Origin of the sequence: Paenibacillus sepulcri (genome assembly GCF_042647105.1) — a bacterium.
Lineage (GTDB): Bacteria > Bacillota > Bacilli > Paenibacillales > Paenibacillaceae > Paenibacillus_Z > Paenibacillus_Z sepulcri.
Map to the genome: position 1 here is coordinate 922741 of NZ_JBHRUP010000001.1, position 230686 is coordinate 1153426.

Annotated in this window: 224 protein-coding genes, 1 tRNA gene, 1 pseudogene and 2 riboswitches (2 of these 228 running past the window's edge); of the genes and pseudogenes, 21 read left to right on the plus strand and 205 right to left on the minus strand. The window is 51.5% G+C overall.

Annotated features, from left to right (window positions below):
• From ACFOLF_RS04095 to hrpB, 13 genes are all read right to left on the minus strand, one after another.
• On the minus strand, positions 1–1302 hold the 5' portion of the coding sequence (locus ACFOLF_RS04095; RefSeq protein ID WP_379113355.1) for a cache domain-containing sensor histidine kinase. Its footprint begins 459 nt before the window's first position; the window shows 1302 of its 1761 coding nt (coding positions 1–1302); the start codon lies at positions 1300–1302; its stop codon lies off the left edge, out of view.
• Positions 1303–1665: 363 nt separating this feature from the next.
• Entirely contained in the window at positions 1666–1866 is a 201-nt protein-coding gene (locus ACFOLF_RS04100) for a hypothetical protein (RefSeq protein WP_210039687.1), read from the minus strand.
• Between the two features lie 54 nt (positions 1867–1920).
• Positions 1921–3318 carry a sensor histidine kinase gene (locus ACFOLF_RS04105; RefSeq protein WP_379113289.1) on the minus strand — a complete coding sequence of 466 codons (1398 nt, stop codon included), beginning with the start codon at positions 3316–3318 and terminating at the stop codon, positions 1921–1923.
• Positions 3319–3320: 2 nt separating this feature from the next.
• On the minus strand, positions 3321–3989 hold the full coding sequence (locus ACFOLF_RS04110) for a response regulator transcription factor (protein WP_210039991.1): 669 nt from the start codon (positions 3987–3989) through the stop codon (positions 3321–3323).
• 348 nt (positions 3990–4337) lie between these two features.
• Positions 4338–5690, minus strand: coding sequence for an amidohydrolase (locus ACFOLF_RS04115; protein WP_210039686.1), 1353 nt, complete (start codon positions 5688–5690; stop codon positions 4338–4340).
• Between the two features lie 300 nt (positions 5691–5990).
• A complete protein-coding gene (locus ACFOLF_RS04120; RefSeq protein WP_210039685.1) occupies positions 5991–6350 on the minus strand; it encodes a Lin0512 family protein in 360 nt (119 codons plus the stop codon).
• 169 nt (positions 6351–6519) lie between these two features.
• On the minus strand, positions 6520–7659 hold the full coding sequence (locus ACFOLF_RS04125; protein WP_210039684.1) for a response regulator: 1140 nt from the start codon (positions 7657–7659) through the stop codon (positions 6520–6522).
• 413 nt (positions 7660–8072) lie between these two features.
• A complete protein-coding gene (locus ACFOLF_RS04130; protein ID WP_210039683.1) occupies positions 8073–9203 on the minus strand; it encodes a DUF3900 domain-containing protein in 1131 nt (376 codons plus the stop codon).
• Between the two features lie 301 nt (positions 9204–9504).
• On the minus strand, positions 9505–10302 hold the full coding sequence (locus ACFOLF_RS04135) for an EcsC family protein (protein ID WP_210039682.1): 798 nt from the start codon (positions 10300–10302) through the stop codon (positions 9505–9507).
• Between the two features lie 34 nt (positions 10303–10336).
• A complete protein-coding gene (locus ACFOLF_RS04140) occupies positions 10337–10996 on the minus strand; it encodes an MgtC/SapB family protein (protein WP_210039990.1) in 660 nt (219 codons plus the stop codon).
• Positions 10997–11104: 108 nt separating this feature from the next.
• Entirely contained in the window at positions 11105–13189 is a 2085-nt protein-coding gene (locus tag ACFOLF_RS04145) for a HelD family protein (RefSeq protein WP_210039681.1), read from the minus strand.
• Between the two features lie 433 nt (positions 13190–13622).
• Positions 13623–13901, minus strand: coding sequence for a DUF1294 domain-containing protein (locus ACFOLF_RS04150; protein ID WP_210039680.1), 279 nt, complete (start codon positions 13899–13901; stop codon positions 13623–13625).
• A 41-nt stretch (positions 13902–13942) separates the two neighbouring features.
• Positions 13943–16468: an ATP-dependent helicase HrpB gene (gene hrpB / locus ACFOLF_RS04155; protein WP_210039679.1), complete on the minus strand. Its 2526-nt coding sequence runs from the start codon at positions 16466–16468 to the stop codon at positions 13943–13945.
• A gap of 211 nt (positions 16469–16679) precedes the next feature.
• Between hrpB and ACFOLF_RS04160 the strand changes: the two genes are divergently transcribed.
• Positions 16680–16756, plus strand: a tRNA-Asp gene (locus tag ACFOLF_RS04160).
• A 138-nt stretch (positions 16757–16894) separates the two neighbouring features.
• Here ACFOLF_RS04160 and ACFOLF_RS04165 read toward each other — a convergent pair.
• The 19 genes and pseudogenes from ACFOLF_RS04165 to lepB (ACFOLF_RS04255) all read right to left on the minus strand — a co-directional run bounded on the left by ACFOLF_RS04165 (position 16895) and on the right by lepB (ACFOLF_RS04255) (position 35093).
• Positions 16895–17608, minus strand: coding sequence for an adenosylcobinamide amidohydrolase (locus ACFOLF_RS04165; protein ID WP_210039678.1), 714 nt, complete (start codon positions 17606–17608; stop codon positions 16895–16897).
• Positions 17609–19519: a cobyric acid synthase gene (locus ACFOLF_RS04170; RefSeq protein ID WP_379113353.1), complete on the minus strand. Its 1911-nt coding sequence runs from the start codon at positions 19517–19519 to the stop codon at positions 17609–17611.
• Positions 19520–19639: 120 nt separating this feature from the next.
• Positions 19640–20746 carry a threonine-phosphate decarboxylase CobD gene (gene cobD, locus ACFOLF_RS04175; protein ID WP_210039677.1) on the minus strand — a complete coding sequence of 369 codons (1107 nt, stop codon included), beginning with the start codon at positions 20744–20746 and terminating at the stop codon, positions 19640–19642.
• 89 nt (positions 20747–20835) lie between these two features.
• Entirely contained in the window at positions 20836–21645 is an 810-nt protein-coding gene (gene cobS / locus ACFOLF_RS04180; RefSeq protein ID WP_210039676.1) for an adenosylcobinamide-GDP ribazoletransferase, read from the minus strand.
• Complete coding sequence (cbiB, locus tag ACFOLF_RS04185; protein WP_210039675.1) at positions 21627–22607, minus strand: adenosylcobinamide-phosphate synthase CbiB; 981 nt, start codon at positions 22605–22607, stop codon at positions 21627–21629. The genes cobS and cbiB overlap by 19 nt, the downstream gene beginning before the upstream one ends.
• Positions 22608–22609: 2 nt before the next feature.
• Positions 22610–23248, minus strand: coding sequence for a bifunctional adenosylcobinamide kinase/adenosylcobinamide-phosphate guanylyltransferase (gene cobU, locus ACFOLF_RS04190; protein ID WP_210039674.1), 639 nt, complete (start codon positions 23246–23248; stop codon positions 22610–22612).
• A gap of 41 nt (positions 23249–23289) precedes the next feature.
• Positions 23290–24345 carry a nicotinate-nucleotide--dimethylbenzimidazole phosphoribosyltransferase gene (gene cobT / locus ACFOLF_RS04195; RefSeq protein WP_210039673.1) on the minus strand — a complete coding sequence of 352 codons (1056 nt, stop codon included), beginning with the start codon at positions 24343–24345 and terminating at the stop codon, positions 23290–23292.
• A gap of 20 nt (positions 24346–24365) precedes the next feature.
• Positions 24366–25160 carry an ABC transporter ATP-binding protein gene (locus tag ACFOLF_RS04200; protein WP_210039672.1) on the minus strand — a complete coding sequence of 265 codons (795 nt, stop codon included), beginning with the start codon at positions 25158–25160 and terminating at the stop codon, positions 24366–24368.
• Positions 25157–26194: a FecCD family ABC transporter permease gene (locus tag ACFOLF_RS04205; RefSeq protein ID WP_210039671.1), complete on the minus strand. Its 1038-nt coding sequence runs from the start codon at positions 26192–26194 to the stop codon at positions 25157–25159. The genes ACFOLF_RS04200 and ACFOLF_RS04205 overlap by 4 nt, the downstream gene beginning before the upstream one ends.
• On the minus strand, positions 26195–27265 hold the full coding sequence (locus ACFOLF_RS04210) for an ABC transporter substrate-binding protein (RefSeq protein WP_210039989.1): 1071 nt from the start codon (positions 27263–27265) through the stop codon (positions 26195–26197).
• Positions 27266–27571: 306 nt separating this feature from the next.
• Positions 27572–27734: riboswitch (cobalamin riboswitch) on the minus strand.
• A gap of 51 nt (positions 27735–27785) precedes the next feature.
• On the minus strand, positions 27786–30023 hold the full coding sequence (locus tag ACFOLF_RS04215; RefSeq protein ID WP_210039670.1) for a heavy metal translocating P-type ATPase: 2238 nt from the start codon (positions 30021–30023) through the stop codon (positions 27786–27788).
• A 314-nt stretch (positions 30024–30337) separates the two neighbouring features.
• Positions 30338–30700 (minus strand): group II intron maturase-specific domain-containing protein, encoded by a 363-nt coding sequence (locus tag ACFOLF_RS04220; protein ID WP_379219612.1) that lies wholly within the window; start codon positions 30698–30700, stop codon positions 30338–30340.
• 6 nt (positions 30701–30706) lie between these two features.
• A pseudogene (locus ACFOLF_RS04225) lies at positions 30707–31180 on the minus strand (reverse transcriptase domain-containing protein); the annotation flags it as partial.
• An 18-nt stretch (positions 31181–31198) separates the two neighbouring features.
• The gene (locus ACFOLF_RS04230; RefSeq protein WP_379219401.1) at positions 31199–31630 is read right to left on the minus strand and encodes a hypothetical protein; all 432 of its coding nucleotides are present in this window, start codon (positions 31628–31630) and stop codon (positions 31199–31201) included.
• A gap of 604 nt (positions 31631–32234) precedes the next feature.
• Positions 32235–32546, minus strand: a complete 312-nt coding sequence (locus tag ACFOLF_RS04235) for a rhodanese-like domain-containing protein (protein WP_210041047.1) — start codon at positions 32544–32546, stop codon at positions 32235–32237.
• A 204-nt stretch (positions 32547–32750) separates the two neighbouring features.
• Positions 32751–33062, minus strand: coding sequence for a heavy metal-binding domain-containing protein (locus ACFOLF_RS04240; protein ID WP_210041049.1), 312 nt, complete (start codon positions 33060–33062; stop codon positions 32751–32753).
• Positions 33063–33079: 17 nt separating this feature from the next.
• Positions 33080–33424 carry a DUF3889 domain-containing protein gene (locus ACFOLF_RS04245; protein WP_210041051.1) on the minus strand — a complete coding sequence of 115 codons (345 nt, stop codon included), beginning with the start codon at positions 33422–33424 and terminating at the stop codon, positions 33080–33082.
• Positions 33425–33501: 77 nt separating this feature from the next.
• Positions 33502–34530: a DUF4184 family protein gene (locus ACFOLF_RS04250; protein WP_210041053.1), complete on the minus strand. Its 1029-nt coding sequence runs from the start codon at positions 34528–34530 to the stop codon at positions 33502–33504.
• A 23-nt stretch (positions 34531–34553) separates the two neighbouring features.
• A complete protein-coding gene (gene lepB, locus ACFOLF_RS04255) occupies positions 34554–35093 on the minus strand; it encodes a signal peptidase I (protein WP_379112722.1) in 540 nt (179 codons plus the stop codon).
• A 187-nt stretch (positions 35094–35280) separates the two neighbouring features.
• On the opposite strand from lepB (ACFOLF_RS04255), the gene ACFOLF_RS04260 reads away from it, so the two are divergent.
• A complete protein-coding gene (locus ACFOLF_RS04260) occupies positions 35281–36489 on the plus strand; it encodes an MFS transporter (RefSeq protein WP_379112713.1) in 1209 nt (402 codons plus the stop codon).
• Between the two features lie 302 nt (positions 36490–36791).
• Here the strand turns inward: ACFOLF_RS04260 and ACFOLF_RS04265 are convergent, their stop codons facing one another.
• The 100 genes from ACFOLF_RS04265 to sucC all read right to left on the minus strand — a co-directional run bounded on the left by ACFOLF_RS04265 (position 36792) and on the right by sucC (position 140667).
• Positions 36792–37295: a RicAFT regulatory complex protein RicA family protein gene (locus ACFOLF_RS04265; protein ID WP_210041057.1), complete on the minus strand. Its 504-nt coding sequence runs from the start codon at positions 37293–37295 to the stop codon at positions 36792–36794.
• A 40-nt stretch (positions 37296–37335) separates the two neighbouring features.
• Positions 37336–38931, minus strand: a complete 1596-nt coding sequence (miaB, locus tag ACFOLF_RS04270) for a tRNA (N6-isopentenyl adenosine(37)-C2)-methylthiotransferase MiaB (RefSeq protein ID WP_210041059.1) — start codon at positions 38929–38931, stop codon at positions 37336–37338.
• A gap of 142 nt (positions 38932–39073) precedes the next feature.
• A complete protein-coding gene (locus tag ACFOLF_RS04275; RefSeq protein ID WP_210041061.1) occupies positions 39074–39643 on the minus strand; it encodes a phosphate propanoyltransferase in 570 nt (189 codons plus the stop codon).
• A 103-nt stretch (positions 39644–39746) separates the two neighbouring features.
• Positions 39747–40613, minus strand: coding sequence for a 2-oxoacid:ferredoxin oxidoreductase subunit beta (locus ACFOLF_RS04280; protein WP_210041063.1), 867 nt, complete (start codon positions 40611–40613; stop codon positions 39747–39749).
• A 2-nt stretch (positions 40614–40615) separates the two neighbouring features.
• On the minus strand, positions 40616–42349 hold the full coding sequence (locus ACFOLF_RS04285; protein ID WP_210041065.1) for a 2-oxoacid:acceptor oxidoreductase subunit alpha: 1734 nt from the start codon (positions 42347–42349) through the stop codon (positions 40616–40618).
• A gap of 201 nt (positions 42350–42550) precedes the next feature.
• Positions 42551–43498, minus strand: a complete 948-nt coding sequence (locus ACFOLF_RS04290) for a dipeptidase (RefSeq protein ID WP_210041071.1) — start codon at positions 43496–43498, stop codon at positions 42551–42553.
• Positions 43499–43591: 93 nt separating this feature from the next.
• Positions 43592–43858 carry a stage V sporulation protein S gene (locus ACFOLF_RS04295; protein ID WP_188992461.1) on the minus strand — a complete coding sequence of 89 codons (267 nt, stop codon included), beginning with the start codon at positions 43856–43858 and terminating at the stop codon, positions 43592–43594.
• Positions 43859–44008: 150 nt separating this feature from the next.
• The gene (locus tag ACFOLF_RS04300; protein WP_210041073.1) at positions 44009–44803 is read right to left on the minus strand and encodes a TIGR00282 family metallophosphoesterase; all 795 of its coding nucleotides are present in this window, start codon (positions 44801–44803) and stop codon (positions 44009–44011) included.
• 73 nt (positions 44804–44876) lie between these two features.
• Positions 44877–46418: a ribonuclease Y gene (gene rny / locus ACFOLF_RS04305; RefSeq protein WP_210041075.1), complete on the minus strand. Its 1542-nt coding sequence runs from the start codon at positions 46416–46418 to the stop codon at positions 44877–44879.
• A gap of 177 nt (positions 46419–46595) precedes the next feature.
• The gene (locus ACFOLF_RS04310; protein ID WP_210041077.1) at positions 46596–47324 is read right to left on the minus strand and encodes a RecX family transcriptional regulator; all 729 of its coding nucleotides are present in this window, start codon (positions 47322–47324) and stop codon (positions 46596–46598) included.
• Between the two features lie 145 nt (positions 47325–47469).
• Entirely contained in the window at positions 47470–48528 is a 1059-nt protein-coding gene (gene recA, locus ACFOLF_RS04315) for a recombinase RecA (RefSeq protein ID WP_210041079.1), read from the minus strand.
• Between the two features lie 204 nt (positions 48529–48732).
• On the minus strand, positions 48733–49995 hold the full coding sequence (locus tag ACFOLF_RS04320) for a competence/damage-inducible protein A (RefSeq protein ID WP_210041081.1): 1263 nt from the start codon (positions 49993–49995) through the stop codon (positions 48733–48735).
• A gap of 82 nt (positions 49996–50077) precedes the next feature.
• Complete coding sequence (gene pgsA, locus ACFOLF_RS04325; protein WP_210041083.1) at positions 50078–50656, minus strand: CDP-diacylglycerol--glycerol-3-phosphate 3-phosphatidyltransferase; 579 nt, start codon at positions 50654–50656, stop codon at positions 50078–50080.
• Positions 50657–50658: 2 nt separating this feature from the next.
• Complete coding sequence (gene rimO / locus ACFOLF_RS04330; protein WP_210042192.1) at positions 50659–51984, minus strand: 30S ribosomal protein S12 methylthiotransferase RimO; 1326 nt, start codon at positions 51982–51984, stop codon at positions 50659–50661.
• Between the two features lie 141 nt (positions 51985–52125).
• Positions 52126–52617: a YajQ family cyclic di-GMP-binding protein gene (locus ACFOLF_RS04335; protein WP_210041085.1), complete on the minus strand. Its 492-nt coding sequence runs from the start codon at positions 52615–52617 to the stop codon at positions 52126–52128.
• Positions 52618–52734: 117 nt separating this feature from the next.
• A complete protein-coding gene (locus ACFOLF_RS04340) occupies positions 52735–53703 on the minus strand; it encodes a RodZ domain-containing protein (protein ID WP_210041087.1) in 969 nt (322 codons plus the stop codon).
• Between the two features lie 17 nt (positions 53704–53720).
• A complete protein-coding gene (locus ACFOLF_RS04345; protein WP_379112710.1) occupies positions 53721–54485 on the minus strand; it encodes a DUF3388 domain-containing protein in 765 nt (254 codons plus the stop codon).
• Between the two features lie 139 nt (positions 54486–54624).
• Positions 54625–54876: a DUF3243 domain-containing protein gene (locus ACFOLF_RS04350; RefSeq protein WP_210041089.1), complete on the minus strand. Its 252-nt coding sequence runs from the start codon at positions 54874–54876 to the stop codon at positions 54625–54627.
• Between the two features lie 160 nt (positions 54877–55036).
• The gene (gene ymfI / locus ACFOLF_RS04355; RefSeq protein ID WP_210042196.1) at positions 55037–55768 is read right to left on the minus strand and encodes an elongation factor P 5-aminopentanone reductase; all 732 of its coding nucleotides are present in this window, start codon (positions 55766–55768) and stop codon (positions 55037–55039) included.
• Between the two features lie 14 nt (positions 55769–55782).
• Positions 55783–57069 (minus strand): EF-P 5-aminopentanol modification-associated protein YfmH, encoded by a 1287-nt coding sequence (gene yfmH / locus ACFOLF_RS04360; protein ID WP_210041091.1) that lies wholly within the window; start codon positions 57067–57069, stop codon positions 55783–55785.
• 4 nt (positions 57070–57073) lie between these two features.
• The gene (gene yfmF, locus ACFOLF_RS04365; protein WP_210041093.1) at positions 57074–58354 is read right to left on the minus strand and encodes an EF-P 5-aminopentanol modification-associated protein YfmF; all 1281 of its coding nucleotides are present in this window, start codon (positions 58352–58354) and stop codon (positions 57074–57076) included.
• Between the two features lie 140 nt (positions 58355–58494).
• On the minus strand, positions 58495–59277 hold the full coding sequence (gene sleB, locus ACFOLF_RS04370) for a spore cortex-lytic enzyme (RefSeq protein ID WP_210041095.1): 783 nt from the start codon (positions 59275–59277) through the stop codon (positions 58495–58497).
• Positions 59278–59371: 94 nt separating this feature from the next.
• Positions 59372–62017, minus strand: a complete 2646-nt coding sequence (locus ACFOLF_RS04375; protein ID WP_379112707.1) for an FtsK/SpoIIIE family DNA translocase — start codon at positions 62015–62017, stop codon at positions 59372–59374.
• Between the two features lie 131 nt (positions 62018–62148).
• Positions 62149–62373, minus strand: a complete 225-nt coding sequence (locus ACFOLF_RS04380) for a YlzJ-like family protein (protein ID WP_210041097.1) — start codon at positions 62371–62373, stop codon at positions 62149–62151.
• Positions 62370–63116, minus strand: a complete 747-nt coding sequence (locus ACFOLF_RS04385; protein ID WP_379112703.1) for a ClpP family protease — start codon at positions 63114–63116, stop codon at positions 62370–62372. The genes ACFOLF_RS04380 and ACFOLF_RS04385 overlap by 4 nt, the downstream gene beginning before the upstream one ends.
• A 239-nt stretch (positions 63117–63355) precedes the next feature.
• Positions 63356–65035, minus strand: coding sequence for a ribonuclease J (locus ACFOLF_RS04390; protein WP_210041099.1), 1680 nt, complete (start codon positions 65033–65035; stop codon positions 63356–63358).
• 636 nt (positions 65036–65671) lie between these two features.
• A complete protein-coding gene (dapA, locus tag ACFOLF_RS04395) occupies positions 65672–66550 on the minus strand; it encodes a 4-hydroxy-tetrahydrodipicolinate synthase (RefSeq protein ID WP_210041101.1) in 879 nt (292 codons plus the stop codon).
• A gap of 31 nt (positions 66551–66581) precedes the next feature.
• Complete coding sequence (gene dapG / locus ACFOLF_RS04400) at positions 66582–67796, minus strand: aspartate kinase (protein ID WP_210041103.1); 1215 nt, start codon at positions 67794–67796, stop codon at positions 66582–66584.
• 76 nt (positions 67797–67872) lie between these two features.
• Positions 67873–68910 carry an aspartate-semialdehyde dehydrogenase gene (locus ACFOLF_RS04405; RefSeq protein WP_210041105.1) on the minus strand — a complete coding sequence of 346 codons (1038 nt, stop codon included), beginning with the start codon at positions 68908–68910 and terminating at the stop codon, positions 67873–67875.
• Between the two features lie 173 nt (positions 68911–69083).
• Complete coding sequence (locus ACFOLF_RS04410; protein WP_210041107.1) at positions 69084–69677, minus strand: dipicolinate synthase subunit B; 594 nt, start codon at positions 69675–69677, stop codon at positions 69084–69086.
• The gene (gene dpsA / locus ACFOLF_RS04415) at positions 69674–70573 is read right to left on the minus strand and encodes a dipicolinate synthase subunit DpsA (protein ID WP_210041109.1); all 900 of its coding nucleotides are present in this window, start codon (positions 70571–70573) and stop codon (positions 69674–69676) included. The genes ACFOLF_RS04410 and dpsA overlap by 4 nt, the downstream gene beginning before the upstream one ends.
• 254 nt (positions 70574–70827) lie before the next feature.
• Positions 70828–71271: a dUTP diphosphatase gene (gene dut, locus ACFOLF_RS04420; RefSeq protein ID WP_379219404.1), complete on the minus strand. Its 444-nt coding sequence runs from the start codon at positions 71269–71271 to the stop codon at positions 70828–70830.
• Positions 71252–72517 (minus strand): M16 family metallopeptidase, encoded by a 1266-nt coding sequence (locus ACFOLF_RS04425; protein WP_210041113.1) that lies wholly within the window; start codon positions 72515–72517, stop codon positions 71252–71254. The genes dut and ACFOLF_RS04425 overlap by 20 nt, the downstream gene beginning before the upstream one ends.
• A 271-nt stretch (positions 72518–72788) precedes the next feature.
• Positions 72789–73784 (minus strand): polysaccharide deacetylase family protein, encoded by a 996-nt coding sequence (locus tag ACFOLF_RS04430; protein WP_210041115.1) that lies wholly within the window; start codon positions 73782–73784, stop codon positions 72789–72791.
• 191 nt (positions 73785–73975) lie between these two features.
• Entirely contained in the window at positions 73976–76078 is a 2103-nt protein-coding gene (pnp, locus tag ACFOLF_RS04435; RefSeq protein ID WP_210041117.1) for a polyribonucleotide nucleotidyltransferase, read from the minus strand.
• A 244-nt stretch (positions 76079–76322) separates the two neighbouring features.
• A complete protein-coding gene (rpsO, locus tag ACFOLF_RS04440) occupies positions 76323–76592 on the minus strand; it encodes a 30S ribosomal protein S15 (RefSeq protein WP_188992490.1) in 270 nt (89 codons plus the stop codon).
• 190 nt (positions 76593–76782) lie between these two features.
• Entirely contained in the window at positions 76783–77736 is a 954-nt protein-coding gene (locus tag ACFOLF_RS04445; protein ID WP_210041119.1) for a bifunctional riboflavin kinase/FAD synthetase, read from the minus strand.
• Positions 77737–77771: 35 nt separating this feature from the next.
• Positions 77772–78689 carry a tRNA pseudouridine(55) synthase TruB gene (gene truB, locus ACFOLF_RS04450; protein WP_379219406.1) on the minus strand — a complete coding sequence of 306 codons (918 nt, stop codon included), beginning with the start codon at positions 78687–78689 and terminating at the stop codon, positions 77772–77774.
• Entirely contained in the window at positions 78686–79699 is a 1014-nt protein-coding gene (locus ACFOLF_RS04455; RefSeq protein ID WP_210041121.1) for a DHH family phosphoesterase, read from the minus strand. Before ACFOLF_RS04455 ends, truB begins: the two co-directional genes overlap by 4 nt.
• Entirely contained in the window at positions 79696–80052 is a 357-nt protein-coding gene (gene rbfA / locus ACFOLF_RS04460) for a 30S ribosome-binding factor RbfA (RefSeq protein ID WP_210041123.1), read from the minus strand. Before rbfA ends, ACFOLF_RS04455 begins: the two co-directional genes overlap by 4 nt.
• A 7-nt stretch (positions 80053–80059) precedes the next feature.
• Positions 80060–82906: a translation initiation factor IF-2 gene (gene infB, locus ACFOLF_RS04465; RefSeq protein ID WP_379112700.1), complete on the minus strand. Its 2847-nt coding sequence runs from the start codon at positions 82904–82906 to the stop codon at positions 80060–80062.
• The gene (locus ACFOLF_RS04470; protein WP_379112697.1) at positions 82899–83267 is read right to left on the minus strand and encodes a L7Ae/L30e/S12e/Gadd45 family ribosomal protein; all 369 of its coding nucleotides are present in this window, start codon (positions 83265–83267) and stop codon (positions 82899–82901) included. The genes infB and ACFOLF_RS04470 overlap by 8 nt, the downstream gene beginning before the upstream one ends.
• Positions 83215–83544: an RNase P modulator RnpM gene (gene rnpM, locus ACFOLF_RS04475; protein ID WP_210041127.1), complete on the minus strand. Its 330-nt coding sequence runs from the start codon at positions 83542–83544 to the stop codon at positions 83215–83217. Before rnpM ends, ACFOLF_RS04470 begins: the two co-directional genes overlap by 53 nt.
• Positions 83545–83603: 59 nt before the next feature.
• Positions 83604–84701 carry a transcription termination factor NusA gene (gene nusA / locus ACFOLF_RS04480; protein ID WP_210041129.1) on the minus strand — a complete coding sequence of 366 codons (1098 nt, stop codon included), beginning with the start codon at positions 84699–84701 and terminating at the stop codon, positions 83604–83606.
• A 78-nt stretch (positions 84702–84779) separates the two neighbouring features.
• Positions 84780–85241, minus strand: a complete 462-nt coding sequence (gene rimP, locus ACFOLF_RS04485) for a ribosome maturation factor RimP (RefSeq protein ID WP_210041131.1) — start codon at positions 85239–85241, stop codon at positions 84780–84782.
• Between the two features lie 673 nt (positions 85242–85914).
• The gene (locus tag ACFOLF_RS04490; RefSeq protein WP_210041133.1) at positions 85915–90222 is read right to left on the minus strand and encodes a PolC-type DNA polymerase III; all 4308 of its coding nucleotides are present in this window, start codon (positions 90220–90222) and stop codon (positions 85915–85917) included.
• A 28-nt stretch (positions 90223–90250) separates the two neighbouring features.
• Positions 90251–91699, minus strand: a complete 1449-nt coding sequence (proS, locus tag ACFOLF_RS04495; RefSeq protein WP_210041134.1) for a proline--tRNA ligase — start codon at positions 91697–91699, stop codon at positions 90251–90253.
• Positions 91700–91707: 8 nt separating this feature from the next.
• Positions 91708–92988: an RIP metalloprotease RseP gene (rseP, locus tag ACFOLF_RS04500; RefSeq protein WP_210041135.1), complete on the minus strand. Its 1281-nt coding sequence runs from the start codon at positions 92986–92988 to the stop codon at positions 91708–91710.
• 79 nt (positions 92989–93067) lie between these two features.
• Positions 93068–94207: a 1-deoxy-D-xylulose-5-phosphate reductoisomerase gene (locus ACFOLF_RS04505; protein WP_210041137.1), complete on the minus strand. Its 1140-nt coding sequence runs from the start codon at positions 94205–94207 to the stop codon at positions 93068–93070.
• Positions 94208–94222: 15 nt separating this feature from the next.
• Positions 94223–95020, minus strand: coding sequence for a phosphatidate cytidylyltransferase (locus ACFOLF_RS04510; protein WP_210041139.1), 798 nt, complete (start codon positions 95018–95020; stop codon positions 94223–94225).
• Between the two features lie 26 nt (positions 95021–95046).
• A complete protein-coding gene (locus ACFOLF_RS04515; protein ID WP_379112719.1) occupies positions 95047–95799 on the minus strand; it encodes an isoprenyl transferase in 753 nt (250 codons plus the stop codon).
• 86 nt (positions 95800–95885) lie between these two features.
• Positions 95886–96440: a ribosome recycling factor gene (gene frr, locus ACFOLF_RS04520; RefSeq protein WP_210041143.1), complete on the minus strand. Its 555-nt coding sequence runs from the start codon at positions 96438–96440 to the stop codon at positions 95886–95888.
• Positions 96440–97168, minus strand: a complete 729-nt coding sequence (gene pyrH / locus ACFOLF_RS04525; RefSeq protein ID WP_210041145.1) for a UMP kinase — start codon at positions 97166–97168, stop codon at positions 96440–96442. Before pyrH ends, frr begins: the two co-directional genes overlap by 1 nt.
• 212 nt (positions 97169–97380) lie before the next feature.
• Complete coding sequence (gene tsf / locus ACFOLF_RS04530) at positions 97381–98031, minus strand: translation elongation factor Ts (protein WP_210041147.1); 651 nt, start codon at positions 98029–98031, stop codon at positions 97381–97383.
• Positions 98032–98158: 127 nt separating this feature from the next.
• The gene (rpsB, locus tag ACFOLF_RS04535) at positions 98159–98857 is read right to left on the minus strand and encodes a 30S ribosomal protein S2 (RefSeq protein WP_210041149.1); all 699 of its coding nucleotides are present in this window, start codon (positions 98855–98857) and stop codon (positions 98159–98161) included.
• 221 nt (positions 98858–99078) lie between these two features.
• Positions 99079–99720, minus strand: coding sequence for a hypothetical protein (locus ACFOLF_RS04540; protein WP_210041151.1), 642 nt, complete (start codon positions 99718–99720; stop codon positions 99079–99081).
• Positions 99713–100294 (minus strand): hypothetical protein, encoded by a 582-nt coding sequence (locus ACFOLF_RS04545; protein WP_210041153.1) that lies wholly within the window; start codon positions 100292–100294, stop codon positions 99713–99715. Before ACFOLF_RS04545 ends, ACFOLF_RS04540 begins: the two co-directional genes overlap by 8 nt.
• Before the next feature lie 32 nt (positions 100295–100326).
• Positions 100327–100659 (minus strand): hypothetical protein, encoded by a 333-nt coding sequence (locus ACFOLF_RS04550; protein WP_210041155.1) that lies wholly within the window; start codon positions 100657–100659, stop codon positions 100327–100329.
• 58 nt (positions 100660–100717) lie between these two features.
• Entirely contained in the window at positions 100718–102124 is a 1407-nt protein-coding gene (locus tag ACFOLF_RS04555) for a DUF342 domain-containing protein (RefSeq protein WP_210041157.1), read from the minus strand.
• Positions 102125–102142: 18 nt separating this feature from the next.
• A complete protein-coding gene (locus ACFOLF_RS04560; RefSeq protein ID WP_210041159.1) occupies positions 102143–102928 on the minus strand; it encodes a FliA/WhiG family RNA polymerase sigma factor in 786 nt (261 codons plus the stop codon).
• A gap of 4 nt (positions 102929–102932) precedes the next feature.
• Positions 102933–103364 carry a hypothetical protein gene (locus ACFOLF_RS04565; RefSeq protein ID WP_210041161.1) on the minus strand — a complete coding sequence of 144 codons (432 nt, stop codon included), beginning with the start codon at positions 103362–103364 and terminating at the stop codon, positions 102933–102935.
• A 1-nt stretch (position 103365) separates the two neighbouring features.
• Entirely contained in the window at positions 103366–103860 is a 495-nt protein-coding gene (locus ACFOLF_RS04570) for a chemotaxis protein CheD (RefSeq protein ID WP_210041163.1), read from the minus strand.
• Positions 103857–104444: a chemotaxis protein CheC gene (locus ACFOLF_RS04575; RefSeq protein WP_210041165.1), complete on the minus strand. Its 588-nt coding sequence runs from the start codon at positions 104442–104444 to the stop codon at positions 103857–103859. Before ACFOLF_RS04575 ends, ACFOLF_RS04570 begins: the two co-directional genes overlap by 4 nt.
• 37 nt (positions 104445–104481) lie before the next feature.
• Complete coding sequence (locus ACFOLF_RS04580) at positions 104482–104943, minus strand: chemotaxis protein CheW (protein WP_210041167.1); 462 nt, start codon at positions 104941–104943, stop codon at positions 104482–104484.
• A 69-nt stretch (positions 104944–105012) separates the two neighbouring features.
• Positions 105013–107094, minus strand: coding sequence for a chemotaxis protein CheW (locus tag ACFOLF_RS04585; protein WP_210041169.1), 2082 nt, complete (start codon positions 107092–107094; stop codon positions 105013–105015).
• A gap of 49 nt (positions 107095–107143) precedes the next feature.
• Complete coding sequence (locus ACFOLF_RS04590) at positions 107144–108409, minus strand: protein-glutamate methylesterase/protein-glutamine glutaminase (protein ID WP_210041171.1); 1266 nt, start codon at positions 108407–108409, stop codon at positions 107144–107146.
• A gap of 29 nt (positions 108410–108438) precedes the next feature.
• Entirely contained in the window at positions 108439–109311 is an 873-nt protein-coding gene (locus tag ACFOLF_RS04595; RefSeq protein ID WP_210041173.1) for a MinD/ParA family protein, read from the minus strand.
• Entirely contained in the window at positions 109304–110653 is a 1350-nt protein-coding gene (gene flhF / locus ACFOLF_RS04600) for a flagellar biosynthesis protein FlhF (protein ID WP_210041175.1), read from the minus strand. Before flhF ends, ACFOLF_RS04595 begins: the two co-directional genes overlap by 8 nt.
• Positions 110650–112683, minus strand: a complete 2034-nt coding sequence (gene flhA, locus ACFOLF_RS04605) for a flagellar biosynthesis protein FlhA (protein WP_210041177.1) — start codon at positions 112681–112683, stop codon at positions 110650–110652. The genes flhF and flhA overlap by 4 nt, the downstream gene beginning before the upstream one ends.
• Positions 112684–112747: 64 nt before the next feature.
• Positions 112748–113839 carry a flagellar biosynthesis protein FlhB gene (flhB, locus tag ACFOLF_RS04610; RefSeq protein WP_210041179.1) on the minus strand — a complete coding sequence of 364 codons (1092 nt, stop codon included), beginning with the start codon at positions 113837–113839 and terminating at the stop codon, positions 112748–112750.
• A gap of 20 nt (positions 113840–113859) precedes the next feature.
• Entirely contained in the window at positions 113860–114648 is a 789-nt protein-coding gene (gene fliR, locus ACFOLF_RS04615) for a flagellar biosynthetic protein FliR (RefSeq protein ID WP_210041181.1), read from the minus strand.
• 11 nt (positions 114649–114659) lie between these two features.
• The gene (fliQ, locus tag ACFOLF_RS04620) at positions 114660–114929 is read right to left on the minus strand and encodes a flagellar biosynthesis protein FliQ (protein ID WP_210041183.1); all 270 of its coding nucleotides are present in this window, start codon (positions 114927–114929) and stop codon (positions 114660–114662) included.
• 25 nt (positions 114930–114954) lie between these two features.
• Positions 114955–115707, minus strand: a complete 753-nt coding sequence (gene fliP, locus ACFOLF_RS04625) for a flagellar type III secretion system pore protein FliP (protein ID WP_210041185.1) — start codon at positions 115705–115707, stop codon at positions 114955–114957.
• Positions 115704–116264, minus strand: coding sequence for a flagellar biosynthetic protein FliO (locus ACFOLF_RS04630; RefSeq protein WP_210041188.1), 561 nt, complete (start codon positions 116262–116264; stop codon positions 115704–115706). Before ACFOLF_RS04630 ends, fliP begins: the two co-directional genes overlap by 4 nt.
• A gap of 61 nt (positions 116265–116325) precedes the next feature.
• Positions 116326–116688 (minus strand): response regulator, encoded by a 363-nt coding sequence (locus ACFOLF_RS04635; RefSeq protein WP_188992526.1) that lies wholly within the window; start codon positions 116686–116688, stop codon positions 116326–116328.
• 35 nt (positions 116689–116723) lie between these two features.
• Complete coding sequence (fliY, locus tag ACFOLF_RS04640; RefSeq protein WP_210041190.1) at positions 116724–117947, minus strand: flagellar motor switch phosphatase FliY; 1224 nt, start codon at positions 117945–117947, stop codon at positions 116724–116726.
• Positions 117937–118938, minus strand: a complete 1002-nt coding sequence (fliM, locus tag ACFOLF_RS04645; RefSeq protein ID WP_210041192.1) for a flagellar motor switch protein FliM — start codon at positions 118936–118938, stop codon at positions 117937–117939. The genes fliY and fliM overlap by 11 nt, the downstream gene beginning before the upstream one ends.
• A gap of 42 nt (positions 118939–118980) precedes the next feature.
• A complete protein-coding gene (locus ACFOLF_RS04650; RefSeq protein WP_210041194.1) occupies positions 118981–119463 on the minus strand; it encodes a flagellar basal body-associated FliL family protein in 483 nt (160 codons plus the stop codon).
• On the minus strand, positions 119460–119687 hold the full coding sequence (locus ACFOLF_RS04655) for a flagellar FlbD family protein (protein WP_210041196.1): 228 nt from the start codon (positions 119685–119687) through the stop codon (positions 119460–119462). Before ACFOLF_RS04655 ends, ACFOLF_RS04650 begins: the two co-directional genes overlap by 4 nt.
• 56 nt (positions 119688–119743) lie before the next feature.
• Positions 119744–120565: a flagellar basal body rod protein FlgG gene (flgG, locus tag ACFOLF_RS04660; RefSeq protein ID WP_210041198.1), complete on the minus strand. Its 822-nt coding sequence runs from the start codon at positions 120563–120565 to the stop codon at positions 119744–119746.
• A 106-nt stretch (positions 120566–120671) separates the two neighbouring features.
• Positions 120672–121049: a TIGR02530 family flagellar biosynthesis protein gene (locus ACFOLF_RS04665; protein ID WP_210041200.1), complete on the minus strand. Its 378-nt coding sequence runs from the start codon at positions 121047–121049 to the stop codon at positions 120672–120674.
• Entirely contained in the window at positions 121042–121560 is a 519-nt protein-coding gene (locus ACFOLF_RS04670) for a flagellar hook capping FlgD N-terminal domain-containing protein (RefSeq protein WP_210041202.1), read from the minus strand. Before ACFOLF_RS04670 ends, ACFOLF_RS04665 begins: the two co-directional genes overlap by 8 nt.
• A 49-nt stretch (positions 121561–121609) precedes the next feature.
• Positions 121610–123109 carry a flagellar hook-length control protein FliK gene (locus tag ACFOLF_RS04675; RefSeq protein WP_210041204.1) on the minus strand — a complete coding sequence of 500 codons (1500 nt, stop codon included), beginning with the start codon at positions 123107–123109 and terminating at the stop codon, positions 121610–121612.
• A gap of 46 nt (positions 123110–123155) precedes the next feature.
• Entirely contained in the window at positions 123156–124064 is a 909-nt protein-coding gene (locus tag ACFOLF_RS04680) for a MotE family protein (protein ID WP_210041206.1), read from the minus strand.
• Positions 124065–124117: 53 nt separating this feature from the next.
• Positions 124118–124564 (minus strand): flagellar export protein FliJ, encoded by a 447-nt coding sequence (gene fliJ, locus ACFOLF_RS04685; protein ID WP_210041207.1) that lies wholly within the window; start codon positions 124562–124564, stop codon positions 124118–124120.
• A 26-nt stretch (positions 124565–124590) separates the two neighbouring features.
• Entirely contained in the window at positions 124591–125916 is a 1326-nt protein-coding gene (fliI, locus tag ACFOLF_RS04690) for a flagellar protein export ATPase FliI (RefSeq protein ID WP_210041209.1), read from the minus strand.
• Positions 125906–126730, minus strand: a complete 825-nt coding sequence (locus tag ACFOLF_RS04695) for a FliH/SctL family protein (RefSeq protein ID WP_210041212.1) — start codon at positions 126728–126730, stop codon at positions 125906–125908. The genes fliI and ACFOLF_RS04695 overlap by 11 nt, the downstream gene beginning before the upstream one ends.
• Positions 126723–127736 carry a flagellar motor switch protein FliG gene (gene fliG / locus ACFOLF_RS04700; protein ID WP_210041213.1) on the minus strand — a complete coding sequence of 338 codons (1014 nt, stop codon included), beginning with the start codon at positions 127734–127736 and terminating at the stop codon, positions 126723–126725. The genes ACFOLF_RS04695 and fliG overlap by 8 nt, the downstream gene beginning before the upstream one ends.
• Positions 127737–127747: 11 nt before the next feature.
• The gene (gene fliF / locus ACFOLF_RS04705; protein ID WP_210041215.1) at positions 127748–129319 is read right to left on the minus strand and encodes a flagellar basal-body MS-ring/collar protein FliF; all 1572 of its coding nucleotides are present in this window, start codon (positions 129317–129319) and stop codon (positions 127748–127750) included.
• A gap of 44 nt (positions 129320–129363) precedes the next feature.
• On the minus strand, positions 129364–129672 hold the full coding sequence (fliE, locus tag ACFOLF_RS04710) for a flagellar hook-basal body complex protein FliE (RefSeq protein WP_379112694.1): 309 nt from the start codon (positions 129670–129672) through the stop codon (positions 129364–129366).
• Positions 129673–129708: 36 nt separating this feature from the next.
• A complete protein-coding gene (flgC, locus tag ACFOLF_RS04715; RefSeq protein ID WP_210041217.1) occupies positions 129709–130158 on the minus strand; it encodes a flagellar basal body rod protein FlgC in 450 nt (149 codons plus the stop codon).
• Between the two features lie 5 nt (positions 130159–130163).
• Positions 130164–130568: a flagellar basal body rod protein FlgB gene (flgB, locus tag ACFOLF_RS04720; protein WP_210041219.1), complete on the minus strand. Its 405-nt coding sequence runs from the start codon at positions 130566–130568 to the stop codon at positions 130164–130166.
• Positions 130569–130806: 238 nt separating this feature from the next.
• Positions 130807–131577 carry a GTP-sensing pleiotropic transcriptional regulator CodY gene (gene codY, locus ACFOLF_RS04725; RefSeq protein WP_210041221.1) on the minus strand — a complete coding sequence of 257 codons (771 nt, stop codon included), beginning with the start codon at positions 131575–131577 and terminating at the stop codon, positions 130807–130809.
• 32 nt (positions 131578–131609) lie between these two features.
• A complete protein-coding gene (gene hslU / locus ACFOLF_RS04730) occupies positions 131610–133016 on the minus strand; it encodes an ATP-dependent protease ATPase subunit HslU (protein ID WP_210041223.1) in 1407 nt (468 codons plus the stop codon).
• Positions 133017–133053: 37 nt separating this feature from the next.
• A complete protein-coding gene (gene hslV, locus ACFOLF_RS04735) occupies positions 133054–133599 on the minus strand; it encodes an ATP-dependent protease subunit HslV (RefSeq protein WP_210041225.1) in 546 nt (181 codons plus the stop codon).
• A gap of 54 nt (positions 133600–133653) precedes the next feature.
• Positions 133654–135000 (minus strand): FADH(2)-oxidizing methylenetetrahydrofolate--tRNA-(uracil(54)-C(5))-methyltransferase TrmFO, encoded by a 1347-nt coding sequence (trmFO, locus tag ACFOLF_RS04740; RefSeq protein WP_210041227.1) that lies wholly within the window; start codon positions 134998–135000, stop codon positions 133654–133656.
• A gap of 35 nt (positions 135001–135035) precedes the next feature.
• Complete coding sequence (gene topA / locus ACFOLF_RS04745; RefSeq protein ID WP_210041229.1) at positions 135036–137132, minus strand: type I DNA topoisomerase; 2097 nt, start codon at positions 137130–137132, stop codon at positions 135036–135038.
• A gap of 26 nt (positions 137133–137158) precedes the next feature.
• Entirely contained in the window at positions 137159–138295 is a 1137-nt protein-coding gene (gene dprA / locus ACFOLF_RS04750; protein WP_379112692.1) for a DNA-processing protein DprA, read from the minus strand.
• Between the two features lie 219 nt (positions 138296–138514).
• Complete coding sequence (gene sucD / locus ACFOLF_RS04755; RefSeq protein WP_210041231.1) at positions 138515–139447, minus strand: succinate--CoA ligase subunit alpha; 933 nt, start codon at positions 139445–139447, stop codon at positions 138515–138517.
• 59 nt (positions 139448–139506) lie between these two features.
• On the minus strand, positions 139507–140667 hold the full coding sequence (gene sucC, locus ACFOLF_RS04760; RefSeq protein ID WP_210041234.1) for an ADP-forming succinate--CoA ligase subunit beta: 1161 nt from the start codon (positions 140665–140667) through the stop codon (positions 139507–139509).
• Positions 140668–141212: 545 nt separating this feature from the next.
• Between sucC and ACFOLF_RS04765 the strand changes: the two genes are divergently transcribed.
• Positions 141213–142778 carry a YifB family Mg chelatase-like AAA ATPase gene (locus tag ACFOLF_RS04765; RefSeq protein ID WP_210041236.1) on the plus strand — a complete coding sequence of 522 codons (1566 nt, stop codon included), beginning with the start codon at positions 141213–141215 and terminating at the stop codon, positions 142776–142778.
• A gap of 177 nt (positions 142779–142955) precedes the next feature.
• On the opposite strand, the gene ACFOLF_RS04770 is transcribed toward ACFOLF_RS04765, so the two are convergent.
• The 25 genes from ACFOLF_RS04770 to ACFOLF_RS04890 form a co-directional block, all read right to left on the minus strand.
• A complete protein-coding gene (locus tag ACFOLF_RS04770) occupies positions 142956–143357 on the minus strand; it encodes a YraN family protein (protein WP_379112689.1) in 402 nt (133 codons plus the stop codon).
• On the minus strand, positions 143354–143647 hold the full coding sequence (locus ACFOLF_RS04775; RefSeq protein ID WP_210041238.1) for an EscU/YscU/HrcU family type III secretion system export apparatus switch protein: 294 nt from the start codon (positions 143645–143647) through the stop codon (positions 143354–143356). Before ACFOLF_RS04775 ends, ACFOLF_RS04770 begins: the two co-directional genes overlap by 4 nt.
• Positions 143644–145572 (minus strand): flagellar hook-length control protein FliK, encoded by a 1929-nt coding sequence (gene fliK / locus ACFOLF_RS04780; RefSeq protein ID WP_210041240.1) that lies wholly within the window; start codon positions 145570–145572, stop codon positions 143644–143646. The genes ACFOLF_RS04775 and fliK overlap by 4 nt, the downstream gene beginning before the upstream one ends.
• A 235-nt stretch (positions 145573–145807) precedes the next feature.
• On the minus strand, positions 145808–146419 hold the full coding sequence (locus ACFOLF_RS04785) for a ribonuclease HII (protein ID WP_210041242.1): 612 nt from the start codon (positions 146417–146419) through the stop codon (positions 145808–145810).
• A gap of 173 nt (positions 146420–146592) precedes the next feature.
• The gene (gene ylqF, locus ACFOLF_RS04790; RefSeq protein ID WP_210041244.1) at positions 146593–147465 is read right to left on the minus strand and encodes a ribosome biogenesis GTPase YlqF; all 873 of its coding nucleotides are present in this window, start codon (positions 147463–147465) and stop codon (positions 146593–146595) included.
• A gap of 13 nt (positions 147466–147478) precedes the next feature.
• Entirely contained in the window at positions 147479–148183 is a 705-nt protein-coding gene (lepB, locus tag ACFOLF_RS04795) for a signal peptidase I (protein WP_379112687.1), read from the minus strand.
• 166 nt (positions 148184–148349) lie between these two features.
• Complete coding sequence (rplS, locus tag ACFOLF_RS04800) at positions 148350–148691, minus strand: 50S ribosomal protein L19 (RefSeq protein ID WP_210041246.1); 342 nt, start codon at positions 148689–148691, stop codon at positions 148350–148352.
• 221 nt (positions 148692–148912) lie between these two features.
• Positions 148913–149668 (minus strand): tRNA (guanosine(37)-N1)-methyltransferase TrmD, encoded by a 756-nt coding sequence (gene trmD, locus ACFOLF_RS04805; protein WP_210041248.1) that lies wholly within the window; start codon positions 149666–149668, stop codon positions 148913–148915.
• Positions 149669–149672: 4 nt separating this feature from the next.
• Positions 149673–150197 (minus strand): ribosome maturation factor RimM, encoded by a 525-nt coding sequence (rimM, locus tag ACFOLF_RS04810; RefSeq protein WP_210041250.1) that lies wholly within the window; start codon positions 150195–150197, stop codon positions 149673–149675.
• A 109-nt stretch (positions 150198–150306) separates the two neighbouring features.
• Positions 150307–150537 (minus strand): KH domain-containing protein, encoded by a 231-nt coding sequence (locus ACFOLF_RS04815; protein WP_210042239.1) that lies wholly within the window; start codon positions 150535–150537, stop codon positions 150307–150309.
• A 25-nt stretch (positions 150538–150562) separates the two neighbouring features.
• Complete coding sequence (rpsP, locus tag ACFOLF_RS04820) at positions 150563–150835, minus strand: 30S ribosomal protein S16 (RefSeq protein ID WP_188992563.1); 273 nt, start codon at positions 150833–150835, stop codon at positions 150563–150565.
• Between the two features lie 131 nt (positions 150836–150966).
• Entirely contained in the window at positions 150967–152340 is a 1374-nt protein-coding gene (gene ffh, locus ACFOLF_RS04825) for a signal recognition particle protein (RefSeq protein WP_210042241.1), read from the minus strand.
• A 24-nt stretch (positions 152341–152364) separates the two neighbouring features.
• Entirely contained in the window at positions 152365–152676 is a 312-nt protein-coding gene (gene ylxM, locus ACFOLF_RS04830) for a YlxM family DNA-binding protein (RefSeq protein WP_379112716.1), read from the minus strand.
• A 166-nt stretch (positions 152677–152842) separates the two neighbouring features.
• A complete protein-coding gene (gene ftsY, locus ACFOLF_RS04835; RefSeq protein ID WP_210041254.1) occupies positions 152843–153838 on the minus strand; it encodes a signal recognition particle-docking protein FtsY in 996 nt (331 codons plus the stop codon).
• Between the two features lie 27 nt (positions 153839–153865).
• Positions 153866–157441 (minus strand): chromosome segregation protein SMC, encoded by a 3576-nt coding sequence (gene smc / locus ACFOLF_RS04840; RefSeq protein WP_210041256.1) that lies wholly within the window; start codon positions 157439–157441, stop codon positions 153866–153868.
• Between the two features lie 328 nt (positions 157442–157769).
• Positions 157770–158462, minus strand: coding sequence for a ribonuclease III (rnc, locus tag ACFOLF_RS04845; RefSeq protein ID WP_210041258.1), 693 nt, complete (start codon positions 158460–158462; stop codon positions 157770–157772).
• Entirely contained in the window at positions 158452–159690 is a 1239-nt protein-coding gene (gene fabF / locus ACFOLF_RS04850) for a beta-ketoacyl-ACP synthase II (protein ID WP_210041259.1), read from the minus strand. Before fabF ends, rnc begins: the two co-directional genes overlap by 11 nt.
• 156 nt (positions 159691–159846) lie before the next feature.
• Positions 159847–160080 (minus strand): acyl carrier protein, encoded by a 234-nt coding sequence (acpP, locus tag ACFOLF_RS04855; RefSeq protein ID WP_188992569.1) that lies wholly within the window; start codon positions 160078–160080, stop codon positions 159847–159849.
• A 100-nt stretch (positions 160081–160180) separates the two neighbouring features.
• Positions 160181–160930 (minus strand): 3-oxoacyl-[acyl-carrier-protein] reductase, encoded by a 750-nt coding sequence (fabG, locus tag ACFOLF_RS04860; RefSeq protein WP_210041261.1) that lies wholly within the window; start codon positions 160928–160930, stop codon positions 160181–160183.
• 460 nt (positions 160931–161390) lie between these two features.
• The gene (gene fabD / locus ACFOLF_RS04865; protein WP_210041263.1) at positions 161391–162317 is read right to left on the minus strand and encodes an ACP S-malonyltransferase; all 927 of its coding nucleotides are present in this window, start codon (positions 162315–162317) and stop codon (positions 161391–161393) included.
• A gap of 41 nt (positions 162318–162358) precedes the next feature.
• Positions 162359–163345 carry a beta-ketoacyl-ACP synthase III gene (locus ACFOLF_RS04870; protein ID WP_210041265.1) on the minus strand — a complete coding sequence of 329 codons (987 nt, stop codon included), beginning with the start codon at positions 163343–163345 and terminating at the stop codon, positions 162359–162361.
• A gap of 9 nt (positions 163346–163354) precedes the next feature.
• Positions 163355–164344, minus strand: coding sequence for a phosphate acyltransferase PlsX (gene plsX, locus ACFOLF_RS04875; RefSeq protein WP_210041267.1), 990 nt, complete (start codon positions 164342–164344; stop codon positions 163355–163357).
• Positions 164345–164944, minus strand: a complete 600-nt coding sequence (gene fapR, locus ACFOLF_RS04880; protein WP_210041269.1) for a transcription factor FapR — start codon at positions 164942–164944, stop codon at positions 164345–164347.
• A 232-nt stretch (positions 164945–165176) separates the two neighbouring features.
• Positions 165177–165350, minus strand: a complete 174-nt coding sequence (gene rpmF, locus ACFOLF_RS04885; protein ID WP_188992574.1) for a 50S ribosomal protein L32 — start codon at positions 165348–165350, stop codon at positions 165177–165179.
• 56 nt (positions 165351–165406) lie between these two features.
• Positions 165407–165928, minus strand: a complete 522-nt coding sequence (locus tag ACFOLF_RS04890) for a YceD family protein (RefSeq protein ID WP_210041271.1) — start codon at positions 165926–165928, stop codon at positions 165407–165409.
• Positions 165929–166043: 115 nt separating this feature from the next.
• Between ACFOLF_RS04890 and ACFOLF_RS04895 the strand changes: the two genes are divergently transcribed.
• Positions 166044–167285 (plus strand): nucleotidyltransferase, encoded by a 1242-nt coding sequence (locus ACFOLF_RS04895; protein ID WP_210041273.1) that lies wholly within the window; start codon positions 166044–166046, stop codon positions 167283–167285.
• An 82-nt stretch (positions 167286–167367) separates the two neighbouring features.
• Entirely contained in the window at positions 167368–168552 is a 1185-nt protein-coding gene (locus ACFOLF_RS04900; RefSeq protein WP_210041275.1) for a nucleoside recognition domain-containing protein, read from the plus strand.
• A 44-nt stretch (positions 168553–168596) separates the two neighbouring features.
• Here ACFOLF_RS04900 and coaD read toward each other — a convergent pair whose 3' ends face one another.
• Positions 168597–169175, minus strand: coding sequence for a pantetheine-phosphate adenylyltransferase (gene coaD, locus ACFOLF_RS04905; protein WP_210041277.1), 579 nt, complete (start codon positions 169173–169175; stop codon positions 168597–168599).
• Positions 169176–169178: 3 nt separating this feature from the next.
• Complete coding sequence (rsmD, locus tag ACFOLF_RS04910) at positions 169179–169763, minus strand: 16S rRNA (guanine(966)-N(2))-methyltransferase RsmD (RefSeq protein ID WP_210041279.1); 585 nt, start codon at positions 169761–169763, stop codon at positions 169179–169181.
• Between the two features lie 424 nt (positions 169764–170187).
• Here rsmD and ACFOLF_RS04915 point away from each other — a divergent pair, with 424 nt between their 5' ends.
• Together ACFOLF_RS04915 and rocF are read left to right on the plus strand one after the other, a co-directional pair.
• Positions 170188–171120, plus strand: a complete 933-nt coding sequence (locus tag ACFOLF_RS04915; protein WP_210041282.1) for a proline dehydrogenase family protein — start codon at positions 170188–170190, stop codon at positions 171118–171120.
• A 32-nt stretch (positions 171121–171152) separates the two neighbouring features.
• Positions 171153–172055 (plus strand): arginase, encoded by a 903-nt coding sequence (rocF, locus tag ACFOLF_RS04920; protein WP_210041284.1) that lies wholly within the window; start codon positions 171153–171155, stop codon positions 172053–172055.
• A gap of 86 nt (positions 172056–172141) precedes the next feature.
• Here rocF and ACFOLF_RS04925 read toward each other — a convergent pair whose 3' ends face one another.
• The 6 genes from ACFOLF_RS04925 to ACFOLF_RS04950 all read right to left on the minus strand — a co-directional run bounded on the left by ACFOLF_RS04925 (position 172142) and on the right by ACFOLF_RS04950 (position 178405).
• Positions 172142–173410, minus strand: a complete 1269-nt coding sequence (locus ACFOLF_RS04925; RefSeq protein WP_210041286.1) for a peptidyl-prolyl cis-trans isomerase — start codon at positions 173408–173410, stop codon at positions 172142–172144.
• Between the two features lie 109 nt (positions 173411–173519).
• The gene (locus ACFOLF_RS04930; protein WP_210041288.1) at positions 173520–174212 is read right to left on the minus strand and encodes an LrgB family protein; all 693 of its coding nucleotides are present in this window, start codon (positions 174210–174212) and stop codon (positions 173520–173522) included.
• Positions 174190–174558, minus strand: coding sequence for a CidA/LrgA family protein (locus tag ACFOLF_RS04935; protein WP_210041290.1), 369 nt, complete (start codon positions 174556–174558; stop codon positions 174190–174192). The genes ACFOLF_RS04930 and ACFOLF_RS04935 overlap by 23 nt, the downstream gene beginning before the upstream one ends.
• Before the next feature lie 714 nt (positions 174559–175272).
• Positions 175273–176244 (minus strand): D-2-hydroxyacid dehydrogenase, encoded by a 972-nt coding sequence (locus ACFOLF_RS04940; protein ID WP_210041292.1) that lies wholly within the window; start codon positions 176242–176244, stop codon positions 175273–175275.
• A gap of 34 nt (positions 176245–176278) precedes the next feature.
• A complete protein-coding gene (locus ACFOLF_RS04945; protein ID WP_210041294.1) occupies positions 176279–177523 on the minus strand; it encodes an ArgE/DapE family deacylase in 1245 nt (414 codons plus the stop codon).
• Positions 177524–177688: 165 nt separating this feature from the next.
• Positions 177689–178405, minus strand: coding sequence for a TrkA C-terminal domain-containing protein (locus ACFOLF_RS04950; RefSeq protein ID WP_210041296.1), 717 nt, complete (start codon positions 178403–178405; stop codon positions 177689–177691).
• A 295-nt stretch (positions 178406–178700) separates the two neighbouring features.
• Between ACFOLF_RS04950 and ACFOLF_RS04955 the strand changes: the two genes are divergently transcribed.
• The gene (locus tag ACFOLF_RS04955) at positions 178701–179549 is read left to right on the plus strand and encodes a hypothetical protein (protein ID WP_210041298.1); all 849 of its coding nucleotides are present in this window, start codon (positions 178701–178703) and stop codon (positions 179547–179549) included.
• A gap of 215 nt (positions 179550–179764) precedes the next feature.
• On the opposite strand, the gene ACFOLF_RS04960 is transcribed toward ACFOLF_RS04955, so the two are convergent.
• Positions 179765–180463, minus strand: a complete 699-nt coding sequence (locus ACFOLF_RS04960; protein WP_210041301.1) for a glycoside hydrolase family 73 protein — start codon at positions 180461–180463, stop codon at positions 179765–179767.
• A 250-nt stretch (positions 180464–180713) separates the two neighbouring features.
• Here ACFOLF_RS04960 and ACFOLF_RS04965 point away from each other — a divergent pair, with 250 nt between their 5' ends.
• Complete coding sequence (locus ACFOLF_RS04965) at positions 180714–182015, plus strand: sensor histidine kinase (RefSeq protein WP_210041303.1); 1302 nt, start codon at positions 180714–180716, stop codon at positions 182013–182015.
• Between the two features lie 384 nt (positions 182016–182399).
• Positions 182400–183746, plus strand: a complete 1347-nt coding sequence (locus tag ACFOLF_RS04970; protein ID WP_210042244.1) for a hypothetical protein — start codon at positions 182400–182402, stop codon at positions 183744–183746.
• Positions 183747–183852: 106 nt separating this feature from the next.
• Here the strand turns inward: ACFOLF_RS04970 and ACFOLF_RS04975 are convergent, their stop codons facing one another.
• The 6 genes from ACFOLF_RS04975 to ACFOLF_RS05000 form a co-directional block, all read right to left on the minus strand.
• A complete protein-coding gene (locus tag ACFOLF_RS04975; RefSeq protein WP_379114597.1) occupies positions 183853–184182 on the minus strand; it encodes a WGxxGxxG family protein in 330 nt (109 codons plus the stop codon).
• 113 nt (positions 184183–184295) lie between these two features.
• Positions 184296–185111 (minus strand): TatD family hydrolase, encoded by an 816-nt coding sequence (locus ACFOLF_RS04980; RefSeq protein WP_379114593.1) that lies wholly within the window; start codon positions 185109–185111, stop codon positions 184296–184298.
• A complete protein-coding gene (locus ACFOLF_RS04985) occupies positions 185108–185911 on the minus strand; it encodes an ABC transporter ATP-binding protein (protein ID WP_210041305.1) in 804 nt (267 codons plus the stop codon). Before ACFOLF_RS04985 ends, ACFOLF_RS04980 begins: the two co-directional genes overlap by 4 nt.
• 10 nt (positions 185912–185921) lie before the next feature.
• Entirely contained in the window at positions 185922–186692 is a 771-nt protein-coding gene (locus ACFOLF_RS04990; protein ID WP_210041307.1) for an ABC transporter permease, read from the minus strand.
• Positions 186682–186984, minus strand: coding sequence for a thiamine-binding protein (locus ACFOLF_RS04995; RefSeq protein WP_210041309.1), 303 nt, complete (start codon positions 186982–186984; stop codon positions 186682–186684). Before ACFOLF_RS04995 ends, ACFOLF_RS04990 begins: the two co-directional genes overlap by 11 nt.
• Before the next feature lie 50 nt (positions 186985–187034).
• Positions 187035–188105, minus strand: a complete 1071-nt coding sequence (locus ACFOLF_RS05000; protein WP_210042249.1) for an ABC transporter substrate-binding protein — start codon at positions 188103–188105, stop codon at positions 187035–187037.
• Positions 188106–188287: 182 nt separating this feature from the next.
• A riboswitch (TPP riboswitch) is annotated at positions 188288–188399 on the minus strand.
• Between the two features lie 227 nt (positions 188400–188626).
• On the opposite strand from ACFOLF_RS05000, the gene ACFOLF_RS05005 reads away from it, so the two are divergent.
• From ACFOLF_RS05005 to ACFOLF_RS05050, 10 genes are all read left to right on the plus strand, one after another.
• Complete coding sequence (locus tag ACFOLF_RS05005; RefSeq protein WP_210041311.1) at positions 188627–189037, plus strand: hypothetical protein; 411 nt, start codon at positions 188627–188629, stop codon at positions 189035–189037.
• A gap of 78 nt (positions 189038–189115) precedes the next feature.
• On the plus strand, positions 189116–190261 hold the full coding sequence (locus ACFOLF_RS05010) for a glycosyltransferase (protein WP_210041313.1): 1146 nt from the start codon (positions 189116–189118) through the stop codon (positions 190259–190261).
• 5 nt (positions 190262–190266) lie between these two features.
• Positions 190267–191907 (plus strand): glycosyltransferase, encoded by a 1641-nt coding sequence (locus ACFOLF_RS05015; protein ID WP_210041315.1) that lies wholly within the window; start codon positions 190267–190269, stop codon positions 191905–191907.
• Between the two features lies 1 nt (position 191908).
• Positions 191909–192031, plus strand: a complete 123-nt coding sequence (locus ACFOLF_RS05020; protein ID WP_379114591.1) for a hypothetical protein — start codon at positions 191909–191911, stop codon at positions 192029–192031.
• 532 nt (positions 192032–192563) lie between these two features.
• Entirely contained in the window at positions 192564–192734 is a 171-nt protein-coding gene (locus ACFOLF_RS05025; RefSeq protein ID WP_210041317.1) for a hypothetical protein, read from the plus strand.
• Positions 192731–195865 carry a glycosyltransferase gene (locus tag ACFOLF_RS05030; RefSeq protein ID WP_210041319.1) on the plus strand — a complete coding sequence of 1045 codons (3135 nt, stop codon included), beginning with the start codon at positions 192731–192733 and terminating at the stop codon, positions 195863–195865. The genes ACFOLF_RS05025 and ACFOLF_RS05030 overlap by 4 nt, the downstream gene beginning before the upstream one ends.
• A 23-nt stretch (positions 195866–195888) precedes the next feature.
• The gene (locus ACFOLF_RS05035) at positions 195889–197019 is read left to right on the plus strand and encodes a DegT/DnrJ/EryC1/StrS family aminotransferase (RefSeq protein ID WP_379114589.1); all 1131 of its coding nucleotides are present in this window, start codon (positions 195889–195891) and stop codon (positions 197017–197019) included.
• Between the two features lie 42 nt (positions 197020–197061).
• Positions 197062–197571, plus strand: a complete 510-nt coding sequence (locus ACFOLF_RS05040; RefSeq protein WP_210041321.1) for a GNAT family N-acetyltransferase — start codon at positions 197062–197064, stop codon at positions 197569–197571.
• A 182-nt stretch (positions 197572–197753) separates the two neighbouring features.
• Positions 197754–197993, plus strand: a complete 240-nt coding sequence (locus tag ACFOLF_RS05045) for a hypothetical protein (RefSeq protein ID WP_210041323.1) — start codon at positions 197754–197756, stop codon at positions 197991–197993.
• A gap of 169 nt (positions 197994–198162) precedes the next feature.
• Complete coding sequence (locus ACFOLF_RS05050) at positions 198163–198807, plus strand: class I SAM-dependent methyltransferase (protein ID WP_210041325.1); 645 nt, start codon at positions 198163–198165, stop codon at positions 198805–198807.
• A 911-nt stretch (positions 198808–199718) separates the two neighbouring features.
• On the opposite strand, the gene ACFOLF_RS05055 is transcribed toward ACFOLF_RS05050, so the two are convergent.
• The 22 genes from ACFOLF_RS05055 to ACFOLF_RS05160 all read right to left on the minus strand — a co-directional run bounded on the left by ACFOLF_RS05055 (position 199719) and on the right by ACFOLF_RS05160 (position 221603).
• Positions 199719–200405: a DnaD domain protein gene (locus ACFOLF_RS05055; RefSeq protein ID WP_210041327.1), complete on the minus strand. Its 687-nt coding sequence runs from the start codon at positions 200403–200405 to the stop codon at positions 199719–199721.
• A 63-nt stretch (positions 200406–200468) separates the two neighbouring features.
• Positions 200469–201764: an asparagine--tRNA ligase gene (gene asnS / locus ACFOLF_RS05060; protein WP_210041329.1), complete on the minus strand. Its 1296-nt coding sequence runs from the start codon at positions 201762–201764 to the stop codon at positions 200469–200471.
• Positions 201765–201801: 37 nt separating this feature from the next.
• On the minus strand, positions 201802–203007 hold the full coding sequence (locus ACFOLF_RS05065) for an acetate kinase (RefSeq protein WP_379114587.1): 1206 nt from the start codon (positions 203005–203007) through the stop codon (positions 201802–201804).
• Positions 203004–203870: a 3-hydroxyacyl-CoA dehydrogenase family protein gene (locus ACFOLF_RS05070; RefSeq protein WP_379114595.1), complete on the minus strand. Its 867-nt coding sequence runs from the start codon at positions 203868–203870 to the stop codon at positions 203004–203006. The genes ACFOLF_RS05065 and ACFOLF_RS05070 overlap by 4 nt, the downstream gene beginning before the upstream one ends.
• Positions 203871–204007: 137 nt before the next feature.
• Entirely contained in the window at positions 204008–205534 is a 1527-nt protein-coding gene (locus ACFOLF_RS05075; protein ID WP_210041333.1) for an AAA family ATPase, read from the minus strand.
• A complete protein-coding gene (locus ACFOLF_RS05080; protein ID WP_210041335.1) occupies positions 205527–206063 on the minus strand; it encodes a hypothetical protein in 537 nt (178 codons plus the stop codon). The genes ACFOLF_RS05075 and ACFOLF_RS05080 overlap by 8 nt, the downstream gene beginning before the upstream one ends.
• A 150-nt stretch (positions 206064–206213) precedes the next feature.
• Positions 206214–206699 (minus strand): cell wall elongation regulator TseB-like domain-containing protein, encoded by a 486-nt coding sequence (locus ACFOLF_RS05085; protein ID WP_210041337.1) that lies wholly within the window; start codon positions 206697–206699, stop codon positions 206214–206216.
• A gap of 32 nt (positions 206700–206731) precedes the next feature.
• Positions 206732–208033, minus strand: a complete 1302-nt coding sequence (locus ACFOLF_RS05090; protein WP_210041339.1) for an amidohydrolase — start codon at positions 208031–208033, stop codon at positions 206732–206734.
• Entirely contained in the window at positions 208014–208664 is a 651-nt protein-coding gene (locus ACFOLF_RS05095; RefSeq protein WP_379114585.1) for a redox-sensing transcriptional repressor Rex, read from the minus strand. Before ACFOLF_RS05095 ends, ACFOLF_RS05090 begins: the two co-directional genes overlap by 20 nt.
• Complete coding sequence (dinG, locus tag ACFOLF_RS05100) at positions 208661–211564, minus strand: ATP-dependent DNA helicase DinG (protein ID WP_210041343.1); 2904 nt, start codon at positions 211562–211564, stop codon at positions 208661–208663. The genes ACFOLF_RS05095 and dinG overlap by 4 nt, the downstream gene beginning before the upstream one ends.
• 26 nt (positions 211565–211590) lie before the next feature.
• Entirely contained in the window at positions 211591–212349 is a 759-nt protein-coding gene (locus tag ACFOLF_RS05105; RefSeq protein WP_210041345.1) for a tetratricopeptide repeat protein, read from the minus strand.
• 128 nt (positions 212350–212477) lie between these two features.
• Positions 212478–212861, minus strand: a complete 384-nt coding sequence (gene panD, locus ACFOLF_RS05110) for an aspartate 1-decarboxylase (protein WP_210041347.1) — start codon at positions 212859–212861, stop codon at positions 212478–212480.
• Positions 212862–212865: 4 nt separating this feature from the next.
• Entirely contained in the window at positions 212866–213747 is an 882-nt protein-coding gene (gene panC / locus ACFOLF_RS05115) for a pantoate--beta-alanine ligase (RefSeq protein ID WP_210041349.1), read from the minus strand.
• On the minus strand, positions 213744–214634 hold the full coding sequence (gene panB, locus ACFOLF_RS05120; protein ID WP_210041352.1) for a 3-methyl-2-oxobutanoate hydroxymethyltransferase: 891 nt from the start codon (positions 214632–214634) through the stop codon (positions 213744–213746). The genes panC and panB overlap by 4 nt, the downstream gene beginning before the upstream one ends.
• A 295-nt stretch (positions 214635–214929) precedes the next feature.
• The gene (locus ACFOLF_RS05125; RefSeq protein WP_210041354.1) at positions 214930–215910 is read right to left on the minus strand and encodes a biotin--[acetyl-CoA-carboxylase] ligase; all 981 of its coding nucleotides are present in this window, start codon (positions 215908–215910) and stop codon (positions 214930–214932) included.
• Positions 215911–215933: 23 nt separating this feature from the next.
• Positions 215934–217301 carry a CCA tRNA nucleotidyltransferase gene (locus ACFOLF_RS05130; protein ID WP_210041356.1) on the minus strand — a complete coding sequence of 456 codons (1368 nt, stop codon included), beginning with the start codon at positions 217299–217301 and terminating at the stop codon, positions 215934–215936.
• A gap of 2 nt (positions 217302–217303) precedes the next feature.
• Complete coding sequence (gene bshA / locus ACFOLF_RS05135; protein ID WP_210041358.1) at positions 217304–218464, minus strand: N-acetyl-alpha-D-glucosaminyl L-malate synthase BshA; 1161 nt, start codon at positions 218462–218464, stop codon at positions 217304–217306.
• A gap of 85 nt (positions 218465–218549) precedes the next feature.
• A complete protein-coding gene (gene bshB1, locus ACFOLF_RS05140) occupies positions 218550–219245 on the minus strand; it encodes a bacillithiol biosynthesis deacetylase BshB1 (RefSeq protein ID WP_210041361.1) in 696 nt (231 codons plus the stop codon).
• Positions 219245–219664: a methylglyoxal synthase gene (locus ACFOLF_RS05145; protein ID WP_210041363.1), complete on the minus strand. Its 420-nt coding sequence runs from the start codon at positions 219662–219664 to the stop codon at positions 219245–219247. Before ACFOLF_RS05145 ends, bshB1 begins: the two co-directional genes overlap by 1 nt.
• A 196-nt stretch (positions 219665–219860) precedes the next feature.
• Positions 219861–220664 (minus strand): 4-hydroxy-tetrahydrodipicolinate reductase, encoded by an 804-nt coding sequence (gene dapB / locus ACFOLF_RS05150; protein ID WP_210041365.1) that lies wholly within the window; start codon positions 220662–220664, stop codon positions 219861–219863.
• A 7-nt stretch (positions 220665–220671) separates the two neighbouring features.
• Entirely contained in the window at positions 220672–221214 is a 543-nt protein-coding gene (locus ACFOLF_RS05155; protein WP_210041366.1) for a tetratricopeptide repeat protein, read from the minus strand.
• A gap of 53 nt (positions 221215–221267) precedes the next feature.
• Entirely contained in the window at positions 221268–221603 is a 336-nt protein-coding gene (locus ACFOLF_RS05160; protein ID WP_210041368.1) for a nucleotide pyrophosphohydrolase, read from the minus strand.
• A gap of 230 nt (positions 221604–221833) precedes the next feature.
• Between ACFOLF_RS05160 and ACFOLF_RS05165 the strand changes: the two genes are divergently transcribed.
• Positions 221834–222700: a YitT family protein gene (locus ACFOLF_RS05165; RefSeq protein WP_210041370.1), complete on the plus strand. Its 867-nt coding sequence runs from the start codon at positions 221834–221836 to the stop codon at positions 222698–222700.
• A 71-nt stretch (positions 222701–222771) separates the two neighbouring features.
• Here ACFOLF_RS05165 and ACFOLF_RS05170 read toward each other — a convergent pair whose 3' ends face one another.
• The 11 genes from ACFOLF_RS05170 to ACFOLF_RS05220 all read right to left on the minus strand — a co-directional run.
• Positions 222772–223680 (minus strand): sporulation protein YpjB, encoded by a 909-nt coding sequence (locus ACFOLF_RS05170; RefSeq protein WP_210041372.1) that lies wholly within the window; start codon positions 223678–223680, stop codon positions 222772–222774.
• Between the two features lie 42 nt (positions 223681–223722).
• Positions 223723–224307 (minus strand): DUF1405 domain-containing protein, encoded by a 585-nt coding sequence (locus ACFOLF_RS05175; protein WP_210042255.1) that lies wholly within the window; start codon positions 224305–224307, stop codon positions 223723–223725.
• A gap of 139 nt (positions 224308–224446) precedes the next feature.
• Positions 224447–225328, minus strand: coding sequence for a c-type cytochrome (locus tag ACFOLF_RS05180; RefSeq protein WP_210041374.1), 882 nt, complete (start codon positions 225326–225328; stop codon positions 224447–224449).
• 22 nt (positions 225329–225350) lie between these two features.
• Positions 225351–226022, minus strand: a complete 672-nt coding sequence (gene qcrB / locus ACFOLF_RS05185) for a menaquinol-cytochrome c reductase cytochrome b subunit (protein WP_090976689.1) — start codon at positions 226020–226022, stop codon at positions 225351–225353.
• A 16-nt stretch (positions 226023–226038) separates the two neighbouring features.
• Entirely contained in the window at positions 226039–226572 is a 534-nt protein-coding gene (locus ACFOLF_RS05190; RefSeq protein ID WP_210041377.1) for a ubiquinol-cytochrome c reductase iron-sulfur subunit, read from the minus strand.
• A gap of 240 nt (positions 226573–226812) precedes the next feature.
• Positions 226813–227244, minus strand: coding sequence for a DUF2487 family protein (locus tag ACFOLF_RS05195; protein WP_210041378.1), 432 nt, complete (start codon positions 227242–227244; stop codon positions 226813–226815).
• Positions 227245–227414: 170 nt separating this feature from the next.
• Positions 227415–227597, minus strand: coding sequence for an IDEAL domain-containing protein (locus tag ACFOLF_RS05200; protein ID WP_210041380.1), 183 nt, complete (start codon positions 227595–227597; stop codon positions 227415–227417).
• A 283-nt stretch (positions 227598–227880) separates the two neighbouring features.
• Complete coding sequence (locus ACFOLF_RS05205) at positions 227881–229089, minus strand: hypothetical protein (protein ID WP_210042257.1); 1209 nt, start codon at positions 229087–229089, stop codon at positions 227881–227883.
• Positions 229090–229231: 142 nt separating this feature from the next.
• Positions 229232–229828 (minus strand): histidine phosphatase family protein, encoded by a 597-nt coding sequence (locus ACFOLF_RS05210; protein WP_210041382.1) that lies wholly within the window; start codon positions 229826–229828, stop codon positions 229232–229234.
• Between the two features lie 31 nt (positions 229829–229859).
• Positions 229860–230462, minus strand: a complete 603-nt coding sequence (locus ACFOLF_RS05215) for an anti-sigma factor family protein (RefSeq protein ID WP_210041384.1) — start codon at positions 230460–230462, stop codon at positions 229860–229862.
• Positions 230462–230686 carry the 3' portion of an RNA polymerase sigma factor gene (locus ACFOLF_RS05220; RefSeq protein ID WP_210041386.1) on the minus strand. Its footprint extends 369 nt past the window's final position, so 225 of the gene's 594 nt are visible here — the last part of the coding sequence; its start codon lies beyond the right edge, outside the window; its stop codon occupies positions 230462–230464. The genes ACFOLF_RS05215 and ACFOLF_RS05220 overlap by 1 nt, the downstream gene beginning before the upstream one ends.

Genomic DNA, 230686 nt, shown 5'->3' on the forward strand with positions numbered 1-230686 from the left:
GCTCAAAGGGATCAGCGGTTCCTTCAGGTTGATGGAGCTGCGCAGCAGAAAACCAAGCGACTCTACCATGCTCGAAATGTGGGACTGACCGCTCATCTTGGCGGACCAGTTGATCGTATCCAGGGTGTTGTAAAGAAAATGGGGGTTGATCTGTGCCTGCAGCGCTTTGAAGTCCGATTCCTTGATCGTGATCTGCTTCACATAATTCTCCTGTATGAGATCGTCGATCCTCCTGACCATGATCCGGAAATTCCGGTGAAGCTGTCCGGCTTCATCCATCGCCATCGGGATATCGTCCTGTTCCTCGAAGCGTTCGAAATTATCCAGACGCACCCGCTTCATCTTGTCGTTAAGCCGTTCGATGGGAATGGTAATGCCCTTGGACAAACGGAAGGAGAAGATCAGCGCCAGAATGACGAGCAGGCCGTAGATCAGGTACACATAATGCTTGACATCGCCGATCCGCTTAAAAATACCATCGTAAGGAATGACATTGATATACGTCCAGCTTGTATTGGCAGAGGGCACATAAGTGATGAAGAATTGTTTGCCGCCGCGGCTTGCGACCGCATAACCCTGATTCGACCGCATATAGGTTTTCAGCTCGCTGCCTGTGATGGACGGCTGCTCGGGATAGACGAAATGATCGCCGTCCGCAATTATAAATTCGGCCGAGCTCGTGTCAAGCCCCTTCATAAAATCGCCAAACAGCTTATCCATATCGATGCGGATCGCAATCATGCCAAGCGTCTCCAGATTCAGCTGGTCATAAGAGCGGATTAAGCGGGCGGCGCTCAATACCTTGTCGGATTTATCAGGCAGAATCCACGTATTGCCGCCCATGAGGAGGCCGGTTTCCCGCTTGATTGCCTCTGCGCGTTCCTTCGAAGTGGAGATCTGCTTGGCGCCTGTAGCATATTCATCGTCCCGGTAATCAAAAATCTGCAGCGACAAAACAAAGGTGTCGAGACCGCCCAGGTTGATCATCCGCTCGCGAATTTTGGCCGCCAGGACGAAGCGGTCATACTCCGTGCCTCCATGCTTGATCGTGGTCAGATACGACTGCATCAGCCCGTCTGTTGCGATCCGGTAAGTCAGCTGCTCCATCTTCTTCAGCTCGTTCTCGATACTGAAGGAGGTCAGATGAAGCGCCTTCGCTGACTGCTCATAAATTTCTCCGTCGTACACCTCGAAGGCCACCTGCTGCACCACCACGATCAGAATCCCCACGGTCAGCATCACTGCCGAGATGAGAACAAACAGCTTGTATTTGATGCGGAGATTTCGGTAAAGCGCTTTCATCGAAAGCAAGGATACGCCTCCTTTTTATAAAGTGCCCCCGCAGCACGGCCAGCCTGCGATGGGATGGTTCTTATCTTATAAGCAAGCTTCGCAGGCTGTCAACGAAGAATCCTGTTCCTGGCGCTACTCCCCGTAAGAAGAAACGGCTGAAGGCGTCTTTTGAAGGCAAAATTAGTTTCTTCCTCAAAAATATCAGAGAAACAGCGACCAAATTTTGTACTTTCTGATATTTCGAAAAAAGCCCGGCCCCGCATCAAAGCTTCGGGGCCGGGCTGATCAAAAGCAGGTTTCGTGAGCGGCTGTCTATCAGTTTTTACGGGCCGCCTGATCTTATTAACCATCCGGAATTGGAGTCAGCGGCGGCTAAACTTCATTGTCCGGAATTTCCGGTGCGGGGTCCGGCGGAATTTCCGGCAGATCCGTCGGCGGAAGCTCCGGAATGACATCCGGCTTGATTTCCGGAGGTTGATCAGGTTTGATCTCCGGTATGACCTTTGGTGGAACCTCTGGGGGACTAATCGGCTCTTGATTGTCTGATACCCTTTGATCTATCCTGCTTAGCATGATTACCGCCTCCTTTCCTACTTATTAACCATCTGCCGCTGATTCTAACTCGGCTCATGCCGGACTGGATTTCCCGGGGGCCGGAAGCTTAACCGTGAACGTCGTTCCAATTCCGCATGTGCTGCTTACCGAGACTTCACCGCCATGCATATCAATAATCCGCTTCACAATGGAAAGTCCCAGCCCGCTGCCGCTCGTCTGGCGGTTGCGCGATTTGTCCCCCTTGAAGAAGCGTTCAAAAATATAAGGGAGATCCTCCTGGGCAATACCCGTTCCGTTGTCCGAAATCCGGATAACGGCTCCGTCCTCCGCATATTCGGCTTCGATCGTAATGGTTCCGCCTTCAGGCGTAAACTTAATGCTGTTGCTGAGCATATTCATCCACACCTGGGACATGAGATCCTCATCGGCCGTAATGTTAATCTCCCCCAAATCCACGTCCATTAATATATCCTTCTCCACCCACTGCGGCTCACAGGCGAGAATCATGCTGCGCAGCTGCTTGTCCAGCCGGTAGCGCTTGATTTCAAACGGATGCTTGTCGGATTCCAGCGAGGTCAGCTTAAGCAGATTATCGCTGAGCTTGGACAGACGGGCGCTCTCCGTCTCGATAATCGTGTAATAATGCTTGCGCTGGTCAAGACCCAGGCCTTCCTCCTGCTGCAGAGCCTGGGCAAAACCGCGAATGGAAGTCAGCGGAGACTGGATTTCGTGAGAGACATTGGAAATAAAGGTCTGCCTCATCTGCTCCATCACATCCAGCTCCACCGCCATATCATTGAGACTGTTCACGAGCTGGCCAAGCTGGCCGGGCAGAGGCTTGCCTGTACCAATAACCACTTTGAAGTCTCCCTTGGCAATTCTTCGAATGGCGTCAAGAATTTGAACCCAGCCCCTCATATCCTGCCGCCAAGGGCGGAAGCACAGGATCAGGAGAAACATCACGACCAGGCTGGCAATCTGAATGATCATCTGCCTGCCGTAGTGATTATATAATCCCGGGGCTTCGCTCTGAATGAACAAAGCCAGCTGTTTATCCTGCATGGCGAACGGCTGGCCGACTGTGGCAGCCGCCGTCTTGAACAGATTCGGCCGCTTGATATGCTTGACGATGCCGCCGGCGAGTACAGCCCGGATATCTTGCTCCTCCAGGTTTTCGGGAAAACGGTCGGCTTTGCTGCCATAGATCCGGACTTTGCCGGCTTCATCCGCAATCAGAATACGGTACCCGTTATGCCCTGCAATCTGTTTCCAAACCTGGTCAGAGACCGGCTGCCCGGCCGCAGCCAAGCCAGTCATCATCTCCCCGTCATGCTGGATGATGGCAAGCGATTCAGACTCGTTTCCCTTCTCTGCCACATAGCTAACCACGGTATAGGCGATGCTCCAGCTGACTGAAATCATAAGCAAGAAACCAAGCAGGCCAAACACCACTCTGAGCCAGTTCGGCATGGCTATACCTCCAGCCGGTAGCCGAGCCCGCGTATCGTCTGAATGCGAAACCGGCACTGCTCCTCGGGGAACCGCTCGCGCAGCCGTTTGATATGAACGTCGACGGTCCGCTCATCGCCTTCATAATCGAATCCCCACAGCTGCTCAATAAGCAGCTCGCGGGAGAATGTTTTACCCGGATAGCTGGCTAATTTGAACAGCAGCTCAAACTCTTTGAGCGGGATCGTCATGCTGCAGCTGCCTGCAATGACTTCAAGATTGCTGCGGTTTAGCTGGACCTCGCCAATCTGTACCGTCTGGGAGGTGGCGATCCGGTAACGCTTAAGCAGCGCTTTGACACGGGCGATCAGCTCCAGCGGCTCAAAGGGCTTGACCAGATAATCATCTGCTCCAAGCTCGAAGCCTTTGACCTTCTGCGAGGTTTCTCCCTTGGCCGTCAGCATGAGAACCGGCAGATCCGCATAATCCCGAAGCTCCCGGCACAGCTGCCAGCCATCCATATTAGGCATCATCACGTCGATGATGGCCATATCGATCCGCTCCTTCTCCACCAGCGCCAGCGCCTCCACGCCGTCAGTAGCTTCAATGGTTTCAAAGCCCTCGCGACCCAAAAACAGACACACCAGCTCGCGGATATGCGGATCATCATCTACAATCAGCAGCTTCGTCATATCTTCCATTCATCTCCGATTCCTGCCCGCGTAATAAGAAACGGCTGTCGTTGTCCTTCTGGCGGCGCAGTTAGTTTCTTCCCATAGACCTTATAGACATAAAGAGGAGTAAAACTTATACATGCTATAAGATGAACAAGAGGATATCTTATAACTTTTCCAGCTCATATCCATATACTGTTCGTGCTTTCATGATCAATTATTCCAATAATGGCGTTATCCGGCTGTTTCGTCAACACCGGCCAACAGGCACTTCCTTAACCTTGCAGATGGAGCGCCGGCGCCGCTTTGAAATGTAGTATAAGATCAATTTATGAACAGAACATGAACGAAGAATAAGGACAAACGCTAAACACCTTTGACAATTCGGGCAGCCCTGTTCGCGACCTGTCTGTACAGCTCTTCCTCATCTATCGTCAGCAGCTTTCTTCCCTGCATCAACAGTACCCCGTCAACCATTACACTGTCGACGTCCGCCCCGTTTGCGCTGTATGCCAGCAGAGCCTCAACATCATGGATGGGCTGCAGATGCGGCTTCTTTAGATCAATCAGGATCAGATCCGCCCGCTTCCCGGCTTCAAGCGTTCCCACATCCCCATCGATACGCAGCAGCTTTGCGCTCTCTATCGTTGCCATACGCAGTGCCTGACCGGCCGGCAGAAGCGTTGGATCGCCAAAATCCAGCTTTTGCAGCCAGGCAGCCGCCTTGATTTCCTCGAACATATCGAGCGTTGCCGCGCTGCCCGCGCCATCCGTACCAAGACCCACCGCAACACCCTGCCTCAGCAGTTCGCTGACTGGAGCGATTCCGCATCCCAGCTTCAGATTGCTGACCGGATTATGAGCGACTCCTCCCTTCATCCCGCCCAGCAGACGAATATCCTTATGCGTCAAATGAACCGCATGCGCGAGCAGCACATGCAGCGAATCGAACAGCCCAAGCTGATGCAAATATTCCGTTGGTGTCCGGTCATACCTTTCCCGAATGCGTACAACCTCTTCCCGGGTCTCTGCCAAATGGATGTGAACCGGAATTCCGCGTTCCCTGGCAAAAGCAATCACCTCCTGCATCGGCTGGGGCGGGCACAGATAGGGTGAATGCGGACCGATCATCGTCGTTATGCGGCCGTCCGCCGCTCCTGACCAGCGGTCGATCAGATCCACTGCCTCCCGCATACGTATTCCGCCGTCATCCTGCATAAACACAAGCCCCCGGGTAAGAGAAGCCCGCATCCCCGTCTCCACAACTGCGCTTGCAATGCTGTCCATTTCGATATACATGTCGGCAAAGGCAGTCGTTCCCGAACGGATCATCTCGGCCATGGCCAGCTTTGCTCCCCAATAGATATCTTCCCGGTTCATGTTGGCCTCGGCAGGCAGCATCTTCTGATGCAGCCAGTCCATCAGCTTTAAATCATTCGAAAATCCGCGCAGCAGGCTCATGGGCGTATGCTGATGGGAGTTGACCAGGCCGGGCATCACGGCCATTCCCTTCGCTTCTATAATCCTATCCGGCTGTGAACAAGGCAGCTGTGAATTCTCCCTCCCTTGCTCTTCGGTCCTTCCCCGGCCTTCCCCGGCTTCGTCCGGATACCTGACTACCGATGCGATCCGTTCGTCAACAATCCATAAATCTCCCTGAAAGGGCTGGGCTCCAGTCTCCATCGTCAAGATCGTACCGCCTTTAATCAACGTCCGCATGCAACCACTCTCCCTAACGCTTCATAGAGTAAGCCATTTCCGCATGGCCTTCACAAGTACGGTAAGCGTTGACCCGGGGTGAAGGTCAATCCCCGAAGACCCGATTATTTGTGAGCCATGACACTGTCCTCCAATGCGCATGCCACTTTGCCGCGGGATGAGTTAAGATGACAGGCATTCCTGAACGAAAACAAGTTTAACAGGAGGCTCGGTCAAAAAAAAGGACAGCAGACAGGATTCAAATCCTGTCTGCTGTCCTTCCTGTCAGTCCTGCCGTCGTTGGGGCGTCTGTACCGGCAGTTAATACCCTACCTCTACCGAAGCGATAACAACATAGATCAGATCATTCTTGTCTTCTTTATCCGGCAGCACAATTCCGCTTGAAGTTACCATTCCGCCGTCGACGATCTCAATCGTAACCTGACCATATGGGAGCTCCGATCTGACCGCTTCCTCGTCCAGTCGTTCACGGTCGCAGGGGACGGCCAGTCTGACATGAACCTTCATCGCCTGCAAATCATTGCCCGGAAGCACGGAGCGGAGACCCGGCATGGAGTTGTGGTGGATTGCATTCTGAACGGCTCTCACTGCCGCTTTCGTGATGTTCTGTCCATGCAAGTCGGTACCCATACCCAGCTCTATGAAAAAGACATTGTCCACGTTGATTCCTCCACCTTTGTTTTTTCTTGATTATAACAGATTGTGGAACGCTTCATGAACCTTGCGGCGGAGCCAAGCTTAAAAACAAACGCAGCACCGGAATCCGGCGCTGCGTTTGTTCTCCTGATAGCTGCCTGAAGTTAATGGTATGAACCTCATACAGTCGCCTTCAGGCGCCTATCCATTCCATGATGTCTGCCCGCGGCGCTCCCCCCACCTCTTCGGCCAGGATCTGCACCAGCTTGCCGTATTGAATTCTGGCCGCTTCCGCATCCCCGCACAGCCGGTACAGCTTCATCAGCTCGAAGTGGAGCTCTTCGGCGTGGGGAAACTTGTCCAACAGCTGGTTGTAGAGATGGATCGCTTCCGATACGCGATTCACCTGCGCCAGCAGCGTCGCCACCTCCGATGTATGCCGGAACCATAAATAGCGGAGGCGCTGGCGTTCACTCTCGGCCCATAAATAATCGTAATCCGCCAAATAGTCGCCGCGGTACAGTTCCGTAAGGGCAAGATGATGATCCAACGTATCCTTCGTCAGCGCCGGCGTCCCCATTACGCCCTGCTCCCAGACCTCGATATCAAGGGGAAGCCCGTTTACTTCAAGCTTGTAGCCCTTCTCATTGCTTTTCAAAACAAGCGTGACATCCAGTGCCGCGATAGTTTTGCGGATCTGATAGGCAGTTGTGTAGAGCTGGGTATAGCCTTTCTTGTAATCGACCTCCGGCCATAGAAGCTCCAGAAGCATATCCTTGCGGATCAGCTGCTCCCTGTGCAGAAGCAGGAAGGAGAACAGCTCCTGCGCTTTAAAAGTGCGCCACGGAATGGACTCCAGTTTGCCGTTGTCAAGCTCCAGCGTCTGGAAGCAGCGCAGCATAGCAGGTGAAGCTGAGACGGGTGATACGGGTTGAATATCGGACGCTTCAGGCCTACCGGCTGCCACAGCTTGCGGCAATGAGAGCTTCAGCCGCTCCACAGTCCTTTTCAGCCGCTCGGCATTCACCGGTTTTAGCAGATAATCGATCGCGTTAAGCTCAAAGGCTTTGATCGCGTAATCATCGTATGCGGTAACGAACACAACCTTCAGGTTCGGATCGCGCATTTGCAGAATCTCAGCCGCTTCAATTCCGCCCAGAGCCGGCATATCAATATCCAGGAAAGCGACGTCCGGTTTAAGGCTCTCCGCCTGATCGACCGCTTCCTGCGCGTCTCGTAACTCAGCGAGTATATGTATGCCCCCGATTTTCTCCAATTGTCTGCGTAAATAGTGGCTTGCCAGCGCTTCATCATCAACCAGTATCGCCTTCAATTGTATTCACCCCTATGCCATGTTCGAGCGTAAGACATCATATTGCAGCCAATTTCAAATTGGCTTGTTCATCATTTATGAAGTGTATCAAGGATGCGAGATGAATCTGTCGCATACACTCGATTGCTGTCAATACAGATTGTAGTTGTTCGGAAAATGTAAAACAACCCCGATTTTTCAGACAAGGAAGAGCCGTGCTTCGTAAAAAAAGGCTGCTCTTTCTTTTATCGGTTTGTCGAGTGATGAATTCAATAGAGACTGGAAGAAACAATTATTTTCCTATTATATGGGTATAAAGTTGATTCGCACCCTTAGGGGATCAAAAGGTTAAGCGCTATACTTCTCGTAAAAAAAGGAAATCCCGGTCATTCCGGAATCCCCTTATCCCCTGCCGCTATGGATGAGACCGACTGTTAATATGGCAGCTTGTTGTCTTCTGGACGAGGCATATCTGCCTGCTGGCTATCGCCGTTCTTCCGCTCTTCTTGTGCACGGCCAACCAGCTCCAGCACTTCGAGCAAATCCGGCGGCTGCAGCAGCTCCACCGGCGATACGCTGCGGTCAAACTGAAACGCGTCGCCTTCAATGAGCGCAATATATCGTCCATTATATGTGGCAAAATGAATCGCGCGCCCGAATTCCGACAGCGGTCCCTTGACCGAAACGCCATCCAGCTTGAAGGCCACGCTCAGGTTCGGCTGCTGCTCTACCAGCTGCTCCGCGGCCGCTGCAACCTGCTGATGGGTCCAGCTCTCCTGCAGCTCCCTCTTCTCGCTTGCCGCCCATGCCTCGAAGCGCTGAGCCTCCTGCTCCCGCTCCTCGCCGTCCTGGCCCTGCCATTTCTCATCCATATAGTCATGCACCATGGTAATCATCTGTTCGCTCATCAGCTCCGGCATCGCTTTCTCGTAGCTTACAAACCGCAGAAAATCCTCGAAATACCGGGCATGCGAGGCTTGATGGATTTTCAGCTCCCAGGGCTCCAGCATCCCCTCCTCCGGCATGAAGGGATATTGAATGGACTTCATATTGCGTGCGCTGATGGCCATTTCCACATGTGAAATCAGGCTTTTCTCATCCGAGATCCGGGCTATCTTCGGTTCAAAATCGCATTTCAGGATAAACAGCAGGGGCTCGTCCGTATGCCGGTGCGGCGTTGCCTTCACAACGATCAATGCGCCTCCGCGGACGGCTGCGGCATCCATATAGAGACGGACAAGCTCATCCGCGTAGCTATGGTAATCCTGGTTGTTATCCGCTTCACGAAGCCGCTGAAACAAATTATAGTTCGGGTTGCTGTCCAGATCATATCCGGGTTCAGCTATAAATCGTCCGATTTTGGTTGGCGCGTTCTCCGTATTGGGATGGCGCTCCGCCTTGCGCTTGCATATCCGCTGAAACTCGCCGTCCAGAAAAGCTTTCAGCTCACTGTCGGCGTAATCGTGCTGGTCCATGGTTTGAAAATGCTTGAACGCCTTGGCGGCATTATCCGCTCCGTCTGCCTGAATAACAAAAAAAGATAGATGATGCACAATAAAATCCATAGGTGCGTCCTTCCCCTTTGCGGCTCATAATAACATGCTTGCTGCACTTGCAATTAACTGCTGTGTCGAAGCTGCAAACCCAAGCCAATAGCATAGCATAATTTTTCAGCCGGATTCCAGTGCTGTTTTCTTCCTTATGACCGCAAGTACGCTATTCTCACAGGCTTTCCCGTCCCTGGGTATAAGAAATGCATCTGGAGCAGCTGGAGGATCATCTGCCTGTATGGAGATGAAAAGAAGCCAGGAAACCCATAGGGGTTTGACCTGGCTTCTCCCATTTCATTTTCGGCTCCGCGGTTTTCTAATGCTGGACATCCTCAAACGCGTTCAACCGCTCCAGCACCCGGCGTTTGCGGTACAGCATCGTTGCCGCTTCCGCCACATCCTTCAGCATGCCCCGGTTGATAAAGGCTCCGAACAGGATACCTGCCACGGGAATGAGCTGAAACAGCTTCTTCCAGCCAAAATTGTCCCGGTAGGTGGCCACAACCTCCCGCCAGCCCTGAATCTGCGAAGCCATCTGATTATGGGATTCCGGCTGGCCGAAATGTCCGAGCTGCTCCAGTATCGCCTTTTTGCCGACAATGTCGGAGGAAGCAAACTGGAGGCATTTGATTACAAATACCCGTTCTTCCTTGAGCCTGGGATCGTAGCCGTAGCTGACCGCAACCTCCTGAATCGCTTTGAGCGAAATGCCCAGCAGCGCCGGAATATCGATGGCCAATGTGAAGATGCCGCCAATTCCCGTCTTCGCCCCCTGAACGGTGGCAAAGGCTGCCCTGCTCTGCGAAATTTCTTCCGCGGACTTGTCCATAACCGCAAGCGGGCTGGACGCAGCTTCCTCCAGCGTATCCACACCAAGCTTGCGGAGCACCATATTCTCGGCGATCAGATATTTTCCGCCGGTCTGGACGAAGCTGCCGATCTCGTCAATGGCCAACCCGATTTTGTCCTGCAGAAAACGCGGGGTTAATTTGTCCAGCAGCACGAAGGGAAGCCGCCCCAGTTTTTCCCAGAACCAGAGGTCCTTCTGCGAGCTTTCCCATTTCTCGATTTCCGCAAGGACGCTTACAAGCTCCTCTTTTGTTTCAATCGTCATGAAGCATAGCAACTCCTCTGCTGTGCGGCGGCCCTTACTGATAATCAATGGTACGCACAGCCGGTAAATTCTGAATAACAAGAATCAGCTGATTGATCTGGAATGAGGGAGGCAGTATCATTTGGATATCGATCTCGATTTCGGCCGCTTCATTTTTCACCACATGAAAACCGGCAATCCGGATGCCCTGCTTCTCAATTTCCTGCAAAATGAGGTCCAGCATGCCGGTCTCGTTGTCCGCCCGGATGAAAACCTGCTCGGTTCGCGGGCTTCTCAGCCAGCTGAGCTTCAGGTGGAGCAGCTTTTGTCCGATGAAGATCAGCAGAGTGACACCGACACCCACCGTGTAGAGCCCGGCTCCAATCGTCAGGCCAATGCCCGAAGTCGCCCAAACGCCCGCGGCTGTTGTCAGTCCTTTCACCGTTTGCTTTTGCATGAAAATCATTCCGGCTCCCAGAAAACCGATCCCGCTGACGACCTGTGCGGCTATCCGCGCGGGATCAAGAGAGAGATTGTCCCAATTCAATTGATCCTGAAATCCGTATTTGGAAACGACCATCATCAGAGCAGCGCCCACAGCCACAATAAAATGGGTCCGGATGCCCGCTTCCTTCATCCGGCTTTTCCGCTCGTACCCGATAATCGCTCCACAGGCGCCTGCTATTACTACGCGAAGCAAATAATCCAGTTCCATATTCATTTCCCACTCCCCCAATCATCATTAACAAAACCTGAAGCCGGCATACAGTTCATGTCCGCCAGCTTCAGGTGTTTTGTTACCGCCTTATGGGTAAAAACCGCATCATCCTTCTGCTGTCAGCAGATTCGTAAGCGGACCGCGGTGCAGCAGCTTCAGCTTGTGAAGCGCGCGGGTGCAGGCCACGTAAAGCAGCTTCGCGTCATTGTCTCCGAAGCTTGCCGCATCCGCGTCGGCAATCAGAACGGCGTCAAACTCCAGCCCCTTGGCCAAGTAAGCCGGTACAATGGTCAGACCGCCTCCGTAGGCCTCCTGCCTGCTTTGGATCAGAGAGGCCTCGATTCCTTCCGCTGCGAAATATTCGGCCAGCTCCAAAGCGGATCTGGCGGTTCGGGCAAGTACCGCAACGGTGCGGTAGCTCCCTCCTTCTTGCCAATCCCGCACGGTTCGCACTGCTTCCGCGAGGCGTTCCCTGTCCGTCCCATGCTCCATCGTCTCCACAGGCTCGCCGCTGCGGAATACCGGAACGGCAGGCTTCACACCGTCTCCCATGCTTCCGAGAATGCGGTTGGCAAAATCAATAATTTCCATCGTGGAACGGTAGCTGCGGTCCAGCTCGAAATAGCCCTGCTCCTGCTCATCGAACACATTCGTCAGCTCGGTCCAGCTTGTAATGCCCGCATACCGGTGAATCCCCTGCTGCAGATCGCCAAGGATGGTCATTGAAGAGTGCAACTGGCACAGCTTCAGTGCCTCCAGCTGGAAGGGCGAGTAATCCTGGGCCTCATCGATCACGATATGATCATAAACAGGCTGATCCAGACCGTACAGCCGCAGTTGAATATAAACGAGCGGGGCCAGATCCTCCGGCTGCACGAGCTTTTGCTTCAGCGCTTTCATTGTTGCCGTACGCGCCTTGAGCGGAATGAGCTCAGCCGCTTCCGGGGTGCCCAGCAGATCGCCATACAGCTGTGCGGCGGTATAGGAGGAAATCTTTTTACAGTAGGCATTCAGCCTTGTATTGGCCTTGCTCTTCAGCTGGCGGTCCGTGAAGCGGTGCGCCTTCCATTCCGATTCCAGCCATCGCTTGATCCGGTTAACGAGCCGTTCGCGGCGCTTCATAAACGGTTCATAGCTGTCCTCGATCAGCAGCCATTCACGGATCGCCTCGGGATGAAGCGTCAGACCGTCAATTGGCTCAAAGGGAAGCTCCGGCAGGAGCGTCGACTCCAGCTGCTGCAGCCTGCTGTCCACAACCTGCTTGAACGCCAGACTTCCCTTGATGCGGCCGGGCGCCTGCTCCATCTCTTCCCTTGTCCGCGGATGCTCGAACCAGTACGCCATCGTATCCGTCGATTCGTCCAGACGGACCGACTTCTCAAGGCGCTCGATCGCCCACTCGTTGTAGGTTGTCTGCAGGATATCACCGACCCCGAGCTCCGGCAGCACCCCCGAGATATAGTCGAGAAACATCCGGTTGGGCGCAAAAATAACCATCCGCTCGGCCCGAATCCGGTCCGCATACCGATACAGCAAATAGGCCAGCCGGTGAAGGGCAACCGTCGTCTTTCCGCTTCCCGCTACCCCCTGGATAAAGACGGTCTTGTTCTTCTCCGTCCGGATAATCCGGTCCTGCTCCTGCTGAATGGTCGAGACAATATCCCGGAGCCGGTTGTCCTTGTTCTCGCCAAGGCGGTACAAAAGGAATTCATCCGTGACCGATTCTTCCTCCTGGCCTCTTATATAGCTGTCAACGACTCGTTCCAGCACTCCGGCGCGGACCATCAGATTGCGCTTAAGATGAACGGTTCCCTCTACGTCCCCTTCAGGAGACTCATAGGCTACCGGAGCTTCCCCTCCGCTGAACGCGTAGAACAGGCTAGCAATGGGAGCCCGCCAGTCCACCACCAGCAGCTCCTTGCTCGATTCGTGCGCCACGCCGGCTTTGCCGATATAGAGAGGCTTGGGATCGCTGTGCAAATGCTCCTGGAAATCGATCCGGCCAAAATAAGGCTCGCGCTCGGCGACCTCCAGCCGCTGCTGCCTTTGTTCGCGCTGCAATTGCAGCATTTGTTCCGTAAAATCATTGCCCGTGTAACGGGGCCCGATCGCAAGCAGCTGGCCGCGAATGTGCCGGAGCACTTCGTCGATCCGCACCGCTTCGTCTTGAAAGGCACTTTGAACAGACATGTCAGTTACCCTCCTGAAAGTTTATAGTTGTTGATCCTTGAGACCCGGCATGAGACATGAGAAGGCGGCAAAAAACGGCTGACGCCACCCTCTTTTGGTGAAAAGCAGGATTCTGCCCTCAAACCTGACCGTTATTTATAGAAATGAAGCGCTATAAATTCGATAAGGTCAAGAAAGCCGCATTCGCATGCGGCTTGTTCGTTCTTCTTTATGAGGGCTCCGCATCAGGCTTCCAGCCATGGGAATCAATCGCTTATAACACGAATTAGAAATATAGCATATATAGAGCCGGCAGTCAATGATAATGAAGATATTCGGCAGTATGATACAGCAAATAAGCACGTTTAAGAAGCAGTGCCTCTGAATTTCGGCGTTATGTTAAGGATCCACCATGTGCTGCTTCCCCGCCTGCCCGTTCTCATCTTATGATTTGCTAGATGAGATAACGGTAGACTGCTATCAGGATGGCGGCATGAATCACAACCATGACAGGCAGGCCTGCTGCAAAAGCGATATGCTTCGTTTTGTGGCGGAACATGCGCATAGCCAGCCAGCCGCCGAGTGCTCCGCCGGCTGCTCCGATTCCCAGAAGCCTCCGTTCGGGAATGCGGTGTTTGCGGCCGCGTGCGCTTGCGGAGCGGGATTTGTCTACGCGCATAAGAACAAACGCAATTATATTTATAATGACCAGATAAAGCCCGAGCAGCTGCATTCTTTGAACCTCCGAATTTTTAAACGATTACAAATATTTTCTTACATCCGCGGTTTGGTCCGGTTCGTCGGTTGGGCTTCAAGAGGGTTATCCGGCCAATAATGCTTGGGATAACGCCCCTTCAGATCCTTCTTCACCTCGAAGTAAGCCCCCTGCCAGAAGCTTGCCAGATCGCTTGTCACCTGCACCGGACGCTGGGCGGGCGACAGAAGATGGATCGTTAACGGCAGCTTGCCGCCGGCAATCCGGGGCGTCTGCTGCCAGCCGAATACCTCCTGCAGGCGGACAGCGAGTACGGGAGCTGACGGGTTGCTGTAATCGACGGGAATACGCGAGCCGCTGGGCACGGTCATATGGGTTGGAATTTCCCGGTCCAGCTCCTGGCGCTCCTGCCAGGAAAGCTGGGATTCGAGGATCGGCACCAGATTGATTCTTGCCAGATCCGATCGGCTGCGCATCCCGCCAATATAAGGGGCGAGCCACTTCGGCATCCCGGCCATCAGCGATTGGTCGGAAACATCAGGCCAGGTTCCGTTATGCGCATGCATCAATTCAATACGGGCCTGGAGCTGTCTGGCCTGCCTCGTCCAGGGAAGGACCTCGAGCCCAAGCTCGGCTATGCCGTTCATGAGCGCCTGGGCTACCAGGGCAGGATCCGCATCGGCCAGCTGGCTTTCCTTGAGCACAAGCGCGCCCAACCGCCGCTTGCGCCTGGCGCGGACAGCTTGAGCCGAACGGTCCCATAGCACTTCGGCATCGTCAATGATCTGCTTGCCCATTATCTCTTCCAGCTCTGTCAGGGTGACCGGCGCGGCGAGCAGCATCCTGCTGTCCGTCCCGCTGTCTTCAAGCTCGGCCGCAGCCAGATAGGCCGCTCCCGACAGCGGCTGCAGCTCCCGGATGACTGCGCCGCGCCCGCTGCGCAGCAGGAAGCGGCCGTCGTTCCGGCGCTGAGCAATCCGGTCCGGATAGGCCAGCGCCAGCAGCAGCCCGCAGCTGTCTACACCGCCGGCAGCGGAATTCGCGCCTGCCGCCGGGGGAGAAATCCCCGCTGCCCGCCTCCATTCCCGGGCTTCGGAGGCAATTCGCCTCATTACCGCATCATCCATTGCGCCCGGAGGATGGCCATGCAGCGCTTCCAGCCGCAGCCGCATATCAATGCTGCGGACAGTGCTGCGAAGCGGATCGCGATCGCTGAGAAGCGCAGCCAGCTCGCAGGCGGTGGCGCCATAGCCCAGCTTGTCCGCCTCCAGCACCATATGGGCCAGCCGCGGATGCATGCCAAGCTCGGCCATAGCCCGGCCATGCCGGGTCGGCTTGTTCCCGGCATCCAAAGCGCCAAGCTCGCGCAGCAGCTCCCTCGCATGCGCATACGCCGCAGCCGGGGGCGGATCGAGCCAGGCGAGATCGTCCGGCTCGGCAGCGCCCCAAACCGCCAGCTCCAACGCCAGCGGTGCCAGATCGGCTTCCAGCAGCTCCGGCTCGCTCTGCGGCCTCAGCTGCCGGTGCTCATGCTCCGTCCACAGCCGGTAGCAGACGCCCGGCGCTTCCCTCCCTGCCCGGCCATGCCGCTGATCGGCAGACGCGGCAGAAACAGCAACCGTCTCCAGCCGCGACATGCCCGTCCGCGGCGAGAATCTCGGCACGCGGCTAAGACCGCTGTCGACAACAATACGCACACCCCGCACCGTCACGCTGGATTCCGCTATTGTGGTAGCCAGTACAATTTTACGCTCGCCCGGCCGGGATGCGGCAATCGCCAGATCCTGCGCCTCCGCGGGCATGCTGCCGTGGAGCGCCATCACCCGCACATGGGCTCCAAGTGCCGATGATGCCCCGCCAAGCAGTCCCTGGACACGGCGGATCTCGCCCGCCCCGGGCAGGAAGACAAGCACATCCCCGTCATGACTGCGGACAGCGTCGGTTACGGTCCGTGCGACAGCTTCCTCGATGCGGCCCTCCAGCCGTTTTGGAGCATAATGCGTCTCGACCGGAAAAGCGCGGCCCTCGCTGCGGACAACCGGAGCGCCGCCGAGCAATGCCGATACCCGCCCTCCTTCCAGTGTGGCAGACATGACAAGCAGCCGCAGATCCTCCCTCAAGAGCGACTGCATCTGAAGACAGAGTGCAAGTCCCAGATCGGCATGCAGATGGCGTTCATGAAACTCGTCAAATATAACGATCCCGACGCCCTCTAGCGAAGGATCCGATTGAAGCATTCGTGTCAGCACGCCCTCTGTAATGACTTCAATACGGGTTGCCGGCCCCACCTTCGTGTCCATTCTTACCCGATAGCCGACCGTTTCGCCAGGCTGCTCGCCAAGCGAAGCTGCCATGTAGCGGGCCGCCGCGCGGGCCGCCAGACGCCTGGGCTCCAGCATCAAGATACGCTGTCCCCCAAGCCATGGCGCATCCAGAAGCGCAAGCGGGACACGCGTTGTCTTCCCGGCGCCGGGAGCGGCAATCAGCACCGCGCTGTGCCCGATCGACAGATGTTCCCTCAACTCCGGGAGCAGGGCATCGATCGGGAGCACCTCATTGTCATGGTTTGTATGCTGAAGATCCATCCATTTCATTCTCCTCTATCAAATCAGCATGGCTGCCATGCTTATGGTCAAATCAATGTTTCTATTATAGTGTTTCACAACCGGAAGAGATAATCAAACATGCCATGCAAGCAACGTATCGCCCATTATACACTTTCTAAAAATATAATAAATAAAAAGACATTGCACATGGACAGGCTGGCATGGTATGATATGCCTTGTCTTATTGCATGGAGCTGTGGTGTAGTGGCCCAACATGCCTGCCTGTCACGCAGGAGACCGCGGGTTCGAATCCCGTCAGCTCCGCCACTTATGAATGTTATGCAATCTAAATCAAGAGCAGGAACCGCGGTTCCTGCTCTTTTTGTGCTTCCTGCAGGATTGACAGACTGGTCATAAAGCTAAGACGCCTCTTATCCATATTCATGGACGGTTCCAGAAGGAATGCTATTCCTTCTGCGTTGAGACAGCCTCGTACACACTTTCATAAACCATTCGTCCAACCGCATTGCCGATTGTTGTCGCTGCTCCAGCATAGGCATGAAGTCCGAGATAACGCTCCGACTGGCTTGCGCCAATCACGATCGCATCGGTTGTCGTGCCTGTGGCGGCAAGGCCATGAAGCGAATCGGCAATACCGAGGTCGGCGAGCGCAGCCGCCTTGGCTTCCGTTGCGGTAATCACGGCATTCACCATTGCAGGCGGCGTCATCCGTCCGTCAATCAGCACAACCGAATTTATCGTTCCCGCTGTATAAGAAGAGAAGACAGGGCGAAGCAATCCTGCTCTTGCCGCATTGCTAGTGCCAGCGGTGGTGCAGCATACGATGGTAAATTCATCGCCTCGCATCTCGGTAATGGAGGCATGCGTCAGCTTCGCAGCTGTCAGCATACCCACCGTGGATTGCGGCGGATATCCCCGCTCGCTCAGCATCATATGCAGATCATGTACAGGATCCGAACAGTCATAGGCAAGCGGAACCTTCCAATTGATGATCCGTTCGGTTATCGAGAAACCACCGCCGAGCACCGCACTGCTGATCGTCTCCAGCGGCCTGGCGCAGGTAATGATAATCGCATCTTCTTCATGCCTGATCTGGATCTCCCGCCAGCACTCCGATAAATAACTGCGTCTATCCGCACTTCGAAAAGGCTGGGTCATTTACGCTTCGCCTCCTCTGTCTGTCCCCGGCTCCTTCAATCCCATAATGGCTGTGATCCTTGGTATGTCCACATGCGCCCTCACATGAACTGCAAGCCGGTTGAACGCTTCCTCGCGAAGCTCATTGACGCGTACGCCAACGGATAAAGGCTCCCAGCCTTTCACCGAGCGCAGCAGATTCAACCAGCCTCTGCGGAAATCATCATTATGCAGCACGCCATGCAGAAAGGTTCCCCATACGCGGCCGTCCGCGGATACGCAGCCGTCATAATCGAAGGCAGCCTCTTCACCGACGGTTCGATCACCAGCCGAATGATGCCTGGGCAATTGAGCCTCTTCACTCCAAGCTTGTCCACCAGCCGACTGATGCCCGGACAGGCGAGCCTCCTCACCGCAGGCTTGTTCACCAGCCGAATGACGCCTTGCCAGCTGGTTCACTTTATCGCCGGCTCGTACACCTTCCGACTCGTACCGCGTCAGCTGGCCTTCTCCTGCCTGCTGCCGGGGCAGCCGGATCTCTCCATTGCCTGGTGCCGTCAGCCCGGCGGGTGTCAGCTTAAAAGGCCTTCGTTCCGCCGGGTTGAGCCGTCCTCCTGAAGATATCCTGCTTCCGGCTTCCACCAGATCCCCAGCCTTATGCCAATTCACCCGGCCCGTATGAATTTCAAAGCCTTCCACGGGATAATCGCGCTCCAGGCCGGGAAGCCAGGCACTTCCCTTCACTCTCTCCGTCCGTTTCTCAGCGGCGAACGTCACGTCGAAACCAAACCAGCCGAAGCCATGAGTCTCGCCGCGGTCGGATTCGGTAAGAAGCGGGTCCAGCAGCCGTTCTCCGAGCATCTCATATCCTCCGCATATTCCGACTGCATACCCGCCGCTGCGGACATGCTCCTCCAGACGCGCGGCGAGCCCGCTTTCGCGCAAATATAACAGATCATCGACCGTGTTTTTGCTTCCGGGGATGATTACCGCGTCCGGCTCGCCCCATTGCTGCGCCGTGGAGACGAACCGAAGCTGTACATCCGGCTCGCTGCGCAGCGGATCAATGTCTGTAAAATTCGAAATATGCGGCAGACGAAGCACGGCGATATCCAGTTTGCCTTGAGCTTCTGCTGCGGGGTATGCCTGAGCTGCCGCCGCCATTCCCCTTACCGCATTATCAAGCGATAACGAATCCTCATCTTCCAGCCCGACATCCGGCAGATAAGGCACCACGCCAAGCACCGGCTTGCCGGTTTTGGCTTCCAGCCAATCCAGCCCGGGCTGCAGCAGCGAAACATCGCCGCGGAATTTGTTTACGATAAACCCGCAGACGCGTTCACGCTCGTCCTCCTCCAGAAGCTCGAGCGTGCCGACGATGGAAGCGAACATGCCGCCGCGATCAATATCCGCCACGAGAATGACAGGCGCTTCCGCCCACTTCGCAGCCTTCATATTCACAATGTCCCGATCCTTCAGATTGATTTCCGCAGGGCTTCCGGCGCCTTCCAGAACGACAACGTCATAAGACCCGCGCAGCGTGCGCAGCGACTCTTGTATAATGGGTCCGGCGCTAAAGAGAAACTTCTCCCGGTATACGGCGGCGGCATAATCCCCCAGCGGCTTGCCGTGCAGAACAACCTGCGAGACCATTTCCTTCTTGGGCTTCAGCAGAATCGGGTTCATATCTGTTGTGGCCAAGATCCCGCAGGCATCTGCCTGCATGCCCTGTGCTCTGCCAATCTCTTTGCCGTCCCAGGTCACATAGGAGTTCAAGGACATATTTTGCGATTTGAAGGGTGCCACGCGGCAGCCATTTTCTTTGAAAATGCGGCACAGGGCAGCAGTAAGCAGGCTTTTGCCCACATCTGAAGCGGTTCCCTGCAGCATAATGGTTCTCGCTTGTTTCGGCAAAGCCTTGTCGTCGTCCATCTTCACCTGTCCCTTCTTTATTTGCAGACTAATCGGATCGGCGAGTATACTCCTGCTCATCCAATTTGAACCGGTCCGGGTATTTATATATCCGGTGACAGGTCTTCTCAAGCGTTCCGTTCATCCCTGTTCCAGCAAAGGCTTCAACGCCTCCAGCAGCCGGATATGATCCTCCCGGAACCGCACCGCTACCCGGCAGTAGCGCTCATCCAGACCTTCGAACAGCGAGGCATCACGGATCAGTATGCCGCGAAGCCCCAGCTGCTGCTGAAGGGACCTTGCATCAAGCGAATGCTGCTGTGGCAATGCAAATAAAATGTAATTTGCGGCTCCTTCGTACACCGCCAGACCGAGTCGCTTCAATTGCACGGCCAGCCATGGGCGCTCCTCCGCAAGCCAATCCATGGTGCTTCGCCGGTATTCCTCATCGCCAAGCACCGCTTCGCCGATTTGCTGAGCCAGCGAATTTACGCTCCAGGGCACTTGAAGCGCCTTGAGCCGGGCAATCGTTGCCGGAATTGCGACCATATAGCCCAATCGAATACCGGGAATCGCGTAAAATTTGGTCAGCGAGCGGATGACGATCAAATTCCCATGAATGGCCGCTTCCTTCAGTAAGCTGAATGCCGCCGCCCCCGGAACAAAATCCATGAAAGCCTCGTCCATCACAACCCTCTCGCCTTCTCCCAGAAGCTCCCGGATAATCGCAGGATCTGACAGTTGGCCGGTCGGATTATTGGGAGAGCCCAGAAACCATAATGCTTCCCCGGCGCCGACTCCCTCCGCGCGCAGGGAGGCCAGCATATCGGATACCTGCTGCAGCGTCAGCCGGAATCCCTCTTCCTCCGACAGCGCGAGCTTCTTGACGGCACTTCCGCATTTTATGGCGGCATCGCCGTACTCGACGAAGCTCGGAGCAGTCACGATCGTCACCTTCGGCTGCAGCAGCCGCACCGTCAGATCGATCAGCTCCGCAGCACCGTTGCCGGCCAGAATTGCGCTCCCGCTTACCCCATGATGATCGGCCAGTTTGTGAATGAGCCCTCTTGCTGCGGGATCGGGATAATGTCCAATCGTTTGTGCGTAATCCGCCAGAAGACTGGCAACACAGGCAGGCGGACCCTGCGGGTTCATATTGGCGCTTAAATCGGTAAAGCTCCCGGCCCCGATGCCGAACAGCTCCTGGGCGGTTAACAGGTCTCCGCCATGACCGAATCTCTCCAGCATCCAGGACTGGCCTCCTTATATGAGCAAAGATATTATTTAATGATGGACCAGTCCAGCTTTGACTGCCTCGCTGACCGCAGCAGCCGCAGCTATCGAACCAGCCAAAGCAGGGCAAAAAGCAGCATGCATTCCAATATTTCATTGAGCGCACCATAGGTATCGCCGGTCAATCCGCCTAATTTGCGGGTGAAGTACCGGGAAAGCAACGTCCCGCAAAGCAGCGCAAGCCCTCCGTGGACAACGAGAATCAGCCCGATATCCGGCCATGACCAGCCGCATGCGATGCCGATAATGATAACAAAAGTAAGCTGCATTGCTGACGCAGCTATTACGTGCTTTTTGCGCACCGTCCGGAATAACACGGCAAGCCCTTCGCCCGGTCTGGCGAACGGCCATCCCGCCATCGAGCACACCACCCACAGCCGGCTCCAGCCGCATACCATAACCACTAGAGGCGCAGCCTCCAGCCATCCGCCCTCACCCTCCAGAAGCGCCGAGAGCGTGGCAAATTTCAGCAGCAGCAGAAAAATAGCAGCCATGACGCCCATAGCCCCAACCCGGCTGTCCTTCATAATGTCAAGCATCCGCTCCCTCGGGCGATGGCTGAGCACGCCATCCGCGCTATCCATCAGTCCGTCCAGATGAAGAGCGCCGCTGAGCGCCGTCCAGATCAGCAGAATTAATACGGCAGCTGGAAGAGCGGGAACAGCCAGCGTCAGAAGCCATCCGGCAGCAGCGGTAATGCCTCCTATCACAAGCCCAACAAGCGGATAATAGACTGTGCTTCTTGCCAGTACGGCAGGAGTGAAGGGAATTTCAACGGGAACCGGAATACGTGTCATGAATTGAAAGGCGGCCCCGACAGCCTGCAGCTGTGCTTTCAGCGAATCCCGCACCATAGCAGAACCACCCCCGCAAACCAAAATAGACTTACCAGATAAAGCAGCCGGATGGTCAGGATAATATCCCCTGCTTCGAGAGTCCGCAAGGGCCAACCTAGACGCGCCCGTTCGCTGACTTTTCCGAAATAAACATTGCGCCCGCCAAGCTCGATCCCCAGCGCGCCTGCGACGGCCGATTCGGGAATGCCGCTGTTTGGGCTTGGATGAAGGCTGGCAAAAATACGGATCGCACCGAGCGCTCTGCCTGCCGACAAGCCTGGCGTCAGCCAGGCAGCCAGAGCCAGCAGCAGTCCGCATATCCGGGCCGGAATGAAATTCAGGATATCATCCAGCCTGGCGGACGCCCAGCCCAGATGAAGATAGCGGTCATTGCGGTAGCCGACCATGGAATCCAGTGTATTCGCCGATCTGTACAGCATCGCAAGCGGAGCCGCCCCGATGAGGGCGAGGCATAAAGGAGAAACAAACGCATCCACGGTATTCTCCGCGACCGTTTCCACCGCAGCTCTGGCAGCGTCGGCTTCCGTCATCGCCTTGGTGTCCCTGCTGACGATATAGCCAGCGTATTTTCTCGCCTGCTCAAGATCCCCCGACACAAGAGGACGATATACCTGCATCGCGGCGTCCTTGAGCCCCTTTACAGCAATCGTCGTGGAAATAAACCAGCAAGATACGGCATATCCGATCCAAGGGTGGATCCAATCCGCCACAGCCGTAATCAGCCACATGATGGCGAAAGACAACAGCGTGGTGACTGCCGCAAGCAGAATCCCCCGTCCCTTCAGCTTAAGCGGAGGAAGCTCCGCCCCAGTCGGATATAGCCGTTTCTCCAGGGCGCTGATGAATTTCCCGATCCAGATGACCGGATGCATCGGCCATTTCGGATCGCCAATAATCCAATCGATGACAATCGCGGCCGCGACCAGGAGCAAGGTTTCAGGCAGCGAATAGAACAGCACCTTCAGCGCTCCTCCAATCGGAAAGCATGTGCTTTCAAATCCAGCGCAAAACCGGCCACAACAAGAAAGGCTTGATCGCACTGCGCCGCCAGCCTGCGGTTGAGGCGGCCCGCTTCATCGCGAAACCGGCGGCCGAGCGGATAAGCCGGAACAATGCCGCTCCCCACTTCATTGGTTACCAGCAGCAGCGGGCCACTGTATGCAGCAATCCCGGACAGCAGCTTGTCAACAACGGCTTCAATGGTATCCGGCGGCATCAAACCTCCGTAATCTCCTTCATCGGCAGCGTCCGCTGCGGAGGCATTCTGTCCGGCGGCATCCAGCCGGAGCATCCAATTAGTCAGCCACAAGGTCAGACAATCCACCAGGACGGCAGGCCGCCGCCAGTCTGGCCCTCTCTCTGCGGCATCTTTCTCCAAGCGCAGCAAAACCGGGGCAAGCTCAAGCGGCTCCTCGATGGTTTGCCAGCGAAAATCGGCCGCTTCACGCGAGCGTTGATGCTGCGTTATCCGCTGCGTCATCTCATCATCCCAGCTCTGGGAGGTGGCAATATAGATGCCGCTGTCCGCCATCTGCATGGCATAGCGCTCGGCAAAATCGCTTTTTCCGCTGCGTGCGCCGCCTGTAATCATTACCGCCATTGCTATTCTTCCTTTCTCTGTCCCATCCTCGTGAACCGGAATTACCCGCGAGAGATTCCGGCACTCTCAAAAGTCGCCATCTCTCTCATTACAGCAAGCGCAGCATCAACAAAATGAAAACCCAGCACCGCCCCGGTTCCTTCACCCAGACGCATGTCCAAGTGAATCATCGGCGAGATCCCGATGCGTCCCAGCAGCTCGCCATGACCCTGCTCGTTGGAGAGATGGGAGCCCAGCATATAGGGAAGCGCCTGCGGCGCCAGCCGGCAGGCCACCAGCGCGGCAGCCGAGGAAATATATCCGTCAATGAGGACAAGGCAGCGGCTGGCTGCTGCCCCGAGAATGACGCCGACCAGACCGGCAATCTCGAGTCCGCCGACCTTGGCCAGCACATCAAGCGGATCTGAAGGATCCGGCTTGTTGACCGTGATCGCCAGGCGGACCACATCGACCTTATGCCTGCGGCGTTCTTCATCGATACCGGTCCCCCGTCCGACCGCGGCATCCGGATCCATTCCGGCCAGCAGCGTGGATATAGCTGCGCTTGCCGTCGTATTGCCAATTCCCATCTCGCCCGTCGCAAACATCCGATACCCGTCCGCGGCCAGCTCATTCGCCAGTTCTGCGCCTGCTGCAATTGCCTGCAGGGCCTCCGAACGGGACATGGCTGGCCCTTTCGCCATATTAGCCGTGCCCGCGCGTACCTTCCGCTTGATCAGATGCGGATGCTCAAGCTCTGACTTCACCCCGATATCGACGCAGCTGACCAGCGCTCCTGCCTGACGGGCCAGAACATTAACTGCCGCTCCGCCTGCCAGAAAATTCAAAACCATCTGTGCTGTCACCTCGGAAGGGAACGCGCTTACGCCCTCTTCGCAAACCCCATGGTCGGCTGCCATTACGACAACCGCCCGCTTTGACAAGTCCGGTGCCAGTTCGCCGGTTATTCCGGCTATTTGAGCTGCTATCGCCTCAAGCCTGCCTAGACTTCCCGGAGGCTTGGTCAGATTGTTCAGATGCTGCTCCGCAGCCTCAACCGTCTCCTTGCTCACAGGATCAATGCCCTGGATGAGCATATTCAGCTTCGCTTCATTCATATTTCGTTATCTCCCTTCCTTTATCCCTGCCTGGCAGAAGCTCTGCCCGGCAGCAATAGAAGCTGCGGCACAGCGGTTTGCGGATGCGGCAGCACAACGGACCTTGCTCCATACACGCGCCAGATCATGTCCTCGCTCATGACAGCAGCCGGCGTCCCAAAAGCTTCAACTCGTCCTTCGCTGAGTACAAGCAGTTCCTCGCAATACTGGGCTGCCAAGTTCAAATCATGCAGCACAGCCACAACCGTCATCCCGCGTTCCTGCTGCCAGCTTTTTACCGTATCCAGCATCTGCATCTGGTAGCCGATATCCAGATAAGTGGTCGGCTCATCAAGCAGCAGAAGTCTTGGCTGCTGCACCATGACCTTGGCCAAGGCAACGCGCTGCCGCTCCCCGCCGCTCAGCTGATCTATCCGCCGATGCTGCAGCTCGTCAAGCCCCATCGCGGAAATAGCCTCATCGATCAGCGGCCCGGCATCTGTCTTCTCATCGCCCATCCAGTTCTGGAAGGGATACCGTCCCATGCCGATTACCTCGCGGACTGTGAAGCCAACAGCCGCAAGGCCGCCCTGCTGCAGCACCGCGAGCCATTTGGCCAAGGACTTTCGGCCGTACCGCTCCGCAGGAATACCTTCAAGAAGCAGCTTTCCAGCAGTCGGCGATTCAACGCCAGCCAAGAGCTGCAGCAGAGTCGATTTGCCAACGCCGTTCGGCCCGATAATCCCGTACATCCGCCCAGCTTCCAGCTTGAACGATATTCCGTTCAGGATGCGTGTCCCGCCGATTGATTTCTCAAGCCCGATCGCTTCGATCATAATGCCCCTCCCCGCTGCACCTTGCGCCTGTACAACAGATAGGCGAAGAATGGCGCTCCGATCAAGGCTGTGACTACACCCAGCGATATCTCCTTGGGACTCAGCGCCGTCCGCGCCAGCGTATCGGCCCACAGCAGATAGATGCCGCCGCCAACGGCCGACAGCGGAATAATAATACGGTAATCCGGTCCGACCAGCAGCCTCAGCAGATGCGGAACAACCAGCCCTACAAATCCGACCACGCCGGAGATCGATACCGCCACAGCGGTCAGTAACGTAGAGACAATAAGTACAATGATCTTCGTCCGTTCCACGTCAATCCCCATATAAGCCGCGTGGCGCTCGCCAAAAGCAAACATATTAAGCGGCTGTGAATAGCGGATGAGTACAGGAAGACCGATGATCAGAAAAGGAAAAATGAGCTGCACATGCTCCCAGCCGCGCGCACTCAGGCTGCCCATCAGCCAGAACATAATTTCATTGACAACCCCTTGCGACAAGGAAACCATAAATGTGACGAAGGCGCCAAGAAAGGCCTGCACGATCACGCCCGATAAAATCAGGGTCTCCACATTCACCGCTCCGCGCGCACGCGAGAGGGCAAACACAATAATCAACGTTATGATGCCGGTGATAAAAGCAACCAGCGGTATGGACCAAATCCCGATAACCGTCTGATAGCCGAAGAGAATCAGGAAGGATGCGCCGACCGCGCAGCCCGATGCCACGCCTAGCGTGAATGGGTCTGCGAGCGGATTGCGCAGCACACCCTGGAAGCCGGCCCCGGCCAAGGATAAGCAGGCCCCGACCATCACAGCAAGCAGCACGCGAGAGAGGCGGAGCTGTGTGACAATAGCAATATCCCCCGCGTCCCATTTGCCCTCCGCGCCGCCCATCCAGGGAAGCTGATGAACGAGAATGCCCCATACGTCGCGCAGCGGAAGTCCGGCTGAACCAATCGACATACTGACCACAATAGATGCGACAAGGAGGAGCATGGCTGCTCCTCCGAATACGTACAGTTTAAGTTTCATTTACTTGATCAGGTCAGGATGCAGCTTTTTGGCTACCTCCAGCAGTCCTTCCGCAAGACGGGGGCCAACCCTCACAAGAGGATCCTGGTCGACCTCGTAAATCTTCTTGTCCTTGATCGCCGCAATCGTGTTCCAGCCCGGACGGCCTTCAATTCCTGTCAGGATCGGATTTTTCTCGCCTTCCTTGACGATCATGGAAGCGTAGATAATCACATCCGGGTTCGTTTTCACGACCGATTCGGGATCGATTTCATACCAGCCCTGTTGATCGGCAATATTGGTGCCGCCTGCGATCGTAAGCAGCTCGTCAAGAAATTCGCCTTTCCCTACCGTCCAGCCAGGGGAGAATTCAAGGAATACCTTGGGCTTTGGCGCATCCTTTACCGCATCTGTCACCTGCTGGCGAACGTCCTGCATATGCCCGGTTACTTCAGCCGCTTCCTTGGTCTTGTCCATAATGGAACCGATTTGCGTGATTTTAGCTATGACATCATCATACGTTTTCGGATCGCTTGCATATACAGTCAGCTTCAGTGAACGCAGCTTATCGACAATCGGCTGGTTCATTCCCGAAGAAGCAAGCACCAGGTCCGGCTTCAGGCTGACGATTTTCTCAACATTCGCTTCCATGCCGCCGATTTTCTCTTTGGCTGCAGCATCCTCCGGGTAGTTGGAGAAATCATCCACAGCCACGACCTGCTCGCCTGCTCCAATAGCATAAACGATTTCCGTTTCACTTGGTACAAGCGTCACGATTCTGGCAGGCGCCTGGTCAAAAGTAAGCTCTGTATCTGTAGCATCCTTGACGGTCAACGGATAAACGGTTGCTCCTGCGGCTGTTTCCGCATCGGCCGCACCGTTATCGGCCGCTTCTTCCGTTCCGGATTGATCCGTACCGCCATTTGCCGTGGTTTCTGTCGCCGTTGCCGGATCTTCCACGCTTGTGCCGGACCCGCCCGTGTTATTGGTATTGGTATTGCTGTTTCCGCATGCTGCGGTAAGCAGCAGCATGGCTGCGAGAAGCAGCATAAGAGAATATTTCGTCCAGGATATTCGTTTTACAGTATTCATCAATTCGTCTCTCTCCTAAAAAAATATAATTTTGTACATCTCAAACTAAGAAGAAACGGCTGTCGCGGCCTTCTGGCGGCTATGCCAAGCTTCTTCACCTCAGAAATATAAGCAAAGTATGGTGGGATTTATACTTCCTTATATCAAAAAAAAGCATCGCCGACATGGAAGTGTCAGAAATGCTCTAGTTCTTTCGAACAGCGGCTTGTTGACGGAACGCCTCGTCAGGCGGAGCGTTCATAATATGAACCCGTGTCAAAGCCAATCTTTAAGCACCTCCCTAAGTCCTCGTAGGTAGCGTTTATATAAAAACAGGCAGGTTGTCTGACTTGAAGCAGGCCCGAATCCAAGCGGATCATCGGGAGCTCCTTACAGTGGCGGGTCCGTGCCGGCTTCTCACCGGTCTTCCCCTATTAAGCCGAATCGCAGAAAATCTTAACAAAAAAGCGGATTGCGGCACCTGTTTTTAATCCTATTCAGTTGTGCATGTGTAAATATATCACTCTCATACGCCGCTTGTCTATACAGGCTGCTGATCGACCCTCCTGGCATCGCTGCTTTTTCCCAAAGCCCTCTTCATCTGCCAGTTAAGCCGAAGCGCGTTGCCGACAACAGATACCGAACTAAGCGCCATCGCCGTTCCTGCCATCCATGGCTCCAGTCCGCCGAAGGCCGCAAAAGGGATGACAACCATGTTGTAAACAAAGGCAAAGCCAAGGTTCTGGCGGATATTCCTCACCGTCAAACGGCTGATGACCAATGCCTCGTGTATACCGGTAAGCCTCGGACGCAGCAGCGTCAGATGGCCCGCATCCAGCGCAGCGTTGGTCCCGCTGCCCATAGCCATGCCGACATGGGCTGCGGCCAGCGCTGGCGCATCGTTCCAGCCGTCTCCCGCCATGCCTACTACCTGTCCCTTCTTCTGCAGACTGCGGACAAGCTCCGCCTTATGCTCCGGCAGCATGGACGGATGGAAATCCGCTATGCCGACAGCATGTGCGGCATGCCTGGCAGCGGGCAAATGGTCGCCCGTCGCCAATAGGACGGAGACCCCCGCGGCTTGCAGCAAACGGACTGCCTCCGGAGCCGACCGTTTCACCGGATCGGCGAAAGCAAACGCGCCAGCGCATATCCCGTCCCGCGCCGCGTAAATAATGGTTTCGCCGGCCAGCTCCCTATGGCTGGCAAACATGGCTGTGCTCGGGCTAATTTGCCAGCCCTGCTCTGCGGCAAAGGCCGCATTGCCGATCTGGACCTGCTCTCCCTCCACAACCGCCCCAATGCCCTTGCCGGGCATAGAATGAAACGCGTCCGCCTGTGGCACGTCAATCCCGGCCCTCTCCGCTGCGGTTCTGATCGCCGCGGCAAAAGGATGCTGCGCCTGGGATTCCGCGGCGGCGGCAAGCCGCAGCAGCGCATTCCGGGAGCCGCGAAGCGGGAATATCGCGGTAATGGCAGGACGTCCTTCGGTAAGTGTGCCCGTCTTGTCGAGCACAATCGTATTCAGCTGCGCCAAACGCTCCAGAGCGCCTGCCTCTTTGAGCACAATCCCGCGCCGCGCAAGCTTGCCTGAGGCCAGAACAAGCGATATGGGCGCAGCCAGCCCCAGCGCGCAGGGGCAGGCCGCCAGCAGTACCGCGAGCGCGTGAATTCCCGCTGCCCCTGCGTCGCCCGGGCGCAGCACAAACAGCCAAAGCAGCAGTGTTGCAAGGGACAACCCCAGCATGACGGGTACGAAAATTGCGGAAAGGCGGTCCACTCTCCGGCCGATCGTCGATTTGGTCGACTGAGCTTGGCGGGTCAATGCCGCGATTCGGCTCAGCAGCGTATCGTCACCGGCAGCTGTGATTCGCACATGCAGCCCGGAGACCGCAGCCGTCGTACCGGCAAATACCTGGTCGCCGGCTGTTTTCACCACCGGCATGCTTTCGCCAGTCAGAAAGGATTCATTGATCTCCGTCTCTCCGTCCAGCAATACTCCGTCAGCAGGCAATGGGATACCCGCTTCAGTCAGCAGATGTTCGCCAGTCCGGATTCGCGCAAGCGGTACTCTCTCCTGGATGCCGCCGCGCACGATAACCGCGTCCTTGGGCTGCAGCTGTGCAAATGCCTCTCCTTCCGACATCACCCTCTCGGAAGCAGCGGCTTCCAACAGCTTCCCCAGCAGAACGGCTGTGATGACAACAGCCGAGGTTTCAAAATATAGCGGTTTGCCGGCCATCATCGCATAGTAGCTGTATCCGAAGGCAGCCGTCGTCCCAATGGCTACAAGCACATCCATCGTAGCTGTCCGCTCCCGCAGCGCATAATAGGAACCAAAATAAAAAGGCATGCCGATGAAAAACTGTATGATGGATGCAAGCGCAAACTGCAGCAGCGGCTCCTGCAGCATGACAGGCAGGGGAACCCCCTGCAGCCAGCTGTAATGATGCGCCATAGTCCAGAGCAGAGGGAGTGTGAGCAGCGCAGAAATAATAAAACGCATACGCAGAGAACCGATTTCGGATAAACCTGTCTGTTCCTCGCCGAAAGGGAACGCATGGAACCCGAGCTGGGCAATGCGCTCAATGACGGAGGATGAGCTCACCAGCCCTTCGGCGATACGGATATTGGCTGATTTTCCGGCATAATGGACGGAGACTCCGTATACGCCATCCATCTTGCCAACAGCCTTCTCAATTCTGACCGCGCACGCGGTGCAGCTCATCCCCTCAATGCGTAGATCCAGCACTTCCTCTGCGCCATATTTTTGCATCATGCATCCCTCCTTCCCCCAGATAAAAACTTTGTCTGCCACCTGCGAAACCGTTCAAGGATTGTCCTATTCCTCACTATATGGCGGAATTCCGCTCCTCATGATTATCCGGGCGATAATCTTGCCTGGTTCATGAGCCACCGCCGTTCAATACGGCGTCTGTCTAGGCTGGCTGCTCCCGGGATCCCGGCTTTATTCAACTTGCCGTTCCTGAACTAGAGTAAGGGACTGAATAATTTCAGCCCCTCCTCATCAAACCGTACGTGAGGTTTTCCCTCATACGGCTTTCCGATGTTCGTCATTCATGTGCATGCGATTTACGCAAGCGCCTTTAATCTATGCATGTGGCTAAGTAACTTCACTTCTTGTCCGGAACTGCGCCAGTTGCTACGCTGGCGCTTCTTAGCGTACCACTTCGTTAACCGTTGCCGAATGTACCCATCTAGCTTCGTCATCCACTTCGTGCTGTACGGCGTCGCATAATAGTTCTTCCAGCCTTGTATTCTCAGGTTGAGCCATCTCACGTGTTCTTCGAACGAAACGTGCCGCATCTTAGGCGGAGCGAGTCGTTCTTTTACGACTTCCCGTACATGCTTCTCTGCTTTTACGCAGAGCCATTGTTGGGTCGTGTAATACACACGTTTCTGTCCCGTTTCCGCTTTTGTCTTCCGGTGGTGCATGCCGAGGAAGTCAAACCCTTCTTCTCCCGTCCATAGCCCCACAATCCGCGTTTTCTCCGGATGCAAGGTCAGTTCCAATCGCGCCATAATCGTTTGTATAAGCTTACACGCATGTTGCGCGTCCTTCCTTGTCTTGCATACCACGACGAAATCGTCTGCATACCGCGTCAATTCTCCGACTCCTTTGCCATGTTTCTCCCACAATAGATCGAAGTAGTTCAGGTAGATGTTCGCAAGTAACGGCGATATCACGCCGCCTTGCGGCGTGCCAAGGTCGGTCCGTCTTACTTGCCCTTCCTCCATCACGCCTGCTCCGAGCCCTTGCCGGATCAGCTTGAGTATACGTCTGTCGCTGATTCTCATTTCCACCAGCTTCATCCGTTTCTCTTGGTTCATGTTGTCGAAGTAGCCTTGGATGTCCACGTCGACCACCCAATTGCCTTTACGGTTGCATGCTTTGCGGATTCGCTCGAGCGCTTGTTTTGCGCCGCGCTTTGGTCAAAAGCCATACGAGCATTCCTGAAAATCGGCTTCAAAGATCGGTTCGACAATCCGTTTCGTTGCCATTTGTACGACGCGGTCTCTCACCGTCGGAATGCCCAGCGGACGTTTTCGTCCATCTTTCTTCGGAATGTAGTGGCGACGAACGGGCTGGGGACGGTAGCTATTCTTCAACAGTTGTTCTTGGCATTGTGCGACGAATTGATCTTCACCTATCTTTGCAATATCAGCCATGGTCTCACCGTCTACGCCTGCCGCACCCTTATTTGCCCTCACTCTTCGCCACGCTTCCTGAAGGACATCCAGTCGATGAACCTTGTCGTACAGTGCATGAAACTTTCTACGCTTGCTGATCTTGGCAGCATGACCTAGCTTCTCTTGGAGTTGTTGAACTTTTTCCCTAGGTGTCGTTAGCCATTTGGCATTCACTCACTCGTACCTCCTTGAAAAGCTTGAACAAAGCAGGGCGCCTTCCCTCCCGCAGGTTGTGTTGTCCTGCATTCTTCGGTACTATGCACCCCTCGGACTCCCTTCCTGCAGATGGCTCACTTCGTCTTTTTGACTTATAGAGTCTCTCGCTACGAAAAAAAAGCTTTCGTGCAGGGGAGGGTCTCCCCAGTTCACTGCATTATCTTTCCTACCATGCCGATCCCATTACACCGGGAGATCCTTCGCTGTTGTTCCAAGTTCTGCACAGCTTCCTTGGCCTTCGTCTACGTTTGCAAGACTCGGCTTCCCCTTTTTCCTCTCGCGAGGCCTTTTTGACGATGCGGCAGGATTCACTTCATGTTACGGCCTGGTATGTTGCTCGCCTTGTCTCCGACAAGTACTTTTGTCGATGCGCTTTTACGCACAGATTTCGCCATGCGCAAGCATCCTAGCTACAAGGGTGGCTTGGTCCCTCCCTTGGTTGGACTTTCACCAACTAGATAATGCGTGCCTCTGGGCACGCCAAACAAAAAAACACCGGCAATTACGCCGATGCTCCTCTTATATGCTGCTATGGCTATCAAACCGGTTATCGAGGCTTGCCTTACTCTCCTGTTACTACATCCCCAGGCCAGCTCAGCATACCGCCAGCCATGTTCACAACCTCATAGCCCTGAGCGGACAAATAATCGCAGGCTTTGCCGCTGCGGTTGCCGCTCCGGCAAACCAGATAGATCGGCTCCTCAAAATCAGTCAATTCTCCTACACGCTCCACGAACTCGGACAACGGGATGCTGACCGCTTCGGCGATATGGCCCGATTGCCACTCATCCGGCTCTCTGACATCGATAACGCTCAGCTTCTCCCCTTCACGCAGACGTGTTTCAAGCTCGCTTGCCGTTATTTCCCCATACATACACAAGCATCTCCTTCTTATAGGTCCATTCAGGATTGAAGTTTATTCAGCAATCACATTTGCATTGTACCGTTGTCCGCTGCCGATGTCCAGTCATCCGGAAAATGCGCATTACGCCTCAAATCGAAAGAAACGGCTGTGATCAAAAAAAAAGCACCCGCCAGAAAAGGCAGATGCTTGATCGGGTATTCTATTTATCCAATACTACACACGGACTGCCGTGCCGCTCACGGCAACCATGAGCATTCCTTCACGGACCACCTCATAATCGATATCAATCCCGACAATCGCATTGGCTCCCATACGCGAGGCATTAGCGGACATTTCGCTGAAGGCTACATCGCGCGCTTCCTTCAGTTTGGTTTCATATGCTCCTGAGCGCCCCCCGACAATATCGGTAATGGATGCGAACAAGTCGCGCATGATGTTGGCTCCCATAATGGCTTCGCCAGTTACGACACCCAAATAATCCTGAATCGGCTTTCCTTCAATCGTCGGCGTTGTTGTGAATATCATTCTTCACTCTCCCAGGCTCAAATTATTTTATAATGAGCGGCCTGCTTGGCAGGCTTGCCATCCTCCGTAAACCGGATCATAATAACTTTCTCGGTCTTGCGATCGAACCAGATGCTCACCTTTACACCTAGCTTCCGGTTGCCTTTATCAACAATTAAACGGAAAGATTCGGAGAGAACGCCTGCCTGCTCGGTTCGTCTTCCCAAATGCTTATAGTCCACTATATCGGCATGATACCGTTTGATTGTTTCCTTCACCGCAAGTCTTCCCCATTTGGCATAATCGGGTTCAGCTGAAGCCGCATGCGTACGGCAGACCGTCAGAATCAGCAGAGCCGCTGTTAGAATCATTGTTTTTTTCATAAAAGGACACCTCCACTATTTGGAAAGTAGAGTGCCCGCACAAGCTCTATTCTATTCGTGAAACGTCAGTCGAATGTCTAGTACTTCCCGGGAAAGGTTACCCTTTGTTTCAAGGCTTTTCCTTGGTCACCGTTCTTGCCGTTGGCCCTTACACATAACATGCAGGATATAATCAGCAGAACTGCCCAGGCCAGGTAAAAGCAAAACCAGATAACCTGCTGTTCATTCTGAACATGCCGCCAATCCAGGATGGTACGGCTGGCCATCAGCCGATGCTCCAGCCATACCTGGGCCGCTTTATAGGAAAGAATCGTGATTCCGATAAGCACAAGTGATGCAACAGCAGCGATGATCCGGTTGTTTCTGGCCGCGATATACAGCAGCGAGGAGGCAAACCAGCCGAACAGCATCGCTGACATGGGAGCCACGATCCATACCCCGACCCAATCAAGATTATCGGCGGACAGCCCCTTGGCCAGAAACAGAAGAGCCCCAAGGGCCACCGCACAACCCCATAGTAATTTGCGCGTCATGGGGATGGCGAGAGGCTGCAAAGTGATGAGGGAAACGGACCTTAACCATACGAAATAACGCCGGAGCAGCACCAGCGCCGGAACAAGCAGCCCCAGAACAGAAAATCCATACTGCAGCCATGAGTAAACGCCTTTACCCGCTATTATGGTCCGCAGAGCAGGGAAATCACTGACAAACCCTCCTGTGTGCGTCCAGCCGTCCATGAAAATATGGGTCAGGAAGCCGATAAACAGCGACACGAGAAGGACCGACCATTCACGAAAAGAACGGACACGCCAATCCTTGAGCATGCTTTGAACGAAATGATCAAGGCCTCCCCGGGCAGGCATAAACTTTGGCAGAACAGGCTTGACGACCAAATGAAATACAAAAGCAAGCGCGATTGACAACGGCATTCCGAGCAGCAAAAACCCTTTCAGGGAATGACCGATGGTACGATACGGCTCCATGGCAATAAAATACTCCATATCAGGCGCCATACTGCCAAGCACAAGTCCAGTCACACTTAGCCATTTCGGGGCAATGCGGTGCAGCGGTGCTGCATATAACGGATGCGCGAAAGTAAAAGGCATCGTCTACCCCCTTTTTTCAAAAATCAATTCAGCAGTCCGAATTTATTAAGCGGCCACAAGCGGAACACCGCTCTGCCCTCCAGGCTTGATATGGAGATGGGGCCGAGCTCCCGGCTGTCCTGGCTGTTCTCGCGATTATCGCCCATCACGAATACTTTTTTGTCCGGAACGGTATAGGGGATACTCAACCCGTTGCTGAATGTCAACCCTTTTACATAAGGCTCTTCCAGCACGGTTCCATTAATAAGAACGTGTCCATCCTTGATATCGAGCATGTCCCCTGGCAGTCCGATGACCCGTTTAACCAGTCTTTTATCGCTTTCAGGTCCCGAAATAATGACAATATCACCACGGTTAGGCTGATCAAAATGATAGGACAATTTGTCCTCGATCAGCCGCTGCCCTTCAAAAAGGGTATGCTGCATGGAAACATTTCTAACCTCGGTTTGGGCAAATGCATAATTCTGAATGAGAAGTGCTGCGACCACTGCAATCGTTAATGATAATAACCAGTCTCTGACCTCGCGTACCCATTTCCTGGTCCTTGGCTGCTCCGGCTCCACTTTCAACTTCCATTCTCCTCTCTGTCCTTCAAGGATATCCAGGCTAAGCATCTGTCATTAATACGATTGAACCTGGTAATTAGTTGCTTTGCACATCCAAATCTTCAATAAAAAAAGGATTGCTCCTCCTAAGCGGCATGCGATAGAGTATAGAGACAAAACCCACTATGCCAAGGAGTGAAACAGCTTGCAAGTTGAAACTGCCGCCCGCCTGAGCCGGACCAGCATGGCCTTAAGCCGGTTTGATCATGCTGTCTTTATCGCCGTTACATTACTTTATTGGTCGACTCTGTATGTTTATGTTCCTATATTGACACCTTTTATGAAGGAAGGCGGCTATTCGGACATCCTGATCGGTGTCGTGCTCGGGAGTTATGGTTTTACGCAGATGTTCATCCGTTTCCCGCTGGGATTGTTGTCGGACAAGATGCACAAGCGCAAGCCCTTCATGATGCTGGGTCTGTTGAGCGGAGCCCTCAGCTGTCTCTTGTTTATGATTCCGGGTTCATGGATGTGGCCGCTGGCTGGAAGGATCATGTCCGGCGTATGCGCATCCGCCTGGGTTGCCTTTACAGTGCTCTATGCCGCCTACTTCTCCGCTAATGAAGCGACCAAAGCGATGAGCAACATCAGCTTCCTGACGGTCATCGGTCAATTGATCGGAATGACGCTAAGCGGTTGGCTGGCTGGCGCTTACAACTGGAATGCGGCTTTTATTACAGGTGTGGGACTTGGGCTCTTGGGTTTGATTCTGACCTTTGCGGTAAAAGAGCCGCAGGGCGGTGTCGCCCGTGCCCCGATATCGCTCAAATACTTGCGGGAGATCGTTCGGAATCCGACCCTGCTGCAGGTATCCATACTATCTATTCTGGCGCACAGCGTGCTGTTTATTACCATGTTTGGCTTCACGCCGCTGAAAGCGACCTCGCTGGGAGCGACAAGCGGCCAACTCACGATTATCGTTATTGCGTTCATGGTGCCGCATGCAATCACATCCCTGCTAAGCGGACGAATTATTGCGCCCCGCTTCGGAACCTGGAATGTTGCTGCAGCCGGATTCGCACTCAGCGCGGTATTCACGGTCGCCATCGCATACTCGCCTTCACTGGGGTGGCTGGCAGCCACGCAGGCGCTGAACGGCTTTGCCCAGGGCCTTCATTTCCCGCTCCTGCTGGGACTCGCCATACAGCCGTTTGAGCCGTCTAAACGGGCGACGGCCATGGGATTCTACCAGGCGGTCTATTCCGTAGGCATGTTCGCAGGACCTTTTCTTGCCGGCTTTGTTAATGACGGCTTTGGCCGGGATTACGGATTTTGGCTGGGAGGGGCATTTGCGCTCAGCGCCGTTATACTTACCTTGATCTGGAAACGCTCTCCCAATCAAACCATTCGTTAAAAGCTGCTCCATCTCGTAACGGCTGCAATTCTTTGGCTGTTAACAAAGCTTTCTTTATTTTACCAAACGGCGGCCTTCCTGTCAGCTTGCCTGCAGCTTTGGAAGTATGGCTGTCTATCTTTTTTACCGCCGCTTTACTTCTATGCAGCGGGTAAAGCGGCGATGGAACACAGCTGTATCCCGGCAGCGCTGCAAAGCTTGCTCCCCCGGCGCAAAGCACGGTAAACTTTATATTTTAGAAAAGCTGGCGCCGATAAGAATCGGGCCAGCTTTTTTGCGGGGATCGGGACGGGTGTTCCTTCTTATTCGATACATTCCTCCGGATCATCGGCAGGCGATGCATCCTCAACATTGATTTTCTCGGCGACTGTGTCACGAATGACGGACACGACCGTTTGCAGCAGATAATTGATATCCGCCTGGCTTTGCTGAAATTCCGTAATAATCGGAATTCCATCCAGCTCATCCTGCAGCACTTCTATTTCTTTTTCGATCTTGGCGACCATATCCGTATTTTTGAACGTGGTTTCAAATGCCACGATTTCCTTCTGCTTCTTCTTGATCAGCGCAATCAGATCCTGAATGCGCGTATTGCCCTGAATCTGCTTCTCTGCGCGGCGGAAATGCTGAACTTCCTCGGATGTATACAGCATGTCGGCCAATTCCTTGGTTTTGAGCATAATATCTTTACGAACGATTATATCTTCCGTATTAAACGAAGGTACATTATAACCTTCTCCGTGCGCATGATCATGCTCGTGTTCGTGTCCATGCTCATGTTTTGCTGCTGTCTGTTCGTTAGCCATGTTCATTCCAACTCCTCAATTTTTTGCGCAGCCATTGTCCTTATGACACCGCTTCTTGCGCAGACGGTTCTATAATCGGTTCTGCTTTGATATACCAGGTTTGTGAATCGGTAACACGTGCCTGGATGAACTGTCCGATCCATTCCCTGGGCCCTTCCAGATGAACCAGCTTATTCGTGCGCGTCCTTCCGGACAATACATGGGCATTGTTCTTGCTTTCGCCTTCCACGAGCACTTCCACCAGTTGGCCGACCATTCTCTCATGGCTGACCCGGCTCAGCTCGGCTATCAGACTGTTCAGACGCGCCAGACGGGCTTTCTTAACCTCCATAGGGATATTATCTTCCATGTCGGCTGCCGGAGTCCCGACACGGGGCGAATAAATAAACGTATAGGCGGAATGAAATCCGACCTCGCTCACAAGCGACAGCGTATCCTCAAACTGCTCATCAGTCTCGCCGGGAAATCCGACAATGATATCCGTCGTTAACACGGCATCCGGAATCGCCCGTTTGATTTTGCCGACCAGCTCCAGATACATCTCCCGCGAATATTTTCGGCTCATCCGCTTCAGGACTTCCGAACTGCCCGATTGGACCGGCAGATGGATATGCTCCACCAGGTTGCCGCCTCCGGCCAGAACTTCAATCAGATGATCGTCAAAGTCGCGCGGATGGCTTGTCGTGAAGCGCACACGCGGAATATCGATCTTCGAGATATCCGCCATCAGATCCCCGAATCGGTATTGGATATCCTCAAAATCTTTGCCGTAGGCATTCACATTCTGGCCAAGCAGCGTTATTTCCTTAAAGCCTTGACGGGCCAAATCCCGCACTTCGGCGATTACATCCTCCGGACGGCGGCTGCGTTCCTTCCCACGCGTATACGGTACAATACAGTAGGTGCAGAATTTATCGCAGCCATACATGATATTAATCCAGGCCCGCATGCCTTCGCGTTTCTTCGGAAGGTTCTCGATAATATCGCCTTCCTTGGACCACACTTCGACGACCATTTCCTTGCTGAACATGGCATCCTGCAGCAGCTGCGGCAGCCGATGGATATTATGCGTACCGAAGATGATATCCACGAACGGATGCTTCTGCATAATGCGGCCTACCACAGATTCCTCCTGGGACATGCAGCCGCAAACGCCAAGTATCAGCCCTGGCTTCTCAATCTTCAAATGCTTCAAATGACCAAGCTCGCCGAATACTTTATCCTCCGCATTCTCTCTTACCGCACAGGTATTGAGCAGGATTACATCGGCCTGCTGACGGTCTTCCGTCGCCTGATAGCCCATCTCCTCGAACAAGCCTCTCATCACTTCCGTGTCATGCTCATTCATCTGGCAGCCATAGGTGGCGATTAAATAAAACTTTCCTTGACCAAGCTTGGCAATCTGGGGAGGTATAACAAAATCGTAGTGCACCTGAATCTCTTCCTTGCCGCGGCTCTTCTCATTCTTGTAGCTTGGCGCAGAGTTGATCGTAATATCCCGGCCCTTAATCCGGTATGTCGTCTTGCCTTCAGTCTCCTTGATGACTTTGGCGCCTGAGAAATCGAAGTATTTGGAGTAGTCTTTTTCGCTCTTCACGGATTGCAGCTCCGCAGCGTTCTGGCTCTCCTTGCTCACGTTGTGTTTCACTTCCTTCCAATATACGTGCACCAATTGCTTGATTGTATCGGTCCATTCCCTGATTATATCAAACTGCCGTCTGTTTATAAAGAAAAATGAGGACCCGCATTCGGGCCCTCACGTACCATCATCAGTCTTCTTATCCGATGATTTCCGCCTGATCTCCTGTCTTTGCCCCGGCCGCATTGGCTTCATCCGTATCAATATGCATATCCAACGCATAGTCCGGTGATACGCGGGCGATCACCTGGTCAAGCACAAGGCCTCTTTCTCCGTGCAATCGCACGGATAACCGCTGCTTGTCCGTTATTCCATAACGCTCGGCATCGTTTGTGTGAAAATGAATATGTCTGGCGGCCACTATAACGCCTTCTTCTATCTTCACTTCCCCCGCCGGACCTTTAATTACAATACCGGCAGATCCGGCAATATTGCCCGATTCCCGCACCGGCGGATTCACTCCGAGAGCGAAAGCGTCCGTACGCGATACTTCCAGCTGTGTTCGCCTGCGTACCGGTCCAAGTATGCGGACCTTCGGGAAGCTGCCTTTTGGTCCGATGACCTCAACGGTTTCGTTTGCCGCATATTGGCCGGGTTGTGACAATGGTTTAAACTCGGTAAGCGCGGCACACTCGCCGAATAACAAGACCAAATCTTCTGGAGATAAATGAATATGCCGGGCGGAAACACCTACAGGTACTGTCCTCATGCTGAATTCTCCTATTCATCTAAAAAGTATTGATCCGCTTATCTTGTATAAAAGGCATACAGCCCGAGTGGGTTGTATGCCTTCATTAAGCTGCCGCGCCGTCTTATTTGAACTCGGCAAGCAATTTCTCGAATTGATCCTGCGGCAGCGTCAGATCCTGGTTGGCCAAGCCCTCTTCTTTGAAGCCGACAATCAGGTCATCGTAGGCTTTCCGCTCTTTATTCTGATATATCAGGCCGGTCAGCATGCCGCCGGTCTCCATGATTTTATTCATCGCCAGCATCCGGTTGGAAGAATCATATTCAGGAAACTGTTCCAGATTGACGATATTCTCTTTAAACCAGTCGTAGGTGTTGACTTTATTGAACGTTACGCAAGGGCTGAATACGTTGATCAGCGAGAAGCCTTTGTGATTCAGGCCTGCTTCTATCAATGCAGTCAGCTGCTTCAAATCGCTCGAGAATGATTGGGCTACGAATGTTGCTCCTGCCGACATTGCAATTTCAAGTGGGGACAGCGTCGACTCGATCGATCCTTCAGGCGTTGACTTGGTTTTGAAGCCTTCCGCGCTGCGCGGGGAAGTTTGCCCCTTTGTCAAACCGTATATTTGGTTATCCATAACAATATACGTAATGTCCAGGTTGCGGCGAATGGCATGCACGGTATGTCCCATACCAATCGCAAAGCCGTCCCCGTCGCCGCCTGAGGCAATAACGGTCAGCTCGCGGTTGGCAAGCTTCACACCCTGCGCGATCGGGAGCGACCGGCCATGGATCCCATGCAGCCCATAGGCATTGATATAACCGGAAATCCGGCCGGAACAGCCGATGCCGGAAACGACTGCCAATTTCTCAGGCTCCAGGCCCACATTCGCTGCCGCACGCTGAATCGCCGCTTGTACGGAGAAGTCGCCGCAGCCGGGACACCAGTTAGGCTTTACGTTATTACGGAACTCTTTGAATGTCGCCATCTCTAGACCAACTCCTTACAAGCTTTGTAAACTTCGGAAGGCAGGAACGGATTGCCGTCATATTTCAGCAGGCTGTGTATTTTTTCGGCTTGACCGACGTGCAGCTTCACTTGGGAAGCAAGCTGCGCTGTCGCGTTATTCTCAAGTACAACCACTTTTTTCGCGCTCTGCATGTACGAGTTTACCAGATCGGTAGGGAATGGATGGATTTGGCGAATAGTAATGTGATTGATTGTATGTCCATCCTTATCCAGTCGGGTGCGCGCTTCGTCTATCGTTCCGCCAGTGGAACCCATTCCAATGACAAGCAGATCTGCTTCCTCATGTGGAGCATCAGCCCGGACCGCATCGCGGATCAGCATATTGTCAAGCTTCGAAAGTCGTTTGTCCATCATTTTCTTGCGGTTGACGGCGCTCTCGGATGGACGCCCGGTCTCGTCATGCTCAACGCCAGTCACGTGATGGATACCATTCTTGTCGCCTGGAATAACGCGCGGTGAAACGCCATCTTCCGTCAGCTCGTAACGCTTGAACAACTGATTGGTTTCAAGCTCCGGCAGGTCTCGGGTAAGCTTGCCGCGGCTGATTTTCACTTTGTCCAGATCAAGCGTCTCGCAGGACTGCTTGCCCAGCGAAAGCTGCAGGTCCGTCATCAGAATGACCGGAACCTGATATTCCTCGGATAAGTTGAAGGATTCAATAGTGTCATAGAAGCAGTCCTCTATCGAAGCAGGAGCAATGACAATCTTCGGAATTTCCCCATGCGTTCCGTAAACCATGGCGTTCAAGTCGGATTGCTCCTGTTTCGTAGGCAGCCCAGTTGAAGGTCCGCCGCGCTGGGTATCCACGATAACGAGCGGCGTTTCGGTCATGCCCGCAAGGCCGATGGCCTCCATCATCAACGACAGGCCAGGTCCCGCGGAAGCGGTCATTGTACGCACACCTGCGTAATTGGCTCCGATCGCCATCGTTACTGCTGCAATCTCATCCTCGGTTTGGACAACAGTCCCGCCGAGCTTGGGCAGCTTTTTGATCAAATATTCCATAATTTCCGAAGCGGGGGTAATCGGGTAAGCAGCCATCAAGCGGCATCCGCCGGCCAAAGCGCCGAGTCCGATTCCTTCATTGCCGATCATGAACAGCTTTTGCTTGCCGTCTGCAGGCTCAAGCTGGAATTCCTCCAGCGGACCACCGGCCAGATCCAGTACAAAATCCGAGCCGCGCTTGACCGCCTCCACGTTCTTCTCGACGATCGCCGGACCTTTGCGTCCGAACTCCTCTTCCACCGCTTTATTAAATACATCGATAGGCAGACCAAGAAGCGCCCAGGATGCGCCGGACGCCACCATATTTTTCATAAGGGAGGTGCCAAGATCCTCTGCAATCGATGTGATTGGTACAGGAAACAAACGGGCGTTGGTACCCTCCGGCAGAACGGGATTGAATTTTGCGTCAGCTACGACTACGCCGCCTGCACGAAGTTCATGTGCGTTCAAATCGATGCTTTCTTGGTCGAACGCGACCAGAATGTCCAAATCATCGGATATCGCCCGAATCGGATTCGTGCTGATCCGAATTTTGTTATTCGTATGCCCGCCCTTAATACGGGAAGAAAAGTGACGATACCCGTACAAGTAGTAGCCAAGTCGGTTGAGCGCCGTAGAGAAAATACGGTCCGTACTTTCAACGCCTTCCCCTTGTTGTCCACCGATCTTCCAAGACAATTGACTGATCAAAATGCCCATCTCCTCTTTTTGATGAACGTTCTTTCTCGACAAATTATAACGAAATACATGCTGTATGTTCATGGAAATTATATAGAGTCTCATAAATAGTATGATGACAGGTACTAAAAAGCAAGATGTAAACGCTATTTTCTAATATAACTCTTTTCGATGGAATCCATACCGGAAAGAGATCGAATGGCGAATAATTATTCAGGCAGGCAGATGTTTCGTTAAGAAACGAAGCGCATTTTCAGCAAAAAAATCTTGAACTTGCTCTGCATTATACTGTTTCAGCAGCGTTTCTTTCAAATTCACCAGCTCCCCAGGATTCGATAGGCCCGCCACATGGGTATCGATACCATCAAAATCGGAACCAAAAACCAATTGCTTTCCGCCCCCCAGCCCGCATATCCGCTCCACATGCCGCAGGACATCATTCATATCAGCGCGGCCGCCTTCACGCACGAACTGCGGCACAAAAGTTACACCGATCAATCCGTCCACCGCAATAAGAGCTCTTATCTGATCATCCGACAAATTGCGAGGATGGTTGCAAATCTCCCTGGAGTTGGAATGGGAAGCAATAATGGGTCTGCCTGAAGCATCCACCACATCCCAAAAAGAGCGCTCGCTCAAATGCGAAGCATCCAGCAGTATGCCTAATCGGTTGCATTCCGCTACAAACTCTCTGCCTTTGGCCGTTAGCCCCCCCTGCCTGGGTTCCATGACACCGTCAGCACCCCAGTTGGCATTATTCCAAGTCAGACCCGCCGCGCGGACGCCAAGCTCAAACAGGATGCGCAGCATAGCCATATCTCCCTGCAGTCCATCTGCCCCTTCGAGTGAAAGCATAGCGCCGATCACCCCGTCCTTGCGCAAATTCCGCACATCTTCCGGAGAGCGCACGAAGCGCATGCCGGGTGCCGCGAGCACCTTTTGATGAAACAAATCAATGCTTCGCAGGATTGGAACCATTGTTTTCTCGCTGCGCTCGGAGACATAGATAGCAAAGATCTGGAGGATCGAATCCGCCTGCTGCAATCTTGGCAATGACACATCGAGCATCAAATCGGGGTTATCTATGAAGGACAACCGGTCATTTTCAAGCAGCTTCCACAGCACATCACAATGAAAATCAACGGCGGGTATTATTTTCATATAAGCTTTCCTCCCAAGCTTTCCCATATTTGCATGCAAAAAAACCTGTCTACGCCGTAAACAGGTTTCAAATTGAATATTTAGGCAGTATCCTTATCGCGGCTCCACAATAAGCTTGATTGCCGTACGATCTTCTCCATCAATGACGATGTCTGTAAAAGCCGGAATGCAGATCAGATCCACCCCGCTGGGAGCCACAAATCCACGGGCAATAGCAACCGCTTTTACCGCCTGGTTCAAAGCACCAGCCCCGATGGCTTGCAGTTCGGCCGCTCCGCGCTCACGCAGTACACCCGCCAACGCCCCTGCAACGGAATTAGGATTGGACTTTGCTGAAACTTTTAATACATTTACGTCCATGTAAAGTACCTCCTCGGGAATGATGGATGGATACCACTATTTAAATAGTATTCGAGAGAGGCAATAAAATTCCTTCTTTATTGGCGAACACTTTACAAAATGTTCTGAATTATGAGAATTTTCAATGATTCATATTGGAAACCGCTATGATTACATCATGGCCAAGTCTGTCTCGGTCATGCGTATTTTCTGAATCCGCTTCGCTTGCCCGGTAGATTCATCGATATCAATCAGGGCCGCATGAAAATGCCAGTCTCCTTCATCCACGACGAACCGGGTCGGAAGCTGCGTTTTGAATTTGTAAATAACCGCTTCACGTTCCATACCGAGAACGCCTTCCTTGGAGCCCACCATGCCGACATCGGTTAAATATGCAGTGCCCCCAGGCAAAATCCTATCATCATTGGTTTGTACATGGGTATGTGTACCTACAACAAAAGAAGCTCTGCCATCCAGATACCAGCCCATGGCAATTTTCTCCGAGGTCGCTTCCGCATGAAAATCTACGAGAATGCATTTGGTTTCCGCTCGCATCTGATCCACCAGCTCATCCGCCTTGCGGAATGGACAATCAATCGGAGGCAGGAAGGCCCGGCCTTGAAGATTAATAATCGCGAGCTCCTTGCCATTCGCTTTTATAATCGCTGCCCCTTTGCCAGGAGCCTCATCAGCAAAATTGGCGGGACGGATGATACGCGGCTGATCATCGATCCATTCAAATATATCTTTGTTGTCCCATGTGTGGTTCCCCATGGTGATGCCATGAACGCCTGCATCCAATAATTCCTTAACAATCGCGGCTGTGATTCCTCTTCCTGCTGCTGCATTCTCACCATTTGCGATGATGATATGGGGATTATATTTGCTCTTGAGCGACGGCAGTATTTTTTTGACCGCAGTGCGGCCGACGCTGCCGACGATATCACCGATAAATAAGACGTTCATCTCATAACCTCGCTTATATAGACTAGAAAAGTGGCCGACAAGCAGCCACTTTTCCAGTTTCTTTCTGATTTTGTTATTTGGCATACTCGACTGCACGCGTTTCGCGAATGACTGTCACTTTGATATGACCCGGATAATCGAGCTCACTCTCAATTTTCTTCGTAATATCACGCGCCAAGCGGAATGCTTCGGTATCATCAATCTTGTCCGGTTGAACCATGACGCGAACCTCGCGTCCTGCTTGTATAGCATACGACTTCTCAACGCCTTCAAACGATTCTGAGATGCCCTCAAGCTTCTCCAGACGCTTGATGTACGTTTCGAGCGTTTCACGTCTTGCTCCCGGTCTTGCAGCGGACAGAGCATCTGCAGCTCCAACCAGCATCGCAATAACCGATGTCGCTTCACAATCGCCGTGATGGGATGCAATACTGTTGATAACAACGGGATGTTCCTTATATTTCTTGGCCAGCTCAACGCCAATTTCCACATGAGAGCCTTCCACTTCATGATCGAGTGCTTTACCGATGTCATGAAGCAATCCGGAACGTTTGGCGAGCGTGATATCTTCCCCTAGCTCCGCTGCCATAAGTCCTGTCAAATAGGCGACTTCCATGGAATGCTTCAATACGTTTTGACCATAACTCGTCCGATATTTCAATCGGCCCAAAATTTTGATCAAGTCCGGATGTAAGCCATGCACGCCAACCTCAAAGGTAGCCTGCTCCCCGTATTCGCGGATTCGTTCATCCACTTCCTTACGCGATTTCTCGACCATCTCTTCGATGCGGGCTGGATGGATTCGTCCATCTGCAACCAGCTTCTCAAGCGATGTCCGGGCAATCTCGCGGCGTATCGGATCAAATCCGGACAAGATGACCGCTTCCGGTGTATCGTCAATTATGAGATCGATACCGGTCAACGTTTCCAGGGCACGAATATTGCGGCCTTCACGCCCGATAATGCGGCCTTTCATTTCTTCATTAGGCAGTGTAACGACGGATACAGTTGTTTCCGCCACATGATCTGCTGCGCAGCGTTGAATCGCAAGCGAAATGATATTGCGGGCTTTCTTATCGGCTTCCTCTTTTGCTTGTTGTTCAATTTCTTTAATCATTTGCGCTGTTTCATGACGAACTTCCAATTCGACATTGTTCAGGATGATCTGTTTGGCCTCATCCATCGTCAAGTTCGAAATACGCTCAAGCTCACTAAGCTGCTGCTTGTAGAGAGAATCGATCTGTTCTTGCGTCTCCTCGATCCGTTTCTCTTTGTTGGCTACTTGTTCTTCTTTGCGCTCCAGCGTTTCTATCTTTTTATCCAACGACTCTTCCTTTTGAACAAGCCGTCTTTCAAGACGCTGTACCTCATTGCGACGTTCGCGAATATCTCTCTCTGCCTCGGTACGGAGCTTGTGGACTTCGTCTTTCGCTTCGACCACTGTTTCTTTCTTGAGCGCTTCTGCTTCTTTACGCGCACTGTCAACGATCTGACTTGCGGCTTGCTCGGCGCTAGAAATCTTGGCCTCGGCGATTGACTTTCGAATAAAATACCCGATACCAAAGAAAATCACACCAACAACGAGAGCGATCAGGATCCAAATCCAATCTGGCATCTTCTCACCTCCTCGTTGCTCACCAAAGCAAACGCTTGGGACTATTTTGTTTTCCAGCCGGTTTTTAACCCGATCCATACATAGCATTTTGACGAAATAAATCGTTTCGAATCAATTTTTGGAAGAAAAATCGACTCTGGAAGAAGGAATACACACTCATTTTATCTTTTGTGAAAATCAATTGTCAAGGGTATGCCCGTTTTCGTCGTCTTCACCGGACCGGCTTGCCTCGTTAACGGCCTGTTTAACCACCGCGCTCGGGAATCCTCTGCGCAGCAGAAATGCCATCAGTTTCCGTTTTCGGTCCCGGATTTCCCCTTTCACATAAGGCCATTTCTTCTTGGCTGCGCGTATGGCAACCTCGGTCTCCATCTGCGAATCGAGTCCCTGAGCGGCCTCCTTAGCTGTGCCGCTGGCTATGCCGCGATGCGTCAGCTCCTGCTGCAGCAGCCGTCTTCCCTTTAATTGGCTTCGCATTCGCTGCTCGGCAAACTGATTGGCATAGGAGATATCATCGACCAGCCTCTCGCCTTGCAATCTCGCCAGAGCTTTGCCGATTGCGGATTCATCAAGCCCTTTGCCAGAGAGATAACGCGAAATTTCCTTCTCGGTGCGGGGCCTTGGCCCCAAATAAATCAATCCCAAAATATAAGCGCGATGATCATTGTCCTTCTCCACAATCTGCTTCAGCTCATGCGGATCAATCTGCCTCCCCTTCAAAAGCCTGTGCGTGACAATTAAATCTTCGTGAACAGAGGTAAAGGGCTCATCATTGCCATCCATATACAAATGGTAACGCCGCTTGTCCTTGCGTTCCTGTTCAATAGCGGTTATAAGCATCATACCTGCCTCGGTTTGTTCTTCCTGCTCTTCTTGCTCATCTTGCACCCGTTCATCATCCTTCATCTTATGGCTGCTCCTTCCCTGCCATTTCCCTTGAGCTTCTCCCTAAAATGAATGGCATCAAATAAATAAGTTCATGTTCTATATCATGCAGAAAAGCACCCGCGAAGGTGCTCTTCCGAATCTATTCATAGCCAAGGGTAAATAGTTATTCCAACTCGAGATCAAGATCCAGCTCGTCTTCGTCCTCATCATCCACGGCAGAAGCTGTGAGCGCGGCGGCTGACAAATGGCTTGCTTCCCGAATTTGATTCTCGATTACTGTTGAAGTATCAGCGTGATCCTTCAGGAACTGCTTGGCATTCTCCCGGCCTTGTCCCAAACGTTCTCCGTTATACGAGAACCAGGCTCCGCTCTTCTGTACAATATCCATCTCAACGCCGATATCGACAATGCTGCCTTCCTTGGAAATGCCTTCGCCATACATGATATCAATCTCAGCCTGTTTAAAAGGCGGGGCTACCTTATTCTTAACGACCTTGATACGGGTCCGGTTGCCGACAATGTCATTACCCTGCTTGATGGATTCAATACGGCGCACATCAAGTCGAATTGTGGAGTAGAATTTCAATGCGCGTCCACCAGGGGTCGTCTCTGGATTGCCAAACATAACGCCAATTTTCTCACGCAGCTGATTGATGAAAATCGCGATGGTCTTGGATTTGCTGATGGCGCCTGACAGCTTACGCAGTGCTTGCGACATCAATCGCGCCTGCAGGCCGACATGGGAATCCCCCATTTCACCCTCGATCTCGGCTTTGGGCACAAGTGCCGCAACCGAGTCAATAACAACAATATCCACTGCGCCGCTGCGGACGAGCGCCTCAGCGATTTCGAGTCCCTGCTCACCGGTATCGGGCTGGGAGAGCAGCAATTCATCGATATTAACGCCAAGCTTGCTGGCATACAGCGGATCAAGAGCATGCTCCGCATCGATGAAAGCGGCTTGTCCACCCACACGCTGTACCTCAGCAATGGCGTGAAGAGCTACTGTCGTCTTACCGGAGGATTCCGGTCCGTACACTTCAATAATCCGGCCTTTGGGCAAGCCCCCGATACCAAGAGCAATATCCAGGGCAAGGGAACCAGTGGATACTGTTTCCACTTTCATATGATTCGACTCCCCGAGCTTCATGACGGAGCCTTTCCCGAATTGTTTCTCTATTTGACGTAATGTCGTTTCAAGCGCAGCGCGACGATCTGACAACGCGTTCACATCCTTCATTATTTATAATGTAATGATACCTTGTTTCTCCTCTAATGACAATAGTTTTTACGAACATATATTCTTATTTTTTTCATCGGCCGATGAATGAAAAAAAGAACCGCAGCAAAGTGATCTTCGCCACGGTTCTTCCGTCAACTAATGACGATTATATTTCATTTTCCGTATTCTGACAAGCAAAAATCATCATCTGCCCGGCTGTTCGGCAGACAGCAGCTGCCAGAACCTGTACAGGAGCGACTTCACCGATCTCACTCTTATAATATCGCGCGTTCCGCTCAGCTGCGCCTTATGCACAATTGTCGGTTTGCCGCGCTCGGCAATGCCAAAATAGACCAGACCGACAGGCTTGCCTTCAGCTTCACTCGGGCCTGCAACCCCGGTGAGCGACAAGCCGAAGTCGCAATCCGTTAAATCGCGCACCCGCTCCGCCATAAGTGCTGCCGTTGATTCAGATATGGCGCCAGGCGCGCCTGCTCCTTCCAGTTGGGACAACGGGATGCCCAGCAGCTGCTGCTTCATCTCGTTGGTGTAGGTAACGACGCCACCGACGAATTCGCCGCTGCTTCCCGGCAGGGTGGTCACAAGCTCAGCCAGCAGCCCTCCTGTAAGACTTTCGGCACTGGCAAATTTGCGTCCCGTTACTCTAAGCAGGCGTATGACCGCTTCCTCTAGGGGAATATCCTCGTTCGCAAACAAATATTGGCCAACGCGCTCCTTTATCTGCAGCTCCGCCTGATCCAGTCTGGAATCCGCCTCATGCAAGGAGAGCGCTTTGGTGGAAAGTCGGATGGCTACCTCACCTTCTTTGGCATACGGGGCAATTGTAGGGTCGGACTGGACCTCGATCAAATCAATAATCGCCTGCTCCAGACTGGATTCTCCAATGCCGGCAAACTTGAGCAGACGGGAGAAGAGCCTGCGTTCCTCGCCCATTACGCTTCGCAGCCAGGCTTTGGCCGGACCGTCAAACATCGGCTTCATTTCCCGGGGCGGCCCTGGCAGCAGCACATAATGAGTACCCTCGACAATCAAAGCGTTGCCTACAGCAAGACCGGCGTCATTCACGAGCGGATCACTGCCTTCAATCTGATTCGCCTGCCTGCGGTTGCTTTCCACCATATGCATGCCGCGCGAAGTGAACAGATTCTCAATTTTCACCATGGACGGCTGATGAATCGAAATTCCACGGTTCAAGTAACCGGCGAGCGCGTCCTTGGTCAGGTCATCCTGGGTCGGTCCAAGTCCGCCCGTAAATACGATCAGATCGGCCCGGGTGCGGGCAATCTCGACCGCCTGCACAATACGGACGGCATTATCCCCCACTACCGTCTGAAAATAGACATCGATTCCCAGCTCGGCAAGGCCTGTTGAAATATATGTGGCATTGGTGTTCACCGTTTGACCCAGCAATAGTTCCGTTCCGACTGCTATAATTTCAGCGCGCATGTAAACCGCTCCATTCCATTAGGTAATGAAAAGCACCATTCCCATGTAATGACAGAGAATGATGCTTTACAAACAAATTGTCCTACTCCGTAAGCGGAATAAGATTTTTATTTTTGATGAAATAATCAATTCCCGAATAGACCGTAATAAGGGCAGCAGCCCAGCTTGAAATAAGATCGAATCGGAAATCGAGAAACGTAAACGGAAAATTATTCAGCAGCAAATCGATGATCATCGTAATTTGCACGGCTGTTTTCCACTTGCCCCACGTACTCGCCGCCAGCACCTTGCCCTCCAGCAGCGCAATTTGGCGAAGCCCGGTCACCGCAAATTCGCGGCTTATGATCACAATTGCAATCCAGGCATCCAGCTTATCCATTTCGACAAGCGAAATAAGCACCGCCGCCACAAGGAGCTTATCGGCTAATGGATCAAGCAGCTTGCCCAGGTTAGTCACGATTTTGTTCTTGCGTGCGATATAACCGTCTAGTCCATCCGTACTGGCCGCAACGATAAATATCAATGCAGCCAGGATCTGATTCCAGGTTATCGAGAAATCATCAAAGCTAAGCGGCTTTAAATCCACATTGATGAGCAGCAAAAACATAATAATCGGGACTAAAAATATGCGAATCAATGTGATCCGGTTGGCTAAATTCACGATTATAGCCCCTCCCCGGACATATCAAATTCATAGGCATGCGTTATGCGCACTCTTTGAATTTCGCCAATTCCAGCCGTGCAGTTGGAAATAAAAACTTCACCGTCAATTTCCGGCGCATCATAAGGCGAACGACCCACGTAGACGTCGCTGCGGCCATCGTAGCGCTCAACTAGCACTTCAATATCATTGCCAACGTATTTGCCGCTGATGTCCTTGGATACCTGCCGCTGGATTTCCATCAGAGTATTGGCTCGCCACTCGATCACTTCGCTTGGCACATGATCCGGAAGCCGGACAGCCGGCGTATCTTCCTCGCTTGAGTAGGAGAACACACCCAGCCGGTCAAATTTCATTTCCCGGACAAAATCGCACAGGCGGTTAAAGTCTTCTTCGGTTTCCCCTGGAAAACCAACGATAATTGAAGTACGCAGGGCGACATCCGGAATCCTGGAGCGGATTTTGGCTACGAGCTCCCTTGTATCACGCTGCCGGCCAGGTCTGCGCATCCGCTTCAGGATGGAATCCTCACTATGCTGCAAAGGCATATCAATATAGTTGCAAACCTTTGAATTGGATGCAATCGTATCAATCAACTCATCCGTGAAAAATCCCGGATAGGCGTAATGAAGCCGGACCCAAGCAATGCCTTCCACTTCGCTGACACGATTAAGAAGCTCCGGAAGCATGAATTTGTCATACAAATCCGTTCCGTAGTTCGTTGAATCCTGTGCAATCAAGCTGACTTCCTTCACGCCTTGATCTGCAAGCATCTGAACTTCGTTTACAATGGATTCGATAGACCGGCTGCGGAACTTGCCCCGCATAATCGGTATCGAGCAGAATGTGCAAGCATTATCGCAGCCTTCCGCGATTTTCACATAAGCGGTATAACGGGGAGTGGTAACCAGACGAGGAAGCTTCTGGTCATAGTCAAAAGCAGGATTGCCTACCTTGACCGGTCTCTTCCCGCGGAGCGCCTCATCAACGATATCGGTAATGTGATGAAAATCACCCGTTCCAACGATGCCGTCTATTTCCGGCATCTCTTCCATCAACTGCTTCTTATAACGCTGAGTCAAACACCCGGAAACGATAAGCGCCTTCAGCCGGCCCGTCTGCTTGAACTCCGCCATATCCAGAATCGTATTAACCGATTCTTCCTTGGCCGCGTCAATAAATCCGCATGTATTGACAATAATTACAGTAGCTTCATCAGCCTGATCGACAAGCTGATAACCGCGTTCATCGATTAATCCAGACATAATCTCTGAATCGACCAAATTCTTTTCACAACCTAATGTTACAACTTTCACTCGTTCCGTCATCATGTATCCCCCAGATTCCTCCGAAAAGCTATCTCAACAAGTATAATACAAGGCCCAAGGCGTGTCAAAACAGGAAAAAGTCCTTTCCCACGCGCTCTCAGGCGTTAAAGAGGACTTCATCCACATTCACAGCAAAAAAAGTTATCGGTAGTTTGTGAATTGCAATTCTATTTGCAAATCCGCACCGCGGAGCAGCGCCATTACAGCCTGTAAATCATCGCGGCTTTTGCCGGTAACCCGGATTTGATCTCCCTGTATCTGGCTTTTCACCTTCAGCTTGGAATCCCGGATAAGGATATTGATTTTTTTTGAAATATCCTGCTCAATCCCCTGACGCAACTTAACCCGCTGCCTGACCAAAGACGCGGAAGCGGATTCGACTTTGCCAAAATCCATGTTTTTGATGGGCACGCCGCGTTTGATCATTTTGGATTGCAAAATATCAATGACGCTCTTTAGCTTGTATTCATCGTCGGAGACAAGTATGATGTCTTCTTTTTCAAGCGAAATTTTGCTTTTGCTTCCTTTGAAATCAAATCGGGTCTCAATCTCTTTCTCTGCCTGGTTGATCGCATTGGCTAATTCCTGCATATCCACCTTTGAAACAATATCGAATGCACTTTCCGAACTCATTTTCGTAAGCAGCTCCTTTTTCCAATTATTACTTGAACCGTATTATAACCGATCCTTATGTATAAGAAAAGACATCCATCCTGGAAGTCCACAAGGATTGGATGTCTTCAATCTGATTTATTCACTTTCCTGGCTGCCATCCTGTGTTCCCTCTGCTATATCCTGCGATTGCCCGTTTTCACCGGAATCATCAGCAGGTGTTAACAGCATTTTGTGAGATCCGGTTTGATCCTTATCATCGATCAGAACGCCGTCAATCGTCACCTCGACGATGTTGGCATGGGCGATATTGATATAAATTTTACCCTCAACTTCGGCTGAGCCGGTCTCCCCATCCTGAAGGGTTTTCTGGTAAAGGCTTTTGCCCGATACGCTGTTCTGATTAATTCCCACCCAACTGCTTCCTCCTGTGAGCTTGAAGGTCACAGTGTGCGTTCCTGCGCTCGGAGAGTAGAAGAAATAATCGGTTTTTCCAGAAGAACGGTCTAATGTCAGCGCAATCTTATCAGGTGTTTCTGGAGTGTTATTCGGAGTTGACTCATCAGTGCCCGTATTCGTACCATTTCCCTGGTCCGTGGTTTGATCAGGCTCGTTCGTGTTGGTCGTCCCCGATGGATCGGCAGCGCCTCCCGTAACTGGCGGCTCGGTTTTGTCTGTCATTCCTGTTTGATCAACAGATTCGGTACCGTCCCCGCCGGGTCGGTTGATAGCGAAAATGTACACAACCACAACAATAAGCAGCAGAAAGGACCACATGAGAACGCGGAACCCAAACCGGCTCCAGCGGTCGGAGGCTTGGGTTTGGGCGCGGCGCGGCCGCTGTACAGGTTCGGCAATTTGCTCTGGAGCTGCCGATGGAATTTCCCTTTGATATAAGCGCAGCACTTCTTCAGCATCAAGACCAACATTTTCGGCATAATTTTTTACAAAAGCGCGAACGTAGAATGTACCCGGCAATACGGAATAATTTCCTTCTTCAATAGCTTCCAGGTAATGCTTGCGTATCTTTGTCAAATCCTGAATATCATCCAATGACAGCCCGCGCTGCTCACGCGCCTTGCGGAGTAAAGCGCCCAAATCCGACATGACCACACCTCCTATTCTTAAAATTCATGAAATCCGGATGTAAACAGATCGTATGAAATCTCTTCATCCGGTGTATTGCGCAGTTCGATAATATAATCAAAAGCGCTATAATCATATTCCGACTCTTTAATAAACATATCCGGATGTTCAATTACCTTCGTTGAGGGCATAGCCATGATCTCCTGAAGAAGAGCATGATGTTTCTCATTGGAACGCACCGTGCTGACGATCCCATCGATAATAAAAATATTATTCGGATTCATTTCTTCCTCGGACAATTGGCTGCGGACAGTCTGACGTAGCAAGGTTGAAGAAACGAATGTCCATCGTTTATTGGAGCACACGCTGCCCGCAATGATAGACTCCGTTTTGCCTACCCGCGGCATGCCGCGAAGCCCGATGATTTGATTGCCGTCACGCTTGAACACTTCACCCAGAAAATCCACCAGCAGCCCAAGCTCGTCTCTTGTAAACCGGAATGTTTTGCGGTCATCCGAATCACGTTCAATATAACGGCCATGACGTACAGCCAATATATCAACCAACTTGGGCTCTCTGAGCTTCAGCACGGTGATATTGTCGACCTTTTGCAGCATTCTGCCAAGAATTTCGATCTTCTCTTCATCATTCGTCTGCAGCAGCATGCCTCGCGTCCTATTTTCTACCCCATTAATCGTGACAATATTGACTTCCAGCATACCAAGCAATGAAGCGATATCCCCCAAAAGTCCCGGTCGGTTTTTATGTATTTTATATTCCATATACCATTGTTTAACTTCCAAATTTGACACCTCATTCGAGGAAATAAGTTCAATCGTTCAAGAAAGATTATTCTACAATATTCGCCATATTCCTGCAACACATCTATAAAAGATTGCAGAAAAGCCCCCTTCAAGGGAGGCTTTTCCGCAAGCAATCTGCTTACGATCTTTGTACAAGCTTGACCATCAGCCCGGCGATGGTTTTGCGTTCTTCTTCATTGCCGACTTCCCAAATTTCTTTGAGCGCCTGCTCCTGCTCATTCTTGGGATCGACCTTCTCGCCAAGGAAAGCCCCGATTTCATAAGCAAGATCCGAAATGGATTCCTCGCTCAAACCGATTTTCTTTCCCTGCTCCACCCGACCGGCCAAGAACTTTTTCCATGTGTCGAAATTAGAAAGGACGTTTGACATGTGTTTGACGCCTCCTCTGCGTGTTAGCCGTTATCCGGCAACATAACGTATTTTGCGCGCAAAGGTTCTTTCTTATACGACGAATTTAACCGCCATAAAGTTTCGATTCCTTGAAAATTCGCCATATGACCCCTTGAACTCAAAGTTAATTCCAAGTTGGTCAAGTGAGCCATCCGCCGTTGGGACTGATGATCTGCCCTGTAATATACGCCGATTCGGGCAGGGCCAGAAAATAGACCAGAGAGGCAATTTCATCAGGTTGTCCAAGTCTTCCCGCCGGGATTTCCATCTCCAGCGCTGAAATCTCTTCAGCCTCCAGTTTATCGAGCATCACTGTATTGACAGCGCCCGGAGCGACTGCATTAACGGTCACGCCGGAAGGCGCAAGCTCCTTGGCCAGCGCCTTCGTAAATGCATTCATACCGCCTTTGGTTGTGGAATACAGCACCTCGCACGACGCTCCCGATAACCCCCAAATCGAAGACACATTAATAATGCGCCCAAAACGCTGGGTTACCATAGCGGGCATAAAAAGCTGGGTACACAAAAACATGCCTTTTAAATTAACCGCCATCACGTCGTCCCATTCTTCTTCCGATACATCGGCAAGCATCCCATTATGGGAAATACCAGCATTGTTGACGAGGATATCCGGTATCATGCCGCGAGCATCCAGCTTCTCCTGCATCCGCAACAAATTCTCCTTTGAGCGCAGATCAGCCGAGACGGTGGTCACATTAGCCGCACCAAGAAGCAGGCAGCTTCTGGCTGTTTCATTGGCCGCCTCATGAGCTTCATTGTAATGGATCACGACATTCATGCCTTCCTTGGCAAAGCGACGCGACACTGCCGCGCCAATCCCGCGGCTTCCCCCGGTCACGAGCACCGTCATCTCATTTAACGTTTTCAAAGTGGAGCTTTGGCCACGATCGAAACTGCCATGCGGTCCCAGTTGAAATGCTCACGCAGCCGTTCGTTGACTTCCTCTAAAGTAATGCTCTCATAAATAGGCACCAGCTTGAACAAATCGGCGCCGCGGAACCGATAACGCGTAAATTCTCCGGCAATCGCTTCGGGAGAATTCAGCATGCGGAGATAGCCACCGATCTTTTTGCGGCGTGTCCGTTCGAAAGCACTTTCCTGAAGACCGCTTGCACGTGCTGCTTCAATCGCTGCCTTGAGCCGCGCCAGCAGCTCGTCAGGGTCCGGGGTCTCTCCGCCGATCACTGAGAAAGCATAATCCTCGCTGCTGTTATATTCATGACCGAAGGAATCAGAAATCAATTTATCGTCATACAGTGTGTTATAAATCGGCGAGCTGGAACTGAGCAGCGCATCCAGCATCAATTTGGTTGTCAGCTCTTTGCGGAGAAGTCCGGCCGGATCAAGCGGCTTGGGATCCTCTTTAAAACCGATCATGCATTTAGGCATGGATACGGGCAGAACAGCTGTTTTGCGTGCATTCTTGACGGATGAAGGCTCGGGATCAAAAAAGCGGTTGATCGCCCCCTGCGGCTCGAAGGATTTCCGCGCCTGATTATTACGTACAAGCTCCATCACCTTGCCTGGATCAACTCCTCCAACAATGAACAAAAACATGTTGGATGGATGGTAAAAGGTTTCATAGCAGCGGTAAAGGGTCTCCTTGTCAATCTTTCCGATGGATTCCGCAGTTCCGGCGATATCGATGTGAATCGGATGGTTGTTGTATAAGGCGTCGATCAGCCCAAAATAAACCCGCCAGTCCGCATTATCGCGGTACATATTGATTTCCTGCTCGATGATGCCTTTCTCTTTCTCCACATTCTCGTCGGTGAAATAAGGGTTCTGCACGAAATTCACCAGCGTTTCCAGATTCGCCTCAATCTGCTCCGTTGCGGAGAACAAGTAAACCGTACGGTCAAAGCTGGTATACGCATTGGCCGACGCTCCCTGGGAAGCGAATGTGGCAAACACATCACCCGTTGGCTCTTCGAACATTTTATGCTCAAGAAAATGGGCAATTCCATCCGGTACGGACACCGGCTCCTCTCCGCCAACTGAAAAGCGGTTGTCTACCGAACCATAACGCGTTGAAAATGTGGCGTAGGTTTTGCTGAAGCCTGCTTTCGGTAAAATAACAACCTCCAGCCCATTCGGCAGAACTTCCCGGTATATCGTTTCTTGAACGCCTGGATAAGCTAATGTTTCCACAGGCTTAGTCCTCCTTCCCGTCGCGCAGGAAATATATCGTATCCAGCTCTGTTTTTTGGGCAATAGCCGCAATCTGCCCGGCAGTTACCGCCTGCACCTGGCGCATCAGTTCATCTGCAGAACGCTCACGCCCGGTTAAAATCGCATTGAAATCGAACCCAATCATCTCATTGGCGGAGTCCTGCAGCTCACGAAGGTGATTGGCAATCATCGCCTTGGTCTGATTCATTTCCAGATCGCTGTAGGTACCGGTTCGCATGCTCGCCAGCTGCTCCTCAATGATAGCGGTCGCTTTGTCGAAATTATCGATTTCAATACCGGATTGTATGGTGCAGATGCCTTTATGCCCATCCAGACGGGAAGCCGCATAATAGGCCAGGCTTGCTTTTTCCCTGACATTCAGGAACAGCTTGGAATGCGGATAACCGCCCAGTATCCCGTTATACATCAGCGCTGCAGGATAATCCTCATCACCGTACGAGGTATTGATCCGCAGACCCATATTGAGCTTGCCTTGACTGACATCCATCCGCTCAATGACGGTTCGCACATCGGCAACCTTACGCGCAACAGGCGGCATCGTGTAAGACGACGGTGTCCCTGAACCTGTCTGGAAAGCTTCCGCTACAAGCGATTTGACTTCTTCAAGCGTCGTATCCCCAACCACATACAAATCGAAAGCAGCTTCGGATAATAAGGATTGATATCTCTGCGTTAAGCTTTGCGGCGTTATGGCATCAATATCGGCCATTTGGCCAAGCGGATGAAGGCGGTAAGGCTCGTCGCGGCACATTTCCTCCAGACAGCGTTCCGCTGCGTAACGGATTTTATCGTTAATGATCGCTTCCAGACGTTTGCGCAGCGTCTCTTTCTCGGCCTGGACGTACTTATCGCGAAAATATCCATTCTCCACTGCCGGTGCAGTCAGCACCTCACCAAGAAATTTAAGCGAGGAAGCCAGAAGCGGCTGCTCGGAAGAAACAAACCTGTCATTGATAACATCCATCCGGAACTGGATGATTTGCGAATCTCCACGCTTGTACACGTCGAATCCGAAACCCGCGCCATAAAGCTCATCCAGACGTTCGCGGAATGCGATGGTCTCGGGTGTAGAAGCGGTGCCGCGCCGCAGCACGAATGGTATCAATGCGTTGGCTGTCACTGTTGCTTCCGTTAAGGGAGACCCCATATAAAGCGAAATGGAGAATGTCTTGAATCGTTGTGTCGGTAAGACGTGCAAACGTATACGGTTAAGCTGTCCTCGTTCAAATGCAGATTTGGTCACGCCTCGCGTCCCCTTCCGCTAATAGTTTCTTATTCCTAAGTCAATCTATTCCATTTTTCAAAGCTCTATTCCATTCTAACTGATGAGAAATGGAAGAAGCAACCCGCGTTCATAAACGGGCTGCTTCGGGTGAACATGCATCACATGCAGAAAATATGTTTGCCAATCGTTTTGACCTGCGGACGGGACCATATCCATTTGGATGTCGCCGTCTCAGGGTTGAAATAATAGGTACAGCCCCCTGATGGATCCCAGCCGTTAATGGCGTCATTGACGGCTTTTGTGGCGCTCTCGTTGGGAGTCAGCCAGATTTGTCCATCCGCAACAGCCGTGAATGCCCCCGGCTGAAAAATAACGCCCGATATCGAATTCGGAAAGCTTGGCGATTTGACGCGGTTTAGAATAACAGCGGCAACGGCAACCTGACCGACGTACGGCTCACCGCGGGATTCTCCATATACGGCGTTGGCCATCAGCTTAAGATCATTAGCGGATAATCCCAGCCTCGAGGACTTCGTTTCATTGGATCCTCCGCCCGAGGAACCCGTGTTCCCGCCATCTCCGCCTGATGCAGGCGCCGGAGCGTCCGCGGCGGTTGGCTTCCAGCTCTTTGTAGCCTCCCAAAGCTTCAGCTTGGTTTTTGCCCCGACAACGCCGTCGGATTTCATTCCGAATTTCCATTGAAACCACGTGACGGCATTTTTCGTCGTGGACCCGAACTGGCCATCCACCTTGCCATTAAAAAATCCCAAATACTTCAGACGGCCCTGCAGTTCACTGACATCTTTTCCCGATGATCCGGGCTTTAACGTGGCGCTGCTGAAAGTTTCAGCGGTTTTCCCGCTGTTGCCATGCTTAAGCGTGAACGCGCCGAACAACAGAAGAACGATGACGACGGTCACCATTATTAATCGATTTCTCATCTTTGGAATCTGCCTTTCTCTTGCGGATTCTAAAAGCAAGCGAAGCTTATTCCTAGTATGAGAAATCGGATTGCCTTCTATGCACGAATTTGACTTATGAGCTAATCTTTCCTGCATCGTACTGATCCACTGTCAGCAGAACCTCACGCGGTTTGCTGCCTTCATAAGGTCCTATAATGCTGCGGGCCTCCATTTGGTCAATCAGCCGGGCCGCGCGCGTATAGCCTACTCGCATGCGTCTCTGAAGCAGGGATACGGATGCCTGCTTGGCTTCAAGAACAATACGGACAGCCTGATCATACAGCTCATCCATCTGCTCATCCGCTTCCGGCATGGAATCATCCACTTCGGGTACCAGATCATTCGTATACTCCGCTTCGGCTTGACCGCGCGAATAGTTTACCACGGCTTCCACCTCCTGGTCGGAAAGGAAAGCCCCCTGCACCCGGATGGGCTTGGACATTCCAACAGGCAGGAAAAGCATATCTCCGCGTCCCAGCAGCTTTTCCGCTCCAACCATATCCAGAATCGTCCGGGAATCGACCTGCGAGGAAACGCCAAAGGCGATCCGGGATGGTATATTCGCCTTGATCAGTCCGGTGATGACATCAACGGACGGACGCTGTGTCGCGATAATCAGATGGATGCCGGCGGCACGGGCCATTTGGGCGAGACGACAGATCGCATCCTCGACGTCATTGGCGGCTACCATCATCAAATCGGCCAATTCATCCACGATGACGACAATATAAGGCAGAACCGCGGATGGATTCTCCGCCATCAGATTATTATAGCCTTCAATATTGCGCGTGCCCGACTTGGAAAACAGCTCATAGCGTTTCTCCATCTCCACCACGATCTTCTTCAAGGCAAGCGACGCCCGTCTCGGATCGGTGACAACAGGCGCCAGCAGATGGGGAATGCCGTTGTACACATTAAGCTCAACCATCTTCGGATCGACCATCAGAAACTTGACTTCATCCGGCCGCGCCTTGTATAGAATGCTGGTAATGATTCCGTTAATACAAACGGATTTACCCGAGCCCGTCGCCCCGGCGACGAGAAGATGGGGCATTTTCGCAAGATTTCCCACTATCGTCTGGCCGGAAATATCCCTTCCGAAGGCGATAGACAGCTTCGAAGGCGCATTCAAGAATGCAGGCATCTCCATAACCTCGCGCATCGTGACGACGGATACCTCGGTGTTGGGCACCTCGATGCCAATGGCGGATTTGCCTGGAATAGGCGCTTCCATTCTGATATCCTTGGCAGCCAGTGCGAGGGCGATATCATCGGTCAGTCCGACAATCCGGCTTACTTTGACGCCTGTTGCGGGCTGTACCTCATATCGGGTTACCGCCGGACCGCGCACAACATCCAACACCTTCGCCCGTACCCCAAAACTCTCAAGCGTAGCTTCCAGCTTCCGGCGGGAGTCATTCGCATCCGCAGCTTCCCCCGCTCTGCCGCTGCCGCTCGGCTTGGTCAGCAGCGAGAGTGACGGCAGCTGATAAGGCTTGACGGCAGGCACACGGGGAACAGGATTTGCAGCGGCGGAGCCCTCTGCCAGTTCGCCAGTTTCAATTGCCGGACTTACAGGCGGCGAGCTTGGAGAAGAGATGCTGGTAAATGCATCATCTATTTCTTCCCCATCGACAAGATGCGGTTCCAGATCTTCTCCTTGGAAAGCCGTATTATCGATCAGTCCCCTGCTGCTGTCTATTGCAGGAGGAAGCTCGATTTCGCCTGCAGGATCAAAAACCTCCGGCACCACTGCCGGACTGCCTTTACCGGCATTATAAGCCTGCCATTCAGCGCTGCCCTCTTCATCATCGTCATCCCACTGCGGTACTCTGCTGCGGCTGCTTCCGGCAGGCTGAACCAGATGGTCGTCATCCATCTGCCAATCGTCCTTGTCGCTGCTTGAGTGCTCCTCGGGATCCGATGTTTCGTTAAACCAGGAGAAAAAAGGAATTTTCCTCCTTGCCGCCCTAGGACGCGGCTGATAAAGATCATCCTCATCATCTTCCAAATCGTCATCCTGAATAATAGGGGCTGCGCCCTTGCCCCCTCTTGCCGGAGCTGCTGCAAGCTGCGCTGATCGTCTGGCAGCCAGCTTCGCCCGCATTAGCGACCAGAAACGTCCGCCCCGGACGCGCAGGGCTTTCATCAAATCCACATAGGACCGGCCTGTCATCAACATAATAGAAATGGCAAACATGACGATCATAATGAATTTGGCGCCAAAATAACCAAATAACCAATAAAGCAGCGTATACTGGATTGCCCCTGCATAACCGCCGCTGATTGCTCTTGGCGCCACGCTGCCGTCATCCAGGACAGGAGTATCAATTAACGAAGCACGAATATCGCCGCCTAATTGACTTAATATGTAACCGGAAGTCAACCCCCCGGTAGGCTCTGTTTTCTGATCCATTACCGTAATCGAGCTCATCAGCGTAAATGCCAGCACCAGCAGCAAAATCCCGGTCTTGCGGGTGGACCAGCCGGATGGCCAGGTACGTTTGATCATAACGGTCAGACCGACGTAAATACCTACAAGAGCCAGGGCAAAGTAAAACTTTCCAAGCATCAGCCCAAACAGTTTGGACAATGAACGTCCTACCGTAGCTTCACCCGAAAGCGCGATGACGGACACCGTAATCAACAAAATACCATAAACCTCATATTTTAGGCTCGTCCCAATCGAGCTCTTTCTTCTTCGCTTTTTTTTCGCCAACTTCAGTCACCTCTGGTTGCCATTATACCATACGAGGCCTCTGGATGCCGCTACTAATCTCCAATCCAGGGTAGAGCTGCCAACTGCGCATAACCCCACCCCGAAGCTGTGCTATGAGAAAAACAGCTGTTTCAGGAGGAGCGGGAGCCAAATAAAATAACCGTGCCCGGTGAATACTGCGGCTGCAAATAAGCGTCCAATGGACACTCGAGGAGACGGACGATTTTACCGATCCCCGGTGAGATCGGCTCAATTTGCATTCTTACATTGCCGATGGTGATGTCCACATATGGACCAGGCTGTTCATCCATTCCATCCAGGACAAGCTCCAGCGGCATCGTCGTGTACAGCGTCATTGCGTCAGCCCTCCCGGCCCCATTCTCTTGCGTTCCGCAATAAAACCATCCAGCTCGCGCAGCGCCACTCCAATCCCGCCGACCGCATCGATCAATCCATACTTGACCGCATCCACCCCGATTACGGTTGTCCCGATATCGCGGTTAAGCTCCCCGGTCTTGAACATCAGTTCTTTGAACATCTCGGTGCTTATGTTCGAGTGTGAAGTCACATACCGTACCACCCGCTCCTGCATTTTCTCCAAATATTCAAAGGTTTGCGGTACTCCGATAAACATGCCGTTCATCCGGATAGGATGGATGGTCATCGTCGCGGTCTCGGCGATAAATGACTTCATTCCTGCTACGGCAATGGGTACGCCAATGGAATGGCCGCCGCCCAGAACAAGGGTAACGGTCGGCTTCGTCAACGAGGAAATCATCTCGGCAATGGCAAGACCGGCCTCAACATCCCCGCCCACCGTATTCAGCACGATGATCAGGCCTTCGATTTTTGGATTCTGCTCCGCCGCCACCAGTTGTGGAATAATATGCTCGTATTTGGTCGTTTTATTTTGTGGAGGGAGCACCATATGCCCTTCAACCTGCCCAATAATGGTCATGCAGAATACATTAGATTCTGTTGTGGGTATCGTCGTCTGTCCCAGCTGCTGCAGCGTTTCCAGCGTAGGATTCACCATTTTCCGGTCGCCGCCTTCAGTATCCGGCTGTTCCGATTTTTGAAGCCATTCGATTTCCCGCATGTGATTTGTCCTCCTTATGCCTATTCGCCAGGAATCAATCCTGTTCTTTCATGTGCTCTGCATAGTATGGAAGGACAGAGAATTATTATACGGTTTATACGGAATTGACAGCTGGGACGTCCCTTTGCCGCTTTCGTGAGAACAAGTTTATGTATAACAAAAAACGGTTTACTCCCACCCGGAATGAACCGGACAGGAGAAAACCGTTTTGCATGTTTATTAGTCTTGGCTGAAAATCATTATACTTCCATGATAATAGGCAAAATCATTGGACGGCGGCGCGTCTGTTCGTATAAGAAACGGCCGAGCGCATCCTTCACATTGGTTTTCAGTGAAGCCCATTCGTTCACCTTATCATTCATTAATTTATGCAGGGTCGAAGTCACGATGCGGTTTGCTTCCTCAAGCAGCCCTTCGGATTCACGCACATACACAAATCCGCGGGAAATGATATCCGGACCGGATAAAATAGCGCCGTCTTGTTTGCTGAGCGTAACCACTACCACGAGGATACCATCCTGCGAAAGCAATTTACGGTCACGAAGCACGATATTTCCAACATCGCCGACACCCAAACCATCAATCAACACATTACCGGCAGGTACTTTGCTGCCTTTGCGGGCTACTCCACCCTGCACATCGATCGTATCCCCGTTGTCGATAATGAAAATGTTCTCCCGTTCGATGCCAACCGCCTCTGCAAGCAGGGAATGCTGACGGAGCATCCGGTACTCGCCATGGATCGGAATAAAATATTTTGGACGGATCAGATTGAGCATCAGCTTCAATTCTTCCTGACTTCCGTGACCGGATACGTGAACGCCGGAAACAGATCCCGGACCGTAAATAACATTGGCGCCCAAGCGGAAAAGCTCGTCCACCGTGCGTCCCACATAACGCTCATTCCCTGGAATAGGCGTAGCTGCAATAATAACCGTATCTCCCGGCAGGATGTCCACTTTGCGATGCGTAGAACGAGCCATACGCGTTAGAGCCGACATGGGCTCGCCTTGACTTCCTGTGGAGAGCACAACGACGCGGTCAGCCGCCATCTTGTTGATTTCTTCAGGCTCGATCAGCATGCCTTCCGGAATGGTTAAATAACCCAATTCAGAAGCAATAGACACCACGTTCACCATACTGCGGCCAACGACAACGATTTTGCGTTTCGTAGCCATAGCGGCGTTAATAACCTGTTGAATCCGGTGCACGTTGGAAGCAAAGGTTGCAATAACTACACGCTGTGTAGCTTTGCGGAAAATATCCTCAAGAGAAGGACCGATCATGCTTTCCGACGGTGTAAACCCTGCGCGTTCCGCATTCGTACTGTCCGACAATAGAGCGAGTACGCCCCGTCGGCCAATGTCCGCAATACGCTGAAGATCCGCATATTGATTATTAACCGGCGTGTGGTCGAATTTGAAATCGCCAGTGTGGACAATCGTGCCTTCCGGCGTATCGAGACAAACACCAACCGAATCCGGAATACTGTGATTGGTTTTGAAGAATGATGCCTTGATCGTGCCGAGCTGGATTTCGGAATCGGCATTAATCAGAATCCGTTTCGTTTCGCCAAGCAGACCTGCCTCTTTCAACTTGCCTTCAATCAATCCGAGTGTCAGCTTCGTGGCATAAACAGGAACATTCAGATGCTTCAATACATAAGGCAGTCCGCCAATATGATCCTCATGTCCGTGCGTGATAAGAATAGCCCGTACCTTGTCCTTATTTTCCGTTAAATACGTAATATCTGGAATCACGATATCAATACCGAGCATATCTTCTTCCGGGAATTTCAAACCTGCATCGACTACGACAATATCGTTCCCATACTGAACGACATACATATTTTTCCCGATTTCGCCGACGCCGCCCAAAGCAAATATGAGCAGCTTATCTTGGCTGTTTTTCTTTGACAATTGTATCCGTACCTCCTAATTTTTACGAAGTAAAACCAAATTCATAAGTGTAGAATCAATCACCCTCACGAAATAAAGTCGCTTCGTTAGCATGTTATATTTTTTACGAAGAAAATCTTCGTAACCATGGTCAAATGTTAATGAAACTTATAAAACTTAAGTGAATAAGCAAAGCAAAACAATGTCCGGTGACCCAGCTTCATGCTTGGGCGGGACATGGAATGCTTCCGATTGCAAAATGCCTGATAGAAGCGGACATCAGCCTGCCTGATCAGATTCGCATCATTCTATCAAGGAAGCCGTGTCTTATGCTGTTGTATGCCGCTCAAAACAAGGGAAAGGATTCATTATTATTTGCCGCACACCATCACTTGTCCCCATTATACATGATTGAATTTATGAAACACAAGTAAAGGCGAAGAACTGTTTAGAAAATATAGGTTAAACAGGATCGTTTATCTGTCCGGACTCACGTCATGATTACTTTAGATCATGTATGCAGGAAGAACCGGCTCTCGCCACCCTCAGGCGTCGAAGTTAGCTTCTTCCCGATGTTATACCTATAATATATGTCAAAAAAAACCGATGCAAACGCACCGGTTTTTGGTGAGTGCTGCATAAAGAGCTGCAAGCAACTCAAGAATTCAATAACTCACGAAGAGCAGCAAGCTCTTCTTCCGTAGGTCCCACAAGCGGCAAGCGCACTCCGCCGACAGGAATGCCGCGAATCGCCAGTGCTGACTTGACCAGAACCGGATTGGGAACGAGATGCGGCAGTTCAAACAAGCCTTTGAAAATCGGATGACAGGATGCGTGAATCCTGGCAGCTCCCGCAACGTCTCCGTTGACGAAGGACTCAATCATCTGTTTCATTTCACGGCCGATAATGTGGCTGGCTACGCTGACGATACCATATGCGCCGACAGACATCATTGGAAGTCCCGCTCCATCATCGCCACTGTACACCCGGAAGCCTTCAGGAGCTGCAGCAGCTATTTGAGTCACCTGATCTGTCGATGCACATTCCTTGGTTGCCACGATATTAGGTATCTGCGCCAGACGCAGCGTCGTTTGGGCTGTCATGCTCACGACCGTGCGGCCTGGAACATTATAAAGCATAACCGGCAGCGAAGTGCCCTCGGCAATACATTTAAAGTGTTGGTAAATGCCTTCTTGGCTTGGCCGGTTGTAGTAAGGAACCACGAGCAGAACGCCATCTACGCCGCATTGCTCAGCAAGCTGGGTCATTTGAAGGGAGTGGGCTGTATCATTGTTGCCGGTTCCCGCTATGACCTTGCAGCGGCCGTTAGCGTACTTGACAACGTATTTGAACAAAGCAATTTTCTCATCATCCGTCAGCGTCGGTGATTCCCCGGTGGTTCCGGAAACCACGATGCTGTCGTTCAATTGTTCATCAATCAAATAATCGACAACGCGGCCGGTCGCTTCCCAGTCAACCGCTCCTTCCGCATCGAACGGAGTTACCATGGCGGTAACCAATCTTCCGAAATCCATTATGACTCCTCCTAAACATCGTTTCAAACATTTATTCGTGCAGCGAAAATTTCGCATGCAGGGCCCTTAAGGCGTCTACCATGAAACTTTCGCTCACCAGCACCCATATCGTAGTGTTGGAGTCGGCCGATTGCAGAATCGGAATTCCCTGAGCTGTTAGCGCCTCCACGATTTTGGCCATAATCCCGGGAACACCGTTCATTCCCCCGCCGATTACAGATATTTTGGCGCAGCTGCTAACTGCGATCGGTGCATATCCGATCGCCTGCAAAACCGCAACCGCCTGCCGGGCATCCTGATCAAAAACTGTATAAACCGCTCCACCAGGTGTCACATTAATAAAATCCACACTGATATGATGCCGCGCCATTGCCTGAAATACCTGAAGCTGAACATCATTATGCCCGTCCTGCGCATGAACCGTAATTTGCGTAACTCCGCTAACATGAGCTACGCCTGTTACATAGCGGTCGCGAACCGTCGCGGACTGAGTGAGATTCAATGTGTCGGTCACCAATGTCCCTTCATCCTCCGAGAAGGTTGAACGGACGCGAAGCGGGATCCGGGCCTGCTGGGCAATTTCAACGGCACGGGGATGAATCACTTTGGCTCCTTGCCGGGCCATATTGCAAATTTCCGTATAACCGACAACCGGAATCGGGCGCGCATCCGCCACCAGGCGCGGATCAGCCGTTAATATGCCGTTGACATCGGTATAGATATCGACTCTTTCCGCCTTCAAGGCGGCACCTATCGCGGTGGCTGAAGTATCGCTGCCCCCGCGTCCCAGCGTCGTTGTCTCACCGGCTTCCGTCATACCCTGAAATCCGGTGACGATCACTACATTGCCGTCCTGCAAAAATTGGAGTATTCGCTCCGTACGTATTTCGACAATTCGTGCACGACCGAATTGATTATCGGTCAAAATACCAGCCGCACCCCCTGTCAAAGCAACAGCAGGTACCGAGTGTGCACGTAAAAGTCCGCAAAGCATAGCTGCCGATATGATTTCGCCGCAGCCAAGAAGCATATCACGCTCCCTGGCCGGCAAACCCGCTCCATGATCGGGAAGAAGCGAGAGCAGCGTGTCCGTCGCGTAAGGATCACCCTGACGCCCCATAGCAGAGACGACAACGACAAGCTGATGCTGTCGTTGCCGCTCTCTTTCGATATGACGAAGCACAAAGTCTCTTGCTTCCCCGGTGGACAGCGAGGTTCCACCGAATTTCTGGACGAGGATGCCCATTGTCAAACCTCCGTATCCGCACTTTTTAGATGCCGGATCATTCATGTTTGACCAGCTGCCCATGCTGCTTATCCTATTATTTGCCGATTGCGATATATTCCGCAATTTGAACTGCGTTCCATGCTGCGCCTTTGAGCAGATTGTCGGAAACGATCCACATATTTAGACCGCGGGAGGAGCCAAAATCACGACGCAGACGACCGACGAATACATCCGGTTTACCGGCAGCATCCGTCGCCAGCGGGTAGAGCTGATTGGCTGGATCATCTACGAGAACAACGCCTGGTGCGTCTCCCAGCAGCTTTTTGACATCTTCAAGGTCGTAATCATTCTTTAATTCAACATAAACGGACTCCGAGTGGCCGTAGACAACGGGTATGCGCACGCAGGTCGCCGTTACCTCAATCGAATCGTCCCCCAGAATTTTTTTGGTTTCCCGAATCATCTTCATCTCTTCCAGCGTATAGCCATTATCCTGAAATTTATCGATTTGCGGGATTGCATTAAAGGCGATTTGATGTTTGACCGGGAGTGAGCCAACCGGCAAAATATCCGGAACAAGCTCATTGCCGTCAAGCACCTCGCGCGTCTGGCGCAGCATCTCTTCTATAGCCCGGCTTCCAGCTCCGGATACAGCCTGATACGTCGAGACAATAATACGAGAGATGCCGTAACGGTCCAGCAGCGGTTTAAGCGCGGCAACCATCTGAATGGTAGAGCAGTTAGGATTTGCAATAAGACCTTTATGCTCGCTAATTTTATCAATGTTCACTTCCGGCACTACAAGCGGAGTTTCGGGATCCATCCGGAAGGCATTCGTATTGTCGATGCAGACCGCCCCATGCTCGATTGCATGAGGGGCAAGCGCCTTCGTCACATCGCCGCCAGCGCTGAATAATGCGATCTCCACATCTTTAAAGCTCTCCGGCGTTGCTTCCTCCACTATATGCTCCTGACCCTTGAACATAATCTTCGTACCGGCTGAGCGTGCGGATGAAAGCAGCTTTAGCGCGGCAATCGGAAAATTCCGTTTTTCAAGCAGACCTATAATTTGTTCTCCTACTGCGCCTGTTGCCCCAACTACGGCAACGTTAAACAATTTTTGATTCGACATATGTCGTCTCCTCTCAAAATGAAACTTATGTCAAGGATTGCTCCAATTGCATACTAAAATACCGGAAGAAACTTGGAGGAAAGATCTCTTCCTCTTCCCTCGCAGCTTATAGAAATAAATATCGGATGGGAAAATAAATATTCTATAATCGAGCTGCCATTGGCCATTCCTGCTTATCCCAAGGAACGGTCAATCAATAACGGCTGCAGCTGTTTACCTTGAAGAGCCGCTTCGCAGGCTTCGGGTATCAAATCCATCTTGGCTACAAGCGAATTCGGCTTTTGCACCGGATTGTCTTGCCCGAATGGAACAAAATAAACATTTTTGCAAACAAGCAATTTGGCGATATTCGCCGCATTCAGTCCGAGCCCGTCGTTAGTGGAAATGGCCAGCACGAGCGGACGCAGATTACGCATCTGGGCTTTGGCAGCCATTAGTACGGGACTGTCTGTCATTGCATTGGCAAGCTTGCTCGTTGTATTTCCTGTGCACGGAGCAATAACCAGCACATCAAGGAGCTTTGAGGGACCGAGCGGTTCAGCCTCTACAATAGTCGAAATAATATCATTGCCCGTGATCATCTTCAACTGCCGCTGCCAATCCTCCGAAGTGCCGAAACGGGTGTCTGTCGTCATAAGTGTTTGAGTCACAATCGGAACGACATTCGCACCTTCATCAACAAATCGCTGGATGACCGGCATTACTTCCGCAAACGTACAATGTGAACCGGATAAGGCATAGCCTACCGTTTTGCCCTGCCATTTCATTGCGCATTCCCCCGTTGCCTGGTATCTTCCGTAATCAACCGACTCAAACAATCCGCAATGATGCGTCCAGCGGTTTTCGGTGCGACGATACCTGGTAGACCGGGGGCGAGCAACGCTTTAATGCCCCGCTTCTCAGCGAAGCGAAAATCCGTTCCGCCCGGCTTGGAAGCGAGGTCGATAATGACCGCTCGCGAAGGCAAATTCGCTATAATTTGCGCTGTGACTATCATAGTCGGAATTGTGTTAAAAAGCAAGTCAATATTACTCACATGCTGCTGCAAATCCGTGATATAAAAAGGCTCAAAACCCATCTCCAAAGCCCTTGCAAAATGCTCTTCCCTTCTTACGCCAACCTTTACTTTTGCCCCTAGTCCCTGGAGCGTCCGGGCCATCGTCATTCCCGTCCGTCCAATACCCAGCACCATGCAGGATGAGCTGTGGATGGTAATGTCCGTATGTTGAATCGCCATCATTACGGCGCCTTCGGCTGTCGGGATTGAATTGTAAATCGCCACATCGTCACGATCGAAAAGCTCAACCAGCGCGATAGACTGCCTCTGGCAAGCCTCACGTAAATATGGCTTCGCCATACCTGTATAAACCTTGCAGTGTTTTGGCAAAAGAGCAATATGTTCTTCCGTCAAAATAAGCTCGCGGTCGCTAAAAACAGCCGGAATCGTTCCGTCATCATCGGTCCCGACCGCCGGGAGCACAAGCGCATCGGCGCCTGGAAATAAATCAGCGCTCAATTCAGCGTGTACTGCTCCATCCAGCGGGGTGTGAAGCTGATCAAATCCGGCAACCGTTACAGCCGCATCCAGCTCCGTCAGCTTGCGGATAACCTCAAGCTGTCTGGCATCGCCACCCAGCAGCACGACCTGAACCCCTGTCAGCATAAGGGTATCACTCCTTTCTCCCTTCATCCGTTACGACATTCGTATCCTCGGATATAGATTATCTTATGCCAAGGCCCAAAAGGGGTGAAAAGGAAAATGCGCCATTTGAGGTTTTCGTATTGGTTTGAAAGTACCAAGGCCTGGCACATTGCCGATACTAAAGGCGAAAACAGGCAAAAAAACCCGATGCATCCGCACCGGGTTTATTATGGCCGTAATATTTATAATATGAATCGGATGAATATCGAGTTATGTTAAACTCCGGTGTGGCCGAAGCCGCCTGCTCCGCGAACCGTATCCGGCAATTCCTCTGCTTCCGTAATTTTGATTGCCGGCACAATCTGAAACAGCATTTGAGCAATCCGCTCCCCCCGCTCGATGACGAATGGTTCCTCCCCGAGGTTGACGAGAAGCACTTTTACTTCTCCCCGATAATCAGCGTCAATCGTTCCGGGTGAATTCAGGCAGGTGATTCCATGCTTGTATGCCAGGCCGCTGCGCGGGCGGATCTGGGCTTCCAGCTCCGCCGGCATGGCCATTGAGAAACCTGTCGGAATAAGCTTGCGTTCGCCTGGAGCGAGTGTCACGGGTTCATCAACAGCCGCCTGCAGGTCAAATCCCGCTGCTAATTCCGACATCCTGCGGGGAAGCACCAGTTCTTCATTGCCCGGCAATCGTTTAAACAATACTTGAAACAAGACTATCCCTCCCGAGAGCGGAAGCCGCTTTATCATTGGATCCTACCATTGCTACCGCAAACGGAACGGAGAGCATTTGCTTGGTAACGGCTTGAATATCGCTCATTTGCACAGAATCGATCCGTAGCAGCATCTCATCAAGCGTGTAATGACGGCCGATCATAAGCTCGTTCTTCCCCAGCCGGTTCATTCGGCTGCTTGTGCTTTCCAGACTGAGGATCAAACTGCCCTTGAGCTGTTCCTTGCCCCGATGCAGCTCGCTGTCGGAGAGGCCCTTGGCTGCCAAGTCATGCAATTGCTCCAGCGTGAGATCGAGCACTTCCTTCGTTTGTTTCGGTGCGGTTCCGGCATAAATCGTAAACAAGCCGCTATCCGCATGGGAGGAGTGATACGAGTACACCGAATAAGCCAAACCGCGTTTCTCGCGAATTTCCTGAAAAAGCCTGGAGCTCATTCCGCCTCCCAACGCGTTGTTCAGCAGAATCATCGCGTACAGCTGAGGGTCGGCGATCGAGCACCCGGGAAAGGTCAGGCAGATGTGGTTTTGCTCTGTTTTTTTCTTATGAAATAAATATTGGCCGTTAAAGTCAGGTGCTTCCAGAATGCTTTCCGAGCCTTTATTCTTAAATCCGCCGAACTGCTTCTCCAGCAGCTCAAGCAGAGGACCTTCCTCGACGTTGCCCGCGACGCTGATTACAGTGTTGTCGATCCGGTAATGATCGCGCATATAGCCGCGGAGTGTATCGCCATCCATGGCATTCAGACGCTCCTCCAGCCCAAGAATCGAGTAGGCAAGCGGATGGTCTCCGTAAGAAGCGCGTGATGCTTCATCATGCACCTTGTCATCAGGCGTATCCTCGTACATGGATATTTCCTCAAGAATGACGTTCTTCTCTTTGCTTAATTCACCGGCGTCCATCACCGATTCAAAGAACATATCTGCCAAAGCATCAACCGCGATAGGAAGATGCTGATCCAGCACCTTGGCGTAATAGCATGTATATTCTTTGGCTGTGAAAGCATTGATATTGCCGCCTATGCCATCAAACAAATCGGCAATGTCCTTCGCGCTTCGTCTGGCTGTTCCTTTGAAAAGCATATGCTCAATAAAATGGGAAATTCCGTTATTGACGGGCGTCTCATTACGCGAACCCGTCTTAACCCATATCCCGAAAGCCACGGAACGAAAGGTTGGTATGTACTCCACCACGACCCGCATCCCGTTGCTGAGTGTATAATTGTTCACTTATTTTCCTCCTAAAAGTTTTGCTTGCAAAACTGGCTTCGTAAGCATTCGCTTTGAGTTTTCTGCTTTCTTCGTGAATTACTTCTCTGCAAAGCAGAAAAATCACTTCGTAAGCATAATCTTAAGTTTTGCTTGCAAAACTGGCTTCGTAAGCATTCGCTTTGAGTTTTCTGCTTTCATCGTGAATTACTTCTCTGCAAAGCAGAAAAATCACTTCGTAAGCGCTGTACTCGTTCATATCGCCAAAATCAGTGATTTCACTATAACAAAATTAAGGCCCCGCCTCAACTAGATGCACCCGCTTGGGGGATAATGTTTCGCTGACCGTCCCTAAGGAAAGTCCTTTCTGCCTGATTGCGGTAATTATACCCGGCAGCGCCTGACTTGATGAATCGGTGGGATGCATGAGAATCAGTGATCCCGGCTCGACACGGGTCCGGATTTTGTTCACGATCGATGCGGCCGGAGGATGCTGCCAATCCACGGTGTCGAGGGTCCAAAGCACAGTTTTTAACCCCTGCTCCGCCGCCACCTCGATTGTCATCTGATTAAAATCCCCGGAAGGCGGCGCAAACCACACATTGGACACATTGAAGGTTGACTTCAGCAGCGCTTCCGTTTTGGCGATTTGATTGTAAGCGGATTGCCGATCAAGCTTGCTCATATCAGGATGAGAATAGGCATGATTGGACAGCTCATGCCCCTTGGATTGAATCAGACGGGCCATGTCGGTATTTTTTTTCAGCCACGACCCATCGAAGAAGAAGGTCGCCTTTACATTTTGCTCCTCAAGCGTCTTGAGCATCGGTTCAAGAAACTCATTGCCCCACGCTACATTGATCATAAGCGCTGCCATCGGCTTATTGGGATTACCCTTGTAGATCGGCTGTCTTCCCAACTGCTCCAGGCTGATCGCTGGGGAAATTTCCTTATACATGAAACGGATCGGGCTGTTCTCCGGCGCATCGCGCATCAGCCGATAGGTTTGATCCACATCAACCTCTAGCCCGTTATAACCCGGAATCGCCTTCCATACGCGGTCAAGCCTGGCATCAACAGGGGCAATGCGGCGTTTGACAGCTTCCTTCTCTATAGCGTCCTTCAACTGCTGCCTGACAGAATCTGAGGAAATATCAATTCCCAAAGCTGTAGCAGCCTTTCCCTGTTTCAATTCAGCCAGGTAGGCCGATAAATCACCGCTTAACCCGAAAATCAGCAGCAGCGCACACATGAAAACCGTCATTATGATCGCTTTCTTCAGCTTCATCGCTTTGTCCCACCCTTCTTATTCATCATATTATGGCTTGGTCCACAATATGTAAGAGGTGTAGAAGAACAGAGCTGCTAGACGATGTTTCTTTATTACGGTTGATATTATGTACAAAATAAAAAGAGACAGATGAAATCTGGCTCTCTCTTCTTGAATATCCAAAAATTATTGGTTTGTGAGTATACTTGTTACGATTGAGCAGGAGCCTCGGCCGTCAGAACTGCTTTACGGGAAAGATTAACGCGTCCTTGCTGATCGATTTCCGTCACTTTGACTGTGATTTGATCGCCGACTTTGACGACATCCTCAACTTTGGCGACACGCTCAGTCGACAGCTGCGAAATATGCACCAGTCCATCCTTACCCGGTAAAATTTCGACGAAGCAGCCGAATTTCTCGATGCGTCTGACCGTTCCCAAATAAATCTCGCCGACAATTACCTCGCGGACAATGCCTTCAATGATTTGTTTGGCCCGATCAATGGCTTCCGCGTTCGAGGAGGCGATAAAGACAGTGCCATCTTGTTCGATATCGATTTTTACGCCGGTTTCGTCAATGATTTTGTTAATGACTTTACCGCCGGCACCGATAACATCACGGATTTTGTCCGGGTGAATATTCATAATCACGATTTTAGGAGCATAAGGGGACAATTCTTTGCGCGGCTGCTGCATAACCTCAAGCATTTTGCCAAGAATGTGCATGCGCCCCTGACGCGCCTGTTCAAGTGATTCCTCAAGAATAGCACGGTCAATACCGTCAATTTTGATATCCATTTGAATCGCGGTAACGCCTTTGGCTGTTCCAGCTACCTTGAAGTCCATATCCCCGAGATGGTCTTCCATACCCTGGATATCGCTGAGGATCGCGAAATGGTCTCCGTCCTTGATCAGCCCCATTGCAATACCCGCAACAGGCGCTTTAATCGGTACCCCTGCATCCATCATTGCCAGCGTGCTTGCGCAAATACTCGCCTGGCTTGTCGAACCGTTGGATTCCAGCACCTCAGACACCAGACGAATCGCATAAGGGAACTCCGCTTCCGAAGGTATGACCTTCGACAAGGCTCTCTCTCCAAGCGCACCATGTCCGATTTCACGACGTCCCGGCGGACGAAGCGGTCTGGCCTCGCCTACGCTGAATGGAGGGAAATTATAATGGTGCATGAAGCGTTTGGTTTCAGCCAAATCGATACCGTCGAGTATCTGTACATCTCCAAGCGGTCCAAGCGTACAAATGCTAAGCGCCTGCGTTTGGCCGCGCGTGAATAATCCCGATCCGTGTGTGCGCGGCAGGATAGCAACATCGCAATCGATAGGGCGGATTTCACTCAAAGCCCGTCCATCCGGACGTACTTTATCATGCGTGATCAGACGCCTTACTTCTTCCTTGACAATATCGTAGAGGACTTCTTTCACATCGCCAAGTAGCTCCGGTGTATCAGCATACTGCTCTTCGAAATGAGCAACAGTCTCAGCATTGACAAGGTCAATTGCTTCTTGTCTGGCGTGCTTCTCAATAATGCGGACAGCTTCGACCAGACGGGCCGACGCAAAAGCGCGAACCGCTGCGTTCACTTGCTCATCACTGGCGTGCAGCTTGACTTCCATTTTTGTTTTACCAGCCAAACCATGGAGTTCTTCTATCGTCGCAACGATTTTCTTGATCTCATCATGGCCGAACATGATTGCTTCCAGAATAATCGATTCCGGCACTTCATTCGCTTCCGCCTCAACCATCATGATGGCATCCTTCGTACCGGAAACGACTACATAAACCTCGCTTTTCTTCTCCTGCTCAACCGTAGGGTTGATGATAAACTCCCCGTCGATGCGACCGACAATGACGCCGCCAATCGGTCCGTTAAACGGCAAATCCGAAATCGTCAAGGCTGCGGATGTTCCAATCATGGCTGCGATTTCCGGAGCACAATCCTGGTCCACACTCATCACGATATTGGCGATCTGCACATCATTGCGGAATCCATCTGGAAACAATGGGCGAATCGGACGGTCTGTCAGTCGGCTGGATAGAATGGCCTTCTCGCTCGGACGTCCCTCCCGCTTAATGAATCCTCCGGGAATTTTACCGACCGCATATAAACGTTCTTCATAATTGACGGTTAACGGGAAAAAATCGAGCGGCTTAGGCTCATTGGACGCCACGACCGTACAGAGTACGACAGTTTCACCGTATTTAACCGTAACTGCTGCGTTTGCCTGCTTGGCAAGTCGACCCGTCTCAAGCACGAGCGGGCGTCCGCCTAACGTCATTTCTACACGTTGTAACATTGAATCCCTCCTCACTGCAACCGGTAGGCCAATAAAGGGCCGGGCTGCATGGTCTATTAGATTTTCATTCGACAGCTATATAGGTTCTCCTGCTGCAAGAAGACTTTTTGGGATAACAGAAATGGGGCAAGTTTCTTGAGAGGTTATATACAAAATACCGTTACATTTACAAAAAGCAACCCGGAGCAGCCAAACCGGAACCCCGGACGGCTGGACAACCAGGTTGCTTTTATCCTCGCATCTTTTATCGGCGCAAGCCGAGTCTTTCGATCAATGCGCTGTAGCGTCGTACATCCTTGTTTTTCAGATATGCCAACAGCTTACGACGTTGACCGACCATTTTGAGCAGGCCGCGACGGGAGTGATGATCTTTCTTGTGCACCCGAAGATGGTCTGTCAAATTGACGATGTTTTGCGTCAGGATAGCGATTTGAACTTCCGGAGAACCGGTGTCGTTCGCATGGGTTTTGTGCTCGTCAATCAATTGATTCTTACGTTCTTGAGTAAGTGCCATCCTTGTTCACCTCCTTTATCATAATCGCCATTAGCCTCGCCGCCGTCGGTGAGATCGAGCAGGCCAAGCCAAGGTTCTTGCCGCTTACGCGATGTGCAAAAATGCATCATCTCTCCGCAACGACTAGAAGTATATCATAATCGCCCATATAAAGTAAATGGAGCAGGGTTATTTATGAGATGATGATAGGCTAACGCTGCCCTTGGGACAAAATCGCTCTGGCCTTATCGGCATCGGCATGAATCTGACCAACCAGCTCATCAATCGAATTAAATTTCTTCTCTGTGCGGAGAAAAGAAATAAAATGGATCGCAATCGACTTGCCGTAGAGGTCGCCGTCAAAGTCAAATAAATGGGCTTCCATGACCGGTTGCGTCAGATTCTCATGGAAGGTTGGCTTCACTCCGATGTTCAATACACCGGGAATCCGCTCTCCGTCCACTTCCGCCATGATGGCATATACACCCTGACGGGGAACCACATAAGCCGTTTCCGGATCCAGGTTGGCGGTCGGAAATCCGATCTTGCTGCCTCTGCCTTCACCATGGACGACAGTTCCCTGTACATGATAGGGTTCCCCAAGGAATTGCTCGGCCATTTCCAGCTTGCCTTCTGCCAGCGCTTCGCGGATAAGGGTACTGCTGACTTTCTTGCCGTCGATCATTAGCGGCTCTACGATTTCCACAGCGATATCCGGATCGCCAAGTGCGACAAGCGTGTCCGCTTTTCCCGCACCCCGGGATCCAAATGCAAAATCAAAACCGACGACTGCCTTCTTGACCTGCAGCGGACGCAGCACATGCTCGACAAATTCATCCGGTGTTACTGCGGAGAATTCCAGGTCGAATTGAACGATATACACGACATCCACACCGAGGGAACGGAAACGGTTGATCTTCTCCTCTAATGGAGTGAGGCCATTCACATACTGATCTCCCTGCCCCAGCACCTCCTTCGGATGCGGGTAAAAGGTCATTACCGCAGCCTCAATGCCTGTACTGCGTGCAGCTTCGACAGAGCGGCGGATGACATTCTGATGCCCCTTGTGGACACCATCGAAATAACCGATGGCAAGCGTCTTGGGAAGGGCTGATTTTGCGGGCTCAGAGGATTGAACCGGATATTGTAATGAGATTATTTTCACTGCCGTCACACCTGCTTTATGAGCTTCACTTCATTTTAAACGGACGTAAATACTTTGACCGCTTTCAACGAGCCTGTGTCCTTATCTGCTTCAAATAAACCAAGAAACAATCCGTCATCACGATATAGACAAACTAACGACTGGTCATCTATACGCTGCAGCGCCTGAATATTTTGTAACGGAATACGCTTGCCTTGAAAAGCATACTGAGCGGTAGCTGCATTTACTGAACCGCTGGGCAGATGGCTCAGCGCCGAGTCAGCCGGCAGCAGTTTAGACTCGAGTTCTCCCGCGGCATGCAGCTTTTGAATCTCTTCCATCGTCAGACAGTGCTCGCGCGTGAAACCGCCTGACAGCGTGCGTGTAAGTTCAGCCATAACCGCAGGAACTCCCAGCGCTTTACCGATATCCACGCACAAGGTGCGGATATAAGTGCCTTTTGAGCATTGAACGGAAAAACGGATCCGGGGATGCGCCATTCCAAGCTCAAGCTCAAGCAGCTCAAGCCGATAAATGGTTACGGGACGCGCTTGGCGTTCTATGATATGACCCTCCCGGGCCAGCTCGTAAAGCCTCTTCCCCTCGACCCGAACGGCTGAATACATCGGTGGAACCTGCATAATCTCGCCTACGAAGGAGGCCAATGTACGGCGGATCTCCGATTCAACAATGGTAATGTTGTCCAGCTGCGAGATGATAGCGCCTGTCAAATCCTCCGTATCTGTCGCCAAACCAAGCTGCAGAACAGCCTCATAGGCTTTTGGCCGCTCCTGGACATATTCAACGACACGCGTTGCGCGTCCGATACATAGCGGCAGGACGCCGGTAACCTGAGGGTCAAGTGTGCCGGCATGACCAATTCTTTTCACACGGAGTATCCCTCTTACCTTGGCAACAACATCATGAGAGGTCCATCCAGCCGGCTTCCAAACGGGTAGAATCCCCTCCATCATTGGGCCAACGCCTCACTGACCGCATTCACCAGTTTAGTCATTGCAGCTGAAAGGGGTCCCTCAAGCTGACAGCCGGCTGCTCTGATATGCCCGCCGCCTCCGAATGATTTGGCGATAGCCGCAACATCCGCTTTACCGGAGGAACGCATGCTTACCTTGACGTTTCCATCTGCGGTTTCTTTGAACAACACGCCAACCTCAACGCCTTCTACATTGAGCGCGTAGTTCACCAGGCCTTCCAGATCATCGCCTATCGCTCCGGTTTCCGCCATATCTTCATAGGCGATATAAAGCCATGCAATCTGGCTGTCATCGGAGAACATCAGCCTGCTGAGCGCGCGCTGCAGCAGCAGAAGCTGCGGTTTGGTCATACGTTCCAGCAACCGGTCTGCAATAGAATGACTGGGAATGCCAATCGCCAGCATCTGCGAAGCCACCTGCATCACATAAGGGCTTGTATTGGAGTAACGAAAGCCGCCCGTATCCGTCAGCAATCCAGTATAAATAGCTGTTGCCGCCTCAGAATCAAGCGCAAACCCTGCATGGATAATTAAATCGTATAAGATCTCAACAGTTGCCGCTGCATCCGTGCGAATCAGATTAACCGCCCCAAATGCGTCATTGGTAGGATGATGGTCAATATTGAGGAGCATAGCCCCTTCGGCAAATAGACCGGATACGAGGCCGATGCGCCGAAAATCGGCACAATCGACCGCGATGATCCGGTTGTATGTTTCTGAGAGAGGCTGCTCTTTGCTCAAATTAATTACAGCAGCCGATTGTTCCATAAAATCAAGTCTTACCGGCACAGCTCCCTCATTCATCATGACGTACTGCTTGCCAAGCTGACGCAGAATCCAGCCTGCCACCAGCGTGGAGCTGATGGCATCACCGTCAGGCTGAACATGTGAAACAATCAGAAACCGGTCTGCCCCTTGAAGGAATTGCAGAGCCTGGTCCAGCTGCCTGGTATAATCAGCCGGGAAAGCTGCTGCTTGCCCCGCGATCATTTGCCACCGCTGCCGCTATTGATTTGTTCGAGCAGGGATTCAATCCGGCTCCCGTACTCAATGCTGCTGTCGAATTTAAACAGCAGTTCAGGCGTATGGCGAAAACGGATTCTTTTGCCCAGTTCCGACCGTAAAAAGCCGGTGCCGCGTGCCAAAGCTTTGAGCGTTTCTTCCTTTTGCTCGTCATTGCCCAGTACGCTTAAATACACTTTAGCCTGCGACAAGTCGCCTGTCACTTCAACCCCGGTAACGGTGATAAAGCCGATCCGCGGATCTTTAAGCTCCATCTGGATAAGTGTACTCAGCTCTTTCTTGATTTGTTCACCTACACGTCCTACGCGAACCTTCGCCATAGGTCAATCACCTCTCTACTGTTTCCATAACGTAGGCCTCGATCACGTCGCCTTCTTTGAGTTCAAAGTTCCGCTCAAGCGTAATTCCGCACTCATAGCCCTGCGCAACTTCCTTGGCATCATCCTTGAAGCGTTTGAGCGATTCGATCTCGCTCTCGAATACGACGATTCCGCCGCGGATCAAGCGGGCTTTTGCAGATCGGGCAATTTTTCCCGAAGTAACCATACAACCGGCAATCGTACCCACTTTGCTGACTTTGAAGATATTGCGGACTTCCGCCTGGCCGATAACGACTTCCTTGAATATCGGATCCAGCATCCCCTTCATAGCATGCTCAATTTCGTCGATTACATTGTAAATAATGCTGTGGAGACGAATATCAACCTTTTCCTGCTCAGCTGTCGCAAGCGCCTGCGGCTCGGGTCTTACATTAAACCCGATCACAATCGCATTGGAAGCGGAGGCCAGATTAATATCGGATTCAGTAATCGCACCTGCGCCGCTGTGAATGATTTTGACGCGGACGCCTTGAATATCGATCTTCGCAAGCGAGCCTTTGAGGGCTTCGGAAGAACCTTGAACATCGGACTTGATGATGACATTCAGATCCTTGATTTCACCTTCAACAATGTGTTTGTACAAATCTTCAAGCGTTACGCGCGAGTTGGCGCCCAGCTCGGATTCACGTTGTTTGATCGCTCTGCGGTCGGCGATTGCTCTTGCTTTGCGCTCATCCTCGAACACGAGGAACGGATCTCCGGCAAGCGGAACCTCAGTCAAGCCCGTAATTTCCACAGGCGTACTCGGTCCGGCTTCCTTGAGCCGTCTGCCTTTATCATTGACCATGGCGCGCACGCGTCCGAAGCAGTTGCCTGCTACGAAGGCATCGCCGACCTTCAATGTGCCGTGCTGCACGAGAATACGTGCTACCGGTCCTTTTCCTTTATCCAGCTCGGCTTCGATAACGGTACCGCGAGCCCGTTTGTTGGGGTTCGATTTGTAGTCGTTCACTTCAGCAACGAGCAGGATCATCTCCAGCAGTTCTTCAAGTCCGATGCGCTGTTTGGCCGATACATTAACAAAGATCGTATCGCCGCCCCACTCTTCCGGGATAAGCTCGTACGGAGTCAGCTCCTGCTTGATTTTGTCAGGATTGGAATCCGGTTTATCGATTTTGTTAACCGCTACAATGATTGGCACGCCTGCAGCCTTGGCATGGTTGATTGCCTCTACGGTTTGCGGCATAACGCCATCATCAGCTGCCACTACGATAATGGTAATATCCGTTACCTGCGCACCCCGTGCCCGCATGAGCGTGAACGCTTCATGGCCCGGTGTATCGAGGAAGGTTATTTTCTTGTGATTGATTTCGGCTTGATAAGCACCGATATGCTGGGTGATACCGCCTGCCTCGCCGCTGGTTACGCTAGTATGGCGAATGGCATCGAGCAGAGTTGTTTTACCATGATCGACGTGACCCATGATCGTAACAACCGGTGGACGGGATTCCAGATCCTCCGCTTCATCCGTTTCTTCAAACGTTTCAAAAGCATCCTCTTCAACCGGAATCTTCACTTCAACCTCTACGCCGTATTCGCTGGCGATCAGTTGAACCGTATCGAGATCGACCTCCTGGTTAATGGTTGCCATGACACCCAGAACGATCAGCTTCTTGATGACTTCAGAAGCATCCTTATGAAGCAATTTGGCCAAATCGCCTACCGTCATTGTACCGCGTACAATGATTTTCTTCGGCGTATTGTCGATTTTCTCTCTGCGTTCCTGCTGCTGGCTGCCTCGTCCGCGCTGGTTTTTGCCGCCGCGGCTGCCTTTGAAATTGCTGGAACGGCTATCATCAAACCGTTTGCCGCCTGCTCCAGGACCGCCAGGTTTCTTCTTCGCGCCGCCTCTGTCATCCGAGCCCGGTGCCGGACGGGAGTCAAATGCACGCCCTTGTGTGCCACGGTTCTGCGGTGGCGTATTGGAACGAGCGCTGCCTTGTGCGCCTGTGCTGCTGCCGCTGCTGTTCTGACCGAAACGCTGGCCTCCTGGGCCGCCGCTGCCTTGACTTGACGGACGTTGTCCACCGCCTTGACCTTGGCCGCTGGGACGCTGACCGCCCTGGCTGCTTCCTTGACCGCCGGATGGACGCTGACCGCCTTGGCCTTGGCCGCTTGGACGCTGACCGCCCTGGCTGCTTCCTTGACCGCCGGATGGACGCTGACCGCCTTGGCCTTGGCCGCTTGGACGCTGACCGCCCTGGCTGCTTCCTTGACCGCCGGATGGACGCTGACCACCTTGGCCGCTTGGACGCGGGTTATTGCCTTGATAGGAAGATGGACGCTGCTGTTGTGGTTGCTGGGATTGCTGCGGCTGACTGGACTGCTGCGGCTGTTGCGACGGTTGCGACTGGTTCGTGCTGGCTGTTGGCGTACTTGGTCTGGTTATGTTCATATTCCCCTGTCGTTCCTGGTTTGTATTTTTGTTGGCATCTGACTGGTCTGTGGAGCCTTGTTGCGCCGCTCCCGCATTCTGCGGCTGGGCAGGCAAGCTGTTTTGCTGCGGCTTGCGCTCAAGCTGCGGTTGGGCTGGACGGTTAGTGGATTGTGCCGCTGCCGATACTGTCGCATTCTCTTGGGCGCGTTTGGCAGCCGCATTGGATTTGATGTCGCGGAAAAAACCCTCGACTTTACCTACCATTTCATTCTCCATAACACTCATATGGTTGTTGACCGGCAGATTGAGACGCTTCAAAATCGTGATGATTTCTTTGCTGCTCATATTAAGTGACTTTGCGTATTCATAAACCCTTAATTTATCTTTATTGTCCTTACTGTCTGTTTGTTTAGTCAATATACTCCACCTCCGAAGGTTGGGTTAAGCTTTGTATAATTATCTTGGAGAACCCCGCTTCCGTTACGGCAATGATCACCCGCTCCGACTTGCCGATTGATTCTCCCAGCGTGATTCGGTCAAACAGCTCCACCATCTTCACATTGTAAGTTCCGCACTTGTCCTGGAATTTCTTCTTTGTATTATCCGAAGCGTCGCCGGCTACAATGACAAGCTTTGCTTTGCCTTGGCGAACCGCCTTTAGTACGATCTCATCGCCGGAAATGACTTTTCCTGCACGCATCGCCATACCCAGCGACGACAGCGCCTTAGCCTTCCGAATCATCATCATCTTCATCATCCATCCGATCTTTTTCCGCATTAAAGCGGTCCTCCACGGCAATAAAATCCTGTTCAAGCTGATCGTAAATGTCCATCCCAACAGGCTGTTTAAGAGCCCGGTCGAGCGCCTTGGTCTTCTTCGCCAGCTTGAAGCAGGAGACTTTGCCGCACAAGTATGCGCCGCGTCCTGCCTGTTTGCCCTTCAAATCAATCAATATCCGCTCATCCGGAGTACGGACAATGCGAATTAATTCCTTTTTGGGCTTCATTTCCTGGCAAGCCACGCATTTGCGCAGTGGAATTTTTCTGGGTTTCATCTTCCATCCCTCCTGTGGCGTCAGGCGCTTCAAACAGCAAACGCCGTATAAAGCTTACGCTAGTCGACGGAGACGGAATCTTGATGCATGGTGCTCATTGCAGATTTCGGGCGACCATATTCCTGCTCGGCTTGCGTTTCGCTTTTTATATCGATTTTCCATCCTGTCAGCTTGGCTGCCAACCGGGCGTTTTGTCCTTTAATGCCGATGGCGAGCGATAGTTGATAGTCCGGCACAATGACACGCGCCATCTTTTCCTGCTCGTATACGATAACTTCCAGCACTTTAGAAGGACTGAGCGCATTCGCCACATACTCTTCCACGCTGTCCGACCACCGGACGATGTCGATCTTCTCGCCTTTGAGCTCCGTCACAATCATTTGCACGCGCATCCCTTTTTGTCCTACGCAGGAACCAACCGGATCCACCTCGTCATTGCGCGAATGAACGGCTATCTTCGAGCGGAAGCCCGCTTCCCTGGCCACTGAACGGATTTCCACAACGCCATCATAGATCTCCGGCACTTCCAGCTCAAACAGACGCTTAAGCAATCCCGGATGCGTACGTGAAAGAAAGATTTGCGGTCCTTTTGTCGTGTTCTCAACCTTGGTTATAAAAGACTTGACGCGGTCGCCATGCTTGAATTTATCTGTCGGCATCAGCTCGGTAAGCGGCAGCACAGCTTCAACTTTGCCCAGATCAATGAACAAATTGCGGACATCCTGACGCTGTACGATACCGTTGACGATATCTTCCTCTTTATCGATAAACGCATTGTAAATGAGCCCCCGCTCCGCTTCGCGGATACGCTGGGTTACCACTTGCTTGGCCGTTTGTGCGGCAATGCGTCCAAAGTCACGCGGAGTCACTTCGATTTCGGCAATATCATCCAGCTGGTAATGCGGGTTCAGCTCGCGGGATGCTTCAACCGAAATCTCCAGGCGCGGATCGAAAACCTCATCCACAACCGTCTTGCGGGCGTAGACTTTAATCACTCCGGTAAACCGGTTAATATCAACCCTCACGTTCTGGGCGGTGTTAAAATTGCGTTTGTAGCTGGAAATAAGAGCAGCTTCCAGCGCTTCTATTAAAATATCTTTGCTTATTCCCTTTTCCCGCTCGATTTCCGACAGTGCTTCTATAAAATCCATGCTCATTGGAAATGAGTTCCCCCTTTCGAATCGTACCATGTGGTTAGGTCATGCCTGTTATAAACCAGATGCGCGGCTATCGTATTAGAAAACGATGGCCAAACGGGCGCTTGCCACTTTCGCATATGGAATGGTGTACTTCTTTTTGCCCATATCAATGACAACTTCTTCACCGTCAAACGAAAGAAGCGTACCCTCAAACTCTTTGGCTCCGCTTACCGGCTCATAGGTTGTAACAAACACATGCTTGCCGATTGCTTTGCTGACATCTTGAGGCTTCTTAAGCGGTCTTTCCGCGCCGGGCGATGATACTTCGAGAAAATAAGCCTCGGTAATCGGATCGCTCTCGTCAAGCTTCTCGCTTATAAACTCGCTGATTCGTCCGCATTCATCAATATCGATGTTGCCTTCCTTGTCGACAAAGATGCGAAGAAACCAGTTGCTGCCTTCCTTCACATATTCCACATCAACAAGCTCAAATCCATGTTCGTCAAAAAAGGGCTGAACCATTTCTTCGATGACGGTTTTGATTTTCGCAGTGCTCAAAAATGATGTACCCCCCCACTGCAACTGCTAGCTGCTGATTTATGCAGCTCAGTTGTCAGTCCAAATTCTGCAACTGCCAGCTGCTGATTTATGCAGCCCAGTTGTCAGTCCAAATTCTGCAACTGCCAGCTGCTGATTTATGCAGCTCAGTTATCAGTCCAAATTCTGCAACTGCCAGCTGCTGATTTATGCAGCTCAGTTATCAGTCCAAATTCTGCAACTGCCAGCTGCTGTTTATGCAGCCCAGTTGTCAGTCCAAATTCTGCAACTGCCAGCTGCTGATTTATGCAGCCCAGTTGTCAGTCCAAATTCTGCAACTGCCAGCTGCTGTTTATGCAGCCCAGTTGTCAGTCAAACTTTGCAACTGCCAATTGCATATACAAGCAATCCAGGCGCCGCATCGGCAACTGTTAATTGCGCACATATGCAATTCAGTTGCACGTAAAAAATGCTATAACTGTTGGCCGATATCATACCAGCCAATCGGTTAATCGTAAGCGCAAAAAGCTATTGACAAAACGTAAAGAGTGGGTTTCCCCACTCTTCTGCGAAAAAGTCGTATCATCAGCATTGCCAGAAAGATTATACCATAACCATGATGTGGTGACAACAAAGGAATTACATACACACTTGGAAACACAGGCATTAGACCGCTTTACTCTCTAAACAAATTTTAGAATAAGGACAGCTGGTTCGATTCCGGAAGGCCGCGGAAGCAGCCCATTGTTCCGAGCACTTCAATGATCGTTTTGGATGCCTTGGACTTCTGCTGAAAGTCTTCCACAGAGAGAAATTCACCTGACTCCCGGGCAGCAGCAATGTTTCGGGCGGCATTATCCCCGATTCCGGCAATGGCCGCAAACGGCGGAATAAGCGAACGATCGTCAACGATAAATTTCGTGGCGTCCGAGCGGTAAAGATCAATCGGCTTGAACGAGAAGCCGCGTGCCGTCATCTCAAGCGCCATCTCAAGCAGCGATACGGATCCTTTCTCCTTGGGCGTCGCTGTAAAACCCTTTTGCTCGATTTCAATCAGCTTGCGCAAAATCGCGTCATAGCCTTGACAGAGCAGCTCCAGATCGAAATCCTCCGCACGAACGGTGAAATAGGTCGCATAATAGGCAATTGGATAATAAAGTTTGAAAAAGGCCGTTCTGACGGCGGATATAACATAGGCGGCGGCATGCGCCTTCGGAAACATATACTCGATTTTCAGACAAGAATCAATATACCACTGGGGAACCTTGCAGTTCTTCATTTCCTCGATCCATTCCGGCGTCAGTCCCTTGCCCTTCCGCACGCTTTCCGTAATCTTGAACGCAAGCCCTGCATCCATACCAGCTTTATAGATCAAATAAAGCATGATGTCATCCCGGCAGCCGATAACCGTCTTGATCGTGCAGGTACGGTTCTTGATCAGCTCCTGGGCATTGCCGAGCCAAACACCGGTTCCATGCGACAGGCCGGATATTTGGAGCAAATCGGCAAATGACGACGGCTTCGTCTCCTCCAGCATTTGTCTGACAAATTTGGTGCCCATCTCCGGAACGCCATATGTAGCTACCGGGGTCCGGATTTTCTCGGCTGAGACACCAAGCGCTTCCGAGGAATTGAACATGCTCATGACCTTCGGATCGTTCATTGGTATGGTTGTCGGATCAACGCCTGTTAAATCCTGCAGCATCCTCATCATGGTCGGATCATCGTGCCCGAGTATATCAAGCTTGAGCAGATTGCTCTCGAAGGCATGATAATCAAAGTGCGTTGTTTTCCACTCGGAGCCCGTATCGTCGGCAGGATACTGAACCGGAGTGACTTCCTCCACTTCCATGTAATCCGGCACAACTACGATCCCGCCTGGATGCTGGCCCGTGCTCCGTTTCACCCCGGTAAAGCCCCCGGCCAAACGCAGAATCTCGGCGCCGCGCCACTTCTTGCCATGGTCTTCCTCATACTTCTTGGTATAGCCGTATGCCGTCTTCTCCGCGATCGTGCCGATCGTTCCTGCCCGGAATACGTTTTCCGGACCGAACAGCTCCTTGGTGTAATTATGGGCAATAGGCTGGTATTCACCGGAAAAGTTAAGATCGATATCGGGTACTTTATCGCCCTTGAAGCCCAGGAAGGTTTCGAACGGAATGTCCTGGCCTTCACCCTTGAGAGGCTTGCCGCAATTGGGACATTTTTTGTCCGGCAGGTCAAAACCGCTCGGGTAGCTCCCGTCCAGGAACCATTCGCTGTATTTGCAGGCCTCGTCCAGGCAGCTGTAGTGCGCAGGAAGCGGGTTAACCTCGGATATCCCGAGGAAAGTGGCCACAACCGATGATCCTACCGATCCCCGCGAGCCGACGAGATACCCGTCTTCATTCGATTTTTTGACCAAACGCTCGGATATCAGGTAGTTGGCTGAGAAACCGAATTTAATGATGGGCACAAGCTCTTTCTCCAGACGCTGGACGACGACATCCGGCAGTTCTTCCCCATACAGCCGTTTGGCCGTATCGTAGCATTTGCTGCGTATTTCCTCATCCGCCCCATCGATGATGGGGGTGAACAGTTTTTCCGGGAACATATCAAACGGCTCAAAGCGGTCGGCAAGCTCCGAAGTATTTCTGACCACTACCTCAAATGCCCTCTCCTCTCCGAGAAAGGCGAACTCCTCCAGCATTTCCCTGGTCGTCCGTAAATGGGCATCAGGCTTGCGAATATCTTTAAGCGGGCTAAAACCCGTAATTCCATGGATCGTAATATCGCGGAACAGCTTTTCCCTTGGCAGTAAATAATGCACATTGCCAGTGGCGATTACTGGCTTGCCCAGCTTATCGCCGATCTCGCAAACGCGGCGCAAAGCCTGTTCGATTTCGGCACGGCTGGCAACAAAGCCCTTGTCGACCAAATGCATATAGAAGCCGACAGGCTGAATTTCCAGCACATCGTAATATCGCGCCACTTCCTCCGCTTCCTCCAGCGATTTATTCATAACCGCCTCGAAGAACTCACCCTTCTCGCAGCCCGAAATAATCAAGAGCCCTTCACGATGCTCGGAGAGCTTGCTTTTGGGAATAGAGGCAACCCGCTTAAAATGCTCCGTATGCGACAGGGAGATCAGCTTGAACATGTTTTTCTTGCCGACTGCATTAAGCGCATATATACAGCAGTGGAACGGCCTCATATTTGACAAATCGAGTCCAACATAATCATTGAGCATATGTAAGCCGGTCACATTTCGTTTGGCTGCATCGCCAATCAATCCATACAGGATGCCGCCCAGCGCGATGGAATCATCGATCGCCCGGTGATGGCTTTCCAGACTCGCTTTATATTTATCGGCCAACGTATTCAGCCTGTGGTTCTTCATCGCCGGATGGAGAAAACGGGCAAGCTCGAGCGTATCCAGCACGGGATTCTTAAATTCCGGGAATCCGTTCTGTTTGCAGGCCGCCTGCATAAAGCCCATATCAAATCTTGCATTGTGCGCGACAAGTACAGCATCACCGACAAATTCGATGAAGTCCCGCAGCTTGGGTGCTAGCTCAGGAGCATCCTGCACCATCTCGTTCGTAATATTGGTCAGCTGCTGAATATTATAAGGAATGGCTTCATGAGGATTGATAAAGGTCGAGAAACGGCCAATTTCCTTGCCGTCCTGCATTTTCACGCCGGCCAGCTCAATGATTTTATTATTAACAACTGAAAGTCCCGTCGTCTCGATATCGAATACTACATAGACAGCGCTCTGCATGGCTTCTTCACGCGAGTTCATCACCATAGGTATCGCATCGTTGACAACATTGGCTTCTAACCCGAACAACACCTTGACCCCATGCTTCTTGGCCGCCTTCGCCGCCTCCGGGTAGCACTGCACGTTTCCATGATCGGTAATCGCAATCGCCTTATGTCCCCATTTGGCTGCCTGCTTGATGTAAACATCAATAGGGGTAACAGCGTCCATTGTACTCATTGTGGAATGAAGATGAAACTCGACACGCTTCTCCTCGGCGTCATCCTTGGCTTCCTTGGGAGAAACCACTTCATGAAGATCTGAAGGCATCATCACAAGCTCCGGTTCCTGCATGAACCGGTCATATTCAACGCGTCCCCGCGCTTTGATCCATTTGCCGTTGGAAAGCTGACTGAGAACTTTCACATCGTCCTTCGTCTTGGCAAACATCTTCACCGCGATAGAGTCTGTAAAGTCGGTTACATTAAAAGTAAACAGCGTGCTGCCGTTACGAAGCTCCTTCACTTCAAGGCCGAAGACAGTTCCCTGTATGGTGACCTTCTTCTCCTCCTCGAGGATATTCATAATCGGAACCGGTTCCTCACGGATATCGTAGCCGACGACCAGCCGCACATCGCCTTCCGCCACCTCAGGAGCTTCCGCGGCGGCGCTTGTCATCATCTGCTGGATTACTTCACGCTCTTCCAGATCACGCCTCTGGGCGAATTGCTCATAGGCTTCCTGATTCTTTACGCCAACTGATAACTTCACCCTGCAGTTCCGGCCGAATTGATCCTCAAAAAACTGCACGGCCATTTCATCAATCTTCTTCTTGCGCGCCAGTTCAAGTCCCATGTCGTCAAGCAGCGCAAGCGTAGCAAGCCCGTTCTCTACTTCCAGCCGGGCCTTGCCCAGCCAGCCGTTTACCGAAGCATTATGCTTCTGAACCCATTCTACAAATGCCGGCCAATATTCAATCAGGAGCTCATCGGTCTTTACCCCTTCTTCATACGTGAAGCAGAAGGAGACATCTGCAAGATGGGCGAACTTGGATTGAATGGTCCGGCAAAAAACGCCAAAAGCCGCTAGAGGAACCAAAGACGTTTTGCATATGCAAAACGTCCACTCCCGGTTGCTCCGGCTTACGATCACTTTGTCGATATATCCGTCCCCAAAATGCTCATCGGTCAGTTGCTGCGGCAGCTCGGCCTGCTTCATCATCAGCTCAAAGCGATGCCGCTTTTCCCCGGTTTGGCTCATCGTTTCCTCCCCTATTCAAGTCAAACAATCAATAAGCGCGGGCAAATACAACCGTATGCTGCGCCTTGTCTCCGCAAACGAGACATTTGGTTTTATGCTCAAAAGGCTCAAACGGAATATTGCGGCTTGTAGCGCCGGTCTCTTCTTTGACCTGTTTCTCACAGGCTTCCGAGCCGCACCAGCCGGCAAGCGCGAAGCCGCGCTTCTCTTCCATCAGCGTCTTCATCTCATCCAGCGTTTCGACCGAATAGGAATGATCCGCACGGAACTGCTTCGCCCGCTCAAGCATGCCGCTTTGAATCTCGGCAAGCATGCGTTCCACTTCAACCACAAGATCGGCTTGAGCAACCATTCTCTTCTCACCGGTCAAGCGGGAAACCAGAACAACTTGTCCATTCTCCATGTCGCGAGGCCCTAGCTCCAGACGCAGCGGCACACCGCGCATTTCATATTCATTGAATTTCCAGCCGGGACTAACATCGCTGCGGTCGTCCACTTTAACCCGGACGCCAGCCTTTTTCAGTTCCTTGTACAGCTCGTCCACACGGCCGACAACCTGCTCCCGCGTCTTCGGCGGTCCGATCGGGATCATCACGACCTGGGTTGGCGCTACCTTCGGAGGAAGCGCCAGTCCCCGATCGTCGCCATGGACCATAATGAGCGCGCCGATCATTCGGGTCGTCATGCCCCAAGAAGTCGTATGTGCAAACTGCTGTGTATTTTCACGGTCCAAATATTTGATATCAAAGGCAACGGCAAAATTAGTGCCCAGATAATGCGAGGTTCCTGCCTGGACCGCGCGCCCGTCCTTCATCATCGCTTCGATGGAATAGGTATCAACCGCACCGGCAAACTTCTCCGAAGGCGTTTTTTGTCCAACGATAACAGGGATCGCCAGGAAGTTCTCCGCGAAGTCCTTATAGATACCCAGCATTTGATCCGTCTCGGCTCTTGCTTCCTCTTCCGTTTCGTGGGCGGTGTGGCCTTCCTGCCAAAGGAATTCCGTTGTCCGCAGGAAAGGAAGCGTCCTTTTCTCCCAGCGCACAACATTCGCCCACTGATTGATGAGCAGCGGCAGGTCCCGATAGGATTGCACCCATTTGGCATACATATGACCGATAATGGTCTCGGAGGTCGGCCGGATGGCCAGTCTCTCTTCCAGCTTTTCCCCGCCGGCCTCCGTTACCCATGGAAGCTCAGGGTTAAAGCCTTCTACATGCTCCTTCTCTTTTTGGAAAAAGCTTTCGGGGATCAGCATGGGAAAATAAGCGTTGCGATGACCCGTTTCTTTAAACCTGCGGTCAAGCTCGTCCTTCATATGCTCCCAAATTTCAAAACCATCCGGGCGGAACACAATACAGCCCCGCACCGGTGAATAGTCCATTAACTCAGACTTCTTGATGACATCAATATACCATCTGGAGAAATCCTCGCCCTGCGGCGTAATTTCCGTGACAAACTGCTTCTCTTTCGACATAACCGGACTCAGTGCTCCCCTCGTACCAATCGCAAAATGTCATTATAGGTGACGGCAAGCATAAGCAGCATCAGCATTGCAAAGCCGATGAAATGCACCATGCTTTCCCGGTTTGGATCAACCGGCCTTCCCCGGACAGCCTCAAGACCCAGGAAGATTAAACGGCTTCCATCCAGCGCCGGCACCGGCAAAAGATTAAATATCCCCAGGTACAGGCTGAGAAGCGCCGCCCATGAGGTCAGTTCCGCTATCCCCTGCTCGGCGATTTGACTGGTTACCTGCGCAGTACGAACAGGTCCGCCTAAATCATCAAGCTTGAACTCGCCAAAAATCAATTTCTTGAATCCTTGAAAAATGCTGATTGTCATCGACTTCATGGCTTTTCCCGCCAAGGTGAAGGTTTCTCCGAATCCTGCAGCCCGTGTCGGGTAAGCGGCTGTAATTCCCACCTTGCCGTCCCCTGAAGCAGGATCGGGCGCGGGTGTGAGTTTGAATTCAATCGGCTTTCCATCGCGAATGATATCCAGAGTAATCGGCTTGTTTGGGGACTCGCTGATAAGCTTGATCATTTTATCATAATCAATGCCGATCTTCTGTCCATTGATGGAAACAATGACATCCCCTGACTTCAAATCAGCCTTCTCTGCGGGCATGCCTTTACTAACATCGCCAATAAGCAGACGATCAGGATTATCCACGGGCACTCCGGCCATTTGAAAATAAAGCCCAAAGAGCACGAAGGCCAAAATAAAATTCATCATCGGCCCGGCAAAGATCGCAATCGCCCGCTGTCCGACTGTCTTGCTGCCGAATTGACGGTCAACCGGAGCAATCTGTGTTTCCCGGTTCTTGGAGATCATCTGTGCCTGAGGATCGATCGCGAACGTCTCCGACTCGCCGTCAGAGAGCAGCGTCAGCTTAAGCTTTCGTTCAATATCAATGGCTTCGACCTCGCCGCGTATAACGTTGGAACGCTCGTCAAGACGGTCCAGATACAATCTCGTCACGACATTGTCAACCAATCTGACAGCAACGGTCTGACCTGGCTGGACTTCCACCAGTTCCGGGTCTTCGCCCGCCATCCGTACAAATCCTCCTGCAGGCACCAAGCGCAGGGTGTACCTGGTTTCTCCGCGTTTTATCGAGAACAGCTTCGGTCCGAACCCGATGGCAAATTCTCTCACCAAAATTCCGGCCCGCTTCGCAAAATAGAAATGACCCCATTCATGGATAGTCACAATCACGAAGAAAACCAATACCGTCATAAAGACGATCTGAATCATATGCATCGCTGCTCTAGCCTCCTGTCCGTAACGGCCTGTACTAAGATTATCATTATTCTCACGTCCGTTACAAGAGAACTAAACGTTAGATCGATGCAGCTTCCATTCGGGCCCAAGCATCCACCTCGGCAATCGCCTCCACATCCGGCACTTCCAGAACCGTGTGGCGTTCAAGCACCTGTTCGATAACGCGTTCAATATCCAAAAACGTGATCGCACCCTCGAGGAACCGGGCAACCGCCGTTTCGTTGGCCGCATTAAATACCGTAGGAGCAGACAGCCCCGCCCGGCCGCACTCATAGGCCATTCTCAGGCAGGGATATCTTGCAAAATCCATCTCCCGAAAATGCAGCGCGCCTACCTTCCTCAGATCAAGAGCTTCTGTCTGTATAGGGCGGCGCTGCGGATAAGTGAGCGCATATTGGATAGGCACGCGCATATCCGGCATGCCCAGCTGGGCGATGATACTGTTGTCCACATACTCTACATAGGAATGTATGATGCTTTCCGGATGAATCAGAACGCCGATCTGCTCATAATCCAAATCAAACAACCAATGGGCTTCAATCACTTCAAGCCCCTTGTTCACCATGGTCGCCGAATCGATCGTGATTTTTGCTCCCATCGCCCAATTGGGATGGTTGAGCGCCTCCTCAACCGTTACGCCTTCAAGCTGCTGCCGAGTGCGCTCGCGAAATGAACCTCCGGAAGCGGTTAACGTGATTCCCTTTACCGCTGATCGGGCTTCTCCGTTCAAGCATTGAAAAATAGCCGAGTGCTCGCTGTCGATCGGAAGAATGGCAACCCCCTTCTCGGAAGCTCGCTTCATAACAATATGCCCTGCCGTCACCAGCGTCTCTTTGTTTGCAAGACCGATATCTTTGCCGGCTGAAATTGCCGCAAGCGTCGCATTCAAGCCCCGGCTTCCCATAATGGCGGTCACGACCATGTCGGCTTCGGGAGCGGCAGCAATCTCGATAAGCCCTTCTTCACCATAAACAACCTTCATGCCGGATGGCAGATGAAGCTTAGCTTCTTCCGCAAGCGCTTTTGTTGACAAACATACTGTACGCGGCCGAAATCGCTTGGCCTGCTCGATCAGCAGCCCGATATTGCCGCCGGCCGCTAATCCGATTACCTCATAAGCCTCAGGCTCGCGGCTGACCACATCAAGTGTTTGCGTGCCAATGGAGCCCGTTGAACCCAGAATCGTAAGTTTTTTCATCGTTCACCTGTCCTTCTAAGCTAACGGCAGCAGCCCGGTCAGAACCAGAAGCGGAAACACTGCTATCCAGCTGTCGCAGCGGTCGAGAACACCGCCATGACCCGGAAGAATGGATCCTGTATCCTTGATGCCGCGAACCCGTTTATAGGCCGACTGAATGAGATCGCCCAATTGACCTGCCACGGCGGCGACAAGTCCGATCAGCAGCGCCTGTCCCATGCCAATGGCATCCGGGGCTGCCAGCGCGAACACAGCGGCGACTACCAGGGACAGCGCTACGCCTCCAAGTGATCCTTCAATGGTCTTATTAGGGCTGATAGCCGGCCACAGCTTATGTCTGCCTATCGCTTTGCCGATAAAATAAGCACCAATATCGGATGCCCAGATCGTTCCGAATGCAAGACAGGTCGTCAGCAGTCCATAAGCTTCACCGCTTCGCACTTCATACATGGACTCAAATCCGAAACCGACATAAAGAGCTCCGAGCAGCAGCAAAGCCGCGCTGTCAATCGTCATTTTGTTTTTCGTAAGTACCGTAACGGCCAGTGCCAGAAACATAAGGAGCCACAACATATGTAGAGTTTGCGGAGGAACGGTTCCAAGCTCTTCCCAGGGAATGAGCAGAAACAGCATGCCTGCAAATCCAATCAGAGACGCCGGATGGTGCCATGCAAGGCCGTTCATTTTCGTGAATTCCGCATATCCGATCAATGCGAGCAGCAGCAGCAGCCCATAGAAAAACCAGCCGCCAAGTACGGTCAGAATAATAAATATGGCGCCACCAATGACGCCAGTTACGATACGTTGTTTCAAGATTAGGCACACTCCCGTACAGCCGTTTACACTCCGCCGTATCGACGCGCTCGACGTTGATATTCGCGAACGGCATCGTAAAAATGCTCGTCTGTAAATTCAGGCCAATAAACATCTGTAAACCACATCTCGCTGTAAGCAAGCTGCCAAAGCATAAAGTTGCTCAGTCTGAGTTCACCGCTGGTCCGAATAAGCAGGTCGGGATCAGGGACACCGGCTGAGAGAAGATGCTCCGTCATATGGGATTCTTCAATGTCCTCCGGATTCAGACGCCCGGCTTGCACGTCTTCTCCGATTTGTCTGACGGCTTCAATCATTTCTTTGCGGCTGCCATAATTCAAAGCAAAATTAAGAACGAGTCCGGTATTATCAGCCGTTTGACGAATAGCCTCTTCTACAGCCTCAAGTGTATGTGAAGGAAGTGCCTGCTTATAGCCCATCATACGTACCTGCACATTTTTTTCCATAAGCTCTTTCAATTCAATAGCCAGAAACTCCTGTGGAAGCTTCATCAAAAATTCCACTTCCGCTTTGGGCCGCTTCCAGTTTTCAGTGGAAAAAGCATATAAGGTCAAATACTTCACGCCAAGCCGGTCAGCAGCCATTGTAATCCGCTTCACCGTCTTCATTCCGGAATGATGGCCTGCCATCCTGGGCAATCCCCTGCTCTTGGCCCATCTGCCGTTGCCGTCCATAATGATTGCAATATGCTGCGGTATGTTGTCTGTATCAAGCGTCTGCAACGGTGTCGCCGGCGCTTTACCGAATAAGGCTCTCAGTCGCTGAAACACATGTTCGTCCTCCCACCGCTAACGTCAAATTTATGCAATAAACCCCACCTGTCGGAGGGGCCGGTGAGCTTGCATTATACTTCCATAATTTCTTTTTCTTTGGAAACGAGCACCTTGTCGACTTCTGCGATAAATTTGTCCGTCGCCTTCTGAATATCTTCTTGATGGCGGCGTGATTCATCTTCGGAAATATCTGTTTTTTCGAGCTTCTTGATATCGTCGTTCGCATCGCGGCGGACGTTGCGGATGGCAACCTTGGCTTCCTCACCAAAACGCTTGGTCATCTTGACCAGTTCCGTACGGCGCTCTTCAGTCAGCATCGGTATACCGATGCGAATGGTGCTACCGTCATTGGAAGGGGTAAGTCCGAGATCCGACTTCAAAATAGCCTTCTCAATGGCACCCAATGACGTTTTGTCCCATGGCTGAATGATCAGCGTCCGCGAATCCGGAGTATTAATATTAGCCAATTGGGCTACCGGGGTCATGGTTCCGTAATATTCAACCTGAACGCGATCCAGCAGGGCTGGAGTAGCGCGGCCTGCACGAAGCGTTGAGAGATCGCGTTTCAATGCACCTATCGCTTTATCCATCCGCTCTTCAGCGTTTTTCTTTATCGTTTGAGGCATTAATCGACACTTCCTTTCACGATGGTTCCGATTTTCTCGCCCAGCACAACCCGCTTAATATTTCCCTGTTTGGTAATAGCGAATACCACAAGCGGAATATTATTGTCCATACAAAGTGAAGTTGAGGTAGAATCCATAACGCCGAGATTGCGGTTTAGTACATCCAGGTAAGTCAACGTATCGAATTTTTCCGCCGTCGGATCCTTGAAAGGATCTGCGGAATAGACGCCATCCACTTTATTTTTGGCCATCAGAATGACCTCTGCTTCGATTTCGGCTGCACGAAGAGCAGCTGTTGTATCTGTTGAGAAGAAGGGGTTACCTGTACCTGCGGCAAAGATGACGACCCGGCCTTTCTCCAGATGGCGAATCGCCCTGCGGCGTATATAAGGCTCGGCAATTTGCTGCATGGCGATCGAAGTCTGTACCCGAGTAGGCACTTCCATCTGCTCCAGAGCATCCTGAAGCGCCAGCGAGTTCATTACCGTAGCTAACATTCCCATATAATCGGCGGTCGCCCGGTCAATTCCTTTGGCAGTACCTGCAATCCCCCGCCAAATGTTCCCACCGCCAACGACTATCGCCACTTCAACCTTTAATTCTACAACTTCCTTAACTTGCTCGGCTATAGATGCAATCACTGCAGCATCGATTCCGTATCCATTATTACCCGAAAGCGACTCGCCGCTTACTTTTAATACAATACGTTTGTACACGGGACTTTGCAACGTGGTATACCTCCATCTTTGACCTTGTTTCAAGGCCGTATACTTTTATTCGGTGAACATCCATTGCTGCTATCGGGAGCTGCTTCAGGGCGACAAACGGAACTTGAACCCATGTATAAACCTATTTGAAAGTTTCTTCAATGCGAGGCAATGATGCGTCTTCAAACGAATAGGCGGGGCGGACGCCCCGCCCCATCCTGGCACGTTCGGATTTATCTTTTTACTTGCGACATAACTTCAGCTACGAAGTTATCTTCTTTTTTCTCCAAGCCTTCACCCAGCTCATAACGAACAAAGCGGCGGATCGTAATATTTTCACCGATCGTGCTGATTTTCTCGTTCAGCAGGGCCGAAATTGTTTTGTCAGGATCTTTGATGAACGGCTGTTCCAGCAAACAGAACTCTTCATAGTATTTACCGATGCGGCCTTCGACCATTTTCTCAACGATATTGGCAGGTTTGCCTTCGTTCAGCGCCTGGGCTTTCAAAATCTCACGCTCTTTATCCAGTTCTTCCTGCGAGACTTCCTCGCGGCTGACGAACTTAGGGTTAGCCGCTGCAATTTGCATGGCGATATCACGGGCAAATTCGCGGAACTGATCCGTTTTTCCAACAAAGTCGGTTTCGCAGTTGATTTCTACCAATACGCCAATCCGGCCTCCGGCATGAATATAGGATTCAACAACGCCTTCTGTAGCAATACGGCCAGCTTTGTTCGCCGCTGCGGAGAGGCCTTTCTCTCTGAGAAGATCAATAGCTTTTGAGATATCACCGTTCGCTTCTTCGAGAGCCTTCTTGCAATCGAGCATCCCTGCTCCTGTTTTCTCACGTAGTTCCTTAACTGCACTAGCATTAACCGCCATCTTGATAAACCTCCTATAATTCTTGAATGTTTGCCTACTGATTTGCTTGTTGTTCCTAAAAAAAGGGCGGTGAGAGGTTTTACACCGTCTGACCACCCTTTTTCATGCTGACTCTATTAAACGAGGACTAAGCCGTCGTTTGTTCACCTTGGTTAGCTTCGACGATGGCATCTGCCATTTTAGCCGTAAGCAGTTTAACTGCGCGGATCGCGTCATCGTTGCCTGGAATGACATAATCGATTTCGTCCGGATCACAGTTGGTGTCTACGATACCGACAATTGGGATACCCAGTTTGCGGGCTTCAGCAACTGCGATACGTTCTTTACGGGGATCAATGATGAAAAGTGCGCTTGGCAGGCTTCTCATGCCTTTGATGCCGCCCAGGAATTTCTCGAGGCGATCTTTCTCTTTGCGGAGAATGATAACTTCTTTTTTCGGCAGCACGTTGAATGTGCCGTCCTCTTCCCACTTCTCAAGCGTGCGCAGACGTTCAATACGTTTTTGGATGGTTTGGAAGTTAGTCAGCGTTCCGCCGAGCCAACGTTGGTTGATGTAGAAGTTGCCGCAACGCTCAGCTTCTTCTTTAACCGAATCCTGTGCTTGTTTTTTCGTGCCGACGAAGAGCATTGTGCCGCCTTCTTCCGCTACCGAGCGAACGAAGTTGTAGGCTTCTTCGACTTTCTTGACTGTTTTTTGCAAGTCAATGATGTAAATTCCGTTCCGTTCCGTGAAGATATAACGATCCATCTTTGGGTTCCAGCGACGAGTCTGATGACCGAAGTGCACCCCAGCTTCAAGCAGCTGCTTCATGGATATAACCGCCATTCTTCAACACCTCCTGTTAAATGGTTTTTTTGGTTTCCTCCGCAAATATCATTTCCCGTTAAAACTTCGACCGAGCCGAAGCACCGTTAACGAAATTAATTTGCGTGTGTTTTTAACACCGTCAATTAATATACCATATCTGCATGTCCACGTGCAACATCGTTTCCCTTGAATCTCAAGGCGTCATTTCTGTCGATAAAAAAAGAGCAAAACCTTCCGGCTTATGCCTTATTAGCCAGTTCCGCTTCAGCTTCCTCGGGGGGCATCGGCTTGCCGGTAATTATCTTTTTTACCTCCTGGACAGAAGGGCTGCCTGTAAATAGAAAATAGCCTGCACGCACTTTAAGATTACGCATCAGGTCTATGAATGTGGTCTTATCCGTAATGATATTGTTCTTGCCCAGCAGCTCAGCTGCCTCCGTCAGGCTGGTATTCGGGGGAATGCGAACGATGATTCGCTTATCCTCCACTGTTCCCGGATCTGCCGATCCGTTACCGTCCGCAGGCCTGCCACCGGCCGTCTCCTGACCGGTTGGAGGCTGCTGTTCCTGCTGGCTGTTTCCTTCGATGGCCGAATTGGCGGCCTCCTCAGATTGCAGCTCGTTATCATCCCCTGCTGAGGGTCCGTTCTGTTCCTTCTGCCCGACGGAGCCGCTGCTGCCTTGCTGGGCTTGCAGCTTCTCCCGCTCCGAATCAAGCTGCTCATCAAGCTCAGACTGGGTGTACAGCTTCTCGCCTGCGTCTTCCTTTTGAAACGAATCCAGACCGCTGGCTTGCCTCTCTCCGACTATCATCAACTGCAGCAGCAATGCCCCTATGATGATTCCAACACCGAGTCCAAATAGAAATGGCCTTTTATTCATAGCGAGCGGCTTCCTCCTGTTTGGATAACTGGAGAATAAGCTGCACTTCTCCTTTATTCATCGCGAGCTTTCTGGCAATCGAGTCAACCGACTTTCCGCCGTCATGCAGCTCAAAAAGCTCCAAATAACGGCTGCGTATCGTTGGTTTGATTTCGGCAGGAGCCAATGGCTCAACAAACTCGGGCACCGCCGGCTGCCCTTCTCCGGAATGGACGGCAGACACTCCACGATCAGTCTCAGCCGCGGCAGCAGGCGCTGACGAGACTGACGCCGCAGCGAGCAGAAGCTTCGCCTGGTCGGCAAGCGAGTTCTCAAGCTCCAGGCATCGCTGTTCCAGCTCCTTGATCCGGTTATCACGGCTCAATGACTGCTGACTTGTTTCCTGCTGCGCTTTGGTAACGAGATTCGCAAGATCTCGGTTGTCCGCTTCCATATTTTCCATGAACTGCTCGAGCGCCGTCTCCATATTACGCACAGTCTGTGATTGATTGTCCTGTCCGCTTCGTCTTGGTATCATTACCCCTCCGACAATAGCAAGCGCCCCCAGAAGTACAATGATCTGCCATGATTCCATTACCTTCACCTGCAATTCGCTGATTCATGCGGTCAAAGCGAGATATCAATATGTTTGCCTTTGTAAGGATGATTGTGTGCAGCCTGTTCAGAATGACCCGCTTCTTCCTGAATCGAGCCATCCCCGGCATTCCCGCGCCGCTTCCGCTTGGAGTGATTCCCTTGCTGAGGCTGGTCCTTGATACTCATTTTCACGCTCTGCTCGATCTCACTGTTTTTGCTCCGCAGCTGCTCCGTCTGTTTCACCGAATCGCCTTCGAGCCGGGTTTGATCGATGACCGGCTTTTGATTCAATTGGTTTTGAAGGTTTCCCTTCTCTTGTGTCCGCGGAATGGATACTTGCAAGTCTATAGACCGATAGGTCATCCGCTTCCCCTCCTGCACATAGCAGATCAAAGCTTACTTGAAGATATCCGCTATGATTTTAGTGATAAGGCGCTGTAATGATATCTCCATCCGAATAGCGGAACGATACGCGCTCGATAGGTTCCTTCACGAAACGCGTGTAACGTCCAATAACAATTTTGGTTCCGCCATAGATGATATTGACCGCATCCACCTTGGCGTTGTCCGTGTCCTCCAGCGATTTTTCGATTTCCAGAATCCGTTCACGAAAACCGGACATCTCTTCATTCGATTGGCGCTTGGTTGCGCCAAGCTTGATGCGCATGCCCATCTTATCCTGAGGCAGCTGCCCGGCCGCCGCCAATTGATCAAGAAGCGTCAGTGCCTTATCGGTCTTGTCCAGATTATCCATCAGCTGTTTAACCTGGCGGCGCAGTTCAAGCAGCTCGCTTCTCAGCTCAGGTCTGACCCCTACCTCAATGGCGGTTGCCGTAGACATTGTATTGCCGATCGTGCGAGCGACAACACGCTCTCCCGCCTGCACCATACCGCCAACAATCAATCCTTTTGCCCCGCTGCATACGACGCTATGTCCCGCTCTTACATGTGAGTGCATGATGCTTTGGGTTACCAGAACATCTTCCATAGCGGAAACATTTCCGTCTTGAATGAAGGAGCTTTTTACATTCTTGCCTGCCCGCACATATCCTTTATTGCTGGCCAAAATGCCGCCAGTTACTTCGATCGATCCATCCGACTCCAGCTCGGCCCCTTCAACACCGCCGATGACCCGGATATCTCCGGAAGCTTTTATACGAAATCCCGTCAGCACATTGCCTCTTACGACAACAGTGCCGACAAAATCGATATTGCCAACCCTATAGTCAATGTCCCCGTTCACTTCATATACGGGAAACACATTGATTTTGTTCTTGTCTGTCATGGTAATAAGACCGTCAATTGCTGCATACAACGCTGTTTGCTCCGGATTGACAACAACATTTTTACCTAATTTAAAATAAGCCTCTTTGCCATTTTTACAAGGCAGATCTTCTCCAGTAACGGTTTTCCCCATTTGACCCTCGGTCGCAGGAATTTTCTCTGCGATGAGCTGCCCGCGAAGAACATTTTTCAGCTGATTCACTTCTTTAAAATCAACCTTGCCGCCTTCAATCTCGGTAGGTTTATGCTGTTCTTCCTTCATGTTCTGAATGAAACGAATGGCCCCGTCCTGCCCGTTCTTGGCCGGCAGCCCTTGTGCAATAACTGTTTGCTTATAGAAAAAAAGGCTTGGCTGCTGCGCTATCTGCTGAATCACCTCGGTTTTGAGTCCGTAAAAAATCCCGTGGCTGCGTATATATTCCTCAAGCTGGTTCGGCGTACAGGCGAATTTCTCGTCCGCTGCGTTGAATTGCAACAATGATGTCAGTTTGTCCTGCGACAACTGGACGACAATGTAAGCTTCGAGCGTTTCGGAAATTGACACTGCTGATCCCCCTTCAAACTAATTTTGCATCAATTGATCCTTCTGTTTATCAAGTGCCCCCCGTAACCGTAAAATAGCTTTTGAATGCAGTTGGGAAATTCGAGACGGAGACAAGGACATGACTTCAGCTATTTCACTTAACGACAGCTCTTCATAATAAAATAAGGAAACGACGGTTCTTTCTTTCTCGGTCAGACGCTCTATACCGCGCACCAGCGATTCCTTCAAAAAGAACTCATGCACCTTATGGTCGGGATTTTTGGCTTTTTCATCAACCAGCAGCGATAACCGGGTCTCCGAATCTTCCTCCCGTATCGGATCTTCCAGTGAACAAACCGTCGTCACTGCAATTTCCTGAAGCATGTGCCCGAATTCCTTCTCGCTGACATTCAGATAATTGCTTATCTCGGAATCTGTAACAGAACGCAGCACTTTTTGCTCCAGAAGCTGGTAGGCCTCTTCGATCTTTTTCGCTTTTTCCCGCACGGAGCGAGGCACCCAGTCTCCCTGGCGCAGCCCGTCGATAATAGCTCCCCGGATTCTCCATGAAGCATACGTCTCGAACTGCAGGCCCCGGCGGTAGTCAAACTTCTCAATGGCATCAATAAGACCCATTACCCCATTGCTGGCCAGATCATCTTTGGATACATTTTTGGGCAAGCCAATCGCCATCCGGTTGCTGACATAATCGACCAGCGTCAAATAAAACTCAATCAGCCTTTTTTTTGCTTCAATGTCTCCGTCTTCTTTCCATTTCCGCCAAATCTCGATGTTAGACAAATGAGGCGCTTTCGGCTCAATCATCGTTTCACCCTCCTGTCAGGTGACGAATGGCTTTTGCCAATTCTTCAGGCTCTTTGTTTTGTGTTGATACAAGCTTGGGAGGCGTAAGAGGCTGAAAGGGCGCTTGCTCTACCGCATCCGTCTTTACGTTCCCATCCAATTGCATTTTCAACATATCATGTAACTGATCGGTTTCATCCGGCGTCGACACATCAAGGGTGCTGCCTTTATTCTCATCCATGGACTTGCCAGGTTCCTCGCCGGCCTCCCGGGTGTTTCCCCGTAAGCTGGCAGCTAATAATATACGGAATAGAAACGCCAGCGCAAAAAATGCGATAAAGGCATAAACAGACCGCAGAACGGAAACTTCAAGCCCATTGCTGCCGAGCGAAAATAATAACGTAAGCACGCCCCCGAACAGGCCGAGTCCAACGTTCCAGCGCCATGTTCCAATCATGTTAAATCTCCTTTACACCAAACTGGACGCTTCTGATGCTTAAAACGCCGCTAAAGCCGTCAAACTCGATGGTTCTTCCGTAATTCCCGCCCGTATCCTCCGATTGAATCGGGATGGATAGTTTTGCCAATACAAGTTTGCATGACTCTACATTGCGCGGGCCAATCCGCATCGCATCGCTTTGCGAGGCAAAAGCGAACATCTGAGCGCCGCCAGCCATCTTGGCGATTAGTCTGGCAGAGACGGCTCCAGCCTGCTTCATTTTCTCAATAAGCTCTGGAATCGCAGTATCCGCGTATTTGGCGATATTAAAGGAAGCTTCACGCGCAATACCCGAAGAAGGCAGCATCACATGCGCCATACCGGCGATCTTCGCCCGTTCGTCAAAGAGGGTCAGGCCCACACATGATCCAAGGCCGGATGTTTTGAGCGTGCTTCCATCGCTTACGATATTCAGATCGGCCATGCCTACTTTTACTACATTTTGCTGTATCATTCGATCGGCACTCCCAGGGAGCTGAAGATTTTGTCAAACGACTCCGGATCCGGTATGAGAAAGAAATGCCCTTCGAGCTCTTCTTGCCCCTCCAGAAACGTTGTATCAATCAGAAGTGCCGAATCGCCCATCTCCCCGTACTGTGTAATTCCATAGCTCATAATGGCACCTGCCATATCGACCGTAATGGCCGGAACAGTTGGCGTCATCGAAAGCTTCGTGAAGTCCGCAAGAGAGGAGAGATAGGAGCCAGCCAATATGTTGCCGATCTCAGACAAGGCGGAGAATTCCATTTCCGAGTAGCCGGAATCCGCCTCTACCGGTATGGACAGCAGGTTCCCGAGCAGCTTTTTGGCAGAGTCCTCTTTAATGAGAAAAAACATGCTTCCTGGAGCGTCTCCTTCTACCCGGAGGAATACGGCTACGACAACCTGTTCGAATCCTCCGACTCTGTCGGCGACCTGCTCGAAAGGAATTAGGCTGACAGTAGGTACATTCATATCAACTGGCTTGTCCAGGAGTCTCGAAAGAGCAGTCGCGGCGTTCCCGGCGCCGATATTTCCGACTTCTTTCAACACATCCATTTTAAAGCCCTCTAGATTCAGCAGCGGGTTCACCTGGTTATTCCTCTAACTGCTCAAGCTGAATGATTTCCTTTTTATTCAACACTTCGGACAAATTCAGCATAATGAGCAGCCGGCTATCTCCAATCTTGGCAACCCCCTGCAAATATTTGGCCTGAATGCCGCCAACGACTTCAGGAGGAGTGTCAATATTGTCTGTGTCAATATCGATGACGTCATTTGCCGTGTCTACAATAAAACCCACTTCCAGATCATCAACAGCGACGATGACGATTCTGGAGCTTTCCGTTGCTTCCGATTCCTCAAGACCAAATCGGCCCCGCAAATCAATGACGGGAAGAACAACGCCGCGCAGATTAATGACACCCTTTATAAATGAAGGTGTTTTGGGAACCCGGGTAATTGGAATCATTCGTTCAATGGTACGAACTTTTTCAACTTCAATACCGTATTCCTCCGACGCAAGTCCAAAGACGATCACTTTAATTTCCTCACCCATGCTTAAATCCCCTCCCGAGAGTATCTGTGATTCATCTTGATGGCCTGCTGCAGACAGCAAGCCTTGCAATTACTTGATAAGCGCATTCGGATCGATAATCAGGGCTACCTGACCATCCCCGAGTATAGTCGCTCCCGAGACAGCTTCGATGTTGGTCAAATACTTGCCGAGTGATTTCAATACGATCTCGCTCTGGCCGATAAACTCATCCACCGTAATGGCGCCCATTTTATCACCTTTGCGGATGACGACAATTTCCGTTTCATCCTCTTTATCCTCAAAGAACGTCGTGGACTCCATAACCTGGCTAAGCGATATAACCGGGATAACCGCGCCGCGGTATTCAATCATGCGGTTGCCATGAATTTTACGGATATGCTCTCTGCGGATAATGCCTGTCTCTACAATAGAAGAAAGCGGAATCGCATACTTCTCGCTGCCTAATTTAATCAGCATAGCCGAGATAATCGACAGGGTAAGCGGAAGCTGGATCGAAAACTTGGTTCCCTTGCCAAGCTCCGATTCGACGGTTACATGCCCTCCAAGCGTTGCGATTTTGGACTTTACCACGTCCAGGCCGACGCCCCGCCCGGAGATATCGGAGATCTTGTCAGCTGTGCTGAAGCCTGCCGCAAATATCAGCATATTGACTTCGTTATCCGTCAGACGCTTGGCTTCATCCGGTGTAATAACTCCGTTCTTGATCGCTGTTTGCTTGACTTTCTCGCGGTTGATGCCGCGTCCGTCTTCCTCAACTTCGATGAAAACATGGTTGCCGCTGTGAAATGCCCGCAGATTGACGCTGCCTACCTCAGACTTGCCTGCAGCGATGCGGTCGGCAACCGGTTCGATTCCATGATCAAGCGAATTGCGAAGCAGATGAACGAGCGGATCGCCTATCTCATCCACGACCGTTCGGTCAAGCTCCGTGTCCGCGCCGGAAATAACGAGATCGACTTTCTTATCCAATGATTTGGCAAGATCGCGCACCATCCTTGGAAACCGGTTGAAAACGGACTCCACAGGCACCATCCGCAGCTTCAGTACAATATTCTGCAGATCCCCGCTGACACGGGTCATATGCTCGACTGTTTCATTTAGATCGTTGCGCCGGATCTCGCTGGCCAACTGCTCCAGCCGGACACGGTCGATAAGCAGCTCGCTGAAAAGATTCATCAGCGCATCCAATCTTTCGATATCAACGCGGATAGTCCGGGATGCATTGCCCGGGGCCGTTTGTGCCGGAGCTGCCGGGGTCTGGGGCCGGACAGCAGCGGCAGAGGAGTCAGCAGCAGACGGTGCTGCTTGAACGGCGGGGGCAGGTGCCTGAACTGTACTTTGCATGCTTGCTGCCGTCTGCAAAACAGCTCCGCCGATCTGCATCAGTGTGTCACGATCAAGCGCTGTAACCGCCGCGCTCTCGATTTCAGAGACGGATTCGATGCCCTTTTGCAGCTCGTCGCCGCTAATATTTGCGATCGTGAAGACGGTAAACGAACGTTCAAACTTTTCCTGCTCGATATCCTGTACGCTTGGGGAGGATTTGACCACTTCCCCGTTTCGCTCCAGAAAGTCGAAGACCATGTAGGCTCTTGCCGCTTTGAGTACGCAATCCTCACGGATGGTAACCACAACGTGAAATACGGAGAGTCCGCTTTCTATGGACTGCAGCAGGATCGAGGACTGGAATTCATCGAGCATCGCAGAACTGTCTCCAGCTCCGCTTGGTGACGATTGTGCAGCAGAACCGGACGGCTGATCCTTCTGGTACTCCCCTTTGACAATGGCTTTGAGCGCAGCCACGATTGGCGTAACATCGGCCTTGCCTGTTCCGCCGGCAATAATGTCCTGAACCATCGACTCAAGAGCGTCCAGACCTTTAAACAGCGTGTCAAATATAAAGCTGTCCATTTTGAGCTTGCTGTTGCGGACCAAATCCAGAACATTCTCCATCTCATGGGTGAGCGATGCCAAATCTTCATATCCCATTGTTGCCGACATCCCTTTGAGCGTGTGGGCAGAACGGAAAATGACCTGGACAATGCTGATGTCCTCAGGATCGCCCTCCAGCTTTAGCAGGTTTTCATTAAGCGACTGCAGATGATCATTCGATTCATCAATAAACATTGATAAATAGGCGTTCATATCCATTTCAAGGCACCTCCTGTTGAAATATTTTCCAGGCGAATAATGGTTGCTTCTATCTCCTGACCGCTACTATGAGCGCAGGAGCAATTTGCCGCAGTGGAACAATCGACTTGGCAACACCCGCTTCCACCGCTGAGCGGGGCATGCCGTAAACAACGCAGGTCTCCTCCGCTTCCGCAATGGCGCTTTCCCCACCGCTTGCATTGAGAGCCCGCATCCCTTTCATACCGTCGCTCCCCATGCCTGTCATAATGACGGCATGGCGTTTTAATTCGGGGAAAGCAGCGCAGGATTCAAACATGACATCCACCGAAGGACGGTGTCCGCCCTGCGGAGGCTCCTCGGTAAGCTTGATGAAGTACCCGCCTGCATCCTTCGCCAGCTTCATATGGTAGCCTCCGGGTGCAATGTATACCACCCCGGCATACACCCGCTCATCCTGCTCCGCTTCCCTGACATGGACGGAACTGAATGTGTCCAGCCGCTGGGCCAGCGAGCGTGTAAATTTAGGCGGCATATGCTGGACAACCAGCACCGGCGCCGGCAAATCCCCCGGCAGGGCGGATATGACTTCGTGCAGGGCACGGGGGCCGCCTGTTGAGGTGCCGATTGCAATTAGATGGCGAAACGTGCTGGCAGGCGCAAGCTTCGCTTTCAGGCGTGGTACTTCAAGCTCCATTTCTTGAAAAGGTTCCAGCGGACAGGATTCATCCGTCTGAGGATAAGGAAGCTTATCTTTAGCCTCCTTATCCTCCGCGTTCTTCGTTGTTTTTGCAGCAGGCAAAGCATTTTCCTCTTTATTTGAAACAGGCGGTTTCGCCGGTTTGCGCGGTTTCAGCACTTGCTGCAGATCTTCCATTGCCTTAGCTGCCGCCGCAGCCGGCTTTTGTGCCGGTTGCACAGGGTTGGCCAGACGTTTGGTCATGACGGCAATCCGCATTTTTTCCAGCAGCTGCTCTGCAACGGTATGAATATCAGGCGACAATGGCCCAGATGGTTTGCGGATGAAATCGAAAGCCCCGTACTGCAGCGCCTTGATCGTTTCTCTGGCGCCATCGTCACTTATGCTGGAAAGCATGATGATCGGAGCCCTGTAAATACGCATGATTTGTCTTAAGGCTTCCAGGCCGTTCATCTCCGGCATTTCCAGATCCATCGTGATGACATCCGGCATCCATCGTGCCACAGACTCAATCGCTTCCCGCCCGTTAGCCGCGGTGGCAACAATCTCGAACTTGGGATCAGTGGCGATGATATCGCATAAAATTTTGCGCATGAATGCGGAATCATCTACCACGAGTACCCGATGAGCGTTCATAGGTGTTTTTCCTCCCTGTAATCAAAGGATTATTTCATCAGCCTGAACATCTTGTGTAAAAATCCTTTGACTCCATTGTTGGCAGAACCCCCAGCATCCGGGACTGCCATGAAACGATTCGCAATATCCAGAATGGATTTGGTGGCGTCGCTTCCTGGATAGGCAATGGAGAACGGAACCTGTTTTTTGACCGCTTTGGTCACATTCGGATCATCGAGAACGATACCCAGCATAGGCAGCTTTATATCCAGAAACCGTTCAGCGACCATGCTTATTTTGTCGGCAGCAGCCTTGCCTTCTTTATGATCCATGGCCCTGTTCACGACAAGCTTGAATTCGATTTGATGATCCATCGCTTTCACCATTTTGATCAGCGCATAGGCATCTGTGATGGATGTGGGCTCCGGTGTTGTAACAACAAAGGTTTCCTGGGCTGCGACAATAAACTTGACGGTTTCCCTGGAAAGCCCCGCTCCGGTATCAAAAATGATGACGTCGTACTCGCCGTGCAGTTTGCCGATCTGTTCCTCAAAATAGTCCAGCTCCGCAGGCGTCAAATCCAGCAAATCCTTGAAGCCCGAGCCTCCCGCAATAAAATGCAAGCCGCCAGGACCTTCTTCTATAATGTCCCAGATCGTTTTTTGCTGTTTGAGCAAATGGTACAGGTTATACGGTGCGGAAATGCCCATCAATACATCAATGTTGGCCATCCCGATATCAGCATCGAAGACCAACACCTTGAGTCCCAGCTTCTGCAGGGCCAGGGAGAAATTCAGGCTGAAATTCGATTTCCCCACACCGCCTTTGCCGCTTGTCACCGTTATGACCCGGGTTGTCCTGCCTTGATTTTGCAGCTCCCGGCTGCGCACCATGTGACGGAGCGCTTCCGCCTGGTCATTCATCCCTTGCCGCCCCCAGTAACTGTTCAATGTATCTCTCGGTGCGGAATGCGGCAATATCATCGGGAACGGTTTGTCCGTAAGCTATGTAAGCCGGTTTCAGACCGTGCTCCATGACAAGATTCAGAATGGCTCCATAGGAGCTGGTTTCATCCTGTTTCGTAAAAATGGCGCTTCGTATGCCATATTTGGCAAAGTTTTCTGCAACTGCCGACATATCCTTATACTTGCCGGTTAAACTGAGCACCAGATAGGATTCAGCATGTTCGCTTGATTGAAGAAGGCTGTTTACTTCCGATACGTAAAGCTCATTGCGGAAATTCCTGCCTGCCGTATCCATAAACACCAGCTCCCGATCCTGAAGCTGAGTGAATGCCCGGGCTACCTCGGAGGGTGAGAACACCACTTCGAGCGGCACATTCAGAATGGTCGCATAGGTTCTAAGCTGATCGACAGCGGCTATCCGATACGTATCGGAAGTGATGAATCCAACCTTCCTTCCAGCCTTCAATGTCTGTTCCGCAGCAAGCTTGGCAATTGAAGTGGTTTTTCCTACTCCGGTCGGACCTACGAAATGGACGACTCTCGTTGACTTGTTGATACCGGAGCCTTCGAAATCATCCAGCCACTGACCCAGCGTTCTGCCCGCCGCCGCCCATACGGCCTGATGGCTGGGTTCTGTCAGATTCTGTGCTTCCAGCTGCTCCTGAACAGCATCCAGGCATTTGTCAATCCAGGCTGCTTCAACCTCCTGACCGTTCAGTCGGTCATACAACGCCTGCAGCGGCTCCGGCCAGGTTTTCAGCTGCTGCTGCTTGGACATTTTGACAATCCACTGCTTCATATCCATGATTTCATCCATCAAATCGCGATCGGAGATCTTCCTGGCGGAAACCGCAGCGGTTCTTTCCACTGGAGGCTCGATCTTCGGTATTTGCTGGTTCAAAGCAGCCTCATGGGAAGCCTGTACGGGCTTGATCTGCACGGATACAGGCGAAGCGCCTGCCTGCTTCTGAATCGAATTCGCGTATTGGGCAGCTGCGTTATTCATGCTTGTTGTCTGCTGAGCGCCAAGTGCCGCAATCGTCCCCAAAGCTGTATGGGCTGCAGCTGACGTCTGCCTGGGCTCTACAGGCTGCTGCTGGCGGGCCGCAGGTGCAGGCCTTGCGCTGCCTGCACTTTCCACAGCAGCGATTACTTCCATCTTCTTCTTGCTGAACATCCCGAGGAAGCCGCCAACACGGATGACTTTTGTCCCCAGGATGACGGCATCGACACCAAGCTCGCTGCGGATCATGGGCAGAGCATCGGGCACAGCGTTTACTATATAGCGCTTCACCTTCATAGATTAACCACCCCGATGCTCTGGACTTCAACACTGGGCTCAAGCTCGCTGTAGGAGAGTACCGGAATGTCCTGCATCGTCCGTTCCACGATTTGCCGCAAATACATCCGGATTGTGGGCGAAGCCAGAACAATGGGCTGATAACCGGATTGAATCAGCTTGCTTACCTGCTCATTCAGCTTCTGATAGATCGTTTGGGTAGCCATTGGATCCATGGCCAGATAGCTTCCCTGTTCGGAGCTTTGAACCGATTCCGCGATTTTCTTCTCTAATGAAGGACCGACCGTTATGACGCGCAGCGTATCGCCATTTTGCGAGAACTGCTGTGTGATTTGGCGGGACAATGACTGTCTCACATACTCGGTCAAAATATCGGGATCCTTGGTATAGGTGCCATGATCGGCCATCGTTTCAAATATGGTAACCATGTCGCGAATTGAGATTTTCTCACGAAGAAGCTTGGACAATACTTTCTGGATATCGCCTATCGTCAATATGGAAGGGATAAGCTCATCGACGAGCGCTGGATAAGCCTCCCTAACATTGTCCACAAGCGCCTTTGTTTCTTGTCGTCCAATCAGTTCATGCGCATGCCGTTTAATGACTTCCGTCAAATGCGTTGCCACAACAGACGGAGGATCTACAACAGTGTATCCGGTAAGCTCAGCCCGTTCCCTGTTCGCTTCATCGATCCAGATGGCCGGCAAGCCAAAAGCCGGCTCCGTCGTCTCGATGCCAACAATCGATTCGTCATCGAATCCAGGGCTCATGGCTAAATAATGATTAAGCAGCAGCTCGCCTCTGGCGACCGTATTTCCTTTAATCTTGATCACATATTCATTTGGCTTCAGCTGGATATTATCGCGGATCCGGATAACCGGCACCACCAGCCCAAGCTCCAGAGCGCATTGTCTGCGTATCATGATGATACGATCCAGCAAGTCGCCGCCCTGCTGCGTATCCGCAAGGGGAATCAGACCGTAACCGAACTCAAACTCAATAGGGTCAACCTGCAGCAGGCTGATCACACTCTCTGGACTTCGCACCTCTTCAATTTGCTGTTCTTCCACCATCATATCTTCTTCAACCTGCCGTTTGACGAGCGATTTCTGCATCCGGTAGCCCGCAAAAGCCAGCAATGCGGCAAAAGGCAAGGTCGCAACCGGGCCAATTGGTGTGAAAATCCCAAGCAATGAGATAGTTCCCGCAACAATATAGAGCAGCTTCGGATAACGGAACAATTGATCGGTGAGATCCGAAGCAAGATTCCCATCGGATGCCGCCCGCGTAACAATCAGGCCTGTTGCCGTGGAGATCAGCAGTGCAGGAATTTGACTGACAAGCCCGTCACCGATCGTCAGGATCGAGAAGGTATGAAGCGACTCCGAGAAAGACATGCCGTGAATCGCCATCCCGATAATAAAGCCGCCCAGCAAGTTGATAATGAGAATAATGATGGATGCGATCGCATCCCCCTTAACGAATTTGCTGGCTCCGTCCATGGAGCCGTAGAAATCCGCTTCCCGTTCAATCTTATGGCGGCGTTCTCTGGCCTGCTGCTCATTAATGAGGCCGGAATTCAGATCCGCATCGATGCTCATTTGTTTTCCCGGCATCGCATCGAGGGTGAAGCGCGCCGCGACTTCAGCAACGCGCTCGGAGCCTTTGGTAATAACAATAAACTGGACAACCACGAGAATTAGGAACACGACAAAGCCGATCGCGATTTCCCCGCCGGCCACCCAGCTTCCGAACGTATGAACGACTTTACCTGCTTCTCCGTACTGCAAAATATTACGGGTCGTCGAAATATTGAGCGCCAGCCGAAAGAGAGTTGTAATCAAAAGCAAAGCGGGAAAGATGGAGAACTGCAGCGCATCCTGCGTGTTCATGGATATGAGCAAAATTGCCAGCCCAGCGGAGATATTGACGATTAATAATACATCGAGCAGTCCGACGGGTATCGGGATGACCATCATGAGAACGATGCAGATGATTCCGATTAAAATGGTCAGGTCCCTTGCCTTCATGACTTTCCCTCCTCCACTAGAAAATACTTCAAGTCCGTTAAAAGCAGACTTTTTTGTAACTTTTTCATTTCACTCTGCCTTTAAGCTTATATACGTATGCCAGTACTTCTGCCACAGCTTGGAACAAATCAGCCGGAATCGTCTCTCCGATTTCCGCTCTTTCATATAAAGCTCTGGCAAGCGGCTTATTTTCCATTGTGATAACGCCGTGCTCCTTCGCCGCTTCCCTGATTCTCAAAGCGACAAAATCCATACCCTTGGCGACAACTGTAGGAGCTTCCATTTTGGAACTGTCATACTGCAGGGCAATAGCAAAGTGAGTCGGGTTGGTAATAACGACATCGGCCTTAGGCACATCCTGCATCATCCGCTGCAGCGCCATTCTGCGCTGGCGTTCGCGAATCTTGCCCTTGATGAGCGGATCGCCCTCGGATTTCTTGTGTTCATCCTTAATGTCCTGCTTGGACATTTTCAGGCTTTTCTCATGCTCATACTTCTGATAAAGAAAATCGAAGACGGCGAGGATGATCAAAACGGCGCCGATTTCAAGTCCGAGCCGGATCGTGATGCTGGCCACATAGCTGAACATGCTCTCCACTGGAACGCGCGCAAGCGATAGAATATGACCGCGTTCATTCCATAGGGTCAAATAGACGATGAGTCCGATCACAAGCAATTTCAAAATATTTTTGACAAATTCGGCAACCGAGCGCATGGAAAATATATTTTTGAAACCTTTGAGCGGGCTAAGCTTGCCGAGGTCCATTTTCAAGGATTCGCCTGTCAGCAAGAACCCAAACTGCAGATAATTGCCGAGCAGCGCCACGATAATGGCGATGGCAAACATCGGCGCCAGCAGCATCAACCCCTGCATGATCAAATCGGAAAACATGCTGATCACGTTGCCAACCGATACATCCATCAAGAGATCCTGTTCCAGCATCAGACCAAACATAAGGATAAGCCGCTGCTTGTAATAACCGCCCAGCATGATGAAACTAAAAAAAATGAACATCATGATGAACGCGCCGGGAAGCTCGTGACTTTTGGCAACTTGACCTTTTTGGCGGGCTTCATCCCTCTTTTTAGGCGTTGCACGCTCCGTTTTTTCCTGTGAAAACAGCTGTAAGTCGAGCGTCCAACGATACGATCGCATGATCGTGAGCCCTCCTTGCCTTAAGTTGCCGGATTTCGAATGATGCCCAGCAGTTCTTGAATGGCTGCGAATAATTGCGAGAACAAATGTTCAAAGATGGCCAGCATACCCGGAAGCAATATAACGAGCATAAGCAGCCCGATGATGATTTTGAGCGGAATGCCGATAACAAACACATTATATTGCGGGGCCGTGCGCGCAAGAAAACCAAGCCCGACATCCGCCAGAAACATGGCAACCACAATCGGCGCGGACATTTGCAAGGCAAGCATGAAGGTTTCAGCAAATGTATGGACAAGAAAGGTTGAAATGTTGCCATTATAGATATGGCTGAACAACGAATTCGACAGCGGTATCCATTCATAACTGTCTAGTAAAGCCATAATCAGAAAATGATGACCGTTCACGGATAAAAAAATGAGGGTCGCCATCATAAATTTCAGATTCGCGATCAATGGCGATGAAGCCCCTGTCATGGGATCTATGACATCCGCGATGCCAAAGCCGATCTGCAGATCCATAAATCCGCCGGCGGTCTGAATCGCAGCAAAAAATAGATAAGCTGTGAATCCCAGCAGGACACCCGCCAATATTTCGCGAATGATCGCGAGAATAAACGAGGCATCCGGTACGACGGTTTGCTTCAATCCATAGGTCATGAACACGATGATCGATAACATAAAACAAAACCCGATTTTGAACGTCGTCGGCACCGTTCGTGTAGAAAAGACAGGGGCCACGACGAAAAATGATGTTATTCGACAAAAAATAAGCAAAAAAACAGGGAAACCTTGTACGAACACCTCCATCGATTCACAGCCTATCCGATGTATTTATATAAATTATTCAGCAGATTGTAAGTGAAATCGACCAGCGTGTTCAAAATCCATGGACCAAACAGCAAAATCGAAAGCAGAACGGCGACTATTTTCGGGATAAAACCAAGTGTCTGCTCCTGAATCTGGGTCGTCGCCTGGAAGATGCTTACAAGCAGCCCTACCACAAGACCAAGCACCAACATGGGTGCGCTAGCTTTAAGCACCGTGTATACCGCTTGCCCAGCTAAACCGATAACAAAGTCTGAACTCACGGCTATACTCCTTCCCTGACAGGCATTACGTGTTGAAACTTAGCAGCAGCGACCTGACAATCAGATACCATCCATCGACAAGAACGAACAGCAGGATCTTGAACGGGAGTGAAATCATGACCGGCGGAAGCATCATCATCCCCATTGCCATCAGCGTACTGGCCACAACCATGTCGATGATCAGAAACGGAATAAAAATCATAAATCCCATTTGAAACGCCGTACGCAGCTCGCTCAAGGCATAGGCCGGAATGATAACCGTAATCGGGATGTCCTCATAGGTTTCAGGCTTCGCGGTCTTGGTATAATCCATAAACAGGAGCAGATCTTTCTCCCGTGTCTGGTTAAACATAAATTTTTTCATCGGTACTGCCGCTTGGGAGAGCGCCTCGGTCTGCGTCAGTTCTCCCTTCAGGTAAGGCTGCAGGGCCACATCATTCACTTGCCCCAGCGTCGGGGCCATGATAAAAAAGGTGAGGAACATGGCCAACCCGATTAAAACCTGATTGGGCGGCATCTGCTGCGTACCGAGTGAGGTACGGACAAATCCCAGCACAATAACAATCCGTGTAAAGCTGGTCATCAGAACAAGTATAGCCGGCGCCACACTGAGCACGGTAATGATCAGCAGCAGCGAGATCGCGCTTGTTCCCGGACTCTCCCCGCCGTCGCCGATATCCAGACTGATGTTGGGCAAAGGCTCGGCAAAGGCGTGAGATCGAAACAAAAGCGCCATCAACTGGATTGCAAAAAACGATAGTATGATTTTTTTGTTCATTCATCCAACAACCGATCATTATGATTTTGCTCTTTAAGCAGATCTTCCACCTTTTGCTTCTGATCCGATTGACGCTTCATCTTGCTCTGGAGCAAATCCTGAAATGAGGATGCTGCTTGCCAAGGTTCGTCCGATGGCCCGGAAGACTCCCTCCGGTTCCGGAAACGGTTCAGGAAATCCGTGACGGATGGGGAATTCCACTGGCGCCCATTCTGCAGCTCAATCGCATCCAATATGGCCATTGCGGCTTCGGGATCATCTATTTTATCAAGCAGCGTAATGCTGTCAGCCACACCAACAACATAAACGCGGCCGGATAGTTCAACCACCTGCAGTGACTTGTTCTGGCCCAGCGGAATTCCGCCTAATGAACGAAGAGCCCGGTTGCTTCCCCAACCCCGGTTCTTGTTGGAAAGCCACTTGATCAGAAGGACAATCAGGCCGATTACCAGGGCAAGAGCGACAATAACCCATATCAGGTAACCAATGCCGGGTCCGGCAATATCCCCAGGCATCTCATCATTTACTGCCGCCGCTGCTGATACCTTTGCCGTCATTATCCATCCGCCCGCTGCAAATCCCGCAAGCCTTAACCCGCTAATTTGTTTCATAAGCAAACTAACCGAGCGTTTTCTTGATGGCTTCTATTACCCGGTCAGCTTGGAACGGCTTAACAATAAAATCCTTGGCTCCCGCTTGAATGGCGTCGATAACCATAGCCTGCTGCCCCATGGCGGAGCACATAATAACTTTGGCATTGCCATCGATTTTCTTGATTTCTTTCAGTGCCACAATACCGTCCATTTCGGGCATCGTTATATCCATCGTAATCAGGTCGGGCTTTAATTCCTTGTATTTCTCAATTGCCTGTGAACCGTCCTGCGCTTCTCCGACTACCTCGTAGCCATTCTTCGTTAAAATGTCGCGGATCATCATTCTCATGAACGCAGCGTCGTCTACGATCAAAATGCGGTTTGCCATCGTTTGTTCCCCCTAATTGTTTGTGCAACTGGATGTTATTGAAGCTTTGCAATACGATCCCATTGGCTGACGATATCAGTGACCCGGACGCCAAAATTCTCATCGATAACGACAACCTCGCCTTTGGCGATCAATTTGTTATTGACCAGAATGTCGACCGGCTCTCCTGCAAGCTTGTCCAACTCAATGATCGAACCCTGCGACAACTCAAGAATATCCTTAATTTGCTTTTGAGTTCTACCTAATTCTACTGTGACTTTAAGCGGAATGTCGAGCAATAAATTTAAGTTTGAATCATCCGGCTGAACGTAATTCGCACCCTGAAAATTCGCGAACTGCACAGGCTGTACGTTAACGTTCCGATTCGGCATTCCACCGTAGGTTTGCGGTCCATTTTGCTGTGGTGCAGCGTACTGCGGCGGCATTGGAGGAACATTCGCAGCAGGCGGTGCCATTGGTGCTTGCGGCACTTCCGGGGCTGCAGCATAGGCTGGCTGTCTCGGCGGCTCTGAATAAGCTGCAGGGGCTGCAGGGGCTGTCGATGCGGCAACCGGAGCCGGATCGCCAACGCCTCCCATAAGCGTATCAACCATTTCCTTGGCGAACGGAATAGGCAGAAGCTGCATAATAGTAGAGTCGATCAGATCGCCAATCGTCAAACGGAATGCAATTTTAATGAAGGTATCATCAGGCGGGAGCTGATCCACCCCTTCACCGTTGGAAATGTTCAAAATATCAATGCCCGGAGGCGAGATATTGACAAACCGATTAAAAATCGTGGACATGGATGTCGCTGACGATCCCATCATCTGGTTCATGGCTTCCTGTACGGCACTGATATGTATCTCGTTCAAAGCTTCCTCCGCCGGATTCCCATCACCGCCAAGCATCAGATCCGCGATGATTTGCGCATCCTTGGTTTTAATGACAAGCGAGTTGATCCCTTGAAAGCCATCCACATAATGAACGGAAACGGCAACATGCGGTTTCGGAAACTCTTCATCAAGCTGGGTGCGCGTAATGATCGAAACCTCCGGTGTTGTAATATCAACTTTCTTGCCGAGCAATGTGGATAACGCAGTAGCCGCGCTTCCGAAGGTGATATTGCCGATTTCCCCGAGGGCATCCTGCTCCATGGCATTCAAATACTGGTTAAGTTCCAGCTGGTTCCCCTTTGAATCCGGCATGTCCGGCATATCGGAGGATTGACGCAGCAGGGCATCAATTTCTTCTTGTGATAAATAATCTTTACTCGTCATAGTCGTCCTCCACTCCCTCACTGACCACTTCATCGATTTGCACAGCCAAGCGATCTTTGACTGAACCCGGACTGCCGATAAATTTCAATTTATCGCCGACCTTCAGATCCAGTCCCTGACCGATCGGTTTATTCAATGCGATAACGTCTCCTACCGCAAGACCCAGAAACTCACGGATCGAAATACTGGATTGACCAAGCTCGGCCACAATCGGCAGCTTTGCTTTGCTGACCCGCTGCTTCAGCACTTCTACCTCTTCCGGAGCACGTGTTTTCTTCTGTGATACAAACCAATGATGGACAGAGAGTCTCGGCATAATCGGTTCGATGACAACATGAGGTATGCACAGATTAATCATCCCCGTCGTATCGCCAATCTTCGTACTCAATGAAATCAGAGCGATCGTTTCATTGGGAGAAACGATTTGCATGAATTGCGGGTTGGTTTCCAGCGCTTCCAGCCTTGGCGATATATCGACAATCGTCTTCCATGCTTCCTGAAGGCTCTCAAAGGTACGGCTGAAAATCCGCTCCATGATAATGGTTTCGATCTCTGTCAGCGCATTGATCTTGGATGGGGCGACACCCTGACCTCCGAGCATCCGGTCCAGCATCGCATACGCAACATTGGGGTGAACCTCCATAACCATCCGGCCTTCAAGCGGCTCTGCTTCGAAGATATTCAGGATCGTCATCTTCGGAATGGAGCGGATAAACTCATCATAGGGCAGCTGTTCCACCTGGACGACACTAATTTGCACAAACGTACGAAGCTGTGCCGAGAAATAAGTCGTCAAATATCGCGCGAAGTTCTCGTGTATCCGGGTAAGGCTTCGGATATGATCCTTCGAAAAACGGACCGCACGCTTAAATTCGTAAGAGCGAATTTTCTTCTGCGTCTCTTCCTTTTTCAGTTCTTCCGCATCCATCTCTCCGGATGATAAAGCAGCAAGCAACGCGTCAATCTCGTTCTGCGATAAAACATCAACCAACTATTTCACCCCCTTCAATGGAATGCTCTTTAAGCCTTATAGCTAGAGTTTGGTTACGATAAAGTTTGTGATCTCCACTTTTATAAGCTTGCCTTTTGGCAGCACCGGATTAATCAGATTGAGCAGCTTGGAGCTCAGCTCGTCTTTTCCCTTGGAGCCGTTGATCTGCTCAGGCGTCATGTCTGATAGTGTACGGATGATGATCGGACGAATTTGGATTTCTTTTATTTTGTCGAAATCTTCTTTGGTTGATTTCTTGTCCATCTGAAAAGCCAAACCCATTACAGCAATGTAATCGGGTTCGGATAGATTGGTCTTGATATCGGTCAGCTCGCTGGTCACTTCGACCCGCTCGTCGGCGTTAAGCTTCTCCACCTTCACGCTATCCGCGTTGCTTGCCGCTTTGGCAGCAGAGTCTTTTGGCTCGTCTCCGCCCATTAAAGATTTGTATAAAATAACAGCTACAACTGCGATAAGCGTTATCGCGAGCAAAATCGTAATTAACCAGGGCAGCATTTTCTTCATGTCAAAGGTCCCTCCGTTTGTCCGCTCTTAACGTTCGCCGCATAGACGCCGATAGAGTGAAGATAAGCCTGCATGGAGGAAATCACTTCAGTCGCTTTCTCCAAAACCAATATTTTTTTCCCCGTTGTTAGCGTAATAAGGGTATCCGGTGTCTCTTCGATCGTTTCAATGAGAAGCGCGTTAATATAAAAATGTGTTCCGTTCAAACGCGTTACGTTAATCATGGGCTCCCTCCCTAACCTGTCAGGGAGACATCAATGTCTCCCCTACGGCATCCTGCCTATCGTTTTAAGTTAACTACCTCTTGCAAAATTTCATCGGATGTGGTGATAATCCGCGAGTTGGCCTGGAATCCGCGCTGCGCCACGATCATCTCCGTAAATTCGGAGGTCAGGTCAACGTTTGACATTTCCAGCTGTCCGGCTATGAGAGCTCCTGTTCCCGCTTCAAGATCGCCAGGGAATGTCAGCGTCTGATCGTCGCCCTCCGGGTTGGCATTTTGCGTCACTTTATACAAGCTGCCTCCGATCTTCTCAAGGCCTGAAGGATTGACTACTTTCATCGCAGCTAACTGGGCAATGACTGAACTTGTGCCATCAGGAGCCACACCAATGACAGAACCATCCTGCGCGATCGAGAACGATTTTACAGCTGCAGGATCCATAACGATCTGAGCCCCGCCACTGTCCAGCACGAACAGTCCGTCACCGTTCACAAGCTGTCCAAGCGCATCCACTGTAAAATTACCGGCCCTCGTCAAGTACCTTGTCGTACCGTCGTCAGGGGAAACGACAAAGAATCCGTCTCCGTCAATCCGCACATCGGTTGGAACATTCGTCGTCATGGCACTGCCCGGCGTATGGATGGTATCAATGGAGCCAATCGCAACGCCCAGACCAATCTGCTTGGCGTTCACTCCGCCTGTAGTCGCATCTTCAGGGCGTGTAACACCCGATACTGATTGACTCAGGATGTCTTTGAACATGACGCGCCCGGCTTTAAAGCCGACCGTATTCACATTGGCAATATTGTTGCCGATAACGTCAAGCTTGGTTTGAAATCCGCGCATACCCGATACTCCGGAATACATCGATCTTAACATGCTTGTTTTGCCTCCTCATTCGTTCTGGTTTCGAAATCCATTCCATCCGGCCGCTTCCGTCGATCAGCGGCTAATTGGCTTCCTCCATGAGGTCCAGCCGTTTCGTTTATGAGACAATTACTGCGCTGTCGATCTGGGTAAATACATTGCCCTGAAGCGAGCTGCCGTCAAGTGCAGTGACTACCGTTCGGCTTGGAATGTTCACGATCATGGCAATATCCCGATAAACAACCAATGAATCCTTGGCCCCTTTTGTAGCAGCCTGGTCAATCGCGTTCACGATTTTGGTCAGCGTTTCTGGCTTGAATGAGATCCCCCGCTGCTCCATCCGCTGCTGCGCGTGATGGCTGAACTTCAGAACATTGCGGTCCAGAACATCCTTGAACGATGCGGCTCCTGCCGTCTTTTCCTGCGGCGGCGTTTTGCGCAAGCCAGGATTCGTATTGGACAAGCTAAGATGACCAATTTTTATCTGGTCATTCATGGGCAGGCTCACCACCTTCGGCGGCTGGGTCGCCACTTTCTGCAGGCTGCTCATCGCCTTCACCGGCAGGTTCCCCGGCATTGGTGATTGAAACTATGTTGTCCAGGTTGATATCTTGATCGCCTATTCTGGCATACTGCACGCCTTCGGTGACGATGATCGAGTCTACGATTCCGGTCTTCGGAACAAGCTCTCCGTTCTCCCCATTCTCATACCATTGAACTTCCTTGCCGATCATCGTCGAGGCCATCCCGAGATTCTGGCGGAGCTTGGTTAATTCCCCTGACATGCTCATGAGCTGCTCAACGGATGAGAACTGTGCCATTTGAGCAATAAAATCTTTATCTTCAAGCGGCTGCATGGGATCTTGATTCTGCAGCTGAGTGAGAAGAATACGTAAAAATTGATCTTTTCCAAGTGTGTCGTCTTTAGGTTTGGCCGCAGCATTTTGCACATTGCTGGAAGAGTAGTAAGGCCATACATTGCTGGTTGAGATCGCATCATTCGCCATTCTCGCTTCACCTCCATTCCTTAAAGCATTTTGCAAACCCGGGTAATCCTTACGCTCTTGCATGAATTCCACGGCCCAGACCCATGTGACGGTCCACAGCCTGATCAACAGCCAATTCTTCCAAATCCGTATCAAAGCTTGATATGCCGCCGAGTGCGTCATCTTTTCCCTTGCCGCGCTTGCCGGACTGCTGGTCTCTACCGCTTTGCCCTTGACGATCCTGGAACAGACTGGTTTGAACCGTGTTCTGCGAAACCTCAAGCTTGTCCACTTGAAGACCTTGTGTCAGCAGCGAAGCACGCAGCTGAGCCATCTGGTTCTCCAGCATATCCTTGGCTGCTGACGTATCCGTCATAAACATAGCAGTCAACAAACCGTTCTGGACGGTAATCCGCACATCAACTTGTCCAAGATGCTCCGGAAACAAGGAGATGCGTGCTTCCGATACACCATCTGCCGACGAAACATGAAATTGCTTCACGATCAGATTTTGCATGTTTTCAGCAAACTGCTGGACCGGAACGGGCTGTACGAGAAGCGGTTTGGCCATTTGGATCTGACGCTGCAGCTCCTGATTGGCTGTAACAACCGGCGTTTCCGTTCCAAAGCCCTCCGCGATTGCCGCTCCAGGGTCCTCCGCCGCCAGCACCTTCTCCTCAGAAGAAGCATGGTTCGTCAATACGCCAACATGGAACAATTGATGAGCCATCCGCTGCAAGTGTACGTTGGGTGCCGGTGCTGCCGTTAATATGGGACGAAGAGAATCAAGCACTTCCTCGCTTATTCCCGTAAAAGCCTGAGGCAGGGCAGCAGTCTGTTTCTTGCCGTCCAGTTTTTGCTCAACCTCGGTCAGCTGTTGGCCTACCGCCGCGAGCAGGTCGCGATTTGTTTTGCCGTTTTTTCCCTGCTGAAGCAAGGATCGGAGATCAACAAGGGCATCCTGAAGACCGGCTTTAAGCACAGCAACCGCCTCGCTATTATCCACTTCAGGAACAACCGGCGGCTGTATAGAAGGTTGGACCGCAGCGGCAGACAGTACATTGAGGGTTGGCTGAACAACTGCGGCTGTGGCTGAGCCTGTGACCACATCGACCTGGATTGGTAAGTCAGTGGTCGGAAGCTGTTCATTCTCCGTTCCGCCAGACTCAGCAGCAGGATCAGTAACGGGCTGCGGGATGAGCGGAACAGCACCAAGCATGGCAAGCAAATCCTCAACCTGCTTAAGCGCATCCGTCAAATCCTCTTTGGATACCGACGTATCTCCATCTTCCTCATCCAGGGAATCCAGCTTCTTCAGAAGTTCTGTAATGGCGGCGATCAAGTCGGCCGCTGAAACATTTTCGCCGAGCAGCGCAGTCAGCTGGGCAGCATCCATCATTTTTCCAGTGGAAACTCCGCCTTCTGCGGCTTGCGAAGTCCCGGCATTGCTGCCTGTAATGGTTTGGACTAAGGTTTGGACAAAAGCATCGCTTCCGGACTGCTTGGCTGAAGCCGTGCCAGCCTGTGCCGAAGATGCGCCGGGTGCCGCTTGAGAAATAGGCATTTGCATTTTTATTTCACCTCCTTTCCAAGAAGCCCTCGATAGGCGCATATCCCTACTTGCCTGTCATCAATTTCGAAACAAGCTGTGCAGTAATATCTTTATTCAAGCCTGACATGGCTGCGACAATTCGGGATCGTGCAGCGTCATCCACTGTATTTAGAATGCGAAGTACCTTGCTCGGACTTACATCGGCCATTTTCAGCAGCAAATCTGCCGCGCTGTTGGCGTCCATGGTGTTGAAGGTTGCCTTGAGCTGATCCTTGTCCAGCACAGTTACCGTTTGTGTGGCGGCCGTGTCCTGCTGCTTGATGCGCGCCTGCAGCGCTGCAATCTGGCGGTCCTTGGCGGTCTTGCCATCCTTAAGCATGACAGTTGCATCAGCCGCGACCTTCGGGGTCATTTTCTCCAAAATTTTCACACGGTCATCCGGACGCATGGCATCCAGGACGAGCACAGCCTCTTCGATTGTCATACTTTCCAGAATCGGAGCCGCTTTGCTCGGTGTAATTTTTGCATACATACTTGCCAGCTCAACGATTTTGTTTTGATACTGCTCATCGTCCAGCTGCTTGGCCGAGTTAGATGCCTTAAGCTGATCGACCTCCGCCTGCAGATCCTTGATTTCCTGCGACTGTTTCGTCTTGGCTTCTTCCGCCTGTTTAAGCGATGCATCCTTCGCAGCAATCGAAGCCGTCAGCTCGGCAATCTTGGCTGTATTGTTAGTATTGATTGTTTGTTCCTGATTCTTGTCGCTCTCCTCGCCGGCAACCGACGGCTCAGGGAGAACGTCTCTCAGTAAGGGAATCGCATTACCTGCCTCAAGCGCCTTATTCCGCAAATCGAAATCAAACAAAGTAACCAGTACGCCAAGCAGTACAATCGTAAATAAAATAGGGGTAACAAAAAACATAAACTTCTCAAAACCGCTGTACCCTTGCTTTTCATTCTCAATATCCGCCAAGTTTACCCCTCCCTCGGGAACTAATATCCCGATTCGTCAAGCTGGATTTTTCATCATCGGGCCGCAGCTATGAAGCGTACTGTCGCCATTTCATCGAGTTCATTCTGCTCTTTTGTCTGGATTACCGAACGAAAGCGGTCAAGCGCCCGTTCCTTGGATTTTTGCCAAACCTTCTCATCCATCATCTTGCCGCTGAGCACCGTACGGCTGTCATCCACTTGCCTTTGGGCCTGCTTGACATCCATCTGCTTGCGCGCGATACATGCATCCACATAATCAACATACTGCTGCATAAGCAGCAGCTCCGAGAGAGCTACAGCCGCCTTGGATGCATCATGCAGACGTTCACTCCATGATGCCCTCTCCTGAAACAACTGCCCGAGCGTCATCTCTTCCGCCTGCAGTTTGCCGATTGCTGCCGACAGCAGCCATTCCGCTTGTGTTTTTTCACTGGCCTTAAGATCGACGATTTTCTGATAAGCATAATGAAAGCTGGCCATTATCCATCATCATCTCCTGCGTACGGTTATTTAGGGTAGAAATCAGAAATCAGCCGCTCCTGCGCTTCCTGATAATCTACTTTTTCCGCTGTCTTCTGGCGGGTAAAAGCTCTTATGGACTCGTTGGAATCAATTGCCTTGTCGATTTCCATATTGGATCCGCGCTGGTACGCCCCAATATTGATCAGATCTTCCGAATCCTTATATATCGCCATTAATCGTTTCATCTCATTCGCTGCGTCCTGCTGCTCTTCGGGCACAATTTCTTTCATGACCCGGCTGACCGATGAAAGAATATCAATGGCTGGAAAATGTCCTTTGTTGGCCAAATCCCGACTGAGCACGATATGACCGTCCAGAATGCCGCGAACGGCATCCGCTATAGGTTCGTTCATATCATCACCATCAACCAGCACGGTGTAGAAAGCGGTAATGGAGCCCTTGGGCCCCGTACCTGCTCGCTCGAGAAGCTTGGGCAGATTCGCAAATACAGACGGTGTGTAGCCTCGTGTGGCCGGCGGTTCGCCGATGGCAAGCCCCACTTCGCGCAGTGCCATCGCGTAACGGGTAACCGAATCCATCATCAGCATCACATTCAATCCCCGGTCACGAAAATACTCGGCTATCGTGGTGGCAATCAATGCCCCCTTGATGCGGATAAGCGCCGGTTGATCGGATGTCGCAACAATCACAACAGACCGGGCAAGTCCTTCCGGGCCGAGATCCTTCTCGATAAATTCGAGCACTTCCCGTCCACGTTCACCGATCAGGGCGATGACATTGACGTCAGCCGATGTATTGCGGGCAACCATCCCGAGCAGGGTACTTTTTCCAACTCCCGAGCCCGCGAAAATACCAACACGCTGTCCTTGTCCGATTGTCAGCAGTCCATCAATGGCGCGGACGCCAATACTGAGCGGATTCAGAACACGCGGTCGGCTGAGTGGATTACTAGGTATGTTATGCGTTGAATAATGCGGCATCCGGCTGGAAACAAATGAACCGTCAAGAGGCTGTCCCAGTCCATCCAGCACTCTTCCGAGCAATTCGGATCCAACCTGCACGGTCAGCGGTTTTCCCGTACCCACCACATCGCAGCCGGGACCGATCGACTGAAGCTCGCCAAGCGGCATCAGAATAACTTTATTATTGCGAAAGCCTACAACCTCCGCTTTGAGAGGCTTGGCGGATTTTACCGGATAAATATAACAGACATCGCCGATACTGGCGTCAGGGCCTTCCGACTCAACGGTAAGTCCAATAACCTGCGTCACTTTTCCGTTAACGCGTACGGGATCGATTGATCTCATATGCTCAATATATTTTGAAGCATCCAACTGTTTAGTTCTCATCAGCCTGCCCCCGCTCTTCTGCCTGCAGGGTCAGCTGGATCAGCTCACGCTTGATCTCGGATAGCTGGGTATCGATTCTGGCGTCGATGCTTCCGAATGCGGAGCGGATGACGCAGCCAAAATCCTTGACTGACACATCCGGCACAATCTGCAGCTCCGCCTGCGAATCAATCGCCAGGCTTAGCTCCTCGCGCGCTGCCTGTACAAAGGTCAGTTGCTTGGGAGATACACAGAGAATAATGACTCCCTGTTCCCTTCTGCGCTCCAGTGACTTGCGAATCAGCTCCAGCGACCAATCCGGGGAAACCGTCAGCTGCCTGGCAATGATTTTCTCGGCAATTGCGGCGCTCAGCTCTACCAGGAAAGGCTCGGATTCCTGAATGATTTGTTCCTTTGTCTGATAAGCGGAATCCAGAATGGACTTGGCTTCGGTCAGCATCGACTCCCAGTGGGCCCGCACCTCTTCCTCTGCCTGTTCCTTGCCTTCACTGTGACCCTGACGGAAGCCTTCCTCCCGAATCTGAGCGAGCTGCTGTTCATCCTGCAGGCGCCGCTCCAGCCACCAGCCGTCGATTTGATCATTGGCTTCCTGGTACATCGCTTCAATCTGCTGGCTTGATTCATCGATACGCTGTTTGGCAAATTCCTCGGCATCCGACAGGATCTGATCGCGAAGGGAGATCGTCTCTTCATCGGCCACTGGCTCTGCCGGCTCCTCGGCATTTACTTGTCGGGCTGCATATTTGTTGTACCATTCCAACCGTTTGAGCTCTTCAACTGAAATGACATCAGAGGACTTGAACAGTTTAGACAATGATGTCATCTCCTCCGCCGCGCGCGATGATGATCTCTCCTGATTCTTCAAGTCTGCGGATTGTGGCTACGATACGGGTCTGAGCCTCTTCAACATCACGCAGTCTGACAGGTCCCATATATTCCATTTCTTCCTTGAAGGTCTCCGCCATACGTTTGGACATGTTCTGGAAGATCGCTTCACGAACTTCTTCACTTGCCACTTTAAGCGCAAGCTGCAAATCGGCATTCTCGATATCCCGGATAATCCGTTGAATCGAGCGGTTGTCGATATTGACGATATCCTCGAAAACGAACATCCTTTTTTTGATTTCTTCGGCCAGCTCCGGATCCTGAATTTCCAGCGCATCAAGGATTGTACGTTCCGTACCCCGATCGACGCCATTTAATATTTGAACAATTGATTCAATTCCACCTGCACTGGTGTAATCTTGAGTAACGGTAGCTGAAAGCTTCTGTTCCAGTATGCGTTCCACCTGTGAAATCACCTCTGGCGAGGTACTGTCCATCAGCGCAACTCTCCTTGCCACATCCGCCTGTTTTTCCTGCGGAAGCGAAGAGAGGATTTGCGCGGACTGTTCCGCCTGCAAATAAGAAAGCACGAGTGCGATGGTCTGGGCGTTCTCATTCTGGATAAAATTGAGAATTTGACTTGCCTCCGCTTTACGGGCGAAATCAAATGGGCGCACCTGCAAGGTAGCTGTCAGACGGCCGATAACCTCCGATGCCTTCTGTTCGCCAAGCGCCTTCTCCAAAATTTCTCTGGCATAGGCGATACCGCCTTGCGATATATATTCCTGGGCAAGACAGATCTGATGAAACTCGCCCAGAATGGTTTCTTTGTCAACCGTATCAACCTTGCGTACATTGGCGATTTCAAGGGTTAGCTGCTCGATCTCCTCGTCCCTCAAATGCTTGAAAATTTGAGCGGATACTTCAGGCCCTAGTGAAATTAACAAGATAGCTGCTTTTTGTCGACCACTGAATCCTTGTGATATTCTCGCCACCTGGGCCACCTCTATTCATCAACAAGCCAGGTACGGAGTAGATTAACAAACTCCTCTGGTTTACGTTTAGCAAGTGTCTCAAGCTGCTTACGTACCTGGCTCTCATTGTTAACAGCATCAAGATCAATCGTCGGATATTCCACTTTACCGGGAACGACGAGATCATCCTCTTGAGCTGCGTTTTGTTTACGGCGACGAACCACCACGAAGACAAGGCCGGCAATGATAGCCAGCGCTGCAAGGCCGATCCCGATAAGCCATCCTGTGGATAAACCAGATGCCGAAGCATCGCTGCTGGTGCTGGCAAATGTTTGTCCAATAACTGCAACCTTTTTCGCTATTAATACGTCATCATTTACATCCTGGCCGGATTCGATCAGCTGCGACCGCACGAGGGAAGTGAGGAAGGCATTCATCCCGTTTGTCGTATCAACATCCAGCCTCGTCTTCTCAACACCGACGCTGATTGACAAATCCTTAATTACATAGGGTCCTGATTCGATTTGGCTGTTGATTCGATTCACTTCATAATTCGTGGTCTGGGAATTCTCTTCAGAGCTCCCTGCTCCGCCTCCGTCTGTGGCCTGATAGCCTGGAACATCCGTTGCACCGGTTCCCGCCACCCCGCCGGCAGCACTTGAGCCTGTGGATGTTTTGCTGTCGGATTGCTCGCTGATAATAATGCCATTATTGCTGTTGTTCGGGAGCGGCTCTACCAGCTGCTGATCAGTCTTCTTCTTGTCAAAATTAATGGTGCTTTGGACATTGACGACCAAATTGTCCATACCGACCATACGGCCTAAAAATTGCTGAATATTACGTTTCAAATCGGCTTCGTATTTATGCTGAATTTGATAGTGGGTTTCCAAAGCAAGTGCGCTTCCAGCTGCACTTCCGCCGACACCAGTCGAGGCAAGCAGCTCTCCTTCTGGGCTGGAAATGGTAATATTATCGACACTTAAATTGGGGACGGCTGTTTTTACCAGATTGTAGTACCCGTCTACTTCTTTTTGTGATGGTCGGTAACCTGGCTTGAAATCCATCATGATAGAGGCAGATGCTTGTTCCTTCTCTTCTGTCGAAACAAACACGCTGGTTTCTGGCAAGTTGACCAGAACGTTGGATTTCTGAACACCCTGCATATTATTAAGGAGCTGCTGAATCTCGCCGTTTAAAGCGTTGCGGTATTTCACATCAAACTCACGATCCGTTGAACCGAACATCGATCCACCGGCATTGAAAGCTTCAAATCCGATCGATCCATTTTGCACAAGTCCCTGAGAGCCGGCTTCCACCTTGGCCTTGGCAGCGTCGGCGGATGGAACGGAAATCGTCGTTCCGCCATTCTCAAGCTTGTAAGGAATTTTATTCGTATCCAGATAGTTCATTACCGCAGCGGAATCCGTACTGTCCAGATCTTGAAAGGCCACTTCATACTGGGTTCTGGAAAAAAAGATGGTAAGCAAAATCACGGAAAGCAGCAGGACCCCGACAGACGCACCAAGCAATATTTTCTGATTCTTCCCCATTGCATTCCAATACTGGGCAATTCTCCCCCGATATTGGGCGAATTTCTCGTTCACAATTCCACCCCAATCATGTGCTATGACTCCTCAAGAAGTAGGTATTACACTTGCATTCGCATTATTTCTTGATAAGCTTCTATCACCTTATTCCTGATTTGAGAGGTTAACTGCAAACTGAGCTCCGCTTGCGAAGAAGCAATCATTACTTGTGAAACATCTACTTGTCCCAGCATGAACTGGTCCGTTAATGCCGAAACATTCGATTCTTGAGCGCTGACTCCGTCAAGCGCATTTTGGAGAAAATCCCCGAAGCTTTGCGTCATTTCCGCCGGTGTTGCTTTCTCGCTGACTGGATTTATATTGGTCAAGCGGCTTGACAGCACCGGACTAATCGTTGCTTGATTAATCACTGGAATCCCTCCGTATTATATCTGTTAGATTTGGTTTTAACTTCTGCCAATCTCAAGCGCCTTGGTAAACATGCCTTTAGTCGCATTCAATGCCGTGACATTGGCTTCATAAGAACGTGATGCAGCGATCATATCGACCATTTCCTTCGCAATATCAACATTGGGCATATTCACATACCCATTGGCATCGGCATCGGGATGAGTCGGATTATAAACCAATTTGGAAGGGCTGCTGTCCTCCATGATGCGAACCGCTTTTACTCCGCCATTGCCGGTACCGTTCAACTGACCGCTCATAATGCTTGAGAACGAAGGTTGATTCGGCTCAAGCACAACCATTTTTCTTTTGTACGGCTCGTATCGGCCATTGACAAAGCTTGCTCTGGTCGTTTCCGCGTTGGCAATATTGGAAGAAATGACGTCCATCCGCAAACGCTGCGCCGTCAGAGCTGATGCGCTGGCATTAAATCCGTTCGTCAGCTTCATCTCTTCTATCTCCCTTCAATTGCTGTTCGCATCATTTTGACATCATGGTTAACCTGCTGAATGTAGAAATTATAGGACAACTGATTTTCGGCAAGAATCGACATTTCGCGATCAATATCGACATTATTGGAGTTGTTATTCATCACACTATTCTCATCCGTCACAACTCTGGGAGCAGGTACGGAAGAAGATGAGCCGATTGGAATATGGCGTGCATTCGTCCGCCTTCCTGCCAGAGCAGGCGTTCCATTGCTCAGACTCTGATCCAAAAGCTCCTCGAATGAAACGTCAGAACGTTTGTATTCCGGCGTGTCGGAATTGGCTACATTGTCAGAAAGGACACGCTGGCGCATTTCTGCAGCACTAATTGCACCCTGCAGCCTGTTGAAACCCGGGCTGTTCAATAACATGGATGAGACCCCGCTTTCTAATCTTGTCTGCTTCTGTTAATATTCAACAGAATTTTCCTCATTCCTGCTTCGTTCGACAAAAGAATATTAAAAAAATGAGAACTACTTGTCGATAAATGCCGTTAAATTAATATTCCTTAATTTCCTAATTTATTACAATAAGAAAAAAGCCCTATCTTTTTGAAAGATAGGGCTGAAAATCGGGATTTTAGGACTGCTTTTTACATTTCCTGTGTCCTCAGGCTTTATTTTTGGCCAATTCCTGCAGGAGCATCGTATTTAAAGTTTTTATATAGGTCCCTTTCATGCCTAAAGAACGAGTTTCGATTACACCCGCACTCTCCAGTTTGCGCAGCGCGTTAACAATTACCGACCGTGTAATACCTACCCGATCCGCTATTTTAGATGCAACGAGAAGTCCTTCCTTGCCGTCCAGCTCTTCAAAAATATGCTCAACCGCCTCCAGCTCGCTAAAGGACAGAGAGCCTACCGCTACAGCTACCACCGCCCTGCTCCTTGCCTCGACTTCGATTTCTTCCGCACGCTCGCGAAGAATCTCCATGCCGACAATAGTAGAACCGTATTCAGCAAGTATCAAATCATCATCGCCAAAAGGCTCAGAGCTTCTCAGCAGCACTAAAGTTCCCAAACGGTCTCTTCCGCCAACAATGGGGACAACCGTCATTTTCTCATGACCGGCCATCATCGGGAACGCATCACATACGCCTTCATCAGGCTTGGCATTGGTAACCGTCTCCTGCATGCTCATGAAACGGTCATTGCATTCGGTTGAGAAACGCATGTCCTCAAGCGGCAATGCCCGAAGCTGCTCATGCTGGTAAGGTCCAACGGCGGCACAGCCCAGCACCTTGCCTCTGCGGCTGACCACAAATACATCCGCTTGTATGGTTGTGCACAGCACCTCCGCCATTTCCCGGAAATTGAGCGCCCCTCCGGCCGCACGCTGCAGCAGCCGGTTCAGCGTTCTCGTTTTTGCAAGTAAAATCATTACCTCTTCCTCCTACTTTCCACTCCGAGCCTTTACAAAATATATTGACTCAAATCTCTGTTTTTCGCAATGTTGCCCAGCTTCTCCCGGACATATTCCGGTGTTATGGTCATCTGGTCGAGCGATAGCTCAGGAGCTTCAAACGATAGATCCTCAAGCAGCTTCTCCAGCACGGTATGCAGTCTTCGTGCGCCGATGTTCTCCGTATTCTTGTTCACCTCTGCCGCAATGGATGCCAGCTCATGAATCGCTTCCTCAGAAAAATCAATACGTATGCCTTCCGTTTCCAACAGCGCCGTATATTGTGTTGTAAGGGCGTTTTTGGGCTCGGTCAGAATCTTCACAAAATCTTCAAGGGTCAAATTGGTCAGCTCCACCCGAATCGGGAACCTCCCCTGCAGCTCCGGAATCAGATCGGACGGTTTGGCAATATGGAAAGCGCCGGCGGCAATGAACAACACAAAATCCGTCTTTACCGGCCCATATTTGGTCATCACGGTCGAACCTTCGACAATGGGCAGTATATCCCGCTGAACGCCTTCGCGCGAAACGTCGGGACCCGAGCCTCGCGAACCGCTGGCGATTTTGTCAATTTCATCGATAAAAATAATTCCCGACTGCTCAGCCCGGCTTACGGATTCCGCAATCACATCATCCATATCAATCAGTTTGTTCGCTTCCTCTTGTGTAAGGGCCTTGCGGGCTTCTTTTATCGGCAGCTTTCTTTTCTTCGTGCGCTTGGGCATCAGCTGGCCGAACATTTCCTGGATATTCATCCCCATGCCCATTCCTTCGCCGCCTTGCCCGGACAGCATATCAAGCATATTCGGAGAGGAATCCTCCACTTCGATTTCAATGATTTCCTGCTCCAGCTTGCCTGCGAGAAGCTGCTCCTTAACCTGCTTTCTGCGATCCAGAATCGACTCGCTCTCCTGCGGCTCTTCCTGCGGCTCCTTGGCGCCCGAATTACCGCCGAACAGCATTTCAAGCGGGTTTTTCTGCGCTTTGGATTTGGATGCGGATGGCACCAGCATGGACACGATACGCTCATTTGCCAGTTCTTCCGCCCGGTCACTGACCTGCTCTGTCCTCTCGGACTTGACCATACGGATTGACGTTTCCACCAGATCGCGTACCATCGACTCCACATCGCGGCCGACATAACCGACCTCTGTGAATTTGGTAGCCTCCACTTTAACGAACGGAGCCTTCACGAGCTTGGCCAGACGTCTGGCAATTTCGGTCTTGCCGACTCCTGTCGGCCCGATCATCAAAATATTTTTCGGCACAATTTCATCACGCAGCGTCTCGTCCAGACGATTTCTCCGGTAACGGTTGCGCAGCGCTACGGCCACCGATCGTTTCGCCTGCTTCTGACCCACAATATATTTGTCAAGTTCCGTGACTATTTGTCTCGGCGTCATCGCTTCGTTTACCATCGATTATCCCTCCACATAGGACCTCTCACGGGCCGCACTACTCAATTTCTTCAACAATAATATTACGGTTGGTAAATACACAAATATCGGCGGCAATTTCAAGCGCAGACCTCGCCATATCTCTAGCTTCCAAATTCGTCGCATGCAGACTGAGCGCACGGGCTGCAGCAAGGGCAAAGCTTCCTCCTGAACCAATCGCCAATATGCCGTCATCTGGTTCAATTATTTCCCCATTGCCGGAGATGAGCAGCATTCCGGTTGCATCCATGACAATCATCATCGCTTCCAGCCTGCGCAGCACGCGGTCCGAGCGCCAATCCTTCGCCAGCTCCACAGCCGAACGCTGCAAATTTCCATGATGCTCCTCAAGCTTCGTTTCAAACTTCTCGAATAACGAAATCGCATCTGCCACTGATCCGGCAAACCCCGCTACAACCTGGCCGCGGTACAGCCGCCGGACCTTCTTCGCATGATGCTTCATCACCATGCTGTTGCCGAAGGTTACCTGGCCATCTCCTGCGATGGCCCCTTTGCCGTTATGGCGAACGGCGCATATGGTCGTCGCATGAAACTGCATTTCCATCAGAATCATCCCCTTCTTCATTTCCGCATACCCGTAAAGCTTGGGCTCTAACGACTATTCGCCAGCAATGCCTGCGGGTGCACCATTTATGTACTGCTCTTTGAACTGCGCGAGCTGATCCAGTGCGCGCCCGGCGAGGGCTTCATTCTTTTCCTTCTTGCTGCGTGCGCGTTTCTCCGGAGCCGGGAATAAACCGAAATTCGCATTCATCGGCTGGAAATGCTTGAAATCGACAGTTGTTATATAATTCGCCATGCTGCCGAGCGTCGTGCCGGCCGGGAAGACGAGCGGCTCAAGCCCCTTGGCCAGCCTCCCTGCGTTAATACCGGCAATAAGACCCGACGCCGCTGACTCCACATAGCCTTCCACGCCGGTCATTTGCCCTGCAAAGAAGAGGCTTTCCCGGTTGATCAGCTGGTAACTTGGCTTCAACAGCTTCGGCGAATTGATGAATGTGTTGCGGTGCATAACTCCGAACCGAACGAATTCGGCATTCTCAAGTCCCGGAATTAAAGATAATACCCGTTTTTGCTCGCCCCATTTAAGATGGGTTTGAAAACCGACCAAATTGTAAAGCGTTCCCGCAGCATTGTCCTGACGCAGCTGGACGACGGCATGTGGCAGCTTGCCGGTATGCGGATTGACCAGACCGACTGGCTTCATCGGTCCGAAAAGCAGCGTCTGTTTGCCGCGGCTGGCAATGACCTCAACAGGCATGCAGCCTTCAAAATACTGCTCTTTCTCAAACTCCTTCACTTCGGCTTTCTCTGCTGTCACGAGCGCCTCATAGAAAGCTTCAAACTCTTCTTCGCTCATGGGACAATTCAGATAAGCCGCTTCTCCTTTATCATAACGGGAAGCCAGGTAGACTTTGCTCATATCGATAGAATCTTTCTCAACAATCGGCGCGGCTGCATCGTAGAAATAAAAATACTCCTGGCCCATCAACGCCTGGATTTGAGCGGACAGCTTAGGCGCGGTCAACGGGCCGGTAGCGATAACCACGATCCCGTCGGCAGGAATATCGGTTACTTCTTCGCAGCGCACCTCCACCAGCGGATGCTCATGCAGGCGTCTGGTTACCTCCCCGGAGAAGCCGTCGCGATCAACGGCGAGCGCCCCGCCCGCAGGTACGGCATGCAGATCGGCACATTCCAGAATAAGCGAGCTTAGGCGCCTCATCTCTTCTTTGAGGACACCCACTGCATTCGCGAGACCATTGGCCCGCAGGCTGTTGCTGCATACGAGCTCGGCAAATTGATGGGTATGGTGGGCCGGTGTCTGGGTTTGCGGTCTCATTTCATATAGAGTCACGGGTACACCCTGGGACGCGATTTGCCAGGCAGCCTCGCTGCCGGCAAGGCCCGCTCCAATAACGGTGACGCGTTGTAAATCGGACAATGAACTTACCATCCTTTCCTATAATACGGAAGTTGTTATTCGGCTTGATCCTGATCTTCCAGCACCTCTTCGGTGTGGTCGCACTGCGTGCACTGCAGACGGGCGCCGCTCCTGTTGCGCTTCTCGACCATTAAGCCGGCGCACTGTGGACAAGGCTTGCTTGACGGTTTATCCCAGGAGACATAATCACAGCCAGGATATTGATCGCAGCCATAGAAAAACCGGCCTTTCTTGCTTCGTCTTTCAATAATTTTGCCGACCGCGCATTTGGGACAGGTCACCCCGATATCCTTGACGATAGGCTTCGTGTTGCGGCATTCCGGAAATCCCGAACAAGCCAGAAATTTTCCGAAGCGGCCCATCTTATAGACCAGATGCCTGCCGCATTTCTCGCAAATTTCATCGGATACTTCATCCTGGATCTCGATTTCCTTCATTTCATCTTCGGCCACTTCCAACCGTTTCTCGAATGTCTCGTAGAAGGCCGCCAGAACGCGAACCCAATCCTCTTTGCCATCCTCGACATGGTCCAGATCCTCTTCCATATGGGCGGTAAACTCGGCATTGAGAATTTCCGGAAAAAACTCCTCCATCAGTTGGATAACCAGGTCGCCCAGCTCTGTAGGAATGAATTTTTTCTCTTCCATCGCCACATAGCCGCGCTTTTGGATCGTTTCAAGCGTAGGCGCATAGGTGCTCGGGCGGCCGATGCCGACTTCCTCCATTGTACGGACCAGACGCGCTTCCGAATATCTTGGGGGAGGCTGCGTAAAATGCTGTTTGGGATCTACGACTTCCGGCTCGGCGATATCGCCTACAGCAAGCGGGGGCAGGAACTTTTCTTCATCCGTAGCTCCATCGTCATTGCCCTCGACATAAATTTTCATAAAGCCCTGGAACTTTATTTTGGAGCCGTTTGCCCGGAATACGGCCGTACCGACATTCAGATCAACCGTCATCGTATCCAGTACCGCAGATGTCATCTGGCTGGCAACGAACCGTTCCCAAACCAGTTTATATAGACGGAATTGATCGCGGCTCAAGAACTCTTTCATCGAATCCGGATCGCGGAGCACAGAAGTCGGTCTGACCGCTTCATGGGCATCCTGCGCATTGCTGTTCTTCTTGACATAGACACGGGGCTGATCCGGAACGAAGGAAGAGCCGTATTTCTCCTCGATATAGCCCTTTGCTTCCTCTTGAGCTATCGGGGAAATACGGGTCGAATCGGTACGCATATAAGTGATGAGACCTACCGTTCCTTCTTTGCCAAGTTCCACACCCTCGTACAGCTGCTGCGCGACGGACATGGTCTTCGAAGCTCGGAATCCGAGCTTGCGGGCAGCCTCCTGCTGAAGCGAGCTTGTAATGAAGGGAGGCGCCGGATTGCGCAGTCTCTCTTTCTCCTTCACTTCTGCGACGGTATAGGCGGAGTTCCCCATTGCCTGAAGAACCTCCTGCACATCTTGTTCGCTTCCCAGCTCCCGTTTCTCGCCATTCAAGGAATGATACTTGGCTTCAAAGGAGACATCATTATGCTTGAGCTGCGTGGTGATCGTCCAATACTCCTCGGGAATAAACGCATCGATTTCGTTCTCCCGATCGATAATGAGCTTGACCGCTACCGATTGGACGCGACCTGCAGAAAGGCCTTTTTTTACCTTCTTCCACAGCAGCGGACTGATTTTATAGCCGACAAGTCGATCCAGGATCCGGCGTGCCTGCTGGGCATTCACCAAATCCATATTAATAGGACGCGGAGTCTTGAATGCATCCTTGACCGCTTGCTTCGTAATTTCATTAAACACAACGCGGCAGGAATCGCCTTCGTTGATTTCCAGATAGTGCGCCAAATGCCAGGCGATCGCTTCCCCTTCGCGATCCGGGTCAGCCGCGAGATAAACTTTTTTGACTTTTTTGCTGGCGTCCTTGAGTTCCTTGAGAACGCTGCCTTTCCCGCGGATCGTAATGTATTTGGGATTGAAGTCATTGTCGACCTCAACACCGATCTGGCTTTTCGGCAAATCGCGTATATGTCCCATCGATGCTTTTACGATGAATTTGCTGCCTAAATATTTTCCGATCGTTTTCGCTTTTGCCGGTGATTCGACGATTACAAGTGAATCCGCCATTCATGCGTCCCCCTTTCTGCTGCATATTACCTAACACTATATATGGAACCAGGATGCTGTTCAATCTTCCGTTTTACAGTTAAATTTATCAGAGTTGCGTGTAAAAGTCCAAACGGGAACGATGTCAGCTCGTGGAGCTCATCCGAAGAGAGCGGTTTATCCTTTAGTAAAGTATAGATGAAAGCCTCATCCTTGCTCAGTGTAATATCTTCCCGGGCGTCCTGTTCCCTGTCTCCTGCACTTCCCTCATGCGGGAGCGGCAGTCGGCCTTCATACTCCTCCAAAACATGCTCCACGGAAGATATAAGTTTGGCGGTGCCTGTTCGGATAAGCATATTCGTGCCTCCGCTCTTTGGTGACGATATCGGGCCAGGCAAGGCAAAAACCTCTCTGGACATATCAAAAGCCTGATCGGCCGTAATGAGTGAACCGCTCCTCTCGGCTGCTTCAATGACGATTGTTCCCAGCGACAATCCGGCAATGATCCTGTTGCGCAGCGGAAACAAGCCGGGATGAAAAGGTGTGCCGAGCGGTACTTCCGATACGATCAAGCCATTGCCTCCATATCCAATCTCGCGATATAGTGAACGGTTCTCGGCAGGATACACTTTATCAATAGGCGTGCCCAGTACAGCGATGGTGCCTCCTGGTGAAGGGAGCGCCCCTACGTGGGCAATGCTGTCTATGCCTCGAGCAAGGCCGCTGACAACGGTCAGCCCGCGCCTTGATAACTGACCGGCCATATCGGCTGCGGCCCGTCTACCGTACGATGTAGGGCCTCTGGTGCCTACGATTGCCATCGTCGGCCGGTATAACAGATCTATGTGCCCGATTAAATATAAGACCCATGGAGGCTGCGGTGTGTGCGCCAGAAGTGTCGGGTAGCCGGGGTCAAAGAAAGTCATAACCTTTATACCAAGCTTCTCGAAGCGCTCTCTGCGGGTATTTTTGTCCAATTGCCGGAAGGCTTCTATAATTTTCTTCGCCTGTTCCGGCTTCAGGCCAACCGACGAGCACCAGGCCTCCTCCGTAAATCGTTCGTAGCAGGACCAGGCGCCGTATGAAGCCGCTTTTTGAATTGTATGCCAGCCAACACCCGGCGTTTCATGCAAGGTGATCAGAACTTCTCTTCGCATCTCTTCATTAAAGTTATCATTCAACATAATCGTTATCGCCCCTTGGTGAGGGGCTCACATCCTTACCCTATTTTGCTTGACATGGAATCAGAATGCAAGCCGCCCTGAATAATAGAAACAAAAAAAGCAACCTTTCGAGCCCATTACGGGCTGGCGAAAGGTTGCTTACCTTTAGGTTGAAGCTTATTTTTAGCCAATCGAAAAGGTTACATTCTGTACCTTCTCCTCAATCATTGACGGATAAGCTTATTTATTGGTTGTGCATTTCTCCAGAAGTCCTTGCTCCTCCAGAACGCTTACCAAAGTTGATCCCATTTCAGAAGGCGTAGGCGCAACTTTGATGCCGCATTTCTCAAGAGTGGCAATTTTCTCGGCTGCCGTTCCCTTACCGCCGGAGATAATCGCGCCGGCATGGCCCATGCGTTTGCCCGGAGGCGCCGTTGCGCCTCCGATGAAACCAACGACAGGTTTCTTCATGTTGGCTTTGACCCACTCGGCCGCTTCTTCTTCTGCGGAACCGCCGATTTCACCAATCATGATCACGGCATAGGTGTCCGGATCGTTATTGAACATATCCAGAATATCGATAAACTCGGACCCTTTGACAGGGTCTCCGCCGATACCGACAGCAGAAGACTGGCCGATACCGCGCGCAGTCAGCTGGTGAACCGCTTCATACGTGAGCGTTCCGCTTCGCGAAACGACGCCTACATGGCCTTTGGTATGAATATAACCCGGCATTATGCCGATTTTACATTCACCCGGAGTGATGACACCCGGACAGTTAGGACCGATGAGACGCGTTTTGCGCCCTTCCAGATAACGGGTTACCTTGATCATATCAATAACCGGGATGCCTTCCGTAATGCAGATAACCAGATCCAGTTCGGCGTCAATCGCTTCCAGGATGGAATCTGCCGCAAATGCCGGAGGAACATAGATGACAGATGCCGTAGCGCCTGTTTTGGCAACCGCGTCAACAACGGTGTTGAAAACCGGCAGAGAAACGGTTTCGCCGTTCTCCAGCGTGATATCAACGTTCGTTCCGCCTTTGCCCGGCGTTACGCCGCCAACCATCTGCGTGCCGTATTCAAGGGCGCCTTTCGCATGAAACAGCCCTGTAGCGCCTGTTATACCTTGGGTGATTACTTTTGTATTCTTGTCGACCAAAATACTCATCGAAACTCACATCCCCTAAAATGAATTCGTATGCCGCAATGCTTATGAAGAGAAAACGACTACTTCACCAGCGCGACGATTTTTTGTGCGCCGTCGGCCATGGAGTCTGCGGCCACGATGTTCAATCCGGATTCGTTCAACATTTTTTTGCCCAGCTCCACATTTGTTCCCTCAAGGCGAACAACGAGCGGACGATCCAGTCCAAGTTCTTTGGCAGCTGCAATAACGCCATCAGCAATGATGTCGCATTTCATGATTCCGCCAAAAATGTTAACGAAGATACCCTTCACTTTTTCATCGGAAAGAATGATTTTGAAGGCTTCCGTGACTTTCTCCTTCGTAGCACCGCCCCCTACATCGAGGAAGTTGGCCGGGTCTCCGCCATAATATTTGATAATGTCCATCGTCGCCATAGCAAGTCCCGCACCGTTGACCATACAGCCGATATTGCCGTCCAGGGCGATATAGCTAAGGTCGAATTTGGAAGCTTGAATTTCTTTGGCATCCTCTTCATCCAGATCGCGGAGCTCAAGGATATCCTTGTGACGATAGAGCGCATTGGAGTCAAAGTTCAGTTTGGCGTCAAGCGCCATGACATTGCCGTCGCCTGTGACAACAAGTGGATTGATTTCCGCAATGGAGCAATCCTTGTCCACAAAAGCCGCATAAAGCGCAAGCATGAACTTGGCTGCTTTATTGACCAGCTCATTAGGAATGTTGATGGCGTAAGCCAGCTTCTTCGCCTGGAATGGCTGCAGCCCGATAGCCGGATCAATCACTTCTTTAAAGATTTTCTCCGGGGAGTGCTCGGCCACTTCTTCAATCTCCGTGCCGCCCTCTTCGGAAGCCATCATTACAATACGGCCTGTTCCACGGTCGACCACGACACCGACATAATATTCTTTCTTAATGTCGCAGCCTTGCTCGATCAGCAGGCGCTTCACTTCTTTACCTTCAGGACCTGTCTGGTGCGTTACCAGCACTTTACCCAGGATTTCGCCCGCATATGCGCGGACCTCGTCCAAATTTTTGGCAACCTTGACGCCGCCTGCTTTACCGCGTCCACCTGCGTGGATTTGGGCTTTTACCACAACAATCGGTGTTCCGAGCGCTTCGGCAGCTTCTACCGCTTCATCGACAGAAAATGCCACTTTACCCTCTGGAACGACGACCCCGTACTGTTTCAAAAGCGCTTTTCCTTGATACTCATGGATATTCATTACGAGAATCCTCCTATCCGCAGTCAAATCCTACGATCTCTAGACAAAAGAATAATAAGCAAAGTGCTGCAGAAGCGACAGATTCCCAGTGGAAAGGAAGCCGGCCTCTTACGGACCTTACTTATATTTCTGTGGGGAAGAAAACTGCTCGAACATCATCAGATGCCAGGGCGGCTCTCCCTTGTCTTCGCTTAAAACCCTTACTATTGTAGCACGTTTCAGCAGGGCTTTCCTAATTATTTGTGATAAAGCTCGAGCTTTTTTGATATTAGTTCCATCTCGAATCGAGATGGGATTTCAGGCAATTGACCTTAATATTGGACGGCTTTAACGTCTGATTCTCGTCCGCTATATTATGACCTATTGTCAGAAATATATCGGTCATGAATTGATATCCATTTGCCTCTTCACACAAAGGAGCTTATATTGACAACCATTTATTGACAACCATTTATGGTCTGGACTATTATGGGGAAATAGCAAGCTTGATACGGACACGTGAGGAAGAACCTTCATCCGATATGACGATGGGGGTGTTTTTTTGTATGTACGGAAGTATGTTCAGCGCCAGTGTGTACGGAGTTGAAGGCAGACTGATTACGGTTGAGGTGGATATCTCGAACGGCTTGCCGCAGGTAAATGTAGTGGGGCTCCCCGACCCGGCGGTACGCGAATCCATCGAGCGCGTCAGAGCCGCAGTCAAAAACTGCGGATTTAAATTTCCTATGGAGCGGATTACGGTCAATCTTGCCCCGGCGGATCTGCGCAAGGAAGGTACCGCCTTTGATCTGGCTATTGCCGCCGGCATCCTGTCCGCGAGCGGCCAGCTTCTTCCGGAGCTGTATCAGGGTACGCTTGTGCTGGGCGAGCTGTCCCTAAGCGGGGAAATCAGACCTGTTAACGGTGTGCTTGCCATGGTGGAGCAGGCAAGAACAGCCGGTATGGGGCGTGTTCTTCTGCCGGAGGAGAACGCTGCGGAAGCCGCTTGCATTGACGGTTTGGAATTGTTCGGTATCCGGCATTTGCGCGAACTGGGGGATTCCCGGCAAAATGGAACAAAACTCGGCAATTGGGAAGCTCTCCGCTACGATCACAGAGCCGCATCGCGGCTTCGCTATCCGGATGGCGAAGCTGGCAAGCAGCTGTTTGAACAAGGCGACTACGGCGATGTCCTTGGTCAGCACCATGCCAAGCGTGCCATGCTCATTGCCGCTGTTGGCCAGCATAATGTGCTGCTGTCCGGTCCGCCGGGTACGGGCAAAACCATGCTTGCCCGCAGGCTCCCGGGCATTATGCCTCCTCTTGAGGAAGCGGAGGCACTCCAGGTGACCAAAGTTTACAGCGCGGCCGGCAAGCTCGGACACGGACCGGCCTTGATGAGGGAGCGTCCATTCCGGACTCCCCATCATACGATATCTGCTGCGGGCCTTATCGGGGGAGGATCAGTTCCAAGACCCGGCGAGGTCACGCTTGCACATCGCGGCGTTCTGTTTCTGGACGAGCTGCCCGAGTTCTCGCGGACAGCTCTGGAGGTGCTCAGGCAGCCGCTTGAGGATCGGGAGGTTACAATCGCCAGATCCAGAGCCGTTTTCCGCTTTCCGGCTCATTTTCTGCTGGCAGCTTCCATGAATCCATGCGCATGCGGCTATTATGGGCATGAAACAGATGACCATCTATGCCAGTGCAGCCCCCAGCAGATCGCCCGCTACCGCACCAAAATTTCCGGACCTCTGCTCGACCGCATCGACATGCATATCGAGGTGCCTCGGCCGCCGACAACCGAAGGACTGAAAACCGGAATGAACTCATCACAAATGCGGGGTATCGTTCTGGAAGCATCCGCACGCCAGCAGGAGCGGATGAAAGGCTTGCGTCCAATCGCAGAACTGGCAGGCGATTCGCTGAGGCGTGCCGTCGATTTGACACAGGAAGCCGACCGGATGCTCAAGCTGGCCTTTGATTCACTCGGCGTAAGTCTTCGCGCCCATGATCGGATATTGAAGCTGGCGCGGACAATCAGCGATATTGAGCAATCCGATCTGGTGGAGGCCGAGCATATCGCGGAAGCGGTTGGCTACCGCAGCCTCGACCGGAATTTGCTTACATTATAAAGAGCAGGCATAAATCATAAAAGGCACTCGTAAAGCTTCCGGGTCAGGAAGCTATACGAGTGCCTTTGTCTGTAATAGGAGAACGTATAAATTCCATAACACGCTGGATATTTTTTGTGGGAATGAAATCTGGATTCCCCCCAGAGGCAGGCAGCCGTTTCTTCCTGCAGCGGCATTTTAAAACGCCGCTTCTATATGATTCAGTTCTACGACGCTGCCGCTGCCGCGGTCGACCATCACAGCAATTACATCGAAACGGACAGGCATCCCATGCGTCCCGGTTGCCTGCATATAAACCTCGGCAATGGTGCGTACCTGCCGCTGTTTGCGCGCATCCACGGATTCTGCCGCTGTTCCAAAGCGTCCGCCGCTTTTTCTTGTTCTAACCTCCACAAACACAAGCTCAGCCCCCTGTCTGGCGATAATATCCAGCTCGCCGAAGCGGCAGCGCCAATTGCGGTGCAGAATGGTGCAGCCTCCCTGAAGCAGCAGCTCCACAGCCGCTTCCTCACCCTGCCTGCCGGTAGCGCCTCTGTCGTCCGGCTTCAACGGATTGCGTCTGTTCCTGGAATTGTTCACTTCCCGATATCCCCCGCTCTTCGGTCCGAGCGATAGACGAAGGACAAGATTTCGGCCACCAGCGTATACAGCTCAGGAGGAATTTCCTGATCGATATCGAGCTTAGACAGCACCTCGACAAGTGACGAATCATGCTGGACCGGGATGCCGTTTTCTGCCGCCTTGCTTAAAATCGCTTCCGCAATCGTTCCGTTGCCCTTGGCGATAACGACAGGCGCACTGCGCTCGCCCGGTTCATATTTCAGGGCCACCGCTTTCTTGATCGTACCTTTCTCTTTTGCCTGCCTCATGCGCGGAAGTCCACCCCTTTGTATGGCTTCATTGACCAAGCCGGAACAACTGCAGCGGAGGAATCCTCCACCGATGACCCGTCTTCACCCTGCCGGCTTCTGTCGGGCATCGGCGTTGCACGCAGCGACAAAAGCTGGAAGCCCGCTTTCTGAAGCGCCTCGTTCATCTCGGGTCTGGATGATTCAAGCAATTCCGCAATTGCAGGATGATCATTCCATAGATTCAGACTGACTATTTTATTGACTACCTGTACATCAACAACCGTCTCTCCCAGCGTGTTCATGCGCAGATCAAATAAGAGCCTGCAGTTCTCAGCATCCAGCTCCCCCTTGCGCCCGCGGCGCGTCTGGATATGTACGGATGCGGTTTGGCTTCCATCCTGCCCCTGCATCGGAATGAACAGGGTGACATGCGAAAATAGCGAGGCGGTACGTTCAGGAGTCAACAGAAGCTGCTGGCCGGTAATATGCTGGACCAGCTGCTGCGCGGTATCTTTCAGCGCCTGCGGCACGTCATCCCCGGCAGCAAGCGTGATCAGCGCGCTCTTGAGCGTATCTGCAGCGGCTGGCTTGTCAGCGGTTGACTGCGCAGGCCCGGGCAAAGCTCCTTCATCTGCGGCAGCATGAACTGGCAGCGAAGAGGAACCAGGCTGACGGGACATATCCGCCGGCGAAGGGTTATTAGCGCTTTTCTGCTCAAGGGGAGCGTGGGTCTCTTGATGAGCAGCGGCAACAATCCGCGCAGGCTGCTGCGGGTTGTTCTCTGACGGTTTGGATGCACGCGCCTCGTTTGCGGGCGGCTCCGCCGCTGTCCCGTCTTTTGGGGACGACCCGGCGGAGGCAGCCAGCAGATGCTCGTGATCGACGCCAAGCCATTTGATAAGCTGGCCGACCCAGCCGCCTGCGCGCTGCGGGTTACCCGCCGCAGCGGAATCTTCGGCCGCTGCGCTCGGAGCTTGCTGCGCCGCGCCTGCGGCGGTTGGCTGCGCGGCTGGAGCGGGCTTGGCGCCTCCAGCGGCTGCGGAGGCGCCAGCCGCCTGCGCCCCCGCTGCTGCGCGCTCAGCGGGGGGCGCCCCGGTCGCGCTGCCGGGTACCGGCGCGGCCATTGCTGCGCTTCGCGCAGCTGAAGGAGCAGCAGCTTCGCCCGCTGCTCCCGCCTCGGGCGCGGCGGCTGTGCCCGCGCCCGGACCTGCGGCGGGCGGCTGCGCCCCGCCCGCGCCCTGCGCTGCGCGCATCAGCGCTGCCCCTTCGGGCAGCAGCGCCGCCAGCTTCGCTGCAGCCGCCTGCGCCGCAGTACGCGGCTGCGCGGGGTCGTCCGCGTTATCACCCGCGGACGCGCCGCTCCAGGCGGCCAGACCCTGCTCCAGCGCCTCCAGAAGAGCATGCGCCTGCGTACCGCTCAACACCTGCTGCAGCGAGCCGATCGTCGCTGCGGTTATCGGCAGGCCGCGCTTATAGCCAAGCGCAGCCGCCTGCATCCACAGCCTGGCGTCGCCGCCGGCAGGCATGGCGGCCTTGGCCTCTTGAAACTGCGCCGCTGCATCCTTCAAGGGAGCCGCGCCTTCCCGGCGCAAATCGCGAACCAGCGCAAGGGACCATTTCTGATCCGGAAGCCCCAGCGCCTTTACCCATTCCTTCAGACTGCCCTCAGGCAGATCAGCGGCCTGCTGGTCAACGGGCTTCAGAACCAAAGCGCCGCCGCCGGACTGGGGCTGCACCTGGAGCAGCGTGGACTGGCCCGGCTGCAGGGGCACCTCCAGCTTGGCGCGAACCTGAACGCCATTGATCTGCACCAGAGCATCCTGATTATCCAGCACCTGCAGCAGAACGCCGCGCACAATTTGTCCGATTTTCAGCTCCAGCGCCTTGCTGTCAACCGGCTGGGCATCGCCGATCAGCCCTCTCATCAATTGTCCGATATTCATTAACCGCCACTTCCTTCCCTTAGCCGCAGCTACGCATCCACCGCTTTATATGGCCCAACCATTCGCTGATGTCCTTATCCTTTCAATATCGGCTGAATCCTCTATCTGTATTAACATATGGGTATATGGTGGACAAAAACCGCCCTCACGATGGCGGCAGTAAACCCCGATAAGGGCCTATTGCCGCCATAACAGGCGGTTTTGGTTTCGTTTGAATTATTGAAAAGCCGGTCCTTTAAAACAACACCTGCTGTTCCACGAACAGCTTGCCCAGGAAGGACTGCCGGTGCATGGGACTGGGACCGTATTCCAGCAGTTTTTCCCGATGCTGCCTGGTTGCGTATCCTTTATGTATGGCAATACCGTAAGCGGGATATAAGGCATCCCATTCCTTGACGCACAGCCGGTCGCGGGTCACCTTGGCCAGGATGGAAGCTGCGGCAATGGACTGGCTTCTGGCATCCCCTTTAATAATGGCCAGCTGCGGAATATCGCAGTCAACCTTCTCAGCGTCGACCAGCAGATGGTTTGGCTGCACACAAAGCTGCGAGACCGCCTGCTTCATAGCAAGGCGTGCCGCCTGCTTGATATTAATTTCATCCACGGTTGCCGCGTCGACTCTGGATACAGCCCACGCGACGGCATGGTCGATAATGACAGAATAAAGCTCCTCGCGTTTCTTCTCTGAAAGTTTTTTGGAATCGTTAATGCCTTCGAGCACCAGCCCTTCCGGCAAAATAACGGCAGCTGCCACAACATCCCCAAACAGACAGCCCCGTCCTACTTCATCGATCCCGGCAATATAAGGACAGCCCTGCTCCCACAAGGGCTGTTCAAATTCCAGCATCCGCTTCTCCCCGTTTCCCCTCTTTACGCAAAAGTTCCGAGCGCGAAAGATTAATTCCCCCATCTATGTATACAGTATCAATAGCTTGCCCGTTCAGGTTTTCCCTTGATTTTAGCATAAACGGCCGCCCCCATGAACAAGGCAGCCGTCATTGTTTCCTGAATCCGGTGGCCTTATTTCAGGTCATCCGGCGTTTCCAGCGAAATCCGGCCCAGGCTGCCTGAACGCAGCTCACGCAAAATAATGCCGGATACCTTCTCCAAATCGACGCGCCCGCCGCTGATGAGACAGCCCCGCTTGCGGCCGATATCCTCCATCACCCGGACAATTTCATCAGCATCGTCAAGATCCTTGGGAGGGTCGGTAATCCCAAACCGCTCCGAAGTCGGTCCCCAGTAACGCTTGACCAATTCCTTAATTGCAAAGAAGGCGATATCCTCCACGTTAAGGATTTGCTCCCTGATCGCGCCGGTCATCGCAAGACGGTATCCCACCAGAGCATCCTCAAATTTGGGCCACAGAATCCCCGGTGTATCGAGCAGTTCCATCTCCGTGCCGACCTTGATCCACTGCTGGCCCTTGGTGACGCCCGGCCGGTCTCCCGTGGCGGCGATATGCCGTCCGGCCAGACGATTAATGAGCGTGGACTTCCCCACATTGGGTATGCCGACGATAAGCCCCCGCACCGCCCGGGGATTCACGCCCTTGGCGATTTGCCGCGCGATTTTCTCATGCAGCAGCTGCTTCGCGCGGACCGGGATTTCATTCACCCGCGTCCCCGTCGACGAATCCACCGCCAGAGCGGCATGTCCCGCTTTTGTAAAGAATGCGATCCATTGCTCCGTTGTACGGCTGTCCGCCAGATCTGCCTTGTTCAGGACAATAAGACGCGGCTTATCCTTGAGGATTTCATCAATCATGGGGTTGCGGCTCGAAATCGGTACCCGGGCATCCAGCAGTTCTATCGTTAAATCGATCAGTTTAAGCTTGTCTTGAATTTGTCTCCGGGCCTTCGTCATGTGGCCGGGAAACCATTGAATTGTCATGCAAACAGCCACCTCATCCGTGTTTCACAAACGTAATTTTGCTCATCGGCCAGAAAATCACATCTGCCCTGCCAATAATTTGCTTGTCCGATACATAGCCGATCATCCTGCTGTCCCGGCTGTTCCGGCGGTTATCTCCAAAGGCCAGAATCGTGCCGTCAGGCACAATATCCGTCTGGAAATTTTCATTCGGGAAGTTGCGGTCAGCACCTTGATTATTAAATATTTCACCCTTTGCGATGGCCGCATCAATGGATTCCTTCAGATAAGGCTCTTCCACCTTCTCGCCGTTTATGTACAGATTATCGCCATCATATTTCACTTTGTCTCCGGGCACGCCGATAACCCGTTTAATGAAATCGCGATTTTCTTCCGGCACGTGGAAAACGACGACTTCACCATGCCTCGGCTGGCGGATATCGTAAATGATTTTGTTTACAATCAGACGCTCGCCTGTATAAAAGTTAGGTTCCATCGAAGGGCCGTCGACAATAAACGGGGCAAACAAAAAGTAGCGAATGACAACCACCAGTATCGCGGCAATCGCCAAAGCCTTGACCCATTCAAAAACTTCCTTTTGCGCCTTGCCGCCGCCTTGCTTGGCTGGTGGGGTTATCGTCTCCAGCTCCTTATGCCCGGTAGTTGGGGTTTCACTTGGTTTTGTCGTCATTTCATTCAACTGCTGACCATTCTCATCAAGATTATGCGGTTGATCCATGATTTACACCCTCTTCTGCAGCAAGTTCATTACGTCGTCCTGTACGTCCGATGCAAGTATCTTCCCTTTGAAATATCAGAAAAGTATTCAAACGAACCTTATGCTTTCTGATATATGAAAAAACGAAAAGGGACTTGTTTGAGCAAGCCCCTCTCCAGTCGTTACATTAACGAATTTCTTTAATTCTCGCAGCTTTACCGCGAAGATTGCGAAGATAATACAGTTTAGCACGGCGTACTTTACCGCGACGCATAACTTCGATCTTCTCGATTTTCGGCGAGTTAAGCGGGAAAGTTCTTTCCACGCCTACACCATACGAAATTTTACGCACGGTAAACGTTTCGCTGATGCCGCCGCCGCGGCGTTTAATAACGACGCCTTCGAAAAGCTGGATCCGCTCGCGAGTTCCCTCGATAACTTTAACGTGTACCTTCAGCGAATCGCCTGGGCGAAAGTTAGGAAGATCCTTACGTAAATTTTCTTGAGCAATCAGTTGTACAAGATTCATTGTAATCACTCCTTCCACCATAGACGTTCATATAAGCTCATCGGCCCCTCATATGGACCGGATCATCGCTTAGTAGCGGACCGTCCGACTATACAAAAGCAACACCAGAAATTTTACCACAATTGCTTGTATAAAACAATGACTTTATTCCCAGAATCCAAACGGGCGTCAATCTGATGACTCCCAATAACACCCTCAGCTGGAAATCAAGTCATTACAGCCTATTTCTGCGCTTTTCCGGTTTCCCGGTCAGCCATCAAACGGCGTAGCCACTCCCGTTCCTTCTTGCTTAATTCTACCTGCTCCAGGAGCTCGGGACGACGCTGCAGCGTGCGAAGGAGAGATTGTTCCCGTCTCCATGCCGCCACGTTCGCGTGATGGCCGGACAGGAGCACATCCGGAACCTCCATATCGCGGAAAACAGCCGGTCGCGTATAATGCGGATGCTCAAGCAGCCCTGTGCTGAAGGAATCGGTAACAGCCGAATTCTCATTGCCCAGAACGCCAGGCAGCAGCCGGACGACACTGTCAATGACAACCATCGCGGGCAGCTCCCCGCCGGTCAGCACGTAATCGCCGATGGACAGCTCATCTGTCACCAGATGCTCACGGATCCGCTCATCGTAGCCTTCATAGTGGCCGCACACAAATATAAGATGCTCGGCAGCCGACAGTTCTTCCGCTTTACGCTGCGAGAATGTCTCTCCCTGCGGGCACATCAGAATGATACGCGGGGGCGTCGAGCCTTCGGGCTTCAAATCTTCGACAGCTGCAAAAATCGGCTCAGGCTTGAGCACCATTCCGCCGCCTCCGCCATAAGGGTAATCATCCACCGTATTATGCTTATTATTGGCATATTCACGAAAGTTAATCGCCTGAAGACTAACCAGTCCCCTGTCACGCGCTTTTCCCAAAATGCTGGCTCCGAATACGCCATCGAACATTTCCGGGAACAGGGTTAACACGTCGATTCGCATCCCTTTAAATCAACCCTTCCATCAGGTGCACCGTGACCGTTTTCGTCTCAATATTGACATCCAGAAGCACATCATCGATCACCGGTATGAGAATTTGTCTGCCCTTGGGCTTTTGCTCCTGCACAACCCACACATCATTTGCGCCCGGCACGAGGATCTCTGTAATGATGCCAAGCTCCTCACCCTCATCCGTCACAACCCGGCAGCCGATAATCTGATATTGATAATACTCGCCTTCTTCAAGCTCAACCATGTCGTCCTTGGTTACAGCAAGCACCCAGCCTTTATATTTCTCCACATCATTAATGTTATCGAAGCCTTTCAGCTTCACGATAAACATATTTTTCTGCGGTCTGGCGGTCATGATTTCCACGATCAGCTTCTGCCCGGTCTCCTGATTCATCAGCGTCAGCTTGTTGCCTGCCGCAAAACGCTCCTCCGGAAAATCCGTCTGGGAATACACTTTCACTTCCCCGCGTATGCCATGCGTGTTGACCACCTTGCCAACCATCAGCCATCCTTGTTCCATCGCTGTTACCTTCCTCTTTCCATTTTTCCGCATATCGTATACTTGTACCCCGTACAAGGCTAAAAAAAAGGGCTAGGACGTTGATCCTAACCCTCTCTTGATGTACGATCTATGAAATAATATCGACGATCACACGTTTTTGCGATTTCACGGCAGCCGATGTTACCACCGTCCGCAGCGCTTTCGCAATCCGTCCCTGCTTGCCGATTACCTTACCGATATCGCTGGCATGAACCGACAGCATGTAGACCGTGCCGCGATCGTCTTCCTTCACATCGACGCGTACATCCTCCGGGTAATCCACTAAAGCCTTAGCTATGACAAGAATCAAATCTTTCATCATCAAGGCCCCCCGTAAAAGTGTCCTACTTCTGAAGTTTCAGCTCATGAAGCTTCGTCATAACACCAGCTTTGGAAAGCAGGTTACGAACGGTATCGGATGCTTGCGCTCCGTTTTGAAGCCATTTCAATGCCTTCTCTTCATCAATGTTCACCTGTGCCGGTTGGGAAACCGGATTGTATGTGCCGATCTCTTCAATAAAACGACCATCACGCGGGGAACGGGAATCGGAAACAACGACGCGATAAAAAGGCGCTTTGTGCGCTCCGATACGTTTCAAACGAATACGTACTGCCAAGAAAATCACCTCCTTCAAAAATTTACAAAAGTAAACGTTCAATATCGGACTGGATACCTGCCGAAATCAAGATTCAATGTAGAATCTGTTTCATGAATGACTTCGTAAACAATATTGAATTTGAACATCACTCAGAAAGGAAACTTCATGCCTTTGGGAAGCATCCCTTTAAGACCCTTCATTCCGCCTTTTGGTCCCTTAGGCCCCATCATCGAGGAGAACTGCTTCATCATTTTGCGCATATCGTCAAACTGCTTGATCAGCCGGTTCACATCGGCCACTGTCGTGCCGCTGCCTGCCGCTATGCGCTTGCGCCGGCTATGATTGAGAATCTCCGGTTTGCGCTTCTCATCCTTGTTCATCGATCTGACGATCGCTTCTACCCGGTTGATTTGCTTTTCATCCACCTTGAGATTTTTCATTTCTTTCATTTTGCCCATGCCGGGCATCATGTCCATCAGCTGGTCCAGCGGACCGAGCTTGCGGACCTGTTCCATCTGTTCCAGGAAGTCATCGAATGTAAATTCGGCCGTACGCATCTTGCGCTCCATCTCGGCGGCTTTATCCGCGTCGATGCTGGACTGCGCTTTCTCGATCAGGGACAGCATATCGCCCATGCCCAGAATACGGGAAGCCATCCGCTCCGGATGGAACGGCTCAAGCGGCTCGATCTTCTCGCCGGTAGCCACGAATTTGATGGGACAGCCCGTTACGGCCTTGACCGACAAAGCGGCACCGCCGCGCGTATCGCCATCAAGCTTGGTCAGTACAACGCCGGTCAATTCAAGCTGACTGTGGAAGCTCTGTGCTACATTGACCGCTTCCTGCCCCGTCATCGCATCCACGACAAGCAGCACTTCATCGGGCTGCGTCACTTCATGCACCTGACGAAGCTCATCCATCAGGGCTTCATCAATGTGAAGCCGTCCGGCCGTGTCCAGAATGACATAATCCAGTCCGTTATCCCTGGCATGCTGAAGTCCGGAACGGGCAATTTCGACCGGAGAGGTCTGATCACCGAGCGTAAACACCGGCACTCCGATTTGCTCGCCAAGCACCTGAAGCTGCTTGATCGCAGCTGGACGGTAAATATCTGCCGCCACAAGGAGCGGCTTATGGTTGCTCTTCTGGAGCATCTTGGCAAGCTTCGCAGAGGAGGTTGTCTTACCGGCCCCTTGCAGACCCGCCATAAGAATAACGGTCGGCGGCTTGTTGGCTTTGGCAAGCTTGCTTTGGGTTCCGCCCATCAGTTCCGTCAATTCTTTGTTGACGATGTCGACAACAACCATGCCGGGAGTGAAGCTTTTTGCCATCTCCAGACCGATTGCCCGTTCCTTGACCTTGGCGATAAAATCTTTCACGACTTTGAAGTTAACGTCGGCTTCCAGCAGCGCCAGACGCACTTCACGCATTGCTTCGTTTACGTCTTCCTCCGACACCTTGCCCTTGCCCCGCAGCTTGCCGAACACATTCTGCAGCCGGTTGGATAACCCTTCAAACGCCATTTTCATCACCTCTAAAAGTTCTGCTTACATATCCCGGATGCCTTGAGCAATCCGCCTCAGCTCATCTGCCAGATCATCCATCCCGCTCAGACCGTCTGCGCAAGCTTCCAGCCTGCTCAGCCATTCCTTGCCGGCTTCATGCTTCTGCAGAAGATGCAGCTTGCTCTCGCAGCTCTCCAGAACGGACTCTGCCCGCTTAATATGCTCATATATAGCCTGGCGGCTGATTTCAAACTCCTCGGCTATTTCTCCAAGCGAATAATCATCGTGAAAGTAGTATTTAAGAAACGTCCGCTGCTTCTCGGTGAGCAGCAGCCCGTAGAAGTCAAACAGCATGTTGATTCGATTTGTTTTGGTCAGGGCGTCAGGTTCAATTGCGGTCAACTCAGCCACCTCTTCCGTCAAGGGAAAAACCTTTACACCCTATCTGTCGTCGTCTATCATAGCCCAGCAGACCAGCGGCTGTCAAGTGCAATCCCTTGTCACCATGTAAACGGGATTACTAGGCCGTTTCGTTCTCTTCCGACTTCTGGATCAGACCGGCAAACAGCGCGTGTACAAACTGCTCGGAATCGAATTCCTGCAGATCGCTCATTTTTTCCCCCAGCCCAACGAGCTTGACCGGCAAATTCAATTCATTGCGGATCGCAATGACGATGCCGCCCTTCGCCGTTCCATCCAGCTTCGTCAGCACAAGCCCCGTAACTCCGCTTTTTTCGCCAAAAAGCTTGGCCTGACTGAGCGCATTTTGCCCGGTCGTCGCATCAAGCACGAGCAGCACCTCATGCGGAGCACTGGGTACTTCACGCTGGATTACGCGGTATATTTTATTGAGCTCATCCATCAGATTTGATTTGTTCTGCAGCCTTCCAGCCGTATCGCATAACAGCACATCGACATTACGCTGTTTGGCTGCCTGAACGGCGTCGAACATGACCGCGGCCGGATCCGCACCCGACTGCTGCTTGATTACATCCACGCCAACCCGTTGACCCCACACTTCCAGCTGTTCGATCGCTCCCGCGCGGAACGTGTCCCCCGCCGCCAGCAGCACTTTTTTTCCTTCGGATTTAAACTTATGGGCAAGCTTGCCGATTGTGGTTGTTTTGCCGACCCCATTAACACCGACAAACAAAATGACAGTCATTCCGGAAGGCGCCATCTGCAGGCCGGTCTTCTCTTCGCTTTTGAGCAGATCGACCAGCTTCTCCGAGAGAATCGGCTGCAGATCGGCAGCATTTTCAATTTTGCGCTTCTTCACTTCAATCCGCAGTTCCTCGATCAGCTGCATCACGGTATTCACGCCAACATCGGCGCCGATCAGAATCTCCTCAAGCTCTTCGTAGAACTCCTCATCGATCTTCTTGCGGCGGGTGATCAGCTCCTCGACCTTCTCGACGAAAGCTGTTCTTGTCTTGGTCAGCCCTTCCTTGAATGCATTGGTGACCGCCTCGGTTTTGCTTGAAATACTTTCCTTCAGGCGTTTAAAAAAACTCATCGATTTTCCTCCATCTCCTTCATTTCATCAGGCAGAAACGGCTTCCTCGTCCTCCAGACGCACCGAGACAAGCTTGGACACGCCGCCTTCCTCCATTGTTACCCCGTACAGGACATCGGCTTCTTCCATCGTGCCTTTGCGGTGGGTAACCACAATAAACTGTGTAAGCTCCGAGAATTCGCGCAGGTATTGCGCAAATCGGGATACATTGGCTTCGTCCAATGCGGCCTCTACCTCGTCAAGCACGCAGAACGGCACAGGCTTAACCTGCAGAATGGCAAACAACAGGGCGATAGCCGTCAGCGCCCGCTCCCCCCCGGAGAGAAGCTGCAAATTCTGCAGCTTCTTGCCTGGAGGCTGCGCCACAATATCAATTCCGCTGTCAAGCACCCGTTCAGGTTCAACCATGATCAGATCCGCCCGCCCTCCGCCAAACAGCTTGGCAAAAACAATGACAAAATGCCCGCGAATCGCTTCGAAAGTGGTCCTGAAACGTTTGCTCATCTCTTCATCCATCTCACGGATGACGTGGTACAGCGTCGTCTTCGCTTCAATAAGATCATTCTTCTGATCGTTCAGGAAGGTAAAGCGCTCCTTCACTCTCTCATATTCTTCAATCGCCCCGAGATTGACCTCGCCAAGGGCAGATATCCGGCGCTTCAGCTCACGGACCTGATTCTGCGTCTCCTGGACATCCTCGGGTACCGGATAACGCTCTTTGGCCAATTCATAGCTAAGCTCATATTCCTCGCTCAGCTTGCGGAGCAGATTATCCAGCTCTACGTCCAGCCGGTTGGCTGCGATCTCCGTCTGCCTCAGCTGATCGTCGACCGAGCGCAGCTGCGAGCGCTGCTCCTTCGTTTCGCTTTCCCCCTCCTCAAGCTCCCGTATAAGCTCAGCCCGCTGCGAGCGCTTGATGTCCGTCTGCTCCGAACACGAATCCTTCTGCAGCTTCAGGTGGTTGAGCTGCTCGATTTGCCTGACGCTCTCCTCAGCATGCTGGCCTGCGTCCTCTTCCTGACGTGCCAGCATATCCCGCAGTCCCGCAAGCTCCTGCTTGGCGCGTCCAATATCGGAGCGCACCCTGGCTGCCTGGTCCTCGAAGGAGTTTTTTTCCTGATCCGTCTTGGCGACAGCGATCTTGAGATCCGTCAATTGATCCTGCAGCTGCTCCTTGGCCGTCTCCCCTTCTTTGCGGCGGGTCTCGGCGATCCGGATAGCTTCCTGCAGCTTCGCTTCCTCAAGCGTCAGTTCAGCCAGACGTTCCCTGGCAGCCGCCTCCGATTTGGCGATATTCTCGCGTTCAGCCTGCTGACCGACATTATCGGCATCGAACAGCTGACGCTGTTCGACCAAATGCCGGTTCTCATTATCCAGCTGCTGGAGTTCGGCGCGGACATGCTGCTCTTCAATACGACGCTGCTCGCCCTGAGCGCGCAGGTCATCCACGTTCTGATTCCGTATCGACTGCTCCTTGCGCAGATCGCTTATTTTGTCGCGCAGCTTGACTAATTGGTCGTCCGTCGTTTTGAGCTCCTCGCTCAGCTGCTCAATTTGACGCTGGCGGCCAAGCAGATTCGCGCCTTTCTTCTGCAAGCTTCCGCCCGTCATGGATCCGCCCGCATTCACCACATCGCCTTCCAGCGTAACGACCCGGAAGCGGTACTGGCATTTTGCCGCGATCCGGTTGGCATGCTCCAGCGTTTCGGCAAGAAGCACATTGCCAAGCAAATTATTGATAATCGAAGAATATCTCGGTTCGCAGGAGACAAGCTCTGCGGCCACTCCGACAAACCCTTCAATGCTCTCAATCATCCGTTTGTCATGGTCGGGAATATTCCGTCCGCGAATGACATCAAGCGGCAAAAATGTCGCCCGCCCCAGCTGACGCTGCTTCAGGAAAGCAATCGCTGTCCGCGCGCTTTTCTCATCCTCCATCACGACATGCTGCAGTGCGCCGCCTAGGGCGGTTTCTACGGCCAGCTCCACCTTTTCCGGCACACGCACAAGCTCCGCTACTGCTCCATGCACGCCTACCAGCCCGCCCGAGGTACGGCGGGAAGCCTTCAGCACCTCACGGACACCCTGCATAAAGCCGTCCAGATCGTCCTGCATTTCCTTCATTGTATCCCGGCGCGAGCGGAGCGCTTCGAGCTTTTGTTCCCATTTTCGCGTTGATGCCTGGGCTTCCTCCAGCAATTTCTGACCGGATTGCAGCTGCTCGCCTTCATGAATATAGCGGTTGCGGAGTGTGGTTATTTCCGCCAGCGTCGCTTCCAGCTTTTGCTCCAGCTCCGCCTTGCGGACGGTGAGCTTCCCGTTCTGCTCACGCCATTTGGCATGCTCCTCGCCGAGCCGCTCCATACGCCGCTGCAGCGCTTCCTCCTGCTGAACCGCATAGCGGATTTCGTTGCGCAGCTGGGCCATGGAGCTGAGCACATCAAGCAGCTCGCTTTTCAACGATTCTTCCGCATCTCCTGAAGCCGACGCTGCTGTTCCCAGCAGCCTGGCCTCCTCGCTCGCCAGCTTGGCGCGCAGAGTCTGAAGATCATTATCAAGCGACGCAGCCTTGCCTCGGAACTCCGCTTCTTCCCTGGCCAGCTGCGAAATCCGCTCGTTCTGCGCGGTGATTGAAGCTTCCAGCTGAGAGCGGTTTTGCTCCAGATTGCGTTTTCTCTCTTTGAGCACCTCGCCGTAGCCTTCGCATTTCTCGTAATCCTCGCTGTACTGCAGCATAGCCCCATGCAGCTGGTCAAGCGCTGCCTCCAGCTCGCGCAGCTTCTGCCGGTCCTTCTCCAGCAAGGCATCATGCTTGCTGACCACTGTAGACAAAGCCAGCTGTTCTTCCTGAAGCTTGGCCATCCGTACGCTTGCCTCGCTCCAGGAGGTGTGTACGGCTTGAATATTATGTACATACATGGAAATTTCCGATGTCTTGAGCTGTTCCTTGAACTGCTTGAAGGATACAGCTTTCTCTGATTGAACCCGAAGCGGTTCAACCTGGTCTTCGAGTTCCGAGACCAGATCATGAATGCGTAGCAAATTCTGCTCGGTATCGTCGAGCTTCCTCTGCGCTTCACGTTTGCGTGACTTATATTTCACGATACCCGAGGCTTCCTCGAAGATTCCCCGGCGATCCTCTGAGCGTGTACTGAGAATTTCTTCAATACGGCCTTGACCGATAATGGAATAGGCTTCTTTGCCGATGCCCGTATCCATGAATAATTCCGTAATATCCTTCAGTCTGCAGGGCTGCTTGTTAATCATATATTCACTGTCGCCGCTGCGGTGAACCCTGCGCGTAACGGTAACTTCATTGAATTCCAGGGGAAGCGCGTTGTCCGCGTTATCCAGTGTCAGCGACACCTCGCTGAAATTTACCGCTTTGCGGGCATCGCTGCCGGCGAAAATGATATCTTCCATCTTGCCTCCGCGCAGACTTTTGGCGCTTTGCTCGCCAAGCACCCAGCGGATGCTGTCGCTTATATTGCTTTTTCCGCTGCCATTGGGCCCGACAACAGCCGTAATGCCTTGAACGAATTCAAGCTCCGTCTTATCGGCAAATGATTTAAATCCTGCTAATTCAATCCTTTTCAGGAACATAGCTTAGCCTTCACCTCATCGACTATTGTATCATAAAAACATCCAGGCCCGCTCTGTCCAAGAAGAAACGGCTGCCCGCCGTCCTCTGGCGGCCAAGCCAAGTTTCTTCCTTAACGAAATATAGAAGCAAAGTATGATGGATATTCAAACTTTCCTATTTTAAGAAGAAACGGCGGCGCCGTCCTTTGGTGGCATCGTTAGTTTCTTCCCTCAAACCTTATGGAAATTTATAGGCGTGAAACTTATACATTCTATAAGGTGAACAAAAATCCCGGTACGCTTAAGTCAGCGACCAGGATCTTTTCCATAGCTATTCAAGTAAAGGAGTTCAACCCGGCAGCTTGCGCCATGCTTCCGCAGCAGCCTGCTGCTCCGCTTCCTTCTTTGTTCGTCCGATTCCCGTTCCATACAGAACATCAGCAATGTAGACCTCCACGACAAACTCTCTGTCATGGGCTGGCCCGCGCTCTTCCGTAATCCGATACTCGATCAAACCCATGCCGCTATGCTGAGCCCGCTCCTGCAGCGTCGATTTGTAATCCTTGACAAGCATGCCCCCATCGCTGTCGATATGGGGAAAGATGTGCCGGACAAGAAATGTCCGGACAGCCTCCAGTCCCTGGTCGAGATAAATCGCGCCGACGAACGACTCGAATAAATCAGCCAGCAAGGCAGGCCTGAGCCTGCCGCCAAGCTGTTCTTCCCCGCGCCCCAGCATAACATGGGCGCCAAGTCCGAGCATATCGGCGAATCTGGCAAGCGATGGCTCACAAACAATCGAAGCACGCATCCGGGTCAATTGACCCTCAGGACGCTCCGGAAAAGTCCGGTACAGAAACTCCGAAACCGTCAATTGAAGAACGGCGTCGCCCAAGAATTCAAGCCGCTCATTATGTTCAAGCACGCTTTGACGGTGTTCATTCACATATGAGGTGTGAGTGAACGCTTGTCTCAGCAGACGGGTCGTACGAAATCGAAGCTGCAGCCGCGATTGAAGCTCCTCAAACTTTTCAAGCTTCATATTTCTTCATCACGATCGTGGCGTTGTGACCGCCGAAACCGAACGAGTTGGACAATGCGATCTGCACATCCGCTTCACGGGACGTGTTCGGCACATAATCGAGATCGCACTCCGGATCCGGAGTTTCCAGGTTAATAGTGGGCGCAATCCTGCCATTCTGCAGCGTCAGGCCGAGAATGACGGCTTCGACGCCTCCGGCGGCTCCCAGAAGATGGCCGGTCATCGACTTCGTCGAGCTCACAGCCAGCTTATAGGCATGTTCACCGAAAGCCTTCTTGATCGCAATCGTTTCCGAGCGGTCGCCAATTCCCGTTGAAGTGCCGTGGGCATTAATATAATCGATAGCCGACGGGTCAATAGCCGCATCTTTGAGCGCTTTCACCATGCATCGGGCAGCGCCGTCAGGATCGGGGTCCGTCATATGATGAGCGTCGCCGCTCATACCATAGCCGATAATTTCCGCATAAATACGGGCTCCGCGCTTCTGCGCATGCTCCAATGATTCAAGAATCAGCACACCTGATCCCTCGCCCATAATAAACCCGTCGCGATTGAGATCAAACGGCCGGCTTGCTTTTTTCGGTTCGTCATTGCGCGTTGACATGGCGCGCATGGAGCAGAACCCTGCCATTCCGATAGGACGAATCGTCGCTTCCGCCCCGCCGCAAATCATCGCGTCGGCATCGCCCCGCTGAATGATTTTGAACGAGTCGCCGATGGAGTGAGTCCCGGTTGCACAAGCGGTCACGGCCGTGCTGTTGGGGCCCTTTGCTCCGGTTGTTATGGAAACCTGGCCTGATCCCATATTGGCGATCATCATCGGAATAAAAAATGGGCTGACCCGCTTGGGGCCTTTCTCCAGCAAAATATTGTGCTGGTCTTCCCATGTGCCGAGTCCGCCGATGCCTGATCCGATCGCAACGCCGATTCTCTCGGGATCCATATTCTCCCCAAGCGTAAGACCAGCGTCTTTGACGGCAAGCTGGCTGGCAACAACCGCAAATTGCACAAAACGGTCCATGCGGCGCGCTTCCTTTTTACCCAATAATTCATCGGGCTGGAAATCCTTGATCTCAGCTGCGATCTGCGTTGTATATTCAGATACGTCAAACGCCTCAATATGCGAAACGCCGGACTTGCCTTGTATCAGGTTCTCCCAAAACTGTTCCAAATCAGAACCGAGCGAGGTCATGACCCCCATGCCCGTAACGACCACTCTCTGTTTCATTCAACTCACCTCAGATGGACAACGATAATGGTTACCGTACCATATTTATAATAATCTATTAAAAACGCTTACCTGCGCTTACTCAATTTAGATAAATCCATGTGAAAGTCGGAAAGGAGAGAAGTCCCGCTGTGAACGGGACCCGTAATTTTACGTTTAGGTATGAGAAGATATGTACTTCACTACTTCTCCCACACTGGTAATTTTCTCTGCATCTTCATCAGAGATCTCCATATCGAATTCATCTTCCAGTTCCATGACTAGTTCGACGACATCTAAAGAGTCAGCGCCAAGGTCGTCTTTAAACGACGCTTCAAGCGATACTTCCGATTCGTCAACGCCAAGGCGGTCGACAACGATGCGTTTCACACGATCAAATACATCGGACATCCGGTTCACCTCCTCCATGGTATTATACGAGAATCTTGGACAAATTGCCATACGTCTGTCATCGGCCGGAAATAGCCTGAAACAGCAGGCTCCGGGTCATTTACATGTACATGCCGCCGTCCACATGAATCGTCTGTCCGGTCATGTAGGAAGCGGAATCGGACGCCAGGAACCGGACTGCTGACGCAATGTCTTCCGGTGCTCCAAGGCGGGCCAGTGGTATGTCCCCTAGCAGTTTGGTTCTCATCTCTTCCGGCAGCTTGTCGGTCATATCGGTTTCTATAAAACCCGGCGCCACACAGTTTACCGTGATGAAGCGTGATGCCAGCTCACGGGCTGAAGCTTTCGTCAGGCCGATTACCCCTGCCTTCGCCGCTACGTAGTTAGCTTGCCCAGGATTGCCAAGTACGCCTACAACAGACGAAATATTAATAATCCGGCCGGAGCGCTGCTTCATCATGGGGCGCGTTACCGCTTTGATCCCGTTGAAGACGCCTTTGAGATTGGTCTCGATGACCTGGTCGAACTCATCTTCCTTCATTCGCATAATGAGATTATCGCGCGTGATTCCTGCATTATTGACCAAAATATCGATGGTGCCAAACGTTTCGACAACCTGCTTGACCATCGCTTCGAACTCGTTTGACTTGCCGACGTTCGCCTGGATTGTGATGGCGCGGCGGCCCAGGGCCTCTACGGCCTGTGCGGTTTCGGCTGCTGCCGCTTCACTTCCCGCGTAATTGATCGCTACGTCCGCGCCGCCTTCCGCAAGAGCAATTGCGATGGCCCGGCCGATGCCGCGGGATGCGCCTGTGACGAGGGCGATTTTGCCTGTTAGGTTTGCAAACAAATGGTTTGGCTCCTTTCTGTTTGGACGATGGGGACTGGCTGTCCCCTCTGTGCGCTCCCCCGCTATGGAGATATCATGGGGCGTTGCCCTCGATTGGTGCGCCCCCTAAATCCCCCGGAGGGGGACCCCAAAGGGCCCCGGCCCTCTGGACTCCCGGATGGTTGTCCGCGCTGATGCTGCGGCGCTCCCTTGTCCATCCGTGCCCTGTACCCGTTTTCGTCCCTGCGGGACACACTTTACTGCCAGTGCTCCTTAAGGTGCTTCGCACGAGGATTAACTAACGTGTGTGCCATAGAGTCGCTTTGTTGAGTTTCTTCTTAACTATGAGTCTGCCTAAGGGCTTAAATGAAGAATCAGGTTATGACTGAACCTTATTGTTTAACTTCTTATAACTGCTGCTCCTCAGGTGCTTCGCACGAGGATTGACTAAAGCATGCGCAGCCTATCTTCCTGCCAACCTTTAAATTACCGTGGCCTCGACGGATGATGCCGAGTTGATGGAGATGATTTTCAGGGATTTATCGATTTTTTTGATCAAGCCTGCCAGAACGGTGCCGGATCCGATTTCGATGAAGGTATCCACGCCCTGACCGATCAGATATCGGATGCTGTCCTCCCAAAGTACCGGTGAGTAAACCTGCTCGGCCAGCAAACGGCGGATCTCCGATGCCTCCACTGCCGGGCCTGCTGTAACATTGGCTATGACCGGCACAGCCGCATCGCCTAATTGAATGTTGGCTAATACTTCAGCCAGTTTCTCGGCAGCCGGCTTCATTAAGGAGGAATGGAACGGTCCGCTCACTTCCAGCGGAACGACCCGCTTGGCGCCCGCTTCCTTGCCGCGCTCAACGATGGCTTGTACACCTGCCGCTGTGCCGGATATAACGATTTGTCCCGGACAGTTTATATTGGCCAGTTCCACTGCGCCTGTCTCTGCAGAAACTGCTGCACACAGCGCCGCCAGATCATCTCGCTCTGCGCCAAGCACCGCTGCCATAGCCCCTTGTCCACTAGGCACGGCCTGCTCCATGAATTCGCCGCGCGCTCTGACTGTGCGAACCGCGTCCTCAAACGACAGCACGCCTGAGGCAACAAGGGCGCTGTACTCGCCCAGACTGTGGCCTGCGGCATAATCCGCTGTGATTCCCTGCTTGCGAAAGGCTTCCAGAAGCGCAATGCTTACCGTCAGCAGTGCAGGCTGCGTATTCACTGTTTGTTTTAGCGCTTCGTCCGGACCGTTGAAGATCAAATCGCTCAGCTTGAAGCCGAGCGCCTCGTCCGCCCGCTCGAAGACGGCTCTTGAAGCGTCAATCGTATCGAAGGCGTCCTTGCCCATTCCTACCGCCTGCGCACCCTGACCGGGAAATACAAATGCTGTTTTGCCCATGACGATGCACCTCCTTATTCAAATCATCAAACCTTTCGCCGTTACCAGACCAATACGGACGCTCCCCATGTAAGCCCGCCGCCAAAGCCGACCATTACAAGACGATCTCCATCATGGACGCGGTCCTGCTCTACCGCTTCGGCAAGCGCAATCGGTATCGATGCGGCCGAGACATTGCCGTAGTTGTGAAGATTAATCATGCTTTTCTCTTCCGGAAGACTCAGCCGGTTCAATGCGGATTGAATAATACGGATATTGGCCTGGTGGGGGATTAAGAGATCGATATCCCCTTTGTCCATCCCGGCTTTGCGAAGCGCTTCCTCTGCGGCATTGCCCATAATCCGGACGGCAAATTTGAATACCTCGCTGCCAGCCATATAAATAAAATGCTGTTTATCGGCTATTGTTTGCGCCGTAGAAGGGTTGCGCGAACCACCGCCGGAAATTTTAAGCAGATCGCCGCCGCCTCCATCCGCACCAAGCTCGAACGATTTGAAGCCCCGTCCTTCCGGCACGGCCCCGACTACAACCGCCCCCGCCCCGTCTCCAAACAGGATGCAGGTGTTGCGGTCCGTGTAATCCGTAATCCGGGACAGACATTCTGCGCCGACTACCAGCACATGACGGTACATGCCGGTTGAAATCATACTGGTTGCCGTTGCCAATCCATAGATAAAGCCGGAGCATGCGGCCGACAAATCAAACGCGGCCGCCCGCTTCGCTCCCAGCTTCTCCTGCAGCAAGCAGGCGGTTGAAGGAAAAAACATATCCGGCGTAATCGTTGCCACAATAATAAGATCCAGCTCTTCAGCTGTAATGCCGGCTGCCTTAAGGGCAGCTGTCGAAGCATGGAATGCCAGATCCGATGTCGCCTGTTCCGGAGCGGCTATCCGGCGTTCGCGGATTCCGGTCCGGGAGACGATCCACTCGTCGTTGGTATCGACCATTTGCTCCAGTTCATGATTCGTTAAAATACGTTCAGGCACATATTTGCCCGTTCCAATAATGCCAACTGATGATTGCAGCATGATTCACTCTCACTTCCTGCCGATTTCAGCCGCGATTGAAGGAATCAGCTGGCTCTCTATCGCTATTTTTGCCTGGCGGATGCCATTCTTCACCGCTTTGATATCTGATGATCCGTGACATTTGATGACAAGTCCGTTTACGCCCAGCAGCGGAGCGCCGCCATGCTCCTTGTAGTCCATTTTTTTGCGCAGCTTCTGCATGCTGGAGCGAAGAATCGATGCCGCGATTTTATTAATGAAGGAGCTGGTCAATGTGTCCCTCAGGGTACTGAACAACATCCCAGCGGTGCCTTCCATGGTCTTGAGCATAATGTTGCCGGCGAAGCCGTCGCAGACAAGCACATCGCAATTATGCGCCAGCACATCCCGCGATTCCACATTCCCGATAAAATTTATCGGTGCCGCTTCCAGCAAGCTATAGGCAGCCTTCGACAATTCATTGCCTTTCATGGCTTCCGTTCCCACATTCAGCAGACCAACGCGCGGGTTCTTCAGGCCCTGTACCTTGGTCCGGTAAATGCTGCCCATAATGGCATACTGCAGCAGATGCTCCGGCTTGGCATCCATATTCGCGCCCAGATCAAGCGCAAGCACGCCAACATCGTTCACCGTCGGCAGCATATAGACCAGCGCCGGCCGTTCAATGCCCTCAATTCTTCCCACAACGAGCAGTCCTGTGGTCATCAACGCACCGGTATTGCCGGCTGAGAGCATCGCCTCTGCCTCGCCTTCACGAACCAGTCTGCCCGCTACAACCATGGAAGCTTCCTTCTTCCGGCGCACGGCTTTCACCGGTTCTTCATCGGGACCGATAACATCCTCTGCATGAACGATTGTCACGTTGGACGGCAGCGCCCCCGCAATATGCTCTTTAATCCGGACTGTGTCGCCGACGAGCAGCAGCTTCGTATCGGGCCATTCTAACGCTGCCTCCAGTGCTCCTTTGACGATGAGCTCAGGCGCATGGTCTCCTCCCATCGCATCAATTGCGATCCGCACTTAATTTCCTCCCTCGATGGCCGTCTCTCCCGCGGACCGGTAAATGACGAAGTGGCCCTGAAACACCATTTCATCTCCCACATAAGAAAACACTTCTACTTTCGCTTTGCTTTGCCTGCCCGATATGGACCGTACATAGGCCTTGGAAATACACTTCTCTCCCAGTTTCACCGAACGCAAAAAACGGATGTCCGCCGTAGCCGTCAATGCGATCTCATCGTTAATAACAGCGACAGCCAGCGAGTTGGCCTGCGCGAAAATATGATGTCCGCGGGCGATGCCGGTTCGGGAAAAAACATGTTCAGCCCGTATTTCAAATATGGAGATACCGCTCTTATCCAGCTGCAGATCAACAATATCCCCTATGACTTCATGCAGCGGCAGGGAGCGGACCGAATCATAGGAGCGTTCGGCCATCAGCTTAATGCGCTCCCGCAGCTCGGGAATGCCGAGCTCCATTCGGTCAAGCCTTACGGTCTGTATGCTTACTTTCAATTGACGTGTAAGCTCACGGTCCGTAATGAACGGGTTCTCCTCAATAAGCCGGGAGAGCTGCTGGTGCCGTTGTCTTTTCGGAAGACGCTCGATAATCCGCACCACCCTTTATCTATGATTTTGCATGGCCTTTTGCGGACTTTTTATATTTTTTCGTCTTTGTTAGCGGGTATCCATTTGAATCCAGCTATTATAACCTGGTCCTAACAAGTATATATAAGAATCCGATGGGAAGCAATGACAACACGGTTAAATTCATCAATTGATCCCATGCCGGATGAAGGAGACAAAAAAAATAGCACCTCACCGCGGGATGAAGTACTACTGGTCAATCGTACTATTGTTTGATGATTTCTCTCGTTTTGTAATATCCGCAAACTTTGCACACCCGGTGAGCCAATTTCAACTCTCCGCATTGCTCACATTTCACCATGCCCGGCACAGCCAGTTTGAAATGCGTGCGGCGTTTGTCACGACGGGTTTTCGATGTTCTTCGTTGTGGTACTGCCATATTTCCCACCTCCTTAACAGAATTCGCGTTAGACGCCTGCCCGTGAGCAGCCGCCCCTACTTTTCCTTGAACAAATCTTGCAACGCGGCCAAACGGGGATCAATAACATCCTTCGAGCATCCGCAATTTTCCACATTTAAGTTGGCGCCGCATGTGTGGCAGAGTCCCTTGCAGTCCTCTTCGCACAGCGGGATGAAAGGCAGGGAGAGAAGCATCGTTTCTTCGACGAAAGGCTCAAGATCCACCTTGTCCTCTTCTACCGCAATAATTTCTTCCGCATTCTCAAGATTCTCAGGATTCTCAATCTTGGCATTGGCAGGCTTGAAACGTTCATCGAAGGAAGCCGTAATCTGTTCCTTCGTCGGTTCCAGACAGCGGGAGCATGCGAATTCGACTTCAACGGACAGCTTGCCCTCCACATGAGCAATACCGTCTGTCACGCTGGCCGTCATATCAACCTCAAGCGGACCTGCGCTGATAACGTCGCTGCGAACCTGCTGAAGCCAATCTGCGTTTAAACTCTCGCGAATCGGAATCGTTGCCCCTTTGGACAAAAATTCACGAAGCTGAATCTTCATAAGATCACCCCAAACAAACAAAGTTTATTATATCGATTCTTGAATCGTTTTGTCAACAATTTCACTCCATGATATAGTGAAAAAAATACCAGCACTATTCCGGAGGGTCATTGCGATGCGTACAGTCGGTCTAATCGTTGAATATAATCCGTTCCATAACGGACATTACTATCATTTACAACAATCTGTCAAAATAACGAACGCGGACGCGGTTATTGCCGTAATGAGCGGAAATTTCCTGCAGCGCGGCGAACCTGCGCTGCTGGATAAATGGACGCGGACCGAGATGGCGCTCCGCGGGGGCTGCGATCTGGTCATTGAACTGCCTGTCGCCTATTCCACCCAGGCGGCGGAATGGTTCGCCTACGGCGCCGTCGCGCTGCTCGGTGCGACCGGCGTCGTAGACGCCCTCTGCTTCGGCAGCGAGGCCGGAGATATCGGGCCGCTGCGCCGCATTGCCCGCACGCTCGCGCATGAGCCGGAGCCATTCGCCCGGCTGATGGCGGATACGCTGGGCGGCGGCGCCAGCTACCCTGCGGCTTACAGCGAAGCGGTGCGCCTCTACATGGCGCAGACGGGCGACCAGGAGGCTGCCGCCTTCCCCCTGGAGCAGCCCAACAATACGCTTGGGCTGCATTACCTGCTGGCGCTTGAGCGGCTGGACAGCCGCATCGAGCCCTATACGCTCCTCCGCGAGAAAGCCGGGTACTCGCAGGCGGATATAACGGACCGCCGGATCGCCAGCGCCACGGCGATCCGCAAGCTGGTTGCGCAGCAGGGGACGCCCGATGAGGCGGCTCCCTATGTGCCCGAGTCCACAATGGACCTGCTGCAACGGGATTATGCAGCAGGCCGCGGGCCCATCAGCTGGTCTTCTTTTACGAAGCCGCTGTTTCACAAAATTATGACCGAATCGGCGGCATCGCTTGCCGAGTATCATGAAATGAGCGAAGGGCTTCAGCATAGGCTCAAGCATTCCGCAGCCGCGCTTGCTTCCCTGGAGGTCGATGCCCTGCTTGAAGCTGTCAAGACGCGCCGTTATACACGGACGAAGCTGCAGCGTATGCTGCTTGCCGTTCTGCTCGGGCACCGCAAGCGGGACATGACGCCGGAGCGGCTGAGAAACGGCCTCCAATACCTGCGCGTGCTTGGTTTTACCGGCAAAGGCCGCGAGCTGCTTCGAAGAATGAAAACGACGGCCCAGCTTCCGGTTCTGCACAGCGCCGCAAGGCCTCCGGAGCTCTTCCCTTACCTCGATCTCGATGTGCAGGCCACCGCCGCCTACACGCTGGCCAGGGGCAATGCCGCGGCACGCGATTGTTTTCGCGATTACTATGAGAAGCCGATTACGATTTAACAGGTCTAATGCGGACAAGTCCAGCGTACAATGTAGTGGCTGTTTATGTCCAGCTACTATACTTGTAATGGAGTGAGTCCCAATGAAAAGAACGCTGCTGATCGCCTTTCTGTCCATTCTTTTGGTCGGAGCGATCATATATCGTCCCGATGACGCTTTTCAAGCTTCGCTGCAGGGCCTGACCATCTGGTGGAATATTGTTTTCCCGGGCCTGCTGCCTTTCCTGGCGCTGCTTGAGCTGATGCTTGCCTTCGGAGGGGTCCATTTCCTCGGAACCCTGCTCAATCCGCTGATGAGAAGGCTGTTCAGGCTGCCTGGCGAAGCGGGCTTCGCCATGGCGATGGGCTGGACGGCCGGCTCCCCGTCAGGTGCGGAAGCCGCCACCGCGCTCAGACGAAGCGGTCTGGTCTCCCGCACGGAGGGACAGCGCCTGCTCGCCCTCTCCCATATGCCAAGCCCCCTGTTTATGCTGCTTGTCGTCGGCGCCGGGTTCATGCACCGGCCGGAGCTGGGTATTGTAATCGCCGCTATCGTATGGCTGGTTGGGTTGGCCAGCGGTCTTGTCCATGCCAGAATCACAAATGCCGGCGATCAGAGCGCTCCCGCCGTAACCGATAACCGCCCTTTGTTTCGCCGGGCTGCGACCGCAATGGCGGATGCCCGCAAAGCCGATGGCCGCACCTTCGGCAAAACACTGGGCGACGCTGTCACTACATCGGTGTACAAGCTGATGGCAATCGGCGGGTTTATGATGATCTGCGCCGTCCTTGTCCGGCTGCTTGAACCGCTTATGCCAAGTCAGCTGCCTTCTTATATTTTGCCAGGACTTATTGAGAGCCATATAGGCGCGTATGCGGCCGCGGTTTCCGAACAATCAGGCGGACTTGCCTGGAATGCGGCAGCGATTGCAGCCGTGCTCAGCTGGGGGGGAATCAGTTCGCTCCTCCAGGCCGCAAGCTCCGTATCAGGAACCGATCTGTCGGTCCGGCCGCTCCTTCTGATGCGGCTGGCCCAATCGGCTCTCGCCTTCGCCGCAACAATCGCCTTATGGCGGCCGGTTACCGGTGCTCTTGCCGCATTCTTCCCCGCCTCCACCACGACGCTTGAGCATATGGGCGGCAGCGTGCACCCGTTCACGCAAACCGTACAAGCCGGAGATTTGTTCAGCCTGTGGCCGTTCATGCCTCTGGTCCTGCTTCTGTTTGCCGGCGGAGTGCTTGTGCTCGCAATCGCCTCTGTCAGCGCCCCGCGGAAGTGGACGCGCTAAAAAACGCCGCGGCGCAGCGAATTTCCTTTTCGTTCAGGCAGCGGTCATGTTTCTTTGTTTTTATATTTCACAGCCAGCGCTTTTTCGACCTCAGGCGGAACCAGATCCTGCACTTTGCCATGGAATTTGGCGATTTCCTTGACAATGCTGGAGCTGAGATACGAGTACCGGGGGTTGGTCATCATAAAGATCGTTTCGATCTCACCGTCCAGCTGATGGTTGGTCGATGCCAGCTGAAGCTCGTATTCGAAATCCGTCACGGAGCGGATACCCCGGACAATCACGTCCGCATTGCGCGAGCGCATGAAATGAACCAGCAAATCGCGGAAGCTGTCAATGGACACATTCGGCAAATCCCGGGTCACTTCCTTCAGAAGCACCTTGCGCTCCTCCACGGTAAAAAGCGGATTCTTGCTGGAGTTATTCAGCACAGCCACAATCAGATGATCAAATTGCCTGGCGGCTCTGCGGATAATATCCATATGCCCGTATGTGACAGGATCGAAGCTGCCTGGATAGACAGCTACCCGCTGACCGGCGAGCGTTCCTTCCACCGGGATAAGCGGGTTTATGGAAGGCGCTGCGCCTATTGAACCGGCTGCGGGATTAGATGAGAAAGGCATGCATTATTCCTCCATTTGTACAGTCGAACCGTCTGCATGACGGTAATAATAAATTGTAACTGCCGTGTCGCCGTATGTTGAATGTTTCGCCTGCTCAAAGCCGTCAATCGCTTCCGGATAGGTATGTCCGGCATCATGCTCGACGACAATAACCGCGCCGTGACTAAGCAGCCCAAGCCCGGAGAGCGACTGCATCATGACATCCATGTTCCTGATTTTATAAGGCGGATCCAGAAAAACGATACGAAATGCCGTCCCACGTTTGGCGAGGGCTTTCAATGCGCGCAAGCTTTCATTGCGGTATATTTCGGCCTGCTCCGTGAACCCGGCAGCTTGTACATTCCGTTTGACCACATCAATGCTGCTCTGCTCCAAATCGACAAATACCGCATGATCCGCCCCCCGGCTCAACGCCTCGATGCCAAGCCCGCCGGTACCGGCGAACAGATCAAGCGCCCATCCGCCTTCAAAATAGGGACCGATCATGCTGAAGATTGCTTCCTTGACTTTGTCGGTGGTCGGACGCGTATTCATTCCGGGAACTGCTTTTAAAGCACGGCCTTTAGCCGTACCTGCAATAACTCTCAACTTCTTGCCCTTCCCCTTTCGAAAGCTCTCGTTAAGACTGCTGCTATCTTAACATACTTCCCGGCAGTTGTTAAAGCGTTTTGAGGCGCTCTACATTCGCTCCGAAACGACCCACGCCTGAAGAAATGGAAGCAAATAATCGGGTCCGCCGGCTTTGAAGTCGGTTCCCCTAAGACTGTTTTTGAATGATAAATAAGGTAAACGTTCATTATAAGCATGGACCATTCCTTCAAACATTCATTATCATTTTCTATAGCCTCATCCGTCTGCTTAATGGAAACTTATTATGCTTCGATCATTTTTTGTCATGTCATCGACGCTTATGGTCTATATATAAGCATGACGGCCGGTAAAAATGACAGCTTGTGTGCGCGAAGGCGGCGAGCGGGAGTTTTTCGGCTATAGGCGTGAGGAGTGTGTTCGGATGGATATCGGAAACCGATTGTTCCGCTCGGCGCTGCTCGGTCTTGCCGGCAACCGTGCGGCACGGGCACTGTCACAACGATATGGGATGAAGCTGGGGGCCAGGCGCTTTGTCGCAGGCGAGACCATGGAAGAGGCAATCGTTCAGGCTAAACGGCTGAATGCGGAAGGCATTGCGGTTACGCTGGATTTTCTGGGGGAGAGCGTGAGCAGTCTGGAAGAGGCAAAAACAAGCGAGCTTGGATACCTGGAGCTGCTCAGGACAATTGAGAGGGAAGGCATCAACGGCAATATATCGCTCAAGCCGACTCAATTCGGCCTGGCGCTGGACCGGACCGCTTGCGAAGAAGGAATCCGGACCGTTGTGAAGGAGGCCGCCAGGCTCGGGCTGTTCGTCCGGCTGGATATGGAGGACAGTCCATGGACCGATTCCACAATCGGCATCGTCCGCAAGCTGCACGAGGAAGGATATTCGAATGTCGGCACCGTTATTCAAGCCTATCTGTACCGGAGCGGTCGTGATGTTCAAGCCATGACGGCAAATAAAATGAATCTGCGGCTCGTAAAAGGCGCTTATAAGGAGTCCCGCCGCATTGCTTTCGAAACGAAGCAGGAAGTAGACGACAATATGCGGCGTTTGATCAAAGCGCGCCTGGACAGCGGCGTTTATACAGCGATTGCCACCCATGACCAAAGCATCATCCGGTGGGTGCAATCCTACACGCGCATGCGCGCAATTCCCCGAAGCCGCTTCGAATTCCAGATGCTCTACGGCATCCGGAATCCGCTTCAGCGGTCCTTGGCGAAGGAGGGCTACACGGTTCGCAGCTACGTTCCGTTCGGCCGCAGCTGGTATCCCTATTTCGTCCGGCGTCTGGCCGAACGGCCCGCTAATGTGATGTTCGTCGTGAAGAGCGTAGTGCTGCGCAAATAAAACTGCCAATTATGCACAGGGAGGCCAAAAGTATGAAACAACAGCAAATCGCCGTCCTCCCTGTTCCTTTTGACTGGGGAGCCAGCCGACGCGGAGCCGAAGGCGGCCCGCAAGCCGTTCTCATCGCGGGCCTTGAGGATAAGCTGCTGCAGCTAAAGCTGGATTATGTCGTCCTGAAGGACTCCTATCTGCCTGATCCTGCGGCTGACAAACGGACCTCAGAGCGCATGAAACACTGGGGACGCGTTCTCGCCATGAGCAAGGCGGTCGCGTCCGAGGTATCGCGGCTGTCTGCCAGCGGCTCCTTCCCGCTGACGATCGGCGGCGATCACAGCATTGCCATCGGCACCATTGCCGGATTATGTCAGCATAAAAAAAAGCTTGGCGTTATCTGGATCGACGCACATGCTGATCTCAACACTCCTCTCACATCGCCTTCCGGCAATATGCACGGCATGAGTCTTGCTGCCGGCCTTGGGTATGGGGACCCCGGTTTTGTCCAGCTTTGCGGCAGCAGCCCCAAGCTTGAGCCCAGCCGTGTAGTGCTCGTTGGCGCCAGGCAGCTCGATGAAGGAGAAAAACAGCTCATCCAGGCGCTCGGAGTCACCTGCTTCACCATGCATGATATCGACAAACTCGGCATGGGCCGTATCATGGAGCAGGCGATTCGTATCGCCGCCAACGGAGCAGACGGCGTTCATGTCAGCTTCGATATCGACAGCGTTGACCCCGGCGAAGCTCCGGGAACCGGTACCCCTGTGAGGGGCGGCTTGAATTACCGGGAGGCTCATCTGGCCATGGAAATGCTGCATGATTGCGGTGCGGTAACCTCCGCCGATGTGGTAGAGGTCAATCCGCTGCTCGACAGCACGCATGGAACAGCCAAGCTTGCCGTCGAGCTTATCAGCTCTCTGCTCGGAGAGAAAATCCTGTAAAAAAAAGCCGCTTGTCTTCTGCGCATGAAGCGTCGCAAAAGGCAAGCGGTCTTTGTGTTGAAGCTGCTTCCTATACCGAATGCTGTTTAGCCCGCTGGAGTCTCAGCAGCCGGATCTGCAGGAGGTGCATTTGGATCTGCAGGAGGTGCATTTGGATCTGCCGGCGCATCGGCTGCTGCCGGTTCTTCCAGTGTATTGGTGATTTTGGCTTTGGCTTTGATATCCTGAAGCCATGATGAGGACAGCTCAGAAACCTGCTGCGCAAGCAATTGGTCCTTGATTTTCGCTTTTTCCTCATCCAGGGTAGCCGTGTGGGCTGCTTTGCGGTCTGTGAACTTGATGATATGGAAGCCGTTGGCACCCTGTACAATCGGACTAAGCTCGTCCTTGGTTTTGAGAGCGAACGCCGCATCCTCGAACGGCTTGTCCATCACGCCGCGCGGGAAGAAGTTCAAATCTCCGCCATTATCCTTGCTGCCCGTGTCAATCGATTTCTCGGAAGCCAGCTTGGCGAAATCTGCTCCGCCTTGAAGCTCCTTCAGAATCGCTTCCGCTTCCGCTTTGGTTGCGACAAGAATATGGGAGACGCGGACCTGCTCCGGCGTATCGAAGGATGCTTTGTTTTGGTCAAAATACTGCTTGATCTGGTCGTCGGTAACCGTTGCCTTCGGTTCCAGCAATTTGCGGATACGAAGCTGAGTCGGCATTTCCTTGCGGAAATCCGCTTCTGTCATTCCGTTCTGCTGCAGCCATGCATTAAAGTCGTCCGCTGTAGGGAAACGTCCCTCCCAAAGCTTGACCTCGCTGTCAATATCGGCTTCTGTCGCCGTGATGCCGGCTTTATCGGCTTCCTGTTTGACCAGCTCTTCCTGAATCATCTGATCCAGCGTCGACTTGCCGCCCAGACTGATCATTTTGTCAAATAGGTTGTCCTGCGTGATTTTGACATCATTGACGGTTGCCACAACTTCATCGCTGCCGCTTGCGCTGCCAAAAGGCGGCTTGATCAGCGCTACAACAAGCAGCAGTGCCAGTCCGATCGCGATGAACATCCAGGGCTTGCTGCTGTTGCCTCTGCGGCCTGCTTCCGGTGCTGACGGGCCCGCTCCAACCGGAACGGGCGTGAGCGACTCGTCTTGAGCACCATCGGTCTCTTCACGCTCATCTGCAAGCCCGGACTCTATGTCCCGGTCCATGTCATCCTCCGTCAAGTCCGAGGGCGTTTCCTTCTCGAGATTAAAGCCTCCCTTGGCGGGGGAATCAACGTCCGTTTCTCCGTCAAGCTCGGGACTTGCCGAAGCTTCCTTTTCTTCCAGTTCAATCTCTTTATCTAGATCCTTGTCTTTCTCGTTCAATGCGTAAAACTCCCTTCTGAAAATGGATGCAGTTATTGTTTCTGCTGCAGTCAAATATACCAGATTAAAAATTAAAAAACCTTAAGAGAAGATAAAATGTCGGCAGTTTCTATAAAAGAAACCAATGAATCGGCAGCAGCAAAACCGGGGTAAACACAGCGCAGGCGGCCATGGAAAACCCGCTCACGCCGCCCTCCTCCTGGGAATCGGCGAGCAGTCTGGCGGAGCCTATGCCGTGCGCAGCGGCGCCAATAGCGATAGAAGCGGCTACACGGTCGTGAACGCCTACGAGCTTGAGCAGCACAGGGCCGGCCACACTGCCGAACAATCCCGTCATCACGGTAAGGGCTGCGGTGAATTCCGGCGAACCGCCCAGCCAGCGTGAAAGCTCGACCGAGACGGCCGCAGTCACTGATTTCGGAAGCGATGATCTCAGCAGCTCCTCGGTGCCGCCGAAAGCGATTACGCACAAGGCGTTCACGCCAATACCCAGTGCGCTCCCCACGAAGGCTCCAAGCAGGAGGGAGGGCAAAAGCGGCTTCAACCGGACGGCTTGTTTATAAAGCGGAATAGCCAGCGCTACCGTTGCCGGACCGAGAAAGAAAGTGACCATATCCCCGCCAACCTTGTAATTCGAATAATCAATGCGTCCAAGCTGCAGGAATCCATAAACAAGAACAGGTGCCGTGATAAGCGGATGCAGCCGCGGAACCCGTTTCCGGACAAGCAAGGCGACTGCATACGCGACAACGGTGACACATACGCCAAAAAGCGGATCACTATAAAGACTGCTGCCGTTCATGCGGAATCTCCTTCCGCTTGTTCGTTAAAAGCTGCGTAACCAGACCGGTTAGAAGCGTAACAGCGGCTGTACCTGCCGTCAAGCTGATCAATGCGGCAAGCCAGGATTCCTGAAGCAATGGGAGGAAGGTCGACACGCCGGCAAGCAGCGGTACAAAAAACAGCATCATATGCCGCGTCAGCAACGTTGCGCTGGCTTCCACCCATTCCAGTTTAATGACATTCAAAAACAAAGCCGCCGTCAGCAGCAGCAGCCCCAGCACATGAGAAGGAAGCGGCACACGTGCAATCGAATGCAGCAGCCACCCTAAACCGTCAAAACCGATAATAATGACAAATCCGCGCATCAAACTCTCCTCACTATCCATTTTCGCCTTATTTTCCTCGTTTATTCCTTTGCGCTCCCACGTTATTCCCGGTCCCCCTGGGACTTCATCCCTTCCGGGTGCGCCGCATGGTAAGTGGGTCCGCAGGACGTAAACGGGCATTGCGCCCAATAGCCATCAGGTGCGTCTCTGCACCTTCTACGTTATTCCCGGTCCCCCTGGGACTCCATCCCTTCCGAATGCGCCGCATGGTAAGTGGGTCCGCAGGACGTAAACGGGCATTCCGCCCAATAGCTATCAGGTGCGTCTCTGCACCTTCTGCGTTATTCCCGGTCCCCCTGGGACTTCATCCCTTCCGGGTGCGCCGCATGGTAAGTGGGTCCGCAGGACGTAAACGGGCATTCCGCCCAATAGCCATCAGGTGCGTCTCTGCACCTTCTGCGTTATTCCGGGTCCCCTTAGGACTTCATCCCTTCCGGGTGCGCCGCATGGTAAGTGGGTCCGCAGGACGTAAACGGGCATTCCGCCAATAGCTATCAGGTGCGTCTCTGCACCTTCTGCGTTATCTCGGACCCCTGGGACTTCATCCCTTCCGGGTGCGCCGCATGGTAAGTGGGTCCGCAGGACGTAAACGGGCATTCCGCCAACTGTTGTCAGGAGCGTCTCTGCATCTCCCTCGTTACACCATCCGGGTGTCCAGAGGGCCGGGGCCCTTGGGGTCCCCCTCCGGGGGATTTAGGGGGCTATATCTATCCCCACCTGGTTCCTCACCGCACCATCCATAAATGATTGCAGATTCCCTGCAGCCAGGCTCATCAGGCTCTTTCTCGATTCAACGGTAGCCCAGCCCATATGCGGGGTCAAAAAGCAATTAGGCGCGCCAATTAACGGATGGTCAGCCGGAGGCGGCTCCACGGACAATACATCCAGACCTGCGCCGGCAATCGTGCCTGCCTGCAGAGCATCCACCAGATCCTGTTCCACGATATGACCGCCGCGAGCCGTATTTACGAGGAACGCCGTCGGTTTCATCAGCCCGAGCGTCCGGCTGCTCACAATCCCCTTCGTTTGATCGGTTAGCGGGCAATGAAGAGAGATAAAATCAGACTCGCGGAACAGCTCGTTCTCCTCTACAAATCGAACATGCTCAAGGCCCTCAACCTGTTTGGCGGTCCGGGTATGGACCACCACATGCATGCCGAAGGCTGCTGCGATCTGAGCGACCTGCTGGCCGATTTGGCCAAAACCGATAATGCCCATCGTTTTATGAATCAACCCATGAAGCGGGGATAAGGAGAACGTAAAATCTTTAATGGCCGACCAGCGCCCGCCATGAACGGCATCGCTATGCTTTTGAACCTGATGGCAAAACTCCAGAATCAAGGAAAAAACCAGCTGCGAGACCGAGAACGAGCTGTAGTCAGGCACATTGGTGACCGTGATCCCCTGCTGTGCAGCGGCTTTGGTATCAACGATGTTATAGCCGGTAGCGAGAACACCGATATATCTCAGTCTGGGAAGCCTGGCGAGCGTTTCAGCCGACAACGGGGTTTTGTTGGACAGCACAACTTCGGCATCCTCCGCGCGCTGGACAATTTCTTCCTCCGTGGTGCGGTCGTATACCGTCAGCTTGCCCAGTCTGGATATTTCCTCCCAGCTCAAATCGCCCGGATTCAGGGTATAGCCATCCAAAACAACAATATTCATTGAAATTTAGCCCTCCATCATATTCTTATGCAAGCTATCCCTGCTGACGAAGCAAATCATACAGGGTAAACGTCACAATCCGCGCGGCTGCCGCGACATCCTGGAGCCGGACATGCTCATCCGCCCGATGACCGTTCGCTTCCTCCAGCGTGCGGGGACCTGCGCCGAACATGACCGTCGGGATACCCGCCTCCGTGAAATGCCGCGCATCGGCATAAAGCGGCACCCCCTGCACGGGCAGTTCCCCTTCTCCCATGACCTGTGTCCAGTTGGCGCGGAGCGCCTCCAGCAGCGGCCGGGTCCCTTCAACTTCCTTAAAGGGCAGAGCAAGCAAAATACGCCGGATTTGGAGTTCGATATCCGTGCAGCCCTGAACGGCCAATCCGATGACTGACGTCAGTTCCTGCTCGACCAACCCGGGATTCTCCTCCGGAATGATGCGCCGGTCCAGGCGTATAACACAGCGGTCCGGCACCACATTCGTGTTGATGCCCCCCTGAATAAGTCCCACGGACAAAGTCGGGGATTCAATGCCCTCGACTGCAGAATGGATGCCGGATAAATGATTGCGGTAATCATATAAAGCGCTCAGTACTTTGCTCATCGCTTCAAGGGCATCGGCTCCGGTATTCGGGATAGCCGCATGGGCTGACCTTCCCTTGAGCGTAACTTCAAGATGCAGACAGCCATTGTGAGCGGTTACCGCCGAGTAAGTGAAACCTGCTACGACTGCGTAATCCGGTGCAATAAATCCTTCGCGAAGCAGCCGCTGCGGACCAATTTCGCCGCCCGTCTCTTCATCGAAAGTGATGGCCAGACAAAGCCTGCCGTCTGCCTCTACCCCGCACTCACGCAGCGCCATGACCGCATAGGTATAGACGGCGATATCCGACTTGGATACGGCGGCTCCTCTGCCATAAAGCTTTCCTTCCGCAATAATAGACCCGTAGGGGTCATATGTCCAGCCTTCTCCGGGCGGCACCACATCGCCATGTGCGTTAAGCGCAATCACGGGACCTGTACCGGTGCCTAATAGAGTATCGGCAACCACATTTCTCCCCTCTGCCATACCAGCTGCCAGCGTCTCTTCTTTCGGAACGACATCCATAAACGGTTCAAAACCTCTGTCTGTCAGTTCCCTGACAACCACCTCAGCGATTGACGCGCAGTTCCCCGGCGGATTGTCGGAAGGGGCGGATACAAGTTTGCCTAGCAGGTCGATCATCTCGGATTCATGATTCTGCAGCCAAGCCGCAAGCTTTGCTTTATCGTCATTCATAAAATAAGTCCCCCTAATTAATGAAACTCGAGACACTCCTAATACCCATGCGTAATAATCCACCTGCAATATAAGAGTCTGCCGATAGCGCTTGCACATATTTAGTATTATTTTATCACATAAAATGGGGGGTCAGGGGTCAGGCTGCAGGACAAATCATGGATTTTATTCGTTCAGGCTGGCCGCTCTGTTCTCATCATGGTCCTGTTTATCCCTCTCGGCCAGCTCTTCCTTAAACAAATTTGCCAGGTCTGCCTTATTACCGTAAACATAAATGAGATCCCCGCTGCGCAGTTCGGTGGATAAGCGCTCCTTGCGAATGGTTTCTTTACCCCGCTTGATAAAAAGAAGATTAATATCATACTGATCTGTCAGCAGCTCCTGAACGCGTTTGCCAACATGCCGGGAATTTGCAAAAAGAGGAATATCGATAAATTGATCATTCTCGCCCATCTCAAAGATTTCGGAAACCGGCAGTTCCTTCAGATCGAAGCTTTGCTGGAGCTCACCATGAAGCCATTTTGTCAGAAAGGTGTGGACCGGCGTAAAGCGCAGTATCAGCAATAATAACCCAAGCACAGCAGCTGTCCAGACAAGCTGGGGCACGTGAAAGCTCTCCGTCATGATTGCACTGATGGACGAGATAATAACCGCTAGGGAAAACACACCGAACAAAATGAGAAACATACCGATGTTCCGCCGCACCGGATGCCTTAATATGAGCTCAGACTCTTTGGTCGTGAAGCCTGTCCCCGTCATCATGGAGACCACCTGGAACCGGGATATTTCACGCTTGAGTCCCGTACTGCGAAAGAGAATAATCGCAATCTCAAGCACCAGGAAAATAATGATGAAATAGATCAGGATAAACTTGAATCCCATGATGATCCCCTCCTTTGCTCGTTTCTCTCGATTACCATTACCCGAATTGTCTGAAAAAAATCGCGAGATGTATAAATCCCCACAAATCGGCAATCCTATCTGTATCGGCGTCGCGAGATGCCGTAGACAACCGCGGAGAAGACTTACGTTTCCCCATAAGCTCTTCGTCCGGTTTCTCCTCTCCCATGAAAAGGGGCCCTCGAAAGAGGGCCCCGGTTTTTTATGTAAATCTTCGTTTCCGAAAGGAGACGTTTGAAAGGCTTCCCTATTATCAGGCACATTTGGAGAGAAGACTATGATGAACTTATTCTGGTATATTTGCCTTGCTGTAACCGGTGTCGGGATGCTCATTTTTACCTGGTTCAAGAAAAGGAATTTTGCTGATCTGGTCACATTTTTTTTATCCGTCTGCTTTTTTATTTTTTTATGTGAATATTTCGTACTCATTATATTTCAGGCTTACGTTTATAAACCTGGAATATTGGCAGATTCTTTTGCCGATAGCGTTGCTGGTCATTTGATTAGCAATATGTTTGTGTGGGGTGGATCAGCGGTCCTGATAGCGGCGTTCGCGCTGCGTTACCGCTGGATTTTCTTGTTTTCCATCGCTTTTATGTTAATAGAAGAATTCTTTAATAAACTGGGCATATACGAACAGAACTGGTGGAAAACTTATTTCACGGGCATCGGGGCTTTTCTTTGTTTATCCTTGATGAAGGTCTGGTATGCCAAACTGAGAGAAAACCGGCACGCGCTTCTGCGGAATGCCACCCTTTTATTAGCTGCCGGGTTTGTTATTACCATCCCTGTTACCATGCTGACGCTTTTGGAGAAATTATATTTCGTCCCCGGTTGGGTTGAAAATAAATACCGGGATGATTTTATGTTTTCCTATATTTATCATTCGTGTATGGCTGTTATTTTTGTGTTTTTTTTATGTATCCATCAAAAACCTGTTTGGAAAGCCGCTCCCGCTGCTGTCATTTTATTGAGCGACTTTATCCTCGTCAGCATGAACGTTCTGATTTTCATAAATGGGTGGAACTTTTTATTACTGACGATTGTTCGCATTGTAACGTACGTCATTTTTATTCTGCTGGCGAAATATTCGCTAAAAGGAAGCAAAATAATCGCTCCACTGTAATATCCAAGGATAAAAAGGATAAAGAATCATGCAGTTGATTACAGATGGTAAAATGATTTTTGGTTTTACAGACTCCGAAAATGCAGATAATAAAAAAGCGTTTGAGGATGCCAAAAAGCGTTTTGAATAGGAGCGGAACAACTCCCGCTGGTCACATGGGCCAGCGGAAGTTTTGCGTACGGCTTGCATGGTAAACATTTGGCCGATCAGCCTGATCAGATCAAGCCTTTGCGGTGCAATATCGTCAGCACCCGGTAGAAATCGTAGGAGCCGCCTGCTGTAGTATCGACAATGCCTGCTTTCTTCGCAGCGACTGCCGCCTCCATGGCCCATTCAGGAATCGTATCCATAGATTGTCTGCCCGCGAGCTCCGCTACTTTTGCTTTCAATTCTTCAAAGGCGGCTTTTTCTTCCTTGGTCATCTCTTCGTCCTCCTCCTCCACAATCCCGGTCTCGTCGTATTGGATCAGTCCATTCAACTTAATAATGGAGATCAGCTTGGCGGCATAGTCCGGATCAGTCGCATACCCGCACATATAGAAAGCCCAGCACTGCCCGGCTGGTGTTGTCGCAGCTCTTACAGGGGCATAGCGGCTTCTGGCAAGCAACAGATCCTGATCCTTATAAAAGCTGTAGACGCTATCGTAAGCTCTGAAGGAAGCGACGACATTAACCGCCTTGCCCCCGTATATCTCCCAGGTTCCTTTGCTTACCATTTCTCCCGTCCAATAAGCGTTTGGCGCGCCGCTGCCCACCTTGTAGCCGCCCAGATTGTTCCAGCTGTTAAGGTTTCCTCCCGTTTCCAGCCAGCTTTGGGCAAGGCGCACCGAGGGCAATAGCGGCGACCCTTCCCGCCTGACCTGGAGAACGACAGGAGCCAGGAGTGCGAAGAAATCCGCTTTTGTATATCTCATCGTGAATTCTCTCCTTGTGATAAGCTTGTCACACTTGTCATACTGTATCGTATGCAAACGCACCCTCTTTAATCGCGGCATATGTGGACATCATGTACATTTCGTGAGTATTTATTTCATCCGGAATATGTGCTGATCGGCAGATGGCTGTAGCATGATCTATGGAATTTTTATGGGAATTTTCGGAAAATCATGCTACCATGAAGGAAAACCCGCCGCTAGGGTGGATTGACGGGTAGGAAAATAAAATATGATCTATTCAGCCATTATTGATCTTTTACTCGCCTCCATGATTTATTTCTACGGCCGCAAACACGAAGCGACCAAATGGGCGGTATTATTTCTATTTTTTGCTGGGCTGGGCAGTTTTTCGGATGTCGCTCAGGCCCCTGTATGGCACAGTCTCTTCTTCTTCATCCTTCAGGCCTGCACCCCTTACGGCTTCATCATGTTCTCGATCGTTTATTCCGAAACCGCGATTCCCCGAGTCAAAAACATATTCGCCTGCGCGCTTGCGCTGCCGATTATCACGACGCTGCTTATTACGCCGATGAAGCCCGATATCCAGATGGATTTTCTCCTCCTTCTCTTCTGGGCGGTTCCCTATTATCTGGCCGGATGTTTTCTCGTTATCTATGCTTATCTGAAAGAAAAGAACCCGCTTAAAAGAAGAAACCGACTCATAACCGCCTGTTTTATTGTTCCTCCCGTCATTATGATTGTTGTGGTCAATCACTTCGAAAGAGCTGTGCATACGTTTGGCAGCTACCGGTACATCAGTTTGTTCGTCGTCATCGCTTTTGCCGTATTTATTGTGTCTGCGATCCGGTTCGGCGTGCTTGGCGTGAGAATCAAATTTGAAAAGCAGCTTCACGATCAGACGATAAAGGGAATCGTGTCGGGGGCGGCCATGCTTAACCATGCCATGAAAAATCACATCACAAACATTGATATGCTGACAGGCCGTTTGAAGGAGCATGTACAGAACAGGCTGCATGAACAGGCGGACGAGGATATTGCGGTTATTCAAGCGGAGACGAGACAGATGATGCATATGGTGAAACGCATCAAGAAACATATAGAAGATATCGAAATTGTCGAAGGACCTGCAAGCTTGTCCGACATTGTCGCCCAGGCGCTGCTATCCAACCGCTATTTGCTTGAGCATAAAAGGATTTCCGTACTGACGGACTATTCTTTGCCCTGCAATTTGATTTGCGACAAGCTCCACCTTCAGGAGGTATTCGCCAATCTGATCCGCAATGCGGTTGAAGCGGTGGAAATGGACAATGGCATGCTGGCAATAAGAATACATGAGAGCAAGAAAGACTTCCTGGTTGATTTCTCCAACAATGGCAGGGGAATTGACAAGGAGACCCGCGCGCAGCTTTTCGAGCCGTTTTTTTCCACCAAGCACCATGAGGATAATTTTGGGCTGGGTCTGACTTATTGCTACCTGATCATGCAAAAGCACGGCGGAAGCATCGATGTGTCAAGTCAGCAGGCAGGAGCTACTTTTTCCATTCATTTGCCGAAGACACGCCGGGCATAATTAAATGAAAAAATGAAGGATAACGATGTGATTCAATGTCATTTGGCGCGGTTAATATTGTTACATGACCCCCCATTGATATAGTTTCATTTGGCCCGCGAAAGCTGCGGGCCACTTTTTTTGTTCCCTGATTGTCAATTTATATGAGATTCCCAGGTCAGAACTCCCCCAAATGTTGAGATATGCTGTAAAGTGTCGAGTTCAGCTTGTCTTTGGAAAACCACCTTGCATCACCAAAAAAACTTGCCGCATCATATCCAGCGAACGCCTATGGCACAAGCTGCATACAATGTATGACTTTTTACAGGCAAGAGAGGGTGATTCCAGGTGGAATTTCAGCTTGTCCCGCTGCATTGGGTTTACCTCGCCTTTATCGTCTTCATAATGGCTCTGCTCATCAAAAGGCGGGATACGACTTTAATTTGTGTGGTTGGTATTTTGGCGCTTGGTCTGTTGGCAACAGAAAGCCTCAGCGGATCAGTCAGCGGTATTTTCAACAGCTTTATCTATGCAACAAAAGAGCTGATCGGCACGATCTTTATTATTTCCATCATCGTCGCCATGAGCCGCATCTTGATCAAAACCGGCGTCAATGAGGTAATGGTAGCTCCACTTACGCGGTTCCTAAGGACGCCTGCCCTCGCCTATTGGGGCATCGGTTTTATTATGATGTTTACGTCCTGGTTTTTCTGGCCTTCTCCCGGCGTCGCGCTTATCGGCGCTGTTCTGCTGCCGGTTGCCGTAAGAGTGGGGCTGCCGGCGCTCGGCGCGGCCATGGCCATGAACCTGTTCGGGCATGGGATTGCGCTTTCCGGAGATTATATCATTCAAGGCGCTCCGAAGCTGACTGCTGATGCAGCCGGGCTGCCGGTCTCGGAAGTAATGGAGGCGAGCATTCCCCTTGTAATCGTCATGGGTCTCGTCACAACGGTAGCGGCATTCTGGATGATGCGGCGGGATATGAAGAAGGGAACGTGGAGAGACGGCCTTGTATCAGGGACAATCAGCGGGCACACGGCGAACCAAAGCGAAGGGCGCATCAGCCTGCCTCACAAACAAAAGCAGCTGCTCGCCGTACTGATTCCCGTGCTTTTTGCCATCGACGTGGCAGCCATGTTCATTCTGAATCTGCAGGGCGGGGACGCCACGGCTCTCGTAGGCGGCACTGCCGTATTGATCCTCATCGGGGTCACGATGCTGGCTCACCGGAACCGGGGTCTGGAGGAAACCACCTCTTATTTGATCGAAGGTTTCCAATTCGGCTTCAAGGTGTTCGGGCCAGTCATTCCGATAGCGGCATTCTTCTATCTGGGAGACGCCGCTTTCACGGAAATGTTCGGCAATGTGCTGCCGGAGGGCTCTCACGGCATCGTAAATGATCTTGGCGTCGCGCTGGCCAACCATGTGCCGCTTAATCAGGCAATTGGTGCCGTAACGCTTACCGTGACCGGCGCGATTACGGGTCTGGACGGCTCCGGCTTCTCCGGACTGTCGCTGGCTGGTTCGATCGCCCAATTATTCGCATCCGCAATCGGAACCGGAGCGGCCACGTTGACGGCTCTCGGTCAGGTTGCCGCAATCTGGGTCGGCGGCGGAACCCTTATCCCATGGGCGCTTATTCCGGCAGCCGCCATCTGCGGAGTTGATCCGTTCGAGCTGGCCCGCCGGAATTTGAAGCCTGTGCTGCTTGGCCTTGCCGTGACGACGCTCGTCGCGATGTTTATCATTTGAGGTTGGCGCTTGTTATGAACGGCGGGCAGTTATAAAACGCAATAAACCCGATAAAGAAGCATATGCTGCCCCTTTATCGGGTTTATCCGGATTGGCAAAGTTAAACTTATGTCCGCTCTTTGCTGCGGCCGCGTAAGCCTACCAAACCGAGAAGTCCAAGCAAACCAAGCCAGCCCCAGTCCATATCATTGTTGTCATCGGCTGCATTGGCTCTTATGTTGTTGGCTGTAGTTGTCCCATACGTATTCATTCTAGGGTTTGTGCCAACACCTGCGGTATTGCTGGTTCTGTCAACCATTCCATTGTCCGTCCCCAGGTTTGTACCGGAATACGTTGTGCTGTTGTTCATGTTGGAGCGGTTCATGTCATGAGCAGCAAAAGCTGGCACCAGCAGCATAACAGAAAGTACCGCACATACGAACAGGCTTGCGATCATCTTTTTCAAGAGAAGACCTCCATTTGGGATACATGATTGTGTTCCCTCTTGTTTTCTCCTCTTGGCGATGCTTTTATGCAAAAATTTAATCCAAACTTATCCGCTCCTTTGGATTAGCTATAGAAATCCCGTGCATTATGAAGCAATATGGAAGCTGCCTCACCGGCAGGTAAATCTTTCAGGGAGGCAATTGCCATAGCCACGTCCCGTACCATGGCCGGCTTGGTGATTTGTCCGGCGAAAGGACCTTCGAACGGCCAGGGACCGTCCGTTTCCGTCATCATCAGTTCAATGGGATAAGCGCTCACCATCTGCCGGATTTCTTCTTCATAAAGCACATCCGGTGTTACCGACAAAAAGTAACCGGCTGCACGCATCCGCTCCAAAGTGGCTTCGGAGCCTTTGAACCAATGGAAATGCGCACGCCGGACGCCGTGCTTCTCCAGAATATCGCAGGCTTTGTCTCCATCCTCGTAGACCGCGTGCAGAACGACCGGACGATCAAGTTCGGCAGCCAGAGCGGCAAATTGATCAAGCGCCAGCAGATAAGGACTCTCATCAAAGTCCACGCCCGCTTCACGGGCTTCCATACGCGAATAATAAGGCAGCCCAACCTCTCCGATTGCAAAAACCTCCTCGGCCTGATGGCGCTCCCTGATCCATTGTACAAGCTCCTGCAGCTGGCCCTCGCCAGGAAGATGCTGCTCGGGATGAAAGCCATAAGCCGGAATCACTCTTCCCGGATGCCTTGCGGCAATCTCCCGGTTTATTTTGCAGGAATCCAGATGCATGGATACGGCAACGACTGCAGCAATTCCGTTGTGAAAAGCCCCATTCAGCAGACTCTCCCGTTCCTCCGGCGCATATAAATCCACATGCAAATGCGCATCGATATATGAGCCTTCGTTCAAGCCGGTATTCCCTTTCAATGCATAGCCTCCTCCTTGCGCTTGCTCTCAAACGTTCCATCCGGCTTGAGAAGCTCATAAATTTCCAGCTTCATGGCATTGAATACCGGTTCATTCCACAGCTGCTCCCCGCTGCGCGGGCGCGGGAAAGGAACCGCAATTTCCCGGAGAACGACAGCCGGAGAAGCCGACAGCACAATGATGCGGTCCGAGAGCAGGAGCGCCTCTTCAATACTGTGAGTGACAAACAGGACAGACCGGCGGTGTTCCTCCCACAGGGACAGCAGCCAGGTTTGCATATGCAGTCTGGTCAGCGCATCCAGAGCACCGAAAGGCTCATCCAGACACATCAGGGGCTGAGGGGAAAGCAAAGCACGCAGGAAGGAAACGCGCTGCTGCATGCCTCCGGAGAGGACATGAGGATAAGAGTCAGCCAATCCGCTTAGACCGACGCGTTCCAGCCATTCCTTTGCCAGGGTCCGTCCTTCTCTGCGGGGGAGGCCCGCTATGGATAAAGCAAGCTCAATATTGCCCGTTACGGTCAGCCAAGGCAGCAATGCAGCCTGCTGCGGCATATAAGCGATTCTGCCCCGATCGCCGAGACTGATTCGGCCGTCAATCCGGATCTCACCTGAAGAAGGCCGCTCAAGTCCGCCAATAATTTGGAAGAGAGTCGTTTTCCCGCTGCCGGATGGTCCAATTAACGAGACGAATTCACCTTCCTTCACATGAAAGGTCACATCGGACAATACAAGCTTGGAAGAGTTTCCTTCATTAAAACGCTTGGATACAGCCTTCAGCTCAAGCGCATTCTGTGTCATATAATTAATGTCACGCTCCTTTCTCGGGTTTGCGCCTGCCTCCGCGCACCAGTATTTGCTCAGCCAAACTGATAATTCCAAACAGAATGAGACTCAGAACGACAATAATCGCGATAGCGGAAAATACATTAGCCGTCTGCCAGCCCCGTTGGGACACCAGCATAAAGTTGCCCAGTCCCTCGCTTCCGCCAATCGATTCGGCGTAAATTGCGCTGATCACGCTGTAGGAAGCGGCGATTTTCAGGCCCGAGAACAGATAGGATACGGCGTTGGGAAGCTCCAGGCGCCAGAACAGCTGGCTCTTGGACGCACCGATCATCTTCATATAGTCGACCAGCTTTGGATCGCTTTGCGTAAGTCCCGTAAGCATGGCTACAACAACGGGAAAAAAACAGACGAGCATAATCAGTATGAGCCTCGGGAGTATGCCAAAGCCAAACCACACCACCAGCAGCGATCCCAGTGCGATAACGGGCACGTTCTGGGTCAGAACCAGCAGCGGGTAGAAACCGGCTTTGGCTCCCGGTATAAGATGCAGCAAAGCGGCGAGCACGAAGCCCGCCGCCGTTCCTGCCGTAAAGCCGAGCAGAGTCACGCCCAGCGTTGACAGCGTATGATGAAACAGACGCGGCGCCTCCGAGACTGTGTTGGACGCAATCGCAAGCGGAGACGGGAGAATGTAGGGCTCGATATCAAAAACAGCCACCGCCGCCTGCCACAACACAATAAAAACAGCCAATACAATTACAGGAGGCCCATATTTGCGAAGCTTACTGACCATCTGGATATTTCTCCAGCAGCCTGCCCATGGACGCGCCGCTTTCGGGATTATAGTACACTTTGATTTGTGAGATTACGGATGGGCAACCCATCACGGTCATCGCATCATTCATCTCCTGCACGATAGACAGCAGATGATTCAATTCCCCTTCCATCGTCGTTTCAAGCGGCGCTACACGGTAAGGCACGCCTGATGCTTTAATAATCTCGATGGCACGGTCCACATACGGGATGACGCTTTCCCCTCCAGGTGTATGCGGCAGTATTTGAATGCTTAATAAGGCGTTCGCCATGTCGTTTCCTTCCCCTTTCGCTATTTTGAGTTCCCTCCGGCCTTTATCGGTTATTCAGGCAAAAATTCGTTTGTGAAGGCTTTATCCGCCTCGAGTTTTTTATCCAGCAGCTTATGCTCAAACATCCAGTCGGCATAATTCGTCCATACTTCCGGTTTTTGCTCCCCCCAGCGGGCTGCATCATCCTGATAGCGCGGGCTGAGCCATTTCTGGCTGGCCCGGACCAGATCGGCGTTCAGATCCGGCTCCGCCTTGATCAGAATTTCCGCCGCATCCTCGGGATGATCGATCGCAAAGATATACCCTTCGGATGCTCCGGCTACGAATGCTTTTACAATGTCGCTGCGCTCGGCAATCATCTTCTCATTCGTTTCCAGCACAGGCGTATAATAGTCCAGCTTGTCGCTGTAATCGGTCAAGTAAATCATGTTGATTTTATCCCCGCGAAGCTCGGCCTCCACGCCGGTCCATGCATAATAAATCCAGGCAAAATCAATGTTTTTCTTCACAGCGGTGAAGAAATCAGCATCGCCGATGTTCACGATTTTCACTTTGCCCGCATCCGCCTTCTGCTCCTGCATCAATGAATCGATGACGGCCTCCTCGGCCGGAGAGCCCCAGCCGCCATAGGTTTTACCCTCAAAATCGGTCGGCGTCTTGATATTCTTGTCCGCAGGCGAAGCGAAGCCCGAGGTGTTGTGCTGGATGACAGCGGCTATGGAAACCAGCGGCACACCCTGAATCCGCGCTTGTGTAATCCCTTCCTGATAACCTACTCCGAAATCCGCCGCGCCCGTGGCCACCATCGTGTCGGCACCGGCTTCGCCGGGTTGGATGATTTCCACATCAAGTCCATGGTTTTTGAAAAAACCGTTGTCCCGGGCTACATACAGCCCTGTATGATTCGTATTCGGCGTCCAGTCCAGCACGACCTTCACCTTCGTTAAGGCAGCGGTCTGTCCGGCATCCGTGTTGCCGGACTCCTGGCTGGCTCCGTCCGCATCCGCACCGCTGCTGTTTGTACCCGCCGCGTTGTCTGCCTGCTCCGTATTATTCTCTTTGGCTCCGCAGCCCGCGAGCGTGAGCAGCAGGATAAGCACCGCTATTCCCCATTTTGCCATTGTGAACCGTTTGTTTACTGCCATGATCTGCGCTGCTCCTCCCCAATATCGTTCAAGATAAGCGACAACTTCTTCACATAACCCCGATTTGTCCATAAGAAAAAGCGCCCTCCCGATGGAAGACGCTTGTAAACGGCTTTGTAAAATCCGCCCCCCTGCTTTCACTTAAAACCATGAAAACGGGCTGGCTACAATGCAATTCCTACGCTGGCATTATCCAGATCAGGTCAAAGGGTCGGGATTGTAACGGTATCCCCTCTCAGCCGGCCTACTCCAGCTCCCCATGTCATATTCAGTTATGTCGCATCTCCTATTATAGCAAACAATGCGCAAAATGCCACCTGAATGTTGACATATAACAGGTTGCTTGATCCGTTAAATATACGGGGGCCTTGTGGTGATTTTACAATCGTTTGCCTATCAGTCTCATAAAATCCGCAAATAGAGGCCATTCTTGGCCTACTCCATTACGGAGAACTTGGAATAGCATGTATGATCTACGAGGAAAGGGGGAAATCAGCATGGGAACTTTTCTTGATCAACGCAGCTCGATGAATGCGAATGCTTCCGGCTCCATCAACGTTGCGCTTACCGCAGCTCCGGCATTGTTCGGAGTTATCGGTCTGCAAACCCGCAGCGTCGCGAACCCGATTGTGGATCTTACAGGAACAATCGGATTCAGCGCTCTAGTTGCAGGTACCACCGTTGCTGTCCAGGTTGTTCGCGGAACCTTGATTACAGACACCATTATTTATTCCGCCATCTTCACAGCTGGTATTGCAGGCGTTAATACACGCAGCTTTACCGCACAAGACCTTTTGGCTCCCGCCGCTGCACAAACGACTTACTCTGCTTTTATAAGCAGTGCCGTCGTTGGTTCATCACGGGTCGGCCCCGAAGTGTTCTGGGGACTTGCCTCTTCAACGGTCTAATTCTTCAAAGAAGCTATACGGCCTAGACCGTGTAGCTTCATTTTTTACCTATTTGCGCACTGGAAAGGGTGGATTGAATTGATTTCGGTCAGTTTATGCATGATCGTGCGTAATGAAGAGAAGGTGATCGCACGATGTCTCGATTCGGTTGCGGATTTGATGGACGAAATCATTATCGTCGATACCGGATCGTCGGACCATACGAAAGAAATCGTATCCAGGTATACGAATCATATATACGACTTCGAATGGATTCACGATTTTGCCGCAGCCCGCAATTTTTCCTTCAGCCATGCTGCCAAGGATTATATTTGCTGGCTCGATGCGGATGATGTTTTCCTGGAGAAGGACCGGCAGGCGTTCCTGAAATTGAAAAACGACCTGACTTCCGATTACGATACGGTCCTGATGGATTACGTCCTGTCCCGGGACTTTCAGGGAAATGCCCAGCTGTTCACACGCCGCAACCGGCTGGTTAAACGTGCGCGCAGTTTTCAATGGGTCAACCCTGTGCATGAAGTGCTCGTTGTCGACGGCAGGGCGCTGTCTTCCGGCATTGAAGTTACCCACGCGCCAATGCGCGAGCATAAAGACCCGCTTCGGAATATTTCGATACTGGAAGAAACGATCCGCAAAGAACAGGGGAACATGAGCGCCCGGGTCCATTTCTATTATTCTAATGAGCTCATGGATCACAAACGCTGGGATGAGGCGATTGACAGCTATGAATCCTTCTTAAGGAGAGAAGTCGATTATTTTGAAGACCACCACGCAGCCTGCGGACAGCTTGCGCATTGTTATCATGCAAAAGGCGATGCGAAGAAGGAACTGCAGAGCCTGCTCAAATCCTTCGAGTATGACCTCCCCCGCGCGGATATTTGCTGCAGAATTGCCTATTGGCACGAGGAGCACAGCGATTACGAGAAGGCCATATTTTGGTATGAGATGGCGCTCACACGGGAAATGCCCCCGAACCATTTCGGATTAATGAACAAAATATGCTGGACCTGGGCTCCGCACGTGCAGCTCGCAATCTGTTACGGGAAGCTCGGTCAGCTGGACAAAGCCTGCGAACATACTGAAAAAGCTCTTGAATACTTGCCGGGCGATGCGAATCTGCTTGCCAACAAAAGCCAGTTGGAAGGCGCTCTCCGGTCACTGAAAGCTGCAGAAACCAAGGCTCCGGCAGAAACGGCGGCAATTAAAAACGAAGGAGGCGGATGATCCCCGTGAAGACGAGCATCATAGTCCTGACATGTAACGGACTTCCTTATACACAGAAGTGCTTAGAGAGCATTCGGGCATATACGCCGCCGGATGCTTATGAACTGATTGTGGTCGATAACGGCTCGTACGACGGAACCGTGAAGTGGCTTCAAGATCAACCGGACCTTAAGGTCGTCTATAATCAAGAAAATCTCGGTTTTCCGAAAGGCTGCAACCAAGGGATGGAGCTGGCCACGGGAGAGAATCTGCTCCTGCTCAACAATGATACGGTGCTCACGCCAAGATGGCTCGACCAGCTTCTCGCCTGCCTTTACAGCAGCGGAGAAATCGGCGCGGTTGGTCCCGTCACCAACGCTGCCGCTTATTATTCGGCCCTTCAAGTGCCTTACAGCTCGTTGGATGAGATGATCCCGTTCGCCGAACAATATAACCGTTCTGATCCTTCGAAATGGGAGGAACGCCTCAAGCTGATCGGCTTTTGCCTGCTGATGAAGCGAGAGGTTTACGATGCAGTCGGCTTCATGGATGAGCAGTTCACGCCAGGCAATTACGAGGATGACGACTATTGTCTTCGTATCCGCAATGCCGGCTACCGGCTTATGATTTGCACGGATACATTCATCCATCACGAAGGCAGCGCCTCATTCAGGGGTGACCCGCAGGCTTATTACGGGCTTATGCAAACCAATAGCCAGAAGTTTAATGAGAAATGGGGCTTCAGCCCGGAATATTCCCTGCTGATCCGTCATGAAATTTTACAGCTTCTCGACGAGCCTTCAGCGGAGCCGCTTCGTGTGCTTGAAATCGGCTGTGCCTGCGGAGCTACGCTGCTCGAGCTTAAAAATTGGTATCCGAATGCCGAGCTGCACGGGATCGAGTTGAATTCGAGCGCAGCTGATATTGCCTCGCAAATTGCAAAGGTCCGCACCGGAAATATCGAAACAATGGATATCGAATATCCCGGGCTTTATTTTGACTATATCATTTGTGCGGATGTGCTTGCGCATTTAATGGAACCCTGGAATATTGTCCAGAAGGTACTTCCGCTTCTGAAAGAAGAAGGCAAACTGCTGGCCAGCATTCCGAATGTCGGCCATTATTCGGTGATCCGCGATCTGCTGAAGGGGCAATGGAATTATACGGATAGAGGGCTTCTGGACGTGACGAATCTTCGATTCTTTACCCGCAGCAGCATCGAGCGCTTATTCGCCGGAACCGGTTATGGCTACTTGCAGTTCCGCCGCAACATCATCCAGCCTTCGGAGGAAGACGAGACATGGATGGAGAACATGGCGGGTCTATTGGGCAGCGAGATGCATGAAGAATGGCGCACGTATCAATATTTGGTGAAAGCCTATAAGAAACAGCCGCTAATCACAACAGCACGGACTGAAGCCAATGAGAGGCTGAAATCCGTAGTCCGCCGGATCGAATGGGATATTGAAATGGAAGAAAGCCGTACGGAACTGATTGAAATGTTTCGCCGGGAAGAATTCAACGAACTGGATTTGGCCGAAGTTATCGGGCAGGATCTTGTCTTTCCTTCGAAAACGGCTTCTATCGTCGCAGACATTCTGGTTCAAAACGGATTCTTTTCTTCGAAAGAAGAGCTTCTTCGAAAACTGCTGGGGGGAATATGCTAGTATGAACAGCACCGACCTGCGGAAAATTACCGTCATCAGCTTCGTTAACGATGAAGCCAAATATGAGGAGTGTTTGATATCTCCTTGGCTGCTTGTGACAACAATCCCGGTACATGGGGAGTAAGCTAAGTGTGACTCTCGATGGAGTGTTGAAAGACGTGAACCCGCTACTCTCAAGTTCGATATCGAGGGGGTGGAAATGGAGCAATAATTGGACTATCGCTTTTATCTCAGATCACACTGATATGATGGATTAGAACCCTTATGTTATTCAGTGTCCTCTCTAAACCTACCCACAGCACATTTTCATGTCAAGGGGACAGTCACCCAAGCCAGAAGTACGCAGGAATCATAGATTGGAAGTGACGGAGGAGCGTAAGGCATTAATATTTTGTTCCTCAACGGGTGGTTCTACCTTACAAAATGTGGAGCTGACAGCATATTTGGAGAATAAAAAAATTCCGGCAGCAATCAACCATTGCGTCTCCATCTAACCCACCGAAGACGGTGAACTGAAGCTGAATCAGATCGATTTCTTCAGAAACCGGAATCCAAAACATACCATCGGCTTTTTCACGTATGAATATCAAGAATGGTCTTCCTCACTTACGATTGCTTATGCCAAAGGCGCTAGAACCTTTGTATGACAATTTGATATGGAACAAGATGAAATTTCTATTTCTCCTTATTGTTCGCTTCACGAACAGGCTGATCAATGGTTTGAAGCTATTCATAAAGAAATGTGCGGCGCTGCCGGAGATCATATATGTTTTAGAGCTTCTAGCATTGAACTTAATTTCGGAACAAGTGAGGGAAATATTCGATGAATAATAGCAAAATATGTTTTATCTATTGTGTGAATGATGAAAGGAAATACGCGGAGTCCGCTAAATCTATAGACTCGTTACTTGTACCGGAAGGTTTTATAACTGATAAGATAGCAATAACGGAAGCAGAAAGCATTACTAGCGGTTATAACGTTGCAATGAACCATTCGGATGCTAAATATAAGGTATATCTTCATCAGGATACGTTAATTATCAACAAAAATTTTATATTTGATTGTTTGGCTTTGTTTCAAACGCATCCCAATTTAGGTCTTCTAGGCATGGTTGGAGCCACTATTCCGATTAACGGTATCTGGTGGGAAGCTAGGAAAAAATTTGGGAAAGTTTATGATAGTCACACCGGAACGATGGAATTGCTGGTTTTCCAAGATGTGCACTCGGATTATGTACAGGTTACGGGTATAGATGGGTTTATGATGATTACACAGTATGATGTGCCTTGGAGAGAGGATCTTATAAAAGGGTGGCATTATTACGATCTCTCGCAGTCGGCTGAGTTTATGAAGGCTGGTTATGAAGTTGGCGTGCCGAAGCAAGAAAACCCATGGTGTATCCACGATTGCGGAGTAGTTAACGTTCGCAACGGATTTGATGAGAATAGAGCGATATTTCTGGAAGAGTACGCCGCGCAGCTATTTCCACTTGTTAGTGTGATGATCCCAACTTACAACAGACCCCGTTATTTTGAGTTGGCGTTAAAAAGTGCTCTTGAACAGACTTATAAACATATAGAGATTATCGTTTGTGACGATAGTACCAATGACCAGACCCAGCAATTAATCCAGGCCTATTTACAAACCTATAAGAACATTCATTATTTTAAAAATGAACAAAACCTTGGACCAGTACAAAATGATTTAAAGTGTATGGAGCTTGCAACGGGAGAATATGTCAACTTTCTGATGGATGATGATTTGTTTCACCCCCATAAAATTGAGAAAATGATGAATTACTTTCTTGATTGTGCTGATATGAAAATTTCTCTGGTTACATCACATAGACAATTAATTGATGATCATGGGAATTCCCTTCAGGATATACGTTCAACCAGTAAACTTTTCAACGAGAATACTTTAATCGATGGCTACGAATTCGGAAGCTTTATGTTACGGTCTGTACCGTTTAATTATATTGGAGAACCTACAACAGCGCTTTTTAGAAAAAAAGATTTGGAAGAACCGTTCGGCACTTTTTTAGGCAGAGAATATGGCTGCAATGTAGATATGGCAGCTTGGATGAGACTGCTTTCTAAAGGTAATATCATTTATATTCCTGAATCATTAAGCTATTTTAGAATCCATGGAGAACAGCAGCAGCACTCAGAAAAAATGCTGGTGGCGGGTATGCTCGATTATGCCCACCAAATCTTGAAAGCACCGCAACTTGGTTTCTTTTCGAATGAAGCGCACTATGTGCAAGCTATCGGGAACTGCTTGAATTATATGAGTGATATTGTAAACGGTATTAGTGAGGAATATAGAAGAAGCTCAGATTTCCAGCAAATTGCGTTCTTTCAGCATCAATTAACTCAGAAACTTCAAGAATTGCTAAATAAGCAGCCATTAGTAAGTGTTCTTATTCCATCTTATAATAGACCTCAATATTTAGAGTTAGCCTTACAAAGTGTATTAAACCAAACGTATAAAAATATTGAGATTATTATTTGTGACGATAGTACGAATGACGAAGTGCAGCAAATGATTCAACCTTATTTAAGCTCCTCAGCTAACCGCATCAGGTACTATAAGAATCAATCCACATTGGGCGGTGTATTAAATTTCCGTAAATGCTTTGAGCTTTCTCATGGCGAATACATCAATTATTTGATGGATGATGATCTATTCCATATAAATAAAATAGAGAAAATGATGTGGTACTTTTTAAATGATACGCAAAAAGAGATTTCATTAGTCACTTCATATAGACAACGTATCGATGAACTGGGTAATGAATTGCCTGAAATTGAAGAAACCAAAAAATTATTTGAGGGAGATACAATCGTAGAAGGAATTAAATTTGGTGAATTTATATGCAAAGATTTGATGAATGTTATTGGTGAGCCAACCACTGTTTTATTTAGAAAAGAAAGCTTAAAAGAACCGTTTGGCGTATTTGGGGGCAGACAATATAAAAACAACGTAGACCTTGCGAGTTGGATGAGTTTACTTTCCGTAGGGAATATGGTTTATGTATCGGATGTATTGAGTTATTTAAGAGCTCATACAGAACAGGTGTCTAACACAACAAGGGCAAGTATTGAAGGCTATATTGATTTTGCGCATCAAATAGTGGAATCCCCTAATCATGGTTATTTTAAAGAAATACAGGAATACAAGGCAGCTGTAGACTCATGTTTACATCATTTGAAATATGCAATAGAAGCTAACAAGGACAATGTACAAGATTTTAAGGACCTAACGCAGAGCTATTTAGCTGTTGAAGAGAAGTGGTCTTCTCTTATAGGTAAAGTAATTAAAATTGATTTGGGATGCGGCAACGATAAAGAGGCAAATTATTTTGGTTTAGATGTTTATAAGGGTTCCCAAGTCGATTGGGTAATGGATTTCAATACAGATCGACTACCTTTTGATGACAACTCAATCGAGCATGCAGTTACTTATCATGCCCTTGAGCACATACAAAATCTTCAGCATATTGTTTCGGAAGCTTGGCGTGTCTTAAAACCGAATGCACAGTTTTTTGTATGTGTGCCCTACTATAACTCGCATATAAATTTGGCAAATATTTTTCACGTCCAAAATTTCAATGAACACAGCTTCCGGTTCTTTTCAAGTGAAATCTCTACTCATTGCTTACCGGAGCATCTTTGGAAGTATCATTTCACCCCGACTTGGGGCTTGAAAGCTTCTGCAAACTCATTTACGGCTGCTGAATTTAGATGTTTAAAAATCGAATTTGATTATTTCCCGGCTTATAAAAACTTAAGCGAAGCTGAAAAAGAGCTTGCCCGGCAAAAGCATATTAATGTCGTTCATAATATATGTTTTTATTTGCAGGCAATAAAACCTGGAACACAAATTAATACGATTCATGAGTCCGATATCATCGTTCCGAATAGACGCAAATGGATGATTGATAATAATTGGTAATTATTTAGGATGAGGTGATGATCATGTCCATACAACTATTTTCCCCTACCTTTAGAATAGAAGAATGTTTAGCTGAAATTAGAGAATGCCTGGAAAAGGGATGGACTGGGCTGGGATTTAAAACGGTTGAGTTTGAGGATAGGTGGAAGGCTTATACCGGGTTTGAAAACGCTCATTTCCTGAACTCTGCGACTGTAGGATTGAGTTTGGCATTTAAAATATTAAAAATGGAAAATAAATGGGTTGATGGTGATGAAGTTATTTCTACCCCATTAACCTTTGTATCTTCTAATCATGCCATTGTGTATGAAGGATTAAATGTTGTATTTGCAGATGTAGATGAATACCTTTGCTTAGACCCGCTTAATATTGAGAAAAAAATTACAACAAAAACAAAGGCTGTCCTATTTGTCGGGATGGGAGGCAACGTTGGTCAGTATGAGAAAATCGTGCAATTATGCAAAAGGTATAACTTGAAACTTGTCCTTGATGCTGCACATATGTCAGGTACCAGATTAAACGGCGAGATTCCCGGTAAGGAAGCAGATGCTGTTGTCTATTCATTTCAAGCAGTAAAGAACTTACCTACAGCCGATTCTGGAATGATATGTTTTAAGGAAAAGAAGCATGATGAAATCTGCAGGAAATTATCTTGGTTGGGTATAAATAAGGACACGTACTCACGAACGACTGATAAAGGTGCCTATAAGTGGAAATATGATGTCGAATATGTTGGATATAAATATCATGGAAATTCAATCATGGCCGGGATTGCACTCGTGCAATTAAAATATTTGGATCAGGATAATGCCTATAGGAGACAATTAGCCAAATGGTATGATGACGGATTTAATAATGTCAAAGATCGGATTAAAACGGTAGCTGTAGCAGATGGCTGTGAATCTTCAAGTCATCTCTATGTAATTGAAGTCAATAACAGAGACCAGTTACTTTTAGCATTAAATGAAAGTGATATATTTCCTGGTGTTCATTATCGTGATAATACGGAGTATAAAATGTATGCTTACGCACAAAATACTTGTCCTAATGCTCATAGATTGTCAGATCGTATTTTATCGCTTCCACTACATTTGAAAATGACAAAGCATGATGTTTGCTATATTTGTCAACAGGTAATTAAATATTGCAATTAATTTGAGATATTTTTTTCTCACTCCACTGCAGGGAGGATTTAAATGGACCATAGTTATACGTTTGAAACTGACCGTCTACTCTATTTACCGCTGAGCTGGAAAGACCTTGAGCTGATTCGTCAATGGAGAAATCAGGATCATATCAGAGTAAATTTTATCGATCAAAATATAATTACAACCCAACAACAGAATAATTGGTTCAGAAAGTATTTAAAGAACGATAATGATATCATGCTCTTGGCCTTTGAAAAAAAACAGCATATTCCCGTAGGTACTGCTGGGTTGTACCGAATAAACAGAATTTATAATAATGCTGAATTTGGAAGATTAATGATCGGAAGCAAACAATTATCCGGAAATGGTTACGGTACGGAAATCGTCAAAGGGCTTTGTAATTTTGCAGGTGAAGAACTTGGTTTGACAAATATTTATCTGCAGGTCCTGGATGGTAATGAAAACGCAAAACATATATACCAAAAAATTGGCTTTAAACATAATGGAGTTAACGTGGAGAATAGTCTGAAATTAATTCAAATGGAGTTGATATTGTAGAAACGGCTCCTCAGAGACTCCTAGAGTAACTAACTCGGCCTTCGCAGCTGCAAATTAGCTTGATGTAAAAATAGAAAGGTGTGTAAATCCAACGGTACACAATCGTTCCCTGTCTGAACAGTCTTTTTTTCGGCTGTTTTTCATTCCCTGAAAATCGTCAAGCTGCTTCGAGAGGTGGGGATTTGCTCAAGTCTTTTGGTCTCCCTGCGCTCGCTGTCTTTCTGTTACTTTTCTCGCTTGTTTCTGATGGTAAGAATTGGTTTCCCCTGCTGGAAAGCAGCCGCGGCAGTTCGCTGCCAGTCAAAGATGTGGTCTACCGGTTTGAGCGACGACAAGCAGGAGATAAGCGTACAATCTGGGCTATTTTCTTTTATGCGGATGAAGTTCGTACCTGGACTTCTCAACCGCTCTTCAACAACTGATGACGTTATTCTTAAATTTGGCTTGAGCAATGAACAAATACGGCAAACAAGCAGTTTGTGTCAACTCCACGCGTGAATGACCGATTTGCCCTTGTACATCAAGGGTGTATTCGGTAATTTAAGCTGCAAAGTTGAGTAACTATATGAAAAGTAGGTGGATTGAATGGACATGAAAAATTCAGAGAAAGAACGGAATTGGCAGAATTGGGATAAAAGTGATAATGCGAAGATAATAGATAATTATTGGCTAGCAACAGAAATGGAAAAAAACTGGAGAAAAACGGTTGTCCAGCATATCCAGGAAATCCTTGATTCCCCCTCAAAAATAACGGAAATCGGATGTGGAACAGGATTGATTGCTAACGAATTAATGACAACGGGAGTGGTAAATAAGAATCAATACCAAGGTGGAGATATATCCGAAAACATGCTTGAAATAGCAAGATCAAGGCTTCCTGATATAAGTTTTTATAAATGGGATATATTTAATCTAGCACTGGCAAATAAGTCACAGCCAAATTTAATTTGCATCCACGTATTACAGCATTTACCTGAAATTATAACGCCAATCAAAGAATTGGTTCGAGTGGCACGAGATCGTTTATATATTGCTTGTTGGTTTTCTGACACCAATGAGACGGAAATTCGATTTAATAATTTAGAGGAAGGGTTTTACAATAACATTTATTCTTTGCCTGACTTTTTAAATCACGTTCATAGTGCCGCTTCAATTCATAATCGCAAAATTTCGGACATCAATGTACAAATGTTTGATAGTCCAATATGTGCAGTAACTATTACTTTTAAGGATTAAAGACTTTGGTTATACCTTTTTGTCAGCAATGCCAGATTCTCCACACTTCAGCATATACTCTATCCCTCCTCCTTGATGAACTACAATAGAAAGAGCTGTAATAAGAAGTTGAGTAAACGTCCACCCGCGCGCTGCATACCATTTTCCCGCCTCCCTGATGACCTGCTCGGCTGTGAGACCCTTGAGGTCACCCAGCAACGGAAACGCTTTGCATCAGCAATGGTGATGGCACCCTTGGCATCACACTTTTCGAGGGCTTGTTGTCCCGGTTCTCCTTGTTACGTTTCGTTGTTGACAGGGCTTTGATAATGACCCGTATCTTCTAATACAACGGCAGGACGTTTCCTAGTAAAGGACTTTAGATCTTGTACGTAACAGAGCAAGGAAGCTAATCTCTCAAATCGTGCTTAAACCGGAAGGTCTTTCAGTAGGGTTCCCCGATCTGAAAAAGCTTGTGCATAACTTTCTCCTTTCGATACATTAAAACTAATGACAGGATTCATATTCGCCGGCACCCCCTAGCCTTCTGTTATCCACAGGATCGCATGTGATAAAGGATCTTTGTCCCAACCAGCCTAATCATGGTGTAACAAGTAGGGGGATGAAATGGAATAGCTCGGGATCCGACTACCAAGGGCCGAAATGTTCAATCCCCGGCTACCGTTAATTTAAAGGTCGACCAGAAAGATCTGATGACATTATATTGCGAATTCCAGGTAATAAGTTATCGTAAAGTAGAAAACTTTTCCTCGACTACCTGCAAGGTTGATAAACTTTATTCTTCAATCAGAGATGATGTACTACTTGGAGCGAATTTATTGAATCTCTCTATTTATTGATTACACATAGTTGGCAAACATAGTGTCGAGTCGAGAAATGAAATGGATAAAACAAAAAAAGACGGCACGCGGTTACGATGAACCGCGGCCGCCGCGAAATTTTGCGGTGTGCGCTTTTGCCTCATCCGTGTTGGTCACCCGGTTGCGGCTCCATTCGATAAGGATGCGGTCAATGTAGCGGAAATGAAGCTTGCCTGCAAACACAGCTTCCTTCAAGGCGAAAAGAATCAGCTCTTCCGCGTAATGATCCTGATCCAGCCAGGCGCTGATCGTCTCGCATTCCATGGGAGACAGCGGACGACCGAATTCCTGCTCGAACACCGAGAACAAATCTGCTGATTTCGCTGCGGCCGAACGCCGCTTTCCGCGGTCCGACTGAATGGCCTGCTTGGCTTCCTCAGCAAGCCATTCGGCACAGCGGATTATAAGTCCGTTCCAATTGTAGCGCTCTGACGGAATACCGCTGATGGGGTCCATATCTTCATCAATCATCAGCAGCCCCTCTTTCATCAATCTTCCAAGCTGCTGCCCCACTGCCTTGGAGCTTGTCCCGAGCCGCTCGGCTAGCTGCTCCGGGGTGGGAAAATCAATCTGCTCCAGCTGCCTGAAGCTCATCAATTGTATAAACAGCAGCATATCGCCATCGGAAATGCCGATGGCCTTATAAGAGCGCAATAACGCGGCAGGGACAACAACGCCGCCGCTGTTCATAGCGGCGGCCATTCCCCGGGCGTATGCTTTCCACATTTCATTTTTCAAAGGTCGCCCTCCAGCCCTGCAACCTGTCATTCCGCCTGCTGGAACCGGTCGTCAGCAATATAGTTAAGGATATAATCGGTAAAGGGTGCGCGGGAACGCGATCGTCTCGCGGACATGCTCCAGCCCGCAGATCCAGGCTACCGTCCGTTCCAGACCGAGCCCGAAGCCCGAATGGGGTACCGTCCCATATTTTCTAAGATCCAGGTACCATTGGTAAGCCTCCGTTGACAGCTCATGCTCGGCGAAGCGCTCCGCCAGCAGCTGCGGATCATCAATCCGCTGCGAGCCGCCGATAATTTCCCCATATCCTTCGGGAGCAATCATATCGGCGCATAGCACAACCTCCGGCCGGTTTGGATCCGGCTTCATGTAGAAAGCCTTGAAGGAGGTCGGATAATGTGTGATGAATACCGGACGATCGAAACTTGCGGCAATAGCCGTCTCATGCGGGGCACCGAAATCCTCGCCCCAGGGAATCTCGAAGCCTTGATCGTTCAGCATCTTAATGGCCTCGTCATACGTAATGCGCGGGAAAGGCGCCTGAATGGCTTCCAGCTTCGAGACGTCGCGTCCCACCGTCTCAAGCTCCCGGCGGCAGTTCGCCAGAACCGACTGCACGACATAAGCAATAAACTGCTCCTGTACGCGCAGATTCTCCTCATGGTCGACAAATGCCATCTCCGGCTCAATCATCCAGAACTCGATCAGATGACGGCGCGTTTTGGATTTCTCCGCCCGGAAGGTCGGACCAAAGGAATACACTTTGCCGAGTGCCATAGCCGCCGCTTCCATATATAACTGGCCGCTCTGCGTCAAATAAGCGTCTTCATCAAAATATTTGGTATGAAACAGATTCGTCGTACCCTCGCATGACGACGGCGTCAGCACCGGCGGATCCACCAGAGTGAAGCCGCGCTCATCGAAGAACTGCTGAATGGCCCGGATGATCTGGGCACGGATAACCAGAATCGCCCGCTGCTTGGTGGAGCGCAGCCACAGATGACGGCGGTCCATCAGAAAGTCAACCCCATGCTCCTTCGGGGTAATCGGATAATCCTGCGTGAGCTGGATGATCTCGATTTCCTGCACGGTCAGCTCATAGCCGGACGGACTGCGCGGCTCCGCACGCACTTCTCCCTTTACATACAGCGAGCTCTCCTGGGTCAGCTGCTGGGCTGCTGTCCACACTTCTTCCGGCACCTCGCTTTTGACTACAACGCCCTGCACATATCCTGTTCCGTCGCGAAGCTGCAAAAACTGGATTTTGCCGCTGGAGCGTTTGCCGCCGAGCCAGCAGCCGATCCATGCCGATTCGCCGGTATGCTGCGCCAATTGTCCAATCGTCGTTAATGCTCTCATCTATTTATCCCGTCCTTTGTAGCGGAAGCGGCCTCTCTCAAGCAAGCGGCTTCGCCAATTGATAGGTATCCCGTGCGATCAGAAGCTCCTCATTCGTGGGAACAACGAGCACGCTCACTCGCGAATTCTCTGCCGATATATAGCGGGCTTCCCTGCTACGCTCTGTATTCCGGCCGTCATCCAGCTCAATCCCCAGGAAAGTTAGATTATCGCACACCGCTTTCCTGACAGCAACCGAATTCTCTCCGATCCCTGCAGTAAATACAAGAACATCCAATCCGTTCATCCCCGCCGCATAAGCCCCGATATATTTGCGAAGCCTGTAGGTAAACATGTCAAAAGCCAGCTTCGCCTGCTTGTCGCCTTCATTCATCGCTTCCGTGATTTCCCGCATATCGCTGCTGATGCCGCTGATCGCCTGAAGTCCGCTATGCTTGTTGAGCATGGAATTCACTTCGTTCAAGGTCAGCTCTTCCTTATTCATCGTGAACGGCACAATAGCCGGGTCCAGATCTCCGCTGCGCGTCCCCATCATCAAGCCTTCAAGCGGCGTCAGCCCCATACTGGTATCGTAAGAGCGTCCATTCATAATAGCGGCGCAGCTGGCTCCGTTTCCAATATGGCAGGTGATCATTTTCAAGGATTCCAGAGGCTTGCCAAGCTTCACAGCCGCCTGCTGGCTGACATAGTTATGGGACGTCCCGTGAAACCCGTAACGGCGGATCTTATGGCGGCGGTACAGCACCATAGGGATAGGGTACAGAAAGGTTTCCTGCGGCATTGTCTGATGAAAAGCGGTATCGAAAACGACCACCTGCGCCACTTGCGGCATATTCGTCTCCACCGCCGTAATGCCCATCATGGCTGGCGGATTATGTAAGGGTGCCAGATCAAACAGCCGCCGGATTTCCTGCTTGACCTCCTGCGTTACCAGGGTCGATTGTTTGAAGCTCTCACCGCCATGCACTACCCGGTGGCCTACGGCTTTGATCTCGTCCAGGGAGCGGATCACCCCATGCTCAGGATGAGTCAGCATTTCGCTGACCTTCCTCACAGCCGCATTATGATCGAGAATCTCGCTGACGTCCCGCGTCTCCGGCTTGCCGGCAGTTTCATGGGTGACGATCGACGAATCCATTCCGATGCGCTCCACGCTGCCGTGAGCAAGCACCGCTTCATTGACCATATTGTACAATTGATATTTCAGCGAGGAGCTGCCTGCGTTCATAACAAGTATAATCACTGCCTGACCCCATCCTTATCATAGTTGAAAAACCCTGCGCCGCTTTTTACACCGAGCTGGCCTCCGCGCACCATTTTCTTGAGTACGATGGAAGGACGGTATTTCAGCTCGCCATATTCGCGGAACATCCGTTCAAGCGCCGCCAGCACGGCATCAAGGCCGAAGCGGTCAGCCATCTCGAAAGGGCCGTTCTGGAAGGCATAGCCGATCCTCATGGCGCTGTCGATATCTTCGGCCGAGGCGACGCCTTCTTCCAGTACATGAAGCGCCTCATTGATAAACAGGCAGATCAGCCTGGTGGTAACGAACCCCGGTGATTCGAATACCATGATGCCCTTCTTTTGAATGACATGCTCAACAAAATCTTTGGTCTGCGTGAACGTTTCATCCGAGGTTTTCAACCCGCGCACGATTTCCACCAGATCCGTCCGGTTAACCGGATAGACAAAATGCATGCCTATGACGCGCTGCTGATATCGGGTCACACTGGCCAGCTCCGTCAAGCTGAGCGTTGACGTATTGCTGGCCAAAATAACCTCAGGTCCGCAGAGCTGATCAAGCCGCTCGAAAATCATTTTCTTGCTTTCCAGATCCTCGGTGATCGTCTCGATGATAAGCTCGCATCCCGCCAGCTCGGCCAACTCACCGGTAGGATGAATCCGGTTCAGCGCCAGCTTCTTCTCCGCCTGGGTCAGCGCCCATTTCTCAATTTGACGATCAAGATTCTGCTCAATCTGAAGCAGCGCCTGCGACAGTTTTTCTTCCGAATGCTCAGTCAGATAAACTTCAAGGCCATGGAAGGCCAGCATTTCGGCAATGCCTTGACCCATGGTACCGGCGCCTACAACACCTATTTTACGCATAATCAATTATGTCATCCTCCAGCAATGCTTCTTTTTCAGGAGCGATTTGTGAGCGTGCCAATCGGTATCATCTTAATTATAACGTTTTTGCGCAAAAAAAGAAGGCGGACCCTAAGTCCGTCTTCTCAATATGAATTTTAGGCCATACTCATCTGGTCCTGTTCATCCGATGCAGCTTCGTTATTCTGAAGCAGGGAGCGGAAGCGATCCCCGCCCAGTGTTTCCTCGGCAACAAGAACATCAAGCGAATGCAGGAAAACCTTCTTATGTTCAGCAAGCATCTGTTTGATCCTGTCCATCTGCTCGTCGAGTATCGATCGGGTAATGGTCGCCCAGCGGTCAGGCGTCATCATGGACCCGTCTATGATGCCAAGCTCCGTCAGGCCGGATTCCACCATTGACCGGACAATGCTCATCGCCTGATCAAAGTCGCCCCGCGAGCCGGTGCTGCGGCCGCCATAGAATAACTCTTCCGCCGCAGCCCCGCCCAGCGCGATCATAATTTGACCTTCAAGGAACTCCTGGGTATAGAGGTAATGGTCCTGCTGCGGATTGTGGCGCACATAACCGAGTGCTTGCCCCCTTGGGGACAGCGCTACCTGCGATACACTTCCCGGCCGCACCAGCTCTGCGGCGATGGCATGCCCAAGCTCATGAAGCGCGACGCGTTCCCGCTCCTCCTTGGTCGACTCGCGGTCCGTTTTCTCGCCCATCATCACTTTATCGATCGCCATCGACAGATGGCGCTGAGAGATAGCCTCGCTCTCCTCGCGCATCGCATAGATGGCCGATTCATTCATAACACTCTCGAGCTGGGCGCCGGAGAAACCAAACGATTCCTCCGCAATCTTCCCCAGATTCACTTCGTCATGCAGCGGCTTGTTGCGGGCATGAATCCGCAGAATATGATCACGGCCCTTCTTGTCGGGCAGATCGACGGTGATATGCCGGTCGAACCGTCCGGGACGAAGCAGGGCGCTGTCCAGCGTTTCCTTGCGGTTCGTCGCTCCGATTAACAGAATACGCGGCTTGTCGGTCGTATGAATGCCATCCATCTCGGTTAGCAGCTGATTCAGCGTCTGGTCGTATTCCTTATGCTGACCTCCGTCGCGTTTGCCGCCGATCACATCAATCTCGTCGATAAAAATAACGGCGCTTCCCTTGTCGGCTTTGGCCGCCTTCTGCCTTGCTTCCTTGAACAAATCGCGGATCCGGCTGGCGCCGACACCCACATACATCTCCACGAATTCGGAGCCCGAAGCTGCAACATAGACAGAATCGGTGTAGGTTGCGGCCGCTTTGGCAAGCAGCGTTTTGCCTGTACCGGGAGGCCCTGCAAGCAGGATACCCTTGAGCGGTCTAATTCCGAACTTGGATATCCGCTCTTCCTGCACGAGAAAATCAAGCGCCTCGACGAGCTCCTGCTTGGCCCTTTCCTGACCTCCGATTTCGTCAAAAGAAAGGGGCGCAGCCGCTCTTGGCTTGCCTTTGCGCTCGCCGCCAATCGTTGCCAAATTGCCGCGGGAACGCACGACATACAACAAACCGACGACCAAAGCCATAAAAAACACAAGAGGAATCATATTCAGACCAACAATAAACTGCAAAAACAAAATCAGAACCGGGAAAAAACCAAGCGCTATTTCCTTGATATAATTACGCATTCGGCCACGCTCCCAACTGCTCCGGCGCTCTCGGCAGGACAACATGCTTGACGGAATCGCCGTCTTTCAACGTGATATATACATTCTCGTTATCCATTTCCGAAGCAGCCTGAATGCCGTCAAACTGCTGCTCCGCCTGTTTTAGCGTCTGGGGAATATCCGCATAGTTGCGGTGATCCATCGCCTGGGCAATTCCAAAGAGCATGGAGGACCATACATCATTTAACTTGTCCTGATTGGTGCCCTCCTTAATTTGAAGACGAAGCTCGCGGCTGCCAATAACGGATTTCCCTTCACTGGTGATCTTGTCATATACCTCTCTGACATCGGCATTCTTGTCCAGCGTCAGTTCAACGGTTACGCTATTTTGATAAATGTCCGGCTTTGCTTCCGTTACGCCGGGGATTTGCGACAGAATCTGCTCAAATGGTTTGACAGTTGCCATATTTCTGTACATATACCAGCCGCCGACAAGCAGGCATGCTGATAATACAGCAGTAATTAAAGTGGGGATCCATTTAATTTTCATGGCATGAAGCCTCCTTTGCCGAACGATATGATATATTTGTATCTATCATCTTTGCTATACGATAGTATATCATATTTTCAACCCGATAGGCATGAGAAAAAACAGGGAATGCTTGGCCCGATTGCGGCTGCATTCCCTGTTACGAGGTGTTTATCCAGAAGATAATGTATAAGTGATGATGAATGAACCATCTCTGAATTTATAAAAATCATAATAATTATATTGCGCAGAGGCTTCCTTGCCGGAATAAAACACTTCCCAAACCGGCTCTCCTCCCAGCATTCCGAGCTTAATATGATAGAGCTCCGCCGCCGGTTTATTTTGCAGAAAACGGGATTTGATCTCCGACTCGGACACGCCTTCTTTGGCTTTGAGCTTGAGCGGCTCCTTCGTCATCCATACATAAGCGTCATCGCCGTCCTGATCCTTTCCTTGCACAACCCAAACAGGCTGATCCCAGACAAACTTGTGTGAATCGGTCGCTTCCTTAAGCCCACCAGCCTTTACCGCCGATGCTTCTATGCTGCGTTCTTCCTCCCAGAGCGAGGATTGCACCGAGCGGTAGTACATGTTCAATCCGACAAGGATCAGAATGACGATTACGATACCAGACAGGAACCACTTGCCCTTGCTCATGACGGACGGGCGCCGTTGACGGTTCCTCCGCATTACCGATGGAGCAGCCTTTCAAAGCTTTGCTGTGCTTCCGCACGTATTTTAGCCTCATCCATGAGCAGACAAACACCGCCGGAAACCACCTGCCTGCCATTAATCCACACATGCTTCACATCGCGGCCCGATGCGGCATACACCAGATGGGAAACCATATCGGTCTGCGGATAAAAATGCGGCTGTTCCGCGTCAAGCGCGATAAAATCCGCTTTCTTGCCAACCTCGAGCGTGCCCAGCTCCTTCTCCTGCCATACGGTCTTCGCGCCGTTCACAGTTCCCAGCTTCAATGCCTCATACGCCGGAATAACGGTGGGATCGCCGGAGATGCCTTTATGAATCAAAGCGGCCAACCGGATTTCGTCGAACAGATCCAGATTATTATTGCTGGCTGCGCTATCGGTCCCCAAGGAAACCGTAACACCTGCCTGAATCAATTCCGGTACGCGTGCTACACCGCTAGCAAGCTTCAGATTGCTGGCCGGATTATGCGATACACCGACATTTTTCGCGGCAAGCAGGGAAATTTCCTCATCCGTCAAATGTACGGCATGCGCAACGAACGACGGACGCGAGAAGAATCCGAGCTTATCCAGATGCTCGACAGGGCGGCAGCCGTATTCATTGACATTCTGCTGCACCTCTGCAGCCGTCTCGGACATATGGGTATGTAACGGGACATCGAGCTCATGCGCCGCATCTATAATGCGTTCAATGTAATCGGGAGGACAAGTATAGGGTGCATGCGGGGACATCATAGTGGTGATTCGTCCATCCGCCTTGCCGTTCCAGTCTCTGGCGAAGCTCTTGGCTTCCTCCAGCTTTGCCGTCTGCACATCCGGCGGGCATAAGCCGATAACGCCGCGCGTCAACACCCCTCTGATACCCGACTGCTCCACAACCTCGGCCACGATATTCATCCGGTCGTACATATCCACAAAGGTCGTGGTGCCGGATTTCAACATCTCGATCACGGCAAGCGAAGTACCCCACCGGGTATCCTCATCGATATACTTGCCCTCCATTGGCCACATCTTCTGCTCCAGCCATACCTGGAGATTCTGATCATCCGAGTAGCCGCGCAGCAGCGACATTGCCGCATGACCATGCGTATTTATCAGGCCAGGCATGAAGATGAGGCCGCTTCCGTCCATACGCAGCGCGCCTTCCGGCAGCGGGCTTGGCGGCTGTTCGCCCAGATAAGTGATGCGGTCATTTTCAACCACCATATGCCCCTTCAACACGGGAGCCTTATCGTTCATTGTCACAAAGGTGCCGTTCTCAATCCATAACCGGTTCATCCGTTTCGTCCCCTTCTTTTTCCAGGTAATAGGCCAAGCTGAGCAGCTCCGTCGTAAAATCGGCATAATGGATACGAACATGCTCCGGGACGCGAAGGATCGTGGGGGCAAAATTCAAAATGCCCTCCACACCGGCTTCCACAAATCCGTCCGCTACATTCTGCGCTTCTGCAGCAGGTACCGTAATGATGCCGATGCGGATATTGCGGGCAACGACGATATCCTTCAACTGATCCATGGGCATGACGACCAGACTGTTGATCGCTACCCCGATCATGGCCGGATTAGCGTCAAAAACAGCGGTAATTTTCATATTATCTTTTAAATACGTATTGTAATTGCACAAAGCCCGGCCCAGGTTGCCGGCACCGACAAGTCCGACATTCAGACCTTGGTCCAGCTTGAGGATTTGGCGGATTTTCTCTATCAGATAGGATACATCATAACCGATCCCCTTGCGTCCAAATTCACCGAAGTAGGCGAGATCCTTGCGGATTTGGGCCGGATTCAGATCCAGTTTGTTCCCAAGCTCCTGGGAGGAAACCGTCTGCACGTCCCTCTTGCTCAAATCGCTGAGTACCTGCAAATAAACCGGGAGCCTGCGGACGACTGCTTCGGATATTTTCTTCATGACTTCACCCCTTCTTGACCTACGGACAACCATTCCCCGATTCGCGGAACGATCTGTTCCAAGTGCATATGCTCAATCTTCGGCCCTGGAAGTGAGTAAAGAAAATACTTGCCATAATACGTATCGATGACCCGTGTATCATAGATCAGGACAATCCCCCGGTCCCGGTTGGTGCGGACCAACCGTCCGAACCCCTGCTTGAAACGGATAACCGCCTGGGGAATGGACAGTTTCATGAACGGATTCTGCTTCTGCTCTTGCAGCAGCTCCGATTTGGCTTCAACGAGCGGATGGTTGGGAGGTTGAAAAGGCAGCCTCACAATAGCCAGGCAGGTGAGCGCATCGCCGGGAATATCGACCCCTTCCCAGAAGCTGCTCGTTCCCAGCAGCACCGATGCCGCCTGCTGCTGGAATCTGCGCGTAAGTTTGCTGCGGTTCCCGCTGTCAATTCCCTGTCCGAGCAGTTGAATTCCGCTTGGAGCCAGCAATTCCTTGAGCGGATCATAGACCTGGCGCAGCATCCGGTAGGAGGTAAACAGAACCAGCATTCTCCCTTTTGTCTGGATAGCGGCTTCAGCCAGTGATTTGATGAGCATTTCATTAAACAGCGGATCGCCCGCCGCTCCTTTCAATACGGGAAAATTGCGCGGAATGATGACCAGCGCCTGGTCCCGGTAATTAAATGGAGATGGCAGCTGAACCGTTTTAAGCCGTCCGCTTTGTTCATCCTGGTTCAGACCCAGCTGATCACAGGCATATTGGAAGGACTTCTGCACCGACAATGTCGCCGAGGTCAGTACAACGCTCCGTTTCAAATCAAAAAAATAATTGCGCAGCTGCTCGCTGACATTTGCAGGCACGGCGTACAAATGAATGGACTTGGCCCGATAGTTATTATTCGCTTCGATCCAGTAAACCATTTCCTTCTTGTCGGCCTTCATAAACTGGCGAAGATCATCCCTTGCTCTGGCCAGATCCTTGACCGTGCCGCTCAAATCCGTAACAAGCGCGGCAATCCCCGAATCATCCAGCTCCTCTTTGATCTCGGTGAAGAGCTTATCCAATGGCCGGATAATTTGGCTCAGATAACCATGGACAACCTCTTCCACAGCCTGTGCTTCCGACCATTGACCCGGCAGTTGGCTGCTCCTCAGACGCAGTACCAGCTGGCCGGATTCGCCTGAAGCCTCCTGAGCCATTGCGCTTCCCGGCTTGCCGCCTGCCGCACCGAAGCCCAGAAAGGTGAACAGCATATCAAACAAGCGGTCCCATTCATCGCGGAGTTCCCCAAATACGGGTACGACTTCATCGATTTGCTCGCGCCATTTGGCCGTACGTTCCATATCTTCATTGGACAGCTTGTGCCTAAGCTGAATAAGCTGGCCATTACGCGCATCTTTGCACAAGCGGCCAATGGGATGCTGAACGGTATGATAGGAAACCTGGGTTCCCAGATGCTTGCCTGCCACTTCCTCCAAATGATGCGCCTCGTCCACAATCAGATGATCGTAACCGGGAAGCAGGCGGTGATCGGCGCGGATATCCGTAAACAGCATGGAGTGGTTCGTGATCACGACATCCGCGATGTTGGCCTCCTGCTTTGCCCGGTGGTAATAACAGCGCTTGAACCAGGGACAGCTGCGGTTAAGGCAGGAGTCGGCGTCGCTTGATACCGTGCTCCAGAAATCGCTGCCCCTGTTGCCGAAATTAAGCTCCTCCTGGTCGCCATGCTCCGTCTCGCTCAGCCATACCACCATCTGAGCCGCTGTGATCCTGTCTTCATTGCGCGAAGCAAAATCCTGCGTCTGCACCTTGGCTTCATATTTTCGCAGGCAAAGATAATTCCCGCGGCCTTTAAAAACAGCCGCCCTGAAAGGATAAGGCATAACGGATTGCAGCAGCGGCAGATCGCGTTGGCGGAGCTGTTCCTGAAGATTAATGGTATGTGTGCTGACGACTATCTTTTTGCCCTGCTGGACACCATAGTATAGAGCCGGTATCAAATAACCCAGCGATTTCCCCGTGCCTGTGCCTGCTTCTATCATCAAATGATGGTCGTGCTCGAAGGCATCGATCACTTCCTGAAACATCATATTCTGGGGCTCCCGCTCCTCGTAACCGGGATTCAGAGCGCGAATTCCATCTTTTATATGCGTCAAAAAGTCATCGAACGACCAGTCATGAACCGACTCCGCCTCACCCGCCTCGCTTCGTGGAGGCTGCTCCTCCGTCCAGTCACCCGCCTTCATGGCAAATTGGCGAAAGTACGTATAAGCATCCAGATCAACGGAAGCCTGCATTTCCTTAATCGTTACCATTTGCCCGATAAACCAGGCCATATCGTCAATATCGTCATCAAATAAGCTGACTAGCCGCTCAAGCGTCATAAGCGGAAGCTGTTCCAGCTTCTTGTAGCACTCAATGAACAGCTCAGCCGTCGCCATTGCATCGCTGTCAGCCCGGTGATGCTGATCATGATCAATGCCGAATAATTCCGTAACCGCACCCAACTGATACGTGGTGAGTGTCGGATACAGGACACGCAGCAAGTCGATGGTATCCAGTCTTCTTCCGGCAAAAGGCATATAGCCGCTGCGGTCGAGCGCCGAGCTCAGAAAACCGGCGTCAAAGCCGACATTATGCGCGACCAGAACAGCGTCATCCAGCAGAGGAATGAGCTCCAGGAGCACATCCTCCACCGATGGCGCATTTTGAACCATGGATTCATCGATTCCGGTTAATTGGGTAATAAATGGCGGGATCACAATGGTGGGCTTGACGAATGAATTATAAGAACGGGATATTTGCATCGATTCATCTATAATAACAAGTCCAACCTGTATAATCTCATCGCCGGCACTATGTCCGGTCGTTTCCAAATCCAGTACCGCATAATTCATCCGGCTATTACGTCCTTTCGCAAAAACTAAAGCTGCCCGCTCCCGAAATATAACGACAAGTGGCCGGCCGAATGCTGCTGGCAGGACTTGATATTGGAGATGGGATCGGGAAATTCGGGATCGGATTCATGCGCTTTTACAAAATAACGCTCAGCCTGCTCCAAATTCATCCTGACAGCCTGTATGCATCCCAGCGCATTGAGCCCGAGAGCCCGCCATTTGGGATTATCCGTTATTTCAACAAGCAGTTGAAAATGCCGCTGGGCCTCGTGCCATTCCTGAAGATGCATAAAGGACATTCCCAGAAAAAGCTTTGCCTCATTATGCTCAGGTGAATAATGCAGGGCTTCCGTAAAATGCTCGGCAGCTTCTTTGAACATAAACAGTTTAAAGTATCCTTCGCCCCTGGTCATCGCCTGCTCAGACGCTGTCTCGTCATTCTCTCCGGCCGCATCTTGTGCAGGACACACAGCCGCTTCAGAAGGAGCAAACGGATGCTGCTGCAGCTGAAGGTACTTCTCGGCTTCCTGCAGGCTTGCAAGCTCCTCTGAAGGCGCTGTGGCAGCCGTCATAGCCGGAGCTTGAAGCTGAGCGGACTGCAGCTCGCGGAAATCAGCCATTTTCTCTTCAAACTGCAGCCAATGCTCAATGAAGCAGTCGCTGAACTCCTTTAGGAAAGCAAGCTTTTCATCCAATTGTTTTTTTTGCTCGGCATTTGCATGAGGATAATGAATCATAATTTCGTCCAACGTTTCATGCAGCGTTCCAAACACCTGTTTAATCATCGCCTGCATCCCACCTTCACTTGATATCGTGAATTTGTTATGCTCATTCTTTGCCCCGGCCCCTGTTTTCATACCCCATCCCAGAGGTTACACAGGCTTGGCATTGCATGCGGCGAGGATTGGACAGCTTACAAAATTGTGGCGTGAATTTCTTCCGTCATGGTCTGCACAGGGCGGTTGGCCTCATCGACGATGACGACTTTAGGTTTGTAGGTTTTTGCTTCTTCTTCACTCATCATAGCATAACAGATAATGATCACATTATCTCCGGGATGCACAAGTCTGGCCGCTGCTCCGTTCAAACAGATCACACCGGAGCCGCGCGGCCCGGGAATCACATACGTTTCCAGACGGGCGCCGTTATTATTATTGACGATCTGCACCTTTTCATTGGCCCAGATATCAGACAGCTCCATCAAATTTTCATCAATGGTAATGCTGCCTACATAATTCAGATTAGCTTCCGTGACGGTTGCCCGGTGTATTTTTGACTTCATCATTGTCCTAAACACTGTTTTAAGCACCTCCATACGGTTCCACGATACGATTGTCAATCAGCCGGGTTTTCCCGAATTTGACAGCCAGCGCAATAATAAGCGCATGAGGATAATTTTTGAGCTCCATATCCGCACCCGGCTCGCTCAAATCAGGATACTCCAGCAGCTCGGCGTAGTCGATTTCGGCAAGCGGCGCCTGCCCGATAAAAGCGTTTAGGCGCTTTTTTAGCTCGGGAGCCGTCATGCCGGGCTCAGTTATCCAGCCCTCTGCCTGCTCCAGCGCCTTGAACAAAATGACAGCCTGGGCACGCTCCCCCTCATTCAGAAACACATTGCGCGAGCTCATGGCCAGCCCGTCGAATTCGCGCAGCGTTTGGCAGCGGACAATCTCCACGGGAATATTCAGGTCGAATACCATCCGCTCCACAACCGCCACCTGCTGCGCATCCTTCATTCCGAAGTATGCCCGATCCGGCCTTATCAAATTGAACAGCTTGCTGACCACGGTTCCCACTCCGTCAAAATGGCCCGGCCTTGAGGCGCCGCACAGCCGCTCCGTTACCTCGCTGATCAAAACCTTGGTCAGCGGTTTCTTCGGATACATCTCTTCCAAACTTGGCATAAACAATAAATCGATTCCGTTGTTTTCCGCAATCGCAGTATCCCGTTCCCGGTCGCGGGGGTAACGATCGAAATCCTCATTTGGACCGAACTGGAGCGGATTAACGAAGACGGACAAGACGACATAGCCGCATTCCTCTTTGGCCCGTTTCATCATGCTTGCATGTCCGTCATGAAGAAAGCCCATCGTAGGCACAAGTCCGATCTTTTCATCAGGAAACTGGCGTCTTCGCTGCTTGAGCTGCTGATTTAGTTCATTCAGGGTTGTGGATACGATCATGGGACCTTCGTCTCCTTCTTCCCGGCTGATTCCAAATCGGACGAATTGCTTCCGTATAAGTGCTTAAGCGGCTCCTGCTCCGATAAAAAGACATGCTCCTGCTGGGGGAACGCCCTGGATTTCACATCCGCGACATACTTTCCGATCGCATTGCGCACAGTCGTACCCAAATCCGCGTAAGTTTTGACAAAGCGTTTCTCCCGGTAGGGTGAGGCATACTGCAGAATATCATGGTAGACCAGCACCTGCCCGTCACAGCCGCGCCCGGCGCCGATTCCAATGGTCGGAATGGTCAGGGCTTCCGAGATGGCTTCCGCCAGTTGCTCGGTTACAAGCTCCAGCACAATAGCAAACGCGCCTGCTGCTTCAAGTGCCTTGGCATCATCGATCAGCTGCTGGGCTTCCTTCGGAAGCTTGCCCTGAACCTTGTAGCCTCCGAGCTGATGGACCGATTGCGGCGTCAAACCGATATGGCCCATAACCGGTATACCGGCCCGTACGCAGGCGGCAACCTCCTCGGCGATGTCAGCGCCGCCTTCCATCTTGATGGCGTGCGCATAGCCCTCCTGCAGCAGTCTGGCTGCATTGCGCAGCGTCGTCTCGCTGCCCAGCCGGTAAGTCATGAACGGAAGATCCGTTACAATAAAGGTATTCTGCGCACCGCGGGCCACCGCCCTGGAATGGTACACCATATCATCAAGTGTTACAGGTATTGTCGTATCGTAGCCAAGCACAACGTTGCCCAGGGAATCGCCGACGAGAATAACGTCGATGCCGGCTTCCTCGGCCAGCTTGGCGGATGGATAATCATAGGCAGTCAGCACTGAAATTGGCTCGCCGCTTTGCTTCATTTTTTTCAACTTCGTAATAGTCAACGGTTGTTTCATGAGCTTTCTTCCTCCTTCTTGGTAGTATGCTTATAAACGCAAAAAAACCTTTCAGCTGCCGCTAAAAAGGTCCCCATCCAAAAAGGAACGTCTTGATTGCCACAAGCGGCTTCCTTCTGTCTCGGTCCCTAACGGCTCAGAGCAGAGTACGCACTGCCATGCAAAAGACATCAAACAACCACTATGATTGCCATGAGTTGATTCCATCGGTGCGGTTCTTTTCAAGAATGATACCGCCCTGAAATCAAGCTTTGATGAATACCTTGAGTATAGCAAATAAACGTCTTCCCGTCCATCAACGGTTCGCGGACGGGAAGCTTATATCTGCGGAGAATACGGGAACTACCGAACCATCGCTGCACTGCACAAGCAGCGCCCCGCGGTCGTCAAGACCAATCGGCATTCCTTCGACAACGCCTGAGGGCGTGGTCAATCTGGCCGGCTTATGAAGGGTAATGGCGAGCGCTTCCCACAACGTGCGTATCGGCGTGAAGCCCTCCTTATGGTAGACCGTGTAGAGCTGCTCGAATTGCACAATGAAAGCGGCGATAACCTCTGACCTCTCCACGGGCCGGCCGAGTACAATCCGCAGGGAGGTAGCAATCTCCAGCAGCTCCTGCGGGTAATCCGCTTCCTCCAGATTCACGCTGATTCCGATTCCGGCCACCACATAGCGCAGCCGTTCATCCTCCGCTGTTGACTCCAGCAGAATGCCGCTGATTTTCTTGCCTCCAATAAGCAGATCATTGGGCCACTTGATGCCGATATCCAGCGGTGCGATGGACTTGAGCGCGCGGCAGAGCGCCACCGCTGCAAGCAGTGTCAGCTGCGGCGCAAACTGCAGCGGAATGCCTGGACGCAGCACCATGCTCATCCAGACTCCCTTGCCTGAAGGCGACACCCAATTGCGTCCCATCCGGCCGCGTCCGCTGGTTTGCTGCTCTGCAATAACCAGCGTCCCTTCAGGCGCGCCCTCCTCAGCCAGCCGCTGTGCAACATTTTGCGTAGAATCCACTGAATCCAGCAGCTTGATGGAGGGGACGAAAGAGGTACCCCGCAGCTTGTCCAGAAGTTCAGGCATAGTCAGCTTCGAAGGTTTGCCGAGCAGCCGGTACCCCAGTCTGCGCGAAGCTTCGATCTGATAACCCATCGCTTCCAGCTTTTTGATATGCTTCCATACCGCTGTCCGGCTTATATTCAAATCCTGGCTCAACACTTCGCCGGATAAATAACGGCCTTCCTGCTGCTCCAATAGCTCAATAATCCGATTATCCATAACTGCTCCTTGCCGGCGTTTGATCAGCCTTCCGGTGAATTAGACCTGTATAGCAGCTCCGCATATTGCAGCAGCTGTTCCTTTTCGTTAGCCACTTCTGCGAAAGCCGCAGCCTGGAGAAGCCTGTTTAACAGCAGTCCCAGCCAGGGCCCGGCAGGCTTCCGGAGCCGCTGAAGAATTTCCGAACCGTCCACAGCAAGCTCAGACAACTCAGCTGCCGGCAGAGCAGAGAGCTCATGGGCCAAGTGAGCAATCAGAGATTCGTTTCGGGCTGTCAACGTCCTGCCGTGATCAGCTGTATCAGAATTCCGCTTCTCAGAGCTATCAATTCCTCCTGCTATGAGCATAGGAAGCACTCCTGAAATCCGCAGCCATGCGCTGCAGGCAGGCTTGCCCTGCTGCAGAATCAACAGCTTCCACTTGCGGTCCAGCTCGTCCCGCTTAATGTCCTCCCGCAGCAGGCAGGCTTCAATTGCTTCCATCATCGAAGCCTGAACAGCAATAACGGACGACAAATGCGCCGTTCGTTTGACAGAGAATCGGAAGGCCTGGAACAGCTGCAGCGCGTCCTGCCTGGACAAGGCCATTGATATGCAAACAGCTGCCCAGCGGTCATCCAGGTCCACGATATGTGGAAAATCAGCGAAGATCTCTCCGGCCGTCCTAGTCCATCGTCGATCCTTCAAGGCAGCAGGCAAAGGAGCTTTTGTATAATCCATCAGCCCGCTTGATATCAGCCAAGCCCCTGCCCTGTCCGGTTGCGCACCGCCAACCATTTTGTCGCATTCTGCGCCAATCCGCTCCATGGCAATATGGACAAGCAAGCCGCGGTGTCTTTTCATTGCCCGCCAGGTTCCCAAAGCAATCCGCAGCTTGAATTCGGCAGCGAATCTTACCGCACGAATCATTCGCAGCGCATCCTCCTGAAATCTTGTATCGGGATCGCCGACACAGCGCAGAATACCGCGTCTGATATCTTCCATGCCGTTCATAGGATCCACAAGTTCCCCATTTGAACGCAAAGCCATGGCATTGATTGTAAAATCACGCCTCTGCAAATCCGCTTCCAGCTCGCTGACGAACTGCACGGAGGCAGGTCTGCGAAAGCCCTCATAATCCGATTCTGTCCGGAAGGTTGTCACTTCATACAACTCATCGTTCAGGATCACGGAGACCGTTCCATGTTGAAGCCCGGTAGGGATCGTCCTGCCAAACAGCTCCATAACCTGATCCGGCGTTGCTGCCGTGGCGATGTCAACATCCTTCAAGGGACGCCCAAGCAACGAGTCGCGTACGCAGCCGCCGACAAATACAGCTTCAAATCCATGGGATTCCAAGGTTTGCAGAACAGGGAGCGCAGCAGTAAGGGACTCGTTCCATATGCTCCTCACAATTAATCGCACACCGGAACCGGAATTTCGGCTTCAATGCCAAGCACCCGGTAATAGATCCGCTCATATTCCGCCGTGATCAGATCATTGCAGAATTGGGTCCGCGCTCTATGGAGGCATGCTTCGCGGAACTGCTGGTACATGGTTTCATCCTGCAGCAGCGAAATGGCATGGTGCGCCATATCTTCCGTATCCCCGATCGGGGAGAGAAAACCGGTTTCTCCATGTGTAACAAGCTCAGGTATTCCCCCTGCAAATGAACCGATCGTAGGCACACCGCACGCCATGGCTTCAAGCGCGACAAGACCGAAGCTTTCCTTCTCCGAAGGCAGCAGCATAATATCGGCAATGGAAATCACATGCGCCACATCATCCTGCTTGCCAAGAAAATGGACCTTGTTCTCGAGCCCAAGACTGCGGATTTTATGCTGGACCTTGGGCAGATCCGGTCCTTCTCCCACCAGCAGCAGACGGCTGGGTACATGCTCCGAGACCTTTGCAAATATATCCACCACATCACTGACCCTTTTCACCGGCCGGAAATTGGATATATGCATGAGAATTTTTTCGTTCTTGCCAACAAAATCACTGCGCAGCGAAGAACATTCCCGGGGGTAATACACCCTTTTGTCGACAAAATTATAGGTCAGATCAATCGGTTTATTTATATCCAGCAGATCACGGGTCTCCTGAATAAGATCATTGGAGACCGCAGTGACGGCATCGCTTTTATTAATAGCCAGGCGGATTAAATCCTTCAGCGATTCATCCTGTGCGAGCACGGTAATATCGGTGCCGTGAAGCGTTGTAACGGTTTTTAGACCTTCTCCCACCATTTCTTTGGCCAAATAAGCGCAAATGGCATGGGGAACGGCATAATGGACATGGAGCAGATCCAGATTTTGCATTTTGGCTACTTGAGCCATTTTGCTGGCCAGAGACAAGTCATAAGGCGGATAACGGAAAACATAATAATCGTTGACTTCAACCTCATGATAAAAAATATTTTTCTGAAAATGGCCAAGCCGGAATGGGACACTATGCGTAATGAAATGAATTTCATGTCCTCTTTCAGCAAGCAATTTGCCAAGCTCCGTTGCCACAACCCCGGATCCGCCCAATGTCGGATAACAGGTAATTCCGATTTTCAAACGTCTTTCCACCTTTGACACCCCCGCTGTACGCTGATGTTTGAATCTATGTAACCATATGACCTTGAATAAGAAACGGCTGCAGTACTTCTTTGGTTTAAAATAAGGTGACCCGATGTGGGGTCTTGATTGCAAAGCCCTCGGCGTAAGCATAGCCGCGTGTCTGGCCGAGCAGCAAGTCCCGTGCCTCCACCCGCTGAGTATAGCGGTCCGTGAGCGGTGTGCTCACCCGGTCTTCTCCCTCTCCGGGAGGGGCGAATTGGGAACGGTAGCAGCGAAGCGCCTGCTGCTTCTGCTCCTGAAACTCGCTGATATCCACAATCAATGAAACTTCACTGCTGTCATTAATATAATAAAAGTACAATTGCTCCACCTGAACGGGCGGCAGCTCCGGCAGGTAATTGCGAAGCTTCGCATTGAATACCGCCGCCTCCACCAACCTGCTGCAGTCCGTATGGTCGGGATGACGATCCACCCAATAAGGAGCAAATACAATTCGCGGCCGCAGCCGGCGGATTTCTGTCACAACCGCTTCCAGCTGATCCTGTGAGCCGGCTATCCCCCGATCGGGAATTCCCAGACACGAGCGGGAGGATAGACCAAGCACCGCGGATGCCTCGGCAGCTTCCTGCCGCCTCGTTTCCACGGTGCCGTTAGAGGACATTTCCGCCCGGGTCAAGTCGCAGATGGCGACCTTGATGCCCGCGTGCGCGTGCTTGGCAAGCGTTCCGCCCATCCCGATCTCCACATCGTCCGGATGCGCGCCAAAGGCCAGAATATCTACGGTTTCCATTATATAGGGTCTCCCGGTTTATATTTGTGAACCAATTCGCGCCATCCGAATTCACCCCGCTCTAGCGAGTGAACCAGCAATTCTCCTGTCGCGATATTGGTCGCCACCGGAATTCCTTGAACGTCGCATAAGCGAAGCAGGGCGATAATATCGGGCTCATGCGGCTGAGCCATGAGAGGATCGCGCAGAAAAATAATCAAGTCCATCTCATTTTGCGCGACCATCGCCCCAATTTGCTGGTCTCCGCCGAGCGGACCAGACATAAAACGATGAATCGATAATCCCGTCTGCTCCATAATGCGTGTTCCGGTTGTACCGGTGGAGTAAAGTGTATGGTCTTTAAATACATACTCGTAGGCAATGACGAAATTGACCATTTCTTCTTTTTTTCTATCGTGTGCGATAAACGCGATATTCATCCTGAACGTTCTCCTCTCGCGATTCAAGAAGAAACGGCTCTCGCCTATTGCGCAGGACCGTTGACAAGCAATATGTCCTACCAACGGTTCTGCGCCAGCTTTGGCGGCGGTGGGCGATGCAAGTTTCTTCCCTCTGTAATATCAGAATTTGTACAGGCACAGCCTAACCTTTCTGATATTCCAAAGAAGGTTGTTGTTAATCCATAATGTGCTCAAATCCATATATGAGTCCCGTATAGGTCATGACTTTCTTAACCGCAACACTCACGCCCGGCATATAACCGGCTCTGTCATAGGAATCATGACGAATTTTGAGCGTTTGGCCAAACCCTCCAAAAATAACCTCTTGCTGTGCAAATATGCCTGGCAGGCGTACGCTATGTATGCGGAACCCGTTGTAGTAGCCGCCGCGCGAGCCCTCAATACTTTCTTTCTCCTGAGGGTTGCCCTGGCGCAGCTCCTCGCGCACCTCGGATATCAGCTCCGCTGTTTTGACCGCCGTTCCTGATGGAGCGTCGAGCTTCTGGTCCCCATGGTATTCAATAATTTCGACATGAGGCAGATATTTGGACGCCTGCGCGGCAAATTTCATCATCAGTATGGCGCCAATCGAAAAATTCGGGGCAATGAGTCCCCCTATCCCCCGGCTTTGGCATTGCCCATCCAGCTCTTCAATTTGTTCCGGCGTGAAGCCCGTCGTCCCAATGATCGGCCGTACGCCGTACTCGATAGCAGTGCGCGTATTATGATAAGCCGCATGCGGCACCGTGAAATCAACCAGCACATCGGCAGCGGATTCTCTCAATGCCGTATCCAGATCCGCCGAGACCACTACCCCGCAAGGCCCAAGTCCCACGAGGGTTCCGGCATCGACCGGACCTGCGGACGGTGCGACGGCAGCGACCAACGCAAGCTGCTCATCCTCAAGCACCATTTTTACAACTTCCCTGCCCATACGGCCGCTTGCGCCTGTTACGGCTACTTTGATTAACTGCGTCATAGCTGCATCACCTGTTCCTTTTTCGTTTTCTTCGCTGTTCTCGAGTCAGCGCCTGCCGGTTCCGCTTTATATTGGCAAACAGCCGCTTGGCGGCTGAATGCTCGGGATCAAGACGCAGCGCCCCGCGCGCATATATGAGAGCTTCATCATAACGATTGAGTGACACATATGCGGCTCCCAGCAGCAGGAGCGCCTCCATATTAAGCGGATCGAGGCGCGAGGCCTCCAGCAGCATATTCAGGGCATATTCGGTGTCCTGAGGAGTATGCGCAAGCAATTCCTCCGCGTCGCTCACAAGCTGCTTGGCCTGGACCGTGCGCAGATGGAAGCGATATTCTTCCAGTTCCGGCGCAAGCTTGACGGCTTCCTCGGCATATTGCAGCGCTTTGGGCCATTTGCCGCTTCGTGCGCAGGTTATCGAGCATCTGTAGTATGCCGCCGCATTGGTTGGCTCCAGCGCAATCGCCTCTTCGAAGCGAGCGATCGCAAGCTCAAAGTCACCGCCGAGGATGGCTTCATATGCTTTTTTAATACTTTCAGCTCCGTCCATCCGCCCATCCTCCTTTACATAGAGTGATGGTACAGCATATGTCCGGAATCTGTTTACGGTTCGACGTTTTTTCGTGTCCACCTGTCAGCATCGCGCGTATTAAACTTGTTCAGCACACGGTCATGCGCCTCCGCAAGGTCGATTCCAAGCGAGTTTGCAAAGCATATGACTATAAATAAAACGTCGCCAAGCTCCATCTCAATGGAGTTGTCGGCTTCATCCGCTTTTTTCGGTTTCTCCCCAAAGCGATGATTAACCTCGCGGGCAAGCTCCCCCACTTCCTCGCTCATTCGGGCCAGCATCGATAGTGGACTGAAATAGCCTTCCTTGAATTGCGAAATGTATCTGTCAACCTCGCGCTGCATTTCGGCAAGTGTTTTCTCCGTCATCGCTATCTTTCCTTTCGCCCCTCATGGTTCACTCCATATGTTATCGCAAAGCGGGATTGAAAACAACGTTTTTGATTGTTCCCAAATTAGCCATACTAGCAAGTACAGGCTCGATGACCGCCATTCTAACACAACTTTGGATTGAAGCTGCGGACCCCCTTCTCTTTGCGGAGAGTATACGATATGGTTAGTGAAGCAAGCATGATTACATATGAAAGGAGCATTAGTCGATGACCCTCCGTACGTCAACGCTGCTGCGGACGCTGCCGGTTATTATGCTGGGCACCGCCATTTATGCCTTTGGACTTCACTATTTTATCCTTCCCAACGAGTTGATGGAGGGCGGAGTTACCGGGATAGCGATACTGCTTCATTATGCCTTCAACTGGCCCTTGTCGGTCTCAACCCTGGTATTGAACATTCCTTTATTTGCAGCAGGCTGGCGCTTCCTTGGACGGTCGCAGCTGGGGTATTCTCTGTTCGGGACCCTCTCGCTGACATTTTTTCTCGCTTTGCTCGAGAAGCTGATCGCCATCGGCTGGATCGTCCCCTTCCGCACTTCAAACGACTATATTCTTGCAGCGCTCTACGCTGGAGTAACATTGGGACTTGGTCTCGGGCTTGTATTCCGGTTCGGCGCCACAACCGGCGGGGCCGATATCATTGCCCGGATTGCATCCAAGCACAGGGGCTGGAGCATGGGACAAATCATCTTATTTCTTGATGCGGCCATTATCGGCTCCTCCCTGTTGTATATCTCGAAGGAGAAGGTGCTGTATACCCTGGTTGCTGTCTTTATCGGTTCCCGGGTGATTGATTTCATACAGGAAGGGGCTTATGCAGCCAAAGCTTTCTCTATTTTCACGGAGGATGGTGAACATCTGGCCAGACTGATTACGCAGGAAATGGATCGGGGAGTGACGCTTTTTCCAGCAAGAGGAGCATTTTCCGGGAATCAGAAGGAAGTTGTCTACTGCGTAGTTGCCCGCCATGAGATAAGACAGCTGAAAACGCTCATACACAGTCTGGACCCGCTGGCATTTATCGTTGTAACGGATGTGCATGATGTACTCGGAGAAGGATTTCAGCAGAAATGAAGCAAACAGGGCTGTCACGGATACCTTATCTTAGAAGGTGTCCGTGACAGCCCTGCTGCCGGATGGTTTGGTCAGCGCCGCTTTTTAGCTGGAATGGCGGTACCGTGTTTTTGTTCAAAAGCATATCTGCGCCAACCGGCAAATGCCAAAATTCCCATTACAATTGCCGAAATATAAAGCACTGCCAGCTGCTCGCTAACCGGAGCTCTTCCCACATCGTCAGGCATAACCGGAAGATGCTGGTTTATGGCTGCTTCCGCCTCATCGATGCCAAATAATGAGCTTGCCGCTTCTTCAAGCGAAGCAAGAGCTGTGGAAACAGCAGGAGTGCCTCCGCTTGCCTGCCTGCTGGCTTCGAGCATATGCCGGATGTAATCCAGACTGCTCTGCAGATGCGTATTCAATAATTCAGGCCGCTGCATCAGAGCAGCCATTTCGATTCTATCTATATGCCGGCTGTAGGTTTCAAGCTGCTGCAGTGCTGCCAATGCATGATCGTTGCCTTGCGACTTCCAGGCAAGATGAACCCGGCGCAGGTCATCCTGCAGCACATCCTCATACTGCAGCCAAAGCGGAGCTGTTGGATTGATCAACACATCAACAGCAAGCTTCATTCTCGCAGCCTCATTTATCCATTCCGGGCTGGTCCGGTTATATGTCAGGTCTTCCATGACCTTGTTCACACTTTGATCCCATGATTTCCAACCAGTCTGACTGCCCAGCTGACGAATCTCCGAAGATTTTGCGGCCTGCCGGATCCTGCTCAGCAGCGTATAGGAAAGCTGCCGGTTGCCATTATTCGCAGCCGTGTAGAACGCCTCCGAGAGCATCTCCAGAGATTCCAGCGAGGCGGGAAGACTTCCGGCAAGTCCGGTCATAGCTTGTACATGCTGGACCTGGTTTGGCCCTTTATCGCTGCATCCAACAACCATGAGCATCGCCGCGATGCCGACTATTAACCCTGACAACGATAATTTCACGCTCATCCCCTCCATTATTACTTTATGGAGGGCTGTCCAATTTTAGACCTTGCGAAATTTGAGCGTCAGGTTCGTCACCAGCAAGGTCAGGATCGATAATCCGATTGTGAAATTGCGAATCGCATCCAGATCATCTTCGAGCACGTTTGGCAGCCAAGGGAAGATATCACTGCTGTAATCCAGAATATCGTTCAATAGCATCCACATGAGCGCAATCACAGCGGCAGTTCGTCCGAAAATCATAAATCTTACGAACAATAGACCTTCGAGCGCCATCCCCAGATGAGAAACAACAAGCATATAGTCCTGCCACACGAGCGCATCACCTTGTGCGGCTCCGGCAGCAATCATCGTAACCGCCCATATTCCATATTTAAATGAAGTCAGAACCGCAAGCGCCTCGATGATGGAGCGCAGTCCGATAAAAGCTGAAGAAGGAACTCCTGCTTTGGGGAAAAGCAAAAATAAGAGCGCCAACGTAAAAAACAGGCTTCCAGTCGGACTGTCCGGCACGAAAACCACCTGCCAGAGCGGATTATTCTCGATGGTATACTCGATTTGATTCCCGTACCATATATAGCCATAAACCGTTCCTGCCGCATTCACGATAAACAGCAGCCACAGCATGACCCGGTTGGTCAAAAACGATCTGCTCCAGAAAAAAGAGAGAGAAGACAAGAAAGCCACCCTTTCATTGGTGAGGTCGGATTAATTTACAAAAAAAACCTGATCGAGTCTTCCGATCAGGTTTATCATGCAAGCTGTATTACTCAGGTTTCTTCTGCTTCGCAAGCCAGGTGGTTAATTGATCGATTTCTTCCGCACTCAAAGTATCCTTGAAGGCAGGCATTTTTCCTCCGCCTTTACCATTGGTGACCGTATCAACCAATTCTTCTTTGGTCAGTATGTCGCCAACGCCGTGAAGCGATGGTACCTGGGAACTTTCATTACCTTTGAGATCTGCGCCATGGCAGGTAATACATTGAGCTTTCTTCGTAATTTCTACTGCCGGATCATCTGCGTCCACCAGCGGAATGCTTGCCGCTTCCTGCGCAGCCTGTCCCGGCTCCTGGCCTTTGGAGGCAGCCTCGCGGGCTTTCTCTTCACGAACGATATGCTCAGGAACCGTATTGGTCAGAGCCAGCTCATGCTGATAATGATCCCAGGATGTTTTCGTCAAATAAAAAACCGAGATCAGCGATAAAATCATCAGGATCGAAGTTATTGGACGTCTGTAGAAACGGCGTTCTTTGCCGGTATCGAGGAACGGCGCAAGCAGCAGCGCCCCGAATGCGACACCAGGTACACCTACAGTTCCCAGTACAACATACCCTCCGGAAACGTAAGGAAGCTTCAGAAATTGATACAGGAACAGGAAGTACCAGTCCGGCATCGGAATAAACGCCGCGTTCGTCGGATCTGCCGGATAACCGAGCGGTGCCGGTTCCGCAATCGTCAGGACGAGGAAACCCACGAGTACAACAACCCCGACCATCCATTCTTTAAGCAGGAAGTTCGGAATGAAAGCTTCCGATTTCCCCGGATAGGCGGAATAGTCAGGTGGTACGGCCGGAGTCCGAACGCGCTGTCGAACACGCGAATCGCCAACGAAGACGACCTTTTCCCCAGTTTTCTTTTCATGTGCCATTCGCAAATTGCCTCCCTTCGACTTATAGTGGTCCCGAAATACCTTGCTTCCGGATCATAAAGAAGTGAGCCGCGAGAAGCGCAAGCAATGCGCCTGGTAAGAAAAAGACATGGATGGCGAAAAAGCGTGTTAACGTTTCGGCACCGACAATTTCTCCGCCCTGCATCAGTTCTTTAATATATGTACCTATGTAAGGTACCGATTCAGCGATCTGGATACCAACCTTTGTTGCAAAATACGCTTTGTTATCCCAAGGAAGCAGGTAACCTGTGAAACCGAGACCCAGCATAATGAAGAAAATAAGCATGCCGACAACCCAGTTCATTTCACGAGGCGCCTTGTATGAGCCTGTAAAAAATACCCGCAGCGTATGCAGGAACATCATAACGATAACAAGGCTCGCTCCCCAGTGATGCATCCCCCGCACAATACCGCCAAAAGCGACCTTATGCTGCAGATAGTCAACACTTTTGTATGCGTTGATAATATCCGGCACGAAATACATCGTGAGGAACATACCCGACAAAATTTGGATAACCGTGATGAAAAACGTCAGTCCGCCGAAGCAATACACGAATGCGGAGAAATGATGGGCAGGGTTAACGTGCTCCGGCACCTCATGGTCGGCGACGTCCCTCCACATCGGCGTAATATCAAGACGTTCATCAATCCAGTTGTATACACCTTTTAACATCTGAGCTTACGCCTCCTTATTTGAACCGTGTATTCGGCATAACCGGGCCGAGATAGATCCATTCATTCTCAACCTTCAATTCATACTCATCAAGCGGTTTTGGCGCAACGACGAGATTCTTGCCCTCCTGTGTATAGTGGGCGCCATGGCAAGGACACACATATTGATTGTTTTTTTCCGTGTTCCAGCCGATCGTACAGCCCAGATGCTTACACACTGGCGACAAAGCAAACATTTTACCCTGTGAATCTTTTGAAATCCACGCGGTCAATTCAGGGTCACTGATATACCAGCCGTCAACCTGATGGATTTTGAATTTAAATTCCTGCGGTTCATTGGTTATTTTGGATGCTTCAACTACTTTAACGAAGGTACCGGTTTCTTTTTTCTGCAAAATCGGATCAACCGCAAACCGCACCATCGGGAGTATCATTCCTGCGCCCATGAATGCGCCTGCGCCTCCGAGCGTATACGACAGAAATTGACGCCGGGACATTCCGTTTCGTTTTACCGGACGGTGTGCGGTTTCTTGATGTTCGTGATTACTCATCTACTGTTCTACCCCCTTTGCGAGCCATATCTTGTGTTCTGCCGGAGAAGGCAAAACGTATTACGAACTAGGACATTACCTATAATAGCCTAGGTGGTTTGGAGCGTCAAGAATGAGGTGGGCAAATTGCAGATCGTACGAAAATCGTTCTTAAATTTGTTATCATTTTGTCACAATTGACCTTGTCTGGCATTTGTTTTTCCCCATCATGCCCTACCTTATGCAAGCAAACATGAAAGTTTATGAAGTTGTCTGGCCCAGCCACAAATGTCGAATCGACTCGCTTACAGCTTCTGAACTTGGCAAAGCACCCGACAAATCCAATCCGATGAACAGGTCCGCTTCCTCCGCCTTCATGAAGGCGGGTTCGGCAAAAGCAGCCGCGACAATCACATATTTAAATCCGGCCGAACGTTTTAAATTCAGACATGCGCCGGCGACTTGCCTAATGGTTTCCTTGTTCCATTCTCCATAATGGCAGGCTGGATATGTAACGGTACGGCCCTTGAACGGCTTTTCGATCAGATCAAGCACATCCCTCAGCTTCTCAAGCGCTGCCGTAGCCTGATACGGCGCCTCAGCGCCGGAAAGACCGGTTACCGGCAGGATTGCCGTATCCAGATAAGGCTGAAGCTCCGCCCATTGCTCAGGGGTAAGATCGCTGAATTTCATCGTAATTCATTCACCTTTCTTTGTTCCATTCTGTTTATAATGTCGCTTCGCTTAACTTATCCTATTATCCTATCACATAATGATGGACAAACAAATGGCCCGCAACCGCTTTCGGATCTTCATCCGGCGGTGCAGGCCAAATCGGCTGTATGGAGCAGTATATCGCCCACTTATACGTGCAGCAGTTTCAGTTCTTCTGTCAAACGCTGGAACGTATCCCTGTCTCCAGAGATAAGCGCCTCATCGATCGCCTGGTACAGCCGGTCTTTGCGGAACTTAAGCACAACCTCGTCCAGCATCATTTCCGCAGCAAGTCCCAGCATTGCTTCATACGTCACTTTCATTTTGTCCATAGGATACACCTCCAACACCGCGCCTAAGAGATCCTATATTCATTCCTTTCGCCATGAAGGCTTCCATCGTCCGTGTCTCATACGTTGCAATCGTCTTTTTTGTCCGGTTATCGACGATTAAAGCAGGCGATTCAAGTGAAGACATATAGGTTGAACTTTTCTTCTAAACTAACCGACGAGCGAACCGGCTCTTACTTTACTATATTCAGGGCAGCCAGCGTCGCTAAGGACGTTGGCCCTTACGAGCAACGAATGTGCGTTTGCCCGTCTGTGTCAGGGTTCTTCAGTTCAAAACAATAGCGTCATTCTCGATGCTTAATCCCGCTACGATGGAACGTCCAATCGGTGTCATGCGGACAACCTGCCCGCTTGCCGGATCATCTCCGATCCTGAGCAGCCCCAGATGCATCATCATCCCGAGCAAGCGCTGTTCCAGTATCGTTTCCGGTTGATCGTAGTAGAAAGGTTTTATATAGGGGGTCAGCACCGTTTGCAATGAGGCAAGCTTCACCCATTTGTGCGACAGCTGGTCAATCCAGTGTACGATAGCCCTGATGTTGGGAATAGCGCCTTTATACAGACGCAGCCAGAACACATAAAGCTTGTCCGACGGCTCGGGGATCCGCTTCAGCTGGCGCTCCTTCCCGGCAGATGTCAAAGTAAGCAGGGAATCAGCCTCGGATAACCATCCGTTATAGTAACAGTAGTCGTAAATCAGGGACAGCCGGTTCGGGTAATCTTTAATCCTCCGCCCATAACCAAAACGCCATTCGCCTCTTGCGGGAAATGCCTCCTTCACGCCAAAGCGGTCCATGATTTGCATCATGCTGCGCTTATACATGACACTATCAGAAGTCAGAGGGATTTCATTATGGTAAACAAAATCCAGGAAATGCATGACATCTTCACCCAAAATAAGCTGCTCATCCCGGTAAGCGTGAGGTTCTTCCTCCACATAGACCGCTTGGGCAAGAAACTGTTTGCCCAGCGTTTCCTTGAAACGCTCCTTCAGATCGCTGGGAACTTGAAACAAATACCGGTTGGGGCCTTCATAGCCGTTGAACAGCCATCCATACTGCTTGAATCGGGATATCGTCTCGCGCGGCCCGCTTTCCACAGCGGGTACTGGCGACTTTTTCGAACGCTTGGCAGGTTTTTTCGTTTCCTTGGCTGTGGGCTGCGGCAGAACACTGGGTGTTACAGCCGCTGGCTCAGCAGAAGTCTGACCGAACTTGCTTTGCTGCACACGTGCGATCAGTTCTTCCAGGCTGAACGAATCTCTGGAGTCAAAGAGCAGCGAGTTGATAAAACGCAAATCTTCCATTTTCATTGAGCCGATTTGAGTCTCAAACACTTCCCTGCGGTTTACCGTTGATAAAATAGACTGGATCAACTCATTCTTTGAATTACCGCTGCACTCGCATCGGTAGGTAGTCGCAATACGGCTTAATTGACCGATGTCCGCGTAACTGAGCATATCCGCCAATTTCAACTTGTCCGCCCCCATTCCCGGTTTCTCTTGCAGGTTTACTACCATTATGGGAACTTTAACGGATTTTATAACCTCGGAACATAAAAAAAAGCCGCCCGACCGTCAGGACGGTCAAGCAGCTTAGGCAGATAATGGTCGGGACTTAATGACGTTCGGCATGGATCTGTTCCAGATGTATAGCGCAATTATGGAGCAATGGTATCCACTGTTTATCCGAACGCTCCATAATGGAAAAAGACATATTCACAATGGGTTTATCCTCCAGATCACTGCACATCGCCTGCATTAATTGAGCCAGCAAACTTCCGTGTGTGACAGCAAGAATATTGCCTTTGGAGTTGTTCTCCGCTGCCTCTTCAACAAAAGAAAGTGCGCGGATGCGAAGCTCTTCATCCGTTTCCTGCCCGCTGTCGCTTTTCCGCCAATCCGGGCCCCATCGTTCCATACGCTCTGATTCCGTTGTGCCCTCGATAGCGCCGTAATACCGCTCTCTCAGACGCTCGTCTGCCGGCAATAGCGGGATGCCAAGCTTCTCTGCTATAATCCGTCCTGTTTCCCGGGCACGGCTCAGATCGCTTGTTACTACCCCGTCCCAGCGTATCTCTTCACCGCTAAGTCTCGCCGCAAGGGCATGAGCCTGCCTGATCCCTTCCGCATTAAGCGGCGTATCCGTTTGACCCTGGATTTTACCAAGCGCGTTCCAATCGGTTTTGCCGTGACGGATAAGTCCGAGTCGCAATCAAAGCCCTTCTTTCTTGTTGGACATATACTTAATTTCGCGTTCGCGAAAACCAGTTCAGGATAAGCAGCGTCATAATCATCCCAAGCAGGGAAAAAGCAACCCAGTACTGCGGAATGGTCGGTACAACATTAAGTATTATGGGATCACTGATGCTGGCCACTGGAACATCCGCATAAAAAGCGGCGCTGATGACCGAGCTGTCGTTGGATGCGTCAGCTGTATCCAGCATCCCTGTCATTTTGGCAACATCGGCAGTAGAAGAACCATCATAGCCAATCATAAGGTAAAATAAACCGCAAACGAATATAGCCATACAGCATGCAATGACCGCTGTCATGTTTCGGCGGAATGTCCGGGTGAATTGATAGCTGCGGGTAGGAATCGGCATCAGCCAGCTTTGCTCGCTGTAAATCCGTTCCATCACATCGCGGTTCACATGATCAATGGGAGCCATTTCGTCCTCATTGTCGGAGAAATCACGAATCAATTCTTCACTTTCCTGCCATATGCGAAAATCCTCCCTGCATGCTTCACAGGTTAGAAGATGCTCATCTACCATTATACGTTCTTTATCATTCTCGGGCAAATCCCAATAGATGCCAAGCGACTCTTGAACTTGGAGGCACTTCATCACGTTTTCATCCCCTCGTATTCCTCCAGCAATGGCGAATCGCCGAAATACGGTTCAAGCTGTACTTTAACGCTGCTGCGTGCACGAAACAATAAGGATTTGACCGAGCTTACCGTCTGTCCGAGGATACTGGCAATCTCCTGGTAATCCAGTTGATCGTATTCCCGCAGAATAAGCGCGGAGCGTTGTTTCTCGGGCAGACTGTTGATCGCTTCCCTTACCAT

What these genes read in the sequence shown, in the direction of transcription:
- ACFOLF_RS04100 (WP_210039687.1), bottom strand. Translation starts at nt 1,866, where the DNA reads ATGCTAAGCAGGATAGATCAAAGGGTATCAGACAATCAAGAGCCGATT.
- ACFOLF_RS04105 (WP_379113289.1), bottom strand. Translation starts at nt 3,318, where the DNA reads ATGCCGAACTGGCTCAGAGTGGTGTTTGGCCTGCTTGGTTTCTTGCTT.
- ACFOLF_RS04110 (WP_210039991.1), bottom strand. Translation starts at nt 3,989, where the DNA reads ATGACGAAGCTGCTGATTGTAGATGATGATCCGCATATCCGCGAGCTG.
- ACFOLF_RS04115 (WP_210039686.1), bottom strand. Translation starts at nt 5,690, where the DNA reads ATGCGGACGTTGATTAAAGGCGGTACGATCTTGACGATGGAGACTGGA.
- ACFOLF_RS04130 (WP_210039683.1), bottom strand. Translation starts at nt 9,203, where the DNA reads ATGGATTTTATTGTGCATCATCTATCTTTTTTTGTTATTCAGGCAGAC.
- ACFOLF_RS04135 (WP_210039682.1), bottom strand. Translation starts at nt 10,302, where the DNA reads ATGACGATTGAAACAAAAGAGGAGCTTGTAAGCGTCCTTGCGGAAATC.
- ACFOLF_RS04140 (WP_210039990.1), bottom strand. Translation starts at nt 10,996, where the DNA reads ATGGAACTGGATTATTTGCTTCGCGTAGTAATAGCAGGCGCCTGTGGA.
- ACFOLF_RS04145 (WP_210039681.1), bottom strand. Translation starts at nt 13,189, where the DNA reads ATGTCTGTTCAAAGTGCCTTTCAAGACGAAGCGGTGCGGATCGACGAA.
- ACFOLF_RS04150 (WP_210039680.1), bottom strand. Translation starts at nt 13,901, where the DNA reads ATGCAGCTGCTCGGGCTTTATCTGGTCATTATAAATATAATTGCGTTT.
- hrpB (WP_210039679.1), bottom strand. Translation starts at nt 16,468, where the DNA reads ATGGATCTTCAGCATACAAACCATGACAATGAGGTGCTCCCGATCGAT.
- ACFOLF_RS04165 (WP_210039678.1), bottom strand. Translation starts at nt 17,608, where the DNA reads ATGACCCAGCCTTTTCGAAGTGCGGATAGACGCAGTTATTTATCGGAG.
- ACFOLF_RS04170 (WP_379113353.1), bottom strand. Translation starts at nt 19,519, where the DNA reads ATGGACGACGACAAGGCTTTGCCGAAACAAGCGAGAACCATTATGCTG.
- cobD (WP_210039677.1), bottom strand. Translation starts at nt 20,746, where the DNA reads ATGCTGGAGAGATTCGGTCATGGCGGAGACCTGTTAACCGCCCAGGAG.
- cobS (WP_210039676.1), bottom strand. Translation starts at nt 21,645, where the DNA reads ATGGTGCGGGATTCGCTGAAAGCACAGCTGCAGGCTGTCGGGGCCGCC.
- cobU (WP_210039674.1), bottom strand. Translation starts at nt 23,248, where the DNA reads ATGGCGGTAATGATTACAGGCGGCGCACGCAGCGGAAAAAGCGATTTT.
- cobT (WP_210039673.1), bottom strand. Translation starts at nt 24,345, where the DNA reads ATGAATGAAGCGAAGCTGAATATGCTCATCCAGGGCATTGATCCTGTG.
- ACFOLF_RS04200 (WP_210039672.1), bottom strand. Translation starts at nt 25,160, where the DNA reads ATGATCGAAGCGATCGGGCTTGAGAAATCAATCGGCGGGACACGCATC.
- ACFOLF_RS04205 (WP_210039671.1), bottom strand. Translation starts at nt 26,194, where the DNA reads ATGAAACTTAAACTGTACGTATTCGGAGGAGCAGCCATGCTCCTCCTT.
- ACFOLF_RS04210 (WP_210039989.1), bottom strand. Translation starts at nt 27,265, where the DNA reads ATGAATACTGTAAAACGAATATCCTGGACGAAATATTCTCTTATGCTG.
- ACFOLF_RS04215 (WP_210039670.1), bottom strand. Translation starts at nt 30,023, where the DNA reads ATGATGCAAAAATATGGCGCAGAGGAAGTGCTGGATCTACGCATTGAG.
- ACFOLF_RS04220 (WP_379219612.1), bottom strand. Translation starts at nt 30,700, where the DNA reads ATGCACCACCGGAAGACAAAAGCGGAAACGGGACAGAAACGTGTGTAT.
- ACFOLF_RS04235 (WP_210041047.1), bottom strand. Translation starts at nt 32,546, where the DNA reads ATGTATGGGGAAATAACGGCAAGCGAGCTTGAAACACGTCTGCGTGAA.
- ACFOLF_RS04240 (WP_210041049.1), bottom strand. Translation starts at nt 33,062, where the DNA reads ATGATATTCACAACAACGCCGACGATTGAAGGAAAGCCGATTCAGGAT.
- ACFOLF_RS04245 (WP_210041051.1), bottom strand. Translation starts at nt 33,424, where the DNA reads ATGAAAAAAACAATGATTCTAACAGCGGCTCTGCTGATTCTGACGGTC.
- ACFOLF_RS04250 (WP_210041053.1), bottom strand. Translation starts at nt 34,530, where the DNA reads ATGCCTTTTACTTTCGCGCATCCGTTATATGCAGCACCGCTGCACCGC.
- ACFOLF_RS04265 (WP_210041057.1), bottom strand. Translation starts at nt 37,295, where the DNA reads ATGGCTAACGAACAGACAGCAGCAAAACATGAGCATGGACACGAACAC.
- ACFOLF_RS04275 (WP_210041061.1), bottom strand. Translation starts at nt 39,643, where the DNA reads ATGAGGACAGTACCTGTAGGTGTTTCCGCCCGGCATATTCATTTATCT.
- ACFOLF_RS04280 (WP_210041063.1), bottom strand. Translation starts at nt 40,613, where the DNA reads ATGGCGACATTCAAAGAGTTCCGTAATAACGTAAAGCCTAACTGGTGT.
- ACFOLF_RS04290 (WP_210041071.1), bottom strand. Translation starts at nt 43,498, where the DNA reads ATGAAAATAATACCCGCCGTTGATTTTCATTGTGATGTGCTGTGGAAG.
- ACFOLF_RS04295 (WP_188992461.1), bottom strand. Translation starts at nt 43,858, where the DNA reads ATGGACGTAAATGTATTAAAAGTTTCAGCAAAGTCCAATCCTAATTCC.
- ACFOLF_RS04300 (WP_210041073.1), bottom strand. Translation starts at nt 44,803, where the DNA reads ATGAACGTCTTATTTATCGGTGATATCGTCGGCAGCGTCGGCCGCACT.
- rny (WP_210041075.1), bottom strand. Translation starts at nt 46,418, where the DNA reads ATGCCAGATTGGATTTGGATCCTGATCGCTCTCGTTGTTGGTGTGATT.
- ACFOLF_RS04310 (WP_210041077.1), bottom strand. Translation starts at nt 47,324, where the DNA reads ATGAAGGATGATGAACGGGTGCAAGATGAGCAAGAAGAGCAGGAAGAA.
- ACFOLF_RS04320 (WP_210041081.1), bottom strand. Translation starts at nt 49,995, where the DNA reads ATGCGCGCTGAAATTATAGCAGTCGGAACGGAACTATTGCTGGGTCAA.
- rimO (WP_210042192.1), bottom strand. Translation starts at nt 51,984, where the DNA reads ATGACGGAACGAGTGAAAGTTGTAACATTAGGTTGTGAAAAGAATTTG.
- ACFOLF_RS04335 (WP_210041085.1), bottom strand. Translation starts at nt 52,617, where the DNA reads ATGAGTTCGGAAAGTGCATTCGATATTGTTTCAAAGGTGGATATGCAG.
- ACFOLF_RS04340 (WP_210041087.1), bottom strand. Translation starts at nt 53,703, where the DNA reads ATGTCGGATTTGGGCGCTTTACTCCGCAAGGCGCGTGAGCAGCGCGGG.
- ACFOLF_RS04350 (WP_210041089.1), bottom strand. Translation starts at nt 54,876, where the DNA reads ATGTCAAACGTCCTTTCTAATTTCGACACATGGAAAAAGTTCTTGGCC.
- ymfI (WP_210042196.1), bottom strand. Translation starts at nt 55,768, where the DNA reads ATGACGGTGCTCGTGACCGGGGGAAGCCGCGGGATTGGCGCGGCAGTG.
- sleB (WP_210041095.1), bottom strand. Translation starts at nt 59,277, where the DNA reads ATGAGAAATCGATTAATAATGGTGACCGTCGTCATCGTTCTTCTGTTG.
- ACFOLF_RS04380 (WP_210041097.1), bottom strand. Translation starts at nt 62,373, where the DNA reads ATGACGCTGTACACGACGATGCCGCTGGAGCTTGTCCTGGATGGAATG.
- ACFOLF_RS04385 (WP_379112703.1), bottom strand. Translation starts at nt 63,116, where the DNA reads ATGCGGGAAATCGAATGGCTTCAAAAATCGGAACAGCCGGATACTGAA.
- dapA (WP_210041101.1), bottom strand. Translation starts at nt 66,550, where the DNA reads ATGGATTTCGGAAGATTGGTTACCGCCATGGTAACTCCGTTCGATGCG.
- dapG (WP_210041103.1), bottom strand. Translation starts at nt 67,796, where the DNA reads ATGGGCATCCTCGTCCAGAAATTCGGTGGAACCTCGCTGTCCACCGGG.
- ACFOLF_RS04405 (WP_210041105.1), bottom strand. Translation starts at nt 68,910, where the DNA reads ATGTCGAATCAAAAATTGTTTAACGTTGCCGTAGTTGGGGCAACAGGC.
- ACFOLF_RS04410 (WP_210041107.1), bottom strand. Translation starts at nt 69,677, where the DNA reads ATGAAATGGCAGGGCAAAACGGTAGGCTATGCCTTATCCGGTTCACAT.
- dpsA (WP_210041109.1), bottom strand. Translation starts at nt 70,573, where the DNA reads ATGCTGACAGGGGTTCAGGTCGTGCTGCTGGGTGGCGATGCCAGACAG.
- ACFOLF_RS04430 (WP_210041115.1), bottom strand. Translation starts at nt 73,784, where the DNA reads ATGAAGCTGAAGAAAGCGATCATAATGACGGTTTTCATGTGTGCGCTG.
- pnp (WP_210041117.1), bottom strand. Translation starts at nt 76,078, where the DNA reads ATGTTACAACGTGTAGAAATGACGTTAGGCGGACGCCCGCTCGTGCTT.
- rpsO (WP_188992490.1), bottom strand. Translation starts at nt 76,592, where the DNA reads ATGGCACTTACTCAAGAACGTAAGAATCAATTGATTGACGAGCACAAA.
- truB (WP_379219406.1), bottom strand. Translation starts at nt 78,689, where the DNA reads ATGATGGAGGGGATTCTACCCGTTTGGAAGCCGGCTGGATGGACCTCT.
- ACFOLF_RS04455 (WP_210041121.1), bottom strand. Translation starts at nt 79,699, where the DNA reads ATGATCGCGGGGCAAGCAGCAGCTTTCCCGGCTGATTATACCAGGCAG.
- rbfA (WP_210041123.1), bottom strand. Translation starts at nt 80,052, where the DNA reads ATGGCGAAGGTTCGCGTAGGACGTGTAGGTGAACAAATCAAGAAAGAG.
- ACFOLF_RS04470 (WP_379112697.1), bottom strand. Translation starts at nt 83,267, where the DNA reads ATGCGGAAAAAGATCGGATGGATGATGAAGATGATGATGATTCGGAAG.
- rnpM (WP_210041127.1), bottom strand. Translation starts at nt 83,544, where the DNA reads ATGAAACCCAGAAAAATTCCACTGCGCAAATGCGTGGCTTGCCAGGAA.
- nusA (WP_210041129.1), bottom strand. Translation starts at nt 84,701, where the DNA reads ATGAGCATGGATTTTATAGAAGCACTGTCGGAAATCGAGCGGGAAAAG.
- ACFOLF_RS04490 (WP_210041133.1), bottom strand. Translation starts at nt 90,222, where the DNA reads ATGAGCCAAACCGGGGAAAAGCGGCATCGCTTTGAGCTGATGATGAAG.
- proS (WP_210041134.1), bottom strand. Translation starts at nt 91,699, where the DNA reads ATGTCGAAAGAGAAGCAGTTTGTCACGGAAATTACGCCGCAGGGCGAG.
- rseP (WP_210041135.1), bottom strand. Translation starts at nt 92,988, where the DNA reads ATGCATATGATTCAGATCGTCTTTATGACGGTATTGGTTTTCTTCGTG.
- ACFOLF_RS04505 (WP_210041137.1), bottom strand. Translation starts at nt 94,207, where the DNA reads ATGAAAAAACTTACGATTCTGGGTTCAACGGGCTCCATTGGCACGCAA.
- frr (WP_210041143.1), bottom strand. Translation starts at nt 96,440, where the DNA reads ATGCCTCAAACGATAAAGAAAAACGCTGAAGAGCGGATGGATAAAGCG.
- tsf (WP_210041147.1), bottom strand. Translation starts at nt 98,031, where the DNA reads ATGGCGGTTAATGCTAGTGCAGTTAAGGAACTACGTGAGAAAACAGGA.
- rpsB (WP_210041149.1), bottom strand. Translation starts at nt 98,857, where the DNA reads ATGGCGGTTATATCCATGAAGCAGCTGCTTGAAGCTGGGGTGCACTTC.
- ACFOLF_RS04540 (WP_210041151.1), bottom strand. Translation starts at nt 99,720, where the DNA reads ATGAATAAAAGGCCATTTCTATTTGGACTCGGTGTTGGAATCATCATA.
- ACFOLF_RS04545 (WP_210041153.1), bottom strand. Translation starts at nt 100,294, where the DNA reads ATGGAATCATGGCAGATCATTGTACTTCTGGGGGCGCTTGCTATTGTC.
- ACFOLF_RS04550 (WP_210041155.1), bottom strand. Translation starts at nt 100,659, where the DNA reads ATGACCTATCGGTCTATAGACTTGCAAGTATCCATTCCGCGGACACAA.
- ACFOLF_RS04560 (WP_210041159.1), bottom strand. Translation starts at nt 102,928, where the DNA reads ATGATTGAGCCGAAAGCGCCTCATTTGTCTAACATCGAGATTTGGCGG.
- ACFOLF_RS04565 (WP_210041161.1), bottom strand. Translation starts at nt 103,364, where the DNA reads ATGATTGGAACATGGCGCTGGAACGTTGGACTCGGCCTGTTCGGGGGC.
- ACFOLF_RS04570 (WP_210041163.1), bottom strand. Translation starts at nt 103,860, where the DNA reads ATGATACAGCAAAATGTAGTAAAAGTAGGCATGGCCGATCTGAATATC.
- ACFOLF_RS04575 (WP_210041165.1), bottom strand. Translation starts at nt 104,444, where the DNA reads ATGGATGTGTTGAAAGAAGTCGGAAATATCGGCGCCGGGAACGCCGCG.
- ACFOLF_RS04580 (WP_210041167.1), bottom strand. Translation starts at nt 104,943, where the DNA reads ATGGGTGAGGAAATTAAAGTGATCGTCTTTGGACTTGCGTCGGAGGAA.
- ACFOLF_RS04585 (WP_210041169.1), bottom strand. Translation starts at nt 107,094, where the DNA reads ATGGATATGAACGCCTATTTATCAATGTTTATTGATGAATCGAATGAT.
- ACFOLF_RS04590 (WP_210041171.1), bottom strand. Translation starts at nt 108,409, where the DNA reads ATGAACGCTCATCGGGTACTCGTGGTAGATGATTCCGCATTCATGCGC.
- ACFOLF_RS04595 (WP_210041173.1), bottom strand. Translation starts at nt 109,311, where the DNA reads ATGAATGACCAGGCGGAAGCGCTCCGTCACATGGTGCGCAGCCGGGAG.
- flhF (WP_210041175.1), bottom strand. Translation starts at nt 110,653, where the DNA reads ATGAAGGTGAAGCGCTATATAGTAAACGCTGTGCCCGATGCTCTGCCC.
- flhA (WP_210041177.1), bottom strand. Translation starts at nt 112,683, where the DNA reads ATGAAGGCAAGGGACCTGACCATTTTAATCGGAATCATCTGCATCGTT.
- flhB (WP_210041179.1), bottom strand. Translation starts at nt 113,839, where the DNA reads ATGCGATCGTATCGTTGGACGCTCGACTTACAGCTGTTTTCACAGGAA.
- fliR (WP_210041181.1), bottom strand. Translation starts at nt 114,648, where the DNA reads ATGGAGGTGTTCGTACAAGGTTTCCCTGTTTTTTTGCTTATTTTTTGT.
- fliP (WP_210041185.1), bottom strand. Translation starts at nt 115,707, where the DNA reads ATGAACAAAAAAATCATACTATCGTTTTTTGCAATCCAGTTGATGGCG.
- ACFOLF_RS04630 (WP_210041188.1), bottom strand. Translation starts at nt 116,264, where the DNA reads ATGACGGCAAAGGTATCAGCAGCGGCGGCAGTAAATGATGAGATGCCT.
- ACFOLF_RS04635 (WP_188992526.1), bottom strand. Translation starts at nt 116,688, where the DNA reads ATGGCAAACCGCATTTTGATCGTAGACGACGCTGCGTTCATGAGAATG.
- fliY (WP_210041190.1), bottom strand. Translation starts at nt 117,947, where the DNA reads ATGACGAGTAAAGATTATTTATCACAAGAAGAAATTGATGCCCTGCTG.
- ACFOLF_RS04650 (WP_210041194.1), bottom strand. Translation starts at nt 119,463, where the DNA reads ATGAAGAAAATGCTGCCCTGGTTAATTACGATTTTGCTCGCGATAACG.
- ACFOLF_RS04655 (WP_210041196.1), bottom strand. Translation starts at nt 119,687, where the DNA reads ATGATTAACGTAACGCGTTTGAACGGAACACATTTTTATATTAACGCG.
- flgG (WP_210041198.1), bottom strand. Translation starts at nt 120,565, where the DNA reads ATGTTAAGATCGATGTATTCCGGAGTATCGGGTATGCGCGGATTTCAA.
- ACFOLF_RS04665 (WP_210041200.1), bottom strand. Translation starts at nt 121,049, where the DNA reads ATGAATGACCAGATAAAAATTGGTCATCTTAGCTTGTCCAATACGAAT.
- ACFOLF_RS04670 (WP_210041202.1), bottom strand. Translation starts at nt 121,560, where the DNA reads ATGGCGAATGATGCGATCTCAACCAGCAATGTATGGCCTTACTACTCT.
- ACFOLF_RS04675 (WP_210041204.1), bottom strand. Translation starts at nt 123,109, where the DNA reads ATGCAAATGCCTATTTCTCAAGCGGCACCCGGCGCATCTTCGGCACAG.
- fliJ (WP_210041207.1), bottom strand. Translation starts at nt 124,564, where the DNA reads ATGGCCAGCTTTCATTATGCTTATCAGAAAATCGTCGATCTTAAGGCC.
- fliI (WP_210041209.1), bottom strand. Translation starts at nt 125,916, where the DNA reads ATGAGAACTAAACAGTTGGATGCTTCAAAATATATTGAGCATATGAGA.
- flgC (WP_210041217.1), bottom strand. Translation starts at nt 130,158, where the DNA reads ATGAAGCTGACGAACGGATTTAATGCCAGCGCATCAGCTCTGACGGCG.
- flgB (WP_210041219.1), bottom strand. Translation starts at nt 130,568, where the DNA reads ATGTTATTGAACAGCCCGGGTTTCAACAGGCTGCAGGGTGCAATTAGT.
- codY (WP_210041221.1), bottom strand. Translation starts at nt 131,577, where the DNA reads ATGATTTTACTTGCAAAAACGAGAACGCTGAACCGGCTGCTGCAGCGT.
- hslU (WP_210041223.1), bottom strand. Translation starts at nt 133,016, where the DNA reads ATGGTAAACGAAGCGATGACGCCGAGACAAATAGTCACGGAACTTGAC.
- hslV (WP_210041225.1), bottom strand. Translation starts at nt 133,599, where the DNA reads ATGGAAATGCAGTTTCATGCGACGACCATATGCGCCGTTCGCCATAAC.
- topA (WP_210041229.1), bottom strand. Translation starts at nt 137,132, where the DNA reads ATGGCGGATTCACTTGTAATCGTCGAATCACCGGCAAAAGCGAAAACG.
- dprA (WP_379112692.1), bottom strand. Translation starts at nt 138,295, where the DNA reads ATGTTGAATGATAACTTTAATGAAGAGATGCGAAGAGAAGTTCTGATC.
- sucD (WP_210041231.1), bottom strand. Translation starts at nt 139,447, where the DNA reads ATGAGTATTTTGGTCGACAAGAATACAAAAGTAATCACCCAAGGTATA.
- sucC (WP_210041234.1), bottom strand. Translation starts at nt 140,667, where the DNA reads ATGAATATCCATGAGTATCAAGGAAAAGCGCTTTTGAAACAGTACGGG.
- ACFOLF_RS04765 (WP_210041236.1), top strand. Translation starts at nt 141,213, where the DNA reads ATGTACGGAAGTATGTTCAGCGCCAGTGTGTACGGAGTTGAAGGCAGA.
- ACFOLF_RS04775 (WP_210041238.1), bottom strand. Translation starts at nt 143,647, where the DNA reads ATGAGGCAGGCAAAAGAGAAAGGTACGATCAAGAAAGCGGTGGCCCTG.
- fliK (WP_210041240.1), bottom strand. Translation starts at nt 145,572, where the DNA reads ATGAATATCGGACAATTGATGAGAGGGCTGATCGGCGATGCCCAGCCG.
- ACFOLF_RS04785 (WP_210041242.1), bottom strand. Translation starts at nt 146,419, where the DNA reads ATGCTGGAATTTGAACAGCCCTTGTGGGAGCAGGGCTGTCCTTATATT.
- ylqF (WP_210041244.1), bottom strand. Translation starts at nt 147,465, where the DNA reads ATGACAATTCAATGGTTTCCCGGCCACATGACGAAGGCCCGGAGACAA.
- lepB (WP_379112687.1), bottom strand. Translation starts at nt 148,183, where the DNA reads ATGGATCAACCGCATAATCTTGATGAGAATGGTCAGCAGTTGAATGAA.
- rplS (WP_210041246.1), bottom strand. Translation starts at nt 148,691, where the DNA reads ATGAATCTTGTACAACTGATTGCTCAAGAAAATTTACGTAAGGATCTT.
- trmD (WP_210041248.1), bottom strand. Translation starts at nt 149,668, where the DNA reads ATGCGAATCGACGTGTTAACCCTGTTCCCGGAAATGTTCGATGGCGTA.
- rimM (WP_210041250.1), bottom strand. Translation starts at nt 150,197, where the DNA reads ATGGAACAAGGATGGCTGATGGTTGGCAAGGTGGTCAACACGCATGGC.
- ACFOLF_RS04815 (WP_210042239.1), bottom strand. Translation starts at nt 150,537, where the DNA reads ATGAAAGATTTGATTCTTGTCATAGCTAAGGCTTTAGTGGATTACCCG.
- ffh (WP_210042241.1), bottom strand. Translation starts at nt 152,340, where the DNA reads ATGGCGTTTGAAGGGTTATCCAACCGGCTGCAGAATGTGTTCGGCAAG.
- ylxM (WP_379112716.1), bottom strand. Translation starts at nt 152,676, where the DNA reads ATGCTGTTTGACTTCTACGGGCTGCTGCTCACCGAGAAGCAGCGGACG.
- ftsY (WP_210041254.1), bottom strand. Translation starts at nt 153,838, where the DNA reads ATGAGTTTTTTTAAACGCCTGAAGGAAAGTATTTCAAGCAAAACCGAG.
- smc (WP_210041256.1), bottom strand. Translation starts at nt 157,441, where the DNA reads ATGTTCCTGAAAAGGATTGAATTAGCAGGATTTAAATCATTTGCCGAT.
- rnc (WP_210041258.1), bottom strand. Translation starts at nt 158,462, where the DNA reads ATGAAGCTTGAAAAGTTTGAGGAGCTTCAATCGCGGCTGCAGCTTCGA.
- fabF (WP_210041259.1), bottom strand. Translation starts at nt 159,690, where the DNA reads ATGAAACAGAGAGTGGTCGTTACGGGCATGGGGGTCATGACCTCGCTC.
- acpP (WP_188992569.1), bottom strand. Translation starts at nt 160,080, where the DNA reads ATGTCCGATGTATTTGATCGTGTGAAACGCATCGTTGTCGACCGCCTT.
- fabD (WP_210041263.1), bottom strand. Translation starts at nt 162,317, where the DNA reads ATGGGCAAAACAGCATTTGTATTTCCCGGTCAGGGTGCGCAGGCGGTA.
- ACFOLF_RS04870 (WP_210041265.1), bottom strand. Translation starts at nt 163,345, where the DNA reads ATGCTGCAATCATCAGTTGGCATTATTGGAACGGGCAAATATGTGCCT.
- rpmF (WP_188992574.1), bottom strand. Translation starts at nt 165,350, where the DNA reads ATGGCAGTACCACAACGAAGAACATCGAAAACCCGTCGTGACAAACGC.
- ACFOLF_RS04890 (WP_210041271.1), bottom strand. Translation starts at nt 165,928, where the DNA reads ATGAAGATTCAGCTTCGTGAATTTTTGTCCAAAGGGGCAACGATTCCG.
- ACFOLF_RS04895 (WP_210041273.1), top strand. Translation starts at nt 166,044, where the DNA reads ATGCGTACAGTCGGTCTAATCGTTGAATATAATCCGTTCCATAACGGA.
- ACFOLF_RS04900 (WP_210041275.1), top strand. Translation starts at nt 167,368, where the DNA reads ATGAAAAGAACGCTGCTGATCGCCTTTCTGTCCATTCTTTTGGTCGGA.
- coaD (WP_210041277.1), bottom strand. Translation starts at nt 169,175, where the DNA reads ATGCCTTTCTCATCTAATCCCGCAGCCGGTTCAATAGGCGCAGCGCCT.
- ACFOLF_RS04915 (WP_210041282.1), top strand. Translation starts at nt 170,188, where the DNA reads ATGGATATCGGAAACCGATTGTTCCGCTCGGCGCTGCTCGGTCTTGCC.
- rocF (WP_210041284.1), top strand. Translation starts at nt 171,153, where the DNA reads ATGAAACAACAGCAAATCGCCGTCCTCCCTGTTCCTTTTGACTGGGGA.
- ACFOLF_RS04930 (WP_210041288.1), bottom strand. Translation starts at nt 174,212, where the DNA reads ATGAACGGCAGCAGTCTTTATAGTGATCCGCTTTTTGGCGTATGTGTC.
- ACFOLF_RS04935 (WP_210041290.1), bottom strand. Translation starts at nt 174,558, where the DNA reads ATGCGCGGATTTGTCATTATTATCGGTTTTGACGGTTTAGGGTGGCTG.
- ACFOLF_RS04940 (WP_210041292.1), bottom strand. Translation starts at nt 176,244, where the DNA reads ATGAATATTGTTGTTTTGGATGGCTATACCCTGAATCCGGGCGATTTG.
- ACFOLF_RS04945 (WP_210041294.1), bottom strand. Translation starts at nt 177,523, where the DNA reads ATGAATGACGATAAAGCAAAGCTTGCGGCTTGGCTGCAGAATCATGAA.
- ACFOLF_RS04950 (WP_210041296.1), bottom strand. Translation starts at nt 178,405, where the DNA reads ATGGGATTCAAGTTTATCCTGATCTATTTCATCATTATTTTCCTGGTG.
- ACFOLF_RS04955 (WP_210041298.1), top strand. Translation starts at nt 178,701, where the DNA reads ATGATGAACTTATTCTGGTATATTTGCCTTGCTGTAACCGGTGTCGGG.
- ACFOLF_RS04960 (WP_210041301.1), bottom strand. Translation starts at nt 180,463, where the DNA reads ATGAGATATACAAAAGCGGATTTCTTCGCACTCCTGGCTCCTGTCGTT.
- ACFOLF_RS04965 (WP_210041303.1), top strand. Translation starts at nt 180,714, where the DNA reads ATGATCTATTCAGCCATTATTGATCTTTTACTCGCCTCCATGATTTAT.
- ACFOLF_RS04970 (WP_210042244.1), top strand. Translation starts at nt 182,400, where the DNA reads ATGGCTCTGCTCATCAAAAGGCGGGATACGACTTTAATTTGTGTGGTT.
- ACFOLF_RS04975 (WP_379114597.1), bottom strand. Translation starts at nt 184,182, where the DNA reads ATGATCGCAAGCCTGTTCGTATGTGCGGTACTTTCTGTTATGCTGCTG.
- ACFOLF_RS04985 (WP_210041305.1), bottom strand. Translation starts at nt 185,911, where the DNA reads ATGACACAGAATGCGCTTGAGCTGAAGGCTGTATCCAAGCGTTTTAAT.
- ACFOLF_RS04990 (WP_210041307.1), bottom strand. Translation starts at nt 186,692, where the DNA reads ATGGTCAGTAAGCTTCGCAAATATGGGCCTCCTGTAATTGTATTGGCT.
- ACFOLF_RS04995 (WP_210041309.1), bottom strand. Translation starts at nt 186,984, where the DNA reads ATGGCGAACGCCTTATTAAGCATTCAAATACTGCCGCATACACCTGGA.
- ACFOLF_RS05000 (WP_210042249.1), bottom strand. Translation starts at nt 188,105, where the DNA reads ATGGCAAAATGGGGAATAGCGGTGCTTATCCTGCTGCTCACGCTCGCG.
- ACFOLF_RS05005 (WP_210041311.1), top strand. Translation starts at nt 188,627, where the DNA reads ATGGGAACTTTTCTTGATCAACGCAGCTCGATGAATGCGAATGCTTCC.
- ACFOLF_RS05020 (WP_379114591.1), top strand. Translation starts at nt 191,909, where the DNA reads ATGAACAGCACCGACCTGCGGAAAATTACCGTCATCAGCTTCGTTAAC.
- ACFOLF_RS05025 (WP_210041317.1), top strand. Translation starts at nt 192,564, where the DNA reads ATGGAACAAGATGAAATTTCTATTTCTCCTTATTGTTCGCTTCACGAA.
- ACFOLF_RS05030 (WP_210041319.1), top strand. Translation starts at nt 192,731, where the DNA reads ATGAATAATAGCAAAATATGTTTTATCTATTGTGTGAATGATGAAAGG.
- ACFOLF_RS05035 (WP_379114589.1), top strand. Translation starts at nt 195,889, where the DNA reads ATGTCCATACAACTATTTTCCCCTACCTTTAGAATAGAAGAATGTTTA.
- ACFOLF_RS05040 (WP_210041321.1), top strand. Translation starts at nt 197,062, where the DNA reads ATGGACCATAGTTATACGTTTGAAACTGACCGTCTACTCTATTTACCG.
- ACFOLF_RS05050 (WP_210041325.1), top strand. Translation starts at nt 198,163, where the DNA reads ATGAAAAATTCAGAGAAAGAACGGAATTGGCAGAATTGGGATAAAAGT.
- asnS (WP_210041329.1), bottom strand. Translation starts at nt 201,764, where the DNA reads ATGAGAGCATTAACGACGATTGGACAATTGGCGCAGCATACCGGCGAA.
- ACFOLF_RS05070 (WP_379114595.1), bottom strand. Translation starts at nt 203,870, where the DNA reads ATGCGTAAAATAGGTGTTGTAGGCGCCGGTACCATGGGTCAAGGCATT.
- ACFOLF_RS05075 (WP_210041333.1), bottom strand. Translation starts at nt 205,534, where the DNA reads ATGCGTAATTATATCAAGGAAATAGCGCTTGGTTTTTTCCCGGTTCTG.
- ACFOLF_RS05080 (WP_210041335.1), bottom strand. Translation starts at nt 206,063, where the DNA reads ATGAAAATTAAATGGATCCCCACTTTAATTACTGCTGTATTATCAGCA.
- ACFOLF_RS05085 (WP_210041337.1), bottom strand. Translation starts at nt 206,699, where the DNA reads ATGAGCAAGGGCAAGTGGTTCCTGTCTGGTATCGTAATCGTCATTCTG.
- ACFOLF_RS05090 (WP_210041339.1), bottom strand. Translation starts at nt 208,033, where the DNA reads ATGAACCGGTTATGGATTGAGAACGGCACCTTTGTGACAATGAACGAT.
- ACFOLF_RS05095 (WP_379114585.1), bottom strand. Translation starts at nt 208,664, where the DNA reads ATGAAGAAAATATCCGAAGCAGTCGTCCGCAGGCTCCCGGTTTATTTG.
- dinG (WP_210041343.1), bottom strand. Translation starts at nt 211,564, where the DNA reads ATGAATTATGCGGTACTGGATTTGGAAACGACCGGACATAGTGCCGGC.
- ACFOLF_RS05105 (WP_210041345.1), bottom strand. Translation starts at nt 212,349, where the DNA reads ATGATTAAACAGGTGTTTGGAACGCTGCATGAAACGTTGGACGAAATT.
- panC (WP_210041349.1), bottom strand. Translation starts at nt 213,747, where the DNA reads ATGATCGTATCCACAACCCTGAATGAACTAAATCAGCAGCTCAAGCAG.
- panB (WP_210041352.1), bottom strand. Translation starts at nt 214,634, where the DNA reads ATGAAACAACCGTTGACTATTACGAAGTTGAAAAAAATGAAGCAAAGC.
- ACFOLF_RS05125 (WP_210041354.1), bottom strand. Translation starts at nt 215,910, where the DNA reads ATGGATAATCGGATTATTGAGCTATTGGAGCAGCAGGAAGGCCGTTAT.
- bshB1 (WP_210041361.1), bottom strand. Translation starts at nt 219,245, where the DNA reads ATGGAAACCGTAGATATTCTGGCCTTTGGCGCGCATCCGGACGATGTG.
- ACFOLF_RS05145 (WP_210041363.1), bottom strand. Translation starts at nt 219,664, where the DNA reads ATGAATATCGCGTTTATCGCACACGATAGAAAAAAAGAAGAAATGGTC.
- dapB (WP_210041365.1), bottom strand. Translation starts at nt 220,664, where the DNA reads ATGACGCAGTTAATCAAAGTAGCCGTAACAGGCGCAAGCGGCCGTATG.
- ACFOLF_RS05155 (WP_210041366.1), bottom strand. Translation starts at nt 221,214, where the DNA reads ATGGACGGAGCTGAAAGTATTAAAAAAGCATATGAAGCCATCCTCGGC.
- ACFOLF_RS05160 (WP_210041368.1), bottom strand. Translation starts at nt 221,603, where the DNA reads ATGACGGAGAAAACACTTGCCGAAATGCAGCGCGAGGTTGACAGATAC.
- ACFOLF_RS05165 (WP_210041370.1), top strand. Translation starts at nt 221,834, where the DNA reads ATGACCCTCCGTACGTCAACGCTGCTGCGGACGCTGCCGGTTATTATG.
- ACFOLF_RS05175 (WP_210042255.1), bottom strand. Translation starts at nt 224,307, where the DNA reads ATGCTGTGGCTGCTGTTTATCGTGAATGCGGCAGGAACGGTTTATGGC.
- ACFOLF_RS05180 (WP_210041374.1), bottom strand. Translation starts at nt 225,328, where the DNA reads ATGGCACATGAAAAGAAAACTGGGGAAAAGGTCGTCTTCGTTGGCGAT.
- qcrB (WP_090976689.1), bottom strand. Translation starts at nt 226,022, where the DNA reads ATGTTAAAAGGTGTATACAACTGGATTGATGAACGTCTTGATATTACG.
- ACFOLF_RS05190 (WP_210041377.1), bottom strand. Translation starts at nt 226,572, where the DNA reads ATGAGTAATCACGAACATCAAGAAACCGCACACCGTCCGGTAAAACGA.
- ACFOLF_RS05195 (WP_210041378.1), bottom strand. Translation starts at nt 227,244, where the DNA reads ATGAAATTCAGCGATCTTACCCCTGAGCAATGGGCGGAGCTTCAGCCT.
- ACFOLF_RS05200 (WP_210041380.1), bottom strand. Translation starts at nt 227,597, where the DNA reads ATGGACAAAATGAAAGTGACGTATGAAGCAATGCTGGGACTTGCTGCG.
- ACFOLF_RS05215 (WP_210041384.1), bottom strand. Translation starts at nt 230,462, where the DNA reads ATGAAGTGCCTCCAAGTTCAAGAGTCGCTTGGCATCTATTGGGATTTG.